We start from the raw sequence: 230,686 nt of genomic DNA, 5'->3' as shown, positions 1-230,686 counted from the left end.
TTTTTATTTCACTAATCAATTTCGTATACTATATGCTTTAATTTATTCATATAATTAAGCAGTAACATCCAGCGCCTTCATATAAGCAGAAACCCTTACTGTTGACTCAATTCTATTCTAATACCAATGGCCTGCATCAACTGGCTGGCATTAAAGCTCTGGCATATTCCCGGCCGCAGCCGGTAATCGAAAACGAGTTCGCCGTTGTGGAGGTCAGACTGGAAGTGGTAGTTGGTAATAAAGTCTACCTCCTCCCCTACCTGCCCCAGTTCCAGATCGTGCGTAGAGACGAAGCCGGATGCGGTGGTGCGGTGCAGTTGGCGGATGAGCGCTTCGGCACCGCGGTGGCGGTCGGCGGAGTTGGTGCCTTTCAGGATTTCGTCGAGGAAATACAGTACGGGCAGGCTATCGGTCTGGGCGGTGAGTTGGATGAGCGTTTGCAGGCGCTTCAGTTCGGCGTAAAAAGACGAGGTGCTTTCCTCCAGCGAGTCCTGCGTGCGCATACTCGTAAACACCCGCAGGGGCGAGCAGGCAAACCCCTCCGCGCAAACGACCGAGCCGGCCAGCGCCAGCACCACATTAGCGCCCAGCGTCCGCAGAAACGTACTTTTCCCCGACATATTGGAGCCGGTAATCAGGATGGTCTGGCCGGAACCGGTCAGCGCTAACGAATTAGCTACGGCTTTTGCGGGGTTAATCAGCGGGTGTGCGGCCTGCCGGGCTTCCAGCACCACACCGGTGTCTCGGATGTCGGGTACGGTGTACTCAGGATGAGCAAAGGTCAGCCCCGCCAGACTGTTGAGGGCTTCGGCCTCGGCCAAAGCCTGAAGCCATTGGGGCAGATGTGGACCGTACCGCTGCCGCCAGCGGTCGAGGCTGATCAGGCAGTGGATATCCCAGAGCATAATGACGCCAAAAAACAGCGTAAAGTAGATATTCCGGCGGAAATTCAGGTTGTCGGTCAGGCGGTGTAGCTGGCTGATAGCGGCTGAAGCCGGCTCGCCATCGGTGGTCAGATCCCGCTGGAGTTGTCGCCACTGCACGGCCTCCGCCGACCGGCTTTCCATGAGCCGCAACATGTCGCGGAAGGTATCCAGCCCCTGCACCATCTCAAACGTCTGCTCACTGACGGCCTGCGCCCGTTTGGCCGTTTGGCGTAGCACCAGACCATGAATAAACAGCGATGCCAGCACGGCTACACCCGGCACCATACCAGCCAGCCACAGACCAATTAGCCCCACGGTAACCATAGGTAAAACCCACCGTACGATGTGCAGGTAGCCGGGGAGCGGTGCTACCGGTTCTGTAGCCCAGGCCAGCAGTGGCTCCGGCGACTGACCAGCACCGGGATTGAGGTACGCGGCCGCTTCAAAGTCCTGCCGCCAGTCGAGTTGCGGAGCCAGTTCGGCCACGGCCTGCTGCCGGAAGCGGATGGTTTCCGGCGGAGCGGGTTGCTGAAGCCACTGCGCCAGGGTACGCTGTCCTATATACGTGTGCGTGCGGTTCAGTAATCGGAAAAGAGAATGTGGTCCGAATACATCCAGATCCGACGTATAAGGATGCAGGGGATTGCTGAACTGGCCCCCGGTTTCCTCGCGCAGATACTTACGGTCGAGCCGGCCGGCTTCGTCCTGGTTGATGAACTGCAGGTGTCCGGCGTAGTCCCGTTCACGCCGGACGGTCTGGTGCTTTTTGAGCAAATACAGAAAGCCGGTCAGGCCGACCCCGGCAACGATCCACGCCCAGGTAGATTGGCCGGTGCTGCCCAGCCACCAGACGAGAGCCACGGCCATGACGAACCAGAAGAGCCGGGTAATGGCGAGCTGGTTGTACCGCTGCTGGGCGGCTTGCTGCTGCTGGGCGAATTGTTGCTGGCGTTGGGGGAAGAGGGTGGTGGGGGTCATGCGGTGTCTGTTACGGCAATGTCGATTGGGGCGCAAAGTACGGAAAAGTTATGATTGCTCGGCTGCGGTTGGCTTGCAGCTCGTCCGTCGTTCGTCCGCGATTGTATCGCGAGACGGGCGAGGTGCGCGTTTGTAACGCGCAAACAATCTGGCAATGAAGCGCCCACAGCCAATCTGCTTTCAGCTTAGCTGAAAAGAAAAGCGCGTCACAGACGCGCACCTCGCCCGTCTCGCGATACAATCGCGGACGAGCGGGCGGCACGGCTTATAATACCTCTACCAGCACTAGGCCTTTTTTGCCTGAGTAGTCAAGAGCACTGCTATAGAGGTAAGCTTCGGGCGTGGTTACGATCTGCTGCCGGACGGGATTGTCGTGAATGTAGGCAACCTTCTGGTCAGTGAAACCGGGACTGAACAGAGAAACGGCGTGGTTGTCGTCCCGCCAGACTTTGAAGTTTTCGGCCCGGCTGGTTCGTCGGGCTTCAAAGGCAAATTTGTCGAGAAGCCAGTCACGCCGGCTTTCACCGGTCTCCTGAATGGCGACAATCAGCGCTTTTGACGTAAACTTCTTGAAATCCCGCAGTACAAATGACAGGCTGCCGGGTTCTTTTACTCGCGCTACCAGATGAATGTGGTTACTCATCAGTACCCAGGCGTAGATCACCAGACCCTTTTGCTGAACGCAATAGTTCAGCGAATCACAGATGATCTGCTTGTATTCTTTACGGATAAAGATGTCAATCCAGTTTACGACGGTAATGGTGAGGAAGTATGGGGCGTTTTGATCAACAATAGGGTAACGGTCGGCCGACATGAGAACGGATGTACAGTAGCTTCATCCGTTTAGACGCATTCTATGGCAATTAGCAACAGGTTTCCGCTCGTCGTTCGTCCGCGATTGTATCTGCTGCTCGTCCGCGATTGCATCGCGAGACGGGCGAGGTCCGCGTTTGTAACGCGGGGATGAACTGTGCTAAATAATAAATGTAATTTATTCCGAAGGAAACAATTTGATTAAAGGAAGGCGGTAGAAAAAATCGCGTCACAGACGCGGACCTCGCCCGTCTCGCGATGCAATCGCGGACGAGCAACATTGGCAGGCATCACTACTGATTGCACTCTGAGCAGACGCCCTGGACCAGCAGGTTTACTTCTTTGCGCTGGTAGCCGTTGGGGAGGCTAAGGACGGGAATGGTAACGTCTTCAAGACAGGTGGTCTGGCCGCACTCTTCGCATTTGAAGTGAACGTGGTCGTGGTGGTGGTCGTTCTGGGCGCAGGTGGTACGGCAAAGGGCATATTTAGTGCCGCCTTCGTCATCCAGCACTTTGTGGAGGATGCCTTTTTCCAGAAAGGTTTTCAGCGTCCGGTAGATGGTAACGCGGTCGTGGTCGGGGCCGAGGCCGTTTTCGATATCGCTGTGCGAGAGGGCATGGTCGGTCTGCAGAAACAGGTCCAGCACCTCCTCCCGGTTGTTGGTATGCCGCAGCGAGAAATCGCGTAATGTCTGGATCGCAGTCATATTTAGCTGGCAGTGTGCAGTCGGCAGTTCTCAGTAGGCAGTTCCTTCTGCCGACTGCACACTGCCTACTGAGAACTAACTCTACTCTGTTATTTCAAACTGTAATTTAACCAAATTCGCGTACAATCCCTCCCCGAGGGCCGTCAATTCGTCGTGGGTGCCTGATTCGGCGATCTGTCCCTCGCGGATGACATAGATGGTATCGACCTTTCGGATGGTGGCCAGCCGGTGGGCAATAATGATCGTTGTCCGGTTCTGCATCAGCACGTCCAGGGCCTCCTGCACCAACCTCTCCGACTCGGCATCGAGCGAACTCGTGGCTTCGTCGAGGATCAGAATAGCCGGGTCTTTCAGGATAGCGCGGGCAATGGCGATGCGCTGCCGCTGACCACCCGATAACTTGACGCCCCGCTCGCCCACTACCGTATCAAAACCTTCCGGAAATGACCGGATAAACTCCAGAGCATTGGCCCGGCGGGCGGCTTCCATGATTTCGGCATCCGTCGCGCCCGGCTTTCCGTAGGCAATGTTTTCTTTGATGCTCCCGCCAAAGAGCATTACCTCCTGAGGCACTACAGCGATGTTCTGTCGCAGGTCAGTTACGTCGAAGTCCTGAATGTTGCGGCCATCGACCGTTATGCTACCCTCACTTACCGGATAGTAGCGCATCAGCAACTGCACGATGGTGGACTTACCCGCCCCGCTCTGCCCAACCAGCGCAATCTTCCGGCCCGAGGCTACCTCCAGCGAGATGCCTTTCAGCACCTCAATATCGGGCCGCGACGGATACGAGAACCGCACGTTGCGGAAGGCGATCCGGCCCTCTACCGGCACCGACAACGCAGTCGGCTCGCTCACGACATCTACTTCGGGCTGCTCTTCCAGAATCTCCAGTATCCGCTCCGAGGCCCCGATGGTTTTCTGCACCTGTGCGTACAGATCTCCCAGGCCGCCAACCGAGCCGCCGATAAACATTGTATAAATGATAAAGGTCAGCAGGTCGGAGAACGGCATTTCGCCCGTCAGCACCAGCGTACCACCGTACCAGACTACCCCGATGATTCCGCCGAAGAGAGCGAAGATGATGAATGACACAAATACCCCCCGGAATTTGGCCGCCTTCAACGAGTTATTGACCACTTTCTGCAGGGCCGACGAATACCGTTTGATCTCCAGCCTCTCGTTGGTAAAGGCCTTCACCACGTTTACCGACTGCAGCGTTTCTTCGACCACGACATTGGCATTAGCCAGTTCGTCCTGGGCTTTTCTGGATAGTTTCCGGATGAAGTTTCCGAAGAAAATGGCGGCAATGATCATGACCGGGAATGTCGCCAGCATAAAGAGCGTCAGCTTCCAGGACAGGTAGAAAATAATGACCGTACCGACCGTCAGCGTGGCAATCTGCCGGAAAAATTCCGCCAGTGTGATCGACAGCACATCCTGCAACTGGGTAACGTCCGAGGAAATCCGGCTGGTAAGCTCACCTACCCGGCGCTGTTCGAAGAAGTAGATAGGCAGCGTAATGATCTTGCCGTATACGGACCGGCGCACATCGGCCATGGAACGCTCGCTGACCTGGGCGAAAAAGAAGATTCGGAAAAAAGAGAAAATTGCCTGCACCACCAGTATAACCACAAAAAAGGAGACCACCTGGTTTAGCGAATACGGCGACCGCCCCTCGATCACACTGGTAATTTCGCCGATGAGCTTACCAAAACTAAGCGTGGTAGCCGTTGACAGTATCAGAAATAAAAAACCCAGCGCGAAGTAGGTGCGGTAGGGTTTTACAAAATGAAAGATCCGCATGGCCTTTTTCAGGCTGTCTTTGCTGACCCGTTTCTTGTCTTCCGGTGCGATATCGGACCCGGAACTTCGTCCTCGTTTAGCCATTATAAATCGTTAACACACGCCAAAGTTATTCCTCATCCGGTTGCCCCTTGTACCCCGACTCCTGAAAAATCTGGCGGGCGTTGGTATTCGCCATCAGCTCCCGGATACTGACCGATGGGTTTTCATCATGGTATTTGCCGACAATACGCCAGCCCAGCCACCGCCCGATAGCCCCCGGCGCTTTAGAACCGATTTCGGCGGTAAAGGGCCGCTCGTTGGTGTAGCGCTGCTTAATAGCCGGGCTTGTCTGATATAACAATTGTTCGTCAATAAAGTGCGCCCACACCAGATCCTGGGCCGCATAGGTTTGCGTCAGTTGCTGGTCCGTATAGCCGATTATAAGACTGTCGGCGACTTCGGGCAGCATAGCCTTCGTAAAAACAAAGCCTTTTCCGTAATAAACCATGTCGGCCAGCAGGGTTTGGTCGCTGCGGTCGGTGGCATTGAAGCGGTCGGAAATAGCAAAGACAATGGCCGGTACCAGGTAGTCTTTCTGGTAGCGACGGAGGATATATTGAGGGAACTCGGGACCCTGCGGACGGTACTTTGATTCGGGGCCGGCAAAGTAGTCCAGTCCAATAACGATGAGGCTGTCGGACACTACAAAATCGGGTCCCATAAAACCGGTCACTAAAGAGGTAACGCGGGGAATACGAAAGTCCGGAAATTCTTTCTTAATATTGGTAAACGCTTCTGAAAGCTGATTTTCCAGTTCTTTGGCTTCCGAAAACTCAGTCTGCACCTGCTGATACAATACGTTCAGTTCACGGTCGTTTATCCGGTTATATAGCTCATTCACCAAAGCTGTATCATTTCCGGGCTCTTTCGAGCTAAAGTACAAACGGGCCACATCGGGGTGCTGATTGAGAAATGCCCGGATGCTATCGCGTGATTTGCCGGAAAAGAGTTGCTGGTCGAGCCGCTGCAGCGTTACCTCTTCGCGTTCATCGCAGGAGTTCAATAGAAAAATACAAATTAGTCCCCCAACCAACAGCCAGATCGGGGAAATCCTGTCATTCATTCGTTTACCGGTTTTCATTCTTGAAAACGTCCAAAATTATGAAAAAAGTTGCAGCCGCCTGCCTGATTTTATCATTAATCGGCACCGGCCCGATCCATGCCCAATCCCGCACCGCCACGCAGCCCCGGCTGTACACCCCGACCCTCGCCGTAGCCAGCAACCGCACCGACTTCACCACTGCTCCTGCCGACGAAAAGCCCATTAAAGGCCGGAAAAAGAGAAAGCAGGCCGAGAAAGAACGCGCCGAGTATGAACGGAGCAAATACGGCAAGAGTGATCGCACTTCGTCCGACGAGGATATGTACCCGGATTATTCTCAGCCGACTCACCTGATTGAAATGAGCTTTCGGGTAGCGCCCGTTGTGTCCTTCAATACGGTTCAGGGTCAGGGGAGCACCTACGAGCGCTTTACCGACAACGGTGCCGGGGTGCGGCTTAGTGTAGGACCCTCACTGGATTACTTCTTCTACAAGAATCGATATTCGTTCAGCACAGGGCTGTGGTACACCATCAAACGGTCGGGTTATGTCATGCCGGGCTCTTTTGGCCAGCCCCGCTGGGACCCCAGTGCCCCGGTACAGCAGTCGGTTTACAATCTGCAATATGTACAGGTACCGATTTCGGTAAAGATGTTTGCCAACAACATTGCCCCGGCCATGCGGCTGTACGTGCAATGCGGAGGGATAGCCGACGTTAAACTAAGCGAGAAAGCCCAGAACGAGGCTACCGACGGGTTATTTAAATACGCCGAGAGCAGCGGTAAGCGCCGGCAATACGGATTTGCCGATCTGGGAATGCTGGTGGGAGCCGGTATTCAGTACAAGCTAAACAACACCAACGCCCTGAACCTCGGCCTGAGTTACCAGCGGGGCCTGGTCGACGTGGCCAGGGGCAGCGGACTGGTATCAAAGAATAACCTGCTGGGGCTGGATCTGGCGTTTAAGTTTTAATTTCTCTTTGATTCATTTTTGTCATCCCGCTTTTCTGTCCTCCCGACGCAGTAGGGATCTCAGGTATCAGCAACCAGTGAGATCCTTCCTGCATCAGGATGACAACAAAGCCTGCTTCATCAGTGGCAGCGGCAAACTCAACGCGCTGGTCATATCTGTCTGAAATATATGTCTCTTCAACGTTTCATTCTTATAAGTCTCTGTGCAGTCATCAGTTTAACGGCATCTGCGCAGTCGCGTCGCCGGAATGCGCTGACCGATGCGCCCGCCAACACGCCGGTGCCGGTAGTACCGGCTCCGCAAACCCGCCTGCTCGAAGGTATGCGGGTGAGCAGTACGCTGCTGAACCGGGGCATCCGCTACTCCATCTACCTGCCACCCGATTATTACACCTCCAACCGCCGGTATCCGGTAGTTTATCTGCTGCATGGTTATACCGACGACGAGACGGCCTGGGTGCAGTTCGGAGAGGCCGACCGGCTGCTGGATGCCGGAATCAGGTCCGGCGAACTCCCGCCGATGATTGTGGTCATGCCCGATGCGGGCGTTACCTGGTACATGAATGATTACCAGAACAAGGTACGGTACGAAGATATGTTTGTGCAGGAGCTGATTCCGCATGTTGACTCCACCTACCGAACCCGCACCAAACGCGACTACCGTGCTATTTCCGGTTTGTCTATGGGCGGTCACGGCTCGTTGCTGCTGGCCATGCACCATCCGGAATTGTTTGCCTCCTGTGCGGCCCTGAGTGCGGCTGTGTACACCGACGAAACCATTGCCAGTATGGAGGAACCTACCTACAATACCATATGGGCCTCACTGCTCAGCGGGCCTGTCAGTGGCCAGGACCGGCTCACCGCCCACTGGAAACGCAACAGTCCGCTGACGCTCGCCCGTTCGGCTCCGGAGGGTGATCTGAAGAAAGTACGCTGGTACCTAGACTGTGGCGACGAGGATTTCCTGTCGGGCAATAACGCGCTGCTGCACCTGGCGTTGCTCGACCGTAAGATTCCGCACGAATACCGCGTGCGCGACGGCGCGCATACCTGGACCTACTGGCGAACCGGCCTCACCGATGCGCTAAAATTCATTGCTACGGGCTTTCATCGCTAGAGGAAGTCCTAACCAGATAAAAACCTATTACCTTTGTCATATAAGTCACTCAAAAATCGTTACCGCCGGGCGGCCCCGTTATCACACTTAACTCGTCATTTCATTGCTTTTAGCGGTAGACATCGGCAACTCCGACATCGTTTTTGGTCTTTATGCCAACGAAACCTGGCAGCATATCTGGCGTACGCCCTCCCGGCCCGATGAGCCGGCGACGCATTACGCCACCCAGGTGCGGCTCTGGCTGCTCGAAGCGGACGTGCAACCCGGTGCCGTAGCCACTACTGTGCTCAGCAGTGTAGTTCCCCCCCTCACCCCGATTGTTCAAAACGTGCTGCAAGTACTCTTTGAACCGCAACCCATAGTGGTTGGACCGGCTATCTATCCGTATTTGCCGCTTGAGGTGTTGCGTCCTTACGAGATTGGGACAGACCTGGTCGCTAATGCCCTGTCGGCTTATATGCGCTACCGGCGCAACTGCGTGGTGGTCGATTTTGGTACAGCGCTGTCATTTACGGTTGTCACCGGCGACGGCCGGATCGTGGGTGTCTCCATTGCACCCGGCCTGCGTACCGCCATTCATTCCCTGTTTACCGATACCGCCCAACTCCCGGAAGTACCGATTGAATTGCCGGCATCAGCCCTGGGAACCAACACGACACAGGCGATTCAGATTGGAGTGGTGCTGGGGTACGAAGGCTTGATTCGTTTTTTAATCCAACGTACCCGAGCAGAACTGAACGGCGATTGTATTGCCGTAGCAACCGGTGGTTTATCGGCCGCTATTCCCACTCTACAGGATGAATTTATTGATATTATTCCTTCACTGACGCTGGATGGCATACGGCTGATTGGTGAACTGAGCCAGACAGCCCTACAGGCCGGAACGGCAGACAGACAGGCTTCTTAAGCCAAACAAAATACGCTCAGATACAATAACTTACCTGCTTTTGTTCTGATGTTCATATTGTCTTTTGAGCTAACAGGAATACACCCCGATGCGTAACCCCTGCTCCACAAGGTGAGGAACTCCTTCCCCAATTCCATCCAATAATTATCTCCGGTAAAGTTATCGTACTACTAAACAATTTTTTACCGCTGAATCGTCGCGTCCTATTCAGCCCATACACGCATTACCTTCTTAAAAAAGTTATAATTCTATCGACGATTACGTTTCCGTCTGATAAGGTGGCATATTTTTTTCATCGCTCTGTGGAAAGTTCCCTTAACCTGTTCGAGAAAATAAGCACGTAAACAACAAATACATCGAGCGGGTATGAAAAAGTGGTTATTGGTAATGGCTATATGCCTGATTACCTTAGGAAAAACAGCCGCCAGTCCGGGCAACTGGAATACTGGCAAGTTGGTACTCAGAAACGGTACCGTAGTGACGGGTGAGATTAATTACAATTGGAAAGCAGAAATTGTGCAGCTTCGGATGCCCAGCGGAACAGTTAAAGCCTATTCGGCTTTTCAGGTGGACCATTTCATTTATTTCGATAATGGCCAGAATACATTACGGAAATTTGTGTCTATTGATTATCCGGTACGGCGTACGTTGACTCGTCAGTTAATCCTTGAAGAGTTTACCAGTGGACCTTATATGGTGTACCGGCGTCTCCGGCACGGTCGCGAACCGATTAAAGTTGCTCAGCCGGTCCTGTATGCCGACGATAGCGAACTGGTAAAGGATTATGACAGCTTTAATTATTACGTGTACACCAATAATACCTTCACGAACCTCGATTATTTTGACCGGGAGCTGTGGCCGCAGATGGAGCAGGAATTCGGTGATGAACTGAAGCAGTTTATCCAGACACGGCAAATTAATATCAGTTCTACAGTGGCGAGGCTAATGATTATATCGCATTACAACTACCTGAAAGACAATATGCCACAAGCGGAAGAATCACCGGCCTCAACGTCGGTGATCCGGTCAGGCACTACGGTCGGAGAATGAGTTTGTTTCGGTACACCCGACGCACTACAGGCAGCCCGATGTTGACTTCGGCTCCTGTAGTGCTTTTTTTATTCTATTTTTGCACTCTCCAAATGCAAGGTAACCACGTATATGCAACTAAGCGAACAGGAAATAAACCGACGGCAGAAGCGGGAAGAACTCATGCGGATGGGCATCGACCCCTACCCCGCCGAGCTGTTTGATGTCAACACAACCATCGCCGAACTCCGGCAGTCCATACAACCCCAGCCTGGTCTGGATCTCTCCGGCGACGAACGCTGGGGCAACGTCAGCCTGGCGGGTCGCCTGATGAGCTTCCGCATTATGGGCAATGCCTCTTTTGCTGAGTTGCAGGATACCTCCGGCCGGATGCAGCTTTACTTCCGGCGCGACGACCTTTGCCCCGGCGACGACAAAACACTTTACAATACCGTATTTAAAAAGCTACTCGACATAGGCGACATCATCGGCGTACAGGGTCATGTCTTCACAACCCAGTTGGGTGAGTTATCAGTTTACGTAAAAGAATTTAAGCTCCTGACCAAAGCGTTACGACCGCTGCCGGTGGTCAAAGAAGCCACCAACGAACAGGGGGAAAAAGAGGTGTATGACGCCTTTACCGATCCCGAACTGCGTTACCGCCAGCGGTACGTCGACCTGATTGTGAATCCGCAGGTACGGGATGTATTCATCAAGCGGACGCAACTGGTCAACTCCATCCGGCAGTTTCTGAGCCAGCGCGGCTACCTGGAGGTTGAGACGCCCATCCTTCAGCCGATTCACGGCGGAGCGGCTGCCCGACCGTTCCGGACACACCACAACTCGCTTGACATGACGCTGTACCTGCGCATTGCCAACGAATTGTACCTGAAACGACTCATTGTGGGTGGTTACGATGGTGTATTCGAATTCGCCAAGGACTTCCGCAACGAGGGGATGGACCGTACCCATAACCCGGAGTTTACGCAGGTAGAATTTTACGTCGCGTACAAAGACTACCTCTGGATGATGGATACCATTGAAGAGATGATCGAGAAAGTAGCGCTCGACCTCCATGGCACCACCGAGGTAAACGTGGGCGGAAACACCATTAACTTCCAGCGCCCCTGGAAGCGGTTGACCATGTTCGAAGCTATTCAGGAATACACCGGTATCGACGTGTCGGGCATGGAAGAAGCCGACCTGCGGCAGGTGGCCGAAAGCCGAGGCATTAAGGTGGATGAAACGATGGGCAAATCGAAGCTGATTGACGAGATTTTCGGAGATGCCGTAGAGCCCAACCTGATTCAGCCGACGTTTATTACCGACTACCCGGTGGAGATGTCGCCCCTGACCAAGAAACACCGGAGCAAGACGGGCCTGGTAGAGCGTTTTGAAGCCATATGCAACGGTAAGGAAATTGCCAACGCCTATTCCGAACTGAACGACCCCATTGACCAGCGAGAACGGTTTGAAGACCAGTTGCGGCTAGCGGAGCGGGGCGATGAAGAGGCCATGGCGCTGGACGATGACTTTCTGCGGGCGCTGGAGTACGGTATGCCGCCAACGGCCGGTGTAGGACTGGGTATCGACCGCCTGACGATGATCATGACCAATCAACCGTCGATTCAGGATGTGCTGTTCTTCCCGCAAATGCGCCCGGAGAAGAAGCAGGAATCATCAACTGAGGCTGATTTTGAAGCCGCGGGGGTTCCGAAAGAGTGGGTGCCGGCGCTGCAAAAGCTGAACATCCTGACTGTAGAGCAACTAAAAGGAGCCAACCCCAACAAACTGTTCAATGACCTCGGCGGTGCCCGCAAAAAGCTTAAGCTGGAGGTAAAGATGCCGGCCCTGGAGGAAGTAAAAAACTGGACGGAACAGTAGAGGCACCAAGAAAAAACCCGGGCCATCATGGCTCGGGTTTTCTATTTTTTAGTCAGTAGATGCTTACATCACAGACTCTACTTTCTTCACTTTAACGGCGTTGAGTCCTTTTTTTCCGTCAACCACTTCATACTGAACCCGGTCTTTTTCCCGGATTGTGGCACCGTTTAAACCGGTAATGTGTACGAAAATTTCGCGATTCGACTCGTCATCAACGATAAAACCATAGCCTTTGCTCTCGTTGAAGAACTTAACTGTACCTGTTTGCATAAAATGTAAAAAATTAGAAATAGAAATATGAAATGAATTGGGGGGCACTACTAACAAAGAACGCGAAACAGGCACCGAATCACCCGGCCAGTGGGTGTACAAGGCAGATACTCAACGGACTTTGTTGAACAGTGGAAAAGGCTGTTCCATAAAAAAGCCATCCTCCCTGAAACACAAAGTAAATAAATTTGTTTCAAATGCAAATAATATCCTTCCAATACTTTTGTGATTTTTGACTATTTTTTTTCAAGATTTTAATTTCTTTAAGACTCACCTTATCTTTCGGTTCGCCTGCGTGGTAACAAATGGTAAATTAGGATTGGCAAGAGGAGAAAACTGTGTTCGGCATGAATAAGATTCGGTATTTTGTAGAGAAACAGGCTTTTGGTGTGTGTACCCGGCTGGGTGAGATGATGAACATTTCGGCCAGCAGTATTCGCCTTTATTTTATCTATACATCCTTTCTGACCCTTGGGTCACCGGTCATTATTTACCTGATTCTGGCATTCTGGATGGAAATGAACAAGCACCTCCGGCGCCACGCTCACCCTACCATATGGGATTTCTGACCGTTTCCAGCCTAGTAGCCTACGTATAATAAACCCGTTCAGGAGGGCCAGCGAACGCTTTTGGCTGACCAGTTTAACGCAGCAAACGTTTTCCGGCCTTTGGCAAAATAATCCCAGATAATACTGCACGTATAAACAGGCAGGTGTGTGGCTTCTGTTTGGGCGGGTAGTTGCCTGCGTCTGAGCCGCAAGTCACGCAACCGGCCGTAGAACGCAAAATGGGCTCGCAGAATAGCTCCGATATCACGCCACTGCCCCGTCAGCAGAAACCTGGCCGATGAGAGTCCATCCACCACCAGCCGCAGCAGCAGCGTATCAAACAGCCGGTCCGAAGGCAAGTTCTTGTACAGCATCATCAGACTGTTGCGGTAATTCAGGTAGGTCTTCTGCGGATTTGTTTTTGGCAGGGTACCGCCCCCAACATGGTAGACAACCGATTGCCCGCAGGTCCACACCTCATAACCCAGCCGCTGCACCCGCCAGCACCAGTCAATCTCTTCCATATGGGCGAAGAACAGCTCATCGAAGCCGCCGGTTTGGTGAAAGACATCGGCCCGGACAAACAGGCAGGCTCCCGTAGCCCAGAAAACAGGCCGGTCGTCGTCGTACTGCCCATAGTCCTCTTCCAGCGTATCGAATAACCTCCCCCGGCAAAACGCAAACCCCAGCCAGTCGATAAATCCGCCGGCGGCACCGGCATATTCAAAATGGCTCCGGCGATCATACGACCGGATTTTGGGCTGACAGGCCGCCATGCGGGGGGTATGCTCCAGCAGGTTCAGGACCGGCCATATCCAGCCGGGCGTTACCTCCACATCTGAATTAAGCAGGATATAAAAGCGGGCTTTTATCTGTTGCAGCGCAGCATTGTAGCCGCCGGCATAACCGTCATTTCGGGTGAGTTGCAGCAGGTGTACCTCCGGAAAGCGGTCTCGCAGGAGGGCGACCGAGTTGTCTGTCGAAGCATTATCGGCAACGTAGACCGGAAAGCCGTCGGCGTGGGCAAGTACCGAAGGCAGGAAGCGTTCCAGATACGACTGCCCGTTGTAATTGAGGATAACAATGGCGAGCTGGTCCATGAAAAGAGGGTGCCGGCATGGGCGGCCGGTACTTACATCATGCTACCCAGATCGAAGCCAGGGATATTAGGCATCAATCCCTCGGTTGATTTCCGGAGGTGTTCTTTTATTTTGGGTTCAATGTTCTCCATCGCTTTGTTGACGGCGGCCACGATCAAATCCTGGAGCATTTCCTTATCGTCGGGCTTAATCAGGTCGGAGTCAATGTCCAGTTTAACTACCTGCTTCAGGCCATTAACGGTAGCCCGAACCAGGCCGGCCCCCGATTCGCCGGTTTCCGAAATTCCGTGTAAGCTTTGTTGAGCCTCCTGCATCCGGGACTGAAATTCCTTCACTTTCCCGAACATATCCATCATGTTGAACATAGCTGCAAAGTAAACTAAGGTAAGGGGATAACCCGGCACCTGACGGAAAGTTTTTACCGCATCAGCAGAAAAGTACCGCGTTTCACCGATCGGACACCGGTATTATCTTCTATTTCGGCCCGGTAAATATACGTGCCGGGCTCGGCCGGCTGGCCATTTATAAGTCCATCCCAGCCTTTACCCGTTTCAGTAGTCTGATAAAGAGTCTCACCCCAGCGGTTGAAGATTGTCAGGGTGAATTTCTTCCAGTATTTACCGATTACGGTAAACTCATCATTCTGGCCGTCGCCATTCGGGGTAAAAACATCCGGCGCAAAGATTTTCGCGTTTTGGCGCAACTCAAAAAAGTTTGAGTAACTCACCGTACCATTGCCGGCATTGGCAATAATACGGAATCGTACGGCCTGTAGCCGGGGATCATCCAGATCCGGCTCAAAATGCGTGTTCCCGCCCACATTCATGTGTTCACGGGCCTGTCGGCCGAGTGAATCAATAAATTCAACGGTATAGAAGGAAACGTCCTGAGGGAAGAACGGGGCATCGGCCGTCCAGTCAATAGCCGTTGGCGTCTTAGAGGTCAGCCACACTGTACAAACGGGCGGGGCCGGACTGGACTTCATCCCGCAGTTGTTCTGATAGGTAACCCGATAGCAGTAAGAACGCTCATTAGACCGGGCGGTCTCATCCCGAAACACGTTGGTATTCTGAATGGTGCTAAGGGGTTGAAACAAGCCATTGGGTCCGTCAGACCGTTCAATGGCGAGAGCGTATTGGGTTGTACCGCCCACTGCCGGAGTGGTAACAACCAGCCGGGGATAATTATCTTCGACCGATACCAGCACACTCTGAATTTCGCCTAGTGCGTCTCCTCCACCTATTCCGGTCACACAGGTCGGTGCCGAGGTAATGATGGTTCGTCCTCCTGCCCAATTTGTCACCTCCGCCACAACCGAGTAACAATACTGCACATTACAGTCAATATTATCGGCGTCTACATAGGCACTGGTCGCTCGCTCGGCAATATTGGTAAGCGGGTTAGCGGCTCCGTTCCGGAAGATGCGGTAGCGCAGAAAGGTGCTTGATCCGGTGTAAGGGGTCCAGTTTATTGGGTTCTGTTTTGTTTCAGCCTTTGCGTCAGCAACGATACTGCACATATCCTCGGACGAAGCTGCGTTCCCGCAGACATCTTTGGAGACCACCCGGAAGCACTGGACCTTTTTGGCATCCGTCTGCACCGTAAACGTTCCGTTGGTGCTGGTCTGCCCCGTCGGCGTATAGTCGCCGGCGGCATTTTTCTGGTGCAGTTCGACCGGACCGCTGCCGGTAACCTGATATTGGAGGATTATGGTTTTATCGTCTCTGGTGGTCAGTGTTGTTACCACAGGGCGGTTATTGTTCGATGCGGATCCAATAGTGACAGACAGTGTATTTAAAATGCCCAGACAAGCATTTCCTTTATGAACGCCAAATACAGAAATATCATAAGTAAGTCTTGTGGAGGCCGGATAAGTATGGGTGCGAGTAGGTTGTTTTTCAAGATCAGCAATAGCGACCTCTTCCAAAGACACACCATCCCAGCTTATCCTTACCTTATCATATTTGCGCGTTTCACTATTTAAATTAATATCTATAACAACTGTTCTGTCAACACACGGCTTCACCGAGAAATCGATTTTAGAATTGTTCAGCACCTGTACGGTCCGGCAAGCCAACATACCTGTCCCATTCAGACTCCCTGTTTGTAAAATTTTATATTCACCAGCAGTAGTATAGACATGCTTAGTAGAGACAGAGCCACCGTTTAAATCATCCCCTGGTTTATAATTGTAGTGATACTTAACGCTTTGGGCCTGTAATTTCTGGTTTGCAACCTGAATTTCGTTCCCTACGCATACTGTAGTAGAAGGAAGAACGGTAAAGTCTCCTTCTACCGAAGTTGCCGGCCGCTGAGCTTTATCACATAAGTCCTGTGCCAGCACCTGGCTCAGGCTTATAAACGCCATAAAGAGCAGCAAATGCCACCGCCAAACATTCGCCCTGTAAACAGCAGGCCTCTTCCGGTAAGTATTCACGCAGGGGTAATAATTTAGTCGTTAATGGGTACGTTTACGTGGTTTATTGATACAACGCGTCAACCTTACATTTTAGCATTTAAAGAAACGTATCTTTGCCTAAACGGGTTTTAGTGGTAAGTAAAGATATTCCACCGGCTCGCATCAAACAAACGCATGAGCAATAATAATACCAACATCCGGCTAGACTCCATTGAAGAGGCTATTGCTGATATTCGCGATGGTAAGATCATTATCGTTGTCGACGACGAAGATCGTGAAAATGAGGGCGATATGATTTGCGCGGCTGAAATGACCACGCCTGAGATGGTAAATTTCATGATAAAAGAGGCACGGGGTTTGATGTGCGCTCCACTCACGGAGGAGCGCTGTCAGGAACTGGGTCTGGAAATGATGGTTGGCAATAATACTTCGGTGCATACTACCCCGTTTACCGTGTCGGTCGACCTTCTGGGCAACGGCTGTACCACCGGTATTTCGGCCTCCGACCGGGCTAAAACCATCCGTGCGCTTGTTGATCCGAACACCATGCCTGAAGACCTGGGTCGCCCCGGCCATATTTTTCCGCTCCGGGCCGTTATGGGTGGTGTTATCCGCCGGGCGGGTCATACCGAAGCGGCTATAGACCTGGCCCGACTGGCGGGCCTGCAACCCGCCGGTGTGCTGATCGAGGTACTGAATGAAGACGGTACCATGGCCCGACTGCCCCAACTGCGCGAAATCGCCGACCGCTTTGGCATGAAGCTGGTGAGCATCCAGGATCTGATCGCCTACCGGCTACGTACCGAAAGCCTTATCAAACGGGAAATTGGGGTTGATATGCCCACAGACTGGGGACACTTTGATTTGATCGCCTATCGGCAAAGCAATACCGGTGATACCCACCTGGCGCTGGTAAAAGGCACCTGGGAGGCTGACGAACCGGTGATGGTACGGGTTCACTCATCCTGCGTGACCGGCGACATTTTCGGCTCCTGCCGTTGCGACTGCGGAGGACAGCTCCACGCGGCCATGCAGATGGTTGAGCGCGAAGGTAAAGGCGTAGTCCTCTATATGAACCAGGAGGGCCGGGGCATTGGCCTGCTTAACAAGCTAAAGGCTTATAAACTTCAGGAAATGGGCCGCGATACGGTCGAGGCTAATCTGGAGCTGGGCTTCGGTATGGACCAGCGCGACTATGGCGTTGGCGCTCAGATCCTGCGTGACCTGGGGGTTCATAAAATCAAGCTGATTTCCAACAATCCCAAAAAACGCGCCGGCCTGATGGGCTACGGCCTGGAGATTGTCGACGCTATCCCCATTGAAATCCCCGCCAATCCCCATAACGAGCGCTACCTGATGACCAAGCGCGACAAAATGGGACATACCATTTTGAAGGGATAAGCTTCAGTAGGCAGTTCTCAGTTGGCAGAATGGCAGGCCTCGCCATTTCGGTGGGGCTTTCTGTTTTGCTACGCTCACTCTGCTACACCTGCCTACTGAGAACTGCCTACTGTCCACTTTTTTTCTCCCCACGCAACCAGCCACCCAAAACCTGCGTATTAGCTACTGAACCGGTTCAACTGCTTTTGTTCGCTCACTAAACAGTTGAAAACATGATTACCTTTACTCATCTCAGTCGAGTTTTAGTAGCCGTTACGCTGGTAGCCGCTGCGGTAGTTGCCTGTAATAATGGCGATACCACAACACCCCAGCCTGATGTAGCGCTGGGTAGCACCACACTGGGCAACGTGCTGGTTGGCGAAAATGGCCGTACATTGTACTTCTTTTCGGCAGATGCCGATGGCAATTCAGCCTGTGCCGGGGCTTGTAAGGACACATGGCCGGTTTTTTATAAAGAGAACCTGCGTCTGAGCAGCGGATTAGATGCGGCAGACTTCACGACCCTAACCCGGCCGGATGGCACCAAGCAAACTGCTTATAAAGGCTGGCCGTTATACTACTACCAAAGCGACACCCAGGCGGGCGACATAAAGGGCGAAAACGTAAGTGGGGTCTGGTTCGTTGCCAAGCCTGATTATTCAATCATGATTGCCAGAGGGCAATTAAAGGGTCACGACGGCAAAACATACACGAGCACGTACCAGGAAGGCACCGGAAACACACTGTATTTTGTGGATGGACTTGGCCGAACCATCTACGGCTTTGTCAACGATAAAAAAAATAGTAACAACTTCACGAAAGCTGATTTTACCAATAACTCAGTCTGGCCTCTGGTAGAGGACGCTCTGAAACAGGTGCCGTCAACAGTCGACAAATCGCTGTTTGGCACCATACAGGTGGCAGGACACAATCAGCTTACGTTTAAAGGATGGCCGCTGTATTATTTCGGACAGGATAATAACCAGCGGGGTAGCACTAAGGGCGTAAGTTTTCCCAAACCGGGCGTTTGGCCGGTGGTGAACAAAGACACGCCCGAAGCTCCCTGACAAGGGAAAAGTTTAAAGCACAACGTTTCATTTTCTTAACCGTCGTTTGGCAATGTCCAACGCTCCTGCACCTCCCGGATTAACTGAACTGCTGGCCGGCTGCCTGCGTGGCAACCGACGTAGTCAGGAATTGCTGTACCGGCAGTTTTACGGGTATGCCATGAGTATCTGTCTGCGGTATACGCCCACCCGCGACGAAGCGATGGAGGTGCTGAACGACGGATTTCTCAAAGTTTTCACCCGGCTGGACCAGTTTGATCTCAACCAGCCCTTCAAGCCCTGGCTTCGCCGGATTTTGATCAATACGGCGCTGGACCAGTACAGACAAGCGGTACAGCATTACCGGCAGGAGGATTTGAGCCAGGCCGAACAGGCCGCCGAGCCGGGAGCCGATGGGTTTAGTCAGTTAGCGCATGAAGAGTTGATCGAATTGATTCAGTTGCTATCGCCGGCTTACCGGCTGGTGTTCAACTTGTATGTGATGGATGGTTATAGCCACGAGGAAATTGCCAGTCAGCTCGGTATCTCGGTGGGCGCGTCGAAGTCGAACCTGTCGAGGGCGCGGGAGAATCTGAAAGCGATGTTTTTAAAAAAAAGCCAGACCGGGTCGCGTCTGACCGGGTCAAGTCAAGATAAGTATGCAAGAGTTATCCGATGAGCAAATGGATGAGCTCTTCAGAAAGTCGGCTGAAGAGTTTGAGCCACCCTATGAGCCCGACCACTGGCAGGATATGCGTCGTCGGTTAGACAACCATGACCGGGGCATCTTGTGGGGACAGGTATGGCGGTGGGCTACGCCTGTCATCCTTTTACTTTTGTTGACAGGTGGCTACTGGTATTTCCGCTCTCCGGAATCTACCCCAGTCACAAACACTACCAAAATCACCAACCGGCAAGATAAAACGCAGCTTTCAAAGAGCAAGTCTGAAAGCCCACTTGCCGAGGCTTCCCAGGTTGAAATAACCCAGGGGCAACAAACGCCTGGAACTCGCGAACAGGCTGGTGTGGCTCAGCCTCAAATGCCTGCAAGCAACAAGGCATCAGCTTCCTCCGGCACGAATCAGGCTCAGTCGGGCTCAGGCTTTATCCCTGATCGACCTGTCAATCAACAAACAGCGTTCAGCCGTCAGGAAAGACGACATCAGACGATTAGCCATACAAGAGTCAATACGAAACCAGTGGCCGGATTACAAGAGCAATCATACGGCACTTCAGCCAACAACCAACGGGCGGGGCATACTAACCCGGGTATTGGCTCAACGAGAGAAAATACGGCTTCGGATCCACCAGAAAGCGGTTCATCGTCTGAGCAGCCTTTCTACCCAACGGCAAATCCAGGCCCGGTAGCTGACACGTATGTTTTGTCGGATGCTGCGGTGACAGAACGTCTTCGTTTACCAACGCTGCTGTATCTACCTCCGCATGCTTTCCGGCCACCGATGTTCCAGCCGCTTAACGATGAAATAGCTTACACAGATACAACAAAGCCGGTTAAGCCGGTAGTACTGGCACAGCAAAAGGGATTAAGCATTCAGTTTCTGGTGTCTCCGGACCTGACGACCATTGGCTTAAAAGATTTTGAACGACCCGGTACCAATGTGGGCATGCTGCTGCAATACCGGCTATCGAACCGCTGGAGTGTACAGACTGGCGTTCTGCGGAGTGTAAAATTTTATCAGGCCTCCGTTGAGGAATATGAATTTCCAGGCTATTACCATTGGTCGGTAATGCCCGAGAGCGTGGCCGGACGATGTAATATGCTGGACGTACCGATTAACATCCGGTATGATTTCATTCTGCGCCGGCACCCAGCCAAACCGGAAATAAAAAGCCGATGGTTTGTCAGCAGTGGTGCCACCAGTTACATCATGCTGCGCGAAACGTACGACTACGTGTATGCCAACCCAAACGATTATCGAATAAAATACCGTAAGTGGGACGGAAAAACCGGTACTTATACGCTTAGCAATCTGAACTTGTCACTAGGCTACGAGAATCACATCAGCAGACGACTATCGTGGCAGGTGGAGCCATTTGTTAAAGTATCCCTGAAGCCAGTGGGTTATTTTAAAGCCCATTTACTGAGCACCGGAGCTTTCTTATCAGTTCGTTACCGGCTTTAATATGTACTTACACTAATTTTTCGTTATAACACAACCTTGAATTTACCCTATCCTATGGAAAACGAAGTTATTAACCCAGACAAAATGAAGCGCGGAGACTTTCTGCGGACTTTAGGCTTGAGCACGAGCGCCCTGATGGCCTTTTACTGCATGGGAACACTGACCTCCTGTTCAAATGGAGATGATCCGGCCCCTTCTAACAACAATAATAATAACCCCGGCACCGGTACAGTTGGCTTTGCGGGCAATGCAGAAGCCAGTAAAGGAAAGGTGGATTTTACCCTTGATCTGACTTCGAGTACGTATAGCACGCTGAAAACGCAGGGGAATTACACCAAAATCGGGGATGTGCTCATCGCCAACGCCAAGAGCGGACGGTATATCGCCGTAGCCAAAACCTGTACGCATGAAGGCGGAGGGTTGGATTACCGGTCGAACTCCGATGACCTGTTGTGCAATAATCATGGTGGTCAGTTCAACACCGACGGCAGCGTAAAGCTGGCCCCACCAACCAACGCCCTTAAGGTCTACAAAACAGAACTGACCAACAACAATAATACGCTTCGGATCACCGAGTAGTCTATGGCAAGAGTTCTGATTTTCCTCCTGACGCTGCTGGTAGAAACCGGTGTACTGGCCCAGAACACACCGGCAACCGGACGGGACACGGTAATCACCGCCGACAGCACGTCGGCGGCTGATTTGCTGGCCGGGCTCTCAGAGACAACCGAGAGTCAGCCGCTGTTACCTGCCAACATGGTATTTACACAACGGGCGCTTTGGGGACAGAAAGGCTTACTACGGGTGACTGGCCTGGCTCCGCTAACCGCAGCCAAACGGGAAAGAGAGTTAAAGCTCCGCCGGACGATGCTGAAAACCCACCAGATTCTGGGCTTTGCCACCCTCGGTGGTATGATCGCCCAAGGCATTGTAGGCTCGCGGTTGTACAAAGCCAAAGGACCGGATTATGTAAAGCTGAGGGACACGCACGAAGACATTGCCACCTTCATCAATGTTGCGTATGGAACCACGGCGTTGCTGTCGCTGACGGCCCCGCCCCCGCTGGTTGGGCAACGACGAGGTATTAACTCGATCAAGGTACACAGAGCCTTAGCCATTGTGCATTTAACGGGTATGATTGCTACCAATATGCTGGCCCGCCGTATTTCGGGTAACGCCGAGCTAAAACCCTATCACCGGGCGGCCGCCTTTACCACTTTCGGCGCTTACGCAGCTTCCATTATTGCTATCAAGTTCTGATAAACGCCCTTAATTTCTGTATGATATGGTGTATGTAAAAGGCAGCCGTCTGGCTGCGCTGGTAATCGTATTGACTTTTGCGGGTGCCTGGAGCCCGGCCGCCAATCCGCTCTGGGGAAAACGCAAACTGATGGCCGACAAATCGGCGTCGGTGGTAACGTATGCCATGAAGCATCCGATGCATAGCTGGGAGGGTGTAAGCCGCGACGTTAACAGCGCTATCGTGTACAATGATGAAACGCAGGCCGTTGAAAACGTGGCCGTCTCCATTAAAGTAGCCTCGTTTGACAGTGGTAACGCCAACCGGGACTCCAATGCCATGGAAACCTTGGAAGCCTTAAAATACCCAAACGTCACCTTTGTCAGCCAGAACATTCAGGCAGGGGCTAACGGGGGTTTAACCATTAAAGGCAATATGACTTTTCATAACGTGACAAAACCGATAACGGTGCAGGCGACCCGTAAGGATGGCAACGGCCGGATTACGGTTGATGGCGGTTTTGACCTTCAGCTCAGCGACTATAACGTTAAACGGCCCACGCTGATGACTATTCCGGTTGATGAGGAGGTTCGGATGAAATTCACCGTGGTGTATAAGCTGTAACAGCTATTTCCTTTTCGCTGATGCTGGCCGGAAAGCCGCTGGATAAAATGCCGGCGGCTTTTTTGTGTATTGTTTCTATCCAAGATTTTATTGCCTTAATATAAGGCCATCGATCTGTCATCGACCTTTTCTAAACCCCAATGATTTATGAAGAAAATTTACATCGCCACCTTCCTGGTTGTGGCTACCCAGGCTTGCCGGTTGAACGACGAGCCGGCAACGGTATCGCCTTCCTCTGTTCGGCCAACCACCGAGATCGACGCGCTGATCTGGCAGAAGCTGCAAACGACCGGAGCCTTCCGCTGGAATATGGCCTCTGAGGAACTGGTTTGGAGCGCTCTCCGCCAGTCTGACGGGGTGCTGTCGGTAGGCTACAAGTCTGCCGGGGTAAGCAGTGACCTCCGCGAAACCATTCACACCATCAACATCCACGAAGGTGCCTGGCAACAAGCCCGAGAGCAGGTGCTGAACCTGATCTTAACGGAAGAGCGCAAAGTAACGCCAAGCCTTACCCTGGCCGATCTGGAGGCTTATCCCGAAGAAGTGCTGCCGGTACTTGACGTTCGGGTGAAGAGCCTGTCCACCATCCAAAAACTCCGGTCCTCCGGGCTAGTGCGGTATGCAGAGCCCATTGGCTACGAGCCAGGTACCAGCAGCCGTGCCAAAGTGGCCTCCAGCAGCGGCTGCGGCTCCAACATTGCCGACATACCCCTCTACGAAAACGAGGACTACATCACCATAGCACCCGGCACAAAATCCTCCTGGCACCACCCGTTCCATGGCGTCCGGGATGCCTGGGCTAAAAGCTCCGGTGCCGGTGTAAAGCTGATGATCATCGATACCGGCTCCAGCCCCGACCAGAATAACCTGACTACTAATTTCAACCAGGGCAGTTCAACGGGACGAACCATCGAGCGGCTGGTCACGCTGCCCAAAGCCTATTTCTGGTCGTCCAGCGAAACACCGAATGACGGCTGCGGGCACGGTACCGCCATGGCCGGTGCTGCCGCCGGTCCGCGGGGTACCGACGGCGCTGCGGCCGGCGTAGCGTACAACGCCAATCTGGTGACGGTACGGGCGGCTGCCGATGTGGTACTGGACGAATCCCGCGAGGTAAAGGGCGCATCGGACGCCTATATTCTGGCCGGCAACCGCAGCGATATTAAGATTGTCAGTATGTCGATGGGCCGAATGACCAGCAGTTCACAACTGGCCGACGCCATCCGGTACGCTTATAACAAAGGAAAGCTGATGTTCTGCGCCGGTGGTACGTCCTTTAGCTGGACTACCTGGTACGGCGTCACATTCCCGGCTACCATGCCGGAAGTACAGGCCGTAACGGGGGTAAAAGACCGGACGTATGACGAAGCCTGTAACAGTTGCCACAAAGGCAGTGAAATTGACTTTGTAGTGGTGATGGAAAAAGCCGCCAACGAACGGCACGTACCCACGCTGGCCATGTCGGGCGATGCACCCTCTACCGTAGGTGGCTCCTCAGTAGCTACGGCCACCACAGCGGGTATGGCCGCCCTGCTCTGGTCCAGAAACCCCGGCCTGACGAGGGACCAGGTTGTCGGTCAGCTCGCAGCCGCAGCCAGTAACTACCCCAACCGCAACGGCAGTTTCGGCTGGGGCCGGATTGATATCAACAAGGCTATGCCCGTGCAGTGAAGTCGACATTAAGGTCCTGATACAGGAACGCCCCGGCTGAGCAGCCGGGGCGTTCCTGTATTGAATAAGGCAATTATTAAGCGTAGGTATTCAGCATCACCGGCATGACCAGCATCAGAATATCTTCGTTTTCGTCTTTATCGGCCGGTACCATAATACCCGCCCGGTTCGGTGCCGACATTTCCAGCGAAATCATCTTGGCATTCATGTTATTCAGCATCTCGGCCATCAGCTTGGCATTGAATCCAATTTCCATATCGTCGCCATCGTAGTCGCAAAGCAACTTCTCATTTGCCTCGTTGGAATAATCCAGGTCCTCTGCCGAGATAGTCAGTGAGTTGGCCCGCAGCGTCAGCCGGATCTGGTGCGTGGTGCGGTTGGCGTAAATCATGATCCGCTTCAGCGAGTTTAGCAGGTCGGTGCGGCCGATGGTCATCACGTTCGGGTTATTCACCGGAATGGCGTTCTCGTAATCCGGGAAACGCTCGTCGATCAGCCGGCAGATCAACTGCGTCGGCCCAAACGAGAACGAAGCATTGGACTGGCTGAATTCAGCCTTCACCGGTACATTCTCCGGAAGGGATGTTTTCAGCAGCGACAAGGCCTTGCGCGGAACGATCATCGACGTGTTGGCCGTCGACTGGATATCGGTCCGCCGGTAGCGGATCAGGCGGTGACCATCCGTTGCCACAAACGTCGCGTTCTCGTCGGTCAGTTGCAGGTACACCCCCGTCATGGCCGGGCGCAGGTCATCGGTGCTAGTGGCAAAGACGGTATTGTTAATGGCACTGGCCAGGGCATCCGACGACAGTTCAACCGACAGGTTCCGGTTAACCGACGGAATCTTGGGGAAGTCGATCGGGTTTTCGCCGGAGAGCTTATACCGGCCGTTGTCGGTCAGGATTTCGGTGCCGAAAGTTTCGGTGTTGATGTTGAACGTGATGGGCTGCTCCGGCAGGCTGCGCAGGGTATCGAGCAGCAGTTTGGCCGGAATGGCGATGGAGCCGTTCTCCGACGAATCGACGGGAATCTGCGTAATCATAGTCGTTTGCAGGTCCGACGCCGTGACGGTAAGGTTTCCGTCCTCAATGCGGAACAGGAAATTCTCCAGGATTGGCACGATGGGATTGGTCGCTACAACCCCATTAATATTCAGCAGGTTTTTCAGTAGTACAGATGAGGAGACGATGAATTTCATATATACGGTACGTTTAGATACGTGAGTCTACAATAGAGCAAAAGTAACGAAATTCGTCGTTTCTTGATAGTCTGTCCGCCTTAGTATTTTTCGTTTTTGGAGACGCTGGATAGGAGTCCGCTAAGCGGGTGGCTCACCCAGACAATTTCCGTATCCTGAGTCAAGGTGATGTTACTAATGCACTCTCGGCCCAGCCGTAGCGGACGGCTTTTACTTCGACAGGCGTTTGGGTTGAAAGAGGCCCGGTATAAAGCCGCCACCGCGTCTCACCAGGCAGCTGGTATCCAATGGAAGCGCCTTCGGTTGCGCACTGAATGACTAACCGCCCCTCAGCATCACGCCCAAACGCAGGATCGGCCGTAACGGGTTGCCGGCCACCAGGCCACATTTTCCCGGCCTGTTCGGTTTCCGGCATAGCGCCCCAGTCTCCCGTCTGCGTCAGCCAGCGGTTTAGCTCTGTGCGGAGCGCCGTCAGCTGTTGCTTATAGGCGGGGTTACCCGCCAGGTTACGTACCTGATGGGGATCAGTCTGAGCGTCGTACAGCTCTTCGACCGGCTTCGGATTGAATAACCAGTACGATTGCACGGGCGTCAGTTTACCCGCTTTTTCCAGGGCCAGTATCCGTTGCATCATGGGCATCTGCCACTGGAAATCGAGCTTCTGCGTATAAGGCAGCTCCGGGTTAAAATTGCGGATGTACGTATAGCGGCTGTCACGAACGGCCCGGATGCGGTCGTACTTATCGTCCATGCGGTCGCGGGCGGCATGGATATACTGCCGGGGTTTCGTCAGTGGCTTCAGGCTCAGGAATGCCCGGCCATGCCAATGCGCTGGGGGCTCAATGCCTACTATGCCGGCCATGGTGGGTGCCAGGTCAATGAAGCTGACGAGCTGCCGGTCAAGGCCCGTGGTTTGGCCCCGGTACCGCTTCTTCAGGACATCCGGGATATAAACGATCAGCGGAACCCGAATGCCCGAATCGGTCAGCCAGCGTTTGGCGCGGGGCATGCCGTCGCCGTTATCCCCCATGAACACGATAATGGTATTATCGAGCAGTTTATCCTCCCGCAACTGATTGAGCAACTGTCCTACCTGCGTATCCATCCGGTTGATGTTGGTCAGGTGCCGGGCGTAGTCGGAACGTACCACTGCATCATCGGGGTAATAGGGCGGCAGCGTTACATCCTGGGGACGAACCACGTGTCGGTCAGGAATGGCGGGGCGTCTCCGCACATCCCTGACCAGCCGGGCCGTATCTACGCCGAACTCCCGGAAAAACCGCCACTTGGTGGAGTCTGGCCAGACGTTAATCTCATGGGTAATTTCAAACGTAAATACCGAGAAAAACGGCTGAGCCGGGTCGGGGCGGTTGCGCCAGTGGGCCGTATTGCTGTGGTCGTCCCAAACAGTGAAGGGAGTTCCGAACTGGTAATCGGTCTTGAGGTTATTGGTACAGAAATAGCCGGCCTGCCGCAGGTATTCGGGCAGGGCTTTAACCGCCGGTGGCGGTACAGCATTGTAGAACGGCACACCGGGGTACGGGGTGAGGCTTTTGGCCTGCCGCATATGCTGGGTGCCAATGGCGGTTGAATACATACCGGTGATAATGGCCGCCCGGCTGGGCGCACACACTCCGGCAACCGTAAAGGCATGGTCGTAGCGTACACCGTGTTTAGCCAGCCAATCTACATTGGGGGTGTAAACGAGCTTCTCGCCGTAACAACCCAGGTGCAGATTCATGTCCTCAGCCATAATCCACAGCACGTTGGGACGTTGGTCGGGATTGGAGTGAATGGTCGGACGAGAGGCCAGTATGGCAAGCAGGCCAATGCCAAGGAAGAGGGGGAGAATGATTTTCATGGACGAAGCAGGGTTATAGAGTATGGCGGAAGCCGCAGGGTCTTGCTGATGGAGCCGGTAGTTAGGTCAAGTCCGTCGACGTCCTGCACATACTGCGACAGGCCTCCGGCCAACTGCCGGTAGGTAGACAGGCCTTCCTGCCCCGACACATCAATAGTTTGTGGCTGACCTGAAAAATTGACAATCAGGCCCTTACCGGTATTAAACAGCCAGCCCTGCAGGGCTGGAAACGCCGAACCGCCCGTGGGCTGCAGCGTGAGACCGTTTCCAAACGTGAGCGGCCGGGCCGAATTGGCGCCCTGCGTCTGTTCCGCAAACACCGACAGGGCCATTCCACCGGCTGAGAGCGCACCCCGGCGGTTGCTGAGCTTCGTATGGACGACATGCCCAAATGCCCGGTTATCGTTGTACAAGGCCCCGAATGTATTTCCCTGGATATTATGGTAGTGCGTGAGCGTCACCTGTCTGCTTTCGAGAAAACTCAGGTAAAAGGCCGTTACGAACAGGGTGTTGGCCCAGGTGCCGCGCACGGCACTGCTGTCGGCCCGGACGTTGAACTCGGTCGCCCAGATTTCTTTATCGGCGGGGGTGTTCATGCCTCTAAGTCGCCGGGCCGCGCCAAAGGCGGTGTTGATCATCCGGGCGTAAGCACCGGCGTCGTTCAGCAGGGTCAGTTCGGTCTGTTGCCGGTCGGCTAAGGGTTGCCTGTTTGGGCCGTTGGTCACCCCTTCCTGCCCGGCATTGTTGTTCGCCCGCTCGGCTATGCCGTCGAGCCCAAAGGGGGTATAGACGTGGAAAATAACGGCATCGGCGTTTGGCACCTGGGCCAGCACCCGGCGGGTCCAGTCGCGCTGCCGGTCGTTGCGGGCCAGTTCGGTACCTAACACGGCGCACTGAACGCCGGGAAACTCCCGTTTAATAGCCTCAATCCAGTTGCGACACGTTTGGCCGTATGCTTCGGGTGTGGGAAATACCCGGCTTTCGTAGGGCAGGTTAAAGTATAGTTCGTTGCCCAGTTCGACAAACCGGACGGGCAACCCCAAAGCCTTCGCTTTTCGCAGACCGCGTAAACTGTGGTCAAGGTCTTTGGATAGCATATTCAGCACAAATACCGGCGTAACGCCCGTTTCACGCAACGCTTTGGCAAGGTTCTCCAGTGGATAGCGGTCATGGCTCCGGTTCAGCCCCTGTTGCACTACCCAGCGGATCATCAGACTATCGGGTACGGCAGGATCGATCCAGCCGATGTCCCAATCCCAATAGTTTGCGATCGTACCGGCCGGGTAACGGATGGTGCCGGCCCCCGTCTTCTTAAGCCCGTTTACGAGGGCCGGATTGTTCCAGGGCATGTTCTGGCCCGTTACGTTGCCGTTGACGCCCACCCATTCGGGGCGGATGCGGTGCGCCGGGCCGACGGAAACCGGAATTTGTGCCTGCCCGAGCGTAGCCAGTAAACAGGCGGTGACGACAAGCAGAATTTTCATCGATAGGCCGGGTTAGGTTTGGGCATATTGGCCCGTACACTGCGTTGCCAGTTCAGGAGCTTCGTTTTCAGTTCGGCCGTTTGCCGGGGCAGTTTGCGGGCCAGATCCGTCGTTTCGCCGGGATCTGTTCGCAGGTCGTAGAGTTCGGTCTGTCCGTTTTCGAGGGAGAGAATCAACTTATAATCACCCTGGCGGATAGCCGCCGAAGGTCGTCCCCCCTGATTACTAAAATGCGGATAATGCCAGAAGACCGGCCCACGTGCCTGAACGGCCTGTTTCGTCAGCAGGGGCGCAAAGCTCTTTCCGTCGATTGGAGCCGCGAAAGCTGTTGCCCGGCCCCGTACCCGCTCCAGCAGGGTCGGGAACAGGTCGGTAGTCGTGAGGAGGTGATCAGATGTGCCCAGGTTACCTAAGCCCGTTCCGCTTACAATCAGCGGGATACGGACTCCCCCTTCATATAGAATACCTTTTCCGGCGCGGTACGGTTCGTTGGTGGTGGGCTGGCGGTCCCCCGCTTCGTCTACCGCCAGCCCGCCGTTATCCGACATAAAAATGACCAGCGTGTTGCTAGTTAGCCTCTGTCGCTCCAGCTCTCCCAGCACTCGTCCTACGTGCCCATCCAGTTCCTCGACCATAGCCCCGTACAGGGGATTAATCTTGCCCGGTTTGGGGTGCGGCTTTCGCTCGTATTTCGCCTTCATACCCGCTGTGGCCTGTAGAGGCAGGTGGGGCGAGTAGTGCGTGAGCATCAGAAAAAACGGTTCTTTATGCGGCTGACGCAGGTATTCGAGCGCGTGGGCGGTGATGCGTTCGTTCAATTGGGGCAGTTCGTAGGCCGTAAGCCTATCGCCCGTTCGGTACCATTTATACGACTGACCACGTGGCAGCAGGCCGAAATCATAGTCCGTTACGTAGTCGAATCCCTGTTTAGCCGGGTCGGAGTCGGCGGGGCGGGTATTTTCGCCGAGATGCCACTTGCCCACAAGGGCGGTTGTATAGCCGTCTTTTTTGAGTTCTTCGGCCAGCGTCACTTCCGATAAGGGCAGGTGGTCGAGGTAATCGGCGGGTAACACGGGTGAGGCCGGGTCGGTCCGCTTACCGATGATAAAGTTGGTCAGGCCAATGCGGGCGGGGTAACGACCCGTCAGAACGCTCGCCCGGCTGGGTGAGCAAACGGGGCAGGCCGCGTACGCATTGGTGAACCGCAGCCCCGACCGGGCCAGGCTGTCCAAATGGGGCGTTTCAATGTAGGCGTTGCCATAGCTGCCCAGATCGTTCACCCCCAAATCGTCGGCAATAATGAGCAGAATGTTAGGTCGTGCCGGCGCACCGGTCGCCGTATTCCGGCGGTCCTGTGCCCGGTGGTCACCAGCCATAGAGCCGCCGGATTTGGCTAACCGAACCGCCAGCAAGCTGACTGTCAGCGCACAAATTGCCAGCCCGGCAGTCATTAGTATAAGTACATGTCTCATGTCGATAACGTTAAACCGTTGGTACCACCAACGCCCATTGACTTTGATGCGGGTGGCGGTGGGTAAACTCCTTGAACCCTATTTCCAGCCGGGGTTCGTCGGTTACAGCGTCAATGCGCATGAGCAGGTCGTTTTCACCGGCCCGAAACGCATAGTCCACCGCTGTTTGTCCCGGCCATGTCCGGCGGGTTTCTGTCTGTTGATGCACCCGTTCGCCGTTGAGCCAGAGCGTAAAAGGAGCCGTACAGCCCATGCTCACCCACAGGCGGGTAGCTTCCGGTAAGGTCAGGCGGCTGTATAGGTAGAGTGTTCGTTCGCCCCGCCCGTAATAATGGGCAGGCAGGTCAATAGCAAAACTGGCCGGCTGAATGCGCTGCACCATAAACGGATGCGTAGCCCAGGTAGGCTCATCGGCAATACGCCGGATGTCGTCCAGGCTTAAAAACTCCTTATCCTGACTAATGCGGTCGTGGTTCATGTAACGAACCGACGGCAGCGACGACAAGCCGTGTTCAGGGTAACGCGGGTCGCAGGGTATCTGGGCGGGGTCATCCTCAATGAACGGCCCCAGCAGCAGCCAGGCACCATAGCGCGGAAAACCACGCGTCAACGTAGCCACTGGCTCTCCGTTGATGCATACCTGAATCCGGTATGTTTCGGCCAGTGGTCCGTGCTGGGCTTCGGGTAGCGGGCAATGCAGTGTCTGGCTGTCAAATGGATCGAGCCAGGTCTTTAAGGCTGGCAGCGGGAGGAAATTCTGACCGGCCGTAAGGGAAAGTTCAACCTGTTGCGGGGAGCCTTCCAGATTGTCATAGTGCAACCAAAGCGCCTTGTCCCGCGACAGGGTTAGGTGAAAGCGATTGGGCTGAACCGGATAGGGCTGGGGCCAATCGTCCGAAAAAACAAGGTCTCCACTCACATCAATAAACGACCGGCCCGCCCGGCAGGTCTGTTCGGCCAGGTCCGAAAGGGTGGCCGGTGCGTCGATGCCGTGAATTTCGGCACTAATGAGCAGTTCATTACCCACCCGACGTTTCCAGGTGTCAGACAGAGCTTCATACCCGGAAATAATCCCCACCAGCGCTCCCGCGGTAGCACTGACGCAATCGGCGTCATGCCCCATGTGCAGCGCGTCGAGTACGCACGAGAAGTCGTTGCCCTTGTGCAGCAGGGCCAGCAGCGTAAAGCCCACATTCATGGGCGCTGATGTAAAATCGGCGTCGCCCCAATAGCTTTTTATCTTGCCTATGGCCACAGCGTACCCCCCTTCGGCATACCAGGTCTGTACCGACGATACCAGCCGGTACAGCGTAGCGTCCGGTGAAAAGTAGCTCACTCCCTGTTGCATGATTACCCGTACATCATCTTCCACGAAGGCCAGGGCCGCGCAGGCCGCCAGAAAGGCTTCAGCATCAACCGAAAAACCGGCATGGTCCAGGCTCGCATCCATCCGGGCGTAAAACATCGCCCGTTCGGGATTACCAGGATTGAGCATACCCCAGATTTCGCTCCGGATGGGACAGCCCATCGACTCCTGCCAGTACTGGTTGTTGTGGCTACCCGACGCCGGGGGGTACAGTCCCAGCCGCAGGTTGCGGGTGGCTATACCGTATTCATTCCAGGGAAACCCAACGTGCGCCAGCCAATGCCCGGCCAGGTCGCTCTCGCGCAGCGTGGGGCCGCGCTTTTTCACCACATCAAGCCAGAGTACCTGAAGGTCGAGATCGTCGTTGGGAAAATTGGTATCGAAAAGACTATCCGACAGCTCAATGTCGTTAAACCGTTTCAACCCCTCGATGGGGGCACCCAGAATGCCTCCCGCACATTTGCCGGTCCAGCCGCCCAGCACTTTGTCGTAGTAGGTTTGGTACGAAATCAGGGCAGGCCTGTCCGTTTTCCGGTGTTCAGCTTTTTCGGTCGGTAGGCTCATCGTGGTTGGGATTTAAGCATTAGAGCCGACGCGGTGGCGAACCAGAGCAGCATCCCCACCAGCATGAGTGTTTTGTGCTGCCCTACGGATAAAAACCCGTAGAACACACCAAAAGCGGGCAGTACCGTCAGCAGCAGGCCGATGTAGGACAAAAGTTTCAGGATTAGTTGCATGATCATGTTAGGGCTGGGCCATTACAAGCTCTTCTTTGGGTAAACGCTGAAGGGCCCGGCTCAGCACCACATATAGTGCGGCTCCGATGAACCAGCCGGGAATAGCCATGAAAAAGAAAAAATCGGATTGGGTATACACGTACAGGGCGTAACTCAGCAGCATCGATAACAGCCACGTCAGGGCCACCGCCCAGTTGAAGCGTTTACCAGCCCGTTCGGCATAATTGGTTATCAGCCCGATGCGGGTAAATACGTACACGTCCATGACGATGACGGCACCCACCGGCGCGGCCACCAGCGCGTAAAAAGCCAGCACCTGATCGAGCCGGGACACTACGCCCGGAAAAATGGCCAATACGGAAGCGAGCATCCCGACAACGAGGGTAATCTTCCAGCGTTTTACGTCCGGCATCAGTCCTTTCAGCGCCAGACCAGCCCGGTAGATAGTCGGGTTAGCGGTGGTCCAGCCTGCAATGACCACGCAGGCGGCTCCGGCCAGGCCTGCACTGTCAAAAGCAATCCGGCCCGGCGAAGGGTTGGTATTGCCGTTCTGCAGGGCCAGCGCACACAGGATACCGGAGGCCACCCAAGCCATGCCGTGCCCCACGAACATCCCCACCGCCGAGGCCAATCCGTAGGTTGGCCGTTTGGCGTAGCGGTAGATAGACATATCCGACAGGCCAATGTGCATGGCCGTGTTGCACAGCCATGCAAAAAACAAGACATGCCATAGTGTATAGGGCGTTTGTCCGGCGGCCGGTATGCCCGTCCAGATCTTGGTTTGGGCAACCGTCCAGAAATCGCTCCACTGCCGAACGCCTAACTGCGGCAGCACGGCCACCGCTGCCGCCACAAAAACCAGCGGCAGCCAGGGGGCGCAGACCGCCGAAAAAGCCGCTACCCGGTCGTAACCATAAATCGACACCAGCGTAATAACGGCCCCAATGCCCAATACCGCCACCACCCAGGCGAGACTGCTGGGGTAAAGGTCAGTCAGGCCGGGCATACTGAGGCCGAAAGCCAGCCCCACCGCCGTGGCCGAAACGGCCACCATACTAGCCGCCAGTACGCACGACTGCAGCCCGTTGATGGCGTTGTAGATGGCCACCAGCCGGTAGCCGCAGATTTTCTCCAGCTGGTAGTAGATGGTCAGGCGGGTTTTCACGGCCACCGGAGCACAAATGAGGGTCCAGCTTAACGTAGCCAGCAGGTTGCCCAGCAACAATCCGACGAACAGATTAGCCGCCGATACCCCGTGCAGCACAAACAGCGGCCCGATCACAAACTCAGTACCGGCTATGTGTTCGCCAGCCATCATACTCACAAAACTTCGGAAATCTTTTGTTTTTTCCTGGGGCACCGGCTCGCGCTCGTATTCGTCAATAGCGTCGAGTTGGTCTGTCAATGTTTCTGTAACCATACGGTAAGGATTAAAGAATGAGGGAACAAAGAAGCAGACCTCAACGTGGAGGTCTACTTGCTTCATACCAACCGATAATTAATCAGGATTTTGGGCCGTAGTGCCGAGTTGCGGATTAAGCGTCAGGTCGTCTACGTGCCATTTGAGCAGGGTGCGGTTGCTGTTCCAGTTGAGCGTAACCCCACTCCGCACCAGGGGAGCCACTTCGGCCGCCGGGTACGTACCTGCATTCTGCGCATTAAACGCCCCCATGCGTTTCCAGGCCCAGAAGTCGTCGCCCTCAAACAGCATTTCACGCTGCCGCTCGCGCACAATTTCGGCCAGCAGGTCGGCGGCTGTTCCGGTGCCGATACCCGACAGCGTGCGGTTGGTATAGCCCGTAATGGCGCGACGCCGAATGAGGTTGTAGTCGGCTAAGGCCGCATCGAGGTTACCCTGCACCGCATTAATTTCGGCCCGCGTCATAACCAGTTCCGCCGACCGGAGCATGGGGGAGTTAAGCTGCCCTACCGCCGAGCCCGTCAGTTGGCCCCACTTGCGCGATACCCGCTGGTTCCCGATAGAAGCGACCAGCGAAATGTTCTGAGTCAATTCGGTAAACCGCCGGTCGTTCACCACATCGTCGAATAAAGGGCTGGCCGTGACAGCCGAAGCCAGGGGTGGGTTGGGGGTGGGCCGTCTCAAAAACCAGCGCGTGGCCCCCGTATTGGCCGGGTTGCCTCCCGACTCGTTTGACAGGCTCAGCGAAGCGGCCGTGTATCCCTGGGTAGGGGTGGTGTTATTCACCAGCCTCAATATTTCCTCCGTATTATTAGCCGGGGTGACAAAGCCGGTGCTGCTGAACGGCACTTTTACATCCGCCTGTAAGGTATACACCCGGTTACCGGTTTCGGGCGTAGCGGTAATGGCTCCGGGCGTAGACCCAATCACCCGGTTGATGGTCGCCAGCGCTAATTGATAGCTGTCGCGGGTGCCCTGCTGGAAGTATACCCGCGACAGCATTGCCAGCGCAGCCGCTTTGGTAGCCCGGAAGCGATACGCGGGGTAGTTGCCATGAACGACCGGGTCGTAGGCTACCGGCAGCAATCGAACGGCTTCGCTGAGATCTTTGATAATCTGTTCGTAGTTCTGGGCAACGGTAGCGCGGGAGACGCCTACCGTGCCGTCTTTGGAGCGCTCAAGCGGTATCATAATGCCCCCACCCGGAGCCGTGCTGTTATGACCAAACTGATGAGCCCACAAGCGGGTCGTCAGAAAAAACACGGTACCCCGCATAAAAAACGATTCACCCATCAGCCGGTCTTTCTGCCCGGCAAAGTCGGCATCCGCCGGGGGAGTTTGCGTGGCCAGCTCAAGCACCGTATTGGCCATAGCCGCGATGCTGTACAGGTTGCGCGACAGGTTAGACAACTGGTTGTTGTTGGGCTGCATCAGGAAATTATGGAACTGGAAGGTATTCTGGCCGGCTCCCGCAGCCGACGAGATAACCGTATTCCGGCCACTCATGGCTTCCGCGTACAGAATCTGGTCAAAGTAGGATGAGTTGGCTGCATTAGCCGCCCCGATCTGAATCAGGCGGCCGTAGCCCCCGTTCAGAATACCCTCCAGATTGCTGGTACTCTGGTTGGCCAGATCGAAGGCGAGTTCGGAGGTTGGCGGCAGGTCTAAGTCCTTACAGCCGTTGAAGATGGTTGCCACGGCCAGCAGCGCGAGTACAATAAATTTTTTCATATATGTACCGATGGAAAAGGGTTAGAAGCCGATGTTGATACCAATAAGCCAGGTGCGGGCCTGAGGAGGGTCACTATTGACCTGGAGGGGACCGAGGTTCTGCCCCTGGAAGTTGAAATCCTGATAAGCCAGCTGGCCGGCAACCTCCGGGTCCCAGCCAGGGAATTTGGTGAAGGTGAGCAGATTGGTGCCGTTCACGAACACATTAAGCCGGTCTACCCGAAGCTTTTGGACCAGCGCCCTGGGCAGGTCATACCCCAGTCTCAGGTTTCTCAGTCGCCAGAAGTCGCCGTTGTATAAAAAGCGGGTGCTGTTTTGCCCAGCATACACCGGGTTGAAGTACAGACCGGGATTCGTAGCCACGTCGCCCGGCTTCTGCCAGCGGTCTTCGACAAACTGGGCCCGGATGTTGCGGTTGGCCTGCAGCATATACGCCTGATCGCGGGCACCGGCATCATAAATCCACCCGCCGAGGCTGTAGGTAAACAGCGCATTCAGTGACAATCCTTTGTAACCAATCGTGCTGCCCACACTGCCTGTCCAGAAGGGCTGACCGGGTTTGTTGCGAATAGGTGCCGAAATACTTTCCCAGTTGACGTTCGTTGTTGTGCCGGCAATACGGCCCAGGAAGTCAACCGTGATGGGCTTCGCCAGGTCATGTTCAGGATAACCGTTGGCATCCAGCAGGGGCGTACCGTCGCCGTTGCGTTTGAGGTCCGCAAAGATTTCGTAACCGGTCTGCGGGTCAACACCTATCTGCTGCGGTAAGAAATACGTTGCCAGTGGCATCCCGACAAATACCCGGTTGGGGTTAAAGGCAACCGCCGTAGGAGGCAGCCCGCCCAGGTCAGTGATTCCGTTCCGGTTATAGGCGGCATTTACGTCAACCTGCCAGCGCAGCTTTCCGGTCAGGATTTTAGCCGCCAGGTTAGCCTCAAAGCCGCTGTTTCGCAGCGCCCCAATGTTTAAAAAGTTACGTCCCCCGATGATTCCGGCCGCCGGGGCCGGGGTAACGCCCAGAATCAGGTCCGTTGTGTTGCGGGTGTAATAGTTCAGGGTGCCGTTGATGCGGTCATTCAAAAAGCCAAAGTCGATGGCCACATCGGTCAGCGCCGACTGCTCCCACCGAATCTGGTTAGCCAGTTCGGGGACGCGCCGGTAAGGAAAGCCGATGTGATCGCCGTAAAAAGCAGCCCCGATGCCAAAACCGCCGTAGGAGATGGGTTCAATACTGCCCGGATTGGAGTTCCCGCTCAGCCCCCAGCTTGCCCGTAGTTTAAGAAACGTCAGGGTACTGTTCCCCTTCAGAAACGGCTCTTCGCTCATCACCCAGGCACCCGATACCGACGGGAAAAAAGCGTACCGGTTATTGGCCCCGAACCGGCTCGACCCGTCGGCCCGGTACGAAACGCTCAGCAGGTACCGGTCCTGAAACTTGTAGTTAACCCTGGCGAAATAAGACAGGAAGGCAAACTCGTCCAGACGATTCTGCGACGTAGCCAGGCCGGCTACCTGCGTGGTATTCAGCGAAGGGGCAGACGGAATATTGTTCGACTGTATATACGAGGACTGGGTATTGTTGTAGTTATACTGCAACCCCAGCGTGGCATTCAGGGCATGGGCCTTAGCCAGCGTCCGGTTAAAGGTAAGGTAGTGGTTCGAGTTAAAATTGTTGGTCGACCGGGTGCGAAAATCGTTGATACCCCGCAGGCCCTGCTGTAGTCCGCCGGCGGTTAGCTGCGGGTTCTGGTAGTAGCGTACCTGCTGATAAATAAAATCGTTGCCAACCTCACTGCGCCAGCTAAGACCTTTGGCCAGCTCATAGTCTGCGTAAAAATTAGTCAGGTAGCGCTGGTTCTCCGTTGTGTTGAAAAACAGGCTTCTGTCCCGATAAGCCAGCATACTCAGATTCTGGGCCGGCGCAAAGTACGTACCGTCGTTGTTCAGACGCGGAAAAATAGGCAATAGAGCGGTGGAGGCCGTGAAGAAGCCGCCCGGTACGAAGCCGCCGGCAAAGGTAGAAGGGGCTCCCATCGGAAACATGCCGTTGTTGGTGTAGGATGCGTTGAGCTGTACCCCAATTTTTAACCGCGACGTGGCCTGGTGGTCGATGTTCACCCGCCCGTTCAGGCGCCGGAAATCGTTTCGCTGGATGATACCCTGCTCATCGTAAAGACCGACGCTGGTGAAGAACTGTGTCTTTTCGGTACCGCCCTGGGCCGAAATAGTAAACTGGCGGTTGCTGCCGACGCGGAAAACGTCGTCGAAATGATTGATATTTTGGGCTGCTACCTGCTCGGCAATGGTACGGTTAAACGTTACGGCCGGCACCTGATTGTTAAACCATTGGTCATAACCCCCGTTTTGCCATTGCGTGGCTACCCCACCCGGCAAACCGTTAAAGATCAGCCCGCTCCCTACGGCATTGCGGATGGCCTCATCCCGCAATTGGATATAGGTGGTACCGTCTGCATAAGCCAGGCGATTTGTCGGCGACGAGGTACCCAGCTGCAGGCCCGCATTGAATTTCGTTTTGCCGGCCCGGCCTTTCTTCGTCGTAATGATTATGACGCCGTTGGCCGCCCGTGCTCCGTAAATGGCACTGGCTGCGGCATCTTTCAGCACTTCCAGGCTCTCAATATCATTGGGGTCAATGTTTGCCATCGGGTTGGAAGGGGCTCCGCCCCGCGATGTCTGGCCAAACAACCCGGAGTTATCCGAATCAACCGGAACGCCGTCGATGATGTACAGGGGTTCGCCATTGGAGTAAATGGACCCGCTACCCCGAATACGAACCCGGGGTGGTGCGCCCGCAGCCCCACTCGCGCTAACGATGTTGAGCCCCGGGGCTAACCCCTGCAAAGCCGACTGGAAGTTGGCGGTTGGAATTTGACTGATTTGTTCGGGTTTGATGGAGGAAACCGAGCCGGTCAGATCGCGCCGGGTCTGTGTACCAAAGCCGACCACCACGACTTCATCAAGTTGCCGCTGGTCAGGGGAGAGAACCAGGTCAATCCGGGACCGGTTGCCCACCGCTATCTCCTGACTGGCATAGCCCACCATCGAGACAACCAGCCGGGCATCGGTAGGTGCCGACAGGCTAAAGGCTCCGTTAGCGTCGGTAGTGGTGCCCATCGTTGACCCTTTCACCACAATACTGACACCGGGCAAGGGCTGCCCATCGTCGGCGGAGGTGATCCGGCCCGTAAGCCGGTTTTGCTGGCCGTAACTCAATGCATAGCACATGCAGATCAGGCAAAGCCATAGATGTTTTTTCATGCGAGGTTTGCGCTTAAGGATTTATGGCACAATCATCGCTCGAAGGCAATCAAATAGGCTTCTGATTTGCTAAATCGAAGTTATTTTTTGAAAAAACGAAGAAGAAAAACAGGAAAGGCGGTCAGCCACGTACCTCTGACCTGCTTATTCTGGGTTAGCTGACTGTTGCAATTGGCTGGCCTGAAACTTCTTGGGCGTAGTACCGGTGTATTTCTTAAAGTTTGTATAGAATACAGATTCCGAGTTGTACCCGCAATCGACGGCTATGGCAAACATCGTATTGGCGGCAGTCCTGGGGTCAAGCAACTGCCGTTTGGCCTCTTCGATGCGGTATTCGTTAATAAACTCACTAAAGCTTTTACCGATATGTTCGTTGAGCAGTATTGAAAGCTGGTAAGACGGAATGTCCAGGGTAGAGGCCAGCACTTTCTCGTTGAGGTCGGGCTGGGTAAACAATTTTTTCTCAGTCATCAGCCGCTGTAAAGCCGCTATGTGCGTCATAGGTTCTGTAACAACGGTCGTTTTTTTCCGACCGGGCATGATCGTCTGAATGAACAGCTCTACTTTCTCCAGATTCAATATGTCGTTTTGGCGAAGCACCAGAACGCCCGACGTCAGAATAATGATGGCATCGATCAGAACAAAGATGATTTCTAATACCTGGATGCTGTTCGGTTTATACGCTACTGGAAGCCACTGGCGGGCAAACACCAGGTAGGCGACCAGGGCTTTCAGGAGAAAAAACGCTAAAAAGATATACAACCAGCTCAATACCTCCCGTCGATAGGCCGGTTGCCCCTGCTGAAATTTAGTGAGTAGCCAGTTATACCGGTAGGCATAAAACGTAAAGGAAAGGGCGATAACGCCCAGCACCGTCCGGTGAAACGGTTGGCCAATGTATTTTCTATAGTCAAAGGGCTGCCATTCGGTAGCCATCAGATACCAGTAAACGACCATAAATAACACAGGGGGCAATAAATGGAGCCCGGCACGGAATGACAGCTGTTTGGTAAGTGCCTGCCGCAGATACAGGTACACAACGGGTCCAAAGCTCAGATTAATCGCATCGGATACAAAACAGAGTTCGCCGTTGGTATACAAGAAGCCTTGAAAACGGAGCAAATATTGAACGCCAGTAAGAATAGCCGCTAAAATATAGAAGGCTGCCAGCAACGCATTGGTCCGGCTTGGCCGGAGTGCAAATACCGTTGTGCCAAAAAATAAACATTGAAAGCAAGCCCAAATGTAGAGTGCTGTTTTCATCGGCCAGGCGAAAAGATTGAAAGCAAAATAGAACAATGATAAGAAAGATTTTACCAAAAACCCTGGAAACTTGTTCTTTTTGCGTTCAGGTCAGGTAATCTACCCCTCACGATACCCATACCCTATCCCCTGCCATACCTCCTCCGCCTTACCGTCTGCCAGACCAGCCCCACCAGCCCCACCAGCGCCACTGGCCCCAGCAGATTCAGCAATTGCCATTGTAGCCGCTCAGTGTTCAGCCGGATTTTGTCCAGCGGCCGGATAGTCACCTGCCGGGCGCGGGCTGAGATAACGCCTTCCGGGTCGACCAGGTAGTCGATGGCGTTCAGCGCGAAGTCTTTGTTGGCGAAGGTATTCCGGGTAAAGCGGTCGTACCCCAGCGGATAGGGTACGTTCTGCCGGTAATTGACATCATTGACGATCAGATCTCCGTCGGAGCAGACAATCACCCGCGACGGCTCTCCTTCCGCTTTGAACGCAGCCGCTCGGGGGTCACCGGGCAAAATACGGCTGGCATAGATGGACCGGAACCGACCTTCCAGCAGGCAGCCGACCATTCGTATACCACCATCGTACGTAGCCGGATCGGGTTGCTGGCGGGCTTCGTTATACGCTACTACCGCCGGCGCTTTCAGGATTTTAGTGTACGGCGAGGTCATCAGTAACGGCGTTTTGCGAATACCCGGTGCGCGTACGGTATCCAGCGTGCTCACAAACCGGCTGTACAACGCATCCAGATTACGCACAATGGGACTGGCTCCGAAGTTGTTGATAATCGGGTAAAACCGCCACGGTACCAGTTGAATATTCGGCTTATCGCCCATGTTGCCGACATTGAGCGGAATGGGGGCGCTGCTCAGGTCTTTGATGATATCCTGGTTGACGCGAACACCCCAGCGGAAAAACAGATCGTCGAGGTTCAGGCTGAGCGGCTGGGCAAAGGTACCCTCCGCCCCCACGCTATCGACCCGCTGCCCTTCTACAAAGAACAAGGCCCGGCCGCCGTTCACCACAAACTGATCGATCTTAAATTTATCGTCTTCCGAAAACGGCTGCTCGGGTTTAGGTACCAGAATAGCATCGATTCCCTGAATGGGACCGGGCTTGCTCAGATCCACAAAATACAGGTCGTAGTTCTCCTGAATCGAAGCCAGCAGGTCTGAGAAACGAGAAGGGGGTACCTGCGTATTACCGAAGATCAGCCCTACTTTACGCCGGTTGCCCTCCGTCTGGGTCAGACGCCGGATAGCCGACGCCAGTTGAAACTCTACACCCTCATACGACTGATTGAGTTGTTCTTCCGGCGAGGCCGCTTTGTTCCCCTTCAGCAGCAGCACGGCCGACTCTTTTCCTTTATACGAAACAAGGGCTCCCGGAAAAATCAGCTTTTCGGTGCGTTTTCCGCCCTCATTGGCAAAGAGGTTGGTTGGCGTTACGCCCCGCTCGGCCAGCCGCTCAATCAACTGCACCTTTTCTTTTTCGTTGACGATTGCGGTGGGGTCAATAAACCGGTAGGTCAGGTTGCTGCCCGCCCGCGCCTGAAACTCCTCCAGGGTTTCGCGTGCGGCATTCTCCAGTCGCTTGAAACCTGGCGGCAGGTCGCCGGTGAGGTAGACGCTTACGTGTACATTATTATCCAGGTCGGTCAGCAGGTTGCGCGTAGCGTCGGAGAGCGTGTAACGTTTCTCCTCAGTCAGATCCACACGAAAAAACAGAAAACCCGACAGCACATTAATGGCCAGCAGAGCCGCGATAACAAAAATAAAACGAGTAATTCCAGACTTCATACCTACGGTAAACGGATGGAGACGCAATTATTGTAAAAGCAAAGATAGAAGTATCCCAGGCAACGGCATGGCGGAGGAAGTTATTAGATGAACAACCGGGTTGTTCCGATGCGGAAAACCCGCTAATTTGCCCCTATATTCAACGTCTTAGGTTATGACTACTTCACCCAGCAAACTCGCTACCCTCGACCGCGTCATGGAGGGGCTCATGAGCCGCTATCGCGAACGCGTGCCCGATGTAAACGGCATTATCAACGCCATGATCGATGAGGGCGTCATCCAGTCGCCCGACGAGATCGAAAACGACCATATCGCCTTCCGGACCATGGGGGTGCCTAACCTCGGCATCCGGTCGTTCGAGAAGATCTTTCTGCATTACGGCTACCGGAAACGCGACGAATACAACTTCACGGAGAAGAAGCTGACCGCTTACTGGTACAGTCCGCCGGAGCCCCACTACCCACGCATTTTTGCCAGCGAACTGCGGGTGAATGAGCTATCGCCTGAAGCCCAGACCATTATCCACAGCTATACCAACGAAGTCACCAGCGACCCGGCCGATTCGCTGAACCTGGATGATGCCGCCAGGGTTGACCGCTTTCTGCACCAGCCCCTCTGGCGTACGCCGACGCGGAGCGATTACCAGCGCCTGCTGAACGAGAGTGAATATGCCGCCTGGGTTATTTACAACCGGTACTACCTTAACCATTTTACCATCAGCGTACACAACCTGAAGCCGGGGTACAACACCATTGATGATTTTGTCAGCTTTCTGGAGAGCCGTGGCTTTAAGCTGAATAGCGCCGGCGGCACCATCAAAGTAAGTCCGGACGGTGCGCTGCGGCAGGCGTCGACGGTGGCTCAGATGATTGACGCAGAATTTGCCAATGGTGAAACGCACCGCATTGCTGGCTCTTACGTCGAGTTTGCCGAACGGCGTGTTTTACCCGAGTTTGAAAATCTGCCCGCCGACCAGATCCGGCGCGAACACCGGCGCGAAGGCTTCGAAACCGGCAATGCCGACAAGATTTTTGAGAGTACGTTTACCTCGCAGACGGGGAAATAGAATTCTACCCCAGCCCTAAAGGGAGCCTGCTGGCGCATACATAGCTTCGCATAATCCATTCTAGTGGGCGACAGCCAAAGAATGCGCCAGCAGGCTCCCTTCAGGGCTGGGGTACTATCAAAGAATCCAGCGGAAGAAGATATACAGCGTAAAGGAGAGTAAAATCGATACGGGCAGGGTAAGTACCCAGGCGGCTGCAATGTTGCGGACAGTACCACCCTGCAGGTTTTTGATACCTTTATTGGCCACCATACTACCGGCAATACCTGATGATAGTACGTGGGTGGTACTCACGGGCAGTTTCAGCGCCGACGCAATACCAATGGTGCTGGCCGCTACCAACTCGGCCGATGCCCCCTGCGCATACGTCAGGTGCTGCTTACCGATCTTTTCACCCACGGTTACCACAATCCGGCGCCAGCCCACCATAGTACCCAGACCCAGCGATAAGGCGATCATCAGAATAACCCAGGTAGGGGCGTAGTCGGTAAACCGGCGTAATCCCTGCTTTTCATCCAGGTTCTGGCTGATGGCATCCCGCTCGCTCTTGCTTAATTCCACCTCCTCGCTGTCCATCAGCTTTTTCAGGTTGCTGTTAATCAGCAGCAAATCCCGCCGGACATCCAGGCGCTTTTCGGCCGGCAGGCTCCCGTTAACCAGTGAATCAGTCAGGGTGGCCTGTAGTTCGTCAATTTCCTGCCGGGTTATCCGAAGGCGCAACCGGTCTACCTGCCCAAGCCCGACTGTATCAATCCGACCGACTGACTGCTCGATCCGGGCCAGATTTCCCTGCATGGCCAGCGGATCCTTGCCGATATCCAGCGCAAAATAAGCCGGAGTGATTCCGATCAAAATGAGCATAACCAGCCCGACGCCTTTCTGACCGTCGTTACTGCCGTGGAAAAAGCTAACCAGTGTACTGGTGCCAATGAGGATGCTGCGAATCCAGGTCGGCGGGGGAGCGTTCTTTTTCGGCTCTTTAAAAAGTTGATCTTTTACGTCGGCCGGCACCATGCGCCGGATCAGAAACATCAGGATAACCACCAGGCTAAAACCCAGCAAGGGAGACAAAAGCAGCGCCTGGAATGTTTCAAATGCCTTATCCCAGTTAACCGCCGAAGTCGAGCTCTCGGGCATGGTGGAAAACGCCAGTCCGACGCCCAGAATTGATCCGATCAGCGTGTGCGAACTGGAACTGGGCAGCCCAAAATACCAGGTACCCAGGTTCCAGATAATTGCACTGATCAGCAGCGCCAGCACCATAGCAATGCTGTGGTACACGTTCTGGTCGACCAGCAGTTCGACGGGCAGCAGGTTTACAATGCCCATCGCCACGCCAATACCACCAAATAGCACCCCGATAAAATTGCAGATGCCAGACCAGACTACGGCCACGGTAGGTTTCAGCGAGTTGGTATATATGACAGTAGCTACGGCGTTGGCGGTATCATGGAAGCCATTGACAAACTCAAATGCGCAGGCAGCTAAAAGACTGATAGACAAAAGGATAAAAACATCCGTTTCGAGTCCAAACATGTTATGTTGAAGAGCAGTAGACACAAGCCAACTCTCTGTTGGCTAAAATTTTCGCAAAGGTACGGCAAACTTATCAGCCCAATGTTAAGAAATTATTAACAGCACCGGGCCGGGAGATTCGCCGGCTTCGTGATATAACGATTCTTAAGCTGCTTTGTCTTTTCCCGCTAATTGGCCACAGGCTGCGTCAATATCCTTACCCCGGCTGCGACGAACATTCACGATTACCCCTTTGCTCTCCAGAAAAGCGGCAAATTTATCGAGTGTCTGCGGGTCGGTATTCTTAAAAGTAGCCTCGGCAATGGGGTTGTACTCAATGATGTTCACCTTGGCGGGTACACGTTTGGTAAACTCCCACAGCTCCTTGGCGTCCTGTAACGTATCGTTGAAGTTGTAGAATAGAATGTATTCCAGCGTAACGCGGGTACCGGTTTTCCGGTAAAAGTATTGCAAAGCTTCCGCCAGCGCCTTCAGCGTGTTGCTTTCGTTGATGGGCATGATCTGGTTCCGCTTCTGATCGTTGGCCGCGTGCAGCGACAGCGCCAGGTTGAATTTTACGCCATCGTCGCCCAACTGCTTAATCATCTTGGCAATACCGGCGGTAGATACCGTAATCCGCTTGGGTGACATATTCAGGCCGTCCGGCGAGGTAATCCGCTCTACCGAATCCAGCACGTTGCGGTAGTTTAGCAGGGGTTCACCCATACCCATATAGACGATATTGGTCAGGGGAGCGCCAAAGTTTTCCCGCGCCTGACGGTCTACCTCCACCACCTGATCGTAAATTTCAGAGGCATCCAGGTTCCGCTTGCGCTCCATATAGCCGGTGGCGCAGAACTTACAGGTCAGCGAGCAGCCTACCTGCGAGGATACACAGGCGGTCATGCGATCCTGGTCTGCCTCACGCAGGGCAGGTATCAGGACCCCCTCCACCAGGTTGCCGTCGTACAGCCGGAACGATGATTTGATGGTACCGTCGGAACTCTTCTGCTGCTGGTCCACGGCAAGCGGACGGATGTCGAAATGCGCATCCAGCAACTGCCGGGTTTTAAGGGAGAGGTTCGTCATCTGGTCGAACGACCTTGCCGATTTCTTCCAGAGCCACTCGTAGACCTGTTTGGCCCGGAATCCCTGCTCGCTATGCTGCACCATCCAGTCCTTCAGCTGGTCGGCCGTCAGTTTCCGTATATCTTTTTTCTGCTGTACCGCTGCCTCTGTCATTATAAATCTTCCTTACTCAGTTTTTGTCCTATTTCGGCCTGGTCTTTTTGCGCTTTCCAGCGCCGAACCGCATTACCCCCAGCCGGAATCCACTCCGACGTTACGTCCATAATTTTGGGCGCAATGGGTAAAATATGGGGGTATATCCAGGTTCCGTCGGTCTGCCGGGCCGGAATCTTGACCCCTATGGTACTAAACAACCAGAACAGCACACTAATTCCGAACACCCACGTAAAAATACCAACGGAGGCTCCGGCCATGCTGTCGAACGTACCCAGCAGGGTATACCGCAGCGACTGCCGCAGCGAATACCCCATCTGGTTGATTAAGAAAATGGTCGGAAAGAAAATAACGGAGAACCCCAGCCAGGGCAGAATCCGCCGGGCCACTTCGGTGCTGATGTATGGTGTCAGCAGGTCAATGCCGAAGTTCAAAAACTTAAACCCGACGATCATCGCCACAATAAACGCCACCACCGCCACGATCTCCACCAGGAGCCCTTTGCGGTAGCCGTTATACGCCCCCCAGATCAGGGGAATGAGGATCAGGATGTCGAGGGTCTTCACGGAATAATTGAATTGCTGAATGATTGAATTATTGAATGAGGGGGCCGTTTGCTATTCAGTCATTCAACAATTCAATCACTCAATCATTTAACTGAGCAGTTGCTTCACCGCACCCGAAATTGCCTTGCCATCTGCCTGGCCGGCGAGTTCTTTGGTGGCGACGCCCATGACTTTGCCCATGTCGGCCGGGCCGGTGGCACCTACGCGGGCGATGATATCCTGTAACCGGGCTTTTAATTCGTCGTCGGAGAGCTGCTGGGGCAGGTATTTTTCGATGACGGCTATTTCGGCTTCTTCGGTTCTCAACAGATCTTCGCGGCCCTGCTGGCGGTAAATGTCGGCGGAGTCTTTGCGCTGTTTAACGGCTTTGGTTAGAATACGGGTTTCGTCTTCCGGCTTAAGGCTATCACCGGCGCCTTCTTTGGTTTCTTCCAGCAGGATCATGGATTTGATGGCCCGCAAGGCCCGCAGCCGGTCCTGGTCTTTGGCCAGCATGGCCTGCTTAATATCAGCGTCGATTTGTTGCTTCAGTGACATAGGGTGAAATGCAATAGAATAATGAACAATGGATGTACCTTTACAGACCGGGAACAAATGAAAGTTGGGCAAAGTTACAAAAACAGCGATACCTCTTCCATTCAGTCACTCAGTCATTCGTTAATTCAACCTTTTGCAGATGACTCGCCTAAGCGTTAATATCAACAAAATAGCCACCCTGCGCAATGCGCGGGGCGGCAATACCCCCAATGTCGTACGGGTAGCCCAGGATGCCGAGCGGTTCGGTGCGCAGGGTATCACGGTTCACCCCCGCCCCGACGAACGGCATATCCGCTACCAGGACGTCCTGGACCTGAAAGAAGTCGTCACCGCTGAATTCAACATCGAAGGTAACCCCGACGACCGCTTTATCGAACTCGTGAAGCGGGTAAAGCCCGATCAGGTAACGCTGGTACCCGACGCGCCAGATGCCATTACCTCCAACGCCGGCTGGAATACCCTCCACCACGCCGATCACCTGCGCCGGCTGGTTGATACCTTCAAGAGTGATGGCATCCGGGTATCCATCTTTGTGGATGCCGACGAGCGCATGGTCGAAGGGGCCAAAGCGACCGGCGCCGACCGCATTGAACTGTACACCGAACCCTATGCCGCTCACTTCTACGACAACCGCGAACACGCTGTTGCTTCGTTTGTGCAGGCGGCCCGTGTAGCCAACGAATTAGGCATTGGCCTAAATGCCGGTCACGACCTCAACCTGGATAACCTGCGGTACTTTGCCCAGCACATTCCCGGCCTGCTGGAGGTATCCATCGGGCACGCCCTGATCAGCGATGCCCTTTATTTTGGCCTGGAGAATACGATTCAGATGTATCTTCGGGAGTTGAGTAACCTGGAATTGCACTCCGGTCATTAAGTACCTGGAATCGCATTCCGGGCTTGTCGTAACTCCGGAATACAATTCCGGGATACAAAGCAGCGAAAACCGGATTATAAATCCGGTCTACATATGGTCCAGCAATTAACCGTCGAAGAATTTCTAGAAAAGTCCCGGCAACTACCCGTCATTGATGTACGGTCGCCGGGCGAATACGAGCATGCCCATATTCCCGGAGCCGTTAACATCCCGCTGTTCGACAATGAGGAGCGGGCACAGGTAGGTATCCGTTACAAAAAATCCGGCAAAGATGCCGCCGTAATGCTGGGTCTGGATTTGATCGGTCCCAAGCTGACGTCGTTTGTTAAGCAGTCGCGGAAGCTGAACCCGAAAGCGCAGGAGGTGCTGGTGCACTGCTGGCGGGGCGGGATGCGAAGCGGCAGTTTTGCCTGGCTGCTGAACACCGCCGGGATGACCGTAGCAACCCTGATCGGCGGCTACAAAGCCTACCGCAACGCTGTGCTGGAAGCCTTTGCCGAACCGCGCCAGTTGATTATTCTGGGAGGAAAAACGGGCAGTGGCAAAACCGATGTGCTGAAAGAGCTGGCCCGGCAGGGCGAACAGGTCATTGATCTGGAAGGACTGGCTCACCACAAAGGCTCGTCGTACGGTGCCATTGGGCAGGCCCCCCAGCCCAGCTCCGAGCAGTTTGAGAACGCCCTGTTTGCTGAATGGCGGCAACTCGACCCCACCCGGCGGATCTGGCTGGAGGACGAAAGCCGTAATGTAGGCACGTGTTTTATTCCGCTCCCGCTCTGGGAGCAGATGCGGACCGCGCCGGTTGCCTTTATCGATGTACCGAAAGAGATTCGTATTCAACGACTGGTGCTGGAATATACCGGCATTGACCACCAACTGCTGATTGAAGCCACCGAACGCATTCGACGGCGATTAGGCGGCAAAGATACCCAACTGGCGCTGAACGCCCTCGCCGAACACGATTACGCCACCGTTGCCGACATCACGCTCTCGTATTATGATAAAGCTTACCTGCACGGCCTGGCGCAGCGCAAAGCCGAAACGGTTCAACGGCTGGACATTACAGAAGATAATCCGGCCGAAACCGCCCGGCAGTTGCGGGCAGAAGAATATAAAAAGGTTATCTTGGGGTAGTTACGGTCCTTATAAATTGGCTGCTATGATTCCTAAAATACCGCTTATCCAGAAGGGCCCCGTTAATCAGCACCTGGTTAAGCCTACCGGCTGGATCCTGATTGGCGCCGGCTTGTTTCTGATGGTTTTTATGGGTGGGCTGCTGGCGTTTTGTCTGGGCATGTTTCCGCTCTCGGCCATTTTTCCGGGTACGTACCGGGACCCCAATGCACCTGCCGTTTCGCTGGGGTTAGGGGCCGCGCTCTTTATTGGCTTTATCTTCTGCTTCGGCGTGGTCAGTTTTACCGAAGGATTCTGGCGGTTACGCTACGGAAAATCGAACCCCAGGCTAATGCTGGCTATCCTGGTACTCGGCCAGCTTTTCATTACGGGAGGGCTTCTCGCCAGAGCGTTCCGATAAAGCATCAGTAGTTGTGTTCATTCTCTGTCGACCTTATGATTAACCAAATTGAAACGCCAAACGCGCCCCTGCCCGCCGGTCATTATGCCCAGGCGACCGTCTGGAACGACCTAATCTTTGTCTCCGGCCAACTACCTATCAACCCCGTGACGAAAGAGAAAATGACCGGCCCGATTGAGGAGCAGACCCGGCAGGTATTGGAAAATGTAAAAGCCATTGTGGAAGCGGCCGGCAGCGACCTCAGTCACGTGCTGAAAACCACAGTGTACATCGCCGACATCAGCCTCTGGGACCAGGTGAATGCTACCTATGCCGGCTTCTTCGGTGACCACCGCCCCGCCCGCGCCGTAGTCCCGACAAAGGAACTACACTTTGGCTTTTTGATTGAAATAGAAGCGGTGGCGGTGCGGATAGGGGCAGAAAAGTAAGCGAGTTGGTACTCGTAATTCTGTTCGGTCAACTCCATCAGCAAGCGGTTCAACATGCCAAAACCATCCCTAGCCAGAAGCCGCATTATTTACGGAGGCTCACATTCAGTGTGCTGGCAACAGGCTTTGCCTCCCGGCGTTTCTTCGGCGACTATGCGTTCATCAGGATGTATGTAGGCGATGGGCTGTGGGCCTTAATGGTATTTTTTGGCCTCGCTTTTATCTTCCGCCGATGGTCAACGCAGGCCATTGCGGCAGCCGCTTTAGGGTTCTCAACGTTCATAGAGCTTAGCCAGTTGTACCATGCCCCCTGGATTGATAGTCTGCGGAATACCCTGTTAGGTGGATTAATCCTGGGCTTTACCTTCGTGTGGAGCGATCTGCTTTGTTACAGCCTGGGCGTTGGGTTAGGTGTACTCACCGAAACCTATGTCATCAACCATAATGCTAAATACATGGCGGCTTACCCCGATAAAGTGCAATAAGCCGATAACTAGCAGAGTTGTATCATTTCGAGAACAGTTCTATAATCAAACGTTATGTTAACCTTAACGAAAGAAAGCCTCTAATTACCTACCTGTTTTAACTTCAAAATCAGGTGCTTATACAAAATTTTTCAGTTAGTACAGAACAAATCTCTCTTACTTAACAGCGTGACACATGGCATAACGAAAAGGGCCGCATCCAGGTAGAAAGCAGCCCTTTTGTGCATAAGCAGATCATTACATCGCCCAACCCTGGCGGTATTCTCGCTTCAGGTATTGGTTCAGTTCCGGCGCGTTGGGAAACTGCAGGTTCTGCGCATCCCAGTTGATTTTGGTCCCCTGCTTGTAAAGCGCCACTACCCCGAGCAGCATGGCCTCGTTCAGCGGACCGGCATACTCAAACGGACAAACGGCCTTTCCATTCCCTTTGCAGGCTTCGGCCCAGTTACGCTCGTGGCTCATGCCTACGCGAGGTATTGTCTGCGCCGGTTTCTTATACGCTTCCATCTTCTCCTTCGGTAGCAGACGGGGCTTGGCCCCGTAGGTTTCGTGCATCAGCTTGCCTTTCGTACCAACGTACAATACCCCTCCCCCTTTATTCACCGGCTCATCGCCCAGTTCCAGCGGCTTGGGCGGCAAAATACCGCCATCGTACCAGGTCATGGTAATTACCGGATTCTTTTTGTCGTTCGTCGCAAATTCATACGTCACCATGGAGGCCAGCGGATAACTCTGCGCCGGTCCTTTGGAGTCATTTTTGCCGAAAGGCGTTGAGGAAGCCTCTACACTGGTAGGAGCCGTCAGACCCAGCGCCCAGTACGGGTGGTCGATCAGGTGAGCGCCCATATCGCCCAGGGCCCCTACCCCATAATCGACCCAGCCGCGCCATTTAAACGGCGTATAGGCGGAATGGTACGGCCGGTACTGGGCGGGGCCGATAAACTTATCCCAATCCAGCGTATCGGGTACGGGCATGGTTTCCGTGGGTGCCGGCATGCCCTGCGGCCAGATGGGCCGGTTGGTCCAGACGTGCACCTCTTTTACTTTACCAATGGCACCGTCGGCAATCCATTCGTTGATGGAGCGGGCGTCGTCGCTGGAGTGGCCCTGATTTCCCATCTGCGTCACCAGTTTCGGATTCTCTTTGGCCAGACGCGCCAGTTCCCGCGACTCCCATACCGATACCGTCAGCGGTTTCTGCACATACACGTGCTTGCCGAGCTTCATGGCCGTAGAGGCCTGGATAGCGTGCTGGTGGTCGGGGGTGGCAATGATTACCCCTTCGATGTCTTTCTGCTCCTCCAGCATCTTGCGGTAATCTTTCCACCGCTTGGCATTGGGGTAGGTGTTGAATACCGGTCCGGCATAGGCATCGTCGATGTCGCAGAGCGCGACGATGTTCTCCGTCGGGGCCAGATTCCGCAGGTTGCTTTTGCCCATGCCGCCGATACCGATGGCGGCCACGTTCAGCTTATCGGACGGAGCGATAAACCCTTTACCACCCAGCACATGCCGGGGTAGTATGGTGATACCGGCAAAAGCCAGCGAGGCTCCTTTGACGAAGTCCCGGCGTTTCATGTTGTTCTTCATGGTCAATCAGTTAAGGGGAAAGGATCAAGGCCGGAAGAGAGCCAGCCCGTATTGTTTTTAGTACCTCTAAAATAGCAAATCGTACTACGCCCACTGACGTAAACACGCTTATTTTTTAGTACTGATATGCCGGATTACCTCTTTCTTGGGAAAAGCGATGCGCCAGACGGCCAGTGGCTGTGCCTGTCCGGTAAAACACTGCTGACAAATGGGGTTCTCCGCAGGAACCGGTGCATTGTAGACAAACAGAGTATCGCCAATCCGCTGAATATTGCTGGTTTGGGGCAGCTTATTCTCAGCATTATACAGATACGCGTCCAATACCTCCCGCTCCTTAGCGGCCAGCGCCTGGTTATTCACATCAGCCGCGCCCAGCAGCCGGACGGTGACGCCGTACTTCTTAGCAATAGCCTGCGTTTTGGGCAATGTTTGCAACTGGCATAGTTCTGCCGGTTGGGCGGTGGTCCCGGCCTGTTTCAGTTTAGCCGTCAGCTCAGTCTGGGCAACGTTGGCAATCTGCTGCCCCCATTCATCAACAGCCTCATTCATCTGGACAGCCGTTACCCGTTTTACTTTTTTATCGGCCATTTCCTGCTTCAGTTTGTCGGAGTATTGAATCCGGTCTGTGTTGCAGGCAGCCAGCAGCGTCAGTAGTGTAAAGAGCGTTATGCAGCGGTTCATCGACAGGAACTTAATAGGTCTGTAAAGCGTATAACAAAGGTATATCTACCCCCGTTACCGAACCATCAGAATTTTGTACTTTTGTCATAAATACGACACTGGACGTTTGACTATAGATTTCGTTTGTGAACCGCTCCGTCTAACGTCTGATGTCCAACTCGCTAACGTCTTACAAGAATATGATTGAGCAGTTAGAATCCATTCGTGAACGCTTTAATGAGGTATCTCAGCAGATTGTACAGCCTGAGATCGTCTCGGACCAGAAGCGTTTCATGAAGATCAGCAAAGAATATAAAGACCTGGAGAAGATTGTTCAACAATACCAGGCATACAAACAACTGCTGGCCGAAATCGACAACGCGAAAGAAATCATAGCGACCGAGAAGGATGAGGATTTCCGCGAACTGGCCAAAGCCGAACTGGATGAACTGCTGCCCCGCCGGGAATCGCTGGAGGAGACGCTGAAAGATATGCTGACGCCCAAAGACCCGAACGACAGCAAGAACGTTATTCTGGAAATCCGGGCCGGTACGGGTGGCGACGAAGCCTCCATCTTCGCCGGTGACATCTATCGGATGTACCAGCGCTATTGCGATAAAATGGGCTGGCGTATGTCGCTGATGGACTTTACGGAAGGTACCTCGGGCGGCTATAAGGAAATTATCTGCCAGGTTGAAGGCGAAGATGTGTACGGCAAACTGAAGTTTGAATCCGGCGTTCACCGGGTTCAGCGCGTACCGGCTACCGAATCGCAGGGGCGTATTCATACCTCGGCCGCTACCGTAGCTGTCTTGCCGGAAGCGGAAGAAGTGGACGTAGAAATCAACATGAACGACGTTCGCAAAGATACCTTCTGTTCGTCGGGTGCAGGTGGTCAGTCCGTAAACACCACGTACTCTGCCGTGCGGTTGACGCACCTGCCGTCGGGTCTGGTGGTGCAGTGCCAGGATGAACGTTCGCAGATCAAGAACATGGAAAAAGCGCTGACGGTACTTCGGTCCCGTCTGTACGAGATCGAACTGCAGAAGCATAACGACGCCATCTCGTCGCAGCGCAAGTCAATGGTGGGCAGTGGCGACCGTTCTGACAAGATCCGGACGTACAACTACCCCCAAAGCCGCGTCACCGACCACCGCATCGGCCTGACGGTCTACAACCTGCCGGCGGTCATGGACGGTGGCATCGACGAATTCATCGAGCAACTCCGCATTGCTGAAAATGCAGAGAAGCTGAAAGAGGGGGTAGCAGCTTAAAGGCTCCCCGTCTTCCCCCCATCGACGGGAACATTGATTCCATTAATTGAAGCGGCCGCTGGTGTGCATAAAAAAGCAACGGCGGCCGCTACTTCTTCGGCCGTAGCAAACCGACCCATTGGAATCTCCGACTCCAGCTGCCGCGCCATCTCTTCCTCTGATTTATGCTGAGCTTTAGCCCGCGCGGTCAGCAACGAATCCAGGCGAGCCGTACGCGTATAACCGGGCAGTACGTTATTCACCGTTATTCCCTCCCGTGCAATCTCCAGTGATAAGGTCTTAGCCCATTGCGCCACCGCCCCCCGAATAGTATTCGACACGCCAAGACCAACAATCGGCTGCTTGACAGACGTGGAAATTATGTTGACAATACGGCCATACCCGGCTTTTTTCATAGCCGGTACCACCGCCTGTACCAGATTCTGGTTATTAATCAGGTGAGCGGCAAATGTCTGGCTAAAAGCTTCCGGCTGCGCGTCGATAAGTGGCCCGCCTGCCGGACCTCCCGTGTTGTTGATCAGAATATGTACTTCCGGAAACGCGATCAGGTATAGGTCAATGGCGTCTTTTACCTGATCCGGTTGGGCAAAATCGGCGACGATATACCGGTGAGCCTGCCCTTTGCTGGTATTCAGTTCCTGTACCACCTTTTTAAGCGTTTCCTCGTTTCGGGCAAAGAGTGTTACATTCGCACCTAGTAAGGCGAGTTCTACGGCCGATGCTTTGCCGATGCCCTGGGTACTGCCGCAGACGATAGCAGTTTTGCCGGTAAGGTCAAGATTCATAGCTTCTGTTTGGATGTCAAGGGCCCGACAACGACGTAAAATAAGCAGGGCCTGGTTTGCGCAAATACTTAAAAACCTGAATTAAATGAAACACTATAATGCACTGGCAGGTCTGGTAATCCTGCTACTGATGACTACCTCCGCCTTTCGGTTCCCGACAAAACCCGATGTAGTTGATCATAGCCTCTGGAGTCAGCTGCTTAAGGAACACGTTAATGAACGCGGCCTTGTCGACTACAAAGGTTTTAAAAAAGACGAAAAAGAGCTAAAGAGGTACCTTGATTTGCTCAGCAAAAATCCACCTTCTGATAAATGGAGCCGCCAGGAGCAGATGGCCTATTGGATCAATGCCTATAACGCCTACACCATCCAGCTTATTCTGGATAATTATCCGGTAAAAAGTATTAAAGACATTGGCTCTAAGATCAAGATCCCGTTTGTGAATACCCCCTGGGATATTGAGTTTATTAAGATCGGTGGGCAGGAGTACGACCTGAACAATATTGAGCACGACATTCTGCGGAAGAAGTACAACGACCCCCGTATCCATTTTGTGCTGGTCTGCGCGGCCGTCTCCTGCCCGCGTTTGCGTAATGAAGCCTACACGGCGGATAAACTCGAGCGGCAGATGGATGACCAGGGCCGGGATTTTCTAAATAATCCGGCACGCAACAACGTCAAAAAAGGACAGGCCAGTCTGTCGCAGCTCTTTAACTGGTACCGGATGGATTGGAACGACAACAATAAATCTGTAGAATACTGGGTTAACCGGTATGCCAATACCAAAATTGACAAAAACACCCGGATTTCCTATATGGATTATAACTGGGATCTGAACGAGCAGAAATAAGGTATTCCCTTTGTATCGTCTTCCGCAAATCAGGCTCCTGACGCCCACAACAGAACAAGAAGTCTAATGGGTTGTTATAGAAAAGGATTATCCTTTGCCGGTCTTCCGTCGCAGGAAGTGACCAGCAAGGAAATCTTCCATTCATGTATATTTGTTCAGACTTATCTTTAGTTTTGGGCAGATTTGCTTAACCAATAACTCTATCTAAGACCATGTCAAGAGCCTTAATTATTATTGTTGTACTGGCGCTGGTTTTCGGCTTCTTCGGCTGCAGCACGTACAATGGAATGGTACAGAAAGACGTAAACGTTCAGGAAAAGTGGGCGGCCGTGCAAACACAATACCAGCGCCGGGCTGATCTTATACCCAACCTTGTCCGGACAGTACAGGGGGTGGCGAATTTCGAAAAAAGCACCTTAACGGCCGTTATCGAAGCTCGGGCCAAAGCCACTTCGATCCAATTAAACGCCGACCAGTTGACCCCCGAAAACGTAGCCCGTTTCCAGCAGGCGCAGCAACAGCTCGGCGGGGCCTTGTCCCGGCTATTGGCAGTAGCCGAAAACTACCCCCAGCTTAAGGCTACCCAGAACTTCTCTGAACTACAGGCCCAGCTGGAAGGTACCGAAAACCGCATTGCGGTGGCCCGTAATGACTTCAATACGTCTGTACGAGACTATAACCAATCCGTACGAACGTTCCCGAACAATATCTTTGCCGGCATCTTTGGATTCCAGCAACGCGGATTCTTTGAAGCCTCAGCCGCTGCTCAGCAAGCACCGACGGTCCAGTTTTAATGGTCAATGAGCAATGTAGGTGAATAAGGGCGTTCCTTCTCATCTGCATTGTTCTCTCTTCACTAATCGTTCCTATGTCAGCCATAAATCTTTTTACCGCTGAACAGCAGCAACGTATCATTGCTGTCATCCGGGAAGCCGAACTGGCTACATCGGGCGAAATTCGGGTGCATATTGAAAAGAAATGTACCGAAGAGAATCCGGTAAAAAGAGCCATTGAAGTCTTTGGTAATTTAGGTATGCACCAGACGGCCGAGCAAAACGGCGTGTTGTTTTACCTGGCGACTGAAGACCGGAAATTTGCCATTATCGGCGACAAAGGCATCAATGAACGCGTACCGGCAGGTTTCTGGGACAGCACCAGGGAGTTGCTGCGGATGCACTTTGCCGCCGGCGATTATGCAGAAGGGTTGTGTCGGGGTATCGATGAAGCCGGCCGGCAGTTGAAGCAGTTTTTTCCCCGTGCCCACGACGACTCCAACGAGCTATCCGACGAAATTTCGTTTAAATGACCCACCTCCAATTGACATACACTACCTACCGCTGGCTTGCGACACTGCTGCTTTTTCTGATTTCGCTAACGGTTCTCGCGCAGGATAACATACCCGACCGACCCAATCCCCCCCGGCTGGTCAATGACTTTGTTGGTATTCTGAATCCCAGTGAGCGGGCGCAGCTCGAACAAAAGCTCAAGACCTACAACGACTCAACCTCTACCCAGATTGCCGTTGTTATTGTTCAGACCACGGAACCGTATCCTATCGGCGACTACGCCTTTCAGGTTGGCCGGAAGTGGGGCGTTGGGCAGGAGGGAAAGAACAATGGCCTGGTCCTCTGCTGGGCGACCAGCACCCGTAAAGTATTTATTGCTACCGGTTACGGCCTGGAGGGCGCTATCCCCGATGCTATTGCCAAACGCATTATCAGCGACATTATCGTTCCTAATTTCCGGCAGGAGCAATATTACCAGGGATTAGACCAAGCCACCACAGAAATCATCCGCCGGGCCAGTGGAGAATACAAATCCGACGGCACCCAGGCTGAAGACGGGGCAGGCGGAGGCTCGTTCTTCTTTATTATTCTGGTGTTCATCGTGATCCTGTTTATCATCAGTCGGCGAAATCGGGGTGGTGGTAGCGGCTTCGGAGGCCGACGGGGGGGCGGGGGCTGGTTCTTTCCATACACCACTTTCTCCGGCTGGGGTAGTTCCTCGGGCAACTGGGGTGGCGGAGGCGGTTTCGGCGGGGGGGGCTTTGGAGGCTTCGGTGGCGGCAGCTTCGGCGGGGGTGGTGCCGGGGGCGATTATTAAGTAAGCAGGGGGCAGATTGCAGTAGGCAGAAGCTGTATACCCCCTGCCAATTGCATACTGCTTACTGCCTACTCAGAACTCTCCCTTCTACCGAGAAATCTTTTCTATCAAAGAAGGTCAACTGCTGAAAGCCATCAATGCGGTAATGGTTCAATTGCCATTTCTGGTCCGGACTGACACTGCTCTCCAGCAACAGCCGCCGTTCTGACTGATATAGGGGATTGTCGGTAACAAGTAAAGCTTCAATACGACTTGGCTTCTGATAGAGCGAGTCCAGCACTACCGTTAACGCATGTACCGGCAGCTTTTCGCCGGCTTTCAGCTTATATTGCACCGTAAGCGAATCAGGTTTGCTAATCAGGTAGCTATTACGATAAGCTGGCTTGTTTATATCGGCCTGCAGAAAGAGCTCCAGTTCCTTAATCCAGTTAATGTCATCTACCCGTTTCTGATTTACCTGCCCTTCTACCAATAACCGCTTTATGACCGTTGGCTTCCGCTGAGCCAGGGTGTCGATTTGCCGCTGGATATAGCCGGCTACGTCATAATAACGATTGGCTTGTGTTTGCTGCGCCGGATTGTTGCAGGCCGCGATGAATAGGAAAAGGCTGACTAGGGCAAAGACTTGCTTCATGGGAAAAAAGTCACCCCCCGCTGGTGAACGGAGGGCGCGTTACGAAAGAGAACATCACCGATGGTTCCAACACCAATTTTTTGTAATGAGTTTACTGGCCCGCCAGAATCAGGTTCTCGCCCGTCATCTCCATAGGCTGCTCAATACCCATCAGATACAGAATTGTTGGCGCAATATCGGCGAGCTTACCGTCCTGCAGACGCGGGTGGTACTCCTGATCGACCAGAATACAGGGAACCAGATTGGTAGTATGTGCCGTATTAGGCGTCCCGTCTTCATTGATCATGTAATCGGCGTTACCGTGATCGGCAATAATAATGGCCGTATACCCATGTTCCAGACCCGTGATTACAACGTCTTTCGCACAGGCATCCACCGTCTCTGCGGCTTTGACAGCGGCCATAAAATCGCCGGTATGGCCAACCATGTCGGTATTGGCAAAGTTCAGGCAGATAAAATCCGGTTCCTCGCTTTGTAGCGCCTTCACAATGGCGTCGCGAATGTCGTAGGCGCTCATCTCCGGTTTCAGATCATACGTCGCCACTTTTGGAGAAGGACATAAGATTCGTGTTTCCCCTTCGAATGGTTCTTCCCGTCCACCGGAAAAAAAGAAGGTAACGTGGGGGTACTTCTCGGTTTCTGCGATCCGTATCTGCTTCCGCCCCGCAACCGACACGACCTCCCCCAGGGTATTCTGTAAATTATCCTTGTCAAATATCACCTTCACCCCGACAAAGTCGTTATCGTAATTCGTCAGAGTCACATAGTACAGATTCAGCTTATGCATATCCTGCTCCGGAAAATCCCGCTGCGTCAGGGCCTGCGTAATCTCACGGCCGCGGTCCGTGCGAAAATTAAAGCAAATAACTACATCACCCGACTGAATTGTTGCCACGGGTGAGCCATCGGGTTTTGTTGCAATGATCGGTTTGATAAACTCATCGGTTGCTCCGTGGTCGTATGATTCTTCAACGGCCGCGAGCGGGTCCTGGGTATGCACACCAAATCCCTTTACCATGGCATCATAAGCCAGTTTTACGCGTTCCCAGCGGTTATCCCGATCCATGGCGTAGTAGCGACCGATGATGCTGGCAACTTGCCCAGTAGAAGACGCCATATGCTGCTGAAGCTCTTTCAGGAAGCCAATGCCGCTGCGGGGGTCGGTATCGCGGCCATCGGTAAACGCATGAACATAAACGTTGGTCAGACCTTTTGCCTGGGCAATGGAACACAGTCCTTTCAGGTGGTCAATGTGTGAGTGTACGCCACCATCAGAGACCAGGCCAATGAAGTGGACCGGTTTGCCTTCCTGTTTAGCATAGCTAAGGGCATCGGTCAATGTAGGGTCAGCATCAAGGGTATGGTCCTCAACTGCTTTATTAATTTTAACCAGATCCTGGTACACAATTCGTCCGGCTCCGAGATTCATATGCCCTACCTCCGAGTTACCCATTTGACCTTTGGGCAGACCAACGGCCAAACCGGAAGCATCCAGCCGGCTGTGCGGGTACTGGAGCAGCAAAGAGTCGTAGAAGGGGGTATCGGCCTTATCAATTGCCGATACTTCGGGCTTCTGGGCAATGCCCCAGCCGTCGAGGATCATCAGAATTACTTTCTTGTTCAATTTCTTACAACAGTTGACGTAGAGGGGGAATCACTGGCGGGAATCAGCTCATGCCGCTCTATGAGGTACGTTAAAAACTGGAGACAACAGCGGTGCACGATTTGATAGACCTGCTCAAATACTTCGGCATCTTCGTAGTAGGGGTCCGGGACGTTGGGCTCGTCATTGACCTCAGGGTCAAATTCACGCAGCAGAAAGGTATTCTCATCGCTATACAAGCCCAGGCTCCGATGGCTAAGGTTTTGAATAGCCCCGAAGTTGGCTTCATCCATTGCGACCAGATAATCAAACTGAGCCAGATCTTCGCCGGTCATACGCCGGGCACGATGGGTCAATTTGAGGCCATGCTCCAGCGCATTTTCGCGCGTGCGCCGGTCGGGTAAGTCACCAATGTGGTACGATGATGTACCCGCCGAATCACAGGTAATCTGGTTACCGAAACCGTACTCCTCAACCAGCATTCGGAAGATGCCCTCTGCCACGGGAGACCGGCATATATTGCCTAAGCAAACAAACAGAACACTTATCATTTTACCAGGCAGTAAGCAGATTACGGTAAGCATTTCCGATCAGACAGTGCAACAGCCTTATCGCACTTACTTCTCAATCGGTTCGTTAGTTTCGTCGACAATGACGTACACCGTTTCGGTCGATTTCTTCATGAGGTATTTCTCACGGGCAAATTTCTCCAGGCGCCGGTCGTTACCTAAAATCTCTTTCCGTTGCGCCTTTACCTCATCAATCTTTTGCTCGTAATACGCTCGTTCATTTTCCAGCTCCCGGACTTTGAGCCAATGGCGCGTTTGGGACACCAGGTCGTTTGCATCAAAAAACAAGACCCAACCCAGTAGCCCCAATCCGGAGGCTACATAAAAATTCCTGCCATAATGAAGAAGCCGCTGCCACATAGCCGTAAAGTTGGCAGTGGGCAGTTAGCAGTAGCCAGAGATAAAAGCAGGGTACTGCTTCTCTTCTGCCTACTGCCATCTGCCTACTGCAGACTAAAATTTCTTACCGGGGAAGTATGCCATTTCACCTAATTCCTCTTCGATACGAAGTAATTGATTGTATTTCGCCATCCGATCAGACCGTGAGGCAGACCCGGTTTTGATTTGACCCGTATTTAAAGCTACCGCCAGATCGGCAATAGTTGCATCTTCGGTCTCGCCCGAGCGGTGCGACATGATGTTCTTGTAAGAGTTCCGCTTCGCCAGATTTACGGTATCGATGGTTTCTGACAACGAGCCAATCTGGTTTACCTTCACCAGAACGGCGTTAGCGATACCTTCATCAATACCCTTCTGCACCCGGGTTACGTTGGTAACGAATAGGTCGTCACCTACGAGCTGGATTCTCTTACCAAGTTGTTCTGTTGTTTCTTTCCAGCCGGCCCAGTCATCTTCGCCCATACCATCTTCAATGGAAAGGATCGGATACTTGTCGCACCACTCTTTCCAGTAATTGGCCATCTGCGAAGAAGTCAGCTTGTCGCCGGTTGACTTTTTGAAATGATACTGACCAGCGTCGGCATCGTAGAATTCAGAAGCGGCCGCATCCATGGCGATGAAGATGTCTTCGCCCGGCCGGTACCCTGCTTTCTCAATGGCTTGTAGCACCACCTGAATGGCCTCCTCGTTCGATTGGATGTTCGGCGCAAAACCACCTTCATCCCCCACGTTTGTGGAGAGACCTTTTGACTTCAACACCTTCTTCAGGGTATGGAATACTTCAGTTCCCATCCGGAGTGCCTCAGAGAAGCTGCTGGCATTGACCGGCATCACCATGAACTCCTGAAAATCGATAGAATTATCAGCGTGACTACCACCGTTCAGGATGTTCATCATCGGCACAGGCAGGGTATTGGCGTTTACCCCACCAACGTAACGGTACAACGGCAGCCCTGCTTCCTGAGCCGCAGCCTTGGCCACCGCCATTGATACACCCAGAATAGCATTAGCGCCCAGTCGACCTTTATTTTGGGTACCATCCAGCTCCAGCATGATTCGGTCAATCACACCCTGCTCGAAGACCGACAAGCCAACCAGTTCTGGAAAAATTAACTCATTGACGTTCGAAACTGCCTTTAATACGCCTTTTCCGACGTACACTTTATCATCGTTATCGCGCAGCTCAACAGCCTCGTGGGTTCCCGTTGAAGCGCCGGATGGTACAGCCGCCCGGCCCAGAAAGCCATGTTCGGTACGTACATCAACTTCAACGGTTGGATTGCCTCTTGAATCCAGAATCTGTCTGGCATGAATGCTTTGAATGGTACTCATTGCGTCTATTGTGGGGTTATTAACTATACTGAAAATATAATTTGCCGGCTGCCTGCGAAGGAGCAGGAATTAGCTATGTACGGGCACAAAGTAACAAAATCCCGGCTACTTTTTAGGCCTGTTTAATTAACTTAATGAAGTCGTCAAACAGGTAGTGCGAATCGTGCGGCCCAGGTGAAGCCTCCGGGTGGTACTGCACCGAAAACGCTGGTTTATCTTTACGACGAATCCCTTCAATGGTTTTGTCATTCAGGTTGAGGTGAGTCACTGCTACATGACTATGGTCCTGTAACTCATCAGCTTTTACAGCAAAACCGTGGTTTTGGGAAGTCACTTCACAGCGTCCGGTAATCAGATTCTTTACCGGGTGATTCAGGCCACGGTGACCATTATGCATTTTGTAGGTAGATATGCCACTAGCCAGCGATAGGATTTGATGTCCCAGACAGATTCCAAACAATGGCTTCTCAGTGTCCAGCGCCTGCTTTACGGTCTCTACCGCATACGGCATAGCGGCTGGGTCACCAGGGCCATTGGAAATAAAGAATCCATCCGGATTCCAGGCAGCCAGTTCAGCGAAAGGCGTTTTCGCCGGGAATACCTTACAATATATACCCCGGCTGGCCAGATTGGTCAGAATGCTCTTTTTGATACCCAAATCCAGCACGGCTACTTTATACCGGGCATCTTCGTTACCAACTTCGTAGGTGTTTTGTGTTGATACGGTTGACGCTAGCTCCAGTCCTTCCATATCAGGTACTTTATTAAGTTCAACCAGCAACGCTTCTGGGTCCAGAATTTCAGAAGAGATGATGCAGTTCATAACGCCCTTATCCCGAATATGCCGCACCAATTGCCGGGTGTCTACCCCATGTATGCCTACAATATTGGCTTTTTCAAAATAATCCTGCAGGGAACCATCGGCAGTATGGCGGGAGTGAATAGGCGAAAAATAATTGCATACCATGCCCATAATCTTTACACCATCTGATTCCTCTTCTGAGTGAAGTTGTACTCCGTAATTGCCTATATGTGAGGTTGTATTGACAATTACCTGGCCGTAGTAAGAAGGGTCCGTATAAATTTCCTGATACCCCGTCATGCCGGTATTAAAGCAGATCTCTCCGCCGGCTGTACCAATTTTTCCCAGTGCCAAGCCTTTAAAGACCGCACCATCCTGCAAGACTAGTAATGCCTCCCGCTGCGTAAGATTCATGTGTCGCCTGATGTTTGTTTATTGGTTAAAAAAAAGGGGCTAAACCTTACGGTTAACCCCTCCTGTAATTAGTAAGAAAATAACTCATTAGCTCTGCTTCGACTCGTCGGCTGCGTTATCGTCCGTATTTGTCGTTTCGTCTGCCGAAGCTTCAGGAGCAGCTTCAGCGGTCGGTTGAGCCTCTTGTGTCGTGTCGACTGCCGCAGGCTCCTCTGCCACCACGTCAGCAGCAGGTGCCTCAGTAGCTGGCGCGGCTACCGTTGCCGCAGGAGCAGCGGCTTCAGTGCCTTCTGCCTTGCGACCACCACGACGGCTCCGGCGAGTACGGGTAGCTTTCTCAGGGGTTGCTGTCAGCAGCGCTTCGTTGAAATCTACCAATTCCATCAGGCAGGTTTCCGCATTATCACCAGCGCGGTTACCCAGCTTGATGATGCGTGTGTAACCACCCGGACGACTTGCAATTTTATCGGCTACATTACCAAAGAGCTCTTTCATCGTCTCTTTGTTATTTAGGTACTTGAACACAATCCGCCGATTCTGATACGTATCATCTTTCGCCCGTGTCAGGATTGGTTCTACGTATTTCCGTAGTTCTTTCGCTTTTGCCAGAGTCGTTTCAATACGCTTGTGCAGAATAAGCGAAGAGGCCATATTCGACAGCATCGCTTCCCGGTGCGAGTGCGTACGGCTCAGGTGATTATCTTTCTTTCCGTGTCTCATTGTTTTTTAGAATCAGGGCCAGCACAGCATAGTTTCCCAACCTGCCTACTAACCAAAACCTTCATTTAGTCCTCTTCCAGTCTGTATTTGGCAACGTCCATTCCGAACGTCAGACCTTTCTCTGCAACAAGTTGCTCAAGCTCCGTCAGTGACTTTTTACCAAAGTTACGGAACTTCATCATATCTGAAATTTCCAGTCTTACCAGATCGCCCAGCGTCCGCACATCTGCCGATTTCAGACAGTTATAAGCGCGCACAGAGAGATCGAGGTCAGATAGTGGTGTCTTCAGCAGCTTACGCATATGCAGCATCTCTTCATCCACCACGTTGTCTTCTTCCGGCTTAGCGGTTTCGAAGGTCATTGTCTGGTCAGAGAACAGCATGAAGTGCTGAATCAAAATGTGGGCAGCACCTTTCAAAGCCTCTTCCGGGTGAATCGAACCATCAGTCTCGATATCCAGCAACAGACGCTCATAGTCAGTCTTCTGCTCAACCCGCGTATTTTCTACGCTGTAGCGAACATTCTTAATAGGCGTGTAGATGGCATCAATAGGGATGTGCCCGAATGGCAATTCATTGGCACGCGGTTCGTCAGCCGGTATATAACCCCGACCTTTCTCCACAATGATTTCCATCTCTAGTTCACGGGTATCATCCAGGTGGCAGATCTCCAGTTCAGGATTCAGAACCTCAAATGATGCCGAGAACTTTGATATATCACCCGCCTTCAAAACCGGCGAGTTCTTTATAGTAACCGTAATCTTGTTGTCGATCATGTCGGAAATCTTCTTGAAACGAACCATTTTCAGGTTCAGAATGATCTCTGTCACGTCTTCTACAACGCCCTCAATCGACGAAAACTCATGCAGTACGCCCGGAAACTTAACGCTTGTTATAGCGTAGCCTTCCAGCGACGACAGCAGAATCCGCCGGAGCGCATTACCAATCGTTACACCGTAACCCTTTTCGAGAGGCTTAAACTCAAACACACCGTGAAAGTCGTCGGATTTTTCCATTACGACTTTGTCGGGCATTTGGAAAGCTAATATTGACATACGTTTTTGTTTTTACAGCAGTTTTCTGCCAATGGAGTGAATGATTCCAGCAATATGGCATAAAGTAGCAGAACCCGGTTGAGTTCTGCCCCCTGAATTACTTCGAATACAATTCGACGATCAACTGCTCGTTGACATTCTCCGGAATCTGATCACGTTCGGGGTAGCTGATAAACTTTCCCGTATATTGCTGATTATCCCACTCCAGCCAGTTGTAACGCTTCACATTACGTGCTGACAGGCTGGTAGTAATGGCTTCCAGAGACTTAGATTTTTCGCGAACACTTATAACTTGGCCCGGACGCAGTGAATACGATGGTATGTTTACAACCTCTCCATCCACTACAATATGCTTATGAGTTACCAGCTGACGAGCAGCGCGACGAGTCGGCGCAATACCCAGGCGGTAGATAGTATTATCCAGACGGGCTTCGCAGAATTTGAGCAAGTTCTCACCGGTAATTCCCTCTTTAACAGCGGCCCGATGGAAAATGTTCCGGAACTGGCGTTCCAGAACTCCGTAGATATATTTAACTTTCTGCTTCTCCAGCAGCTGCTGCGCGTATTCCGATTGCTTCCGCTTCCGGCCGCGTCCGTGCATGCCCGGAGCGTAATTCTTTTTTTGAAGCGCTTTGCTTGGGCCTAAGATCGGCTCTCCAAACTTGCGCGAAATTTTGGCTTTTGGTCCAGTGTAACGTGCCATTTGTACTAAAAGAATGAATAATGTGACCTGCATGGACAGACACAACCAAATGTCGCCTGTCCGTATTCATTGCTACAGTCGATTGAAAAATACGATTATACGCGACGGCGCTTCGGCGGACGGCATCCGTTATGAGGCAGCGGAGTAATATCACGGATCGAAGTCACTTCAATACCCGTGTTCTGAATAGTCCGGATTGCTGATTCGCGACCAGCGCCGGGACCTTTCACAAATACTTCTGCTTTCCTCATCCCGAGATCATGCGCTACCTGTGCACAGTTCTGGGCAGCTGTCTGCGCTGCATAAGGCGTGTTTTTCTTCGATCCTCTGAAGCCCATCTTACCGGCTGATGCCCAGGAAATCACCTGACCATTCATGTTGGTAACCGATATGATGATGTTGTTGAAGGTAGCCTTGATATGTACCTGGCCTACCTGCTCAACAACTACTACTCTTTTTTTCGCTTTGTCTTTGCGTTTTGCTTGAGCCATTGTTGTAAAAATAGTTTGCAGTATTCAGTCGGCAGCAGGCAAACTCTGCATACTGCCTTCTGCACCTGCCTACTTATTACTTCGTTGCTTTCTTCTTATTAGCAACTGTCTTACGCTTACCTTTCCGGGTACGAGAGTTGTTCTTCGTCTTCTGACCACGGACAGGAAGACCTTTCCGGTGACGCAAACCACGATAAGAACCAATGTCCATCAATCGTTTGATGTTCAGCTGCACTTCTGATTTCAGTGCACCTTCTACTTTGTACTCATTAGCGATGATCGAACGAACAGCACCTGACTCTTCGTCGTTCCACTCACTTACTTTCTTATTTACATCGACACCAGCGCCCGATAAGATTTTCTTAGCTGAGCTCCGGCCGATGCCGAAAATGTACGTGAGCGCAATCTCGCCCCGTTTCCGATCCGGAATATCAACACCTGCAATCCGTGCCATAGACGATTATCCTTGTCTTTGTTTGTACCTGGGGTTTTTCTTGTTAATCACGTAAAGTTTTCCTTTACGCCGGATCACTTTGCAGTCTTCACTGCGTTTCTTGATCGATGCTTTGACTTTCATGGTCAGTAAATTATTTATACCGATACACAATTCGTGCTTTACTCAAATCATAAGGCGACATTTCCAGCTTTACGCGGTCACCTGGTAAAATCTTGATGTAATTCATTCGCATCTTACCGGAGATGTGCGCAATCACTTCATGCTTGTTTTCCAGTTCTACCCGGAACATCGCATTTGAAAGTGCCTCTACAATAGTGCCGTCCTGTTCAATCGATGATTGTTTTGCCATATCAGGATTAAGCCGCCGTTTTTTCGTTCATTGTTATTGCCATATTCGTATTAGCCGTTACCTCTTCGATGTACTTGAACGTAGTCAAGATCTCAGGCTTGCCTTTACGAACGGCTACCGTATGTTCATAATGAGCGGAAGGCTTTCGGTCGGCGGTCCGAATAGTCCAGCCATCTCGCTCCTGAATGATACCTTTACGGCCAAAGTTAACCATCGGTTCAATCGCCAATACCATGCCCTCTTTCAATTTAGGGCCCTGACCCCGGCGACCGTAGTTCGGAACCTCTGGACTCTCATGCAGGCTTTTGCCTACACCATGCCCAACTAATTCCCGGACAACCGAGTAGCCAAAATGCTCCACATACGATTGCACCGCATAGCCTATATCGCCTATCCGACTGCCCTCTACTGCCTTATCGATTCCCAGGTAAAGGGACTCTTTCGTGCGAACAAGCAACTTTCGGATACCTGAGCTAATTTCACCGATTGGGTAGGTATAGGCACTATCGCTATGATACCCGTTTAGCTGAACGCCACAGTCAATAGAGATAATATCCCCTTCCTGCAATTCATAGCGACCAGGAATACCATGCACTACTACATCGTTTACGGAAATACAAAGCGAAGCGGGAAACTTATTGTATCCTTTAAAAGAAGGAATACCGCCGTTATCTCTTATAAACGTTTCTGCTACCCTATCGAGTTCCAGTGTAGTAATGCCAGGCCGGATTACCTTTGCCACTTCGGCATGAGCCCGACCCAGCAGATCTCCACTAATTCTGATCAGCTCGATTTCCTGATCACTTTTAAAATATATCATGGTGCCTTCTGACTTCAGGCAGCCACACTCTCGGTGCGGCCTTTTACCCGACCAGACTTCATCAAACCTTCGTACCGGCGCATTAGCAGATAACTTTCAACTTGCTGAAGTGTATCCAATACAACACCAACCATGATCAGCAGCGATGTCCCACCAAAGAACTGCGCAAAACCACTGGTCATACCAAGCAGGTTTGCAATGGCCGGTAAAATAGCTACGACTGCCAGCATAATAGCACCGGGCAAGGTAATATGATCCAGAACGGTGCCGATATACTCTGATGTTTGTATGCCTGGTTTGACCCCCGGAATAAAACCTCCACTCCGCTTCATATCGTCAGCGATTTGATTCGGGTTTACCGAAATAGCTGTATAGAAGAAAGTGAAGACGATGATCAGAAAGGCAAACAACAGATTATATTGCCATGAGGTATATGTCTGAAAAACACTCTGTATGTTAGCCGCAAAGTCACTCTTTTCAGCGAACAATCCAGCCATAAACGCTGGAACGAACATCAACGCCTGGGCAAAGATGATCGGCATTACACCGGCCGCATTTAGCTTAAGCGGCAGATATTGACGCTGTCCACCTACAACTTTATTACCAACTACCTGCTTGGCATACTGAATAGGAATTCGACGTACCGCCTGAGTCAGCAACACGGCACCCATCACCACAAAGTAAAGAGCAACCAGTTCCAGAACAAAGATCAACAGTCCCGACGTTCCCCTGGACATAGCCTCCCCAGCAATAGAACCTGGGAAACGGGATACAATACCGATCATAATCAGCATGGAAATTCCATTACCAATACCTTTGTCTGTAATTCGCTCGCCCAACCACATACAGAAAATTGTACCAGCAGTTAAGATAAATACAGACGAGATGGTAAAGAATCCACGGTCTATCAGTAAAGCTTCAGCCGGAATCGTAGTCTGCAAATAGGTTAACGCTTGTACTGCCGTAACGAATATGGTCAATATACGTGTGATCTGATTCAGCTTTTTACGACCTGACTCACCCTCTTTCTGCATTTTCTGGAAGTACGGTAACGCCAGAGTAAGCAGCTGAATAGCAATAGATGCCGAAATGTACGGCATAATACCCAGTGCAAAAATGGATGCGTTACTGAAGGCTCCTCCCAGGAATGTATCCAGTAGACCTAATAACCCAGAAGGGTTCAGATTTAAGCGATCCGGATCAACGCCAGGAAGCACTATGTGCGTACCCAGACGAAACACCGTGATGAACAATAGAGTATTAAGAATACGGGTTCTCAACTCTTCTATTGAGAATATATTCTTCAGAGTGGTGATGAATCGGTTCATAAATGATCGGTTCGATCGTTGCCTTTATCAGTTATTGATTCGGCGTTTCTGCTGCTGCTGAACGCTGTAATACAGTTACTTTACCGCGTAATACAGTTACTTTACCGCCTGCTTTTTCAATCGCTTCTTTCGCAGATGCAGAGAATGCATTTGCTTTCACTTCCACGGCAGCCGACAAAGTACCACGATTCAATACTTTGACCAGATCATTCTTTCCGGCCAGACCATTCTCCAACAACAATGCAATGTCTACAACGGTTGCATTCGTCTTCTCTACCAGTGTCTGGATGGTATCCAAATTGATCGGCTTGTATTCAACGCGGGTCGGATTATTAAATCCAAACTTTGGAACCCGACGCTGAAGTGGCATCTGACCACCTTCAAAATGTAATTTCTGGCTATAACCAGACCGGGAACCAGCCCCTTTGTGGCCGCGGGTAGATGTACCACCCATTCCTGAACCCTGGCCGCGCCCGACTCGCTTACGCTCTTTTACGGAACCTTTAGCCGGTTTTAAGGTACTTAAATTCATTTGTTCGTATGATTAGATCTCTTCTACTCTCACCAAATGCTGTACTTTACGGATAACACCAGCCGTCGAATCGTTATTTTCCAACTCGATACTGCGGTTGATTTTTCCTAGGCCCAGCGCCTTTATGGCCAACTTCTGCGTCTGCGGACGCTTAATTGTACTTTTAATCTGCGTGATTCTTACCCGTGCCATTTGCTTCGGAAATTTAACCGTTAAATACTTTGGCGAGCGATACCTGACGCTGGAAAGCTACCTGATGCGGGGCACGCATCTTGATCAAGGCATCAATTGTCGCCTTAACTACGTTGTGCGGGTTTGATGAACCTTTTGATTTCGCCAATACGTCACGAACTCCGGCGCTTTCCAGGACCGCACGCATAGCACCACCAGCAATTACACCCGTTCCCGGAGCCGCCGGCTTGAGCAGGACAAAACCACCGCTGAACTTACCGTGCATTTCATGCGGTACAGTGTGTTTCAGCAAAGGAACCTGAACCAGGTTCTTCTTTGCATCTTCTACACCTTTGGCAATAGCATCCGTTACTTCATTGGCTTTACCCAATCCGTAACCTACTACCCCGTTACCATCTCCTACTACAACGATTGCCGAGAAACTGAATCGACGACCGCCTTTTACTACCTTGGCTACACGGTTGATAGCAACCACGCGCTCTTTAAGGTCAGCCTCGTTTACTTTTGAAGGTCTTGCGTTCGTTACCATTCTATTGATTAGAATTTGAGGCCACCCTCACGGGCTCCATCGGCCAATGCTTTTACTTTACCGTGATACAGATACCCGTTGCGGTCAAAAACAACAGCGTTGATGTTGCCGGCTGTTGCTTTCTCTGCCAACCGCTGACCCACCAGTTTGGCGGTCTCCACAGTAAAGCCATTTACTTCGCTTTTCAGCTCCTGAGATGAAACACTCACCAGCGTACGGCCTTGCACATCATCAATCAGTTGAGCATAAATTGCTTTATTCGAGCGAAAAACGGATAAACGGGGGCGCTCGGCCGTTCCGGATACTTTAGAACGGATTGAGTACTTAACCCGCTGTCTTCTGTCTTGCTTTGTTGTTGCCATGTTATTTGATACCAACCAAATTGGCTTACTTCATTATTTCTTAGAAGCTGATTTACCAGCCTTACGACGAACGTTCTCGCCGACGAACCGAATACCTTTTCCTTTGTAAGGCTCAACCTTACGCAAGGAGCGGATTTTAGCGGCTACATCACCAATCAATTGCTTATCTATACCTTCCAGAATGACCTTTGGATTCTGGCCTTTTTCGGTAACCGCCGTCACTTTTACTTCAGATGGTACAGCTACAAACACATTGTGTGAGAAGCCGAGGTTCAACTCCAGCACGTTATTGGCAACAGAGGCTTTGTAACCTACACCAATGATTTCAAGATCGGTGCGGTAGCCGGTGCTTACACCAACAACCATATTGTTCACCAGCGCACGATACAAACCATGCAGCGCCTTATGACGCTTCTGCTCTGTCGGGCGGGTAACTCTTATCTGGCCATCCTCAACAGCCACCTGAATATCCGGATCAACCGGCTGGGTCAGGGTACCTTTTGGACCTTTTACCGTCACAACGTTGCTGTCGTCAACGGACAACGAAACGCCGGAAGGTATCGCGATAATTTTCTTTCCTACGCGTGACATAATGCTAACTCCACATTAATAAACGTAACACAATACCTCGCCACCTACATTCATGGTACGGGCTTCTTTGTCGGTCATTACCCCCTTAGAGGTAGAGACGATAGCCACGCCAAGGCCGTTCAGGATGCGGGGCAGATGATCGGCTCCGCGGTACTGACGCAAGCCAGGACGGCTTACCCGCTGTAAATCTACAATCGCGGGCTGTTTCGTAACCGGATTGTACTTCAAGGCGATCTTAATAAGGCCTTGGGGTCCGGTTTCGTCAAATTTGTAGTTCTGTATATAACCTTTCTCGTACAGAACTTTGGTGATCTCCTTCTTTATATTGGAAGCAGGGATTTCCACAACCCGGTGCTTAGCCCGGATGGCGTTTCTGAGACGGGTCAGATAGTCTGCTATGGGATCTGTATTCATTTCAGCAAGAATTTACCTGCAAACCCCTGTTTCTTAAAAGAGTTTGCAAAATTACGGAAACTGAATTACAAAAGAAAATGATTGGTGCCTACACTTCAGGAAGCGTGTGCTTACCAGCTTGCTTTTGTTACGCCAGGGATTTTACCAGCACCGGCCATCTCGCGGAATGTTACCCGTGAAATACCGAATTTGCGCATGTAGCCCCGTGGACGGCCTGTCAGCTTGCAACGGTTGTGTAACCGCACTGGAGAAGCGTTGCGCGGCAGTTTGTCCAACGCAAGATAATCACCGGCAGCTTTCAGCGCAGCACGCTTTTGAGCGTATTTGGCAACCAGTCGTTCCCGTTTGCGCTCTCTTGCTTTTACTGATTCTTTAGCCATAAAAAGATATGCCTTTACAGTTTCTTTTGATTATTTTTTGCTGCTGTCGGCGAAGGGAAGACCCAGAGCTTTCAACAATGCCAGACTTTCGGCGTCGGTACGGGCAGTCGTAACAAACGTGATATCCATTCCCGAAATACGGTTTACCTTATCAATACTGATTTCGGGGAAGATAATCTGCTCTTTCACACCGAAGGTATAGTTACCACGTCCATCGAACCCTTTGTCGCTGATGCCCCGGAAGTCGCGCACGCGCGGCAGAGCTACAGCCGTTAACCGGTCCAGAAATTCATACATCCGGTCGCCCCGCAGCGTTACTTTCGCTCCAATAGGCATTCCTTCACGCAGTTTGAAGTTAGATACCGCTTTCTTAGAGATGGTAGGAACAGCCTTCTGGCCGGTGATCAGCGTCAGCTCATCAACTCCTACGTCTACTAACTTCTTATCAGCTACGGCAGCTCCGATACCTTTGTTGATGACGATCTTGCTCAGTCTCGGTACCTGCATCACAGATTTATACTGAAACTTGTCGCTCAACTCGGAGACTACCTCTTTTACGTATTTTTCTTTTAATCTTGGCGTTGCCACGTTCTGATGTCATTTAAAGATGTCAGCTAACCAAACTCTGATTAGATGAAGTTGCCGGACTTCTTGGAGAACCGCTGCAATTTCCCTTTATCATTCAGGCGACGGCCCGTACGGGTTGCCTCACCAGTTGCGGGATCCACCACCATCAGGTTACTGATGTGAATAGAACCTTCTACCTTTTCCAGGCTTCCCTGCGGATTAGCGGCAGTTGGCTTCAAATGCTTGGTAATCATATTGACGCCTTCTACAACCGCCCGATCTTTCTCAACCAGCACCTTTTGTACAACACCGGTCTGGCCTTTTGAGTTGCCGGAGATTACTTTTACCGTATCGCCGGTCTTGATATGAAACTTGTGACTCTGTGTCTTCTTTTCCATATTAAAGCACCTCCGGAGCTAACGATACAATTTTCATAAACTGCTTCTCGCGCAATTCGCGGGCCACCGGTCCGAAGATCCGGGTTCCGCGTGGTTCGTCGTTGTTGTTCAGCAGAACAGCCGCGTTATCCTCAAAGCGGATGTACGAACCGTCTTTCCGGCGAACTTCTTTCTTCGTCCGAACGACTACGGCTTTAGAGACCGTACCCTTCTTCATATTGCTGGACGACAGAGCCGATTTTACCGTAACCACGATTTTATCACCTACCGATGCATAACGCTTGCCCGTGCCGCCCAAGACGCGGATAACGAGCACCTCTTTAGCGCCACTGTTATCGGCTACACTTAGTCTTGATTCTTGCTGTACCATGGCTTATTTCGCCTTTTCAATGATTTCGACTAATCTCCAACGCTTGTTCTTGCTCAGCGGACGAGTCTCCATAATGCGGACTGTGTCGCCAATGTTACAATCGTTATTCTCGTCATGCGCCATAAACTTCTTCGTCTTGTGCATGAACTTTCCGTACATCGGATGCTTTACTTTCCGGTCAACGGATACCGTGATGGACTTCTCCATCTTGTTGCTGACCACGCGCCCGATCCGCTCTTTTCTTACGTTTCTCTCTTGTTCCATAATTCAGTATAGGAATGAGTGAAGTCCTTAGCTGTTTTGTGTCTGGCGCGTCTTCAGAGTTAACTCCGTGTACAGACGAGCGATAAGTTTGCGGCTCTCGCGGATACGCATCGGATTTTCGACGGGCGAGATAGCGTGGGCAAACTTCAGTTTCAGCAGTCGTTCTTTCTCTGCATTGATCTGCTCCTGCAATTGCTCTACAGATAATGCTTTAATTTCGTTCTTTTTCATGACAACCGTTTTGAAAAAAGTACGCTAGGTTAATCTTCAACTTCTTGATAATCCCGGCGTACGACAAACTTGGTGCGAACCGGCAGTTTCTGAGCCGCCAAACGCAGGGCTTCACTCGCCGTGGCCAAGTCAACTCCGGTTGCTTCAAACATAATGGTCCCCGGTTTCACAACCGCTACCCAGTATTCGGGAGCACCTTTACCTTTACCCATCCGAACTTCGGCCGGCTTCTTGGTAATCGGCTTGTCAGGGAAGATACGAATCCAAACCTGACCTTCCCGTTTCATAGCCCGTGTTACAGAAATACGGGCTGCTTCGATCTGACGTGCCGTAATCCGGCCCGGCTCCAGGGATTTGATCGCGAACGTACCAAAGGCTATCTGGTGACCACGCGAGGCAATTCCTTTAATCCGGCCTTTCTGCTGCTTACGGAACTTGGTTCTTCTTGGCTGTAACATCGCTACTCAATGCTTATGATACGGCTATTAAGCCTTTCTGTTATCTTCTATTACCTCCGCCACGGTTACCACCACCACGGTTGTTTCCACCGCCACGGCGATCACCACCACGGTCACCACCGCCACCGCGCTCGTTGCGGTTCCGGCCACGGTCGCCACCTTCGCGGTCACCGCGTCCACGGCGATCGCCACGGTCACCACCACGGTCGCTGCTACGCTCGCCGGCTGCGGCTGCAGTAGCCAGAGCGGCAGGAGTCAAGTCACGCTTACCGTACACTTCCCCTTTGAACACCCAAACCTTAATACCGATCTTACCGTATATGGTTTGTGCTTCCGAGATAGCGTAGTCAATATCAGCCCGCAGAGTGTGCAGGGGTACACGACCTTCTTTGTACTGCTCGGTACGTGCCATCTCGGCACCACCTAAACGACCCGATACTTTTACCTTGATACCCTGAGCGCCAACCCGCATAGCGGAGTTGATGGCCTGCTTCATCGCCCGGCGGTACGAGATCCGCGCTTCGAGCTGCTGAGCAATGGCTTCCCCAATCAGTTTGGCATCAATTTCAGGACGCTTAATTTCAAAGATGTTGATCTGAACGTCCTTACCAGTAATCTTCTTGAGCTCTTCTTTGATCTTATCAACCTCACCACCGCCTTTACCGATAACGATACCCGGACGAGCCGTGTGAATCGTTAAGGTAATCCGCTTCAGTGTACGCTCAATCACCACCCGGGCGATAGCCCCTTTCGGGATACGCGCCTGGATATATTTTCTGATTTTTTCGTCTTCAATCAGTTTATCGGAAAACTCCTTGCCGCCATACCAGCTTGACTCCCATCCTTTGACGATGCCAAGCCGAAGGCCTACCGGGTTAACTTTCTGTCCCATTCCGTATTATTCGTTTTCTGATGTTTCCGTATTCAGTTCGATTGCGGGCTGAGCGTTGGCGCTGTCAATCACAATAGTGATGTGATTTGACCGCTTCCGGATCCGGTGACCACGTCCCTGCGGAGCAGGCCGCAGACGCTTCAGCATCGGACCTCCGTCTACAAAGATGGTCTTGATGAACAAGTCAGCTTCCTCAATGCGAACATCCTCATTTTTCTGCTGCCAGTTAGCTACTGCCGAAAGCAGCACTTTCTGCAGCGTGGCAGCTCCGGACTGGGGCTGATACCGCAGGACACCCAAAGCCTGGCTTACTCTCTGGCCGCGGATCAGATCGGCGATCAGCCGCATCTTACGGGGAGAGGTGGGTACATTTCTCAGCTTTGCTATTGCTTCCATTTTAGTCTTCAGTTTGCAGTCTGCAGTTCGCAGTAAAAAGAAGGTTTTGTGCCAACTATTTACTGCCTACTGCCAACTAACTTTATCTCTTGCCCTTGTCTTTTTTCGCAACGTGACCCCGGAAGTTACGGGTAGGAGCAAACTCGCCGAGCTTATGTCCCACCATGTTTTCCGTTACATACACCGGAATAAACTTATTGCCGTTGTGTACAGCAAACGTGTGACCCACGAAATCCGGTGAAATCATCGAACGGCGAGACCAGGTCTTGATAACTGACTTCTTGCCCGAGTCATTCATGGTCTGAACCTTATTGTCCAGACGAAAGTCTATATAAGGGCCTTTCTTTAGTGAACGTGCCATTTATCTATTACTTTTTCCTTCTGCTAATAATCAGCTTGTTCGACTGCTTCTTCGGGCTACGGGTTTTCTTACCCTTCGCATACAGGCCGGTTCGTGAACGCGGGTGACCACCAGATGCCCGGCCTTCACCACCACCCATCGGGTGATCGATCGGGTTCATGGCCACACCCCGTACCCGGGGACGAATACCCAGCCAACGATTACGACCAGCTTTACCGATCGTTACGTTCATGTGATCTGCGTTAGATACAGAACCTACAGTAGCCTGGCAAACAGACAGTACCATCCGCATTTCGCCTGACGGCATCCGCAAAACGGCGTATTTATCTTCACGAGCTACCAACTGAGCGTACGTACCGGCGCTACGTGCCAGAACGCCACCTTTGCCCGGCTGCATTTCGATATTGTGTACGATAGTACCAATCGGCATGGAGCCCAGCGGCAGAGAGTTTCCTACGTCTGGCGTAGCTCCGGCACCAGCCAAAATTTGCTGACCTACAGTCAAGCCCTGCGGAGCCAGGATGTAGCGTTTTTCGCCGTCGGTATACTCGATAAGTGCGATACGAGCCGAACGGTTAGGATCGTACTCGATTGTTGCTACTGTTCCAGGAATACCTGTTTTATTGCGTTTGAAGTCGATAATCCGGTAGTGACGCTTGTGACCACCACCAATGTATCGCATGGTCCGACGGCCCTGGCTGTTACGGCCACCCGATTTTTTGATCGGGGCTAACAGGCTCTTCTCTGGCTTGTCGGTTGTTATCTCCGCGAAGTCAGGGGCAACCCGAAAGCGCTGACTCGGCGTTGTTGGTTTAAGTTTCTTAACTCCCATGGTTCTATATTACATTGTCAACCAGCCCGCTTATACTTCAGCGTAGATATCAATTACTTCGCCTTCGGCAACGGTAACGATAGCTTTTTTGGTGGTTGAGGTGGTCCCTGATACAATACGGCCGTTTACGTTTTTCGATTTTTTCTTACCAAGCTGACGCAGGGTACGAACACCTTCTACACGCACACCATACATTTTTTCAACTGCCTTGCGGATCTCTACTTTGTTCGCTTTCAGATCAACCTCGAAGGCATACTGACCTTTTTTGTTCAGGTCAGTCATTTTCTCTGTTAGGATCGGTCTCTTTAATACGCTCATGATTATTTCTCCAGTAGAGTTTGCAGTCTGTTCAGCGCTTCCGTGCTGATCAGCAGTTGATCGGCATTCATCAGGTCATAGGTAGTTACCTGATTAGCGGTAGTTACTTTAGCTTTCGGTACATTCCGGCCCGACAGAACCACGTTCTTGTCTACATCAGGCAGAATCAGCAGTGTCTTCCGGTCAGAGGCAGATAGGGCGCTCAGCATTTCGATGTACGATTTGGTCTTGGGAGCGTCAAACGTAAAGTCTTCCAGAACCGATACATTATTTGCTTGAGCCTTTACTGCCAGCGCCGAGATGCGCGCCAGTGATTTTACTTTCTTGTTCAGCTTGAAGCTGTAATCACGGGGACGAGGACCAAAAATCCGGCCACCTCCAATGAATACCGGTGACTTAATGCTACCCGCACGGGCCCCACCTGTACCTTTTTGCTTCTTGATCTTACGTGTAGAGTGGTTGATTTCTGCACGCTCTTTCGCCTTATGAGTTCCTTGACGCTGGTTAGCCAGATACTGCTTAACGTCCAGGTAAATTGCGTGCGTGTTGGGTTCGATACCGAAAATCTCTTCCGGCAGCGTTACCTTCTTGCCCGTATCCTCCCCCTTACTGTTATATACGACTACTTCCATGACCTTACTTCTCGATAATTACGAATGAATTCTTGGCACCCGGAACCGAACCACTAATAACCAGCAGATTTTGTTCGGGCAACACTCTCAACACACGGAGGTTTTGCACCTTTACACGATTACCGCCCATCCGGCCGGCCATACGAATGCCTTTGAATACGCGCGAGGGGAACGAACACGCACCAATTGAACCTGGGTGACGCTGGCGGTTGTGCTGACCATGAGTCTGGCCACCAACCCCAGCAAAACCATGACGTTTAACTACCCCCTGGAAGCCGCGGCCTTTGGCAGTGCCGACAACATCCACGAAGTCGCCTTCTCCGAACACATCGGCTACCGCCAGTGTATCGCCTAAGTTGAACTCCTGGTTGAACTCTTTAAACTCAACCAGTTTGCGCTTTGGGGTCGTACCGGCCTTCTTGAAGTGGCCCAGCAGAGGCCCATTCGTGCGCTTCTCTTTCTTTTCGCCGTAACCCAACTGAACAGCGGCATAGCCGTCTTTGTCTTCAGTCTTTACTTGTGTTACGACACAGGGACCCGTTTCGATAACTGTACATGCCAGAGCCTGCCCGTCCGCATTGTACACGCTGGTCATCCCTATCTTTTTTCCAATCAAACCAGACATACTTGTTTGTTACTAAAAAGCAGGTAAAATGAATAAATGTTAAGTCCGTAAAAACGGAGTGCAAAGTTAGACAGATTAAAACTAGCATCCAAGCTGGTATCTGTCTAATTCTCAACTAATCCGGCGTAAACAAAGAAGGCCAGGCGTAATACACCTGACCTCTTGTGGCAGCACACACTCCCGAAAGAGCTCGCTTACCTAAAAGTCAGATGTGGTTTCCGAAAGGACCTTCATCCGAGTATGTCGGAAGCCGTTGAGACGGCCGTTACTTACACTTTAATCTCTACGTCAACACCGCTGGGAAGCTCAAGCTTCATCAGGGCGTCAACCGTTTTGGCGCTGGTCGAGTAGATATCTACCAAACGCTTGTAGGTGCAGAGTTGGAACTGCTCACGTGATTTCTTGTTCACGTGAGGAGAACGCAGTACCGTGTAAATTTCTTTGTCGGTCGGCAGAGGAATAGGACCGCTTACAATAGCACCAGTAGCCTTTACCGCCTTAACAATTTTCTCTGAAGACTTATCAACCAGGTTGTGATCAAACGACTTCAGCTTAATGCGAATTTTTTGGTTCATGATAATTAGTGAGATTCCGAAACGAGTGTGTCCCCGAAAGAACCATTTGCTCCGTTGACACAAAAATCGGGTGGCAAAGTTAGCTATTTACCACCCGATTGTCAAATTTATTTTTAAGCAGTTACCGTGCCTTTTGACTTGGTTACCACCGTTTCTGCAATGTTCTGCGGTACGATCTCGTAGTGCGAGAATGTCAGGTTAGCCGTTGCCCGGCCAGATGACATCGTGCGCAGGTCAGTTACGTAACCAAACAGTTCCGACAGCGGAACGTCAGCCTTGATAACCTGTGAACCGGCACGAGAATCCATACCTTTCATGATACCCCGGCGACGATTCAGGTCACCCGTGATCGGACCCGTGTATTCTTCAGGAGTCAGAACTTCTACAGCCATGATTGGCTCCAGCAGTTTCGGACCAGCATGACGGGCAGCTTCCCGGAAACCGATACGCGCAGCTAGTTCAAACGACAGTGAGTCAGAGTCAACGTCGTGGTATGAGCCGTGGAACAGCCGGACTTTCATAGAATCCAACGGATAACCGGCCAACGGGCCGTTCACCATTGCTTCCTGGAATCCTTTCTGTACCGCTGGGATGAATTCGCGAGGAATCACACCACCCACAATAGCATTTTCGAACTCCAGACCCGGTTTACCCTCTTCGCCAGGCATAATTTCAAACACAATGTCAGCGAACTTACCGCGACCACCTGTTTGCTTTTTGTATACCTCACGGTGTTCGAACTTCTTGGTCAACGTCTCTTTGTACGCCACCTGCGGAGCACCCTGGTTTACTTCCACCTTGAATTCACGACGCATCCGGTCAATGATAATTTCGAGGTGTAATTCACCCATACCGCGGATGATCGTCTGCCCAGTCTCTTCATTACTCTCAACCTTCAGGGTCGGATCTTCTTCGATCAGCTTACCAATTGCCTTTGAGAAGTTGTCCTGGTCGGCTGACTTCTTCGGCTCAATGGCATAACCAATAACCGGATCAGGGAACAGCATTGATTCCAAAACAATCGGGTTCTTCTCTTCGCAGAGGGTGTCACCCGTTTTAATGTCTTTGAAACCAACAACCGCACCGATATCACCAGCCCGCAGCTTATCAATCTGATTCTGCTTATTGGCGTGCATCTGGAAAATACGGGAGATACGCTCTTTGTTACCTGAACGTGTGTTCAAGACATAAGAACCTGAATCAAGCGCACCTGAGTATACACGAACAAAGCACAGACGACCAACATAGGGATCCGTAGCAATCTTGAACGCCAGTGCAGCAAACGGATCTGTTTCTGTCGGGTGACGAACTACCTCCTGATCAGTATTCGGGTTTGTACCTTTAATCTCAGGCTTATCGAGTGGTGACGGCAGCAGGGCCATCACATAATCGAGCATAGTCTGAACACCTTTATTTTTGAAAGAAGAACCACACAACATCGGTACCACTTTCATGGCGATAGTTGCCTCGCGGAGTGCCTTCAGAATTTCGTCTTCTGTAATCGAAGAGGGATCGTCAAAATACTTCTCCATCAGAGTATCGTCGAATTCAGCAACAGCTTCAAGCAGCTTCTCGCGCCATTCGGTTGCTTCCTCTATCATATCATCCGGAATAGGAACCTCGGTAAAGGTCATTCCTTTATCGTGCTCATTCCAGACAATACCACGAAAGTTAACCAGATCAACTACACCTTTGAAGTTCTCTTCAGCGCCAATCGGCAACTGCAGAGGAACGGCGTGGCTACCCAGCATTTCCCGTACCTGCTTAACTACGTTCAGGAAGTCAGCACCGGCACGGTCCATTTTATTAACGAAACCAAGACGGGCTACGTTATAGTTGTTAGCCAGACGCCAGTTGGTTTCTGACTGCGGTTCAACGCCATCAACAGCACTGAACAGGAACACCAGGCCGTCTAATACCCGTAAAGAACGGTTTACCTCCACCGTGAAATCCACGTGGCCCGGCGTGTCAATGATGTTTACGTGATAATTTTCATCCCGGTACTTCCAGTTAACCGTAGTAGCAGCGGAGGTGATAGTAATACCACGCTCTTGCTCCTGCTCCATCCAGTCCATGGTGGCGGCACCTTCGTGCACTTCTCCGATTTTGTGGCTTACCCCAGCGTAGTAGAGAATCCGCTCCGTCGTGGTCGTTTTGCCAGCATCGATGTGGGCAGCGATACCGATGTTTCGTAGGTATCGAAGATCAGTTGCCATATTGTTTCGTGTTACTAAGATTTGCTTGTTGAGACAAAAAGTGATAGCCGGGCGACCAGCGTGAACACTTTTATAAATCAGGACGCAAAATTACTAAAAATCAATGAATAAACCAACTCCCGCTTAGAAACTAACCGAAGATTAATGAAGACTTAATCAAGCTAAATTTATATTTCTATACGTCACTATATAAAACAAAAGCCTCCCTACAGCGGGAGGCTTTTGTAGTAATATCTGCCTACCAAATTAGAAGCGGAAATGAGAGAACGCTTTATTAGCTTCTGCCATGCGGTGGGTATCATCCTTCTTCTTCACGGCAGCGCCTTCGCCTTTTGAAGCAGCAATTATTTCAGCAGCCAGACGATCAACCATGGTTTTCTCACCACGTGACCGGGCATACTTAATCAACCACTTCATGCCTACTGACACTTTCCGATCTGGACGTACTTCCGTCGGAACCTGAAAGGTAGCACCACCTACCCGGCGGCTTTTTACCTCTACCGATGGCATTACATTATTTAAAGCCTTTTTCCAGATCTCCAGACCATTGTCGTTTGTACGTTTCTCAACGACCGCCAATGCATCATAGAAAATGGTATAGGCAATGCTTTTCTTACCCTCATACATGAGGTTATTCACAAACTTAGTCACCAGTACTTCCTTGTATTTAGGATCTGGCAACACATATCTTTTGGGCGGTTTAGCCTTTCTCATGGATCTTCAGATTTTTGATCTTACTCTGGGCGTACTCTTCCAACGCTCAGTTCAAACCTTGCTTGTTATTGATTACTTCTTTTTACCTTTTGCCGGTGCACCTTTACCGCCTTTTGCTGCCGGCGCTTGTCCTGGCTTCGGACGCTTGGTTCCGTACTTAGAGCGAGCCTGCAGACGGCCGTTTACACCGGCAGTATCCAGGGCACCCCGGATGATGTGATAACGAACACCCGGCAAATCTTTTACCCGGCCACCACGAATCAGCACGATTGAGTGCTCCTGCAGGTTGTGACCTTCTCCCGGGATATAGGCATTCACTTCTTTCCCGTTCGTCAGACGAACACGGGCTACTTTACGAAGAGCCGAGTTTGGCTTCTTAGGGGTTGTCGTATACACCCGCGTACACACGCCCCGGCGCTGCGGGCACGCATCCAAAGCCGGTGATTTAGACTTAAATTCCAGCTTCTCTCTGCCCTTTCTAACTAATTGTTGTATGGTAGGCATTTAACTTGATTGTTTACAAAAAAGATAGTCCTCTCGAATTTCGGACTGCAAAATTAGATAAAATGTCTTGAAAACCAAAAGCAAATCAGTGAATTAATTTACTAGTGTGGCAATTAAGCCTCACCCACAGGCCCGCCAAATCCGGTTGGAAACCGGAACGAATCATCGGCCTGGCGAATAGTGCCAAAGCTATCTTCGTACTTCCGGATATTTTCCTTCAAAGCCGCCAGGAGCCGCTTAGCATGTTCGGGTGTCAGAATAATACGGGACTTTACTTTGGCTTTGGGAATACCCGGCATCAAACGGATAAAGTCAAGAATAAACTCACTATTGGAGTGAGCAATCATAGCCAGGTTAGCATAAATCCCCTCAGCGATATCTTCTGATAGTTCAACATCAATAGAACCTTCAGGGTTTGGCTGCTCCATTTCCATAGTCAACTATTTTGTTTAAGACTGATTAGTAAAACAGCGGTCAGGTATAGCAATACCCGACCGCTGTATGATATTTGGTTGATGTCTAACTGACAATATCGTTAGTGACTATATCTTGCTTAAACAGTAGCCCGGCGTTTGCGGCTATACTGCTCTCTTGACTCAACCAGACTCTCATATTCTTCTTTTGAGCCGACAACAATATCACTGTAACGGCGCAGACCGGTTCCAGCCGGAACCAAGTGGCCCACAATGATATTCTCCTTCAGACCCTCTAAACTATCAGTCTTACCACGGATGGAGGCTTCGCTCAGTACTTTAGTCGTCTCCTGGAATGAAGCGGCCGACAGGAAGCTTTCGGTTCCCAAAGAGGCCTGCGTGATACCCAGTAGGGTTGGCTGCGACACAGCGGTCATAGCATCCCTTACCTGTACCAGCGCCATATCGCGACGCTTCAGGCTGGAGTTCTCATCCCGCAGACGACGCGACGAGATAATCTGACCCGGCTTCAGTGTTTCAGAGTCGCCGGCCTCGATCACTACTTTCGCATCCATCACCTTCTCGTTCTCCTCGCGGAAAGCCCACTTGTCCACTACCTGTCCTTCCAGGAAGTTAGTGTCTCCTGAGTCAATGATTTCAACTTTCTGCATCATTTGACGCACGATGGCTTCAATGTGCTTATCGTTGATCTTTACACCCTGCAGACGGTATACTTCCTGAATTTCGTTCACCAGGTATTCCTGTACGGCTGTTGGACCTTTGATGGCCAGAATATCGGATGGCGTAATAGCCCCATCGGACAATGGGTCACCAGCGCGTACGAAGTCGTTGTCCTGTACCAGAATGTGCTTCGACAGCGGCACCAGGTACTTCTTCTTCGTACCGTCTTTCGACTCGATGTAAATTTCCCGGTTACCACGCTTGATAGCTCCGTAGGTAACTACACCGTCGATTTCACTCACAACCGCCGGGTTCGATGGGTTACGAGCTTCAAACAATTCCGTTACCCGTGGCAGACCACCCGTAATGTCGCGGGTCTTACCAACGTTCCGCGGAATTTTGGCGAGCGGCTGACCAGCTTTGATCTGCTGCCCTGTTTTTACAACCAGACGAGCACCTACCGGCAGGTTGTACCCTTTCTCATCCACATCTTCCAGCAACGTACTGATACCTTTCACTACAATGGCTGGATTTTTGGTCTTGTCGCGGCTTTCGATGATTACCATCTCTTGGAAGCCCGTCTGTTCGTCGAACTCTTCGCGATAAGTAATACCTTCTTCAATCGCATCAAACTCAAGTGAACCAGTCAGCTCAGAAAGAATCACGGCATTATATGGATCCCAGGCACAAATCTCGTCGCCTTTGCTGATGTGCTGTCCCTCTTTCACCCGGAGGAAGGCCCCATAAGGTACGTTGTGGCTAATCAGCACCACACTCGGCTCATCCGACTTAACAATACGAATTTCACCGGAACGACCCATCACGACCGTTTGCGGATTACCTTCGTTGTCCACCGACTCAACCGTACGCATTTCCTCAAACTGAACAGTACCCTCAAACTTAGCGCGGATAGACGCATCTACCGCAATGTTTGAAGCCGTACCACCCACGTGGAACGTACGAAGCGTCAGCTGTGTACCCGGTTCACCGATGGACTGCGAAGCGATTACCCCTACAGCCTCACCCATATCAACCATACGGCCTGTTGCCAAGTTACGACCGTAACACTTTGCACAGATACCCTTCTTAGCTTCACAAGTCAGCACCGAGCGAATTTCAACAATCTCAATGCTGGTCTCGTCGATTTGGGCAGCAATCTCTTCCGTGATCTCTTCGCCAGAAGCGATAATCAGCTCTTTCGACAGCGGATCGTAGATGTCGTGTACCGTTACCCGGCCCAGGATACGCTCCGACAGCGGCTCAACGATATCCTCGTTGTCCTTCAAAGCAGCGCTCTGGATGCCCCGCAGCGTACCACAGTCTTCTTCCGTTACAATTACATCCTGCGCTACGTCGTGCAGACGGCGGGTCAGGTAACCGGCATCGGCTGTTTTCAGGGCCGTATCGGCAAGACCCTTCCGGGCACCGTGCGTAGAGATAAAGTATTCCAACACGTCGAGACCTTCTTTGAAGTTCGACAGAATCGGGTTTTCAATGATTTCACCGACTGAGCCCTGCAAGTTCTTCTGAGGCTTGGCCATCAGACCCCGCATACCACCCAACTGACGAATCTGCTCACGGGAACCACGGGCTCCGGAGTGCATCATCATGTAGATGGAGTTGAACCCTTGCTGGTCGGCCTCCAGCTGCTTCATCAGCGTTTCGGTAATCCGCGAGTTAACGCGCGTCCAGATGTCAATCACCTGATTATAGCGTTCGTTTTCGGTGATCAGACCCATAAGGTAGTTCTGCCATACGCCTTCTACCTCATTCTTCGCTTCCTGAATCAGACCGTTCTTTGCGTCGGGTACCTTAACGTCGTTCAGACCGATAGACAGTCCACCTTTGAATGCCATCTGGAAGCCAAGCTCCTTAATGTCATCAAGGAAGTGAGCCGTTTTAGATACACCGGCAATCTTAAAGATGTAAGCAATGATTTGCTGAAGCTTCTTCTTTGTCAGCAATTCATTGATATATCCTACCTCTTCCGGTACATTCTGGTTGAACAATACCCGGCCAGCTACAGTCTCAATAACTTTCGTCTCCAGATCACCTTTCTCGTTCCGAACCCTCACCCGGCACTTAATTAGCGCGTGCTTTGATAACTTACCTTCATTTATGGCAATAATTACCTCTTCCGGTCCGTAGAAGGTCATACCTTCCCCGATGATTGGATACTCTGGTGTACTCTTGCGACCTTTTGTTACATAGTACAAACCCAACACCATGTCCTGCGACGGTACGGTAATAGGAGCACCGTTTGCCGGGTTCAGGATGTTGTGCGAGGCCAGCATCAGCAATGAGGCTTCCAGTACCGCTTCCTGGCCCAATGGCACGTGAACAGCCATCTGGTCACCGTCAAAGTCAGCGTTGAAAGCGGTACAAACAAGCGGGTGCAACTGAATTGCTTTTCCTTCAATCAGCTTCGGCTGGAACGCCTGAATACCCAGACGGTGCAGGGTCGGTGCCCGGTTTAGCAGGACGGGGTGACCTTTTAATACGTTTTCCAGAATATCCCAGATAACGGGGTCTTTCCGGTCAACAATCTTTTTCGCCGACTTCACCGTCTTCACGATACCCCGCTCAATCAGCTTACGAATGATGAACGGCTTGAACAATTCAGCCGCCATATCCTTCGGCAGACCACACTCGTGGAGTTTGAGCTCAGGACCTACCACGATCACGGAACGACCAGAGTAGTCGACCCGCTTACCCAACAGGTTCTGACGGAAACGGCCCTGCTTACCTTTCAGCATATCCGAAAGTGATTTCAGAGCCCGGTTACCTTCCGAACGAACGGCGTTTACCTTACGTGAGTTGTCGAACAGTGAGTCAACGGCTTCCTGAAGCATCCGCTTTTCGTTACGCAGAATAACTTCGGGTGCTTTAATTTCAATCAGACGCTTCAGACGGTTGTTCCGGATAATAACCCGACGGTACAGGTCATTCAAATCGGACGTTGCAAAACGACCACCATCCAAAGGCACCAGGGGACGCAGTTCGGGCGGAATTACTGGAACCATGCGAATAACCATCCACTCCGGACGGTTCTCAACGCGACCATTGGCCTCCCGGAATGCCTCAACAACTTTCAAGCGCTTCAGGGCTTCTGCCTTCCGCTGCTGCGAGGTATCCGTAGCCGCCAGGTGACGAAGCTGATACGACAGATCGTCAAGGTTCAGCCGCGACAGCAGCATCTCCAGCGCATCGGCACCCATTTTGGCGATAAATTTATTGGGGTCTTTATCGTCCAGATGCTGGTTAGTACTTGGCAGTTTATCAATAATATCCAGGTACTCATCCTCCGTTAAGAAATCCAATTCCTGAATACCATCCTCAGCCTTGATACCCGACTGGATAACAACGTACCGCTCATAATAGATGATCTGGTCGAGTTTCTTGGTAGAAAGCCCCAGCAGATAACCAATTTTATTCGGAAGGCTCCGGAAGTACCAGATATGTGCTACGGGAACCACCAGTTCAATGTGGCCCATACGCTCCCGGCGTACCTTCTTTTCAGTCACTTCAACTCCACAGCGGTCACAGATAATGCCTTTATAGCGAATCCGCTTGTACTTTCCGCAATGACATTCCCAGTCTTTTACCGGCCCGAAGATACGCTCGCAGAACAAACCACCCATTTCAGGTTTGTACGTACGATAGTTGATCGTTTCCGGCTGAGTTACTTCTCCATAGGAACTCTCCAGAATCGACTCGGGCGACGCCAGACTAATCGTCACTCTGGAGAAGTCGCTGTTGAGTTTCTTGTTCTTTTTAAAAGACATACGTATATGGATTTATGGGGCTAACCACCGAACTATTAAACAATTTGTATGCGATTAACATTCACGGAATCGTATTGAACCGTTACTAAAAAACACTCTTGTAAATTCTTACTTTCCAGCCAGGAGTTTGCAAGCAGCAACTTTACACCAGGCTTAAGCCAGCGTCCACTCAAAAGTAACTGAGGAATAGACGCCCGTTCCGGAGAAGCGACCACCCAATCCCATGAGGACGTACGGTTGTTCCACGTTACGATATAATTTCCATTGACACCCCAATAGTCCGGAGTAGCCAGATTCGGATTACTGATAATAATGCTTTGGTCCGCCTGCTTTTGTATTTGCCAGCCATCAATGCCTTCAGTTGCCTCATCTTTAGCCTGCAGGAACCGCTGTTGTATCTGCTCAGCTATCGCCGGAGCCTGATAAACATCAGCCTCAGTTATTTTCCGCCAGTAGCGGTAAGCTATTTCACTAACCACACCCGCTGGATAGTACTGCGACTGATCAGATCCAGCCTGCCAGGTTAACACAGCCGCAAAATGCGCTTTGTTATAATTCTGGCTTGGTACAAAGTATTCAAAATATGAGAAGGCACTTAGCACTATAGCACCTAATAGACTTCCGATCCAGGCAACCCGTTCAAACTGAGTACTCCGCACATATTTGACCAAAATACTGTAACAACAGATAAGCAGCAGAATGGACTGCAGCTTATACCGGCTAACAAATAAGCCAAGCAGCGACGGTGGACCGTTCAGGCGGAATAAAGTTGCTGAAAGCGTCAGACCAAACAGGAACACAATCAGAGCCGTCAGAAAAACGTCACTTTGGGCTAATCGTCCCTTCCGAAAGTAGGTCAGAACGGAATGTCCCAGGTAAGCCCCCGTCACTATGCATATCACCACACCGGCAGTAAAGGCTAAAGGTGAATAGAAGAAGGGGAAACCAAATGACTCACTGCCGACATAGAAGCGAGCATTAGGATTTTCCAGAAAAGAAAAGACACCCCCAATCAATCCAAAAAAGCCTTTAACATATACCCATCTGTCGGCTAACAATTTATCCAGCGTAAAGTCCGGCGTCCAGGCAGGCTTCTGATAAACTGTAAAGAATATACCTAAGGCTAAAATTGTGAAGAAGCCCCACTTCACTAAGCTCTTCCAGTCCCGTTTTAGTAGTAGCGCTCCTATGCCAACCAGCAAAAGAGTAGCCGCTCCCGAATTGGCAAATAGCAAAATCAGGCTTAATCCCATTGCCAACAGAATCGATTTATTATCCTGATGGTATGCCAGCAGGTAGATGATAGCAACGCTCAATCCAAACAAAAATGTGTGATTGAAGCACCCCATCATAAACACTGCCTGGTAGTAATGCAACGAGAACAATAACACGACCGGCACTGCAACATGATAAGTCGCAATTTGTTCTCTCTTAAAAAGCCGCCAGAATACAACAGGAATTACCAGCAACGTCAATGTATGCGCAACGGTAAACAGGGAAATACTAAACGGCTCCGTAAAAGCGGCAACCATCAAGGTCATTATCCGGCCTGTAACCAGTACATGTTCCGCATGCTGCTCAAATAGCAAAGCTACCTTCTTGCCAAACGATGGCTCAGCGTTATACCGGACCAGCCATTCCAACATATGGAGATCATCCCAAGTCGGCAGATTTTGGACCGAAGCAAGTACATAAACATAAAAAGCGAGTACATATAATAGCAATGACCCGATTAGCAGACCTGTACTTTTATCTTCTTTTACCAATCTCTGAGTAGCCAGCATCAAGTATCGGTATTCGTCTATATTAGGACCATATGGATATACCGGGTAGCAAAGTGTTACTTACTACCCGGTATTCCTATTGCTTAATCCATAGTAATCTCCAGTGCAAGACCACGAAGTTCATGCACCAATACGTTGAATGATTCTGGAATATTCGGCTTCGGCAGGTTCTCACCCTTAACAATCGCTTCGTAAGCTTTTGCCCGGCCGACAACATCATCCGACTTCACCGTCAGAATTTCCTGCAAGATGTGTGATGCACCGAAAGCTTCGAGTGCCCATACCTCCATCTCACCGAAACGCTGACCACCGAACTGCGCCTTACCACCCAGCGGCTGCTGCGTAATGAGCGAGTATGGTCCAATTGAACGGGCGTGCATCTTATCATCAACCAGGTGACCCAGTTTCAGCATGTAGATGATACCTACCGTTACTGGCTGATCAAAACGCTCGCCGGTCAAACCGTTGTACAGGTATGTACGGCCATACTCAGGTAATCCAGCAGCAGAAAGCTCGGCAGAAACCTGTGCTTCGGTAGCCCCGTCGAAGATCGGCGTTGCATACTTGCGGCCTAACTTCTGACCAGCCCAGGCCAATACGGTTTCGTAAATCTGACCCAGGTTCATCCGGGAAGGTACACCAAGTGGGTTCAATACGATGTCTACCGGCGTTCCGTCTTCCAGGAACGGCATATCTTCGTCACGAACAATCCGGGCAACAACCCCTTTGTTACCGTGACGCCCGGCCATCTTATCACCTACTTTTAGCTTACGCTTCTTCGCAATATATACTTTCGCCAGTTTAACGATACCTGCCGGTAGTTCATCGCCTACCTCCAGGGTAAAGCGCTCCCGTTTAAAGCGGCCGGTAATCTCGTTCCGACGGGTATTATAATTCTTAATCAATTTGACAATTAACTGGTTGATGTGGTAATCGTCGGTCCAGCCTTCAATAACCAAGTCACCCAGCAGGTTAACTTCTTCCGGCACGGAGTAGCTGCTCTCGTCTCGGTACGGGTTACGATCGGGGAAGAGATTATCGGTAATGTTTTTCCGGCTGAACTTCACGCCTTTGCTCATTACCTCGTCGCCAAACTTGTGCTTCACACCCTGACTGGTTTTGCCTTCCAGCAATGTTACCAACTTCTCAACCATGCGATCCCGGAAGCCATTCAGTTCGCGGCTGTAGCGCTTCATGAGGACTTTGATTTCCTCTTTATGCTTACCACGGTCTTCCTTCGACGGACGAGAGAACAATTTGGTATCGATAACAACACCTTTCAGCGAGGGTGGGGCCTTCTTGGAAGCATCCTTCACATCGCCAGCCTTGTCACCAAAGATGGCACGGAGCAGTTTTTCTTCCGGAGTCGGGTCGCTCTCTCCTTTTGGTGTAATCTTACCAATCAGAATGTCGCCTTCCTTCACTTCCGTACCTACCCGTACAATACCACTTTCGTCCAGGTTACGAACCGTTTCTTCACTTACGTTCGGGATTTCGGATGTTAATTCTTCCTCGCCCCGCTTCGTATCACGAACTTCCAGTTCAAACTCTTCAATGTGGATGGACGTAAAGATGTCTTCGCGTACGACACGCTCCGAGATTACGATGGCATCCTCGAAGTTATAACCCTGCCATGGCATGAAGGCCACTTTCATGTTACGACCGAGAGCCAGTTCTCCTTTCTCTGTAGCGTAGCCCTCGCACAATACCTCACCTTTCTTAACCTTCTGGTTTTTCAGCACAATTGGCTTCAGGTTAATACAGGTATCCTGGTTAGTGCGACGGAATTTAATCAGGTTGTAGGTCTTCAGATCTTCATCGAAGCTTACAATCCGCTGGTCTTCCTCAAGATCGTACCGAACCACAATCTTGGTCGAATCAACAAACTCGATAACACCATCGGCTTCGGCGACGATCAGGGCGCGTGAGTCTACGGCTACACGACCTTCCAGACCGGTTCCAACAATGGGAGCCTGCGGACGAAGCAGTGGTACTGCCTGACGTTGCATGTTTGAACCCATCAACGCGCGGTTGGCATCATCGTGCTCCAGAAACGGAATCAGCGACGCGGCCACCGATACAATCTGGTTCGGCGCAATGTCCATAAACGACACGTTACCCGGCTCGGCCATCGGGAAGTCACCCTCAAAGCGAGCTTTCAAACGGTCAACGCTGAAGTTACCTGAATCATCGACACCCGAGTTTGCCTGGGCAATGTAGTGCGCATCTTCTTCTTCAGCGGTCAAGTACATCACCGGCTTCTCTATTGCTACCTTACCATTTTCAATAACCCGGTATGGTGTTTCAATAAAGCCCATGCTGTTTACTTTAGCGTAAACGCAGAGCGATGAAATCAGACCAATGTTCGGACCTTCCGGCGTTTCGATGGTACACAGACGACCATAATGCGTGTAGTGTACGTCACGAACTTCAAAACCGGCACGCTCCCGCGACAGACCACCTGGCCCAAGTGCCGACATACGACGCTTGTGGGTGATCTCGGCCAGCGGGTTGGTCTGGTCCATAAACTGCGACAGCTGGTTGGTACCGAAGAACGAGTTGATTACCGAAGACAGTGTCCGGGCATTGATCAGATCAACCGGTTTAAAGTCTTCGTTATCCCGCACGTTCATCCGCTCCTTAATAGTCCGGGCCATACGGGCCAGACCAACCCCAAACTGCGCGTATAACTGTTCACCCACCGTCCGGACACGCCGGTTGCTTAGGTGGTCAATATCATCGACAACCGCCTTGGAGTTAATCAGCCCAATCAGGTACTTCACAATCGACACAATGTCGTCTGTGGTCAATACCTTCGTATCGGCGGCAACTTCCAGACCTAATTTCTTATTAATCCGGTACCGGCCTACATCCCCCAAGTCATAGCGCTTATCGCTGAAGAACAGGTTCTGGATGATTTCACGAGCGGTTTGCTCGTCCGGCGCTTCCGTGTTCCGGAGCTGACGGTAAATCTGCTCTACCGCTTCCTTCTCCGAGTTGGAGCTATCTTTCTGAAGTGTATTATAAATGATGTTATAGTCAGATACATTCATATCCTCCTTATGCAGGATGATTGACTTCTGACCAGAGTCCATAATAACATCAATATCATCAACCGAGATGACGGAGTCACGCTCCAGCAGAACTTCATTCCGGCTGATAGATACCACTTCACCCGTATCTTCGTCTACGAAGTCCTCTGTCCAGGTACGCAGCACCCGTGCAGCCAACCGACGGCCAATGGCCTTCTTTAGGTTAGCGGGGGTAGCCGGAAGTTCCTCTGACAAACCAAACAGGTCCAGAATTTCCTTATCTGAGCCAAAACCAATGGCCCGCAGCAGCGTAGTTACCGGGAATTTCTTCTTCCGGTCGATGTACGCATACATGACGTTATTTACGTCAGTAGAAAACTCAATCCAGGATCCTTTAAAAGGAATAATACGAGCAGAGTACAACTTGGTACCGTTGGTATGCTTACTCATCGAGAAGAACACCCCCGGAGACCGGTGCAATTGCGAAACAATTACCCGCTCGGCTCCGTTAATGACGAAAGAGCCTTTTTCGGTCATATAAGGGATATTCCCTAAAAAGACCTCCTGCTCAATCGTTTCAAAGTCTTCGTTGTCCGGGTCATTGCATGACAGGCGTAACTTAGCTTTGAGCGGCACAGAATACGTTAAGCCCCGGTCAATACATTCGTCGACCGAGTACTTAGGCGGATCAACAGAATAATCAATGAACTCCAGCACGAAATTCTCGCGGGAGTCAGAGATAGGAAAGTTTTCCTGAAACACTTTAAACAGACCTTCCTGTGAACGGTGGTCTGATGGGGTGTCAAGCTGGAAAAAATCTTTGAACGATCTGACTTGAACATCCAGAAAATCCGGATATTCGATCACTGGCTGAATCGTCGCAAAATTTTTGCGCATGTTATTAGTGTTTGCGTTGTTAGCCAAAGCTGTCTGCATTTAGTTGAGTGGTCGATTAGAAGAGCGTCCGTACTTAGGCTTTACGGAGAACACCGTTTTCCGTAAATAAGTTTATTCCCGAGGCCTCAACAATAAAAGTCTCCAAACAGGAAAAGACCTGGCGAAAGCCAGGCCTACCCTGCTTGGAGCAATGTATCCAGGAGCGATGCTTACTTAACTTCTACTTCAGCACCAGCTTCTTCCAGCTGCTTTCTCAGCGCTTCTGCTTCGTCTTTAGCAACGCCTTCTTTCACTGGCTTCGGCGCACCGTCAACCAGTTCTTTCGCTTCCTTCAGACCCAGACCAGTCAGGTCTTTAACCAGCTTCACAACAGCCAGTTTACCTGCACCTGGGCTTTTCAGGATAACGTCGAAAGAAGTTTTCTCGGGAGCTGCAGCTGCGGCTTCGCCACCTCCGCCACCACCGGCTACCATTACAGGAGCTGCGGCTGCCGGCTCGATGCCATACTCATCCTTCAGGATAGCAGCCAGTTCGTTAACTTCTTTTACCGTCAGGCTTACAAGCTGCTCAGCGAACGCTTTTAAATCTGCCATTTTTGTATTCTTGATTAGGTTGTGATACGATTGATTAAATATGTTTTTCGGATGCAGCGATTAGGCCGCTTCTTCACGCTCCGACAGCGTCTTTAATATACCGGCCAGTTTATTGCCACCACTCTGCAGACCAGAAATAACATTTTTGGCTGGAGATTGCAGCAGACCGATGATGTCACCGATTAGTTCGTTTTTGCTCTTCAGTGTTGCGAGCGTTTCGAGTTGATCAGCGCCAATAAATAAGCTATAGTCTACAGAGGCACCTTTCAGTTCCAGTTTTTTATTTACCTGCTTACGGTAATCTTTAATCAACTGAGCTGCTGCCTTACCTGATTCCGGGTGAAACATAACGCCGGAGAAACCCTTCAGAACGCTGTCGTTGAACGGAGCGTAATCGGTGTCCAAAGACTCCAGAGCTTTTTTGATCAGTGTATTTTTTACAACACGATATTCAATACCCCGTTCAAAGCACATTCTACGGAGCTTGTTTACCTCATCAACAGACATGCCGCTGGCATCTGTGATATAGAAGTACGGAGTCGTCTGAAACTTCTGACTCAGTTCTTCAATAATAGCCGCTTTTTCCTCCCTTGTCATAATTATAATCCCGCAACGGTAGCTTTGTCGATGTCTACACTTGGACTCATCGTACTAGACAGATGAATCGACCTCACATACGTACCCTTTGCCGAAGAAGGCTTCAGGCGCAGCAGAGTAGAAATAACTTCCTGGGCGTTCTCAGCCAGTTTGTCCGGAGTAAATGAAACCTTGCCAACACTGGTATGAATAATACCAAATTTGTCAACTTTGAAGTCAATCTTACCTGCTTTTACTTCGCGGACAGCGTTTCCTACTTCCAGCGTTACGGTACCCGACTTAGGGTTAGGCATCAGACCACGAGGACCCAAAATACGACCCAGCTTACCAACTTTGGCCATGACGTTCGGCATCGTGATGATGACGTCAACGTCAGTCCAGCCCTGTTCGATCTTCTGAATGTAATCGTCAAGTCCCACGTAATCAGCACCCGCTTCTTTCGCTTCGTTCTCTTTGTCCGGCGTACACAGCACCAGCACTCGTACCTGTTTACCAGTACCATGCGGCAATGTGGCAACCCCACGAACCATCTGGTCCGCTTTGCGGGGATCAACGCCCAGCCGGACATCGATATCTACGGAGGCATCGAACTTGGTGTACGAAATCTCTTTCAGGATTTCGGCCGCCTGCTGCAGAGAGTATTCCTTCGCTGCATCAAATTTCGATTGAGCTTCCTTTTGTTTCTTAGTTAACTTTGCCATTTCTTTTTAATGCTATCGGCAAGCTGCTTATTGGTTATCCCAGGGTGCTGTGCCAGACACTGTAATACCCATACTCCGGGCCGTACCGGCCACCATCTTCATCGCCGACTCAACCGTGAAGGCGTTCAAATCCGGCATTTTCGTTTCTGCGATTGTGCGAACCTGATCCCACGTTACTGAGCCAACTTTGTTCCGGTTGGGCTGCGCTGAACCACCTTTCAGCTTAGCCGCTTCCATCAGCATAATTGGTGCAGGAGGTGTTTTGATTACAAAATCAAAAGACTTGTCTTTGTAATAGGTAATCAGCACCGGCAGCACCATTCCCATCTTGTCCTGCGTCCGTCCGTTGAACTGCTTGCAGAATTCCATGATATTCAAACCCTTGGAACCCAGCGCCGGACCGATCGGAGGAGACGGGTTTGCCTGTCCGCCTTTCACCTGCAGCTTTACGTAGCCAGCTACTTCTTTTGCCATTGTTTTCCTTTGTTGCTTCAGTCTAACCAGTCACCGCGTCTTCAATGGGAAGCAAAAACAACAGGACCTCTCAACCAAATGTGCATCAACTCTCTTTTTCTACTTGTGCGTAACTCAGCTCTACCGGTGTATTCCGACCAAATATTTTTACGACGACGTTTAACTTCTTCCGTTCGTCGAACACTTCCTCAACCGTACCGATGAACCCACTGAATGGTCCATCCACTACTTTTACCGACTCACCTTTTATGTAAGACAGCGAGGGAGAAGCCGCTTCCTGCGTTTCTTCGTCTACCTTACCTAAAATCCGGTTAACCTCAGCCTGACGCAGTGGAACCGGAATTTTAGAATTGCCACTGGTGTTACCCAGAAAGCCCAAAACGCCTGGCATGCTGGTAATCAGGTGCAGCGCTTCGCCATTAGACAGATCAGCCGAAACCAGAATGTACCCTGGGAAGAAGGTTTTTTCCCGAACACGCTTCTTACCGTTGCGCATTTCGTACACCTTTTCCGAAGGAATCAACACCTGTGTTATTACTTCGCCTAGGCCCTGTCTCATGATTTCGTTGTCCAGGTAAGATTTGATCTTCTTTTCCTGCCCGGCAACTGCCCGAATCACATACCAGTTTATACCACTGCTCATCGCTACTTGCTAAAACTACCCTTATCAGAAAGACTGATAGAAGGCGTTTAATCCGTTTTCAAATAAGAAATCAATTAACCCGACTAAAAGCGCAAAAATCAGCGACGCTACCAGCACCAGCGTAGAACTGGACTGAAGATCAGTGAATTTAGGCCAAGTCACGTTGTGCTGAACTTCCTCCCAGGAGTGCTTCAGAAACGAGGTTACCTTGTCCATGTGTTAAGGAGATTGGCACGGGTGGAGAGATTCGAACTCCCATCAACGGTTTTGGAGACCGCTATTCTACCCTTGAACTACACCCGTAATTGTTGGTATTCTTAAAACTTTGCAGCCCGTAACTGGTTCGTGAGAGCCGTTCGGGCTGCAAAGATACGAAATATCTAGATAAAACAAATGCATTCCCGTGAAGAAATGCATTTGTTTTCAGCTATTTACTTAGTCGAGAATCTCCGTTACCTGACCGGCACCTACGGTACGGCCACCTTCGCGGATAGCGAAACGAAGACCTTTCTCCATAGCGATTTTGTTAATCAAGGTTACTTCGATGGTGATGTTATCACCAGGCATAACCATCTCAACGTTGGCCGGCAGGGTAATTTCGCCCGTAACGTCCGTGGTACGGAAGTAGAACTGCGGACGATATTTGTTAAAGAACGGCGTGTGACGGCCACCTTCTTCCTTCGACAGTACGTAAACCTCAGCCTTAAATTTGGCGTGCGGAGTCACCGAGCCCGGCTTACAGATTACCATACCACGACGAATATCCGTTTTTTCAATACCGCGGAGTAACAGACCCACGTTGTCACCGGCTTCGCCACGGTCCAGAATCTTCCGGAACATTTCAACACCCGTTACAACTGACTTCAGGTTTTCTGCACCCATACCCAGGATTTCTACTGGATCACCTGAGTTGATAACGCCACGCTCAATACGGCCGGTAGCAACCGTACCACGACCCGTAATTGAGAACACGTCTTCTACCGGCATCAGGAACGGCAGGTCAGTCTGACGGGGAGGCAGCGGAATAAAGCTATCAACAGCATCCATCAGCTCTTCGATAGTTGATACCCACTTAGCATCGCCATTCAGACCACCCAGCGCAGAGCCTTGGATAACCGGAATATTGTCGCCATCGAAATCATAGAAGCTCAACAGTTCGCGGATTTCCATTTCCACCAGTTCCAGCAGCTCCGGATCGTCCACCATGTCAACTTTGTTCATGAAGACTACCAACTGAGGTACACCTACCTGACGAGCCAGCAGGATGTGCTCACGAGTCTGGGGCATCGGACCATCAGTAGCCGCTACTACCAGAATAGCACCGTCCATCTGAGCCGCACCCGTAACCATGTTCTTCACATAGTCAGCGTGACCCGGACAGTCAACGTGTGCATAGTGACGGTTAGCCGTCTGATATTCTACGTGAGAGGTATTGATGGTAATACCACGCTCTTTTTCTTCAGGGGCGTTGTCAATAGAAGAGAAGTCTCTTTTCTCGGCCAGACCCTTTTCGGCCAGCACTTTTGTAATGGCAGCCGTCAACGTCGTTTTACCGTGGTCAACGTGACCGATCGTACCGATGTTTACGTGCGGTTTTGAACGGTCAAAAGTTTCTTTTGCCATGTTTAAAAAACGCTTAAGTGAACTGTTATTGGTTTTTGGATGAATTTGCCTATTATGAAGAAAGTGCCCACAGGGACACTTATCTGTAAAGCCGGGTCACCCTGGACATCCTTATCAGTTTGACGGCTTGGAGCCTTCTATCGGATTTGAACCGACGACCTCTTCCTTACCAAGGAAGTGCTCTACCACTGAGCTAAGAAGGCTTGTTTGTAATGACTAATGAACAATGCAGAATGAATATGATTTTTCATTATTCATTGTACATCATTCATTGCTCCGAGTGAAAACGAATCGAACTACGAGCCGTCACACTCTTGAGCGGGAGACGAGTCTCGAACCCGCGACCTGCAGCTTGGAAGGCTGCCGCTCTACCAACTGAGCTACTCCCGCTTTTAGAGCCAGTAGTTAACAATATCCAGCGAGCAAAAATGCCAACTGAGAACTGCTGACTGCAGACTTTTGTGGGGAGTGGAGGATTCGAACCTCCGAAGGCATACGCCAGCAGATTTACAGTCTGATCCATTTGGCCACTCTGGAAACTCCCCGAAAAATAACCTGTTAAAGAACGCTTTTGGGCTGCTCACCCATTTGGAGTTGCAAAATTACACTGTTTTGACTTCTTGTCAACATCTTGCCGAAATTATTTCCTGACATTTACACAAAAAGCGACCGCTCTCTCCGGAGAAGCGGTCGCTTTTTGTACTATATCTTTCTGTATCAAAGGCCTATCCCAAAGCTGATAGCTCTTACATCCGGACCGAACCCAGGCTTGAACAGGGGATTTAAATCGTACTTCACGAAGAAGTTTGTTTTGGCAATACCAAGATGAGCGATCAAACCATACCGGAAGTTGTTCAGGTGAAAGTTTGAGTGATTACGCTCTCTATTGTTATTAAGCTCCTTTATCTTCGTATAGCTATCGATCCGATAACCTCCGTAAACACCAGCACCCAGATGAAAGAGCTTACGACCGCTGGTGTTGTAGAAGGTGACGCGTGGCACAAATGGGATGTTAATGGTAGCTACCGTCAGCTTGCTTTTCTTCAGGTCGCGGCCGGCATCCAAAAAGGCCACTCCAGTCGGTGTCTTCACGGCAATATTGTCCTGCTCGAACATAAAGTTATTCCAGGAGACTTCCAGCGCATAATATAGTCGGAGCGAGGCTGTTTTGCCTTTAGCAATCGTTGGCATCTGCCCAACCCCCAGGCTAACGTACCGCGAGCCTATTGGCCGTAGTTCATACGTTTCGGAAGAGTATGCTTGACTTGACGTTTTTTGTATTAATCCATTTAACCCGATACCAACTCCTTCTATACTAAGATTCCAGTTATTACGCCGACGGCGCTCCTGGTTCCGGCGGTACTCCCGATCTGAGTCGTCACCTTCCTTATTTTCGTCGTTCTTCTCAACTTTACTTTGCTTGTCGCGGTCCTTTACCGTCACGGTAACTTTGCCGTCTTTTCGGGTCACGACAATTACTGTGTCGCGCAGGTAACGCTGAGTGCTTTTTTCATTAATCACTAAATATTTTTCCCCACTACTGGTGCTGTCCAGCATCAAGCCCATGTCAGAAACGAGTTTGTTAAGGTCGTATTTAGCGAGTTGGCTAATTCCATTTTTGTCGTCGGAATGGATAACCAAACGGGTTTTATTGCCAAACAGAATAACCAGCGAGTCAGCCGGTGTATCGTTAGGCGCTGCGGCTGTCCAGCGGCTCATCAGGAGCATTAATGCAATGGTGAGGATAGATTTCATGGTACTATTTTTCTTCTGCATGTTTCTTAAAAGCATTCGACCGAATGTTCTCGTAGGAATCAGAAATTTTTTCCCGGCCTTCATCTACTGTTTTAGAGGCTTTAGCCAGCAGGTTGCCTGGCTGTACTCCAACTTCCTGCCAATCGATAGGTTCGCCTTCTCTCAGGTTGTTTAGCTGCCGGAGAATACGGCCCATTTTGGTCCGTTTCTTTTTATTGCTCTGCTCAGTACCTTCGCTCTGGTGGTCTCCTTCGTCATAGGCTTTACCTGACATTTCCTGAGGAGGGGCAAGCTGTACAATCAGCGTTTTTTCCTCTGTAGAAAGCACCACAGGCGCTACTGCTTTTTCCTGCACCGGAACGGCCCTAGCCACAACCACAGGTTCTGCTTCTGTACTGTTCGTATTCTTGCCGGCTAACTCCTCTGCTGGTTTGACTGCCTCAGCCGTTGCGCTTGTCAAATCAGCCGATGGCTGAGCCAGACCGCCTGTCTTCTTACCTGCCTTTTTGTCTACAGAAGCAATTACCGGCTCATTTGCCTGCTCCTTTGCAGCCGGATACGCGTTATCGTCCGGCTGCGGTTGTGTTATCTGGGGCTGAACTTTTCCTGCCTGTTTGGCTATGCCTGCCTTCAGCGTTATATCTAGGTTGGTCTGCCAAAGCCACCAACCGGTCAACCCTACCAGAAGCAGGCAGGCTGCGGCTGAAGCATACCACCACATGGCAACGGGGCGTTTTTTATAACCCTGGCGTTCCTGTAGCCTTGCCCAGGCATCGGCACTGGGTTTTAGGGATGCCTGTTTCAGCTGTCGGCCAAACAAATCATCGATGGGATGTTTTTGCATATTGGCTGTTGTTTACACGTACCTGGTCTTCTATTTTCTTTACATTTTGCTGCAGTAACGCTCTTGCCCGGTGTAACTGAGACTTAGATGTACTTTCGGTAATACCCAGCATTTCAGCGATTTCGGCGTGGCTGTATCCTTCGATGGCATACAGGTTAAAAACAGTCCGGTAGCCATCGGGTAGCTGGCTCACCAACCGTAGCAACTCTTCTGCATGTAATGCTTCATCAGCCCATTGGTAGTCGGGCTCTTCGATTGAATCATCTATGGAAACCTCCTGTCGCCAGGCTTTCGTCCGGCGGAGGTACATCAGTGACTCGGTCACCATAATGCGCCGAATCCACCCTTCCAGGCTACCATCTTCCCGAAACTGTTGGATTTTCTCAAATACCCTCATAAAGCCATCGATCATTACCTCCTCTGCATCAGCCCGATTCGCTACGTAGCGGGCACAAACAGCTAGCATCCGGGCAGCGTACTTATCGTACATTACCTTCTGCGCCCGGCTTTCGCCTTGCTGAAGTGCTTTCACTAATTGACTTTCGGTTGTAAAGAATGGTAGAATTCGCATCATGCCTGCGTGCTAATCAACTACAAGATGATAGTTCATGCCTGTAAGGTTGCATCACTCTAAAAAAATTTCAACATCAAAGGTAAAATGAAAGGGGCACTAAGGCCCCTTTATTGTAACGTACTCTAAAACAGACCGTTTAGCTAAGACATAGCTCGCTTAACCCGACTGATAATAGCAAGCCGCTGTTCATGCTCTTTTTTACTGTTCCGATACCACAGATAAGAAATAGCCGCTACCATTAGGTAAGGTACAGCTAACAGGTACAGAATACCTGTATTCAAGTTTGAGGCCACAACGCTACGGCCGTTACTGACCGTACTTTCTACCGAGCCTCGGCACATAGCGCACTGCGCCATCAGTTCCGGCGCGGCAAATATCAGTATAGTAATCACAATAATTAGCTTCCGACCCTTCATACCCAATTCGTTTAATGCATGTAATAAGGCTTAATCATCAGGTAAACAACCACGCCAGTGATGCTCACATAAAGCCAGATAGGATATGCCCATTTGACCACCTGCCGGTGCTGTTGGTGCTGACCTGATAAGGCAAAGTACAATGCCCGCAACACAAACCAAACCACCAATACCGATAAAACAATGTGAGAAATCAGCAGAAAGTAATACACCGGCCGAATCCAGCCTTCTCCACCAAATGCCGTTGACTCATTGGCGAGGTGGTATAAAACATAAGTAATTAGAAAAACCGAGCCCAGGGTAAATGCTGAAAGCATAGCCAGTCGGTGAGCCGATACATTTTTCTGCCGGATGAAATACAAGCCCGCAATTAATAAAATTGCGGTCAAGGAGTTGATGATACCATTTATGTGTGGCAGATAGGTTGTCCAATTCCCTAAATCCACTTTTTGCCGAACCCCTAACAAAACTGCTACTGTAATCGGTATAACAGCAGCCAGGATGTTAATAAGTTGATTTGCCTTTTTTTGTTTATTGATTAAAACCGTTTCCATGGTGGGTTATTGATTACGGTACATATCCAATAAAACGCGGATTTCCAATACCAGGCGGTCTACATCCTCGGGATCTGTGCCATTATAAAACCCTCTGATATAGCCTTCCTTATCTACCAATACCAACTTTTCGCTATGAATAAAAGTTTCATCCGGTTTACCATAACTTACACCATGATCAACAACGGGTAAAAAGTAACCCCGCTGCGCCAATTGGTAAATTTGTGCCTTATCACCGGTTAGAAAATACCACTTGCCAGGAATAGCTTCATACTTTCGGGCATAGGTTTGTAGCTTCTCTGGACTATCATGCTCTGGATCAACGGAAAAAGATAGTAACATCAGATTCGGATCATCCCGAAAGATATCCTGTACCCGGGTGAGTTGAGAGGATAATTTAGGACAAATGGTGCCGCAGCGTGTGAAGAAAAAATCCGCAATGTGAATCTTACCTTTCACAACGGATGCATCAACCTGTTTTCCGGTTTGATCGGTGAGACGGAAGCCAGGTACTGTATGAAAGACCGTATCCATCACTTCTTCTCCTTTTGGATTAACCTGCTTCTGCATGAGCGGTTCGCCCGTAGTCGAATCAATGCGGGGGATATATTTAGGCAGCGTGAAATGATTGCGGCCAAAAAGCTTCAGAAAAATAAACAGTAAAGCCGGGACCAGCAGTACAAGCAGCAGCGTCCCGGCTTTCCAAGATTTAAACATAATTACCTAAGTCCAAATATACTGCCGCCTTCCACGAGCAAGGCTACCAATAGCCAGACAACAAAAATACAAGGCAGCAAAATTGACCAGATCAAACTTTTTACCTCGTGCTTCAGGTGCATGAACTCACCTACGATATAAAATGCCTTCACAATTGTCATTCCGCAGAAAATTGCGATTCGCAATGTATTAGCAGGCATAGTAAAGGCGATGAGGAATTCAAGAGCCGTTATACCAGCTAATATCCAGAAGGTCCGCCAGATAATGGCGGTTTGCGGAGGAGTTACATCCGTTCCGCTATGATTATCAAATTCAGGATTATGATGACCAGCCATAGTAATTTATTCTTTTTAACTTATACCAGATAAAAGAATGTAAAGACGAAAACCCAAACCAGATCGACGAAGTGCCAGTATAAACCTACCTTCTCAACCATCTCGTAATGACCCCGACGATCATAAAGACCCGTAGCGGTACGATAAAAGATCAAGATATTAAGCACTACCCCACTCAATACGTGTGTTCCGTGGAAACCTGTAATAAAGAAGAAGAGGTCCGCAAAGGCGGGAGGTCCATATTGGTTCTCTATCAGATTAGCCCCAAAGATAGTCCGCTGAATCCACTCACCACCCACCAGTTCCCGTATGATTGTCCCCTGGTCTGTTCCATGAATAAAGTGTGACCATTCCCAAGCTTGACTACCTAGAAAAGTAAGCCCTCCCAGGATGGTCCAAAGCATGTATTTTTCTACATCTGCACGGTCCCTGCGGTGACCAGCCTCAACGGCTAATACCATTGTTACGCTACTAAAGATCAGGATGAAGGTCATTAAACCGACAAAGACCAGTGGTAGATCAACTCCATGAAAAAAAGGAACTGAATTATATACCTTCTCAGGAATTGGCCAGTAAAGATTGGAGAACTGAAATACTTCCCCGTGAATGGCAGGATCCCAGGCCGGGTAGCTGAATCGAATTAATCCATACGTAACAAGCAGGGCCGAGAAGGTGAACGTATCTGAGATGAGGAAAAACCACATCATCAGCTTGCCGTAGCTGGCGTTCATCGGCTCAACACCGCCCATCCAGGTCTTTTTGTCGAATGTCGTTGTTGCGTCAGTCGTTGCAGTAGCCGCCATGCGTCAGAGTCTAATTATCAATGAAAATAAACTAAGAAGAAAAACAAATACAACCAGAGAATGTCCAGGAAATGCCAGTAAGTCGAGCAAATTTCAATCTGCTCCAGGCTTTTTGCATGTACCTTCAGCCGAAACGTCGCCCTTAATGCAAACAGCAGAACAAAAAGTCCGGTGATCAGGTGAAAGGCATGCAGGCCCGTAAACACATACATAAAAGAGCCGGCCGGATTTCCTACGAAATATACATCCTGATCAACCAGGTTTTTCCAACCCTCAAATTGCATGACCAGAAAGGCAATTCCGAATGCAAAAGTAACAGATATTGCTATTTTCAGACTGGTAAAGTTATCTTTTTTTGCAGCCAGAAGGGCCCAATGCATGGTAAGGCTACTAATTACTAACACTATGGTACTATAACTGAATACAAGAGGTATATCATATTCCAGCCAGTTGCCTTCTGCACGACGCACCAGATAAGCACTGGTCATGGCCGCAAAAAGCATAAGAATACTAACAATAAACAACCACAAAATAAACTTGCGTGGGTTCATTGAAAGCGTTTCTTCCGGCTCTTCCTGTACCCACTTCACGCTTTCTACGTCTTCTTTCATACGTTATATCTTGTCTAAAACGTAAGCAATTTGAACTATCGGCAGATAAATAAAGGAGCCAAACATTAATCGTAAGGCTGCTTTGTCACTGCCATTTTTTACTAACTGATAGTTAAGATAAAGGAAAACAATACCGCTGATCGTTGCGATCCATGCGGCTACCAGCCCAGTCAGGCCCAACTGGGTGGGTAAAATGCTCAGCGGCAGCAGAACCATTGTGAAAAGCATCACCAGAAGTGCTGTCTCTAGGGATTTTGTATTGTTCAATGGCAACAGGCGAAAGCCCGCCTTCTTGTAGTCTTCATCCAATACCCAGGCAATAGCCCAAAAATGCGGAAACTGCCAGACAAATTGAATAGCAAAGATTATCAGGGCTTCCAAGGTGATAAGGCCACTGGAGGCCACCCAGCCAATCAACGGCGGTAAGCCACCAGGTATGGCCCCTACAAACACAGCAATGGGGCCCACGCGCTTCAGCGGTGTATAGACATAACCGTAGAGGATGTAAGAGAAAAATGAAATAGCGGCCGTAAGCGGATTAAAGTAAACAGTCTGGATGGTCAGTCCAAAGAATAGCAGAGCCGCAATAAAAATCTGAGCATTTTTTTTACTGAGTCGGCCTGATGGTAACGGGCGAGTACCGGTTCTTTTCATGAGCTTATCTAGCTCTACCTCCAGCACCTGGTTCGTTGCGTTAGCCGCCCCTGTGATTAAGAGACCGCTAATGGTAAAAAGCAAAACTTTACCAAAGTCATAAGGTTTCTGAGCCGCCAACAGATACCCTATTGCTCCTGAAAAGCCAACAATTACAGAGAGCCGAAGCTTCAGCAGCTCAACATAAGCCTTTAACTTAGCTCTCCACTCTATCTGCGCTGATTCAACTCGCTCCTCTACCATAATCATACCTAAACCGCTTCTCCAGATTCGATGACTGTATATCTCTTTATGGGAAATACACTTTCTTTATTGAGTAACAAAAGCAACACAAATTGGATTCCCAGTGCGACAATAGCCAGCGTTAAATGGACGGGCTGCAGGAAAGCGGGAATGGCAAAGTAAGCCATGGTAGCTCCTGTAATAATTTCCACCCCCAACAATACAATTACCCAGTTTGCCAGGGTGGTGATTAATCCAGATGCCGGGCCCTGACGTTTAAACCTAATGAGCCAGTAGAGCTGAGCACTAAAAACCAGAATAGAAAATGACCGGTGGATATAAAAGCTTAAGCCCAGGTTTTCTATCCAGAGTCTTCTGGCCAGGTCACCTATTTGTCCGCCGATATGATCAACGGCTTCACGAACCTGGGTTCCCAGCAATACCTGTAGTAAAAGCAGTAGCGTACTGATAATCAACCATCGATTTAAACCTGCTTTGTTCTGTACCTGACCAGTTTCAATATGTACTGCATACGTACGGGCTGTAACATAGAGCAGGATACCTACAATGACTATTGCCAGCAACATATGCAGGGTAATAATCCAGGGAGTTAATACACTGGAGACTACCACAGCACCCAGCCAGCCTTGTACACCGACTAGAAAAAAGGCAAGAAAACTAAAGGCAGTAACCGCAGGATCGAGTTTTCGGTAGCGTAAAGACGCTAAAAAGGTGAGGAAGATAATAAAACCCGTAAAGACACCTAGCAGGCGATTCAGGTACTCCGTCCACGTTTTTACTACATTGAACGAAGTATTGGCATATCCGCGGTGACCGTAAATTTCCTGATAATTAGCAGGTAGTTGGGATATGTCGGTTGGGGGTATCCATTGTCCGAAACACTTCGGCCAGTCCGGACAACCCATTCCGGAGCCGGTGCTCCTGACTATTCCACCCACCAGGATCAGCAGGTAAATAATGATAACAGTCAGAAGCGCCAGTCTCCGAAATAGACGGTCACTGTTATTAATGAGGTTGTTTGAATTGGTCATTGAAGTTTTGAGCCTCAATCTCTTTCTCCAAAGCAATCATATCGTTCTCATGCGGAAGGTTTGATTCAGGAGTTTGAGAATAGGGCACGTTTTGAGGAATAAAATCCTCTTTTGCACCAGGCTTGCTATAATCATATGGCCAGCGGTATACCGCAGGGATTTCGCCTGGCCAGTTACCATGACCCGGATGTATTGGGGTAGTCCACTCCAGCGTATTTGATTTCCACGGGTTCTGAGGAGCACGACGACCTCTGAACATACTGTAGATAAAGTTGAACAGGAACAGGAACTGAGCCGCAAAAGTGATGATAGCGGCAATGGTCACGAAGCTGTTCAAATCACTGAATATATTCTTAGTAAACTCGTAGCTGGTGAATGCATAGTACCGGCGCGGGAAACCAGCGATGCCAATGTAGTGCATAGGGAAGAACACCATGTATATACCAATGAAGGTAAACCAGAAGTGAATATACCCCAGCTTTTCGTTCAGCATTCGTCCAAACATTTTAGGGAACCACTGGTAAACACCTGCTAACAGACCAAACGCAGATGAGGCTCCCATTACCAGGTGGAAGTGAGCTACTACAAAATAGGTATCATGCAGTTGGATGTCCAGCGCGCTGTTACCTAAAATGATACCTGTTACACCCCCAGAGATAAAGAATGACACCAACCCGATTGAAAAGAGCATGGCTGGCGTAAACCGAAGATTACCTCTCCAAAGCGTTGTAATATAATTAAACGCTTTTACCGCTGATGGCACCGCAATAATAAGTGTCAGGAACATAAAGATTGACCCGAGGAATGGGTTCATGCCTGTCACAAACATATGGTGCGCCCATACGATAAAGGCCAGAAACGCGATACCCAGCATGGAGGCAATCATGGCGCGATAGCCGAAGATTGGCTTCCGTGAGTTAACCGCGATAATCTCTGAGGTAATACCCAGTGCCGGCAACATCACAATGTATACTTCCGGGTGACCCAGGAACCAGAAAAGGTGCTGGAACAGAATTGGGCTTCCGCCTACGTTCGGCAGTGCTTCGCCATTAATATAAATCTCAGATAAATAGAAACTGGTACCAAAGCTCCGGTCAAAAATCAGCAGCAATGCAGCAGATAATAGTACCGGAAACGAAATAAGTCCCAATACAGCAGTCAGGAAAAAGGCCCAGATTGTCAGCGGTAATTTGCTGAATGACATACCACGGGTCCTTAAGTTGATCACCGTAGTAATGTAGTTGATACCACCTAACAACTGCGACACAATGAACAAAGCCATACTTACCAGCCAAAGTGTCATACCAGCTTCAGAACCTGGGTGAGCCTGAGGCAATGCACTTAACGGCGGATAAATAACCCATCCCCCTGCGGCAGGCCCCGTCTCCAAAAACATAGAGAAGAACATAATGACACTGGCTATAAAAAAGAACCAGTATGACAGCATATTTAGGAAACCAGATGCCATATCGCGAGCACCCACCTGAAGCGGAATCAGGAAGTTACTGAAGGTTCCGCTCAAACCGGCTGTAAGTACGAAGAATACCATAATGGTACCATGCATCGTAACCAAAGCCAGATAAAAATCAGGGTCTAGATTACCAGTTTCGTTAATCCAGTTACCCAGAATTGGCCGTAAAAACTCCAGCTTAATTCCTGGGAAGCCAAGTTGAAGCCGGAAAATTACGGAGAAGCTAATACCGATTACTGCCCAGAAAATACCCGTGATGAGGTATTGCTTAGCGATTGTCTTATGGTCTTCCGAGAAGATATACTTTCTCCAGAAACTATCCGGCTCATGATGCTCATGCTCTTCAACATGCACCGAGCCCGTTAAATTAGTCTCTACAGTTGCCATATAGTGTGTCTGTTTATCCGTTCGTTCAGGTTAATTAGCGTAAAGAGGCACTTGCGGCAGCCCCACCACCTTCTTCCGTTGTAGCAGCTGTTGTATTTTCAGTTGGAGCCGCTCCCTGCAAATACTTCGCTGCTTTAGCTTTCAAGTTGTCCGGAATACGGGAAGCATACTCCGGAAACGTACTTAACAAAGGCTTCTGCTCAGATACCCATTTGTTGTATGACTCCTCATCTTCAACGATCAGGCGAATGCGCATAGAGAAGTGACCACGACCACAAACCTCCGTACAGGCAATTTCGTACGTAAAATCCTGGTTATTGAGCAGGTTCTTCATTTCGTCCGTTGTCTTATCAGCAACGAACCAGAAACGGGTCGGCATACCCGGAACAGCATCCATTTTTACCCGCAAATGCGGAATGAATACACTGTGTAGTACATCACGCGCCCGGATCTTCAGCAAGACCGGCTTATTCACCGGAATGTGTAATTCCGTAGTTGACGTAAAATCATCAAACGCGGCCTCGTCTGAGAAATCGAGTCCTAATTCGTTGTTATTGTCGATGAGTTTGTAATTAAACGCACCCAACTTATTGTCATCAGCGCCTGGGTAGCGAACAATCCAGTTGAACTGCTTTCCAACAATTTCATACACCATTGAATCTGCAGGAGCTTCTGACATAATATCACGCCAGGCTCTCCAGCCAGTAAATACCAGCAGGGCCATAACAACTGCCGGAACTACCGTCCAGATCAACTCTAGTTTGTGATTCTCCGGATAGTAGGTAGCTCTTTTACCTTCTTTGTACTGATATTTCCACGCAAAGTAGAATAACAGTGTATTAGTGATAAAAAACGCGGCTGTCACAATAGCCATTGAAAGCCAGAACAAACCATCCAGGCGTCGACCATGAGGAGAAGATGCTTCTGGCAGAAAGTCTCCTTGAGCAACTAGATAGGACCAAACCATGGCGATTGTTCCTCCTACCAGGAAGACTAAAAACATGGCACCATTGATGCGGTTACTAAAAATATCGATACGGCCACCCCCATCTTCTTCTAACGGACGGGAAGTTCCATTTACTCCCCTTAGTACTTTCGAGAGCCTCGCTATGACAAGGATGGTCAGCACCAGAAAAACGAGTGATAATAAACCAACAATATAAACCATAATGCTATTTGATTAACAACCGGGAATTAGATATCGTGGTGTACAGTTTCCTCCAGCATGGGATGATTTCTCGGCACCAGATTCGCTTTCGTTAACTGATTAGCTACAGACCAGATAAAAAGGCAGGCGAAGATAAGGATCGTGCCAAACTCTATAAGGCCAAAACCACCGTGCTCCCCTACAGTACCTGGCATGATGTTGGTGTAGAAGTCGAAATAGTGACCAACAATTACTCCCCAGCAGGCTATCTTCAGGAAGATATGCGTGCGCTTAGCGTCCCTTGTCATTAGAACAAGGAATGGAAAAACAAAGTTTAAGAACAGGTTAACAAAAAACGGAGTTTTGTAGATACCCCCAAATCCGCTGAAACGCTCTTCATAATAAATAGTTTCCTCTGGTAAATTGGCGTAGTAAATCAGCATAAACTGAGCAAACCATACATATGTCCAGAAGATACTAAAGGCAAAGATAAACTTGCCAAGATCGTGCAGGTGACTGGCATTAACAGCTTTGAGATAGCCCTGCTCTTTTAGGGTTACAACGCTTAATGTAATCACAGCCAGACCCGCTACATGCCAGCTTGCCAATGTGTACCAGCCAAACATGGTACTGAACCAGTGTGTGTCAATTGACATCACAAAATCCCAGGCTGATGTTGACGACGTTACAGCAAAAACAACCAGAAAGATAGTGCCGTAACGAATGCTTTTGTTATAAGGCTCCAGCCCCCCCAGTTCATCTTCCAGCAGCGACTGTTTACGAAGCATCATCCACAGACCGTACCAAAGACCGAAGTACAGAACCATCCTGATCAGGAAGAACGGTGTATTCAAATATCCCTTCTTACCCGATATAATCGGGTCAAACTGTTCATTACCAACTTCATATAATTCGCTGTGGGTCCAGTGAAATAAATCATGTCCGGCAATAAAGAAGGTAATCAGCATAATTATAGCTGTAAACGGAAGAAAAGCGGGCATTGCTTCCGGAATCCGTTTGAAGGCTACATGCCAGCCAGCTTGAGCGAGATACGTATAGGAAAGAAAAAACATTCCTACAACGGCTATACCTGTGAAATAAACGCTGTTTACCCAAATATTTGCCCAAAGCCGTGTAGTCCAGTGGAACTCATGTCCACCGCCATGACCCGCGCCCTCCATGGTAGCACCCTGGGCTACCTCATGCGTCTCGTGGCTTCCGAAGCCAGAGGCCAGCAAAAACGCGCCTATACCTACCAGAACTAAACCCCCTATTGCTCCATAGAGCAACCGATTTTTAGTTCCCGACGTAAACTCGTATTGTTCCTCTACGGATGGTGCTGCGTGAACCGATGCCATTAGTTAAGTTAATCAGTTATCTCTAATTCTTTGAACGGGAGTTTATTCTCCCTGCTGAAGCTTATGAACGTAATGAACGATCTTCCAGCGTTCTTCCGGCGTCATTTGCGAGCCATGCGGCCACATACGGCCTTTCCCATGAGTAATCACATGGTAAATATGACCATCGTTCATCGTTGCGTAATCACCGACCGAATAATTGGGTACACCTTTGTAAACCTGCCCGACCAGACCATCGCCCTTACCACCTTCACCGTGGCAATGCGTGCAATACCGGCCATACAGAATTTTACCCTCCTCCAGCGTCTTATCATTCAGCGGAATAGGATTCTGCAAAACCCGCTCGGCAATCGCAATGCTATCTTTCGGAATATTGTAAATCATAAGGTCTCTGACCGCGCTATCACCGGTACCGAAAGTGGTATGATAATTAGGACGCGCTACCGTTCCACGAGCCGGTAACCGCATATTTAGACCATTAGGATTAATTTTGTTGGGCTCCAGTTGCTTATACGGCTCATACCCAACGGGGTCATACATATTCGGTGCATATTCCATACCGGTATCATCGTGGTCACCTGAACAGGAAACTCCTATTACGGAAACCAGCGCCAAGACCAGGGCAGGAATTGTATGTTTTATGCGAATCATTTTAAACCTGTTTTAAAACTGCTTAACGTTTACTTCCGCTGCCCCTGACTGGCGCAGGATATTTTCGATATCACCTTCGGCAAGTTTGTTTTTACTTAAGTCTATTGCCATAGCAAACTTGTTATCCGTTGTCCGGAGATCAAACATCAGAGGTTTAACGGTGGGCCCCAGACCATTTGAAATGATAAAGGTACCTACCATCCCCAAGGCACAGAGCAGAACCGTTAACTCAAATATGATCGGAATATAAACTGGAAAAGAGTAAGGGTCTTTACCACCTACAATCATAGGCCAGTCAAACCGTTCCATATAAGCAGTCAGCAGCAGGGCGCACAGAGTACCTGTCAGACCGAAGAGGAACGCAGCGATCCCTAATCGGGTGCGCGGGTGGCCCAGCACCACATCCAGGCCGTGGATCGGAAAAGGTGTATACACCTCATGAATCCGAACCCCTGATTCCTTTACTTTCACTACTGCTTTGAGCACTACGTCGTCGTCATCAAAGATGCCAACCAGAAATTTACCGTTACCGTTTGCGTGAGCCATAACGACTTTGTATCAGCGTATTTATTTATTCGACGTCTTTGTTAAACGTCGGGTTCGTAACTCGTTCGCCTTTTGCTACTCCGGACACGGACTTAGGCAGCCGCTCCGAAGAAGACTTAATAATTGCTTTCACTTCAGCCATATTTACCACCGGCAGGAACTTGGAGAACAGCAGGAATAAGGTAAAGAAAAGACCGAATGAGAAGATATAGTCACTTATATCGAACAGCGTCGGGCTGAACATTGCCCAGCTTGATGGGAGGTAGTCGCGGTGCAGCGAGGTAACAATGATTACGAATCGCTCGAACCACATACCAATATTTACCACTACCGACAATACGAATGTCCAGACTACACTACGACGGATTGACCGTACCCAGAACAACTGCGGAGAAATTACGTTACAGGTCATCATGGCCCAGTATGCCCACCAATAAGGACCAAAGGCCCGGTTGATAAAAGCATAGCTTTCAAACTCTACTCCAGAGTACCAGGCGATGAAAAACTCCGTCAGGTAAGCAACCCCTACAATTGATCCCGTCAGCGTAATGACTTTATTCATGGACTCAATGTGCTCAACGGTAATATAGTCTTCCAGGCGGAAAACGACCCGGATGATAAGCATCAGGTTCTGAACCATAGCAAAACCCGAGAATATAGCACCGGCGACGAAGTATGGCGGAAAAATGGTGGTGTGCCAGCCCGGAATTACCGATGTGGCAAAGTCCATACTTACAATGGTATGCACGGAAAGTACCAGCGGTGTAGACAAACCAGCCAGAATTAAACTCATGTATTCGTAACGAGCCCAGGTCTTTGCCGAACCATTCCAGCCCAATGAGAGCGCTCCGTAGATGTATCGTGATACACGGCTACGGGCCCGGTCACGAATGGTAGCCAAATCGGGCACCAGACCCATATACCAGAATACCAGCGATACGGTGAAATACGTACTGATGGCGAACACGTCCCATACCAGCGGTGACTTAAAGTTCACCCACAGCGAACCAAAGGTATTCGGCAGTGGTAGTGCCCAGTAGGCTAGCCAGGGTCGCCCCATGTGCATCAGAATAAAGCTGGCAGCACAGATAACGGCGAAGATGGTCATAGCCTCCGCAGCGCGGTTAACGGCCGTCCGCCATTTCTGACGGAACAGCAAAAGAATAGCTGAGATCAGGGTACCGGCATGACCGATACCTACCCACCACACAAAGTTGGTGATGTCCCAGGCCCATCCAACTGTTTTGTTCAGGCCCCATACGCCGAGACCTTCCCACCACGTGTAAAATAAACAAGCCGTTCCGTACAACAGTACGATGACAGAGATGGTGAAAGCAATTGTCCACTCGCGGGTAGGACGGCCTTCTACCTGTCTGCTTACGTCCTCCGTAACGTCAGCGTAAGTTTTTCCCCCAGTGACCAATGGAGTTCTTACGGGCGAACTTATATGCATAGTTTTACTTTATTAAACTGTTTCAATTTAACCTTACGCCTGACTGTCCTGAGTAAGCTCTTTTTTAAGCTCTTCATCTTTGTTCCGAATCTTTCTCAGGTAAGAGATCTGCGGTCTAGTGTTAATCTCTTTAAGTACGTGGAAAGCCCGCTCATTAGCTTCATAAGCCAAAACCTGTGAGATAGTGCTTTCCGGATTGTTCATATCACCGAAGATGATTGCATTCGTCGGACAAGCCTGCGCACAGGCAGTCTGAATTTCATCTGGCAAAGGCCGTCTCCGCTCTTTTTTAGCGGTTAACTTACCTTCCTGAATACGCTGTACACAGAATGAACACTTCTCGATAACCCCCCGTGAACGAACTGTCACATCCGGGTTAATGACCATTTTACCAAGGTCATTGTTAAAATGGTAATCGAACTCGCTCTCATCAAAGTACTTAAACCAGTTGAACCGGCGCACCTTGTAGGGGCAGTTGTTAGCGCAGTAACGAGTTCCTACACAACGATTGTAGGTCATCTGGTTCAAACCCTCCGAGCTGTGGGTAGTCGCCAATACGGGACATACTGTCTCGCAGGGAGCATTTGAACAGTGCTGGCAAAGCATCGGCTGGAAGGTTACCTCCGGATTTGCCGAAGCAACCTCCAGACCTTTCAAATCATCTGCATCTGCATCGCTGCTATAGTAACGGTCGATACGTAACCAGTGCATCTCCCGACGGTTGATAACCTCCTGACGGCCTACTACTGCAATATTATTTTCCGACTGACAACCAATTACACAGGCATTACAGCCAATGCAGGAGTTCAGATCGATAATCATTCCCCAAGAGTGGTTCGGCTTACCGTAACCATGCCATAGGGACAACTCATCGGCTACAACAGGGCCTTCAGAGGTCACTACCTTAGGTATATAGGCACCTGCAGCCGGATTCTTTTTGTAATCAGCCAGACGGGCTTCCTGCAACACAGCCAATCGACCCATTACCGTATCGTGGGTCTGCGTCTGCGCAATTTCCCGACGACCACCGGCCTTCTCTATTTTAACATTTGCTGCGGCAAAGCTCAGACACCCGTTTACAAAGCTGGCTAGCGGATAAGCATTCTGTCCTACCCCATTTGCCGACCTGCCAGCTTTCTGGCGACCATAGCCAATGGCCACTGCTACCGTACCATCTGTCTGACCTGGTTGAATCAGCACTGGCAATTCAATAGCCGGACGACCTTCTACCTGAACAGATACCAGCTGATTCTGCTCAACGCCCAAATCATTAGCCGTTTTCTGCGAAATAGCAGCATAGTTATCCCAACAGGCTTTTGTGACAGGATCAGGCATCTCCTGAAGCCATGGGTTATTAGCCTGAGCACCAGTTCCAACGCTAACCTTTTCGTATAGCGCCAGTTCCATACCCGTGCCCGCTCTGTAACGCTGAGCAATAGCCGTAGCAGCAGTTGCCAGATTGCCGGCAAAAGCAGCACCGCTACCACCTACTGCAGCAGCCGCCCGACCGGGTTCAAATACGCCATCGTGCAGCGATTTCACCCAAAAATCGTCAAATGACGAATAACCGGTTGCCCGTGGGTACAGATTCGCTCTCCAGTAATTTCGTACGTAATCCTGAAAGTCATTGGGTAACCCGGCCCACGTCAGCAGGCTCGACTGCATCTGACGGGTTTTATAAATATAGGTAATCGCTGGTTGGGTCAGGCTGAAGAAACCCGCCTTTGGCTCAGCATCATTCCAGCTTTCCAGGTAATGCGGAGCCGGAGTAATGTACTTAACCAATGAAGCTGTTTCATCTGGCCGGTCAGCAAACGATACCGATAAAGCAATCCGGGGTAGAACCTCAGCTAACTCGGCTCCACGTGGATGATCATAAACAGGATTGGCATTATAGAACAGAACACCCTGAATACGGCCTGCTTTCGCATCGTTAATGAAGGTATTCATCTCCACATCATTACCCTGACGGTAATTCAGCGGAGTATTGAGATCTATCGTTGTACCGTAGCTACCCAATAAGCCATTCAGCGCATTAACAACTACCTGAACATTGGGATCGTTAGAACCACAAACGACCAGCGCCCGGCCGCGCGAAGCAGCCAGATCAGTTGCCGCTTTATCCAGATGCGGAACGTCTACGGCGGTTGCACTGATGGGGGAGCCACCTAATTTAGCTGCTACTTTGTTGTAAAGAGCCGCTACAACCAAGCCCTCCTGTGAAGGCTTGTAGGGTCCCCGATAATCAGCATTTGCTCCCGTTGTAGTAAACGCCGGCTCAAACTGATAATGGCGCGACATATCCCGCTTGGTTTTACCAAGCTTACGCGTTTCGGCATAAGGACGGGCAAACTCCAGCGGATTCAGCCAGGTACCCAAAAAGTCGGCATTGATTCCGACAATGGTGTTAGCCCGGCTAAAGTTGTATGACGGAATAACAGCCCGGCCAAAAGAGGTCTGATTCGCCTGCACCATACCAAACGCCGAGTTCGCATCGTACATAACATGCGTCGTTGTCGGGTACCGGCGGATGAAGTCGGCAACAACTGCTTTGGTAGAAGGACTCAGGATCGTTGAGGTAACAATCCGAATAGCACCACCACGCGAAGCAATAGAACCTAGCTGATTAACGATTTCCCGATCTGCGGTAGCCCAGTCAATGTCGGCGTCACCCCGTTTCGGTCCTTTCAGCTTATCAATATCATACAGAGAAAGAACGGAAGCCTGAACACGGGCTGTCGTTCCTCCATAGGTTACACCTGACTGTGGGTTCCCTTCGATTTTGATTGGCCGCCCTTCCCGGGTTTCTACCAGTACGCTGGCGTAATCTCCACCATCAACATAAGTAGATGCGTAGTAGTCAGATATAGAAGGGAAAGTATGTTCTGGCTTGTTCAGATAAGGAATTGCTTTCCTGACCGGAGCTTCGCGGCAGGCAGCCAGAGAAACAGCCGCCATACCAAATCCTAATACTTTTAAGAAGTCACGGCGGTGGGTACCAGTACCGTCTACTATGTTTTCGAGGTCATTGGTCGGTGCCGAAGGAAACTCCTGGTAAGCGTTCTTAACGAAGTCTTCGTCGTTACGAAGTTCTTCAAGCCCCCTCCAATACCGTTTTTTTGTATGTTCCATACGTTCGATTGTACAAACAGAAACTCTCTTTGTTCAGTAATGGGTGATTAATAGTGACACTTAGAACACTCCAGACCACCGATATTAGCCACTTTAAGCGGCATCTTACTTTGCTTCCGGTGGAGAGCAACCAGCTTATCGTAATAAGCGTTATCCTTCGTGTTTACCTCCGTGTTCCGGTGGCAATCTATACACCAGCCCATCGTCAGGGACGACCGTTGCTCCACTACTTCCATTTTTTCAATTTCACCATGACAGGTCTGACACTGAACATTACCAACGTTGACGTGCTGCGCATGGTTAAAATAAGCCAGATCCGGCAGGTTATGCACCCGGACCCACTCGATAGGACGATCCTGCTCAATAGCCGCGTAAATTTTCTGAATTTCCGGTGACTCTTTTTTAATCACACCATGGCAGTTCATACAGATGTTAGCGGAAGGAATTGTAGCGTTCTTTCCTTTATTTACACCTGTGTGGCAGTAATTACAGTCAATCTTGTACTGACCTGCATGCAGTTTGTGTGAATAAGCAATCGGCTGCTTGGGAGCGTAACCCTGCTGAATACCCACGCTGAACAGTCCATCTACCGTTTCTTTAGAGACGACCAGAATAAACAACCAGATAATCACCGAACGGATTGTCGAATTGTTCACTGTATTGGCCAGTCCAGTTCTCAGCCGCTGAATAAACGGCGTCGTTTCAGCACCAGGAGTTCCGGAAGCCGGCGAACTTACGGCTTTGGACAGGAGCGTTACTATTAACAGCAGAACGCCAAGCACCAGCAGCATCACCACCAGCAGCGCAACCAGCACAAACGTAAACAGGTTTGACGGCCCGGCACCAAATCCACCCCCCGAACCATTTTCGGCCGAAGCACCTCCACCCCCACGCTCCTGAGCTACTCCTCCCACAGCAGCCTGAGCTGGTGCAGCATTGCTTTCTTCGATGTAAGCCAGAATACCATCAATGTCAGCATCCGTCAGATTCGGGAAGCTGGACATGGGGATTTTGTTAAATTTGTTGTAGACCTGGTTAGCATAAGCGTCCCCGGAACCAACCATTGCCATCGGGTTGCGAATCCACCGGTGCAGCCAGTCTCTGCCAGGTGTACGCTGTAGTACGCCCTTTAAACCCGGCCCTACCACAACCTCATCGGTTATGGCGTGACACTGGGCACAGTTATTATTAAACAGGGTCTTACCAGCGGCTGCATCTCCCCCTCCCGCCGGGGCCGGGGTAGCTGCCGCAGGGCCTCCACCACCCGTTGCTACCGAGTCCTGCGCATTGACCCGACCGCTGCCGACCAGCATGGTCAGAGCCAGAGCCAACGCTCCGCATGACTTCGTTAAACGGTTCATATTGAACAAATTAGCAAGATTATTTAAGTACATACCTACCTCTGATTTTCATTGGCACACAAAAGTAATGCAGGATTGCCTTTTATCAAAAATTGCGGTTTGATATTTTGGCATATTGATTTATTTATACTTTTTCTAACCAGTTGGGTCATCATAACGGCAAGATTCTTACGCAGTAACTTTTTGTTAACGCTGATTTGTTTACAAAAAAATTACCATTCAGCCTGGCTACAAAAAAAAGCACCTGCTGAATGGTAATCTTGTAAAAATGAAACTTTGATAAACAGTTCCTGAGAGAGGTTCCGAGCGGATTCGAACCGCTGTACAAGGTTTTGCAGACCTCTGCCTAGCCACTCGGCCACGGAACCTTATATGAAGCGTATCACCTTCATTCAAGTGACAAACGGAGTGCAAATCTACGACTAAATCACTCAAAACAGCGATACGCTTCAAAAATATTCCGCTTTCTAGCTATTCCGGCGACCTTCCAGCTGCTCCTTCAGGGCAGACAGAGCCTCCAGATCACCTAACGTGGCACCACGCTCTTCTTTTTGCGCAGGCTTGTCAGTCTTAGCCGCAGGCTTTTGCTGCTTACCAGCATCTTTCTTCGGCTCGTCTTTTTCCTGCCAGGTTTTCGTGTGAGACAGCATAATCCGCTTCTCATCTTTCGAGAACTCCTGAACTTTAAAGTCGAGTGACTCACCTACTTCGGCCCAGCTACCGTCTTCTTTTGCCAGGTTCTTCAACGAAGAGAAACCTTCAATTCCATAAGGCAGCTCTAGGGTAGCTACTTTGTCGTTTTTGGCAATGATGGTGCAGCGGTGTACAGAACCCGGTGTGAACACCGATTCAAACGTATCCCACGGATTTTCCTCCAGTTGCTTATGGCCTAATGCCAGACGACGGTTCTCTACATCCAGTTCCAGAACCACTACCTCCAGTTCTTCACTTACCTTAGTGAAATCTGACGGATGCTTGATCTTCTTTGTCCACGACAGGTCAGATACATGAACCAGACCATCAATACCTTCTTCCAGCTCCAGGAAGAGACCGAAGTTGGTCAGGTTCCGAACGATGCCCTTGTGACGAGTACTCACTGCGTACTTAGAAGTCAGGTCAGGACGAGTCCAGGGATCTTCGGTGAGTTGCTTGATGCCTAGTGACATTTTCCGCTCGTTGCGGTCCAGCGTCAGCACTACGGCTTCCACTTCGTCACCAACCTTCAGGAACTCCTGCGGGTTACGCAGATGCTGTGACCATGACATTTCAGAAACGTGAATCAGCCCTTCAACGCCCGGCATGATCTCCAGGAACGCACCATAATCAGCTACGTTCACAATCTTGCCTTTCACGCGTGAGCCAACCTGAATGTCTTCAGCCAGTGAATCCCAGGGATGCGCCTGAAGCTGCTTCATACCTAATGAAATCCGCTTCTTGTCTTCATCGAAGTCAAGTACAACCACGTTGACCTTCTGATCAAGGTTGAGTACTTCTGACGGATGATTGATGCGGCCCCATGAAATATCTGTAATATGCAACAGACCATCAACACCACCCAGATCAATAAATACACCGAAGTTGGTCATGTTCTTGATAACCCCTTCGAGTACCTGGCCTTTCTCCAGGTTATTCAGGATCTGAGCGCGCTGTGCTTCAAGGTCTTTCTCAATAAGTACTTTATGCGATACAACGACGTTATCGTTTGCGTAGTTAATCTTAACTACCTTAACTTCCATCTTCTTACCAACGAAGATGTCAAAGTCGCGAATCGGTTTCACGTCAATTTGAGAGCCTGGTAAGAAAGCCTCAATGCTGTAGATATCAACGATGAGACCACCTTTGGTCCGACGCTTCACAAAACCATCGATAACAAGGTCTTCGTCCAGCGCCCGCTGGATTTTCTGCCAGGCAGTAATTACCTTGGCTTTTTTACGCGACAGCACCAGCTGACCGTTCGGGTCTTCCTGGTTTTCTACGTAGACTTCAACTTCATCTCCAATCTTCAGGTCCGGCATATCGCGGAATTCGGAAGCCGGCACCAGGCCATCTGATTTGAACCCGATGTTCAGGATTACTTCACGATCTGTAATACCAACCACCGATCCTGTAACGACTTCTTTCTCGTTTACCTGCGCGAGGGTGTTGTCGTAAAGTTCTTCCATCCGGCTTCTTTCTTCAGCCGAATAACCGCTACCGAATCCTTTGTTGTCTGCCCTATCCCAATCAAAAGCAGGCAGTTCGCTTTTCTGCGTTTTGCTCATAAAAAATGGTTACGTGACCCAAAACAGCTACATCAGTCCGCTGGGTCGGGGCGAACTGACTTTTAGTAAAACATGAATTTTGAAAAAGGAACGCAAAGATAGTGAGGTTTTGCGCAAAAAAGCGCTTATCTGCCCAAAAAAATGCAGAACGCCAATACGATACGTTTTGAAGACACAAGGATCAGGCTCACCAGGAAAGAATAAAATCAATACGCTTTCTCACGCTTACTCAAAAACGGCATCCAGCTTTCTTCAATGGACCCGGAGAAGTCGCGGAGGAAAACAATAAATGAAGGCTTAAATGGTTTCTGACGCATCATCATATTAGCCTCTTCAGGGGTATAGTCACCTTTGCGCGAATTACAGCGCTTGCAGGCGGTAATTAGGTTATCCCAATTGGTTTTACCGCCTTTTGACTTCGGAATAACATGATCGAGCGTCAGATCGTCAGCAGTGCCGCAATACTGGCAGCGGTTGTTATCCCGCTTGAAAATGTTTTGGCGGGTCAGCATAACGCCCTTGTAAGGTAAGTGAACGTAACGGTGAAGGCGGATAACCGTTGGCATGGGGTAGGTCGTATCAACGGTGCGAAGGGCGTACGAATCAGACCCGGCGACAAGTTCGGCTTTGTTGAGGAAAACCAACAAAAAGGCTTTGGGAACAGAACAAATGCTAAGCGCGCTATAATCCTGATTTAAGACCAATACTTTCCTGCCCATATTCTGGATAAAACACCTCTGGTTCGTAGCAAGTTAGGTATTTATCCAATTAACAGCAAGAAACCTTCTATGTTAAAAATTTTTTACTAAATCGTTGAAAGAGCCTGTTTTTACACGCGGTTGGATGAGTCAATAACGCTCCCGACTGAGTTCCCGCTCCACATCGCGCTCTTTAATACTCTCGCGTTTGTCGTATAGCTTTTTGCCTTTCGCCAGGGCAATTTCCAGCTTGGCAAACCCCCGTTCGTTGGTAAACAGCCGCACCGGTACAATTGTCAGGCCCTGATCTTTCAGCTTTTCACCAAGCCGGCGCAGTTCGCGTTTGGTCAGCAGTAGTTTACGGTCGCGCAACGGCTCGTGATTGTAGTAAGTACCTTCCGTGTACTTCGAAATATTCATCTGCCGAATGTATAGTTCGTCGTTCAGGAACAGGCAATAAGCATCCTGAAGGTTTACCTTTCCCTGCCGGACTGATTTTATTTCGGTGCCGGTTAGTGCAATGCCAGCCGTAAAGGTTTCCAGAAAGCTGTACTCAAAGGAAGCCCGGCGGTTGCGTATATCCACTTGTTTTACAATAGATGCAGAGGCCATATTACGTTGACTATGCTTTAAAATACAAAGCCAGCGGCAGATTGTTGCCGCTGGCCCGGTATAAAATAGCTTTCCTTATTTCTTAGCCGGCGTTTTGGTGGTTGCCTGCTTGTCCTGGTACTGCTTATTTAGCCCTTCGATGATCCGACGGGTTACGTCGTTGTCCTGCTGCGCGTACAAAATACCGCCACCCTTGGTGTAACCCAGCACAAACTCATATTGATTCTGCTTGTTGGTTTCGTTCAGGTATTCATAAATGCGGTTGTACAGCTCTTCGTTCTTCTGCTGCTCCTCCTCGGCCAGGCGTTGCGCTGAACGCTCGCGGTAGGCCAGGAAGTCCTGCTGCTTCTTTTGCAGAGAAGCTTCCGTAGCGCGTGCCTGTTCCATAGTCATGGTTTGAGCACGCTGCTGAAAATACGCTACTTCATTTTGGAGGGAACGGCCACGGTTGTTGAGGTCGTTATCCAGCTGAAAGCGCTTACTTTCGAGAACTTTCCGGGTGTCTTTAAAGAAGTCGTAGTTCGTCAGTAGCGAATCAACGTTGACATACACAATTTTTTTGGCTTCAACTTCGGCCTTGGCGGGTTCGGAGGTTTTCGTTTCGACGGTACGGTCTTTAAAATGCAGGTAGTACAGTACGGCTACGGCAATCGCTAAAACAATGTTTAGAACTAACGAGGCATTCTTCACGAGGTAAATATGATTTTGGTTACTAAATATCTGACAAAGATATCGGAATAACCGGAAAAAGAAGCGGGTACCTACCGGATTTTCAGCGCAAAGCCCGCCGGACCTGATAGCCGGTCAGACCCGCCAGGCCTCCAACCAGGCCGCCAATTACCGGCGTCAGCAGCAACAAGACAAGCGGCACGTCAGCCTTGAACAGCAGTTGGCTCATCCGGCCGGTCAGGATACCGTCAGTGTGGCTATGAATCCATGCTGCATACGCCAGCCACACCAGCGCAATACCCAGAAAGCCTGCCAGAAAAGCCCGCCCACTGCTCTTGCTGAGCCACCAGCAACTGCCAAAAGCAACGGGTGCAATAATCCACCAAGGCAGGAACAGCTGAGCAATGGCACTCACTACGATTATAATAAGAACAGGAAGCATGGGACTATTTGGTTGGAGATAATATTAGGGTAGATTGAATGCGGGGGTTCTTATCCGTAGGTGCCTGAAGGTAGAGGAGGTCATTCAGTTCGCCCCGACGCCAGGTTTCGAGCAGATTGAGGTAATATGGGCTACCAGGGTTACCCGACTGTCCACCCGGATACACACCATAGGCTTTGGGCTGCGGCCCCAGCGCAACCACCATTCGCCACGACGGCCCGTGCCGTTCGGTGGTTGCGTTTACCACACTACCGCCCCCTCCGTTCTGTACATCCAGGGCGCTAAAAGCGTCCAGACCAGGAATCAGATGACGAATGTCCGTTCCTTTATGTTTGCCCCAGACCCATTCCGTCCCAAAAGAACCGTGCTGCCGAACCAGTGAATCGATCGTCTGCCGAAAACTCATATTGACTAAATCGCTCATCGACTCCTTTCGGTTCGCGGTATTGACATTGTCAAACCAACGAGCGCTGGGTTCTTTAGTCATTAGCTGGAGGGTCCGGTCGTAGGTAGGGTAGCGCATCGGTTGCTGACCTTCCCGGCTGAACTCATCATCCCAAATCGATTTATACAGCAGAGTCAGCCATTCGGTAAACAGGGTCGCGCCTACAGCGTCGACATCGTTCCGGTAATTCCAGCTCCGCAGCGCAGAAAAGGCATTCTGCTGCGGCTCAGTTAACCCCTGCGGATTAACCAACGGTAGCATTACCGGCAGAAAATTAGCGGCCCGCAGGTTGACGTTATCATTCTGCAATTGCCGCAGGCTATCCGGTGTTGCCTGCTTCATAGCTGTCAACCGGTCGTTGATACGCATACCTCGTTCAGCCGGAGCAAACACCCAGTTGAGGTAATATGGGTACGACGGATCCGTTGAAAACTGATTGGCCGAACTCACAAAACCACGGGGAGGATTCCTAACGCGGGGGTTGTGCTCTGCCGGAATCCAGCCCTGCCAATCGTGTGCCGGGTTGGAGCCGTCGAGGAGAAACTTTCCCTGCTCTTTCCATTTCAGCGGAAATTTTCCGTTGGGTGAGATAGCTATGTCTTTATTCACATCGGCAAACACAAAATTCTGAGCTGGAGAACCGTACTGGGCCAATGCCCGGACGTAATCATCATAGTTTCTGGCCCGATTCAGAATGTAGAAGCAGGTTAATTCATTGGTAACTTCGTGCGCTACCCAACGAGCAGCATACCCAACCGGTATATTACTACGAAATGGCTTCTCATTATCCAGATAAACTACCGGACCATGATGGGTATACCGAATGGTATCGGTCACATCGGGCCTGCCTTTTACCTTGATGACCTCTACCCGCTCCCGCACGGCCTTCCACTGATTGTCGTGCCAGTACTCTTTGTGACGGGCATCCTTAAATCGGATTTTGTAGAAATCCAGTACATCGGATGCCACATTAGTTACGCCCCAGGCCACCTGCCTGTTGAAGCCGATAATAACCCCCGGCGAACCAGGCAATGAGGCTCCGTATACATTAAGCGTTGGCGTTACAAGCTGAACCTGGTACCAGATTGAAGGCAGGTTTAGCTGAAGGTGCGGGTCGTTAGCCAGAATAGGGTAGCCGGTAGCTGATTTCTCCGGTCCGATGGCCCAATTGTTACTACCGATCGACGGGTCATGCTCTTTCCAGCGAAAAGTCAGCGTACTGCCCGGAACTGAATCGGCCGGGGGAGCGGGTACGTTCAACGGGGTAAAGTCCCATTTTGTACCAGCGGGGATGATAGGCGACTCCTGAGCGGGATAGTTAGGAAACAGATTTGCCGTTACCTCCCTGCCATACTTCTGAAGAACATTTGCCATCATCAGATCATCCGCCCCCGACGCCAGGGTCTGCGTCATTTGCTTGAGCAGCAGCGCACATTTCAGCGGGGTCCACGGCTCAGGCGCATAACCCAGCAGTTTATATTCAAGGGGGTATTTTGCCGGAGATAATTGCTTTATATAAGCATTTATACCATCAGTATACGCCTGCACTACGGCCATGCTGGCCTCATTAGCCATCATTCCCTTCAATGCTTGCTCAGCCGCATAACCCATACCTAGCCGCCGGTTGTAGCGATCCAGTTCTATTGCCCGCTCACCCACAATTTCGGAAACCCGCCCCGCAGCCGCATGAGTCTGAAACTCCATCTGCCAAAGCCGGTCACGGGCGGTCACAAATCCCTGAGCGAAATAGACATCGTAGTCATTTTGGGCGAAAACATGGGGCACGCCGGTATCGTCGTAAACGACAGAGACCGGCTGGGAGGTGCCATTGATTTTCACTGTTTGGTCGGTACGATCGGTTTTAGCTTCCGCGTTCTGCCAGAAACCTTTAAACGGACTCAGCAGTGGGCCAAAGGCAGGCACCGTGCCCCAGTTCCGGCTCAAGACCACAACGAATAGTGTAGTAAGCAGCAGTAAAGTAATAGGTTTAATATATTTCATGGTCAAATGAACCAGCTAGCGACTAAAACACAAATAAAAATGATAATTATCTCATTCCCGCTTCCCACGCGTCTTTTTCTGGCCTTCGTTTTGGTAGCTACTAATGCCTTTGCTCAAATCGTTTCAGTTGATCTGCAGGGACATCGGGGCTGCCGGGGACTAATGCCGGAGAATTCTGTCCCTGCCTTCCTGAAGGCAATTGATTTAGGGGTTAATACCCTTGAGATGGATGTTGTCATTAGTAAGGACCGACAGGTTGTAGTTTCGCATGATCCATATATGAACGCTGCTTTCTGCCTTACTCCCGCTGGTACACCGATTGACAAAGAAGAGCAGCAGATGCACAATCTGTACCAAATGACCTATGATGAAATCCGGCGGTACGACTGCGGTTCGGTTGGTAATGCAGCCCATCCGGACCAACAGAAACTAAAAGTGGCCAAACCACTGTTACAAGACGTAATTCAACAGGCAGAAGCCTATCGAAAGTTAAAGAGGCTACCCGCCCTATCCTATAATATAGAAATCAAAAGTGACGCCGGCCAGTACGACATTTCGCAGCCGAAACCGGCAGAATTTTCTGATCTGGTTTACCAGGTACTTATTGAACAACTTCCGCCGGAACAGGTTATACTGCAAAGTTTCGACTTTGCCGTTCTAAAGCACTGGAAGCAGCAAATTGATGCCGGCAGGTATCAGAAGGTCCGTTTATCGGCGCTGGTGGCGAATCTGAAACCTGTAGATACCCACCTGAAAGAGCTTGGTTTTATTCCGGATATATACAGTCCGTATTACCAGTTGTTGAGCAAAAACAAAATCAGGCGTTTACATGGAAAAGGAATGAAAGTTATACCCTGGACCGTGAATAACCCGAACCATATGCGCCGGTTAATCAATAACAGTGTCGATGGCCTTATAACCGATTACCCTGACCGGGCGAAGAATTTGTGAAGTAAAACTGATTCTGTTATTTTTCTGAAAATTAAACCAGTAACTGACGTTTCTATCTTTCCGGACTACCATGACCCTGCTTAATACTACGCTCAAATGGCTCCTTGAACGGCGTTTGCCACGGATTGAAGCGATGAAGCAACATCCTGGTGAGGTGCAGCAGAGCGTATTTCGTCAGTTGATTCGTCGGGGCCGCCGGACCGAGTGGGGCCGCTACTACCAGTATAGTTCCATTGAAAACGTGCGGGATTTTCAGCAGCGGGTACCTGTTTCCAGCTATGAAGACCTGTTCCCTTATATTGAGCGGGTGATGAAAGGTGAAAACAACGTGCTTTGGCCTTCTCCAATCCGTTGGTTCTCCAAATCGTCGGGTACCACAAACGCCCGCAGCAAATTTATCCCGGTTTCTACAGAATCGCTGGATGAGTGCCATTTTAAAGGTGGAAAAGACGTAATGGCGCTCTACATTGCCAACCGGCCCGACAGCAAGGTTTTTGAAGGCAAAGGGCTTTCTATTGGTGGCAGCCTGCACGAAAACCCCTACAGCAAATATGGCGCGGCTGGTGATATCTCGGCGGTTATAATGAAAAATCTCCCGGCCTGGGGCCAGTTTATCCGCACTCCGCCTTTAGATGTCGCGCTGATGAGCGAGTGGGAGGCTAAAATTGATCGGATGGCCGAAATTGTATCGACGCAGAACGTGACCAGTATCCTGGGTGTCCCTACCTGGGCGCTTGTGTTGCTGGAGAAAGTCTTGGCTCGCACCGGTAAATCCAATATTCTGGAAGTCTGGCCCAATTTTGAAGTGTTTATTCACGGTGCGGTCGCGTTTCAACCCTACCGGGAGTTGTTCTCCAATCAGGTTTTCCCATCGGCGCAGGTAGGCTATCAGGAAACATACAATGCCTCCGAGGGATTCTTTGCCATTCAGGATGAAATGAACCGGGTGGGGGAAATGCTCCTGATGGTAGATTATGGCATATTTTACGAGTTTGTGCCTATCGACGAAGCGGAAAAACAATTCCCTAAAGCTTTGACGATTGAAGAAGTTGAGCTGGACAAAAATTACGCTCTCATCATTTCAACCACTGGCGGCTTGTGGCGATACCGGGTTGGCGACACCGTGAAGTTTACGTCCCTGTACCCGCACCGGCTTAAAGTCAGCGGCCGTACCAAGCACTTTATCAATGCCTTTGGGGAGGAGGTTATTGTTGAAAATGCCGAGATTGCAGTTACCCAAGCCTGCGAAGCGACGGGAGCGGTCATTAAGGAATATACCGCCGGACCGGTTTACATGAGCAACGGCACCAATGGCCGCCACGAGTGGATCATTGAATTTTCGCAGGAACCCGACGATCAGGAGACCTTCAATCAGGTGCTGGACGAGACCCTGCGTCAGGTAAACTCTGACTATGATGCCAAACGCTACAATGATATGGTGCTCCAGCAGCCGCTGATCCACGTGGTGCCCAAGGGGACTTTTTATGCCTGGATGAAACAGCGGGGTAAATTGGGGGGGCAGCATAAGGTACCCCGGTTGAGTAACTCGCGGGATTACCTGGATGATATTCTGGGACAGATTACGTATTACTGATACTTACCTACCTCAATGGTATCGTTTTCACGGGCTGAAGCCCATGGGTACGAACAATCCTGATTATTCCTCTGTTAGGAGAATAGGGCGGAATCAAATGGCCTCCGCCTTCACCGGCTGTACTTACTTCGATGAAATCATTCAATATTCCTGATTATTACCGCAGTACGATTGTTAGTCCGCTGAAAGAGCTGCGCCGGAAGCGAGATAAACTAAAGCGTGATTTTACCCCTACCCTGCTGGACTTTGGGCCGGTGCAGGTTTTGCTTGCCCGGCACTTCGGCTTCTGTTATGGGGTAGAGAATGCTATTGAAATCGCTTACAAAGCTATTTCTGAAAACCCCGATAAACGTATCTTTCTCTTAAGTGAAATGATACACAACCCGGAGGTCAATGGCGACCTGCTCAGCCGGGGGGTGCGTTTTCTGATGGATACGGCAGGGCGGCAACTGGTACCCTGGGCAGAGCTGACTCAAGACGATATTGTCATTATCCCTGCGTTTGGCACCACACTGGAAACGCAGCAGAAACTGGCCGAAGTCGGGCTGGATGTAGAGCGGTATAACACAACCTGTCCGTTTGTGGAAAAGGTCTGGAACAAAGCAAGTCAGATTGGCCACAAAGCGTATACGGTAGTCGTACACGGTAAGCCGACGCACGAAGAAACCCGAGCTACGTTTTCGCATAGCAAAGAAGCGGCACCAACGGTAGTTGTTAAAGATATGGCCGAGGCCCAGCGACTGGCCAGGTACATTACTGGCGACGTACCAAAAGAGCAATTCTTCGTGGAATTTAAGGGCCAGTACTCCGAGGGCTTTGATCCGGAGCAGGATTTGCAACGCATCGGCGTGGTCAATCAGACAACTATGCTGGCGTCAGACACCCAGGGGATTGCCGATTATCTGAAGCAGGTAATGATTGAGCAATACAACCTGCTACCGCACGAGGTGGAACGACGCTTTGCCAATACCCGTGATACTTTATGTTACGCTACCAACGATAATCAGGATGCTACGTACGCGCTGCTAACGCATACGGCAGATCTAGCCATTGTGGCAGGTGGATACAACAGTTCCAATACGTCGCATATTGTTGAGTTGTGCGAAGAAAAGCTGCCGACGTACTTTATAGAATCAGAACAGAAGATCCTGTCACAGACGCTTATCCGGCACTTTAACCTGCATCAGAAAGAAGAGGTAGTTACCGAAAGCTATCTTCCCAGCCATGAGCCGGTCACTATCCTGCTCACGTGCGGAGCTTCCTGCCCGGACGCGGTTGTCGAAGGAATTCTGCTGAAGCTCGTCTCCTTCTATCCCGGCAGCCGTTCGTTAGAAGATGTCATGATCGATATTCAGCAAACCTACAACGCCTGAATCGGCGACGGAATGGCGGTTCCCAAACTTTCGTTATGCAGCCGGTCGAAGGCCGTTACCACGTATGTATAGCGCTTTTTCGGCTCCACCGCTTTATCTAAAAACCGGGTGGTATATTCACCAGAGCAAATGGCAATTATGTTCCGGGGATCATCAATGCGCTGTTCCTGCTGGTCGCTGAACCGATATAAGGCATAATAGCGAGCCCTGTCCCCATCGGGCGCTTTGGCGGATGGCTGCCAGAATAACTCAATACCCTCTTCCAAGGCCGCTACTTTCAGATCGCGCGGAGGCAAGGGAGCAATATTGTCTTTCCAGGGCATGGTCGGAATCATAGCCGGGTAACGGAAAAAATCATTTCGAAGAGAATCCCGAATGCCCAGGGGGTTGCTAAAGATCGAATGGGCACTAAAAAAGATACTACCAGATACTTGCTCCCGGCTCCGCATGTGCCGCAGCTGGATCGGCATCTGACCTGGCCTTAACCAGGCTTTATCCCGTGGATGCGGCTGGCCGACCCGATATGCTGCCATACCGATGTATAAATGTCGATTGCCCTTGTTTTGCGTCCACCAGTCGACCAGCGTCCGGAAAGGTACCCGCTCAAATTCTGTATCAAAATAAACCTGCGGGGCTACATAATCGATCCAGCCTTCACGTATCCACTTGCGCGTATCGGCGTAGAGCGTACCGTAAGATGTTACCCCCGCCACCGTAGCTGAACCCTGCGGATCTTCTTTTTGATTTCTCCAGACTCCGAATGGACTAATCCCAAACTTTATTTTAGGCTTAATAGTCCGGATACTGTCTCGTAGCTGAAGAATTAACTTATCCACATTGTCACGTCGCCAGTCGTGGATATTCATACCGTTGTTATAGGCCCTGTACGTCAGCTCATCACCCAGGATCTGGTTAGGTGCCGAATACGGGTAGAAGTAGTCGTCAAAATGGATACCGTCCACGTCATACTGCCGTACAACATTAGCCATAATACCGGCGATGTAAGTACGAACTTCCGGTATACCCAGGTTAAAAAGTTTCTTACCTTCAAAGGTTATTAGCCATTCAGGTTTGTGACGGCTGATGTGGGTGGGTATTATGCTGGACTTTGGGCTATAGGTAGCCCGGTCGAGGTTCAACCAAGCATGGAACTCCAGATTACGGCTGTGCGCTTCCTTAATCATAAACTCCAGCGGGTCATAAAAAGGGTACGGTGGTTGCCCCTGCCGGCCCATCAGCCACTCCGACCACGGCTCTGGGCTTTTAGCGTAGAACGCATCGGCAGCCGCTCGTACCTGAACAATCACCGAATTGAACCCCGCTCCGGAGTGTACATCCAATAGTTCCCGAAACTCCCGCTGCTGTATCTCCGGCGAAAGGCCTTTCCGGCTCGGCCAGTCCATATTTTCCACCGTAGCAATCCAGACGGCCCGGAACTCCCGCTTTGGCGGAAGAAGTATTGTATCAGCCGGAGCTGAGTTATTGGAAACCGACACCGTTTCAAGAGGAGCGGTGCTGTTCGTTTCAGTCTGAGCCGTGCGGCAGTTAAGACCGAGCAGACCGAATACACAAAGACACAGTAAAGCACGAGAAAACATCATAGCAAACGGCAACCGATTACAATAACGAACGCAAACTATGTTTCGCGTAAAGTAAGGCTTTTATTATGACGGCACCGAACACTACAATAAATGATAGAATCCCAATTACGTGCCCATTTTTTACGCCAGGCAAATGAGAAACCGCAAACCGGGCAGATTTTAGTAGGCAGCTCAGATTTTTTACGCATTTGCAAAATAAGTATTGAAGAGGGTGTTTGTCCTGATAACCAACGCTGAACGATTAACCGTTAAGTCGATTGAAGGACCAAATAAGTTACCTGTCATTTGGCTTGTGGTACTTTTCCCTTACTTTTGTGCGGTAAATTAGGGATTAAAGCAGGCATTTATTTTTTACATTGGTAAATAACCAATATAAAGTAAGAGTTTTTAGAGAAAGCATAGTAGCTTTGCGCTATCCCGAGTAATCATTCCATCACACATTACCGATCATGTCAGGTACAAAATTAGATCAGATAGATCGCAAGGTTCTTGAAATCCTACAAACAAACGCTAAAATCACCAACGCTCAATTATCCAAAGAAATCGGTCTTTCGCCGGCACCTACCCTGGAACGGGTAAAAAAGCTGGAAACTTCTGGTATCATAAAGAGCTATCACGCCCAACTGGATCGGGAAAAAGTTGGACTGGGTGTAACCACCTTTGTTATGGTGACGCTGGTGGGGCACAAAAAGCAGGTAACCGATTCTTTTGTTGAACGAGTATATGCTATCCCGGAAATCATCGAGTGTCATCACATTACCGGCTCCGGCGACTTTTTATTAAAAGTAATTGCCAAGGATATCGCTTCTTATCAGGTACTGATGCTGGAAGTGATCAACGAAATTGAAGAAGTGGCCAGCACTCAAACGATGGTTATCCTCTCAACTTTCAAGGAAAGCAAGGTACTTCCGATCCCGTAATAAAAGAAAATGCCCGGCTGAACCGGGCATTTTCTTTTATACTTAACTCCGTCTTCTACGCTCTTCCCGGCGGGACTTTTTACCTTCTTCCATTGCCTTCTTCGCTTCCTGATACTGGCTCGATTTGCGATCGGCACGGTCCATTACTTCTTTAAAGTGAATTCGCGCTTCATCATAGTTTTTCTCGGCACTGGCAATTTTACCCAACCCCAGTACCGATGACCAGTAGTACCCGGCATCCATCGAATTGGTCTGCTTGGCAAACTGGATGGATTTCAGGTAATAGGTTTTGGCCTCCGCGTTATTTTTGTAAAAGTTCTGATTGATATAAGCCAGAATATAAGCTGCGGTCCGGCCACTTACCCCCTCATACCCTATTTGTCCACGCTCAATCTTGCTCAGTATATTCTTCGAGACATTCTCAGCTTCACCCAACATCCCACGAACAAAAGCCGCACGAGCATAATAACGCTCAAAAAAAGGATTGTCCGGGTACTGCTGCGTCATATATTTCGCCATATCGTACGCCTTATCGTACTGGTTCTCCATACTGTAAATCTGAAGCAGGAAATACCGGGCTTCAACGCGGGTGTAGAAGGCATTGAACGCTGTCTTTTCTAACTGCTGAATGCCGGTACCTTTGTTTCCTTTGGGAAACATGGCCAGCACAGGTTTTAATATGGAATAATTCTGAGGAATCCACTGTGAGTAGTAATTATAGAGCCCATCACCGAATAGCAGTTCCGGACTCAGATCACCGTTGCCCTTACATTTCTCAAAATATTTAAGCGCATTTTTACCGGCTATGGTCGCTTTGGCCCACTTTTTCCGCTCAGAATACAAACGCCCTTTGAAGGCATAGGCAGCTGATAGAAAAAACGAAGGCTCAATCTTATCGTCACTTTCGTCGTACAACCTCTCTGCCAGGGCAATGGTCGTATCCATATACGCCAGACATTTACTGTCGTAGTCCGTTACATCTGTATTCGGTACGATTTTCCACCACTCGGCCAGACCCATTAGAAAATAAGGCATAGGGTGACGCGGATAGCGGTGCTTCAGCCAACGAAATTCCTTATCCGCTTCGTAAAATTTGTAATTGTACAGCTGGTTAATAGCCTCCGCCGATTCGATCTGTACACCGGGATGCTTCAGAAGCATGCCGTATTTCTTATCAAAGTCAGACAGCGAATACACACCGGTACTGGCCTGCGCCTGATCCTGCGCATACACCAACGACGTAAATCCGGCCAGAAACGCTACCAACAATAATTTTTTCATTCTATGTTACCCCCATGTTTGGTACTACCTTATCAACGTATAATCGTTTTAAACAGTTTGCCTGCTCACATTTTTCAGTAAATTTTGACAGGCAAAACCGCACCTGTATCTTTGGCCCCCATGCTGGAGATTAAAGACAAAACGTTCATACCCTTCATCGGGCAGGAAGCGATTCAGAACCGCATTGCCGAACTGGCCGGGCAAATCAATCAGGACTACAAAGGTAAACAACCCCTACTGGTTGGCGTGCTCAACGGTTCATTCCTGTTTGCCGCCGACCTGATGAAAAACCTGACCATTCCCTGCGAAATTACCTTCATCCGGGTAGCTTCCTACGCACAAATGGCTTCAACAGGAAAGGTAAAGGAGATTCTGGGTCTTCAGGAGGCTGTAGAAGGCCGGGACTTAATTGTCATTGAAGATATAGTTGATACGGGCTTAACCCTTGCCCAGATTCGGGAGCAACTGGAAAGCTTAAAACCGGCCTCCATTGCTTTGGCGACCTTGCTATTTAAGCCCGAAGCACTTATAAAGGAATTGACCCTGGACTACGTAGGCTTTGAAATTGAAAATCGGTTTGTTGTCGGCTATGGCTTAGACTACGACGGGTTAGGTCGTAATTCTAAAGATATACTGGTATTGCAGGCTTAAGCAGCTAACGCTATCTGTCCTATCGGTCTACCTCCCCCATCACTACATCGATAGAACCAATAATAGCGATGAAATCGGCTAACATCGCACCACGGGAAATTTCGTGGATAACCGATAAGTTGTGAAAGCAGCACGAACGGGCTTTACAGCGTACCGGAATGTCAGATTTACCATCGGTACGGAAGAAAAACCCTAATTCACCCTTAGCGCTCTCCGCCCTGGCATAAAAATCCATGGCTTTTGGGCGGATTTTCTTCGGTACCATAGCCTGCGGGTCAAAGTCGCGGGTGCGCTTTAAGTCGGTGGTTAGTCGGTCGAGGCACTGCTCAACCAAACGGAGAGACTGCCAGCACTCCAGCACCCGCACATAATTGCGGTCCCAGCAGTCACCAACAGTGCCTACCATGCCCTCGCCAATCGGCACGTTAAATTCCAGCTCCGGATAGACAGAGTAAGCGTCGACCCGGCGGAGATCGTAACGAAGTCCGGAGCCGCGCAGCACCGGGCCGGTACACCCATAGTCAATAGCGACCGGAAGCGGCAATACCCCTACATTAGCCGTCCGCTGCACAAAGATCTTATTATCAATAACCAGCTGCTGAAGCTCCTGCAGTTTAGGCTTTACGTAGCGGACGAACTCCCTGCACCGCTCTTCAAAACCCACTGGCAGATCAAAGAACAGTCCACCAATCCAAATATAATTGTAGAGCATCCGGGCTCCGCTGGCCCATTCCAGCATCCGCTGGATATGCTCCCGGTCACGCATTAGCCACAGAAACGGTGTGTAGGCACCTATATCAAGCGCATAGGTCCCTATGGCGACGAAGTGAGAAGCAATCCGGTTTAGCTCGGCGACCAATACCCGGATGTATTCAACTCGTTTTGGCAGATCATTCTGCATTCCCAGCATCTTCTCAACTCCCATTACCCAGACATGCTCTGAGTTCATGGCGGCCATGTAGTCGAGCCGGTCCACGAAAGGTATAGTTTGGTTAAACGGCAGCGACTCGGCATGTTTTTCAAAACAGCGGTGCAGGTAGCCCAGATGCGGCACTACATCGTTGATAATTTCGCCGTCGGTAATCACTTCAAACCGCAAAACCCCGTGGGTAGACGGGTGCTGCGGTCCGACGTTCAAAATCATTTCTCCCTCCTGTAACGTTTCCTGGCTATACAGCGTTGGTTCTGAAGCCCGAAAATGGCCGGGGGCATATTCGTATTCGATGATTTGAGTTGTCATGCGCGGCAAAGGTCCTTAGTGTGTCCTCAAAATCAAAAGCTTTGTTCACTCCTGTGCCAGAAAAACGCTAACCGCTTTAGATTCATCACATTTTGATAAATCTTTTTTGTGAGAATAAAAGCTTTTCGTAAATTTGCACTCCGATTGAGAAAATGACGTACAGCAATGGCTAAGAAAGGCAATAGAGTTCAGGTTATTATGGAATGCACCGAACAGAAGGACAGCGGTGTTCCTGGCATGTCGCGGTACATTACCACCAAAAACCGCAAAAATACGCCGAGCCGGATCGAGCGTAAGAAATACAACCCGTTTTTGAAGCGCGTTACCGTTCATAAAGAAATTAAGTAATTGTTATGGCAAAGAAGGTAGTTGCAACCCTGAAGAAAGAAGGTTCTGGAAAGACCTTCGCGAAGGTAATTAAAGCGGTGAAGTCTCCGAAGACTGGTGCTTATACCTTCAAGGAAGAAATGGTTCCGGTTGATGAAGTGCAGAACGCTCTGAAGAGCTAATTCCTCACTTACAACTAAACGTATGCTCAAAAGTCCCTTAATGGGACTTTTTTTGTTATAGATTTGTTGAGGTTAGTCGATAGTAAGGCTATGTGAACACTAACGACTATCCACTATTGACTAACGACTATTCACCTATGGCACTGTTTGGCTTTTTCTCCAAAGAGAAAAAAGAATCACTGGATAAAGGGTTAGAGAAAACGAAAGACAACTTCTTCTCGAAGCTCGGCCGCGCCGTGGCCGGTAAATCGAAAGTAGATGAGGAAGTGCTCGATGAACTGGAAGAAGTCCTGATCACCTCCGATGTGGGCGTGGAAACGACCGTTAAAATTATTCGCCGGATCGAAGAGCGCGTCGCCCGCGACAAATACCTCGGCACCGATGAACTCGACCGCATCCTGCGTGAAGAAATAGCCGCGTTGCTCTCGGGTATGCAAGACGGCAACGTATCCGATGATTTTGTGCTGCCTGCGGATAAAAAGCCGTATGTGATTATGGTTGTCGGCGTCAACGGCGTTGGTAAAACCACTACCATCGGTAAACTGGCGTCTCAGTTTCATAGACGGGGTTATAAGGTAGTGCTGGGAGCCGGCGATACCTTCCGGGCGGCCGCCGTGGACCAACTTAAGCTCTGGGGCGACCGCGTTGGCGTGCCGGTGATTTCGCACGGCATGAATACCGACCCCTCAGCCGTGGCTTTCGATGCGGTAAAGAAAGGAGTGGATATGGCCGCTGATGTGGTGATTATTGATACCGCCGGCCGTCTGCACACGAAAGTGAACCTGATGAACGAGCTGTCGAAGATTAAGCGCGTGATGCAGAAGTTCCTGCCGGATGCTCCGCATGAGGTGCTACTGGTTCTCGACGGGTCAACCGGGCAAAACGCCTTTATTCAGGCCACGGAGTTTACGAAAGCCACCGAAGTAACCGCGCTGGCGATTACCAAGCTCGACGGAACGGCCAAGGGCGGTGTGGTCATTGGCATCTCCGACCAGTTTAAGATTCCGGTCAAATACATCGGCGTCGGCGAAAAGATTGACGATTTGCAGACATTCAACAAGATGGAGTTTGTGGATTCGTTCTTTAAGAAGTAACTCTAAGCAAATGGCTGTTGTATCTGACCTGGAAGCTGTTCACCGCGATGTAGTCGCTATAATGAAGCGACACTATGGTGACCGCCTGGCCACTCTTATGCTTTTTGGCTCCTACGCACGTGGTGACTTTCACGAGGATTCGGATATTGATTATCTGGTAGTTCTCACAGATGAAGCTATATCGTTATCCAGAGAAATATCAGCTCTTAGCCCTACGCTCAGCCAATATTTCTTAAACTACAACGTATGGATATCAGCCAAAGTCACAACCAAAGAGGTTTATTTAAACACCATAAAGCCATTTTTTGCAGAAGTAAGAAGAGAGGCAAAAGTAATTTATGACGCCAAATTTAGCTTCCTACCTGAAGAAATCTGAGGAGCAGTTAGCTACAGCTAAAACTCTGGCGGCCATAACCCCTACAACTCCCTCCATTGTCCATAATTGTTATTATGCTTTCTTCTGGGCTGTTCGCGGTCTGTTAACTGAAAAGGGCGTTATTGTTAAGAAGCACTCCGGTGCTCATCAGATGTTTGGATTACACTACATCAAAACTGGTGATGTGCCTGGAAAATCTAATGACTACCTGTATGACCTTTTTGAACAAAGGTTAATTGCTTATTACGACGTTGAGGGTGAATTTGATGCAGAGCAGATAACTACTCTAATTCAGCGCACTGAGGAATTTCTCAACTTTGTCCGTGAAAAATATGCGTAATATCTGCTCGACCCGGTGGGCCTGCAACCTGTCGGCCTGGTTAATTTTGGTAAGCCTGGTGCTGGGTATTACCTATGCAGCATCAGCCCAAAAACCTTTGTCTAAAAAAGCAGCCATTAAAGCACCGTTCCAGGGTATCTGCGGCACGGTCCTCTTTAAATCCGGCAATCACATGCCGGGACCGGATATGCCCCGCGCTGGTGCCAATGGCCGGCCTGTTCAGCGGGAGGTGCTAATCTATGAACTGACCAGCTTAAGCCAGGCAGAAGCGGAGGAAGATGGGTTTTACAGCAAGGTCAACCGCAAACTGGTGAAAAAAGCCAAATCAGATAAGAACGGCAAGTTCTGTGTTGCGCTGCCGGTTGGACGCTACTCGCTGTTTGTGCGGGAAGAAAAGGGCCTTTATGCGAATCTGTCCGATGGGCAGGGCAATATCTTTCCCATTGAAGTAAAAAAGAACCGCAAGACCGACACGACGGTTGATATTACCTACGCTGCCGTATTTTAGCGGTCTATGTCTGTTCTCCTTATCCTTATTGCTGTTGTTGCTCCGTTTGGCTGGCTCATTTATAAGCTGCTCCGCTATTCTCAACAGGCATATAACGAAGATTCGCCTTTGAAGAAGGCGGTAACCTACCAGATTCACGCTAAGGACTATCTCACCCGCCTGAATTTTTTAACGCTGCTGCTAGGGGCTGGTACATGTCTATCAATGTGCCTAACCAGTTTTTATCTTGTTTCTATCGCTACCCAATGGGTTCACTGGCTCCTGATTATTGCTCTTGCCGGTTCTGGTATCTATGGTTTGTATTTTCAAGTGCTGGCTTTTCAACTAGAGTTTCAGTGCTGGGCAATAACCAGAGCCGTTCAGGTCACGCTAAACCCTGACACCAAAAGCATCTTACTGGAATCACCGGCGTTCTGGCTCGAAATTACGCCCGACAATCTGGTCCGTATAGAGCAGCATGGTACGGGTGCTCAATCGTCTAAAATCTTTGCCGGTTATGGATATTATAAATTCTTTCTGAACAACGGCCAGATTGCTTTTCTCAATTCTGCCAGCAGTTATCTGGATTATACCCTCAACGAGTACTTCAAAGAGATACCCAACAAGTATTGCCCCCACAAAATACCCTGGGTGAAATGATGGCAGGTTTACCCAAGTTTCCGAACTTTGTCCAATTTTTCAGCGTTCAGGAATAGTGCATTTCGGTACGAGTAAGATTATAGTCCCTTGAAAACAAAAGGCTTACGTCAGAATAAGATAAACATCGTTACGCTGGGTTGTTCAAAAAACCTGGTAGACTCCGAAGTTTTATTTACCCAATTAAAAGGCAACGGCTACGACGTCACCCACGAGTCGAAGCGCGATGATGCGAATATTGTAGTCATCAACACCTGCGGCTTCATCGACAACGCCAAGGAAGAATCCGTTAACACCATTCTGCGGTACGTCGATGCCAAAGATGCCGGCGTGGTAGATAAGGTCTATGTGACCGGTTGCCTCTCCCACCGCTACAAAGACGAGCTGGAAGTAGAGATTCCGACCGTCGATGCCTGGTTCGGCACCAACGAGCTACCCCGACTGCTCAAAACACTGAAGGCAGATTACAAAAAAGAACTGGTTGGCGAGCGGCTGCTGACGACCCCGGCTCATTTTGCTTATTTGAAAATTGCCGAAGGCTGCGACCGGCCGTGTTCCTTCTGTGCTATTCCGCTCATGCGCGGCAGTCACGTGTCCCGCCCGATGGACGAGCTGCTTACCGAGGCCCAATCGCTGACCCGGCGCGGTACCAAAGAACTCATTCTGATTGCGCAGGACCTGACTTATTACGGCCTCGACTTGTATAGGAAGCGTAATCTGGCGGAATTGATGAACCAGTTAGCTGACGTAGAAGGCATTGATTGGATTCGTCTGCAATATGCCTACCCCTCGGGTTTTCCGATGGATGTGCTGGATGTGATGCGCGAACGGCCGAACATCTGCAATTACCTCGATATGCCCCTGCAAACCGGCTCTACGGAACAGTTGAAGCTGATGCGCCGGGGTATTACCCGCGAGAAAACAGAAGTCCTTATCGAAACCATCCGCGAAAAAGTACCCGGTATCGCGCTGCGAACGACATTGATCGCCGGCCACCCCGGCGAGACAGATGCCATGTTTGAGGAAACCTACGACTTTGTGGAGCGGATGCGATTCGACCGGCTGGGCGTCTTTACCTACTCCCACGAAGAAAATACGCACTCCTATTCCTTCGAGGATAATGTACCGGCCGAGGTAAAGCAGGAGCGTACCGATGCCATCATGGAACTACAGCAGGGTATTTCCTACGAGCTGAATCAGGGAAAGGTGGGCAAGACTTACAAGGTCCTGTTCGACCGGAAAGAGGGAGGCTACTTTATTGGCCGGACGGAGTTCGACTCACCGGAGGTAGACAATGAGGTACTTGTACCGGCCTCTCAGCAACTCATACAGTTGGGCAGTTTTGCCAATGTTCGTATTACCGAAGCCCACGAATTTGATTTATACGGCGAAGTTGTTTCGTAATATTGTAGCCCCGTAAGCGCAGAACCTTACGGGGCTTTTGCTTGTTCAGCCGATTAAAACCACCCCGCATGGACTGTCAGTACCTACCGCTATCCGCCACTGGCCAATTCTCTCCGTTATTTTTAGATTACCTTAATCAAGCCGAATCCCTTAAGCCCTTCTATACTAATTCCCCCAGCCTGGAAGCCTTTGGGACGCAGATGCAGCAGAAGCAGTTCCCACCCGAACACCGGGCTACGCTGGTAAACGCCCTGGAGCGACAATACCAGCACATTGATAAAAAGCCGGATTTCTCCATTCTGGCCCAGCCGAATACCTTTACTGTTACCACCGGCCATCAGCTCAACATCTTTACCGGGCCGTTGTATGTCCTGTATAAACTAATCACTATTGTCAACCTGACGAAGCGGCTTAAGTGGGTATATCCGGAACACAACTTTGTACCCATTTACTGGATGGCGTCCGAAGACCACGATTTTGCCGAGATCAACCATTTCAGCCTCTTTGGCCGCAACTACACCTGGGAAACGCAGCAGCAGGGTGCTGTGGGCCGCATGAACCCCCAGGAGTTGAAAACGCTGTTTGGACAGATTCCGGAGAAGCTGTTTTTGTTTGAGGAAGCCTATCTGACCCACGAGACCCTGTCCGACGCCGTTCGCTATTACATGAACGAACTGCTGGGACATGAGGGACTCATTTGTCTCGACGCTGACGATGCCGACCTGAAGCGGTTATTCATTCCGGTCATGCAGGACGAACTGCTCAACCAGACGACCAATAATCTGGTGGCCGAAACCTCCCAACAACTCGAAAGCCTCAGTTATCAGACGGTAATTTCGCCCCGTGAAATCAACCTGTTTTACCTCGGCGATCAGCTTCGGGAGCGCATTACATGCGAGCATACGCCTGGGGGTTCGAAATTATACAAGGTGCTGCACACCGACCAGCAGTTCACTCAGGACGAGGTACTGGCCCTCCTCAATGAACATCCAGAACGGTTCAGTCCAAATGTGGTATTAAGGCCTGTGTATCAGGAAATGATCTTGCCGAACCTCGCTTATATTGGCGGACCGTCAGAAGTGCCGTATTGGCTGCAGTTAAAAGGTATCTTTGACCATTTTGGCATTTCATTCCCACTGCTAATTCCCCGGAACTTTGCGTTATATGTCTCTAAAGTGAGTAGCCAGCGGATTAAGAAGCTGGATTTATCGCCGGAGGATCTGTTCCAGGACAAGGTCAGTCTGAGACGCCGGTTTGTGCAGCAGCACACCAACAAGGTACTGGAATACGATGCAGAAAGACAGCTATTCGAGCAGGGATTTGCCGAAATGCTGGAGAAGGCTACTGCTGTGGATGTAACGCTGGAGAAAGCCGTAGCAGCCCAGCGGGTCCGGCTGCTAAATGCGGTGGAACGGCTGGAAAAGAAGCTGAAGAGGGCCGAAGAGCGTAACCAGTCGGTGGGCATTGGGCAGTTACAGGCAATCCACAATGAATTATTCCCAAATGGCGGCTTGCAGGAGCGTACCGAAAACTTTCTGACGTTCTATCTCAACGACAAGACTTTTATTCAGCAGCTCCTGGACGCTTTTGACCCGCTCGACTTCCGTATGCAAATTCTGCTGCAAAAATAACCGGTATGTACAAGGCCGAACTACGGAAGCTGTACCGTACCAAACGGCTGGCGCTCTCGGAGGCCGAATGGCAACAGCGATGTACCGCCATTCAGGAACGACTGCTAACCTTCTTTAACGAACGCTTTTCGCCGGATACTCCCCTGACGCTGCACACCTTTCTGCCTATCCGGCGGCAGCGCGAAGTGGATACCTATCCAATCATTGCTGAACTCCGGCAACGCTATTCCAAGCTGCGGGTACTGATTTCCCGAAGCAATCCGGATGGATCAATGACGCATATCGTCTGGTCTGGTCATGAAACCTTAACGGAAAATAAGTGGGGCATCCCGGAGCCGGCAGCGATAAAGCTTGCTGAAGTGAACAGCACAGCCATTGATATTGTCCTGGTGCCTCTCCTCATATTCGACAAACAGGGAAACCGGGTCGGTTATGGAAAAGGGTACTACGACCGATTCCTGACTACCTGCCGACCTGATGTGTTGACTATTGGATTATCTTTATATGAGCCTGTAGAAGCCATTTTCGACAAAACTTCTTTAGATGTACCAGTATACGTTTGTTTCACTCCTTTTGCGAACTGGTACTTTTTTAACCACTTATAACTTTATTTTTACAAAATAGTACTAATACCGTAAAAAGGTCATTAAATTTGGTTTGCTTTATTCTTATTGAAGAATTAATGGTATTCCATCTTAACAGACCTTTTCTATGATTGATGATAATGTACGCTCACCTTTCCAGCCTGATTAACAGGTAGATAACCTAAATTTTCAATTGCCTTCTTTATTCTGCCATACAAGTGGCAGAAGACCAAGCCGTTCGTTAACTGATGCATTTGGTAGGCTACACCGACTATCGGTAAATCCTATGATTTAACAATAGCCAATCGTAGCAGAGCGCTGCTCTTTCGCACCCGGTTAGTCCCAACCTATGCTTTTATCGAACAGATGTATCTGACCTGATAGGAGTAACAGTATCCCAAACCTTAAAGTAAATTAAACTCTATGGCAATTAGCTGTACCAGACAAGTGCCGTTTTCTCCGGGAAGCAAATCTCCGGCTGAAGGCTGGCTTCGGCAGAAACATGCCTATGTTCTGTTCTTCTTACTACAGATCCTCTCTGTAGGTGTATTCGCCCAAACGAAAGTTTCCGGTAAAGTAGCCGACGAACAGGGGCAGGGCCTGCCCGGTGTAAGTGTGGTTGTTAAAGGAACCACTACTGGTTCGGTTACCGACATGGATGGTAAGTACACCCTGAATGTTCCGTCAGGAACTTCCACCCTGGTTTACTCATTTATCGGCTATCTGACCCAGGAAGTTGCTGTCAACAACCGCTCGACCATCAATATCTCGATGGCGACCGATGTGAAGGCGCTCCAGGAAGTAGTTGTAGTGGGTTACGGTGTACAAAAGAAAGAGACCGTTACCGGTTCCGTTGTCTCCGTAAAAGGGGACCAACTGGTGAAATCGCCGGCTGTAAACCTATCTAACTCGCTGGCAGGCCGTTTGCCGGGTGTTGTTGCGGTAAACCGCAGTGGTGAACCGGGTTATGATGGATCCGCTATTCGTATCCGGGGTTCCAACACACTGAACAATAATGATGCGCTTATCGTAATTGACGGTATTCCGGCGCGGGCCGGTGGTCTGGACCGTATCAACCCGGCTGATGTTGAAAGTATTTCTGTACTAAAAGATGCTTCAGCAGCTATCTACGGTTCTCGTGCAGCTAACGGCGTTATCCTGATTACTACCAAGCGGGGTAAGACGGGTAAGCCGGAACTGTCGTACTCCTTTAACCAGGGCTGGGCGCAGCCGACGGTTATTCCTAAGCTGACCAACGCAGCGCAGTATACGTCTATGCTGAACGACCTTGACATATACGGATTACCCGTAAACGAGTGGGCTGCCGCAACACAGGCGTATAAGAATACTGGATCGTTCACCCGTCCAAACGGAACGGTACGGAATGCACCCTACTCACCGGAGGCTATCAAAAAGTACGCCGATGGCTCAGACCCCTGGAACTACCCCAATACAGACTGGTACGGCGCTACGCTAAAGCCCTGGTCTCCGCAATCACGGCACAACGTGCAACTGACCGGTGGTACAGAAAACTTAAGGTATCTGGCTTCGTTAGGGTATCAGAACCAGGACGCTTTTTACAAAAACTCCGCAACGGGTTTTAAGCAGTATGATCTGCGCCTGAACCTGGATGCAAACGTAAATAAATACATCCATGTCTCTCTAGGCGTGTTAGGCCGCGAAGAATTCCGCCGTTTCCCAACCAAGCCGGCCAGTGCGATTTTCCGGATGCAGATGCGTGGTAAGCCGCAGGAGCAGGCATTCTGGCCCGACGGACGTCCCGGTCCGGATATCGAGAATGGTGAAAACCCGGTTGTAATTACAACTAACCTGACGGGTTATGACCACGATAAGCGCGACTACTTCCAGACCAACGGACAACTTGACATCAAGATTCCGGGGGTAGAAGGCCTGAAGTTTACCGGTACAGCCGCCGTGGATAAACTCATCCGGAATACCAAGCGTTGGGAAACGCCCTGGACGCTGTACCAGAAAGGCTCCGGCGTGGATGCCAACGGTAACCCGAACCTGGTTGCCAGTCGGCGCGGCCAGCCCGAACCCCGCCTGCAGCAAGGTAACGAAAACACCCTGAACATTCTACTGGGTGGTATCCTGACGTATGAGCGGAAGATTGGCGACCATGGCTTGACGTTGCTAGCTGGTACCAACCGCGAAACCATTGAAGGTGATAACTTCAACGCCTTCCGTCGGTACTTTATCTCGCCAGCCATCGACCAGATGTTTGCCGGTGGTGACCTGGAGAAAAACAACGGCGGTGGAGCGTTTCAGCGGGCACGTCTGAACTACTTCGGCCGGGTAGCTTACAACTACAAAGAGAAGTACCTGGCTGAATTCCTGTGGCGTTACGATGGTTCGGATATCTTCCCCCCCGCTACCCGTTACGGCTTCTTCCCAGGTGTGATGCTCGGCTGGGTAATTTCGGAAGAGAGCTTCCTGAAGAATTCACTCCCGGACGTAAACTACCTGAAACTGCGCGGTTCATGGGGCCAGTTAGGTAACGACCAGATCGCCACGTACCAGTACCTGTCTACCTATGGTTTCCGGAGCTACATTATCGGCAACGTAGAGAGCAAAACCTTGTTTGAAGCGCGGGTACCGAACGAACAAATTACCTGGGAAGTTGCAAACAACGCCAACTTAGGTCTGGAAGGACAATTGTTCAACGGAAAAATCAACTTCGAATTTGATGTTTTCTCGAACAAGCGGACAAACATCCTCTGGACTAGAAATGCTTCTATCCCGCAGTCAACGGGAATGTCCCTGCCCGCCCAGAACATTGGTGAGGTGGCCAACCGGGGCTGGGAGTTTAATGTCGGCTACCGCAATCAGATTGGCGACTTTAAATACAGCGTAAGTGTAAATGGTGGCTATGCCAAGAACAAAGTACTATTCTGGGACGAAGCGCCGGGTGCTCCTGAATGGCAGCGTACAACCGGCCGGCCGATGTTTACCTACCAGGCTTATATCTACGATGGTGTGTTTAAAGACCAAGCCGACATCGATGCGAACAAGCTTGATTATAAAGCGATCGTAAACACGCTTCGTCCGGGTGACATGAAGTACCAGGACTATAACGGAGATGGTAAGATCACACCCGATGATCAGGTTCGCACCGACTATACTAACCTCCCACTATTCCAGGGTGGTGCAAACATCACGGCAGGCTACAAGAACTTTGACCTGACCATCCTGTTCCAGGGTGCGGCCGGTGCCAGACAATACATCTCGCCGGGCGAAATGGGTAACATCGGTAACTACCTGCTCGACATGTACGAGAACCGCTGGACGGTAGAAAACCCGAGCAGTGTTCACCCGCGTATTGCCAACCGCGCCGATCAGTACTATACTGGACAAAACAACACATACTGGCTGCGCAGTTCTGATTACATTCGTCTGAAGAACTTTGAAGTAGGTTACACCCTGCCTGTTACCGTAAGTGGCAAAGTAGGCATGAGCAACTTCCGGGTTTATGTCAATGGTCTGAACATGCTGACGTTTGACAAGCTGAAAGTATTTGACCCCGAAACGTCGAACGCAACGGGCCAGTACTATCCTCAGTCGAAAATTATCAACGCAGGCTTAACAGCCACCTTCTAAACTCATTAACTTGTATACTTATGCGTTTAATTCGAAATACGTTATTAACAACTATAGTGACGTCACTGGTCATTACAGGTTGTAACGATAACTTCTTAAATACCAAACCGCTCGACCAGGTATCTCAGGCGGCTGTTTGGACTGATGCAGCCCTGGCCGAAGCTTTCGTAACTGAAATTTACGCAGGCTTGGGGAACGGTGGTTTCGATGAGCAGATGCTAGCTTCGCTCACGGATGAAACCATTTTTACGCACCCCGGTAGAAACATCACGACCATTACGGAGTCACGCTCCAACCCGGCCGATCCGGGTTGGATCAACGGCACGATTAGCTGGGCAAATATGTATCAGCGTATCCGGGCCGCAAACCTGGCGCTGAAGAACCTGGAGAAGCCGCAGTTTGAGAATGCCAATGGTATTGTAGACCGGCTGAAAGGTGAAGCGCTGTTTATGCGGGCGTATTATTACCACCAGTTAATCCGGTATTATGGTGCCGTTCCTCTCGTTGATCGCCCTTACGAACTGGGAGAAGCCGATTATTTGGCCAAGCGCAACACCTGGGAGGAGAACGTCAATTTTATCGTGAAAGATCTGGACGAATCGGCTAAACTGCTCGACGGTAAAAGCATGGCTCGTGGCCGGGCAAGCAAAGCTGCGGCCCTGGCCCTGAAGTCGCGGGTGCTGGTGTATGCCGCCAGTGACCTGCACGACATACCGACCGCCAAGGCTAAGTCGGCTACCATAGCCGCCTATTCGAACCCTGAGTTCCTGGGTTATGTAAGCGGTAACCGGACGGAGCGCTGGCAAAAAGCCAAAGATGCCGCCAAGGCTGTTTTAGACCTGCCGAACCTGGGCAACCAGTTGAACCTGTCGGCTCCGCTGCCGCGTGAGGAAGCCATTCAGACTTATATCAACAACTCTATGGCGCGTAATGGCGGTGAACGAGAGATCATTTTAGGTCGCTATTTCATCAATGCCAAGCAGGAGAACGGCGGTCGTCAGGGTCTGTTCAATGGCCCGAACGGCTATAACAACTGGGCAGGAAACACCCCGATTCAGCACATGATCGATGATTATGAGATGATGGACGGCTCTCGCTTCGATTGGAACAAGGCTGAGCATGCGGCTGCTCCCTATACCAACCGCGACCCACGTTTCTATGCATCAATACTGTACGATGGAGCGCAGTGGAAGCCCCGCTCATCGGCCAACGCGCCCCGCGATCCGCTGGGGCAGATTCAGACCGGCTCATACGAAATCGTGAACAGCTCAGGCCAGAAGGCAACGCACTTCGGTCTGGATACCCGTAAGAGCGTAATAGAAGACTGGAACGGGAGCTACACTGGCTACTATGCCCGGAAGTTTATCGATGCCAACCCGGCTATTGTTGACCAAAATACCTGGCAGGAAGTTCCCTGGCCGGTGCTGCGATACACCGAGGCCGTGCTGAACTACGTTGAAGCCTGTATCGAATTAGGGCAGGATGCCGAAGCCCTCACCTGGCTGAACAAAATTCGCTTCCGGTCCGGTATGCCGGCTATTACGTCAACAGGTGCGGCCCTGCGCGAGCGCTACCGGAATGAGCGCCGGGTGGAGATGTTTATGGAAGAGCAGCGCTACCACGATGCCCGTCGCTGGATGATTACGCCGACCGCCTTTGCCCGCAAAGCCAATGGTATCAACATCACCGGTACGCTTAAGCCTGGTAAAACGCTATCGGTCTATAAGTATGACCCAACCAGCTACGATTACAAGTACACTGTATTTGAGATTGACCCTGGTAAGGAAAACCGCACCTGGAATGATAAGATGTATTTCTTACCAATCCACCGGGATGAGATCAACCGGAATAAGAACCTGGTTCAGAACCCCGGCTATTAAGAAAATAGACTTATTTTCGTTAATTTTGAAACTATGCCAGCTACGTTTAGCTGGCATAGTTTTTTATAAGCCTTTCTTTTCTGCATGAAATTGAATACCGTTAACTGGCTTTGTCTGTTGCTTGCCCTGACTGGTGGAGTAGTATCAATATCCGGGTGTCAAAACAGGAATACCGCTTCTGCCGAAGGAAAGCCTGCCGCTGCTCCCGATAATGCACTCTTTACCCTACTCTCCCCCGACCAAACCGGAGTGGCCTTCTCTAATAATCTGACCGAAGGCCTGAACACCAACGTCTTAATGTATGAATACTTCTACAATGGCGGTGGCGTAGCCGTGGGAGACCTCAACGGCGACGGGCTGGACGATATTTACTTCACCGCCAACATGAACCCTAATCAGTTGTACCTCAACAAGGGGAACATGAAGTTCGTGGATGTTACAGCAACGGCGGGTGTTGCTGGTCGCGAGGGGCCCTGGAAAACCGGCGTAACTATGGCGGATGTGAACGGCGATGGCCGGCTTGACATATTCGTCTGCCACTCGGGCAGCCTGCGGCCCGAAAGCCGCATTCCCGAACTGTTCATCAACGACGGCCCCGACGCCAGCGGTATACCACACTTTACCGACCGCACCGCCGAGTACGGCCTGGCCAACCCGGCCCAGACTACGCAGGCGGCTTTCTTTGATTATGACCGGGATGGCGACCTCGACCTGTTTCTGCTGAACCACAATCCTCGCTTACTACCAATCCTGGATCCGAACGCAACAGCCGCCCTATTGAGGCAGCCCAATGCCGAAACCGGGGTACGACTGCTGGAAAACAGAGGCCGGAAAACCGGTTCCTCGTTCTCACCTACTTTTGTCGACATTACCGATCGGGCCGGCCTGAGCAGTTCTGCCCTGACCTACGGGCTTGGCATCGGCATATCGGATTTGAACGGCGACGGCTGGCCCGACCTGTACGTGTCCAATGACTACACCGTTCCGGACTACCTCTACCTGAACAATAAGAAGGGTGGCTTCACCAATATGCTGCCGGCAAGCATGGGGCATACCTCCAATTTCTCGATGGGGAATTCCGTGGCAGACGTCAACAACGATGCCCAGCCCGATATTCTGACCCTTGATATGCTGCCGGAAGATAACCGCCGGCAGAAGCTGCTGATGGCCCCCGACAATTACGAAAAATACGACCTTGCCGTGCAATCAGGCTTTCACCACCAGCTGATGCGCAATATGCTGCACATCAGTAACGGCACCACCTCGGGCGTACCCACCTACCGGGAAGTAGGCCAACTGGCGGGTATTTCCAATACCGACTGGAGCTGGTCGCCCCTGCTGGCCGACTTTGATAACGACGGCTGGAAAGACCTGTACGTGACCAACGGCTACGTGCGCGACTATACCAACATGGACTTTCTGAAGTATATGAACGATTTCATGCAGAACCGGCCGACCAATCCCAGCCGGGAAGATGTGCTGCAACTTGTTCATCAGATGCCCGCGTCCAATGTAGCCAATTATATGTTTCAGAACCGGGGTAGCGCTACCGATGCCGTTACCTTTGCCAACGTGGGTACCGCCTGGGGACTTACTCAAACCTCAAACAGCACCGGAGCTGCCTATGCCGACATGGACAACGACGGTGACCTGGACCTGATTATCAACAACACCAACCAGCCTGCCTTCATCTACCGGAACGATGGTATCCGTACCGACGGCCCGGCCCGGTCAGCGAATCATTACCTCGCCGTTCGCCTGGAAGGCAATGCGCCCAATACACAAGGGCTGGGGGCCAAAGTAATGGTCTACCAGAAGGGCCGTCAGCAATACCGGGAACAGATGCCGACGCAGGGTTACCAGTCCAGCGTCTCACCCGTGCTGCACTTTGGTCTGGGAGCGGATAGAGCCATCGACTCGGTGCGGGTTGTCTGGCCGGGTGGCAAACAACAACTACTGACCAACGTAACCGGCAACCAACGGCTGACCGTGCAGGAGAAAAACGCAACAGGTATCTACCAGGCACCTGTTACCCCCACTCCTGTTTTCCGGGAGGTATCCGCTCCAATTGCGTTGCAACATCAGAAGAACACCATTAATGATTTCAAACGGCAGCCATTGCTGGTCAATCCTCTTTCGTTCTCCGGCCCCTGTCTGGTCAAGGCAGACGTTAATGGCGACGGTCTGGACGATGTTTTTGCGGGCGGCAACAGCGGTCAGGCCGGGGCGTTGTACCTTCAGCAGGCGCCGGGCCGGTTTGTGCCGAAACCACAGCCAGCTTTTGAGGCCGACAAGGCGAGTGAAGATACGGATGCCCTCTTTTTCGATGCCAACGGTGACGGTTTTGCCGACCTGTACGTAGCCAGCGGAGGATACGGCAGTTTTATGCCGGAGGACTCCTTGCTACAGGACCGGCTGTACCTCAACGACGGCAAAGGAAACTTTACCAAAAGCACCAACGCCCTGCCCATTATGCGGACCAGTACCAGCTGCGTTCGGGCGACGGACGTGAACGGCGACGGCCGGCAGGATTTATTTGTGGGTAGCCGCGTCATACCGGGTCGCTACCCGGAAGCCCCCCGGAGTTACCTGCTCATCAACAACGGTCAGGGGCGCTTTACAGACCAGACAACCACCCTGGCACCCCAGCTTGAGCGTATCGGTCTGGTAACCGATGCCGCCTGGACCGACCTGAACGGCGACAAAAAGCCGGAGCTGGTGGTCGTGGGCGAGTGGATGCCGGTAACGGTATTCGCCAATACCAACAGTAAGCTGACTGACCAGACCAATACCTACTTTGACAAACCTTATCGGGGCTGGTGGAACAAACTGCTGGTCGACGACGTAAACGGCGACGGCAAACCTGACCTTGTCGTCGGTAATCTGGGACTGAACTCCCAGTGCAAAGCCAGCGAGCAGGAGCCCGCCGAACTGGTCTATAAGGATTTTGATAATAATGGCAAAATTGACCCTGTGCTGTGCTTGTACGTGCAGGGCAAATCGTACCCCCACGCCACCCGCGACGAACTCCTCGACCAGCTCGTTATGCTCCGGAAGCGTTTCCCCTCGTACGACAGCTACGCTAACGCTACCCTGAAGGATGTATTCACCGAAGAAGAGCTGAACGGTGCCGGCCGGCTGTACGCCAACCACCTCCAGACGACCTGTTTTGCCAGTACCGCTGCGGGTAAACTACAGGCCCAGGTATTACCGACCGAAGCGCAGATTTCGCCCGCTTTTGCGCTGGCCGCCTTGGATTACGATCAGGATGGAAAGAAAGACCTGCTGGTATGCGGCAATCTCAGCCACGGCCGGCTGCGCTTTGGTAAGTATGATTCTAACTATGGCGTCTTATTAAAGGGAGACGGAAAAGGGCAGTTTACCTACGTTCCGCAGAGCCAGTCCGGCTTCCGGTTACAGGGCGATGTCCGGAGTATTCTGCTTGTGGGTAATACCTGGCTGTTTGGCATCAACCAGCAACCGCTTAAAGCGTATCAGGCAAAAAGTTCCGAAAAGACGCTTACCCATGCGCCTGCTCCCAGGAGTCAAGGCCAGTTGCCGAAGGCAGTTAGCGCAGTTGCCCGTGTCCACTAAATAGACTATAAACGATAAAAATAGTACCCTTACTATTCCTTACCCCAACCCTATGTCAACCTCTTCACGAGCAGCGCAACTTAGTGCGGCTCTTTTACTGACAGCCTCCGTTGCCGGTGGGTTTTACGGTTGCAAAACGCCGAAGACCACTACGGCGCAAACCCAATCGGCACCAACAGCAGTTCCGGCCCCGGTAGCGGCCGTCGCGCAGAAAGTACCCCGTATTTTGGTCTTCTCCCGGACAAAGGGGTTTTACCATAAGTCCATTCCGGCGGGTATTGCCGCGCTGCAGAAGCTGGGTCAGGAGAACAATTTTCTGGTGGATACCACCAAGAACGCAGCGCTGTTTACCGACGAGAACCTGAAGAAGTACAGCGCTGTGGTTTTCCTCAGCACCACTATGAACGTGCTCGACCCCGACCAGCAGGTTGCCTTTGAGCGCTATATTCAGGCCGGCGGTGGCTTTGTGGGTATTCATGCCGCTACGGATACAGAGTACAACTGGCCGTGGTACAACAAACTCGTGGGGGCTCAGTTCTCCAGCCATCCCAAACAGCAGCAGGCAGGTATCGATGTGATCGACAAAAGCCATATCTCCACTAGCCACCTGCCCAACCGTTGGGAGCGCTTCGACGAGTGGTATAGCTTCAAAAACATTAACCAGGATGTGAAGGTGCTGGCCAAACTCGACGAGACCAGCTACCAGGGTGGTACCAACGGCGACAACCACCCGATTGCCTGGTATCATGAGTTCGACGGCGGCCGAGCCTGGTACACCGGCGGTGGCCATACCGACGAGAGTTTCAGCGAACCACTCTTTGTGAAGCACCTGTTGGGTGGTATTCAATACGCCATTGGTCAGAATAAGGAGCTGGATTATGCAAAAGCCTATGCCGTTAAGACTCCCGAGGAAAATCGGTTTACCAAGACCGTTCTGTCCAACGATCTAGCTGAGCCGATGGAACTGGCCGTGGCACCAGATGGCCGGGTGTTTTATGTAGAGCGGGGCGGTAAGTTCTACATGTACGACCCCAAGACCCGCAAGAATAAAATGGTGCATAACTTCCCGGTTGTTGCCGTGGAGAAGTACCTGAACGGCCTGCTGGGGATGACCATCGACCCAAACTTCAACCAGAATCATTACCTGTACTTTTTCTACACTATCAAAGACGGTGAGCAGACGAAGCAGCGCATCGGCCGTTTTGTGATGAATGATGATGGTACCCTTGATATAGCCTCCGAAAAGTCCATTATTGAAGTTCCGATTGACCTGGAAGTAAGCGCCCATACCGGCGGCTCCATGGCCTGGGACCGGCATGGCAACCTCTTTATCTCGACGGGCGACAATACTGTCCCCTTCGAGTCCAGTGGCTTCTCTCCTACCGACTGGCGGCAGGGACGCCTGACGTTCGATGCGGCCCGCTCAGCCGGAAACGCCAATGATCTGCGCGGTAAGATCCTGCGCATTCACGTAGAGCCAGACGGTTCCTACACCATCCCCGAAGGCAACCTTTTCCCGAAAGGAACAGCGGGTACGCGTCCGGAGATCTACGTCATGGGTTGCCGTAACCCTTACCGGATATCGGTTGACCCAGCTACGTCTATTGTCTACTGGGGCGAAATCGGTCCGGATTCCGGTACTGACGGTGAGCAGGGGCCACGCGGCTACGATGAGTTTAACCAGGCCAAAAAAGCCGGTAACTACGGCTGGCCGTTCTTTGTAGGCGACAGCAAGCCGTACAAAGAGTACAACTTCGAGACCAAAGCCGTCGGCGCTCAGTTTGACCCCAGCGCTCCAGTCAACAATTCGCCGAACAACACCGGTATTAAAAATCTACCACCCGTACAGAAGGCGATGGTGTGGTACCCGTACAACAAGTCGACTGACTTCCCGGAACTGGGTCAGGGTGGCCGCTGCGCCATGGGTGGCCCCGTGTATCACTACGACCCAAATCTGAAATCAAATGTGAAGTTGCCGGCCTACTACGACAAGGCGCTATACATGTACGACTGGATGCGGAACTGGGTGTATGCCGTTCGCCTGGACGAGAACCAGAACTATAGGCGCATGGAGCAGTTTATGCCGACTCGGGGTGACTTCCGCCGTCCAGTCGATATGGAAATTGGTCCGGATGGTTCTATTTATATGCTCGAATACGGTACCGTTTACGGTATCGACAACGACGACGCCCGGCTGGTGAAAATTGAGTATAACCCCGGCAACCGCACGCCGGTGGCAGTAGCATCGGCCCGCGATACCATTGGCCTGGCTCCGTTCAAGGTAGCCTTCAACAGCCGCCGTAGCTATGACTACGACGAAGACGATCAGTTAAGCTACGAGTGGCGCTTTGAGAACAACCAGGTAGCCTCCACCGAAGCAAACCCGACGTACACCTTCCAGAAAAACGGCATCTATAAGGTCACGCTAAAGGTAATCGACCCGGCTGGCCAGAGTTCGATGGATACGCTGGAGATTAAAGTAGGCAATACGCTGCCGCAGGTGGCCATCAACGTTGCCGACAATAGCACGTTCTTCTTCTCCGACCAGACTCCGTTGAAGTACACGGTAGACGTGAAGGATAACGAAGACAAGGTTATCGACAAAAAGAACGTGAAGGTAGCGCTGAACTACATTCCGAAGGTGGCCGGCAACGATGCCCAGATTGGCCACCAGCAAATCAGCAGCACGTTTAATCTGGGTAAGAACCTGATGGCGGGCAGCGACTGCAAAGCCTGTCACCAGATCAATGGCAAGTCGGTTGGGCCGTCGTTTATCGAGGTGTCAAAGAAGTATCGGGGTGACAAAGGTGCCCTGACCCGGCTGGCTAATAAAGTCATCACCGGGGGCGGTGGTGTCTGGGGTGACCACGCCATGAACGCCCATCCGCAGCTCTCCCGTGAGGATGCTAACGAAATTGTAAAATACGTGCTGTCACTGGCCAACGACCAGCCCGACGTACGGCTGCCGCAGCAGGGTACCGCAGTTCTGAAGGAGCATGTGGGCAAAGACGAGCAGGGTCGCTACGTCCTGACCGCGTCCTACACTGATAAAGGCGGTGCCATTACGCCACTGAGCCGCAGCGAAACGCTAATCCTGCGCCCCGCCAAAGTCATAGCCTCCGACGCTGATGACCTGTACAACATCAACCGGCAGGGCCGGCGATTGAGCGGCATTAAGCACAACTCTTATTTTGTAATGAAAAACGTTGATCTGAAAGGCATTGAACAGCTGACTTACAACTATGCGTCTAAGGACTTCAACGGTATCATCGAGGTCCGCCTGGATTCGCCCAAAGGCCAGGTCATCAGCACCGCCAACTTCACCCCTACCGGCGACTGGCGCAAAGCTGCCGATATCAGCGCTCCCATTCAGGACCCCGGTGGCAAGCACAACCTCTACTTTGTGTTTACCAACAACCAGCAGCCAACCCAGAATCTGGCCGCGCTGAACTGGATCAATTTTGAGAAGGATCAGGCCATGAGCCGGCGATAACAATTGACGGTAGAACAGACGAGAAAAGCTTCCGGATAGCGTCCGGAGGCTTTTTTGTTAAAGCGTCTGTTACGGTGTTCTAGTGATTTTGTTATACCAGAAATAGATTGTATACTAGTTGAAAATAATTCCAGTCTTACTTATGAAAATAACAATTGAAGTAAATAGTCAGCCTGAGTGGGAAAAGTTAATTCAGTTATTAAAGGAGTTAAATATTGGTACTGCTGAGATCGTACGTACGAAATCCGGTGGTTCAACTAACCACCTTCCGCTGAAGAGGGGATCCGGCAAAGAAGCAGTATTGTATGTGGCCGACGACTTTACAGCGCCGTTACCTGATTTTGATGAGTATTCTTAAGAAATGGATATACTTCTGGATACTCACATACTTCTTTGGCATATCACCGATAATCCTCGCTTAAGTCTAGCGCATAGCGCAATCATAGAGAACTCAGCGAACCAATTATTTTTTAGTTATGCCAGTCTATGGGAGATTGCTATTAAAACAAGCATCGGTAAACGAAAATTCAGTACCCGATTGAGCACCTTGTTCCGCAGGAAATAACCTTAATACCGATATCAATCGACCATATTCAACGGGTCCAGCACCTTCCATTCCACCACCGTGACCCTTTTGACAGATTAATTATAGCTCAGGCATTGGAGGTTAATCTGCTTATTATGACTGATGACGTGCATTTAAACAAATATGAGGTAACGTTGGTAAGATAGCCATCAGTTATTCCCCTTCTCCGGCGACTCTATATTGAAGATATTGTTCCGCTCTTCCCGCTTCCGGATACCGAAATTGTAGCGGACCGTCAGGCCCAACCGGCGGGTGTCACTCCGGCGCAGACCACTGGCCGATAAGCTCCCCTGCTGGATGGTAAATTGGTAATAGTTGGTGAAAAACAGGTCGTTGGCCGTCAGTGTCACCATCAGTTTATCCTCAATAAACCGGCGGTTCAGGCTCATGTTGAGGGCTCCAAAGTTGCTTAGCTCATAGAATTGTAGCTGTCCGTTAGTGCGGATAAACCCGTTCAGGGTAAACGTTGAGCGCCGGTCGATCTTGAGCTGGTGATAGGTGAAGAACGACCAACTGCCGCGCTGGAAGTTCAGCGGACGCCCTTCGTATAAGCCACTGTAGTCGTTGTAGTTGAACTGGGCGCCAAACACAAAGAAGTAGCGCTTGATGGGCGGAATGCCCGCCAGTAGCCGGAAATAGGTTTCGCGGTTGGTACCCAGGTTATCGTAGGTACGAAAAGCGAGACTACGGTTGTTGGGGTCCTGATACACCACATTCGTGAATATATCGCGGGTATGATTACGCCCCAGCGCAAACAGCGGCCGGTCCTCAACGCTGATGTTCACCTCATAGTTTTCGGTAAACTGCGGCCGCAACGCCGGATTACCGGCCTCGTACAGGTACTGGTCTACGTAGCGGGGGAACGGGTTCAGGTAATCATAAACCGGCCGGGTGATAGACCGCCGATACACCAGATAACTCCGCAGTTCATACCCGGCAATTTTGGCCACCCGCCGGCTCAGATAAACGTAAGGGAACAGGTCGGTGCGGTTGATCTGAAACGAGGTATCCGCCGGTACCCGCTGCCGCCCATACATATTGGTATTTTCCAGCCGGACCCCGCCTTTCAGCAGAAACGAACCCAACCCTTTGGAAGCTTGTACATAAGCCGCGTTGATATTTTCCCGGTAATCGAAGGTATTGGTGCGGAAACGATCGGGTAGCCGCTGGTCACCCACCTGCCGGAAATACGCCGACACGCTGGTAAAATACTGAACAGTGGTTTTCGCTCCGGTTTCGAGCGTGATGGTTGGCGTCACCTTGTACCGCAAATCCACCTGAGCGGCTCCCAGGTGGCGCTGGTTGTCGAACGAGCCGTCGCCGGCCGTTGCAGGTCTGACTGGTAACAGGTACTGGGTGGTAAAGTCCTGTAAGCCCCGATTGCTGATCAGGTTGTAAGACACATCGGTGGTCAGTTCAGAACCGATGGTATCCAGCTTATACTTTGTCGAGAAGCCCTGACTGAACGAGAGAATGCGATTCTGGTTGCTGACCTGGTTGAGGTTTTCCGTTAACAGGCGGCCCGTACTGAGCTGAATGATCTGGTTATCATTGCCGGCCTGCGAGTTGTTCTGGTTCCAGGAGAACCGCCCATCCACATTAATATCCCAGCGCTTACCCGGCTCAAAACCAAGCCCATAACCGGCATACACAGTTTGAGCCGGAAACGTCGTGTATGCGTCCTGCCGCAGCAGCGAATCGGGTGAGAACCGCCGGTTGGTCTGAATCTCTTCGTACAGATTCCGGCGGGTGTAGTTCAAATTCAGGTACGAGGTGCGACCGTTCTGGCTATTGTTCAGGTTTATACCCGCAAACTGGTTTCCAAAACGGCCCTGGTTAAAACCAGCATTGGCCGAGCCTGTAAGGCCGATCTTTACCCCTTTCTTCAGCACGAGATTCACTATACCTCCACTACCGGCAGCATCGTAGCGGGCGGAGGGCGTCCGCATGATCTCAATTTTGGCAATGCTGTTGGGCGGCAGACTCTTCAGCATGGAGGCAATGTCGGCTGCGCTCATCTTTTGCTCCCGGCCATTGATGTATATAGTAGCCGGCGTGGTGCTGCTTAGGTACACGTTGCCGTCGGGGTCCAGAAAAACGCCCGGCGATTTCTCCATGATCTCGTAGGCGCTGGTGCTGGTACTGGCAATTGGTTCCGGGTCCACTATGGTTTTGTCATCTTCCTGCGTCACCAGCGGCTTAGCGGCCGTTACCGATACGGTTTGCAACGTAATATTATCCTCCTCCATCACGAGCGTCAGCAGGGGTTGCCCCGTGGTCGGCTTCACTACCCGCTGCAAGGGTTTTAAGCCAACAGACGTAACCAGTAGCCGGTAGGTTTGTCCGGCCTGCGCTTGAAACGAGGCTATCCCTGAGGTATCGCTGATCGTATATAGGTGCCGGGTCGTATCCGCCAGTTCGGTCAGGCGGAGCGTAGCCCCAACTACCGGTTGCCGGTTAGCCTCCTGCAACCGGATGCGGAACGGGAAGTTCTGCGCCGGTAGGGTGTGAATTAGTAGACAAAAGAGGCCGCAAAGCAATGCGGATAGGCGGTGTGGATTCATTGGCCATACAATAATTCACAAATATACGCGCCAAAGCCCAGGCAATTTTTAGATTAGCTGATCCTGTCTGTCAAACTTTTAGCGTAATTTTGCACCGGGTTGCCAATGCGGCCTGTTTCAAACCGATGTTAAGTCAATAAAACCATGAAAATTGCAGTAGTAGGAGCTACCGGCCTGGTCGGTGGCGAAATTATGAAAGTGCTGGAGGAGCGTAACTTCCCCGTGACTGAACTGATTCCCGTAGCATCTGAGCGTTCTGTTGGTAAACAGGTGACGTTTAAGGGTAAACAGTACACGGTGGTGAGCTACGAAGATGCCATCGCGGCCAAACCTGCCATTGCCATTTTCTCGGCCGGTGGCGGTACCTCCCTGAAATTGGCTCCGCAGTTTGCCGAGGCCGGTATTACCGTGGTGGACAACTCTTCCGCCTGGCGCATGGACCCCACCAAAAAACTGGTGGTTCCGGAGATTAACGCCGGTGAGCTGACCAAAGACGACAAAATCATTGCCAACCCCAACTGCTCGACCATTCAGATGGTGGTGGTGCTGAATCCTCTGCATAAAAAGTATAAAATTAAGCGCGTGGTGGTGTCGACGTATCAGTCGGTAACCGGTACGGGTAAAGCGGCCGTTGATCAGTTGTTTGCGGAGCGGAACGGTGATCAGGAAGTGCCCAAGGTATACCCCCACCCAATCGACCTGAACGTGCTGCCGCACATCGACGTATTCCTCGACAATGGTTACACCAAAGAAGAGATGAAGATGACCAATGAGACGAAGAAGATCATGGGAGACGACAGCATCGCGGTAACGGCTACCACGGTTCGAATCCCAACCATCGGCGGCCATTCCGAAGCGGTGAACATAGAGTTTGAGAACGAGTATGATCTGGAGGAAGTACGCGCCATTCTGAACGAAACAGAAGGTGTTGTTGTGCAGGATGATCCCAAGAACTTCCTGTATCCAATGCCGCTGACCGCCCACGGCAAAGACGAAACGTTTGTTGGCCGCATCCGTCGCGACGAAAGCCAGCCCAAAACGCTAAACCTGTGGATTGTGGCCGACAACCTCCGCAAGGGAGCCGCTACCAACGCCGTTCAGATCGCCGAATACCTGATGCAGCACAAACTGGTTGATGAAGCGGAGCCAAACCTGGCATAAGAAATAAGTAATACAAAAAGAAAAACTCCGCCGGGCAGCCCGGCGGAGTTTTTCTTTTTCAAACTTTTTAGCCCCAAAATTGTCCTATTTAAAAGAGTACGTGTTACGCTTATCCGCTAAAGGTCATGAATATACTGAAATACCTAATCCCTTTGGGTATACTGCTGTTTTGGGTAGCCGGTGCTGCCAGAGCGCAGGAAATCCCGTCTAAACCGATCGATTCCACGCAACGGGTATCTCCCCCACCGATCCGCCCGGATACAACCCAACTTAACTCCGCCGACCGCCTGGATACGGTCCGAACCCAAACAGCGCCAGCGGTGGAACGGGCCATCGACATTTCGCAGCCTCTGGCCACTCCGCAACCAACGGCATTACCCGAACGCAGCCCCTCAACCGAACGTACGGAAAGTTCCGCCCGCATCGGTAAGGTGTCGGGCCGGCTCATGGCTATTCAGAGCGGCAAAAATCTACCTGTCGAATTTGCCAGCGTCGGAGTATTCCGCACTCGTGACTCCAGTACGGTGGCTGGTGCCTTAACCGATGAACGAGGCTATTTTCAACTGGAAGGCTTACCTCCCGGAAACTATTACATCCTTATTCAGTCGCTCGGGTTTGAAGCGAAACGCCTGCCATCCGTGGCCATCAGCGTTCAGAAGCCGGAGGTTGAACTCGGTAATGTAGTGATGAATGAAAGCGTTCGGCAGTTGCAGGAGGTAGTTGTGCAGGGCCAAAAGCAGCTGATGGATTATTCTCTGGACCGCAAAATTGTGAATGTAGACCAACTGCCAACAGCGCTGGGGGGTTCTGCGGTTGATATCCTGCAAAATGTGCCATCCGTAACGGTAGATGTCGACGGCACCTTAAGCTTACGCGGTAGCAGCAATGTCATTATCCTGATTGATGGCAAACCTTCTGGTCTCACGGGTCTGGACCGCCAGGCTGTGCTGGAGCAGATTCCCGCCAGTAACATCGAGCGCGTCGAGTTGATAACAAATCCATCGGCCCGCTTCGATGCCGATGGTGCCGCTGGTATTATCAACATAGTCCTGAAAAAAGAGCGTGCGCAGGGCTTCAACGGTAACGTTCAGATGAATGTGGGCACCCGTGATAAATACAATGCCTCCGTTAATCTGAACTACCGGCTAAAAAAGGTGAACCTGTTTGGGAGTTATAACTTCCGCCACGACCGGCGCTTCAGCTTCCGGAACTCTGAGCGGCAAAATTTCTTTGAAGATTCAACCAGTTACCTGGTTCAGCGCAACGACGGTTTCCGGGTTGGCAATAATCACAACGCCCGTGTGGGTCTTGATTATAGCCTGACCCCACGCGACAATGTGACCGCATCCATTTTGTACCGTACCGACCGGGACCGCAATCCCAGTACAGAAGTCATTAATTCATTGGATCGAAACCGGGATTTGTTAGGTCGCCTTATTCGTACGTCCGAAGAACGGGAACCAGAAAGTGGCTTTGATTATACGTTTGGGTACCGCCGTAAATTCCCCAAGCAGGGCCGGGAGCTCAACTTCGACGCTACCCTTTCAACAAACAAAGGCACCGAATTTACCGACTATAGCCTCAGCACTACCCTACCCGAGAACCTTTTAACCCCTAATCTGCGGATAGGTCAGCAGCGGAGCACCAACGCAGAAGACAACCGGGTGGGCGTTTTGCAGTTGGATTTTGTGGAGCCGATGAAAGACAAAAAACGCTTTGAAGCCGGTTTGAAATATACCGCCCGCCTACTGGGGGCAGATTATGTCTTTAATGATCAGTTGAACGGCGTATTTGTCAGAAATGAAGCCATTAGTAACAACTTTGTATACGATGAGCGGACCAGCGCGGCCTACGTCAATTTCGGGAACGAGTTCAAAAAGATCAGCTATCAGGTAGGTTTACGCACTGAATATACAGCCATCACAACCGACCAACTTACGACGGGTCAGCGAAACACCCGCGATTACATTTACCTGTTTCCCAGTGCTTTTTTGAACTACAATGTCAGTCAGGCACAGAAGATGCAGGTCAACTATACCCGGCGGATCAACCGGCCCTGGGTACGGGCGCTTAATCCCTTTATTGACTTGACCGATCCGTTAAACATATCTTTCGGTAACCCAAACCTGAATCCGGAATTGATTAACTCGTTTGAGTTAAGTCACCTGTGGTATGGTAAAACCACATCGCTTACGTCGTCTCTGTTCTTCCGGCAGACCAACAATAGTATCACGCGCTACCGCACCCTGCGTCCAGACGGGGTTACCGAGCAGACTTCCCTCAACCTCAACCGGGCCCAGAATTATGGCGTCGAGATCGTGTTGAGTCAGGAGATTTTGAAATGGTGGAAGGTAAACGGAAACTTCACGTTTTTCCAGGCCAATATACAGCCGGGACCGGGCGTACCGGAAGCGTTGAGCCGCACCAACCAGAGCTGGACTGCCCGGTTGAACTCTTCGCTAAGTCCAAGAAAAGGCACCGATATGCAGGTAGCTGTGAACTATCGGTCACCCTTTATTGTAGCCCAGGGCACGATTCAAGGCTTCTTTAACGTCGACTTTGGCGTAAAGCAGGAAGTTCTTAAAGGCCGTGGCACCGTAAACTTCCGCATCAGTGATATTTTTAACACCCTGCAATTCAGAAGCGAAACATTCGGGTCTAACTTCACGGCAGTCAGCCGCAACAAGCGTGAAACACGCATTGCCTTTATTGGTTTCAGCTACCGGCTCAGCAAGCAGGTATTCCGCGACCGTGAGCGTAAGGACCGGGAAGAACGAGAAGGCTCTGAAGACAATGACTTCTAAGCAACCAAAACCGTCAGGAAAAGTAAAATGATGGAGCCTAAAATTGAACAGGAACAATTAAGAGTTGTAGAAGAATACCTTGACTCTGTAAAGTCCCCTGATTCTGTTAAACACATACAGGGGGGCATTTTTTTATGTGAAGAAACAGATAAAATATTTCCAATAATTACCTTACTGCTGGAGTATGGGTATAAACGCTTTGGCGGCAGTGATCATCGGGACAAAGTCAATTACGAAACCGTATACAAACGATCAAAGGGAGACCCTACGTTAACGAGGGATATTGCGGTCAATAGTCCTGATATGCTAAGACACCTCATTACTGATTACAGGACCGAGGCCAACACACGGGCTATAGAAGATTTATTCTCAAAAAAACTAGCCGATATGACTGGTTACGAATTCCAGGCCTATGCAAGAATGATTGGCTTGATTCCATAACAGTCTACTAGTTAAATAGTATGATACTATTAAATCCGTACACGCTTAAAAAACTAAAGGCCGCAACTCGCTATTTTACAGCTTGTTGCGGCCTTTTAGTGTGCCGAAGGCGAGACTCGAACTCGCATGCCCGTGAAGGCACACGCCCCTGAAACGTGCGTGTCTACCAATTTCACCACTTCGGCATTTTTGTGCCCGGATTCGTGAATCGGGACTGCAAAGGTAGTAGCTCAAACAGGCTTTTGCAAGCCCCCACTGCCAATTTTCTGAAAATTTTTGCTGTTCTGTAAACTTGCGATGGACGGTGCGCTACTGGCACAGGTTTACAACCGCACCGACTCCAGCATGTCTGGAATCTCAACGTGCCGAAAACCAGCGGCTTCCAGTTTGTCTTTGAAAATAAGCTGCTCGTCGTACTCGCCATGGACCAGAAACACATTTTTTATTTGAGCCGGGTCCTGACAGGCTAAATACTGGATCATCTCCTGGTAATCGCCATGGGCGCTGAAGGAGTCCATCACTTCGACCTTCGCTTTCACGTCGTACATCTCTCCGAAGATTTTCACCTGCCAGTCTCCCCGCTTGAGCGCACCACCCAGCGTATTGGGAGCTGCATAACCCACCAGCAGAATGGTGTTGCGGGCATCACCAATATTGTTTTTAATGTGGTGCTTGATGCGGCCCGCTTCCGCCATGCCCGACGAGGAGATGATGATGCAGGGACCACGCCAGCTATTAATTGACTTGGACTCTTCCACATCGGAGACATAATGAAGATTGGGAAAGTTGAACGCGTCGCCGTCCTTCTCGATATAATCCAGAATGTCCGGGTTGAAACATTCCTCATGCGCCCGCATCACTTTGGTAGCTTTCACCGACAAAGGGCTGTCGATGAATACCGGCAGTACCGGCAGTTTTCCTTCATGTTCCAGCCGGTCGAGGGCGTAGATGAGTTCCTGTGTCCGGTCAACGGCAAAGGCCGGAATGATAATCTTGCCGTGCCGCTTCACGCAGGTTTCCTCCACAATGCGTAGCAGGTGTTCCCGCATATCGGGTTCCGGCTCGTGCAGTTTATTGCCGTATGTCGATTCGCAGATGATGTAATCGGCTTGCGGGAAGGGAGCCGGCATCCGGAGTATTTTGTCGTGCGGGCGGCCAATATCCCCACTGAAGAACAGCCGCTTTTCAACCGGTTTCCCTTCAGCATCAGTTTCCTGAATAGTCAGGCTGACGGCCGCGCTGCCGATAATATGGGCGGTATCGGTAAACAGGAAGGTAACTTCATCGTCAATTCGGAACGGTGTGTCATACGCTACCATCTTCATCAGGTCCAGCGCGGCATTAACGTCGCGTTCGTCGTATAGTTGTTCCAGCAATGGCCTGCCCTGCCGGAGCCGGCGGCTGTTGAGCCGCTCCAGGTCTTTTTCCTGAATGCGGGCGCTATCGAGCAGCATAATCTCACACAGGTCGGCGGTGGCGGGCGTGCAATAGATGGGACCCGAGAAGCCTTTGCGTACCAGCCGGGGAATGAGTCCGGCATGGTCGATGTGGGCGTGCGACAGAATGAGGTAGTCGACAGCCGAGGCATCAAAGCCAAAGTCCTGGTTCAGTCCTTCGGAGTCGATCCCCTGAAAGAGGCCGCAGTCTAGCAGGATTTTCGTGCCGGTCTCGGTCGTCACTAAATGTTTGCTGCCGGTAACGGTACGGGCGGCCCCATAAAATTGTAGTTTCATCAGACTCTTATTTGAAAAGGGACGTTAGACACCGGACTTTAGACAATAGAGGTCCAACCCTGAAAAATTATCAACAATTTTCTTACTTTTCCTTGCGCCCTCTGCGTTTTCTTAGCGCCTTTGTGGTTAATAAAGAAATCAAAGATTGAAAAAAATAATCAGCATCACCAAACGACTCCTGAGACCGCTCTGGATAAAACTAGCGGGCGGTCTGCTGCTGGTCTTTTTGCTGCTGGATATCCTCTTTCCCTTCAACACCCGCATTGACTACTCGCCCATCATTACAGCCGCCGACGGCACCATTCTCCACACATTCCTAAACCGACAGGATAAGTGGCGGCTATACGCCGAACTACCGGAAATCACCCCGAATCTCCGCAAAGCCATTGTCTATAAAGAGGACCGGTTCTTCTTCTACCATCCCGGCATTAACCCGCTGGCCTTATTCCGGGCTGCCGGTAAAAACCTGTTCAGTGGCCGTCGTACGTCGGGTGCATCCACCATTACCATGCAAGTAGTGCGGCTGCTGGAACCCCGGCAACGAACTTATAGCAGTAAACTTTTTGAAGCCTTCCGGGCGCTGCAGCTCGAACTGCATTACTCCAAAGACGAGATTCTGCAATTGTACCTCAACCTGATCCCTTACGGCAGCAACATCGAAGGGTTGAAATCAGCCTCATTGCTGTACTTTGGCAAGCAGCCAAAGCTGCTGAGTCTGGCCGAAATCACTACGCTTACCATCATCCCGAACCGGCCGTCGAGCCTGCGGCTGGGCACCAGGAATGCCTATGTGGTGCAGGAGCGGAACCGGTGGCTCCGGCGCTTTGAGCAGGCGGGTGTCTTTGACTCGTCCGTCATTGCCGATGCGCTGGAGGAGCCGCTGACCGCCCGTCGGCGCAAGGCACCCCGGCAGGCTCCTCACCTGGCGTTACGGCTCAGCAAAGAGAATCCCGGTATGCCCATCGTGCAGGCAACCATACGGCCGGCGGTACAGGCAGCCGCCGAGCAACTGGTGCAGAATTACGTCAACCGGATGCGGGCGCTGAACATTCACAATGCCGCCGTGCTGATCATCAATAATCAGACTATGAACGTTGAGGCTTACGTCGGCTCGGCCGATTTTGCCAATGCGCTGGACGGCGGGCAGGTCGATGGGGTGCGGGCGGTGCGCTCCCCCGGAAGTGCACTGAAGCCGATGCTGTACGCGCTGGCATTTGATAAGGGACTGATTACACCGAAAAGTAAATTGAACGACGTACCCACCAACTTCGGCGGCTACGAGCCCGGCAACTATGACCAGCGCTTTAACGGGGCCGTAACGGCTGAATTCGCCCTGGCCAACTCGCTGAATATCCCGGCCGTTAAGCTGCTGAAGGAAGTCGGCACCCCAGCCTTCACCGGTCTGCTCCAGAAAGCAGCGTTTACGACCATTCAAAAGCAGTCGAAGGACCTGGGCTTGTCTATGATTCTGGGTGGCTGCGGGGTTACGCTGGAAGAAATGACGCGGCTGTTTACCGTATTCGCCAACGAAGGGCAGTTGAAAAGTATAAACCTGACGGCCTCGGCTTCTCAGGCAGCAGGTACCCCACTCATCTCGCCCGAAGCAGCTTTCCTCGTCACAAATACGCTCACCCAGATTACCCGCCCGGACCTGCCCAACAACTTCGACAACAGCTACCACCTGCCCCGCATTGCCTGGAAGACCGGCACCTCCTACGGTCGGCGCGATGCGTGGAGTATCGGCTATAACAGGCATTATACCGTTGGCATATGGGTTGGCAATTTCTCCGGCGAAGGCGTACCGGAACTCAGCGGGGCCAATACAGCGACGCCCCTGCTGTTTCAGATTTTCAACACGATTGATTACAACTCACCCAAAGGCTGGTTTCTGCCGCCGAAAAGCATTGCCAGTCGGGCCATCTGTCCGGAGAGCGGAGCCGTACCGGGCGAATTCTGCACCAGCTGGGCGGTTGATTATTACATCATGGGCGTAACCCGTTACCAGCGCTGTCAGCACCAGAAGACCGTATTCACCAACCCGGCGGGTACCCTCAGCTACTGTGCGCACTGCCTGCCCGACAGCGGCTCTGTGCAGCGGCTCTACCCTAATCTGTCACCGGAACTGATTGCGTATTATCAGCTGAAGCGGATTCCATACGCGGCCATTCCGGTGCATAATCCGGCTTGCGAGCGCATCTTTGAACCGGGTGCAGACCAGCATATGGCCCCGTTTATTGCCAGCCCCAACGACCGCAGCGAGTATTTCGTAGACCCGAAAGCGCCGGCCGATATGCAGTTGAGTTGTCAGGCTAGTAATGAAGTCCGTGCGGTATACTGGTACCTCAACGACAAGCTGTACCGCAAAGCCCGGCCCACCGAAGCGGTGTTCTTCAAACCCCGGCCGGGTGCGCTAAAAATTTCCTGCGCCGATGACAGAGGCCGTCACGCTGATATTCAAATTCTCATTAAGAGTCTATAAACAGTATAAGCTTTTCCGCTATTTTTTGTACTTTTCGGACTTAATCTGTAATCCCTAACGTCATTTTTCATGAAAACAGTGCTTTCTTTGATAGCCACTTTGGTTATCAGCATTTCAGCTATTGCCCAAACAACGGCCAACGCTCAAGATCCAACGGCTGCGACCAATGGCTTCTTTAAGGCCATGCTTGACGAAGACAGCAACTCCATGTCACAACTGCTGGCCAGCGATTTTACCATCACCAGCTTCGACGGGCGCCTGATAGACCGGGACATGCTCGTTCAGGCTGTCGGCGGGGGCTATCTGGTTGTCGATAATGCCTCGGTATCCAACCTGCTCACCCGTACCTATAACGATAACGCTGCAATTGCCACCGGTAACTGGAAAGCAAAATTAAGTGTACAGGGGCGCATCATGGATAATACCGTCGCTTTTACGGTTGTTACCGTAAAGCAGGGCGGGCTTTGGAAAGTAGCCAGCGTGCACCTCTCGCCTATGCTCTGACCTTTTACTAAAGCGAACTGGCAATATAAAAACCCATGCTTACCTTAAGCGTGGGTTTTTTCGTTATCAGGCAAATTCTACACCATGAACTCCCACCGCATTCTGAAAGCTTCGCTGGCACTGGCTGTGTCAGGGCTCCTGTTTTGGCATTGCGCCCGGCTCTCCAATACCGTTTCGGTCGTCGGCCGCAACTTCGAGGATGAAGTGCAGCGTACGCAAAACCTGACGTTTACCTTTAACAAGAACCTGGTTCCCGAAAGCCGCCTGAATGAGTGGGACTCTGTTCAGTATGTACGCTTCAAACCGGCGGTGCGCGGTAAGTTCCGGTGGGTAGCTCCCAACGAAGTGGTATTTTCCCCCGCCGTCGCCTTCGACCCGGCTACCAGCTACCGCGCCGAACTCACCGACGCCCTGCTGAACCGGGAGGAACATAAAGATCTGAGCGTATCGGGCGATGAAATTGCCTTTCACACCCCTTATCTGCAACTGACCAGCACCGAAAGCTGGTGGAGCCGGTCGCCGGAAAGCGGGCAGCCGGTGGCCAAAGTCAGGCTGAATTTTAACTACTCGGTCAACGCACCGGAGGTCGGCGGTAAGCTGGCGCTGTCGGCTGAAGGGAAAGCCCTGCCGGCTCAGGTGGTGGTGGGCGGAGAAACCAGCAGCGTGGATTTTACGGTAACCAACGCTCCGGCAGAACGCAACGAGCAGCCGCTGACGGTGCGGGTTGATAAAGGCGTAAAGGTGCTGAATACCTCCTACCAGACCAGCGAGGCACTGGAGCAATCGGCCAGCCTGCCGTCGCGCTACCGCGTTGAGGTCGTGGATGTGCAGACGGGCTTTGAGCAGAACCAGGGCTATGTCCGGGTTATCACCACGCAGGAGCTGCAGCCGGAGAATGTAAACCAGTATTATAGCCTGCAACCACAGGTAAACACCACCGCCGAGCTCACCAAAAATGGATTTATCATTCGGGGTACCTTTTCCGAAACGGACAACTACGTGCTGACGCTGACGGACCAGATTCGGGGGGTGTTGAATACCCGGCTGGAAGAGCCGGTGAGCCGAGACCTGTTTTTTGGTAAAATGCCGGCCAGTATCCGTTTTGCCACGAAGAAAGCTCTTTACCTGTCGTCTAAAGGGCCGCGCAACATCGGCCTGAACATCGTGAACGTGCCGCAGGTGCAGGTGAAAATTGCCAAAGTGTACGAAAACAACCTGCTGCATTACCTCCGCCTGGGCCGCTTCGAGGAGTATACCCAGCGCGGGGAAGAATGGGTGCCCTCAGGCAATTTTGTATATAACGATGATGATCAAAACCAGTTCAGCGACATTCTGGTCAACAAAACCATTGCTACCAACGATCTGCCGAAAGTCCGGGGCGTTTCAGCGCTGAACGTGGCTTTGCCTAACCAGCCGGGTGGCCAGCGGGGCGTATACGTGGTGACGGTAGGGTCCAAAGAGTCTGCTTACCTAAACGCCAGTCAGCTGGTATCGGTGTCGGATATCGGGCTGATTACCCGGCAGACAGCAGATGACGTGCTGGTGTTTGCTAACTCCATCCGAACGGCCGAGCCGCTATCGGATGTAGAGGTCACGCTGGTGAGTACCAACAATCAGTCGGTAGCCACGGCCAAAACGGATGGTAAAGGGCTGGCCCGATTTGAGAAGGTGAGCGAAAAAGCACCCGGTTTTAAAATAGCCATGCTGACGGCCCGCACCAACGAAGACTTCAACTTTCTGTCGCTGCCCGACTCCCGCATCGAAACCTCTCGATTTGACGTGGAAGGCAAACGTGATAATGCCTCCGGTTTTGAAGCGTTCATCTACGGGGATCGCAACATTTACCGTCCCGGCGAAACCATCCATTTTAACACCATTGTACGTACCCAGCAATGGCAAAGCGTCGGCGAAATACCGCTGACCATCCGGGTACTCATGCCCAACGGTCGCGAATACCGGGCGTTACGCAAAACGACTAATACCGAGGGAGCTGTTGCCACGGATATTGCCCTCGACCCGGCCGCCGTTACGGGCACCTACACCATTGAGGTCCTGAACGCCAACGAAACCCTGCTGGCTTCGCAGCCGGTAAGCGTGGAAGAGTTTATTCCCGACCGCATCAAAGTGGATGTACTGACCGACCGGACCTCCTACCAAACCGGTCAAACCATCACGCTGTCGGCTACGGCGCAGAACCTGTTCGGTCCGCCGGCCGCCGACCGAACCTACGAAATGGAGCTTCAACTGAAGCAGAAAGCCTTTGTGCCAAAAGGCTTTGAGGAATACGTATTCGATATTCCAAACGAGACGGTGTTCCAGAAAGACCTGCGGCAGGGAAAGACCAATGCCAACGGCCAGGCTACGGAGCGTTTTCAACTTCCGGCTACCTACCAGGACATCGGTCTGCTGGAAGGCAAGCTGTTTGTGACGGTATTCGACGAAAACGGCCGCCCCGTAAACCGGCTCCGGCGTATGGACATTCTAACCCAGGAAACCTTCTTCGGTGTCCGGTTGGCCGACCGTTACGTGTCCACCAATGTACCTCTGTCGGTGGAACTGGTAGCGCTGGATAAAGACGGCAAACCCCGGCCCGATGCCACAGCGACCGTGGAAGTGGTCCGGTACGAGTACCAGACGGTTATCGAAAAGCAGTACGACCAGTACCGCTACACCACCAAACGGCGCGAAAAGCCGGTATACAGCAATACCCTTACGTTCCGCAGCGACAAAAACAGGCCGGGGCTGGCCTCATTCCGCTACGTACCGACCGTATCGGGGGAATACGAGATTCGGGTGCGCCGGTCGCGTCCGGGCGAAGAATCGGGCACGGGCTATACGGCGGTACCCTTCTACGCGTATGGCTACGGTAGTACGCAGGCCTCCTCGTTTGAGGTCAGTTCCGAGGGGCAGGTGCTGATGGAATTCGACAAACCCGCCTATACCACGGGCGACAAGGTAAAAGTTCTGTTCAAAGCGCCCTTCAACGGCAAACTGCTGGTGACCGTCGAGCGCAACCGGGTGCAGGAACACTATTGGCTGACTACCGACAACAAATCGGCCGAATGGAGCTTTTCCGTCAAGGACGAGCACCTGCCCAATGTGTACGTAACGGCCACGCTCATCCGGCCGATGGATAACACCAACCTGCCCTTGACGGTGGCTCACGGTTTTGCCCCGGTGCCGGTCAGCGATACCGATACCAAACTGCCGGTAGCGATTACGGCCGCTACGCAGTCGCGCTCCAAAACCAAGCAGACCATTCGGGTGAAAACAAAGCCCAATACGCAGGTGACGCTGGCGGTGGTCGATGAAGGTATTTTGCAGATAAAGAATTTCCAGACGCCGGATATTCACGGCTTCTTTTACCAGAAACGGGCGCTGGAAGTAGGCAGTCACGATTTGTATGCCTTGCTGTTCCCGGAGCTGTCGCTGGCGTCAACCTCCAGCGTCGGCGGTGATGGCTACGACCTGCAACGGCGGGTAAATCCGCTCAGCAACGGCCGGGTCAATCTGGTTTCGTTCTGGAGCGGTGTGCTCACGACGGGCGGCAACGGCGAGGCCGAGTTCACGGTCGATATTCCGCAGTTCTCCGGCGGTCTGCGGGTGATGGCGGTGGCGTACAAAGGCAATGCCTTCGGCTCGGCCGCAGCCAGCATGAAAGTAGCCGATCCGATTGTCATCAGTACCGGTCTGCCCCGCTTCCTCAGCCCCGGCGACGAGGTAGAACTGCCGGTAAACCTGAGCAACACCACCAACAAGCCCGCGCCCGTTACGGCCACCCTGAGCCTGACCGGGCCATTATCGGCCGACAGCCTGACCTCCCGCAGCCTGACCATACAGCCCGGCCGCGAAACACGAGCGGTGTTCCGGGTAAAAGCGCAGCAGGCCATTGGTCCCGGCTCAGTACTGATTACCGTCAATGGTCTGGGCGAGCGCTTTACAGAAAAGACAGACATCACCGTTCGGCCGGCGGCTTCACTGCAAAAGACAACCGTGGCCGGTTCGGTAGCGGCCGGGCGCAGTCAGGCGATAAACCTGGCGGGTGGTTTTCTGCCCGGTACCGGCCGGTCCAGCCTCGTAGTCAGCCGCTCGCCGGTGGCGCAGTTCGGCCGGGAGTTATCGTACCTGCTGGGCTATCCGCACGGCTGTCTGGAGCAGACCATCTCAAAGGCGCTGCCGCAGATTTACTTTGCCGATTTAGCCCGTAACGTTGGCTCCGGTACCGTGTATTTCGTGCGGGCGGGCGAGAGCGACCTTAACCCCTCCACCAACGTACGGCAGGCCATTCAGAAGATTGAAAGCATGCAGCTGCACCATGGCGGTTTCAGCATGTGGCCGGGCACTACGGTTACCACGGTGGTCCGGGGTGGTAATCGGGTGGAGGTCAACACACCGGAGGAAATCTGGATTAGCGCCTACGCCGTGCATTTCCTCACCGAAGCCCGGCAGGCCGGCTATGAAGTGCGCAACGCGGTGTTCAGCAAAGCCATCGACTACCTGACCAGCCGCACCAGCAACCCGGCTACCGAAGAGGAGATGCGATTTGACGAAGCCGGCGGCCGCACCGTGCGCAAGGTCGCCAGCCGGAGCAATCTGTATGGTCTGTACGTGCTGTCGCTGGCGGGTGTGCCTAACCGCCCGGCCATGAACTACTACAAGCAGAACAGCAATCTGCTGACGCCCGATAGCCGCTACCTGCTGGCATCGGCTTTTTACCGGATAGTCGATACCCGCAGTTACCAGGCCCTGCTGCCTAAGCAATACGCCGACAATACCGGAAGGCGGCAGACTGGTGGTAGTCTGGCCTCTCCCCTGCGTAACCTGGCCCTTACGCTGCATACGCTGGTAGATACCGACCCCGATAACCTGCAAATCCCGACGCTGGCCCGGCAGCTCTCCACGGCGCTCCGGCAAACGCAGTACATCAACACGCAGGAAGCGGCTTTTGCGTTTCTGGCCTTGGGCAAACTGGCTCACAAAACCGTAGCCGGAACCGTTACCGCCACCCTCATCCAGAACGGCAAAGCCCTCGGCACGTTTACCGGAGCCGACCTGCGCCTGAACCGGCTGGCTACCGGAGCCGCTGTGACACTAAACGCCCAGGGTTCCGGCAGTGTGTATTACTTCGGGCAGAGCGAAGGCGTACCGGCGTCCGGCAAAATACCGGAGCAGGACAACGGCCTGCGGGTGCGCCGGACCTACCTCAGCCGCGACGGGCAGCCGCTCAGCAGCGTCCGGCAGAATGATTTGGTGGTGGTAAAAATCACCCTGACCAGTACAAGCGGTTTGACGGTCGACAATGTGGTGATTACCGACCTGTTGCCCGCCGGGTTCGAAATCGAAAACCCACGCCTGACCGAGCCGCGGGATATGCCGTGGATTCAGAAGCCCACCAAACCCGAACACTTCGACGTGCGCGACGACCGTATCAACTTCTACACCGATGCCGACGGCAGCGAACGGACGTTCTATTACCTCGTCAGAGCCGTATCAAAAGGAAACTTTGTAGTAGGGCTGGTCTCCGCCGACGCGATGTACAATCCGGAATTGCGGAGCTATAACGGAGCCGGGGCATTGAGGGTTAATTGATCAACGTTATCAATCAGCGGTGCTACTGCGCAGTATTACCGCTTTTTTTGTGCGCTTTTTGCAACTTTGCGAAAACCTTGATTCTGTATGGCTCTGATAAAACCTGTTCGCGGCATCCATCCCCTATTCGGCGAGAACTGCTGGTTTGCCGATAACGCGACCATCGTCGGCGAAGTTATTATGGGCCGCGACTGCACCGTCTGGTTCAATGCCGTGGTGCGGGGAGATGTAAACTCGATTACGATGGGTGACCGCTGCAACGTACAGGACGGAGCCGTAATTCATTGCACGTACCAGCGCTTTAAGACCACCATCGGCAATTACGTCTCCGTTGCCCACAACGCCATTGTCCACGGCTGCACCATTGAGGATAAAGTCCTGATTGGCATGGGCGCTATTGTGATGGACGGAGCCAATATCGGCACTGGCTCCATTATTGCCGCCGGCGCAATTGTTACCCAAAACACCAGGGTACCGCCCGGCTCCGTTTACGCAGGCAACCCCGCCCGTCTGCTGAAGAACGTTACCCCCGAACTGGAAGAAATCTTTATGCGGACGGCAAACAATTATGTGATGTACGCCGAGTGGTTTAAGCAGTAGAAGACAGTTTAGGCTTCTTTGTTCTCCTCTTCTGGCTCCTTTTCCTGCTTTATATCCCGGCGGGCGCTTATGTAGCCTTTGATAACGGTGAATGTAGTAATAGCCAGAAAGAAAATAATGATATAGCCCACGTAATTGATAAAGCCGGGGAACGTTTCACCGAGATAAAATCCACCGCCCACTAACGATACTACCCAGATCGCAGCCCCAATCACGTTGTAGAGCATGAAGTAGCGAAAATCCATCTCGATCAAACCAGACAGAATGGGTGCAAACGTGCGGACTACGGGCAAAAATCGGGCAATAATCAATGTGCGGCTCCCGTACTTCAGGAAATAATTCCGGGTGGTTTCAATATGCTTTTTCTTGAATAGCAGCGAATCAGGCCGGTTTCGAATGCGGTCGCCGAAATACCGGCCGCTAACGTATCCGGTCAGTGACCCCAGTACGGCCGCCCCAAAAATACAGACCATCATCAGCCAAAGCGGTACGTTCAATATACCCGTACCTGCAAACATACCTGACAGGAACAGCAGGTAGTCGCCCGGCAGAAAAAAGCCAAAGAACAGACCGTTCTCAACAAAAATAATTACCGTTATCAGCACCAATCCCCCGGTGCGAATGATCTCCTCGGAATTGAGCAGATAACGAAAAAATTCAATAATCTGGTCCATATCAGTAAAACGGAGTGCAACTCCGTTTGCTTGGTGGTGAAAAACAGAATACAATCGCTGTGGCGACCCAGTCTGTTCTACATATACTCCGCCAATTCAAGCCAGCGGTCCGATTTCTCGGAGATTAATTGGTCTAATTCTTCTATTTCTTTGGCCCAGGCAGTCAGCTGCTCGTGGTGGCCACCGGTATTTAACTGATCCAATACAACGGCTTTCCGTTGCTCCAGTTCGGCAATTTCTTTTTCGAGCGTTTCGTATTCCCGTATCTCCTTAAACGACAGCTTTTTCTTCTGCGCCGGCTCAACCTTTGTCTGTTCAAGATTAACTATGGGATCGGCCTTTTGGTTCTTGCCCGTACCACCAACATTCCTGTCTGCATTTTTACCCGAAGACACCCCACCCGAAGCCTCAGCATTGGCACTGCGCCACTCGCGGTAGTCGGTGTAGTTGCCGGGGAAGTCGCGGATCCTGCCTTCGCCCTCAAAGACAAAGACGTGTTCCACCAGGCGGTCCATAAAGTACCGGTCGTGCGTGACAATGAGCAAACAGCCGGGGAAGTTCAGCAGAAACTCCTCCAGCACGTTCAGTGTGGTAATGTCGAGGTCGTTGGTTGGCTCATCCAGAATCAGAAAGTTAGGATTCTGCACCAGCACCAGCAGCAGTTGCAGCCGCCGTTTTTCACCCCCGCTCAGCTTGTGGACAAAGTCATACTGCTTCTGCCGGTTAAACAGGAAGTGCTGCAGCAGCTGACTGGCCGTAACGGTCTCACCCGACGCCAGCTTCATCACCTCGGCCACATCCTGCACCACGTCAATTACCCGCTGGTTTTCGGGCAGGTTCAATTCGCTTTGGGTATAATAGCCAAACTTTACTGTTCCGCCGGTAACCACTCGACCGGAATCCGGGCGCATCTGCTCGGTCAGTATATTCAGCAGGGTAGTTTTGCCCATACCGTTTTTGCCGATGATACCGATCCGGTCCAGCCGTTTAAAGGTATAGGTAAAATGGTCGAGCAAGACTTTTTCACCAAACTTCTTACTGAGGTTTTCCACCTCCATAATTTTGCTGCCCAGCCGGGTGGTCCGCAGATTCAGCTCCAGACCATCGTCGTTCCGGCGCTGACTGGTTTTTTCTTTCAGATCGTTGAAGGCATCAATCCGGTACTGCGCTTTAGTACCACGTGCTTTGGGCTGCCGGCGCATCCACTCCAGTTCACGTCGGAACGTATTTCGGTTTTTGTCCAGTTCGGCGGCCACCACGGCTTCCCGCTCGGCCTTCTTCTCCAGAAAGTAAGCATAGTTACCTTTGTAGCCGTACAAAGCCCCATTTTCCAGCTCTACAATCTGGTTGCAGACCTTGTCCAGAAAGTACCGGTCGTGCGACACCATCAGCAGGGTCTGGTTCTGCGAATTCATGTGATTTTCGAGCCACTCGATAGCCTCCAGGTCGAGATGGTTAGTTGGCTCGTCAAGAATCAGCAGATCGGGGTCCTGAATCAGCACCCGCGCCAGGGCTACCCGTTTCCGCTGACCACCCGACAACGTCGCTACTGGCTGCTCTACATCCTGAATACCCAACTGGCCCAGAATCTGACGGATCTGCGCTTCGTAGTCCCAGGCCTCCAGCTTCTCCATATCGGCCATGGTGCGTTCCAGCGCGGCCGTATCGTTATGCGCCAGGGCATGTTCATACGCCCGAATGGCTTCCAGCTGGGCACTGTCTCCGGCCAGCACCACTTCCATGACCGTTAAGGCGTCATTGAGGTCGGGCTGCTGGTCGAGGTAACCAATAGTAATGTCTTTCCGGTAACTGACCAATCCTTCATCGGGTGGTACGGTACCCGCCAGGATTGAGAGCAGCGTGGTTTTGCCAGAGCCGTTGGCCCCTACAATGGCTACTTTATCACCCCGGTTCAGGCCGAAGGTAGTGTCCCGGAATAAATACTTGTCGCCGTACGATTTCGTTAAATTTTCGGCTGATAGGTAGTTCATTGACTCAATACTATGCCGTGGCGCTCCAGGCTTCAGAAGGCCCTATGACTTTGGCAACTACGAAATGACAAAAATACATCGGCGCGGCCGACAAATTATACTTTTTTTGATAAACGGGCGATTCTCACCTGCATAGGAGTAATATCGTTTGTACTTTTACTTTTCAGTATAACAACCCGTTTTTTTCTAAACTGAAAATGCGCTTAAAAAGTCTCCTGCCGGCTGCCCTATTTCTGGTCGGCTGTTATTTACCCACCCTCGCTCAGGAACCCGGTAAACCCTATGTTCTGGCGGTACCCGGCAGCAACATCGCCTACGAGATGGTGGCCATCCCCGGCGGTGAGTTCACGATGGGAAGCCCGGCCACCGAAAAAGGCCGCAGCGCCGACGAAGGGCCGCAACACAAGGTAAAAATTGAGCCCTTCTGGATGGGCAAATACGAAGTGATCTGGGACTTTTACGACCTGTTTACCTCCAAGAACATGGAGAAAGATATGGCCGCCAAGTATCCCGGCTTTGATCTAGCCAAAACGGATGCCTCTACCCGTCCCAGCCCGTCGTATGTCGATATGTCGTTTGGTATGGGCCGCGCCGGCTATCCGGCTATTAACATGACCCAGTACGCAGCTATTAAATTCTGTAAGTGGTTGTACGACAAAACGGGCGTTTTTTACCGGCTACCGACCGAGGCCGAGTGGGAATACGCGTGTCGGGCGGGCACCACAACGCCGTACTCCTTTGGCGCAGACGTGAGTAAGTTAGGTGAGTTTGCCGTCTATAAAGGTAACAGTAGCGGCTCGTACAAGAAAACAGGCACCAAAAAGCCAAATCCGTGGGGGTTGCACGATATGCATGGCAACGTGATGGAGTGGACTAAAGACCAGTATGTACCCGACTATTACGCCAAAAAATCAAAAGGTCAGGTCAAGGAGCCCTATGCCCCGGTTACCACACTCTACCCAAATGCCGTACGTGGTGGCTCCTGGGACGATGACCCGGAGGTACTGCGTTCGGCCGCCCGTACCCCCTCGGATGCATCGTGGAAAGTGCGTGACCCGCAAAGCCCCAAAAGCGACTGGTGGCTGACCGATGCTTCATTTGTGGGTTTCCGGGTGGTGCGCCCGGCCAAAGCACCGTCAAAGGAAGAAATTGATGCCTATTACAACATCAAGCCGATAAAGGACTATTAGGATGCTTGCCCAAACCCCGGAGCCGCCCTACTATGCCGTCATTTTTACTTCTGTTCGTACGGAAGAGAGTGAGGGCTATGCCGACACGGCAGACCGAATGGTCGAGTTAGCAGCCGAACAACCGGGCTTTCTGGGGGTAGAGAGCGCTCGTAATGATCTAGGTATTACGGTATCATATTGGGCCAGCCTGGAAGCAATTCGCAGCTGGAAACACCACGCGGAGCATACCCTGGCCCGGCAGCAGGGCAGGGATACCTGGTATCAGTGCTATAAAACTCGTATCTGTCTGGTGGAGAGGGATTACAGCTTTGAATGCCGGCCAGATTAAGTTTCAAAAATTTTACAAGTAATTCAGCTTCTCATCTTACTTTTATTCTTATATCAACTCTTTTCGTTACACGTTGACCTTTAACTGCTATGACGAACGATACAAACCGTCGGAATTTTCTGAAAGCATCCGGCCTGCTGACGGGCGGAGCCTTATTAAGCAGTCTGCCGTTTGGTGCCAGTGCCGGAGGTTTTTATAACTCCATGGATGATACCATTAAGGTAGCACTCGTCGGCTGCGGTGGCCGGGGTACCGGTGCAGCCCAGCAGGCCCTAAACACTAAACAAAACGTTAAAATCGTCGCCATGGCCGATGCATTCCGCGACCGGCTCGACGACTCGTATAAAAGCCTGACCGGCCGCGACCTGAAAGACGCCAGCGGTAAGCCGAAAGTGGACGTGCCAGAAGATCGTAAGTTCGTTGGCTTCGACGGCTATAAGCAGGCAATCGCCCTGGCCGACGTAGTCATTCTGGCCACTCCCCCGGGTTTCCGGCCTATGCATTTTGAAGAGGCTGTCCGGCAGGGTAAGCATGTATTCATGGAAAAACCCGTGGCAACCGACGCACCGGGTGTCCGGCGGGTACTGGCGGCCGCCGAGGAAGCCAAAAGGAAGAAGCTGAACGTAGTTACCGGTTTGCAACGCCGTTATCAGCCCAGCTACCGGGAAATGGTCAAGCGTATTCAGGATGGTGCGCTGGGCGATATCATCGGTGGACAGGTATACTGGGTGAGCGGTGGTGTCTGGCAGAAGCCCCGTAAACCGGGTCAAACCGAGATGGACTACCAGATGCGCAACTGGTATTATTTCAACTGGCTGTGTGGTGACCATATCACCGAGCAGCACGTACATAACATCGACGTAGCCAACTGGGTGAAAAACAGCTATCCGGTATCCTGCCAGGGAACGGGCGGCCGGCAGGTTCGGACAGACAAAGAGTACGGCGAAATTTTTGATCACCACATTGTAGACTTCGTCTATGCCGATGGTACCACCATCAACAGCCAGTGCCGTCACTACGAAGGTACCTATAGCCGGGTAGATGAAATGTTCCTTGGCACCAAAGGCAAAGTTGAAGGGATGGAAAAGAAAAGCAGCGCTTTGATGGCTTATAATGGCCAGCCAATTTTCAGCTACAGTGCCAAGGCAGATGGAAATCCTTACCAGATTGAACACGACGAACTATTCAGCGCCATTGCCAAAGGTGAGTTCAAATTTGCTGATGCCGAGCGGACTGCAAAGAGTACTATGACGTCTATTATGGGTCGTATGGCAACGTATTCGGGTAAGGTTGTGAAATGGGAAGACGCCCTGAATTCGCAAATCGACCTGATGCCCGACCGCCTGGCCTGGGATGCCATGCCGAAAGTGTTGCCGAACGCAGAAGGGTACTACCCGATTGCGGTACCGGGTAAGACGATAGCTGTTTAAGAGTTTGTTTTTGTCCTGCCGACGCAGGAGGGATCTTACTGGTTAGCTAATAATGATGTTAAGCAGAGGCCGAGATCCCTCCTGCGTCGGGAGGACAAAAAATAGCCTTCAATCACTTGAAAGCGGCCGACTTCCACCTGCGGAGTCGGCCGCTTTTATTTTCTAATAGGTAGAGTTCGACATGGGAAAAGTGCTTGAGAAGTTGCCGGCTTTTGCGCCAGCCGGCAACGCTGAAGACTTTGGTGAGGGCATCGGCGCGCCAGCCGTCGGGGGCAAGTACAGTGGCCCGCACAAAATGCCGTAATCCAAGACCACTGCGGGGGTCCATAATGTGGGAGTAACGCCTGCCTTTGTATTCCAAATAACGATATGTATCGCCGGAGGTTGTAATGGCTGCGTTTTCCAGCACTAAAGTCAGTGTATCGGCATCAGCCGCTTTGCCAGAGCCAACATCAATGCGCCAGCCTGACTGGTCAGGCGGAGCGTCTCCTACTAGTATGTCTCCCCCCAAATCAATAAGAACCGAGCGAAGGCTATTAGAATGGAGCACTTTTAGAGCCTCATCGACTGCAAACCCCTGCCCAATACCCCCCAAATCGAGTTTCATGCCGTTACGCACTAATTGCACCGAACAGGTAGTTGAATCTAATCGGACCAACCGGTAGCCGACAGCCTGCCGGGCATGCTTCAATTCTGTTTTAGAAGGAAATTGCTGCCGGCGAACGGCCCGTCGCCAGAGTTGCGAGAGCGGACCGATGGTAGGATCAAACCGGCCATCCGATTTATTGGCGACCCATAGAGCTTTTGAGAGAACATCGAAAAGTTCCGGCGATACCCTGACCCAACGACCAGAACCAGCCGTTTCAGACAAGCGATTGATCTCGCTGCCATCAAGATAGTCGCTCATGATCTGGTTTAATGTATCCATATGGGCATACACCGCACGTACTGCCTGCTTTGCCGTCACGCTATCAGGCGCATAAAAAATCAGCCTGAACTGCGTACCCATTAGCCCACGCTCAAACGTGTAGCGCTGGGATTGAGCCAGCACCCCGAATGAACATAGACAAACCATAAAAAAGACCAGCAGCCGCTTCATGAAAAAGCGTTAAGTCTGGCTGGCAACTGGGCTGCCTGCGGGCGCAATCTGTGCTGCTTTGTTCCGTAAGTACATATCGGCCAGCACCAATGCGGCCATTGCTTCAACGATAGGTACGGCTCTGGGCACCACGCAGGGATCATGACGTCCTTTGCCGGATACAGTCACCGGCTGGCCGTGAACATCCACGCTGTCCTGGTCCTGCATAATGGTAGCGACCGGTTTAAACGCCACCCGGAAGTATATATCCTCGCCATTGGAGATACCCCCCTGAATACCGCCCGACAGGTTGGTAGCCGTGCGAACCTGTCCCTGCTCATCGGTGAAAAACGCATCATTATGCGTTGAACCGTAAAGCTCAACACCGGCAAAACCGCTACCATATTCGAATCCTTTAACGGCGTTGATACTAAGCATGGCCTTCCCCAGTTCGGCATGCAGTTTATCGAAAACCGGTTCGCCCCAGCCGGCCGGTACACCCATAATGACACAGCTTACCACACCTCCAATTGAATCGCCTTTCTTGCGGGTCTCATCAATGTAAGTAAACATCTGCTCCGCCATTTCGGGGTCAGGGCAGCGCACGGCATTCTCTTCTGTTCTGGACAAATCCAGATCCTGATAGTGTGCTTCCAGCTTTAGCTTACCCACCTGCGACACATAGGCCTGTACCTGAACGCCCTGCTGCCGCAATAGCATTTTAGCAACGGCACCAGCGGCCACGCGGGCGGCCGTTTCACGGGCCGAGGAACGTCCCCCTCCCCGGTAATCGCGGGAGCCGTATTTGGCATGATAGGTATAATCAGCGTGCGATGGCCGGAACTGCTCGGAAATATGCGAATAGTCTTTGCTCCGCTGGTCGGTGTTGCGGATGACAAGCGCGATAGGCGTTCCCTGCGTTTTGCCGTCAAAAACCCCGGACAAGACCTCAAACTCATCCGCTTCGCGCCGTTGCGTGGTGATGCGTGACTGGCCGGGTTTCCGACGATCAAGCTCCGATTGGATAAAAGCAGGGTCGAAATCAAGACCGGCGGGGCAACCATCGATCACGACACCAATGGCCGGGCCGTGCGATTCGCCGAAGGTAGACAGCTTAAATAGGGTTCCGTACGTACTACTCATTTTCTAAATAATAAAAAGATCATGCCAAGTATCATCAGCGCAATCAGGACATTAGCGATTGCGCGGACAAGTACCGGCCAGTTTACAGCTTGCTCCGAACTATCCAGTTGTTCAATACCAGTATAAATAGACCCAGGTAAATCAGAATGAACCGTATCGGCGGCTATTGCGGTTTCGCCTACCCGCAGGACCATTCTCGGCAGCAGGGTATCGTACCTTTCTTTTTTGGGATCGAAATAAACCCATTGAAAGGTCTTTTCCAGCGGAATCCGGCCATTTTGTTTCGGAACCAGAAAATATTTGAAGGTTTTATAACCAGCAATACCATCGGCGGTTCGCTTCTTCGACTCCTGAGTTTTGGGCGGGAATACCTCCATCACCTCGCTTGGGGTTACCCTGGGCGCCTGTAGCGCCGAAATGTTGCCTTCGCCGGTAACCCTAAAATCGTAGCGGACACTCTGGCCAACTTTGATTCCCCTTCGTTCCAGACCTTCCTGCAACCGGAAAGACCCAACCGCAACCTGCCCGCGTAGCGGATGCGACGGTAATCGCTTGACTTCAATAGTAACCGATTGACTGGTGAAGGTCACGGCTTCGGGCTTTTGCCTGGTATTACCTGTCTTATTGGCCAGCATGGTAAGGCTTACCTCCGCCATACGGAGCGCACGAGCCGTGAGCGGAAAATAGATGGCTTCGTAAATTCGGAACTCCGTATACTTCCGGCCTTTGATGGTAATGGGGATTCGCTTTACTTCTGTCAACCCCAGATTCTCTTCCCACACATCAAACGGACGAATTTCCTTCAGCATGCTCTGTAACTGCTGTTCCAGGCGATCGAAACGAAGCTCATAGGGGTAATCCTCGGCTACAAATAAGGAAAGCCTCACCGGAAAGCCTTCCCCAACGTACACCGAATTGGTGGTAGTGATCAGCGAGAAGTAAGCGGCATCCTTACTCACCACCGGGGTAGTAGCCGCAACAGCGTCTTCATCCGTGTCGGCCACCGAACGCACAGTCAGGGTAGCGCCTTCTGAACGAGCGACTGCTTTGTTAACGGTTACAGTAAAAGGTGGCAGACGATACGTGCCCGGTTTAGTAGCTATATAGTTTTGGGAGATGACACGACTGATCACTGTGTTACCGCCCGTTTCTTCAGAGGTAACACTGGTTGACGTCTCCCTTTTGGTGAAGCCGGGGATGGTCGGAAAAGCAATAACAGGCCGCTGTTCACTATCTTTAATAATGACAGCGATGGTGAAGGGCCGGTCAATCGAAAAATCAGTTTCGCTTAACTCAATACTGACCAAATTATCAGGAACTTGAGCCTGAGCGACCAGCAGGCAACAAAAAAATAATGCAAATGTTCTTTGGAATATTTCTATAAACATCCTTAAATTCGGGCAACAATTTCGAATATCGGCCGTTAGTTTATAAACGGTCTAAACAAGATTACCGTTTTCAATCACCATTCCATAGGCTATTAACCAAAAATGATTAAGTAGTATGGCAACAATGCTGGAGTACATTAAGACTATCCTGCAAAAGGTAAGTTTTGACAAAGCCCTGTTCGAAAAAGAACTCCGTAAAGCCGTTAACATGCTGGTACCCGACGAACTTAAAGAACTCAAATCATGGTGTTATAAACAGTTCGGCAAAATGTACCGGGTGGTTTTAAACCGATGTTTTTCCAGGGTAGTACCAGGCTGATTTCTTTACATGATATTTCATTTGACTAACCTCCGGCTAACCCCGGAGGTTTTTATATGTTAGCGGGTGAATACTAAGCGCTGCCCAGCCCGCTCTACCTGCAGTTTTCCCTCTTTAAAAACCAACTCTCCGGATACAATCGTATGCGTTACTGAAGAGCTAAACCGCTGTCCCTCCAGCGGTGACCACCCGCATTGATAGAATAGTGATTCTTTTGTAACGTCCGTTGGAGCGTTTGGATCAACCAGCACTAGATCAGCCCAGCATCCTTCACGTATATACCCCCTCCGTTCAACCTGAAAGCAATCGGCCGGAGCATGGCTCATTTTGCGTACCAACGTCTCTATGGACAGCTTTCCCTGCCTGACAAATTCCATCATCATCAGCAGCGGGTGCTGCACCAACGGCAAGCCCGAAGGAGCCTGCCAGTATGACTGATGCTTTTCGTCCCACGTATGCGGAGCATGGTCGGTTGCGATAATATCCAGGCGGTCGTCGAGCAAGGCCGCCAATAGTTGAGGTTTATGTTCAGGACCTTTAATAGCCGGGTTGCACTTGATCAGATTGCCCAGCCGCTCATAATCGGTGCTGTCAAACCACAGATGATGAACGCAGACTTCGGCAGTTATCCGCTTTTCGGACAGCGGAATATCGTTGCGGAACAGGTTCAGTTCGTCCGCGGTCGAGATGTGCAGAATGTGCAGACGGGTGTTGTGCCGCTTCGCCAGTTCAACAGCCATTGCCGAGGATTTCAGGCAGGCTTCTTCATTACGGATAAGCGGATGAATTCTGGCGGTAGCCGAGTCGCCATACTCCTGCCGGTACCGCTCAGCGTTGGCCCGTACGGTTGCTTCATCCTCACAGTGAGTAGCAATCAGCATCGGGCTCTGCCGGAACAGTTCCTCCAGTACTCGCTCGTTATCGACCAGCATATTGCCGGTAGAGGAGCCCATAAAGACCTTGATGCCGCATACATCCCGCGTGTTGGTTTTCAATACCTCCTGCAGGTTATCGTTGGAGGCTCCCATAAAAAAAGAGTAGTTGGCGAAGGACGTCCGGGCCGCTATCTCGTATTTATCCGCCAGCAACACCTGTGTCAAGGCGTTAGGTACCGTATTGGGCATCTCCATAAAACTGGTCACTCCGCCCGCTACGGCCGCCCCGGACTCCGAGCGAATGGTTGCTTTATGCGTTAGCCCAGGCTCCCGGAAATGCACCTGATCGTCGATTACCCCCGGTAGCAGGTACTGACCATTGGCGTCAATGACCTGGTCGGCGGCCCGGCCCGAGAAATCGGAGCCGATTTGTGCAATGAAACCGTTTTCGATGAAAACATCAGCATCGGTTATCCTGCCTTCGTTGACAAGACGGGTGTTCAGCAATAACAAACGGCTCATAGGTACGGTGTCAGGCGTTGGCTTTCAGTTGGGCAACTTCTTTGGCAAAATAGGTCAGAATGATGCTGGCTCCGGCGCGTTTGATGGCCATTAAAGACTCCAGCATGGCCCGTTCGCCGTCAATCCAGCCGTTGCGGCCGGCCGCCTTTATCATGGCGTACTCACCACTGACATTATAGGCGGCAATCGGCAGGTCAAAGTTGTCTTTCAGCAATTTAATAATATCCAGATACGCCAGCGCCGGCTTTACCATCAGGATATCGGCACCTTCGGCATAATCCAGTTCAGCTTCAATTAAGGCTTCGCGGCTGTTGGCATAGTTCATTTGGTAAGTTTTCTTATCGCCAAAGCGCGGAGCTGACTCCAGTGCATCGCGGAACGGCCCGTAGAACGCGCTGGCATACTTTGCCGTATACGACATAATGGCTACGTTGGTAAAACCCTGGCTGTCGAGCATGTTTCGGATGTAAGCCACGCGACCATCCATCATATCCGAAGGCCCAACCATATCGGCACCTGCCTTGGCTTGGGCCACGGCCATGTTGCCGAGAATTTCAAGCGTCGGATCGTTCAGAATTTTGCCATTTTCTACATAGCCGTCGTGACCATCGGAACTGTACGGGTCCATGGCGACGTCGGTCATCAGGCAAATATCCGGGAAGCGGTCTTTTATGTCGCGAATAGCGCGGAGATAAAGGCCATCCGGATTGGTACTCTCAGTGGCGTACTTGTCTTTCTTCGATTCAGGTAAATTAGGAAACAAGTCGAAGGCCTTAATGCCCAGGTCGACGCACTCCTGAATTTCGTCGAGCAGCAAATCCAGCGACCGGCGGTAAATACCGGGCATAGACTCTACTTCGGTTTTGGCCTTCTCCCCCTCAATCAAAAAAAGAGGAAATATAAAATCGGTCACTTCCAGGCGGGTCTCCTGCACCAGGTCACGGATAGCAGCCGACTGCCGGTTGCGACGCGGTCGTCTAATCAGATTCATACCTTAAAAAATTAAGCAATGAGTTTAAAGCCTTCGCCGTGTACGTTGACCAACTGAATGGTTTCATCCTCTTTGAGGTACTTCCGGAGTTTGGTTACGTACACGTCCATGCTGCGGGCGTTGAAATACGAATCATCCCCCCACACCATCTTGAGTGCAAAGCTACGGCTTAATGGTTGATTCAGGTTCTGCGCAAATAACTTTAAGAGTTCCGATTCTTTACTGGTCAGTTTCTGACCATGCCCATTACGATTAAGCATCTGATGGGGGTAATCGAAGCTAAAGGAGCCAATCTGGTATACTGATTTCTCAGCCTGGGCGGGTGTGCGCTGGTACCGCCGGAGAATAGCCTGAATCCGTAGCAGCAGTTCTTCCATACTGAACGGCTTGGTAATATAATCGTCGGCGCCAATCTTAAAGCCCTGGATGGTATCCTCCTTCATCGACTTAGCGGTCAGAAAAATAATCGGCACATCCCGGTTCGACATCCGGATCTCTTTAGCCAGGGTGAAGCCGTCCTTTTTAGGCATCATGACATCCAGAATACACAGGTCATATACCCCCTGCATAAACTGTTGCAAGCCCTGATTACCATCGGTGGCGCGGTCGGTTTCGTAGCCTTTCAGCGTGAGGTATTCTTCCAGTAACTGACCCAGGTTGGGATCATCTTCTACGACTAAGATCTTTGGCATAGCGTGTATGTAGGATTCAGCCTTCGGTAGTTAAATGTACGGTTCTGCCTCCGGCCAGACCAGCCGCTGTCGCGGCTAAAAGCAGGCGCCAATCTGACCCTATAACTGCTTCCGGCTGTTATTAGCCGCTATCACGGCTGTCCGACTGGACGTGGGCCTGTAAATAAGGCAACAATACCTCAAACGAACTGCCCTGTCCTGGCCAGCTTTCAACCTGAATCTGGCCGTGATGCTCGTCCACCATCCGCTTCACATAACTCAAGCCAAGGCCAAAACCTTTTACGTCGTGTAAATTACCGGTAGGCACGCGATAAAACTGCTCAAAGATACGACTCATTTGCTCTTTGGTCAGCCCGATTCCTTTATCCGCTACGGTAATACTTACCCCTTCGGCCAGACTCCGGGTCCGGATAGTGATGTGTAACTGCTCAGGCGAATACTTGATGGCATTGTCCAGCAGGTTATAGATGATGTTGGTCAGATGCACCTCATCGGCTTCGACTACCTCGTGCTGAGCCTCAAAATCCAGTTCTACTTCGCCTTGTCGCTGCTCAATCTGCAGACCGGCGTTGTTTAAGACTTTTTCAATGACATCGTGAATGTTTACCTGAGCCAGCTTGAGTTTCACCTGCCCCCGGTCGAGCAAAGCCATCTGCAACACCTTCTCCACATGTGACCCAAGTCGGCGGTTTTCATCCCGGATGATACCCATATACCGCAACAAACGAGAAGGCTCCGGTGCAGGCTGTGCCGCATCCGGCCGGATCTCACCCGGCTGGGTCGCACCAGGCTGGTTCAACTGCTCCTGGGCAAGTTCGACGGCCAGCGATATGGTGGAGATGGGCGTCTTGAACTCATGGGTCATGTTGTTGATAAAGTCATTTTTGATGTCGGCCAGCTTCTTCTGTCGCAGAATCGTCGTAATGGCGATGTAAAAGCAGGCCATGATCACCAGAATCAGTACGGCCGAACCGGCAAAGGCAAATCCCATGCGGTCGAGTATATACTGCTGCTGCGTCGGGAAGTAGATATAGACGTAATTACCAGTTTCGAGCAGGTTGTTTGGGAATAATGCCGTCTTATAACCCCGCTGCTCAAACTGATCCGGCTCGGCACCCATAGAGGTAAACAGGAACATGGCGGGCGACGGCGTATTTTTGGTGCGAACAGCATAGGCGTACGGAATACCAATACCCCGCTCCTGGAGTGCCTGCTTGAGCAGTGTGTCCAGTGTCATCCGGTTGAGTCGCTCTTCAATGGGCCGATCCGACAGCAGCAGGCCCTTCAGTACATCTTTAATCATTTGCGACTGCTCCTCGGTTTTTCTCTGCCCGGCTGAAGCCACGGGAACTGTTGCCGGTTTTGCCGGAGCAACTACCTCATCGGACTGTGCTGGCTTTACAGGCCTGGCCGGTTTTGGCCGGCGAACAGGTTTGGAGGTGCGGTAAGAAACAGCCTCACCGGCCGTATCGGCATCGATTGGCATATGGCCCCCAACCTGGCTGTTGAGCATCTGCAACTGGCTAATTACAATCTGGTCAATCCATTCTTCAAACCGCTGCTGCTGCTCCAGTTGCGCCTGCCAGTTGCCGGTAGCCATCAGCTCTTCCTGCTGTCGGAAAAACTGCTCCACAATCATCATTTGCTCGGCGGTCAGCGGCTGTACGGTCTGATGCAACACATCAGAGGGCGGCACCATACCCCCAGGCATCAACCGGCCAGGTTCCGGGTAGGAAGGCTGCCCCTTCCAGCGGTCGCGCCGGGGAGCCTGATAGACCACCCGCTCCTCCTTCTTGTTGATGGAAGGCTCTTTCTTTATTTCCTTTTGATCTTCTTTTTTGCCGATGGCCATTAATCGCTGCTGATGCTCGCGAGCCTGAATGCGCTGCCGGGTCAGGTATAAAATTTCCTGTCGTTCCAGCGTACGCACTACCTCCTGCAGCGCATCGGTTACTTTGTAGTCGAACTGCTCCTGCTGTAACCGAAACGCATTACTGATCCAGTATAGTTGGAATCCAACCAAACCCAGCAGCCCCACGGCCATCAACGCCACTATCCAACTGATACGCTTCTTTGACATTTTTTACTCATCAATGCAACTTCTTAATGACTTCGGGCATCTTTTGACCAGGTTCCTGTAAAAGTACGAAGCGACCTGCCCGACCGGGTCTATTTAACAAACTTTAACAGGCCTGTAACATTCTTTAACAAACGCACAATTAATCAATTTGTAGGTTTGCAACGCCTATTTACCCTTTGTTAGTCTGTATGAAAAGAACAAACACAACTCTCCGACGGTTCGCACTCGCAGTGCTCCTGTCCGGCAGCATTAGCGGACTGGCCGTGGCTCAACAAGCGAAAGGGAAGACTGGCAATGACCAGCTTCGCGTAAAGATCATCGAGCGTAACGGCAACCGCGTTAACGAGATTGACCGTACCTATCCGCTGACCGGCATGACCGATGAGAAACGCGATGCGCTGGTTAAACGCCTGGTCGATTCCGTTCAGGCCGTCCGGAAAGACAAGAACAACAGTCAGCTTACCATCATTATTGAAGAAGGTAACGGTGAGTTGCGGGTCAGAAGCCGTCGGCCAGACGCTTATGCGCTTCGCCCTAATCGGCCCAACGAACGCCGGTTCTACTTCCACAACGACGGTAATGGACAGTTCGATTTTCGCATGAACTTTGATTCGCTGGCTAACCGGCTTAACCGGATGGAGTTGAACCTGCCGCGTAATTTTGAGTACCGTTTGGCCGAACCATTTGAAACCTGGTCACGCAACGGTAGTTTTGGTACAAAAGCCTCTACGGTGCGAAGCCTGGATGCCTATCCGAATAATCCCGACCGCAACCTCCTGAACGTTCGCTTTGTGGCACCTGCAAAAGGTGACATTACCATCAGTATTACCAATCCAAAAGGTAAAGAAGTTGCCCGTAAAGAGGTAAAGGACTTCTCCGGTGAATTCGTCGGGCAAATGGATTTAGGCAAGAATGCTAAAGGCGCTTACTTCATTACCGTAACGCAAAACGAGGACGGTGCCGTCAAACGCATTGTCATTCCATAACCATTGGCGGGACCGGTAAATCAGTTCGCTGGTCCCGCTCAAAAAATTTTCTCAGAAACAAGGTACTATGTATTGCATAATACCAAACAAAACCTATATCTTTGTGTTGTAAAGTAAAAGAGAAACAGAGATGAAAACGCAAGTCTTGATTCTGATGATGGCCCTGGGTACGTTGCAGGCCTCTGGTATGGGCAAACCGACTAATCTGTTTGCCGCTCGCAAGCAATTAAACAGCAAGGTGGCCACCGCACCGGCTACTCATTCTTCGCAAACAACGGTATGGCGTATAGCCCGCGAGGTTAAGTGCCAGTTGACCGTATTTGGGCTACTTGCAGGAACGATTGACAGCTTCCGTCGTTACATCGATTAATCAACGGCGGAGGTTGTCTGGTCAATCGTATACTTTGTCACCCCGGTTAAGCCAAACGCTCCAGAGCCTTGAATAGGCATGTACCCGCCGGGTAGGCTGCCCCCGCTTATCTACTACAGGATTACCCTGATTAACCCACTCAAATAAGCTGCCGTACAGGTTCTTCACGTTCGTATAACCAGCAGCCTGCAACTTCTCTCCTACCCGTTCACTACGGACTCCAACGGAGCAATACAGAACAATTTCTGCTGACTTAGGTATACTAGCCAGCCGCTGAAGGTCAAAATCGTCGTAACCGACCCAGCGGGCTCCCGGCAAGTGACTCACCATATATTCATTCCGGCTGCGGGTATCCAGCAGGATTACGCCTGACTTCTGCCTCAATTCCTCCACCGTAATCAGCGGCACCGACTTTTTATAGAGTGTTTCCAGCATCACCTTATAGGCACTGCTCGTAGTCTGTCCGTTTGCCGCCATACTTAATCCCACTAAAGTCATCAAGATCAGCGCCTTCATATACGTAGAAATACGGTGATTAGTAGCGCATGTTCCTCATCGAATTCAACGAGCGATTTACGCCGGCGGTGTGAGAATTGATAACCACCTTCGCAGGAAACATGTTCGGATATATTGTAGCCCAGGTTAAGGGCGGTCCGGTTAATTTCGAACACCCGCAGGCGGTTCCAGTTCGGCGGTCCGGCGAGCAAGGTTTCGTTCCAGACATAGAAATATGACTTTTCCGACAGTTCATGACGCGTTAGTACCCGAAAACGGGTGCGACCCGCAGTGGTTCCGTTGGTAAACATCCGGTATTCATAGCCGCCCCGGATGCGCAGGTCGGTATGCTGGCTGATTGGGTGATTCCACTCCAGCAATGCACTCATCCGAAACTCTTTATTTACGGACCGGTTGAAATCGGCCATTGTACCCAGCGCCGGATAAGACTGGAACCACATCAGCGGATTTGCCTGCAGAGACCAGTTCCCGGTCCGATAGGTTAAACCTAACCGGCCTGCATTTGTCAAAGGAGCGTATACCGGATTAAATAAATGGCCAGGCACACTTTGCCGCCGGTAATGCAGGTCTCCTGATACCACGATATGCTCATTCACCGTCCACGACGGAGCCACTCGCAGCCACATAGCAGTATGCCGATAATGCTGTGCGTTTCCCTCCGTGTTGCAGCCAAGAAGAAGAACCAGCGATAGAAAAATGCAATAAATAGTACGCAAACTAAATCGAAAGGATTTTCAATAACAAAAATGAACATTTTAGGTATTTTTTACTGTTAAAATATCGTTAAACAAGTGGACAATTCTAATATTTGTTATGAGTTAACGGGTGCTTTGGCTAATTTTAGGCTTGCCCTAATATACCGTTAGCTTGTAATGCACATCTAGTGACTGATTAAGAACCATGAAGAGCAAAGTTGTCTCGTTGAAGTTGGTGATCTGCCTGTCGGCAGTGGGTTTGTTGACAGCTTTCGGTCTAGTACTACCCGGTCTTACAAAGCCCGGCGGGAGCGGACTGTCGATGGGACTGCTTAACCGATTATTTTCCGCTGACTTCTTGTCCCGGAAGTCGGCGTCTATGGCACCGGTGCATGCTTATGCACCGAACAAACCGTTGGATGTACTTTCACTGGAAGCCTCGGGGCAGCAGTGGGTAGACAGCGTTTTTCAATCAATGACGCCGGAGCAGAAGATCGGGCAGTTCTTTATGGTCGCTACGTTCTCAAACCGGGACGAAAACCACTATCAGTACATCGAGACACTCGTTAGAGATTACCACATCGGCGGTCTGATTTTCTTCCAGGGTGGTCCCTACCGGCAGGCCGTGCTTACCAACCGGTATCAGTCCAAAGCAAAAGTTCCACTGCTGATTGGGATCGATGGCGAGTGGGGTTTGGGTATGCGGCTCGACAGCGCCATGGACTTCCCCAAGCAAATGACGCTGGGGGCCATTCGGGACAACGAAATTATTTACCGGATGGGTCTTGAAATCGGCCGGCAGTGCGAGCGCCTGGGCGTTCACATCAACTTTGCCCCGGTTTCCGACATCAACAGCAATCCGGCTAATCCGGTCATCGGTATCCGGTCTTTTGGGGAATCAAAAGAAAATGTAGCCATCAAAGCCTCGGCGTATATGCGGGGCTTACAGGCCAACCGAATCATTGCTACGGCCAAGCATTTCCCTGGCCACGGTGATACCAATGCGGATTCGCACCATACCCTGCCGACCATCAGCCGGTCGTCGGAGCAGCTACGCGACATTGATCTGTTTCCGTTCCGTAAGCTGATTGCCGATAGCCTGATGGGCGTCGTTACCGGTCATCTGTACGTACCGGTAGTGGATAACACGCCCGCCCTGGCGGCAACACTTTCGGAAAAGGTAGTAACTGACCTACTGAAAAAAGAGCTAGGTTTCCGTGGGCTGGTCTTCACCGATGCCCTGAACATGGGTGGTGTAAACCGGTCGCGCCGATCCGTAGACGTAAACATGAAGGCGCTGATGGCCGGCAACGATATTCTGCTGTATCCGGAAAACGTAAAGGAAGCCGCTAAAGCCATTCTGGAAGCTGTACAGCAGGGCCAGATTTCGCAGGAACTCATCGACGAAAAAGTCAAGAAGATTCTTCGGGCAAAGTACTGGTCAGGGCTGAACGAATACGCGCCCATCAGCCTGTCTAACCTGGATAAAGAGCTTAACTCAGAAGAAGCCGAAGCGCTGAAGCTGGAGTTAAGTGCGCAGGCGGTTACGGTTGTCACTAACAATAAAAAACTCCTGCCGTTGAGCCGGCTGGATACGCTAAAACTAGCGTCGGTAGCTATTGGAGCTGGTCTGGGTAATAAATTTCAGAAGACGCTCGACTTCTACGCGCCTTTCCACCACATTGCCTACGCAGAAAAGATAAACTCAGACGCTGATGTGAACGATATTCTGGCTCAGGTAGGCGATGCCAACGTGGTCGTGCTGAGCTTCCACCGGATGAGCCAGTCGGCCTACCGGCGGTATGGTATCACCAAAGCATCGCTGGATCTGGTGTCTCGGCTGAAGCAGCAAGGCAAAAAAGTGGTGGTTAACGTATTTGGATCGCCTTACAGTCTCAACCAGTTTTCGAATGCCGATGCGCTGGTGTGTGCTTACGAAGATTATACCGAAATGCAGCAAACCGTTCCGCAAGTGCTGTTCGGGGCTCTGAGTGCACGTGGCTTCATGCCGGTATCGACGGGGGGCTGGAAGGAAACCCACGGTTATGTTTACGACGCTACCGGACGGTTGTCGCTGGGTGCTCCGGAAACCGTCGGCATGAAGACCGCTGCGCTGAACCGGATTGATGAAGTAATGCGGGTAGCCATTGCCAACCGGGTGGTACCGGGCTCGCAGATCATTGTGGCACGCCAGGGAAAGATCGTTTATAACAAAAATTTCGGTTCGCTAACGTTTAACAGCAACGATAAAGTCACCGACGAAACGTTGTACGATTTAGCGTCGGTTACCAAAGTAATGGCTACTCTTCAGGCCGTGATGATACTGTACGACCGGAAGGCCATTGATCTGAACCAGAAGGTCTCTTTCTACCTTCCGGAACTGCGCGGCTCTAACAAACAGAACATGACTGTTTATGATGTGCTGCTGCACCAGGCCGGCCTGATCTCCTACTACCCCTCGCTTTGGGACCGGACCCGCGCCCCCGGAGGTGGACTCAAGCCGGAATATTATAGTTTGAAACCTGACAGCGCCCATACGTTACAGGTTGCCACTACGCTATGGGCTACTCCCGCGCTGAAAGACTCGGTTTGGAAATGGGTTATCAAATCGCCGTTGGCCCGGCAGGTTGGCAGCGACGGTAAGCCGGTTTACATTTATAGTGATCTGGGCTTCCTGACCCTACAGAAATTAGTAGAACGGGTAAGTGGTAAGCCACTGGACCAGTTTGTGGAGAAAGAACTCTACCAGCCTATGGGGCTGAAACGGGTTTGTTTTACCCCCCTGCTAAAGCTGGCTAATCCTAAAATTGCACCAACCGAAAAAGACACTTATTTCCGGAACACGTTGCTGGTTGGTACTGTACACGACCAGATGGCGGCTGTTCAGGGTGGTGTTTCGGGCCATGCCGGCCTGTTTGGCAGTGCTCAGGAAATAGCACAACTGGTCCAGATGAACCTTCAGAAAGGTATTTATGGCGGCCAGCGGTTTTTACAGAGTCCAACGGTACCCTACTTTACTCAAACCCTGAGTACCCGCAGCCACCGGGCGCTGGGTTGGGATAAACCTAACCCTGGCCACAGCAGCAGTTATCTGTCCAGCCAGGCCTCACCCCGCTCTTTCGGCCATACCGGCTTTACCGGTAACGTAATCTGGGCCGACCCGGACGAAGACCTGGTATTTGTTTTCCTGTCGAACCGGATTCACCCGACAGCGGCCAACAATAGCATCAACTCAACGGCGCTCCGTAAGAAGATTCACGATATTATCTACAGTTCTATAAGCGAATAAGCAATTACCTGATTAACAGAAAGGGGCTGTCGGTTTTGCCGACAGCCCCTTTCTGTTTTTGGCAGAAGGGCCGCTTACTCCGTTTGTTCAAGGATTTGTATAAATACCGTTATATTTATGCCCTTATCGTCAACCATTCACACCATGGCAAAACGTTATACGTACTGCTTCTTTGTCTTCTTTTCTTTTCTATATATAGGATTGGCAGCCAACGGCTTGGCGCAGTCCATCACCACCGGAACACTCTCAGTCACCAGCGTCTGTTCAGGGACTGCAACCAGCCTTTCTGTACCATTTTCAACGTCAGGAGCCTTTGGTGTGGGCAACCAGTTCAGTGTACAGCTATCTGGCCCGACCGGCACCTTCCCGGCAACCCCCACCGTTATTGGTGGACCGGTGTCGGCTACGGGTACGACCGGGGTCATTCCGGCTACCATCCCTGCCAGCACAGCACCGGGCTCCGGCTACCGCATTCGGGTTGTTTCCAGCACTCCGGTTGTGAATGGTACCCAAGCCGCTTTAGTTGTCAACTCCGTGCCAACTGCCCCCACGCCAATGACCTCGGTAACCTATTGCCAGGGTGTAACCATTAGTGCATTGACGGCTACGCCCTCGGCCGGCGGAACCCTCAACTGGTACGGCACCAATGCTACCGACGGTACTCCTTCTTCCGTTGCTCCCATACCTTCATCGGCTACTCCCGGAACCACTACCTATTACGTCAGCCAGACCGTCGGCGGCTGCGAAAGCCCCCGTGCTTCCATCGCAGTTACCATTACTGCCGCTCCGGCAGCTCCCCTGGTTGAAGCCATTGAATTTTGCCAGAACGCACCCGTTCCTTCCCTAACAACATCTGTCTCTGCCACCAGCGGGGCTACCCTTAAATGGTACAATCAACGAACCGGCGGCAGCCAATATCCAACGACTCCCATTCTATCCAGCGCAGTAGACGGCACATCTATCTATTACGTATCGCAAACCATTAATGGCTGCGAAAGTGAACGGGCAACCTTATTCGTTACTGTAAAACCGACTCCCGCCCAGCCTGTTGTCCAATCCGTATCGTTATGCCAGAATAGTCCTGGTGAGCCTTTACGGGCTACTGCTTTGGCTGGGGGGACCTTAAACTGGTATACCACCCCGACCGGTGGGGCTCCTCTGACAGCCCCACCGAGTCCGCCAACCAGCGCTACCGGAATAAGTAATTATTATGTTAGCCAGACCATCAACGGTTGCGAAAGCCCTCGTGCTACGCTAACGGTATCGGTTGTTTCTGTGCCTCCCACGCCAACGGTGGCCGCTTCCCTGTCTTACTGCCAGAACGCGCCGGCTTCCGCCTTATCGGCTACCGCCAGTGCCGGCGGAACCCTTAACTGGTATGGCACCAACGCCACTGGCGGAACGGCCACCGTTTCCCCAACATTTCCTAATACCTCAACGTCCGGCACGTTCACCTACTATGTCAGCCAGACGGTTAATGGCTGTGAGAGTCCTCGCGCTTCAATTAGCGTTATTATTGTACCGGCTCCGGCTGCTCCGCTGGTGGTGGCTCTTCAAGTTTGCCAGAATACGCCAGTACCCGCACTTACCGCTTCGGTTACGGCTACCAGCGGGGCTACCCTCAATTGGTACTCTGCCCCAACGGGTGGGTCCCCCCTACCAGTCACTCCAGTTGTCTCCAATGCCACTCCCGGTTCGGTTGTGTACTTTGTCTCACAAACCGTCAACGGCTGTGAAAGCACCCGTAGCGCCTTGTCCATTACGATCAGACCTACACCGGGATTGCCAGGCGTTCAGGCAGTAACCCTCTGCCAGAACAGCCCCGGCCAGTCACTTACCGCAACGGCTGCTGCCGATGGCACTCTCAACTGGTACACGACTCCTACTGGTGCAACAGTCTTGCCATCGGCCCCCAATCCGCCTACCTCTACCACCGGCACTACTAATTATTACGTGAGTCAGACCGTCAACGGCTGCGAAGGCCCCCGCGCTACCTTCCCTGTTTCCGTCGTTTCGGTACCGCCAGCCCCAACGGCAGTTGCTTCTGTGTCCTACTGTCAGAGAGCAACAGCAACCCCCTTATCGGCCACGGCCAGCGCCGGCGGAATCCTCAACTGGTACGGCACCAATGCTACTGGCGGAACAGCCTCCTCTTCGTCAACAACACCTGCTACCTCAACACCCGGCAACTTTACCTATTACGTCAGCCAGACCGTTAACGTATGCGAAAGCCCCAGAGCGCCGATCCAGGTAATCATCCAGCCTACGCCTGCGGTGCCTGCAACCACTCCAATAGCGTTCTGCCAGAATACACCAGCACCCTCCCTACCAGCATCGGTAACGGCAGCCGGCGGGGGCACGCTGCTTTGGTATACGGGTATTAACGGCGGTATCGGTTCGGCAACAGCTCCGGTGCCTGCTACTGCTACTGTAACAAACACAACCTACTTCGTTTCGCAAACGCTGAACGGCTGCGAAAGCCCAAGGGCCTCTTTATCGGTTCAGGTGATTGCCACCCCCGCTCAGCCTGTTACAAACCCGGTCAGCTACTGCCAGAATGCGCCGTCCCAGCCCCTAACAGCCGCCGGAGCTTCACTTAGGTGGTATGATAATGCCGGTATACTCCTGGGACCTGGCGTAACGCCGTCGACCGGCACGGCTGGCCCGCAAACGTACCTGGTAACGCAGACGGTTAATGGTTGTGAAAGTGGGAAAGCTCCGCTGGTTGTCACCGTCAATGCCATTCCGGCGGCACCTGGCGTAACTCCGCTTACATACTGCCTCACTGTACCCGATCAGCCGAATCAGAACGTAGGTCCGCTTACGGCCAATGGTCAGAACCTGCGCTGGTACAATTCCGATGGCAACCCGTTTCAGAGTGCGCCTACGCCCCCGGTTGACAACGTCGGTACCCTCAATTTTCAGGTAACCCAAACGGTAAACAACTGCGAAAGCCCCAAAGCCACCATTACAGTTACCATTCAAACCACACCGGCCCCGACGGTGCCCAATCCGGTAGTTACCTACTGCCGTAACGATAATGCTACACCCCTAGTTGCCAATGGCACTAACCTGCGCTGGATTGACCCTTACGGAGCCGTTACCCAAAATGCCCCTACTCCGTTTACCCTGAACGCCACCCGGCCCGGCGGAGAAACCTTCTTCGTCTACCAGATCGGTGCCAATGGCTGTGCCAGCACCAGAACCAGTATAACGCTTATTGTGAACCCTACGCCGACATTGTCACTTATTGGCAGTCCAACGATCAATCTGGGGCAACCGGCCACATTGCAACTCCGGTTTACCAGTGTCCCGCCTTTTTCGTATACCTTGTCCGACGGTATCAGCGGAACAGTCAGCGATACGATCCAGAATATCACCGTAACACCCGCGCAAACTACCTTATATCAGGTTATTAGTGTACGGAACGCCTGCGGCAATGGTTTACCGGGCAACCCGGCAACGGCTACCGTTACGGTGCGTATCCCGACGATTACGACCGGAGCCTTAACGGCCACTACTCAGTGTGTCGGCACTAGCATAACCGTTCCGTTTACCACCACCGGAGAATTTAACCAGGGTAGTGTTTTTAGGGTACAGGTGGCCGATACTACTACCAAAAACTATGTTGATATATCGACCGGATCAGCGGGGAGCCCTATTACTGCCAACCTGCCGGCCAATCTGACCGGCGGACGATATTTTGTGCGGGTCATAGCCACCAACCCGACCATTCCGGTGCTGGGAAGTAACAGTCCTACGGTAATCACTGTTCAGCCATTACCCACCGCTACCCTCACCGGCACTCAGGATATATACGAGGGAAGCACAGGCCGGCTGAGTGTGGCTTTAACTGGAACAGGCCCCTGGACCTTCTCCTATTCTGACAACACCAGTACACAAACTGTGACCACCAACGCCAATCCCCACATTCTGGAAGTAAGGCCCCTGCAGAACACAACGTACCAGTTAGTATCCGTATCTAACAACTGCGGTACGGGAACGGTCTCCGGCACAGCGGCCGTTACGGTGCTTCCACTGCTAAGCGTCGAAGACGATCCGTTCTCAGCAGGCATAACCGTATTCCCGGTTCCTGCCAACGCCGAACTAACGGTCGAGTTTGCTGCCCCGTTGCAGCAGGAACCGGCTCAACTGACCTTGACAGACCTCCGCGGCTGGCCGGCGCTCCAACGAACGACCCGCACCCGGCGGACAGCGCTGGATGTTAATCAGCTACCGCCAGGAGTATACATTCTGAAAATTCAGGTTGGAGACAAACATACGTTACGCCGGGTATTGAAGCAGTAATTCATTACCCGACCAGCTAAGCACCGTAGCCAGATATAATGCCTGCTACGGTGCTTTTTGCATAACAGTGAAGACGAAGTATGACACCCGCTCTGTTTTCGGATGAGTATTTTATGGCCGAAGCCCTGCGCCAGGCTCAAAAGGCGTTTGACGCCGGCGAAATACCGGTGGGTGCTGTTATTACCTGCCGGAACCGGATCATTGCCAAAGCCTACAATCAGACCGAGCAGCTAAATGACGTTACGGCTCATGCCGAAATGCTGTCGATCACGGCCGCGACCCAATACCTCGGCGGCAAATACTTGACCGACTGCACCCTGTACGTGACGCTGGAACCCTGTGTGATGTGTGCTGGGGCGTTATTCTGGTCGCAAATCAGCCGGATTGTCATCGGTGCCCCCGACCCAAAGCGTGGATTCAGCCGGATAACGACTCCGCTTTTGCACCCCAAAACAAGACTGACAACCGGTATACTGGCGGAAGAAAGCCAGACGCTGTTAACAAACTTTTTTCATCGGTTAAGAACATAATTAAACATGTGCGTGTTACCGAACTGACAAATCCTCACTTAGTTGATTTCACAGTACAACTTAAATCTTCTCACACAATGGCATTCGTATTAGAACCGCTACCCTACCCCAGCGACGCTCTTGAGCCTAACATCGACAAGCAGACGATGGAAATCCACCATGGCAAGCACCACAACGCGTATGTGACCAACCTGAATAATGCAGTGGGTGGTACCGATCTGGAAAACAAATCAATTGAAGACCTGCTGGCCAATATCAGTCAGTACCCGGCAGCGGTACGCAATAATGGTGGTGGGCACTATAACCACTCAATGTTCTGGACTATTCTCTCGCCCAACGGTGGGGGTACACCGACCGGTTCGCTGGCCGAAGCCATAAACCAGAAGTTTGGCTCGTACGATGCCTTCAAAGAAGAATTCACTAAGGCGGCTACAACCCGCTTTGGTTCCGGCTGGGCCTGGCTTATTGTTACGTCGGAAGGCGAACTGGCCGTAGCCTCCACGCCGAACCAGGATAACCCGCTGATGGATGTAGCCGAGCAAAAGGGTTTCCCTATTATTGGTCTGGATGTTTGGGAGCACGCCTATTATTTGAAGTACCAGAACCGCCGGCCCGAGTACATTGGCGCCTTCTGGAACGTAGTTGACTGGAACGCAGCCGAACAGCGCTTCCAGCAGGCAAAAGCGTCTTAAATGGAGTGCATAATGGATAATGGCCAATGAAAATCGTGAATTTTTTGTCCCACTTTCATGCTTCATTATCCATTATTCATTATCTTTGCCCCCATAAATGGTGATCGTAGCTCAGTCGGTTAGAGCGCCTGATTGTGGTTCAGGAGGTCGTGGGTTCGAGCCCCATCTTTCACCCGATAAAAGTCCCGAAGCTTCGGGACTTTTTTATTGGCTATGGTGCTAACCTTTCGCGGTCCTTTTCAGTTTTTGCTCTGACATGACATCCACCGTTGCCTCTGCCGATCGCTATTACCCTGTGATTGCCACTGTGCTGACATTGGCCTATCTGGCAGGCATCGTTGGCTTACAACTTCCCGCCCTTGAACCGTTTTTTCGTCCGCTGATTCCTGTTAACCTGGCGGCTTCGCTGGCCTTGCTGCTGCTATACCATACCGACTGGCGTCCTTCTTTTCTGTTTTACGCAGGGTTAGCGGTACTGACCGGCTTTTTTGTGGAGGTGCTGGGTGTACATACCGGCTATATTTTCGGGCAGTATGCCTATGGTTCCGGGCTAGGTTACCACCTTTGGGCGGTGCCACCCGTAATTGGCCTCAACTGGCTAACGCTTTCGTATTGTTGCGGTACCGTTTGTGACCGGTTGCCGTTTCCAGTTTATATGAAAGCCATCGCAGCCGCTACCCTGATGGTCGGGCTGGACATTTTTATCGAGCCCGTTGCTATCCGGCTCGATTTCTGGACCTGGTTTGGCCAGCCTGTTCCGCTCCGCAACTACTTAGGCTGGTGGTTCGTCTCGCTGGCGTTGCTGGCGGTTTGGTACGGGTTACCTTTTCAAAAGAAAAATAAACTGGCCGCTTTGCTGCTGCTGCTACAGTTTGTCTTCTTTGTTGGTCATAATCTCATCTTTTTGTTGCAAAGTCGTTAAACAAACTGCTATTTTTAAGGTTTATAGGATAAATTATCTACGTTGACAATCTCGTAATTTATTTAATGGCTTGCGTGTAATCCTCTAAAGAGGTCTTGTGTGCATTTAAATGCTAATATTTTGGTTACTCTGTAACTTATATAACTGTAATGAAACACGCGTTGACACCCGTAATTTGTAAGCTCCATGAGTAATTACTCAATAAAGGATTTAGAGCAGCTTTCAGGGATTAAGGCACACACACTCCGCATCTGGGAACAACGGTATAATATAATTACCCCCAAGCGCACCGACACTAATATCCGTACCTACGATGACCGGGACCTGAAACTGGTGTTAAATATCTCCCTGCTAAAAGAGCATGGCTACAAGATTTCCGAAATCTCGAAGATGTCGGTGGAGGAGATGTACCATGAGGTTATTAAAATCTCGGATAAACAACTCAACTACCCGGATCAGATCCACGCGCTGACGATCTCTATGATCGACCTCGACGAGGAGCGATTCGATAAAATTATCAGCACCAATATCCTTCAGTTCGGCTTCGAAAACACGATGATCCACATCATCTACCCGTTCCTGAGCCGCATTGGCACACTATGGGTAACAGGGTCAATCGGTCCGGCGCAGGAGCATTTTATTACGAATCTGATCCGGCAGAAGATTATTGTGGCGATAGACGGTCAGGTGAGCAAACAGCGGCCTGATGGCAAAACATATATGCTGTTTCTGCCCGAAGGCGAGCTGCACGAAATCAGTCTGCTGTTTGCCAACTACATCATCCGGGCCCGCTATAACAAGGTCATATACCTGGGTCAGAGCCTGCCCTTTAACGAACTGGTCTTTGCTTTTAACGTACATAAGCCAGACTATCTTTTTACGGCCATTACCTCGGTTCCGTCGAACCACGAGGTTCAGCCCTATGTAGAGCAGATGGCCAGGCACTTCCCGGATTCACATCTGCTGTTTACCGGCTATCAGGTAGTTGGCCAGGATATTAATATGCCGGAAAACGGCACCATTGTCAATAACATTGAGGATCTGATCCGAATCGCTAGTTATTGATCCAAACTAATGCACACTAAAAAGGCCTCCCGGCGATGGGAGGCCTTTTTCTATTCAGCTTACTACATTTTGGGGGTATCCCTCTTTGTAGGTGCGCAGGTTATCAATAGCCATGGTCAAGAGCCGCTGCCGCGCTTCGAGGGTAGCCCAGGCAATGTGTGGGGTAATCAGGACATTTCTGGCCCCCAATAATGGATTACCTGTTTTAGGCGGCTCTACCGATAACACATCCAGCCCGGCTCCCGCCAGACGGCCCTCGTTCAGCGCTTCGGTGAGGTCCGCTTCGGTGATTAGTCCTCCCCGACTGGTATTAAGCAAAAAGGCAGAGGGCTTCATCCGGTGCAGCAACTCCCGATTTACAAAGCCTTTGTTCTCGTCGGTCATGGGGCAATGCAGCGTTACAACATCACTCTCGGCAAAGAGGGTTGGCAGATCGACATAGCGGATACCATCCCCAGAGCTAGGTTGCCGACGGTTCACAATAAGCTGCATCCCGAAAGCCCGGCCAATCTCGGCTACCTTCTGCCCGATATCGCCGTAACCCACAATGCCCAGTGTCTTACCCGCCAATTCTACCAGGGGTCGTTTCCAGTAGCAGAAATCATCGATAGCCGCCCAGTCGCCGGCTCGCACACTCTCGTTATGCAAGCCAACATGCTGCGTTAATTCGAGCAATAAGGCAAAGGTCATCTGGGCCACCGAATCAGACCCGTATCCTTTTACATTGGTAACGGTGATATCCCGCTCCCGCGCGGCTTGAACGTCGACGTTATTGTAGCCGGTAGCGGTAACTCCAATGTATTGCAGAGAAGGGAGTTGCTCCAGGGTCTGCCGGTTTAACACGAGCTTATTAACCAGCAGCACCGTAGCGTCTCTGGCCCGGTCCAGCACCTGATCCGCTGCTGTACGATCATGAATAGCAACCGTGCCCAATGATTCAAGCGGAGACCAATCCAAGTCACCCGGATTGAGGGTATAGCCGTCGAGTACAACAATATGCATACAGCAGAGCGAGTAAGGTTTACAGATTTTCGTATCCGAAACTCGCAAACTTCCCCCAGTAATCAAACTAATCCAACGGGTCGGTAGCAAACGACAACGTCCGGCGCTCGGCGTAGGTATGCGGATCACGCGCCACCACAAACCCTACATGACCACCCGAACGTGGTGTTTCGAGGTAAATGTGCGGGTGTTTTCCGGCCAGCCAGGCGGGCGAACATTCCGGTGATAAAATAGGGTCATTTTGTGCGTTCAGCACCAGCGTTGGAACAATAATCCCCGGCATATAATTGACGGCGGATGCTTGGGTGTAAAAATCATCGGCATCACGGTACCCATTGACCGGAGCCGAAAAAAAATTGTCGAAATCACGCCAAACCGTTACCTCTTTTAATTTCTGCATATCGAGGGTCCCCGGAAACAGGTCAGCTTTTTGCCGGAGTTTACGAACAAGTTTTTTCATGAACCGATACCGGTAAAGCCGGTTCGAAGGCTGATCGAGCCGACAGGCGCTGGCCAGCAGATCCGCCGGGGCTGAAATCGCTACCGCCCGACGAATTACGTCCGGTATCGCCCGGCCATGTACACCCAGGTATTTTAGTGTAATATTGCCGCCCATGCTAAACCCCACGAGTACTACCGTGTCGTAGGACCTGGTCCGCAGTGCGTGCTGGATTACTTCGCCAATGTCATCAATTTCGCCGTGATTGTAGAGCCGGAACGATTTATTCATTTCCCCGCTGCACGAGCGGCAGTTCCAGGCCAGTACATCCCAGCCATGCCCGGCAAACAACGTTGCCATACCCAGCATGTATTGCCGCCGGCTGTCGCCCTCCAGACCGTGGGTGAGTACCACCAGTTTTCGCTGGCCACACTTAATCCAGTCGAGGTCAACGAAATCACCGTCTGCCAGCACCAGTCGCTCGCGCTCATAACCAACATCCGGCACGTTGCGGAATATACTGGGAAAGATCGTTTGCAAATGTCCGTTGTATAGATATGCGGGCGCACCCGGATAAGCCGACTTTTGAACGATTGGCATTCAGGAACTCGTTTTCTTTTTCAAACACCGGATACCCTTAACCTGTTCAACACATGATATGGACGTTGCTAAATATATAACGGTTATTTTGGCTAGTGCCCTGAAGTTTATCGGAGGGCCACTAACCGGCATTGCGATGGGGTTATCGTGGATTCAGACCGCTGTATGCACGGTAGCGGGTATGATGCTGGCCGTTGTGGCTGTGGCCTTTGCAGGCGAAATGCTCCGGCAGCTTTCGCAACGTATCAGTAAAAAACCGCCAAGGCGGTTTAACCGTCGAACCCGGATGGCCGTAAAAATATGGAAACGCTCGGGAATGCTTGGTATTGCGCTTTTGACTCCGCTGATCCTAACTCCCATTGGTGGTACAGTCCTGGCCGTATCGTACCGCGTACACCGCGGACAAATCTTCCTGTATATGCTGATCAGCGCTGTCTTCTGGAGCGTTGTGTTTACCCTGGCCACGTACAACATCCCTGGCTTACAGGAGCTATTTGACTAAAGCACATCGCTGTTGCATTAGTTACCAGCCTCGGCAGGTTGCCGGGCCGCAACTACCTTTTTACGGTAATCACCTCTGGAAAAGTATTTTTCGATAAGGCAGTAAAGCAGAATAAAGAAATAACGGCTACCCATTTCCTTGATCTTCAGCTTCGACTCGCCATACTTCCGGTTCGTCCAGCTATTAGGCACTACCGCAAACGTATAGCCTCGGACCATGGCTTTTAGCGGGAGCTCGATCGTCAGGTTGAAATGGGGAGACAGAAAGGGCTTAATCCCCTCTATGGTTTCGCGTTTATAAAGTTTAAAGGCGTTCGTAGTATCGTTGTAGTTGATACCCATCAGCATACGCACAATAAAGTTTGCTACCCGGTTGATGTATTTCTTCACCGCCGGGTAATCAATGACCTTACCGCCTTTGATCCAGCGGCTCCCAAAAACGGCGTCGTAATTTCCCTCCTCCATCTTGTAGTAATACTTCACCAGATCTTCGGGATCATCCGACATGTCGGCCATAAAGACAGCAACGCAATCGCCGGTAAAGCGTTCGAGTCCATAGCGAACAGCATACCCGAAGCCGTTGGGGCCAGGGTTTGTATAATACACAAGCGTGGGAATCTCCAGCGACAGCTGCTGTAGTACGGTAAGCGTTTTATCCTTCGAGTTATCGTTGGTGACGCAGATTTCATGGTCAATACCGTACTTGGCTAACGTCTGATACAACGTTCGCAGAGTATCCGGCAACGACTCTTCTTCATTGTAAGCGGGAATGACTACGCTGAGTTTCATAGCTATGAGGCTTGGAGCAAAGATAGGTCACTTTACCGATACGGCAAGAGCCGGATTGTACTGTACAACCGCCGGATGGGAGCGGGTGTCAGATAATCCCGGATTACCTCTTTCGACTTTTCCCAGGCGGGCTGCGCCATATACAGGTATTTCACGGCGTAAAAAGCCCGTCGGAAATAACTCTTCTGATACTGCCGGGCATCGAGCATCATCCGGTAGTATCGGGCGATATTCTTCTTCAACACTTTATCATAGCGGTAGTCGAGTTCCCGGTTGATATTACTGTACATCAGAATGCGGTTCCGCAGAAAGTTTTCGTCGTAATAATTATCCGCGTAACTGGCACCTCCCCGGTTTTTCCGGTATACAGACATCACATCAGGCAGGTAACCAATCTTTCCCAGTTTGGCCATCAGGATCAGCCGGGGAATGTCGCCACTTGATGACTCCCGGAACCAGGCCGGGTACTCTTTCAGGATATGCCGGTACATGGTACTGGAGGTAGCCATAAACCAGATCTCATCCTCACCAATAAGGTCATCTACCGTATAAAATGTTTTCTGGTCCGGTGAATTCAGCAGGTGCGAAGGGGTACCGTCTTCGTAGGTAATCACCGCGTTGTGAAAAACAGTTGAGCAATCAGGATGAGCGTCCAAGAAATCGGCCTGCTTCTGCAGCTTTAGCGAATCCGTCCAGTAATCATCACCGTCCATCAGCGCATAATACTCTCCTCTGGCCTGTTTCAGCGTTTCCAGAAAATTGATGCCCCCGTTCATCCCCATATTTCGGGGATGCAACACACCTATAACCTTACCGGGATGCTGCCGTTCATAATCCTGAATAATTTCCCGGGTACCATCAGAAGAAAAGTCATCACCGACCAGAATCTCAATGGGAAAGTCGGTTTGTTGGGCAAGGGCACTGTCAATAGCCTTGCGGATGAAATTCTTCTGGTTATAGGTGATAATGAGTACGCTAACTTTGATCATGTTGGAAAGGCTGCACCGGCCATGTTACAAAGCTAACAAGGGTGAAGCAAAAACCGTTTGCCTGGTGTCGGTAAAACTGCGTTGCGGCTATAAAACGAAAGGGTGGCTTATCTGGCCACCCTTTCGTAACGAATATGATTAAACGGCAGCCGGGGCTTTGGTGGCCGTAGTGATCTGGGTTTTCCAGCCCTGCGGTTCATCCTTTTCGGCTGGTGTACCCCACGGATCATAAAAAGGCAGAATGGCTACCCAGCGACCACGGGGGTCATCCCAGCTAAACCGATCGGCAAAGCTCGACGGACTTACCCAGTGCGGCAGGTCGTACCGGAACAGAATCATGTCACCGATATCCTGAAAGCCTTCCGTCTCAATAATGGTATCATTGATCACATAACCCGTACCGCCGGAGTGATAGTCCCGGCCGTATTTGTTCAGAGCGGTAATGAGCCCTACTTTCTGGGGATTCAGCGGGTGCCAGTGACGGCCAAAGAAGCTACCGCCCATTGGATAATGGGTGATTTGCGGGTGCAGGTATGGTTGCCCCTTTTTATGGCCAAACTCTTCGCTGTTGCCCGTCAGCCCATTCCAGAATTTACGGATGGGATCAAAGATGGCCAGGATAGCACTCTTATACGGCTCCTCCAGGTTTAACAGGTTATCAAAGGTATGGTCGTGAAACAGTTGAGGAGCCTGCTGAATCTTAGCAATGTGCAGCCGGCGCTTGTGCGAATTGGACACGAAATCATCCTGTTCCTCATTCAGGGGTACCTTCTTCGACCACTCCAGCGTGGCATCAATCGCATTTTTCAGCGTCTCCTCCGGAAAAATATTCTTGACGATAACGATGTTAGGCTCGTTCACTAACCGCATCACCTCTTCGTAAGGTACTTCGGTAGTAATTTCACCGTTTTTCAGGCCACCATCAACAGCAATCAGATACTTCGACAATTCTTTCATAACACCTGATGATTTGTTGCAATATAGAATGTGTACAAATTAAAGTAAAACAAAGACTTTTGCTCTTATCGAATGAACTCAGCAGCCGGCGAACCCACTGGTTGAACGGCATACCCAAAACCGGATGCCCCAAAACCATTGCCGTTGTAAAACATCACCCACTCATCGCGGTGGCGCACAATATGGCAGTAGTCCATCATCGCCGAATCCCAGTCGTCGGCAGAACGCTCGATACCGGCCTGATCATCCTTCCGGTCCCAGGTAAGACCATCCTTAGACTCGGCATACCCAATGCGGTAACTCTGCCGGGTATCGGTCCGGTAGTTCTCAGCATTCCGGTATGAGTAGTACATCTTATACAGCGCTCCGTCCTTGTATACGGTTGGGCGGCCTATTGCGTTCGTGAATTCATCATAACCAATGCATACCTGCCCCGTCCGGTGCCAGTGAATGCCATCTTCCGACTCGGCGTACTTCACATCGTAGAACGGCTCCGGATGATTGTTGATTATCTCTATTTTCGTACAGGACAGATACCATATCCGCCAACGGTCTCCTTCGCGCATGACGCAGGGCTGCGCTACCCAGACGGGGTCATAAATTGACCGGTCGAGAAGCGGACCCACGTATTTGCGCTCAAAGGTAAGCCCCCCATCCCGACTGATAGCTAAACCAATACCCAACCGGTAATGCGTCGTCTGGCTTTTGTTCCAGCCGGTATAGTACAGCCAGATTTCATCACCCACCGGCAAAAACCACGATGGCATGGCACCGGTTTCGTCGAACATACCAACACTTCCTTTCGTCAGGCAGGGCCGATCATGCACGTAAACGACCTGCGAAAGGTCGTTTGGATCCAATTCTACAAACGAGGTCGACGAAGCACTATCCTGATCACGGGTGGCAAAATAAACCCGGAAGCGGTCGTCTAGCGGAAAGCCAAAGGGGACCTGCGCGTGGGTCAGGCTGAACGGAAGAGAACCGTCGGGCTTATAAATCAGACCTTTTTTAGTCCACATGTCTAATTAAGAAGTTGGGTGCGGGGTAACCCCGGCACCGGGTTACAAATCTGAAACGTTTTAATCTGTCAGGCCAATGACAACAATCAGCCATGCGCCTGTTTTTACTCAATAAGGTTGGCCATGGGCTTCAGGGTCTGGTCATACCGGGCCACCCGATCAACACGAACGTAGATCCGGGTATCGTTAACCAAGCCCACGTAGCGGTAATGCGTTTTGATAAACTCCCCCAGCGGAGGATACGATTCGTGGCCCTGGGTGGCCCGATCGGTCATCCATAAGTTCTGACTCCCCACGGCATCGACAAAAACCGGTGGCAGCGATTGGGTCATGTTCCGGTAATACCGGCGCTGATAAGCCTCTTTCAGCGGATTATCAAAAACACTCCGGATGGTATGATTTTCGGCAACCCCCTGGGGCATTTGCGCCTGCACATAATAATCACAGCGCCAGCCCCACACCGCCAACTTTTCGCCCGGGTCTGCGTATTTGGTAATGACTGTCGATACTGGCGTCTGCTGCAGGCGCCAGCCCTCCTGGCGGTTAGACGGGTACGGGTTCAAGGGCATTCCCTGTTGGTAAAGCTGCCAGGCGTCAACGGCAAACATCCCCAGGAAAACGGCACTGACCAGGCCCCCTATAGCTACTACCCCGCGTGTCTGCTGCAGAGAGGCCAGAATAACCGACCAGCCATAGGCCAGCCAGAGCATGAGGGGACCCATCAGAAAAAAGAGGTAATGAACATACTCCGACCCAGTCCGGGTAATGGCATACAATGTAACTGGCAACAATGTAGCTAAAAAGCCCACTACCATCCAGGGCAGCCTGCCCCGGCGGAATCCCCGCAGTAACCCTACTACCAAGGCAACCAGCCAAACACCAATTGTGAGCTTAACCAGCCAGTCAAACTCGGTACCTTTTCGGAAGAAATAGGGCAACCTCAGCAGGTTCTCAACCAGCCGGTATTCTCCGGCATATTGAACATTACCTACGATATAAAATGTAACGAAATCATCGTACACCCCGCCGAGCCAGGCCAGCAGCACCGCCAGTGCCGGAAAAGCAAGCCCTCCTGCCCCCAGCGCGCCCAACCGCCTGATTTTGTCGGATGCGGTAAGCCGCTGACGAAACAGTACATCCAATGCAACAAACAACCCCACCACGGCCGCCAGCGGAGTGCCTTGTAGCTTCCCAAATGGTACCATACCCATCAGCAAGCCAATCAGCGCGATATGGCGTACAGAGGGTACACTGTTGTTGAGGTGACGTGCATACAGGTAATACCCCCAGCTGAGCAGGGCAACCGGCACCAGTTCACTACTGTAATGGATAAAATCGCCGTTCCGGGTGAGGCCCAGCAACAACACCAGGGGGAGCAGCGCCAGCCGGGCCGCCCGGGTGCCAAACCATACCTGCGCCGTTCGGAACAGCAGCCACAGGCTTACCGCCACCAGCCCATACGCCGTCAGGTGGGCGGTGATGTAATCGAAAGGGAAACCAAGAAACGACGGTAGAATCAGAAAATAACTGTCCAGTGGCCCACCAGTTGTACCATCAACAGACCGAAAGTACACCGGGTCCTGACGAAGCGTCATGGCCTGGGTAATAATCTGACTCTCATCGGGGTTAATCTCCTGATTGTATACGATGCTGGGCAGTCGGAGCAGAAAAAGGAGGACCAGCGCAGCCGGCACAAAACAACGACCGGCCCGGCGGACCTTACCATCGCGGGAATCGGCAGAAGACTCATCACGGATAGCCAGCCACAACAATCCCCAGCACAACAGGTAGACCGGAATCCAGTATAAAACAGGAGATGTATCGAAACTAGGCATAACCTTCACATAAAAAATGCCAGCCCCGCAAGACTGACATTATCGTATCAGGTGTATCTTTTTACTTAGCCACCGCCAACCGCTGGGCCATGCTGTCGTGGATCTGCGCCAGAGTCTGTTGCAGATCATACGTCCAGTTCCAGGTCGGATAGTGGCTCTTGAATTTACTCAGATCGGAAATGTACCAGATATGGTCACCAATCCGGTTGGTTTCCGAGTAGCTGTAATTCATTTTATTACCGGTAATTTCCTCGCAAAGGACAATGGCCTCCAGCATAGAACAGTTGGCAAATCGGCCACCGCCGGCGTTGTAGACTTCGCCAGCCCGCGGATTCTGGTAGAAATGCCAGAACATGTTCACCAGATCCCAGCTGTGAATATTATCCCGCACCTGCTTGCCCTTATAGCCAAAAATGGTGTAGTGATTACCGGTAATGGCACACTTCATCAGGTACGACAGAAATCCGTGCAACTGAGCACCGGAATGGTTGGGCCCGGTCAGGCAACCGCCCCGGAACACGCCCGTTTTCATGCCAAAATACCGGCCATATTCCTGCACCAGAATATCGGCAGCCACTTTGGAAGCCCCGAACAGGGAATGCTTGGTGTGATCCAGGCTCATGTGCTCATCGATACCATTCTCAAAGTACGGATGGTTCTGATCGATTTCCCAACGGGTTTCGGTCTCAACCAGGGGCAGAAAGTTAGGATTATCGCCGTATACTTTGTTAGTAGAGGTAAAGATAAAAACGGCATCGGGACAGTGCTGGCGAGTCATCTCCAGCAGGTTCAGGGTACCATTGGCATTAACGGCAAAATCGGTAAAGGGCTCACGGGCAGCCCAGTCGTGGCTGGGTTGGGCGGCCGTGTGCACAATGGCCTTAATGTCGGTGCCGTACTCTTTGAAAATTACGTCCAGTTCCTCAACTTTCCGGATATCGGCTGTATAGTGCCGGTAATTGGCATAGGTATCGGCCAGTCGATTGCGGTTCCAGTCGGTGGAGCCGTCGGCCCCGAAGAAATATTGCCGCATATTGTTGTCGATGCCAACAATCACATCAAACTTCTCTGAGAAAAAGGCTACGGTTTCACTTCCTATCAGGCCGGCGGAGCCGGTAACCAATGCAACGTTCATATAGCGTCTATTACTTTCCGCAGAAGAATTATAAAAAAAGTTCTATTCTATATGGTATTATAGATGGGCAAAGTAACGTAAAAAAGTTCTATTCAGAAGAACCTTTCCCTAAAAAGTCAATAAATAAAAAAGCGATGAACCGGTCTGCTGACGCGGCTTATCGCTTAGGAATATGCAACTGGTAAACGTTTATGCGCCTTCACCAATGGTGCCGGTCCCGAAGAGCTTTTCGCGAATTTTCTGGGTACGGGCTTCCACTTCCGGACGGGGCGTATACTTATATTTTGACTGAACAGCCGCCGAATCCGGGTGAACACCATAGATATAGGAATCACCCCGACGAACATCTTTCTGGCGAATGGTATTATATTTCTGATAGTCACAAGATGCCAGCGACAGCAATGCTACCACAGCTGCACCTTTGCTCAGTACGCTTTTCATAGAAGATTGGTTACGAATTGATTCCGCAAATTTACAGCGTTGGCGGCTAATTCGGAACAGGAATTTTAATAATCTTGCAGCTACCCCTGCTTCAATCGCGAAATCTCCTCCCATACAAAATTCATCAGCGAACTAATATGTTCTCTGGAGAAGTCGAAAGGCACGTCGGCAACCCGGTAAATGTCACGGATTGGAGCCATATAGCCTAACGCCAATGCATTTTTATAACCCTGTAGCCCTTTTTCCGGGTTCTGGCGGTAATTGAGCCAGATACCTAGCGCCCCTAACTGGGCAATACCATACTCAATATAATAAAACGGTACTTCGTAAAGATGCAGTTGCCGCTGCCAAAGGTACTCTTTATACGGCTCCAGCCCACTCCAGTCAACTATCTGGTCGGTAAACTGGTCGTAAATACGAACCCAGTTCTCCCGTCGGTCAGCTATGGAATGAGTTGGGTTCTCGTAAATCCAGTGCTGAAACTTGTCAATGGTTGCTACCCAGGGTAAGGTTTCAATAATCGACTCCAGGTGCTGAAGCTTAGCCCGCCGGAGTTCCTCAGGGTCATTAAAGAAAACATCCCAGTGATCCATTGTTAACAACTCCATCGACATGGAAGCCAGTTCGGCTACTTCCATCGGCGGGTTCCGGAACGACTTCAGCGGTAGCTCCCGCGTCAGAAATGAGTGGACCGCATGCCCTCCCTCGTGTACCATTGTCACCAGGTCACGCAGGCTTGAGGTAGCGTTCATAAAGATAAACGGTACGCCAATTTCTTCCAGCGGATAATTGTAGCCGCCGGGTGCCTTCCCTTTGCGGGATTCCAGGTCCAGGTGGCCCATGGCCTTCATGATGCGCAGGTAAGTACCCAGTTGCGGATCGAGCCGGTCAAAGCAGCTGATGGTCTTATTAAGCAGGTCTTCGCCCGAGGCAAAAGGCTTCAGGGGTGGGCGTCCTTCCGGATCTACGCGGGTATCCCAAGGCCGCAGGGTATCGACCGCCAGTTTCTGCTTCCGCTCTTCAGCTAATTGGTCCAGCAGCGGCACCACGGCCTCCGATACCGACTGATGAAACGAAAAGCAATCGTCGGGCGTGTAGTCGAAGCGGCCAAGAGCGGCAAACATATAGTCGCGAAAATTGGCAAAACCAGCGTTGGCTGCCATCTGATGCCGCAGGTCACGCAGCCTGTTGAACAGATTATCCAGCGTTTCGTGATCCAGGTACCGGCGGTCCTGTATCTTACGCCAGGCCTCTTCCCGTGCGACCCGGTCGGTAGACTGAAGCAAATCCGACGCTTTCTGGAGCGTCATCTCTTCACCATTAATCTCAACCGTCATAGCCCCGGTTATCGCCCCGTACTTCCGCTCTTCCATCTGCATCTCCGACTGCAAGGGGATGTTTTCTTCGCGGAAGATTTCAATGGCTTTCTTCATACCCCGGACGGTAACCGCAAAGCCCTGGTCGGATAAGTCGGTCAGGTATGGGCTCTCAACGGCTTTTTTGTCCAATTCATTACCATAGGCTGTCATCTGCGGCTGTATTTCGGCAATGAAAAAGTTCAGGCGGTTCACCAGCTCTTCGTTGGCGGTATCACAGGTCATCCGAATATAGCGCCAGGCAAAGTTTTCGGACAGGTACGATTCCAGTTCGCTACGATCGGCAAACCATTGCCGGAGTTCGCTGGCATTCTGGATGGAACGGTTCAGCAGGCTATCGTAAAATGGTTTTACATCATCCCAGCTTTTAAGGTCTAACTCTTCGCCGATAAACCGACGGGCCGGGCGGGTGGGAATCTGAAGCTGACTTTCTGCGGTCATTGGTACTAAAAGTTCGAGTGTGCAAATTATGCAATAATAAGCTACCGTATAAACCTTTTGTTCGAGCCCTGCGCAAGAACAATAGGCAACTTTTTAGCAGACGCCAACTGGTTGGCTGAAAAGCCACTGCTATTGTCCTGATCGTATACTGTCTGAACGACCCAATGCCAATCCTCATAATTTTTGTTAAAAAACTTGCTACCTGCTTGCTATTACGAAAAGCTTCGTATATGTTTACTACGAAATCGTTCGTAGATAATCATGAAGCCGACAGACGCAGAATTAGAGATCCTGCAGGTGCTTTGGCAGAAAGGCCCCTGCACCGTCAGACAGGTACACGAGGAATTGACTCAAAACCGGGAAATTGGCTACACTACTGCCCTAAAACTTATGCAAATCATGCACGAGAAGGGACTGCTGGATCGTATGGAAGATAGCCGTTCGCACACCTACTCCGCCAACCTTACCGAAGAAGACATTCAGCGAACGCTGGTTGGCCGCCTGGTAGATACAGCCTTCCGTGGTTCGGCCTCCAAACTGGTAATGCAGGCGTTGGGGCAAGGCAAAGCCTCCCGCGAAGAACTAGACGAAATCCGGCAGTTACTCAATCAAATCAACCCTGACGCATGAAACCGATGGTAACCTTTTTGTCTGAGCCGGTGGTGGTCGCCCTGGGCTGGACACTCCTTCACGCCCTATGGCAGGGTTTTGCACTGGTACTTCCGGCCGCTATTGCCATGTACCTGCTGCGCCGTAGAGCCAGCTACCTCCGGTACGGCATTGGCGTAGGTACGCTGCTGGCGCAGGTAATGGCGTCGGTTGTTACGTTTAGTATGTATTACCAGCCTGTTCAGTCTGCCTTTACGTTAGGATCACGCTCTGCCGTAGCTACGCAGGTAGCAGCGTTGTCGGCCGTTCGATGGCAGCAACTGACCGAAGCGCTGCCCTGGCACATTCAGTTTCAGCGTCTGCTGGAGACTTACCTGCCCGAAATTGTGACCTGCTGGCTGCTGGGCGTAGGTGTGTTACTGGTACGCCTGATTGGCGGCTGGGTGTACGTGCAACGGCTAAAAACCATCGCTGTTCAGCCAGTCTCGTCTCAACTAACCGCAACCCTTAACCGTCTGAGCCAGCGTCTGAACCTACGCCAACGGGTGCAACTGCTTGAATCGGCACGAGTGCAGATACCGATGGTGATCGGGGCCTTTACACCCGTTATTCTCCTGCCAATGGGACTAGTTACGGGATTGTCGGCCCGGGAACTGGAAGCGGTACTGGCTCACGAGCTCGCGCATGTTAAGCGGTTCGACTATGCCGTCAACCTACTGCAATCGGCAGTAGAAGTACTATTCTTTTTTCATCCGGCGCTGTGGTGGCTGTCGGCACGGGTGCGGGAGGAGCGGGAGAACTGCTGCGATGATCTGGCGGTACAGGCCTGCGGAAATGCCCATGCACTGGCACAGGCCCTGGCACGGGTAGAAGAGTTCAGCCACACGCCAGCCCTGGCTCTGGCCTTAGCCTCGCGCCGGAAACAACTGCTGGAGCGGGTACGCCGGATGTTAGGTGTCCCCGCCAGGCCAGTGGTATCCAACGGTCATCTTATCGGTCTTACGCTGGCCACGTTGCTGCTGTTCAGTGCATCCGTATACGCTATTCAGCAGCAAGACGAGCCAGGGAAACCATCACAGAAGGCGGCTCAGACTAAAACGCCCCGTACTGAATTCTCCATCATTGACCAGAGCAAAGTTGACTACATCATCTGGCAGGGTCAGAAGCTACCCGCCAAGCGTGTCGAGCGATTACAGCAGCAACTCGACCAGATTATTGACGGCACGTTAGGCCTCGAAAACGTTACCAGCAAAGAAGACCATGAAATTCTGCGCATGGTCATCATGAGCCGGCAACCCCTGGAAGCAGACCCGGAGGTAACAGCCGTAGCCATGGTGCAAGATGACTTTCATCTGGCTGACATTGGCCTGATCCAGCCAACTCCTGATCTGGCTATCACTACTACGCTGCCGGATATAGCCATTTATAACCCGTCGCCCGATACACTTGATGACAGACTTCGCGAGCTGCACAACCGGCAAATTGACAGTTTGGCCAGGCTGGAGCAGCAGATACACGCCAAACTCCGGACCCTGAACTTACAAGCAGAGAAGCATCAGTTCCGTGTAGAAGAGTTTGAACGAAAAATGGAAACGCTGAACTGGAAACGCGAAAAATTGCACGAACAACGGCGTCAGCAAATCGAACGCAACATGCGCCAGCTGCAGGAGACCCAGACGGCCAAACAGAAACTCAGCGAAGCTGATATAGAAAAGCGAATTAATGAGGGTGAATTGAGGATTAAAGAAAGCGAAAAAGGTATTGAGGAGCTTAACCAGCAAATCGAAAGCATGGAAAATGAACTCCGCTCCGTTCGGCAGCCGCTGGATGAGCTAGAAAAGCAAATGGACGGGCTTAGCAGGCTTCAGGAAGAACACGCCAACAAAATGTCCCGTATGAGTGAAAATCTGGTTCGTGGCATGCCTTACTTTCCTGGGCATCCGGAAATTGAGGTTCATGGTGTGATGCCTCCACCGCCGGCTCGTGCTGCCCGGCCCGCCAGAGTACCCCGTCCGGGTGTAGCACCCAGGCCCGGTGCCGTGCTGGCTCCTGGTCAGCCTGTGGCTCCTGTTCTACCGGTGGGTCCGGCTACCACAATCCGGCCAGGTGTTGCAGCTCCGGCTGCATCGCCTAAGCCTCGTGCTACTCCGAAGGCGAATGCGGCACCAACACCCAAACCAGCCCCGGCAGTTACGCCCAAGCCACCGAAGGATTAAAACGAAAAAGCCTCACTCGTCAAAGTGAGGCTTTTTCGTTATTCTATTTCTATCACCACATCTCGGGTTAACGGATGGGCTACACAGGTGAGTACATAGCCTGCGTCCAGCTCTGATTCGGATAGACCGTCTTCTTCGTCCAGTTTCACTTTACCCGAAACGCAACGCCCCATGCAGGCCGTGCACATACCGGCCTGGCACGAGTAGGGCAGGTCAATATCCAAATCGAGCGCGGCTTCGAGGATGGTCTGGTGCGGCTCCACCGCAAATTTGTATTCGCTGCCCTCGTACAGAATGGTTACCTCCTGCGAGCCGCCGGCTTCGGCGGCCGGATCTTCGGTTACCTCACCCGACACTTCTGGCGGGGCCGTGGCAAAACTTTCCTTGTGAATATTCCTGGTAGGTACATGCAGAATAGATAGTGCGCTACGTACCTCATCCATCATCCCCTCGGGGCCGCAGACATAGTAGCTCGCGTCCTGAATCAATTCCCTGGGTTGCTCCTCCAAAACTTTTAACAGCGTCGACTGATTAATGCGTCCCTGCAAACCAGTCCAGCTGGCGTTAGGTTGGCTCAGGATGTGCGTTACCTTCACCCGGTTGCTATGCACTTGGGTAATGGCGTCCAGATGTTGTTTATAAATGATCGACTCCTGATTACGGTTCCCATAAATCAGCCAGATCCTGCTGTTGGGCTCTACGTGAAGAATCGATTTCATCATGGAAAACAGGGGAGTAATGCCGCTGCCCGCTCCGATCAGGATAAACTGCCGGCGGTTTGCCGGATCCAGCTGGGGAACAAAGTGCCCCATCGGCTCCAGCGTTTCCAACACATCGCCCGGCTGCATCTTATCGCAGATATAGTTAGACACCAGGCCACCGGGGAGCCGCTTCACCGTTACCGCCAGGGAGGCATCTACGTGGGGAGAACTGGACATGGAGTAGGACCGGCGCACTTTGCTGCCGTTCACCGGCAGAACAAACGTCAGAAACTGACCGGGCTGATACCGTACCGCTTCATTAAGCGGGTGCCAGAAACTAATAGTCACGGCATCCGGCGTTTCTTTGGTAATGTCTTTAATCTTCAGGTAATAACGATTCGCCATCGAGTGAATGATAAAGTTACGATGTGGCCGTTGCCTTTTGCACACAGCTTCATTTACAACGGCAGTTGTAGGGTATAAACAAATAAGAGCAGGTATGGGTTTTGTACTATTTTGCGGAAAGCTTACGCATTCTCCTGATGGTACCGAGCCAGGCTCTCCATTGGAGCCTTCAGCATCCGTCCCAGCGTCATCTGCCGCTCAGTAGCAACCTCCCGCAGCAGGTCCTGAAAGTAGTAAGCGACCGAGCCGATAAAGTGAACCGGCCATACCGCAGACTCGGGAAACTTACCTACATACAATTCCAGAAATGTCCGGAAAGCCTGTTTAATTAAATCCTGCACGTAAGGATGGGCTCTATTTTCCGACAAAAATGGTGCAAATGAAGCGAAGTACCGGTTGGGAGACGGCTTCTGGTAAGCATTCTCCAGTACCATTACCCGGTTCAACTGGTATTGCTCAGCAAACCGCTGATGTAACTCCTGAGGCAACTTTTCGTGCAGAAAATTCACCACCAGCCTTTTGCCCAGATACCCACCACTGCCTTCGTCACCCAGCCAGAAGCCAAGAGAGTAGCTTGGGCTGGTAATCTGCCGCCCATCATACCGGCAGGCATTGGAACCCGTACCGAGTATGCTGACAATACCCGGCTCATTCCCGCAGGCGGCCCTGGCTGCCCCCAGCATATCGCTGTCTACCTCTACCGTTTGCACTGCCGGCCAGACTGCCCGGATGGCACCAGCCACAATGGCACAACTGGCGGGGCTGTTACAGCCAGTGCCGTAGTAATACACCGTCTGGATGTTGCCCCCTCCCGTAGCGGGCAGAAGCTGGTTCCGCAGCACCATCGCAATGGCCTCGGTATTCAGAAAGTAGGGATTCAGGCCTACCGTATGGATCGTCTGAGCGGCCTCACCGCTACCGGTCAGCAACCATTCGGTTTTTGTGGCTCCGCTGTCTGCAATTAATATCATAGATTATCCGTTAATTTACCGACTGCCTTAAAGCGCCGGAATACCCATTCGGAATGGGGAGCTTCGGCCAGTTCATCCGTTAGGTCCTGACCGGCCCAGTGTTCGTAATGCTTTCCTTTGCGCCACAGCCGGGAGTTGGTCACATCGTAAATGATACCCTGGTAGGCGCACCAGATTTCGTCGCGGTCGGAGCCGTTGCGCAGCGCCAGTTGAGATCGGGTATATGATTTCAGTTCGGGCTGGTCAGTCAGCATTCTTTAATCCGTTTACTCAATGAAAGCTAATTTGAGAACCCGTCTTTTGTAAGTGACCACAAAATTAGCGTAACTTTAGCCTCATCTGTAGCCTATTTGTATTTTATGAAAAAGAGTTTATTTGCTACCCTTCTCTCTATATTGGTCATTGGTATCCTAGCGGTTGGTTGCAAAAAGCCAGCCCCTCCACCCGTATCGGAGCGTATCGCTAAAAACTGGACCGCCCGCATTGTCCAGGAAAACAGTACCACGGTGTTTACGCGGGGAGGAACCAACAACGCCAAACCCGGCTATTCCAACTTCCGGATTGACCTAAGCACCGCCACGGCTACGCTCAGGGAGGTAGACAACAACACCTTTACGGGTCAATGGGAAGTACAGGGTGAAAACAAGCTTATTTTGAAGAACCTGACACCGCAGCCTACCGGCACTAACGGCACCATAGAATTTACCATCGACTCAATCAGCGATACGGAACTGAAGCTTACGCGCACAACCGCCAGCCAGAAGACCGGTGGCACCATGAATGTTTATACACTATCGAATCCGTAAGCTGATTTAACGCTTTATTCTATAAAAAAGCCGTTCCTCTCGATGGGGAACGGCTTTTTTATGCCCAATTTTGTTTCCATACTATCAGCTCATCCAAAAGAGCTTCTTTCCAATATGACAACCATCGATTCTCTGGGCGAATTTGGACTCATCAACAAAATCAGTCAATTGGTACCGCCCCCCCGGCACCAGGATACTGTCCGGGGTATTGGCGACGATGCCGCCGTTATCGGTACGGATGGCGACGAATACCTGCTGATGTCCAGCGATATGCTGCTGGAAGGAGTTCACTTCGACCTGATGTATATGCCGCTGCAACACCTGGGCTTCAAGGCTGTGGCGGTTAATATTTCTGATATGGCGGCTATGAATGGCCTGCCCTCCCAGCTTACCGTAAATATCGGCATCAGCAGCCGGTTTACAGTCGAAGCGGTGGAGGAGCTTTACAAAGGTATTGCCGCTGCCTGTGAGGCCTACAACGTCGACCTGGTGGGGGGCGATACCACAGCATCCCGGTCTGGGCTGACCATCTCGGTAACGGTGTTGGGCAAGGTACCGAAAGAACGTATTGCTTACCGAAATACGGCTCAGCCAAACGACGTCATCTGCGTAACCGGCGATTTGGGAGCCGCCTATCTGGGTCTGCAACTGCTGGAACGCGAAAAGCAGGTGTATCTGTCCGACCCCACTATGCAGCCGAACCTGGACGAAAAAGCCTATCTGGTTCAGCGCCAGCTCCGGCCCGACGCCCGCACCGACATTGTTCATGAGCTACGCGACCTCGACATAAAGCCAACGGCCATGATTGATATATCTGACGGACTGGCCTCCGAAATCCTGCATCTTTGCACCCAGTCCCAAACGGGAGCCGTCATCTTCGACGATACTATTCCTATTGATGATCAGAGTTACCTGGCCGCCGACGAGTTCAAGATCAGCCCGGTAACGGCTGCCCTCAACGGTGGAGAAGATTATGAGTTATTGTTTACCATCCGGCCGCAGGAATTCGAAAAGCTTAAGAACCACGCCCGCATCACGGCCATCGGCTACATGACCGCCGATCCCAGCCAAGTGGTGCTGGCCACCCGCGCCGGCCAGCACACACCAATCAAGGCGCAGGGCTGGAAGCACTTTTAAAAGCGATGGCGATCTGGAGTGCCAGATTGCCATCGCTTTTAGACAAACTCTTCCCCCTTCTCCCTCGCATCGGCGACGAATTCTTTAACGCGCTGTTCTTCGTCTTTGGGGCAGATGAGCAATACGTTGTCGTATTCAGCTACGATATAGCCGTCGAGTCCGTTAATGACCACCAGACGTTCTTTGGGTGTTTTAATGATGCAGTTCTGCGTACTGTACAACATAACCCGACCGTCGATTACGTTTTCCTCGGCGTCTTTTTCCGATACCTCGTACAGCGACTTCCACGTTCCCAAGTCTGACCAGCCGAAGTTGCTCAGCACAACGTATACGTTATTGGCCCGCTCCATCACGCCGTTGTCAATAGACATACTCTTACAGAGCGAGTAGGCCCGGTCGATAAAGGAGGCTTCCTGTTCATTATAAAAACAACTTGTACCCTCTTCAAACACTTCTGCCGTCTCCGGCATGTACTGCTTAAAGGCATTCAGTATTGCCTTCGCATTCCAGACAAAGATGCCCGCGTTCCAGACAAATTCGCCCGTTTCCAGAAACTGCTTCGCCAGCTGGAGATGAGGCTTTTCGGTAAAGGTCTTTACCTTTTTTATCGTCTCGCCCGAATCCGGTATGTACTGAATATAACCGTAACCGGTATCAGGGCGGCTCGGCTGAATCCCCAGTGTTACCAGAATATCCTGGTTTTCGGTAGCCGCCAGCGCCGTTTGTATCGTTCTTCTAAACTCGTCTTCTTTTAAGATAATGTGGTCTGCCGGAGCAACAACAATGTTGGCCTCCGGGTCGCGCACACTGATTTTATAACAGGCATACGCAATACACGGGGCTGTGTTCCGACGAACCGGTTCGCACAAAACCTGTTCGTCGGTCAGGTACGGCAGTTGTTCCTGAACCAGGTCTTTGTATTCCGTGCTGGTTACTATATAGATGTTTTCGGGGGGGCAAATGCCGTCGAACCGCTCTGCCGTCTGTTGCAGCAGGGTTCGGCCCGTGCCCAGAACATCATGAAATTGTTTGGGATTGTTGGTACGACTAAACGGCCAGAAACGGGTACCAACTCCGCCAGCCATTATTACTACATATGTGTGGTTCATGAAAGTAGTGCTAACTAGTAAATCGTTTACATCTGCAAAGGTGAATTTATCTTCTCTATAAACACAAAAAGCCGGCCGCTTCTTTCGAATCTTATCCAGCAGGCTTAACAAATTATTTTCTACAATTTCCAGAAAAAATTGTACGTATACGCTTAGTTACGTATGTTTATCGCATTAAATTTTCTAAGTAATTAACCCCCATAACGAACAAATTTATGCTGAAGAATTCTACCTGTCGCCAGTTTTTTTTAACGGCGTATGGTTTATTAATGACAACATGGCTAATGGCTCAGACCAGCCTGTCGGGACGAGTTGCGGATGCGGGCACGAAAGAGGGACTGGCCGGAGCAAGTATTTCTATCAAAGGACGGGTAGCCGGAACAATTACTGACGCAAGAGGAAACTTTACCCTGAACACCAATGCTTCTACCCCATTTACCCTGCTGATTAGTTCGGTAGGTTATAAAAGCCAGGAAATAACCATTCAGGGTAATCGTGATAATCTGACGGTCGAGTTGGTAGAGCAGCCCATGCTGGGCCAGGAGGTAGTTGTGTCGGCCTCGCGGGTGGAAGAAAGTGTGATGCAGTCGCCGGTTACCGTCGAAAAAATGGATATCCGGGCGATCCGCAATACGCCTTCAGCCAACTTTTACGATGCGTTGCGCAACCTGAAAGGCGTGGAGCTTAGCACCCAGAGTTTGACCTTTAGTTCGGTGAATACGCGTGGCTTTACCGGTAACGGCAACGTTCGGGTCGTGCAGATGATCGATGGGATGGACAACCAGGCACCGGGTCTGAACTTCTCGGTGGGTAACATCGTCGGTATTTCAGAGCTGGATCTGGAGAGTGTAGAATTGCTGCCCGGTGCAGCCTCGGCGCTGTACGGCCCCAACGCGACCAACGGTTTGCTGCTGATGACCAGCAAGAGCCCATTCCTGTATCAGGGACTGAGCGCCTACGCTAAAACGGGGATCATGAGTGCGTCTAACCGCGCCAATCAGAATACACCGTTCTACGATGTAGCCATCCGGTATGCCAAGGCGTTCAACAATAAAGTAGCGTTTAAGATCAACGCGGGCTACCTGACTGCCCAGGATTGGGAAGCTACCGACACGCGGGATATGAGCTTCACCAACGGCAATACACTGGCAAACGGAACCCGGCAGAACAACCCGAATTACAACGGAGTAAACATTTACGGCGACGAAAACCCCACCAGTGCCAACCTATTGGCTTTCCGGCAGCAGTTTGCGGGATTCCTGGCCTTACCTGCCGCCCAGTTACAGGCTATTTCGCCAGATCTGGCTCGTATTGTTGCCGGTGTCAATCAGATTTCGGCCGCTACCGGCCTCCCGGCTACCCAGATTGTTAATAACATCCTGCTGCCTAACGCACCCATTTCCCGCACCGGCTATGCAGAACGGGATCTGGTCGACTACCGGACCGGTAGCTTGAAATTAAATGGTGCCCTGCATTACCGCATCAACGATCGGATCGAAGCAATTGCTCAGGGAAGCTGGGGTAATGGTACAACCGTTTATACCGGCAACGACCGCTATTACATCGATAATTTCAAGATGGGTCAGTACAAGGTAGAATTGCGCGGCCCTCGCTTTTTTGTGCGGGCCTATACCACGCAGGAACGTTCCGGCGACGCTTTCGCTATCGGTACATTAGGCCTGTTCATGAACGAAGCCTGGAAACCAAGCCTGAACCAGGCTAACCTGCTTGGCTCCTGGTATCCTCAGTATGCCTTTACCTATGCCGGAGGAGCCTTGCAAACCTTTTCAACGGCTATTCAGCAGGCGCTGGCCGCTAACCCAACCAATCCGGCAGCCGCTTATCAAACAGCCCTCAATGCCGTAAACGGCGCATCCGGCGCTTTACATACAGCTGCCCGCAATGCGGCCGATCAGGGTCGTATTCAGCCGGGCTCCGAAGCGTTTAACCAGATTGCGGATCAGGTCAAACAACGCCCAATTCCCAATGGTGCCCGCTTCCTCGACAAGACCAACCTGTACCATGCGGAGTTCATGACCAACCTCAGTTCGTTTATCGATCCTAAAATCGCGGAGGTGTTGATCGGCGGTAATTATCGGGTATATGATCTGAACTCAGAAGGGACGCTGTTTGCCCAGCAACCCGACGGCAGCGAGTTCAACATCAGTGAGTATGGTGCCTACATTCAGGCGTCCAAAACCATTGCCGATGCGCTGAAGCTGACAGGTTCGCTTCGCTACGACAAGAACGAAAACTTCGCCGGCCAGTTTAGCCCGCGTCTTTCGGCCGTTTATACCATCAATAAAGTGCATAATATCCGGGCTTCGTATCAGACTGGATTCCGGATTCCGACAACCCAGGACCAGTATATCGACCTGAATACGCCCCAGGCCCGTCTGATTGGAGGTCTGCCCTATTTCGTGGATAAGTATCAGCTGAGAACCATTCCGAGCTATACGCTGGAATCCGTCAATGCCGGTCAGCCGCAGCAGTTTACGTTTCCGGAGTTCAAGCCGGAGCGGGTACTGTCGTTTGAAGTTGGTTACAAAGGTCTTATTGCAAACCGGTTCTTGCTCGACGTCAACTACTACAACAGTACCTATCGCAACCTGATCTCCGGTCAGGTAATTGTGCAGCCTACCGGTGCCACAACCCGTAATGTGTACTCGCTGCCCACCAACTACACAAAAGATGTCAGAACGCAGGGCTTCGGCATTGGGGTCGATTACCTGCTCCCCCGTAATTTTACCGTTGGTGGTAACCTGTCAAACAACACGTTGAACACGGATGGCGTAACCATGTTCAACAAAGAAAAGAACCGCAACGTATTGGACGATGGCTTTATGGTGGGCTTCAACACGCCGAAGTACCGCTATAACCTGAACTTCGGTAACCGCAACATTAGCAACAGTGGCTGGGGCTTCAACATCGTATATCGTCACCAGGATGCTTTCTACTGGCAGTCTTCGTTTATTGCACCAGCTGCCCGTCTGGCTGCCAACAACCAGTTAATGGTTGTACCTGCCATCAATACGCTGGATGCTCAGGTAAGCAAGCGGATTCCATCCATCCGGTCGATACTCAAACTTGGTGGCAGCAATATCCTGAAGCAGGAATACACCACCGGCATCGGCAACCCGACCGTCGGATCTATGTATTATATCTCTCTGACGTTTGATGAATTGCTGAACTAAGCAGCACTCCCGTTCGTACAGAAACGCCCCAACCGGAAAACCGGTTGGGGCGTTTCTGTTTTCGCCATCATTAATAGAACTGATATCTTAATAGAACTATACCTTCTCACCGAAAGCCAGGTCGCCGGCATCACCCAGGCCGGGAACAATGTAGAAGTGCTCGTTGAGGTGATCATCGACCGCGCCGAGCCAGAGATGGCATTCCGGCATGCGGCTCTGGACGAATTTGACACCTTCGGGACTGGCAATAACAGCCGCCACATGGGTCTGCGCCGGAATCCCGTACCGCAGCAGCGCATGGTATACTTTTTCCAGTGATCGACCGGTAGCCAGCATAGGATCGGTAAGAACCAGCGTTTTGCCGCTCAGATCTGTACAGGAGATATAATCCATCGCAATTTCGAAGTTGTCTTCCCCCACTACATAACCCCGGAAAGCGCCCGCAAAGGCATTATCGGCCTGATCGAAGTAGTTCAGGAACCCCTGGTGAAAGGGCAGACCTGCCCGGAGAATGGTGGCCAGTACCGGCTGCCTGAGTGGTAGTTGGGTTTCGGCTACGCCAAGAGAGGTCTGTACATTGACGTTGTGGTAGGGTAGTGTCTTAGAGATTTCATAGGCCATTAGCTCCCCCAACCGTTCCAGATTGCGCCGAAAGCGCAGCCGGTCTTTCTGAACAGAAACATCACGTAATTCGGCAATAAACTGGTTGGCCAGTGAAGGCTGGTTGGCAAATACAAACATATCCGGCGATCGGTTACAACTGAAGATTCGGTGTAATTTAGCCGGTACCCTAGCGTTTATCCAAACGGTTTACCTATTTTGTACTCGAATTCACCTGGCCGGTCTGCTTTCTGTCCTATGAACTCGCCAAAATTTGTATGAAGTACAACGTTTACCATTCTCTTCTTCTTTTACTCTCCATTGCCGCCCAGGCGCAAAGTCCTTTTGTCCCGCTGAACCCGGATTATTACCATTGGGTAGATCGGATGGAAATACGGCAGGGGCGCTGGGCCGAAGGCTTTCACAGCTCCATGAAGCCTTATAACCGGCAGGGTATTGTCCGGCTTACCGACAGCGTAGAAGCAAATTTGCGTTACCCCTTGTCTCGGACTGATTTTTTTAACCTCCGTTACCTGCGCGACGATAGCTGGGAATGGGTGACGGATAAAGACTCGGCCAATCGAAATACCATTACCAGGGTATTTCCCGGCGATAGCCAACGGCCTTTCCTGGGTACCTTTTACCAGAAGAAAGCGGATTTCTACAGTGTACAGACTCCCGACTTCGACCTGCACGTGAACCCTGTTTTTTATTACAGCACCGGCACTGAGAGCAATAATAACAATCGGCTGTTTGTCAACACCAGGGGGGTAGAAGTCAGGGGCAGCATTGCCAAAAGGCTGGGATTTTACTCGTTCTTCTCTGATAACCAGGCCGTTTTTCCCCGCTATATTCAGGAATATGGCCAACTATATGGCATTCCGGATGGTGGGTTTGCACCGGGCGAAGGGTTTGCCAAACAATACCGCCAGACTGGGGCCGATTTTCTGTCGGCCCGTGGCTACATCACCTTTAACATTCTGAAAATCATCAATTTTCAGTTTGGGCACGACCGTAATTTTATCGGAAATGGCTACCGCTCCCTGTTCTTGTCGGACAACAGTGCTCCCTACCTGTTTATGAAACTGACCACAACGTTTGGTCGTTTTCAGTACACCAACCTATTTTCTGAACTCCAGAATACCAGTGTCCGACGCACCAGTCAAAATGATCCTATAACTCAGAAATTCACCTCAATTCACCACCTGAGCATGAACCTGGGCGATAATATCAATCTGGGTTTGTTTGAAGCGGAGGTATTCAGCCGGGACCGGTTTGATATTAATTATTTGAATCCTATTATCTTCTACCGCTACGTCGAGTCTTTCCGGGGCAGTGCCGATAACGCTATGATCGGTATTGATTTCAAAGCCAATTTCCGGCGGCACTTTTTAGTCTACAGCCAGTTCCTGATCGATGAATTTTTGATTAGCGAATTGAGCGCCGGCCGGGGCTCCTGGACCAATAAATTTGCGGCTCAGGCCGGGGTAAAATACATTGATGCACTTGGTGTGCCGAACCTGGACCTGCAGGCTGAAATGAACCTGGCCAGGCCGTATACCTACTCCCATAAATCCGGCCAGACGAACTATGTTCATTACAGCCAGCCACTGGCTCACCCGCTGGGCGCCAATTTTGTCGAAGGCCTGGGTATTGTCCGCTATCAGCACCGCCAGTTCAACGGTGTTGGCACCTTTGGAATCATGATGTACGGTACCGACCAGCCATACCGTAACTATGGGGGTGATATTACCAAGAATTATGAGACGCGAGTCCGAAACGATGGTAATTATATCGGGCAGGGCCGGCAGACGGCGGTTACGTATGCCGACCTGCGGTTATCGTATATGTTCAAACACAATGTCTTTCTGGAAGGCCGCTACCTTTTCCGTTTTCAGGACAGCCAATATACCCCCCTGGCTTATACTACCCAACAGGGCAGCGTTGCCCTGCGCTGGAACCTGCCCTACCGGGGGTGGACTTTTTAACGAATAAAATGCATTCTATAATTCTTCAGGAGCTCACAGAAGCTCAGTCTGTCTTAGACACCTTCATTAAAAATACAGAAAATCTTGCGGCTATTGAAGCGGCAGCGCAGCTGATGGCCGAGGCTCTTCTGAACGGCCGGAAGATTATATCCTGCGGCAATGGTGGCTCGCACTGCGATGCCATGCACTTTGCCGAAGAGCTATCGGGCCGCTACCGCGAGAACCGCCGGTCACTGGCCGCCATTGCTGTTTCTGACCCCAGCCATTTGTCCTGCGTCGGTAACGACTACGGCTACGAGTTTGTGTTCTCGCGATTTATTGAAGGGCTGGGTAATGAGGGCGATGTGCTGTTGGGTATCAGCACCAGTGGTAACTCCGGTAATATCATTCGTGCGGTAGAGGCTGCCCGCCAGAAAAGCATGAAGGTAGTGCTGCTGACTGGCAAAGACGGCGGTAAACTGGCGGGTAGTGCCGACGTAGAAATCCGCGTCTCTCACGTTGGCTACGCCGACCGGATTCAGGAGATACACATTAAAGTGATTCACCTGTTTATTCTGCTGATTGAAAAACAGGTAATTGGCTAATGTCAGCTAGACATCACTTTCTCGCTACCACCATGGCCCGGCCGGGGATACTCATGTAATTGACCACTTTGTAAGACTCCAGGCCGGCGTCCTCCTGCCAGGTACTGATTTCGTCGATGGTCCAGTTGCCGGCGGTGCTGCTCAGACCAAAGTAAAGATCGGTGCTGCTGCCGACCAGGTCGGGGCGGCTGCCGATTTCGGGCCGGATAAATTCGTTAATAATAAAGAAGCCATCAGGTCGCAGCGCACGGGCGGCCTTTTCAGCAACCAATTGATTCTGCTCGGCAGTCAGGTGATGGGCCAGGCTTGACATCAAAATAATATCGTATGCCTGTTCGCCAAATTCGTCGGTTAGCGCATTACCGACTTGATGCTGAACCCGGTCACCCATGCCAGATTGTGCCAGTATGGGAGCCGATTGTTCTACGGCACCGGGCAAATCAAGGATTATGGATTGAAGCCCAGGATTTCGTTTGCACAAGGCTACCGAATGCTGGCCGTGCGCACCCCCTACATCCAGCATATGGGTAGCGCCTTTGGGAACGGGAGCCCGACGGCCAAACTCTTTGGCCTCGGTGCCGGTAGCGGCCAGCATGGCCCGCTGGTAGTACCCCCACTGCTCCGGCGTCAATGAGTCATGATATTGTATCCCCTCGCCGGTACGCAGGTACTCCCCCATCCGCTCCAGCCAGGGCCACACCACCCGGTTGTTGAACACCATCATGCCGTGTACCGATTCCGGGTCATCCTGACGCATCCACCGGCGGGTCATCTTAGTAGGAGCAAATTGTTCATTCCGGTAGGCAAAGTAGCCCAGCGCCGTCAGCAAGCCCATCAGTTCGGTGGTTGCCTTCCGATTCAGCTTACAGGTTTCGGCAATGGCGTCAACGGTAGCGGCCCCCTGCATCACGGCATCAAACACGCCGGCATCGGCGGCCTCCAGCACAGCTTTAGAGATAACGGGGAAGATCTGGGCGTGCAGCAGGGGCATCGGCACCATATTCATGAGCAGCCCAATCCACTCCAGTGGGTTGTCGGGCGTAACTTTCAGTTGCATCCGGTTGTAACGAACGGTGATATATAAATACTTTAATCAACGAACGTCCACCAGCGGGAATAGTTTTATCCTGGTTAGAAATTATAATCTGCAAGGCTCAGCGCAGTATGTTTCTTTGTTGCCTGCTGCACACGACCCACAAGACCTATCCAGCCCAGTTCTCCCGGTCCAGACTCCGGTATTGGATCGCTTCGGCGAGGTGCTCAATCTTAATGTCGTCGATGCCGGCGAGGTCGGCGATGGTGCGGGAGACTTTCAGGATGCGGTCATACGCACGGGCAGACAGGCCAAGACGCTCCATAGCCGTTTTCAACAGAATACGGCCGGCATCATTGATAATACATACTTCTTTCACCATTTGCGACGGCATCATGGCGTTGGAATAGATACCCTGCCCCCCTTCAAACCGCTTGGTTTGTATGTCTCTCGCCCGGATCACGCGCTCCCGAATTTGCTCGCTTTTTTCGGCGGGGCGGTTGGCGGTCATCTGGTCGAAGGAAACGGGCGTTACTTCTACGTGCAGATCGATCCGGTCAAGCAGGGGGCCGCTGATTTTGTTGAGGTAACGCTGCACCACACCGGGCCCACAAACGCACTCTTTTTCGGGATGGTTGTAGTAGCCACAGGGGCAGGGGTTCATGCTGGCGATCAGCATAAAGTTAGCCGGAAACTCAACCGCCCATTTGGCGCGGGAAATGCTGACCTTCCGCTCTTCCAGAGGCTGGCGCATCACTTCCAGTGCCGTGCGCTTAAACTCCGGTAGTTCATCCAGAAACAGAACGCCGTTGTGCGACAGGGAGATTTCGCCCGGCTGCGGAAAGCTGCCTCCGCCTACCAGGGCAGCGTCACTGATCGTATGGTGGGGCGACCGGAAGGGCCGCGTTGAAACAAGGGTTGCCCGGCTGCCCAGTTTACCGGCAACCGAATGAATCTTGGTTGTTTCAAGCGCTTCGTGCAGCGTCATTGGCGGCAGAATGGACGGTAGCCGCTTCGCCAGCATGGTCTTACCCGCACCGGGCGGGCCAATCATAATTACATTGTGGCCACCAGCTGCGGCAATTTCCAGCGCCCGCTTGATGTTTTCCTGCCCCTGTACGTGCGCAAAGTCAGCATCATAGGCGTTCTGGCTATTGAAGAACAACTCACGGGTATCGGTCGTCAGTGGCTGTATGTCTTTCTTGCCTTCAAAAAACTCGACCGCATCCATGATGGTCTCGACCCCAATCACGTCGAGGTTATTGACAATAGCCGCTTCCTGCGCATTTTCGAGCGGCAGCACAAATCCTTTGAATCCCTGCTTCCGGGCTTCAATAGCAATGGGCAGAACGCCTTTGATGGGCCGTAGCCGCCCGTCGAGCGAGAGTTCACCCATGATGACGTACTCCTCCAGGTTACGCTGGGGCGTCAACTGCTCCGATGACTGCAGCACACCAAGGGCTATCGGCAGGTCATACGCCGACCCTTCTTTCCGAATGTCGGCCGGAGCCAGGTTGACGACCACTTTCTGCCTAGGCATGCGGTAGTCAAAATACTTCAGCGACGCTTCGACCCGCTGCTGGCTTTCCTTAACGGCGCTGTCGGCCAGCCCCACCATAAAGAAGTGCAGTCCCTGACCTACCGTTACTTCAATGGTAATGATGGTTGCATTAACGCCGTAGACAGCGCTGCCGAAGGTTTTGGCGAACATATAGTTTGAGATATGGTATTCCTAAGAAGGGCCAAAAATATGATGGAAACGGCAACTAAAAATTAACCCCGGCTTAAAATGGCCGGGGCAGCAAAAAGCACATCCAGATTTTCATTACTCTTTCCAGCGCCACTCGTTGGCAATCTGCAACGGCGTACGCAGTCCCTGGGTTACCAGAAAATCGCGGGTTTTGCCGTCGTCCAGCCGCTTAGCCGGAATGTCGTCGGCATCGGCCAGAGCGTAGAGGACCATAGCCGAGTAACGAACGGTATTCTTCAACTGCTCTTTATTGACCAGATTCATTTTGTCGCAGTTGGCGTGGTAGCAGTCCAGCACCTCTTTCGGCAGGTTACCATTCATACCCACCACCGGTATGCCTTCAATCATAAATGGCTGATGGTCGCTGTGCAGACCCGCCTGATTGGCCATATTATTGGCAAACGCCGGCTCAATCTGCCGGATGGTTTCTCCAATAGTCCGGAAAAACGGCACCATGGCCTCCCGACCAAAGGCATTTATACCATTAGGATTGTTGGTCATGTCAAGGTTCATGATGTACCGAACATTATCCAGCGTCCCCTTGCCCTTCAGGTTCTCCACCATACTTCGCGAGCCCAGCAGGCCCTGCTCCTCCCCCATGAACATCACAAACTCAATAGTGCGTTTAGGCTTGAGCTTCAGGGCCTTAAACGTACGGGCGATATCCAGTACCGAAAAGGAACCAATACCGTTATCGATAGCACCGGTGGCCAGGTCCCAGGAGTCGAGGTGACCGCCGATCACGATTTTTTCCTCGGGGTATTTGGAGCCTTTCAGCGTAGCCACCACGTTGCGGGCGCGGATCTTCCGACTGGAATTGGTCATGTCGATGACGGCGTGCAGGTTCTTCTCCTCGCTCATCCACTTCCGCACCTCCTGGCCACTCTCCAGCGATATGCAAACCGAAGGAATCGGAATCAGTTTACCCGTTACCGAAGCAGTACCCGTCAGCAATACCTCACCTGGCACCAGATTGACCATAATCACACCAATGGCACCGTGCTGAATAGCCAGGGCCGCTTTTTCGGAACGATGCAGGTTGCGGGCACC

The 230,686-nt window shown here is 51.4% G+C and carries 208 protein-coding genes and 7 tRNA genes (1 of these 215 running past the window's edge); 73 read left to right on the top strand and 142 right to left on the bottom strand.

Annotated elements, in window-relative coordinates; translation table 11 throughout:
* Positions 1-95: 95 nt before the first annotated feature.
* The 5 genes from ABD949_RS27755 to gldB all read right to left on the bottom strand — a co-directional run bounded on the left by ABD949_RS27755 (position 96) and on the right by gldB (position 6,335).
* On the bottom strand, positions 96-1,904 hold the full coding sequence (locus ABD949_RS27755; protein WP_345249257.1) for a MutS-related protein: 1,809 nt from the start codon (positions 1,902-1,904) through the stop codon (positions 96-98).
* 265 nt (positions 1,905-2,169) lie between these two features.
* A complete protein-coding gene (locus ABD949_RS27750) occupies positions 2,170-2,718 on the bottom strand; it encodes an REP-associated tyrosine transposase (protein ID WP_345249255.1) in 549 nt (182 codons plus the stop codon).
* Between the two features lie 292 nt (positions 2,719-3,010).
* Complete coding sequence (locus tag ABD949_RS27745; RefSeq protein ID WP_345249253.1) at positions 3,011-3,424, bottom strand: Fur family transcriptional regulator; 414 nt, start codon at positions 3,422-3,424, stop codon at positions 3,011-3,013.
* Between the two features lie 81 nt (positions 3,425-3,505).
* Entirely contained in the window at positions 3,506-5,314 is a 1,809-nt protein-coding gene (locus tag ABD949_RS27740) for an ABC transporter ATP-binding protein (protein ID WP_345249251.1), read from the bottom strand.
* 25 nt (positions 5,315-5,339) lie between these two features.
* Complete coding sequence (gene gldB / locus ABD949_RS27735) at positions 5,340-6,335, bottom strand: gliding motility lipoprotein GldB (protein WP_345249249.1); 996 nt, start codon at positions 6,333-6,335, stop codon at positions 5,340-5,342.
* A 38-nt stretch (positions 6,336-6,373) separates the two neighbouring features.
* Between gldB and ABD949_RS27730 the strand changes: the two genes are divergently transcribed.
* From ABD949_RS27730 to lysS, 5 genes are all read left to right on the top strand, one after another.
* On the top strand, positions 6,374-7,285 hold the full coding sequence (locus tag ABD949_RS27730; protein WP_345249247.1) for a porin family protein: 912 nt from the start codon (positions 6,374-6,376) through the stop codon (positions 7,283-7,285).
* Between the two features lie 168 nt (positions 7,286-7,453).
* Positions 7,454-8,401, top strand: a complete 948-nt coding sequence (locus ABD949_RS27725) for an alpha/beta hydrolase (RefSeq protein WP_345249245.1) — start codon at positions 7,454-7,456, stop codon at positions 8,399-8,401.
* A 103-nt stretch (positions 8,402-8,504) separates the two neighbouring features.
* Positions 8,505-9,308 carry a type III pantothenate kinase gene (locus ABD949_RS27720; RefSeq protein ID WP_345249243.1) on the top strand — a complete coding sequence of 268 codons (804 nt, stop codon included), beginning with the start codon at positions 8,505-8,507 and terminating at the stop codon, positions 9,306-9,308.
* Positions 9,309-9,674: 366 nt separating this feature from the next.
* Positions 9,675-10,358, top strand: a complete 684-nt coding sequence (locus tag ABD949_RS27715; protein ID WP_345249241.1) for a hypothetical protein — start codon at positions 9,675-9,677, stop codon at positions 10,356-10,358.
* Between the two features lie 111 nt (positions 10,359-10,469).
* Entirely contained in the window at positions 10,470-12,221 is a 1,752-nt protein-coding gene (gene lysS, locus ABD949_RS27710; protein ID WP_345249239.1) for a lysine--tRNA ligase, read from the top strand.
* Positions 12,222-12,284: 63 nt separating this feature from the next.
* Here the strand turns inward: lysS and ABD949_RS27705 are convergent, their stop codons facing one another.
* Positions 12,285-12,491 carry a cold-shock protein gene (locus ABD949_RS27705; RefSeq protein ID WP_345249237.1) on the bottom strand — a complete coding sequence of 69 codons (207 nt, stop codon included), beginning with the start codon at positions 12,489-12,491 and terminating at the stop codon, positions 12,285-12,287.
* A gap of 347 nt (positions 12,492-12,838) precedes the next feature.
* Here ABD949_RS27705 and ABD949_RS27700 point away from each other — a divergent pair, with 347 nt between their 5' ends.
* Positions 12,839-13,060: a PspC domain-containing protein gene (locus ABD949_RS27700; RefSeq protein ID WP_345249235.1), complete on the top strand. Its 222-nt coding sequence runs from the start codon at positions 12,839-12,841 to the stop codon at positions 13,058-13,060.
* A gap of 38 nt (positions 13,061-13,098) precedes the next feature.
* Here ABD949_RS27700 and ABD949_RS27695 read toward each other — a convergent pair whose 3' ends face one another.
* The 3 genes from ABD949_RS27695 to ABD949_RS27685 are packed head-to-tail and all read right to left on the bottom strand — an operon-like array spanning position 13,099 to position 15,886.
* Positions 13,099-14,139 carry a glycosyltransferase family 2 protein gene (locus tag ABD949_RS27695; protein ID WP_345249233.1) on the bottom strand — a complete coding sequence of 347 codons (1,041 nt, stop codon included), beginning with the start codon at positions 14,137-14,139 and terminating at the stop codon, positions 13,099-13,101.
* Between the two features lie 32 nt (positions 14,140-14,171).
* Positions 14,172-14,504 carry a YbaB/EbfC family nucleoid-associated protein gene (locus ABD949_RS27690; RefSeq protein ID WP_345249230.1) on the bottom strand — a complete coding sequence of 111 codons (333 nt, stop codon included), beginning with the start codon at positions 14,502-14,504 and terminating at the stop codon, positions 14,172-14,174.
* Positions 14,505-14,557: 53 nt separating this feature from the next.
* A complete protein-coding gene (locus ABD949_RS27685) occupies positions 14,558-15,886 on the bottom strand; it encodes a T9SS type B sorting domain-containing protein (RefSeq protein ID WP_345249228.1) in 1,329 nt (442 codons plus the stop codon).
* Positions 15,887-16,732: 846 nt separating this feature from the next.
* On the opposite strand from ABD949_RS27685, the gene ABD949_RS27680 reads away from it, so the two are divergent.
* The 8 genes from ABD949_RS27680 (at position 16,733) to ABD949_RS27645 (ending at position 24,663) form a co-directional block, all read left to right on the top strand.
* Positions 16,733-17,959 carry a bifunctional 3,4-dihydroxy-2-butanone-4-phosphate synthase/GTP cyclohydrolase II gene (locus ABD949_RS27680; protein WP_345249227.1) on the top strand — a complete coding sequence of 409 codons (1,227 nt, stop codon included), beginning with the start codon at positions 16,733-16,735 and terminating at the stop codon, positions 17,957-17,959.
* Positions 17,960-18,171: 212 nt separating this feature from the next.
* Entirely contained in the window at positions 18,172-19,005 is an 834-nt protein-coding gene (locus ABD949_RS27675) for a hypothetical protein (protein ID WP_345249225.1), read from the top strand.
* 52 nt (positions 19,006-19,057) lie between these two features.
* Entirely contained in the window at positions 19,058-19,663 is a 606-nt protein-coding gene (locus tag ABD949_RS27670; protein ID WP_345249223.1) for an RNA polymerase sigma factor, read from the top strand.
* On the top strand, positions 19,644-21,128 hold the full coding sequence (locus tag ABD949_RS27665; RefSeq protein WP_345249221.1) for a porin family protein: 1,485 nt from the start codon (positions 19,644-19,646) through the stop codon (positions 21,126-21,128). The genes ABD949_RS27670 and ABD949_RS27665 overlap by 20 nt, the downstream gene beginning before the upstream one ends.
* A gap of 54 nt (positions 21,129-21,182) precedes the next feature.
* The gene (locus tag ABD949_RS27660) at positions 21,183-21,707 is read left to right on the top strand and encodes a QcrA and Rieske domain-containing protein (protein WP_345249219.1); all 525 of its coding nucleotides are present in this window, start codon (positions 21,183-21,185) and stop codon (positions 21,705-21,707) included.
* Between the two features lie 3 nt (positions 21,708-21,710).
* On the top strand, positions 21,711-22,388 hold the full coding sequence (locus ABD949_RS27655; RefSeq protein ID WP_345249218.1) for a hypothetical protein: 678 nt from the start codon (positions 21,711-21,713) through the stop codon (positions 22,386-22,388).
* A gap of 25 nt (positions 22,389-22,413) precedes the next feature.
* Positions 22,414-22,992: a YceI family protein gene (locus tag ABD949_RS27650; protein WP_345249217.1), complete on the top strand. Its 579-nt coding sequence runs from the start codon at positions 22,414-22,416 to the stop codon at positions 22,990-22,992.
* 147 nt (positions 22,993-23,139) lie between these two features.
* A complete protein-coding gene (locus ABD949_RS27645; protein ID WP_345249216.1) occupies positions 23,140-24,663 on the top strand; it encodes a S8 family serine peptidase in 1,524 nt (507 codons plus the stop codon).
* 76 nt (positions 24,664-24,739) lie between these two features.
* Here ABD949_RS27645 and dnaN read toward each other — a convergent pair whose 3' ends face one another.
* The 11 genes from dnaN to gldG form a co-directional block, all read right to left on the bottom strand.
* Positions 24,740-25,861 (bottom strand): DNA polymerase III subunit beta, encoded by a 1,122-nt coding sequence (gene dnaN, locus ABD949_RS27640; protein ID WP_345249215.1) that lies wholly within the window; start codon positions 25,859-25,861, stop codon positions 24,740-24,742.
* A gap of 160 nt (positions 25,862-26,021) precedes the next feature.
* Positions 26,022-27,722, bottom strand: a complete 1,701-nt coding sequence (locus ABD949_RS27635; protein ID WP_345249213.1) for a sulfatase family protein — start codon at positions 27,720-27,722, stop codon at positions 26,022-26,024.
* Positions 27,719-29,206 carry a hypothetical protein gene (locus ABD949_RS27630; protein ID WP_345249211.1) on the bottom strand — a complete coding sequence of 496 codons (1,488 nt, stop codon included), beginning with the start codon at positions 29,204-29,206 and terminating at the stop codon, positions 27,719-27,721. The genes ABD949_RS27635 and ABD949_RS27630 overlap by 4 nt, the downstream gene beginning before the upstream one ends.
* On the bottom strand, positions 29,203-30,678 hold the full coding sequence (locus tag ABD949_RS27625; RefSeq protein ID WP_345249209.1) for a sulfatase: 1,476 nt from the start codon (positions 30,676-30,678) through the stop codon (positions 29,203-29,205). The genes ABD949_RS27630 and ABD949_RS27625 overlap by 4 nt, the downstream gene beginning before the upstream one ends.
* A gap of 10 nt (positions 30,679-30,688) precedes the next feature.
* Positions 30,689-32,608, bottom strand: a complete 1,920-nt coding sequence (locus ABD949_RS27620; RefSeq protein ID WP_345249207.1) for an ADP-ribosylglycohydrolase family protein — start codon at positions 32,606-32,608, stop codon at positions 30,689-30,691.
* Entirely contained in the window at positions 32,605-32,781 is a 177-nt protein-coding gene (locus ABD949_RS27615; protein WP_345249204.1) for a hypothetical protein, read from the bottom strand. Before ABD949_RS27615 ends, ABD949_RS27620 begins: the two co-directional genes overlap by 4 nt.
* A 7-nt stretch (positions 32,782-32,788) precedes the next feature.
* On the bottom strand, positions 32,789-34,201 hold the full coding sequence (locus tag ABD949_RS27610) for a purine-cytosine permease family protein (protein WP_345249202.1): 1,413 nt from the start codon (positions 34,199-34,201) through the stop codon (positions 32,789-32,791).
* 78 nt (positions 34,202-34,279) lie between these two features.
* On the bottom strand, positions 34,280-35,932 hold the full coding sequence (locus tag ABD949_RS27605) for a RagB/SusD family nutrient uptake outer membrane protein (protein ID WP_345249200.1): 1,653 nt from the start codon (positions 35,930-35,932) through the stop codon (positions 34,280-34,282).
* Between the two features lie 21 nt (positions 35,933-35,953).
* Positions 35,954-39,211, bottom strand: a complete 3,258-nt coding sequence (locus ABD949_RS27600; protein ID WP_345249198.1) for a SusC/RagA family TonB-linked outer membrane protein — start codon at positions 39,209-39,211, stop codon at positions 35,954-35,956.
* 144 nt (positions 39,212-39,355) lie between these two features.
* A complete protein-coding gene (locus tag ABD949_RS27595) occupies positions 39,356-40,333 on the bottom strand; it encodes a helix-turn-helix domain-containing protein (RefSeq protein ID WP_345249197.1) in 978 nt (325 codons plus the stop codon).
* Between the two features lie 263 nt (positions 40,334-40,596).
* On the bottom strand, positions 40,597-42,261 hold the full coding sequence (gene gldG, locus ABD949_RS27590; RefSeq protein WP_345249195.1) for a gliding motility-associated ABC transporter substrate-binding protein GldG: 1,665 nt from the start codon (positions 42,259-42,261) through the stop codon (positions 40,597-40,599).
* Between the two features lie 154 nt (positions 42,262-42,415).
* Between gldG and ABD949_RS27585 the strand changes: the two genes are divergently transcribed.
* Positions 42,416-43,327: a DUF1338 domain-containing protein gene (locus ABD949_RS27585; RefSeq protein ID WP_345249193.1), complete on the top strand. Its 912-nt coding sequence runs from the start codon at positions 42,416-42,418 to the stop codon at positions 43,325-43,327.
* Positions 43,328-43,444: 117 nt separating this feature from the next.
* On the opposite strand, the gene ABD949_RS27580 is transcribed toward ABD949_RS27585, so the two are convergent.
* The 4 genes from ABD949_RS27580 to ABD949_RS27565 all read right to left on the bottom strand — a co-directional run bounded on the left by ABD949_RS27580 (position 43,445) and on the right by ABD949_RS27565 (position 47,187).
* Positions 43,445-44,863: an inorganic phosphate transporter gene (locus ABD949_RS27580; RefSeq protein ID WP_345249191.1), complete on the bottom strand. Its 1,419-nt coding sequence runs from the start codon at positions 44,861-44,863 to the stop codon at positions 43,445-43,447.
* 144 nt (positions 44,864-45,007) lie between these two features.
* Entirely contained in the window at positions 45,008-46,084 is a 1,077-nt protein-coding gene (gene rlmN, locus ABD949_RS27575) for a dual-specificity RNA methyltransferase RlmN (RefSeq protein ID WP_345249189.1), read from the bottom strand.
* Positions 46,084-46,650 carry a CvpA family protein gene (locus ABD949_RS27570; RefSeq protein ID WP_345249187.1) on the bottom strand — a complete coding sequence of 189 codons (567 nt, stop codon included), beginning with the start codon at positions 46,648-46,650 and terminating at the stop codon, positions 46,084-46,086. Before ABD949_RS27570 ends, rlmN begins: the two co-directional genes overlap by 1 nt.
* 87 nt (positions 46,651-46,737) lie before the next feature.
* Positions 46,738-47,187, bottom strand: a complete 450-nt coding sequence (locus tag ABD949_RS27565) for a GatB/YqeY domain-containing protein (RefSeq protein WP_345249185.1) — start codon at positions 47,185-47,187, stop codon at positions 46,738-46,740.
* Between the two features lie 139 nt (positions 47,188-47,326).
* Here ABD949_RS27565 and ABD949_RS27560 point away from each other — a divergent pair, with 139 nt between their 5' ends.
* From ABD949_RS27560 to ABD949_RS27540, 5 genes are all read left to right on the top strand, one after another.
* Complete coding sequence (locus tag ABD949_RS27560; protein WP_345249183.1) at positions 47,327-48,064, top strand: pyridoxine 5'-phosphate synthase; 738 nt, start codon at positions 47,327-47,329, stop codon at positions 48,062-48,064.
* A 93-nt stretch (positions 48,065-48,157) separates the two neighbouring features.
* Positions 48,158-49,198 carry a tRNA 2-selenouridine(34) synthase MnmH gene (gene mnmH / locus ABD949_RS27555; protein ID WP_345249181.1) on the top strand — a complete coding sequence of 347 codons (1,041 nt, stop codon included), beginning with the start codon at positions 48,158-48,160 and terminating at the stop codon, positions 49,196-49,198.
* Between the two features lie 25 nt (positions 49,199-49,223).
* Entirely contained in the window at positions 49,224-49,598 is a 375-nt protein-coding gene (locus ABD949_RS27550; protein ID WP_345249179.1) for a hypothetical protein, read from the top strand.
* Between the two features lie 35 nt (positions 49,599-49,633).
* A complete protein-coding gene (locus ABD949_RS27545; protein ID WP_345249177.1) occupies positions 49,634-50,026 on the top strand; it encodes a RidA family protein in 393 nt (130 codons plus the stop codon).
* A gap of 5 nt (positions 50,027-50,031) precedes the next feature.
* Positions 50,032-50,511, top strand: a complete 480-nt coding sequence (locus tag ABD949_RS27540) for a ribosomal maturation YjgA family protein (RefSeq protein ID WP_345249175.1) — start codon at positions 50,032-50,034, stop codon at positions 50,509-50,511.
* 237 nt (positions 50,512-50,748) lie between these two features.
* Here the strand turns inward: ABD949_RS27540 and ABD949_RS27535 are convergent, their stop codons facing one another.
* Entirely contained in the window at positions 50,749-52,101 is a 1,353-nt protein-coding gene (locus tag ABD949_RS27535) for a Gfo/Idh/MocA family protein (RefSeq protein WP_345249173.1), read from the bottom strand.
* A 108-nt stretch (positions 52,102-52,209) separates the two neighbouring features.
* Positions 52,210-52,782 carry a hypothetical protein gene (locus tag ABD949_RS27530; protein ID WP_345249171.1) on the bottom strand — a complete coding sequence of 191 codons (573 nt, stop codon included), beginning with the start codon at positions 52,780-52,782 and terminating at the stop codon, positions 52,210-52,212.
* A 179-nt stretch (positions 52,783-52,961) separates the two neighbouring features.
* Between ABD949_RS27530 and prfA the strand changes: the two genes are divergently transcribed.
* Complete coding sequence (gene prfA, locus ABD949_RS27525; protein ID WP_345249169.1) at positions 52,962-54,035, top strand: peptide chain release factor 1; 1,074 nt, start codon at positions 52,962-52,964, stop codon at positions 54,033-54,035.
* On the opposite strand, the gene ABD949_RS27520 is transcribed toward prfA, so the two are convergent.
* On the bottom strand, positions 54,032-54,820 hold the full coding sequence (locus tag ABD949_RS27520; RefSeq protein ID WP_345249167.1) for an SDR family oxidoreductase: 789 nt from the start codon (positions 54,818-54,820) through the stop codon (positions 54,032-54,034). The genes prfA and ABD949_RS27520 overlap by 4 nt on opposite strands.
* Before the next feature lie 85 nt (positions 54,821-54,905).
* Between ABD949_RS27520 and ABD949_RS27515 the strand changes: the two genes are divergently transcribed.
* From ABD949_RS27515 to ABD949_RS27500, 4 genes are all read left to right on the top strand, one after another.
* Complete coding sequence (locus ABD949_RS27515) at positions 54,906-55,670, top strand: DUF547 domain-containing protein (RefSeq protein WP_425576815.1); 765 nt, start codon at positions 54,906-54,908, stop codon at positions 55,668-55,670.
* 212 nt (positions 55,671-55,882) lie between these two features.
* The gene (locus ABD949_RS27510) at positions 55,883-56,464 is read left to right on the top strand and encodes a LemA family protein (protein WP_345249165.1); all 582 of its coding nucleotides are present in this window, start codon (positions 55,883-55,885) and stop codon (positions 56,462-56,464) included.
* A gap of 74 nt (positions 56,465-56,538) precedes the next feature.
* A complete protein-coding gene (locus ABD949_RS27505; protein ID WP_345249163.1) occupies positions 56,539-56,976 on the top strand; it encodes a TPM domain-containing protein in 438 nt (145 codons plus the stop codon).
* A complete protein-coding gene (locus tag ABD949_RS27500) occupies positions 56,973-57,773 on the top strand; it encodes a TPM domain-containing protein (RefSeq protein ID WP_345249162.1) in 801 nt (266 codons plus the stop codon). The genes ABD949_RS27505 and ABD949_RS27500 overlap by 4 nt, the downstream gene beginning before the upstream one ends.
* 61 nt (positions 57,774-57,834) lie before the next feature.
* Here the strand turns inward: ABD949_RS27500 and ABD949_RS27495 are convergent, their stop codons facing one another.
* The 79 genes from ABD949_RS27495 to ABD949_RS27105 form a co-directional block, all read right to left on the bottom strand.
* Positions 57,835-58,407 carry a hypothetical protein gene (locus tag ABD949_RS27495; RefSeq protein WP_345249160.1) on the bottom strand — a complete coding sequence of 191 codons (573 nt, stop codon included), beginning with the start codon at positions 58,405-58,407 and terminating at the stop codon, positions 57,835-57,837.
* 91 nt (positions 58,408-58,498) lie between these two features.
* On the bottom strand, positions 58,499-60,031 hold the full coding sequence (gene gpmI / locus ABD949_RS27490) for a 2,3-bisphosphoglycerate-independent phosphoglycerate mutase (protein WP_345249158.1): 1,533 nt from the start codon (positions 60,029-60,031) through the stop codon (positions 58,499-58,501).
* Complete coding sequence (locus ABD949_RS27485; protein ID WP_345249156.1) at positions 60,028-60,561, bottom strand: low molecular weight protein-tyrosine-phosphatase; 534 nt, start codon at positions 60,559-60,561, stop codon at positions 60,028-60,030. The genes gpmI and ABD949_RS27485 overlap by 4 nt, the downstream gene beginning before the upstream one ends.
* Before the next feature lie 66 nt (positions 60,562-60,627).
* Positions 60,628-60,939, bottom strand: a complete 312-nt coding sequence (locus tag ABD949_RS27480; RefSeq protein ID WP_345249154.1) for an FtsB family cell division protein — start codon at positions 60,937-60,939, stop codon at positions 60,628-60,630.
* Between the two features lie 93 nt (positions 60,940-61,032).
* Positions 61,033-62,310: a phosphopyruvate hydratase gene (gene eno, locus ABD949_RS27475; RefSeq protein WP_345249152.1), complete on the bottom strand. Its 1,278-nt coding sequence runs from the start codon at positions 62,308-62,310 to the stop codon at positions 61,033-61,035.
* Positions 62,311-62,422: 112 nt separating this feature from the next.
* Positions 62,423-63,526, bottom strand: coding sequence for a glutamine-hydrolyzing carbamoyl-phosphate synthase small subunit (carA, locus tag ABD949_RS27470; RefSeq protein WP_345249150.1), 1,104 nt, complete (start codon positions 63,524-63,526; stop codon positions 62,423-62,425).
* Positions 63,527-63,613: 87 nt separating this feature from the next.
* Positions 63,614-64,246 carry a 50S ribosomal protein L17 gene (gene rplQ, locus ABD949_RS27465; RefSeq protein ID WP_345249148.1) on the bottom strand — a complete coding sequence of 211 codons (633 nt, stop codon included), beginning with the start codon at positions 64,244-64,246 and terminating at the stop codon, positions 63,614-63,616.
* Between the two features lie 65 nt (positions 64,247-64,311).
* Positions 64,312-65,301 carry a DNA-directed RNA polymerase subunit alpha gene (locus tag ABD949_RS27460; protein ID WP_345249146.1) on the bottom strand — a complete coding sequence of 330 codons (990 nt, stop codon included), beginning with the start codon at positions 65,299-65,301 and terminating at the stop codon, positions 64,312-64,314.
* Positions 65,302-65,398: 97 nt separating this feature from the next.
* Positions 65,399-66,004 (bottom strand): 30S ribosomal protein S4, encoded by a 606-nt coding sequence (gene rpsD / locus ABD949_RS27455; protein ID WP_345249144.1) that lies wholly within the window; start codon positions 66,002-66,004, stop codon positions 65,399-65,401.
* 95 nt (positions 66,005-66,099) lie between these two features.
* Positions 66,100-66,495: a 30S ribosomal protein S11 gene (gene rpsK / locus ABD949_RS27450; protein WP_345249142.1), complete on the bottom strand. Its 396-nt coding sequence runs from the start codon at positions 66,493-66,495 to the stop codon at positions 66,100-66,102.
* A gap of 76 nt (positions 66,496-66,571) precedes the next feature.
* The gene (rpsM, locus tag ABD949_RS27445; RefSeq protein ID WP_345249140.1) at positions 66,572-66,949 is read right to left on the bottom strand and encodes a 30S ribosomal protein S13; all 378 of its coding nucleotides are present in this window, start codon (positions 66,947-66,949) and stop codon (positions 66,572-66,574) included.
* A 6-nt stretch (positions 66,950-66,955) separates the two neighbouring features.
* Positions 66,956-67,072, bottom strand: a complete 117-nt coding sequence (ykgO, locus tag ABD949_RS27440) for a type B 50S ribosomal protein L36 (RefSeq protein ID WP_018618719.1) — start codon at positions 67,070-67,072, stop codon at positions 66,956-66,958.
* Positions 67,073-67,082: 10 nt separating this feature from the next.
* Positions 67,083-67,301, bottom strand: a complete 219-nt coding sequence (gene infA, locus ABD949_RS27435) for a translation initiation factor IF-1 (protein ID WP_345249131.1) — start codon at positions 67,299-67,301, stop codon at positions 67,083-67,085.
* A gap of 7 nt (positions 67,302-67,308) precedes the next feature.
* Positions 67,309-68,121 (bottom strand): type I methionyl aminopeptidase, encoded by an 813-nt coding sequence (gene map, locus ABD949_RS27430; protein WP_345249127.1) that lies wholly within the window; start codon positions 68,119-68,121, stop codon positions 67,309-67,311.
* A gap of 14 nt (positions 68,122-68,135) precedes the next feature.
* Positions 68,136-69,449 (bottom strand): preprotein translocase subunit SecY, encoded by a 1,314-nt coding sequence (gene secY, locus ABD949_RS27425; RefSeq protein ID WP_345249125.1) that lies wholly within the window; start codon positions 69,447-69,449, stop codon positions 68,136-68,138.
* 31 nt (positions 69,450-69,480) lie between these two features.
* The gene (rplO, locus tag ABD949_RS27420; protein WP_345249123.1) at positions 69,481-69,981 is read right to left on the bottom strand and encodes a 50S ribosomal protein L15; all 501 of its coding nucleotides are present in this window, start codon (positions 69,979-69,981) and stop codon (positions 69,481-69,483) included.
* A gap of 12 nt (positions 69,982-69,993) precedes the next feature.
* Positions 69,994-70,173 carry a 50S ribosomal protein L30 gene (rpmD, locus tag ABD949_RS27415; RefSeq protein WP_345249121.1) on the bottom strand — a complete coding sequence of 60 codons (180 nt, stop codon included), beginning with the start codon at positions 70,171-70,173 and terminating at the stop codon, positions 69,994-69,996.
* Between the two features lie 13 nt (positions 70,174-70,186).
* Complete coding sequence (gene rpsE / locus ABD949_RS27410) at positions 70,187-70,702, bottom strand: 30S ribosomal protein S5 (RefSeq protein ID WP_345249119.1); 516 nt, start codon at positions 70,700-70,702, stop codon at positions 70,187-70,189.
* Between the two features lie 8 nt (positions 70,703-70,710).
* On the bottom strand, positions 70,711-71,064 hold the full coding sequence (rplR, locus tag ABD949_RS27405) for a 50S ribosomal protein L18 (protein WP_345249117.1): 354 nt from the start codon (positions 71,062-71,064) through the stop codon (positions 70,711-70,713).
* A 33-nt stretch (positions 71,065-71,097) separates the two neighbouring features.
* Positions 71,098-71,655, bottom strand: coding sequence for a 50S ribosomal protein L6 (gene rplF / locus ABD949_RS27400; RefSeq protein ID WP_345249115.1), 558 nt, complete (start codon positions 71,653-71,655; stop codon positions 71,098-71,100).
* Between the two features lie 15 nt (positions 71,656-71,670).
* Positions 71,671-72,069, bottom strand: a complete 399-nt coding sequence (gene rpsH, locus ABD949_RS27395; RefSeq protein ID WP_345249113.1) for a 30S ribosomal protein S8 — start codon at positions 72,067-72,069, stop codon at positions 71,671-71,673.
* A gap of 110 nt (positions 72,070-72,179) precedes the next feature.
* The gene (gene rpsN / locus ABD949_RS27390; protein WP_345249111.1) at positions 72,180-72,449 is read right to left on the bottom strand and encodes a 30S ribosomal protein S14; all 270 of its coding nucleotides are present in this window, start codon (positions 72,447-72,449) and stop codon (positions 72,180-72,182) included.
* 30 nt (positions 72,450-72,479) lie between these two features.
* The gene (gene rplE, locus ABD949_RS27385; protein ID WP_345249109.1) at positions 72,480-73,037 is read right to left on the bottom strand and encodes a 50S ribosomal protein L5; all 558 of its coding nucleotides are present in this window, start codon (positions 73,035-73,037) and stop codon (positions 72,480-72,482) included.
* 41 nt (positions 73,038-73,078) lie between these two features.
* Entirely contained in the window at positions 73,079-73,414 is a 336-nt protein-coding gene (rplX, locus tag ABD949_RS27380; RefSeq protein WP_345249107.1) for a 50S ribosomal protein L24, read from the bottom strand.
* A 1-nt stretch (position 73,415) separates the two neighbouring features.
* Positions 73,416-73,784, bottom strand: a complete 369-nt coding sequence (gene rplN / locus ABD949_RS27375) for a 50S ribosomal protein L14 (protein ID WP_345249105.1) — start codon at positions 73,782-73,784, stop codon at positions 73,416-73,418.
* Positions 73,785-73,787: 3 nt separating this feature from the next.
* On the bottom strand, positions 73,788-74,048 hold the full coding sequence (gene rpsQ, locus ABD949_RS27370; RefSeq protein ID WP_345249103.1) for a 30S ribosomal protein S17: 261 nt from the start codon (positions 74,046-74,048) through the stop codon (positions 73,788-73,790).
* 27 nt (positions 74,049-74,075) lie between these two features.
* On the bottom strand, positions 74,076-74,279 hold the full coding sequence (gene rpmC, locus ABD949_RS27365) for a 50S ribosomal protein L29 (RefSeq protein WP_345249101.1): 204 nt from the start codon (positions 74,277-74,279) through the stop codon (positions 74,076-74,078).
* A 29-nt stretch (positions 74,280-74,308) separates the two neighbouring features.
* Positions 74,309-74,737, bottom strand: coding sequence for a 50S ribosomal protein L16 (gene rplP / locus ABD949_RS27360; RefSeq protein ID WP_345249099.1), 429 nt, complete (start codon positions 74,735-74,737; stop codon positions 74,309-74,311).
* Between the two features lie 40 nt (positions 74,738-74,777).
* Complete coding sequence (gene rpsC, locus ABD949_RS27355) at positions 74,778-75,629, bottom strand: 30S ribosomal protein S3 (RefSeq protein WP_345249097.1); 852 nt, start codon at positions 75,627-75,629, stop codon at positions 74,778-74,780.
* A gap of 6 nt (positions 75,630-75,635) precedes the next feature.
* On the bottom strand, positions 75,636-76,025 hold the full coding sequence (rplV, locus tag ABD949_RS27350; RefSeq protein WP_345249095.1) for a 50S ribosomal protein L22: 390 nt from the start codon (positions 76,023-76,025) through the stop codon (positions 75,636-75,638).
* A gap of 82 nt (positions 76,026-76,107) precedes the next feature.
* A complete protein-coding gene (gene rpsS / locus ABD949_RS27345) occupies positions 76,108-76,386 on the bottom strand; it encodes a 30S ribosomal protein S19 (protein ID WP_345249093.1) in 279 nt (92 codons plus the stop codon).
* A 7-nt stretch (positions 76,387-76,393) separates the two neighbouring features.
* Entirely contained in the window at positions 76,394-77,218 is an 825-nt protein-coding gene (rplB, locus tag ABD949_RS27340) for a 50S ribosomal protein L2 (protein ID WP_345249091.1), read from the bottom strand.
* A 30-nt stretch (positions 77,219-77,248) separates the two neighbouring features.
* Positions 77,249-77,536, bottom strand: a complete 288-nt coding sequence (gene rplW, locus ABD949_RS27335) for a 50S ribosomal protein L23 (protein ID WP_345249089.1) — start codon at positions 77,534-77,536, stop codon at positions 77,249-77,251.
* A 2-nt stretch (positions 77,537-77,538) separates the two neighbouring features.
* Positions 77,539-78,168: a 50S ribosomal protein L4 gene (gene rplD / locus ABD949_RS27330; RefSeq protein WP_345249087.1), complete on the bottom strand. Its 630-nt coding sequence runs from the start codon at positions 78,166-78,168 to the stop codon at positions 77,539-77,541.
* Between the two features lie 4 nt (positions 78,169-78,172).
* Positions 78,173-78,793, bottom strand: coding sequence for a 50S ribosomal protein L3 (gene rplC, locus ABD949_RS27325; RefSeq protein WP_345249085.1), 621 nt, complete (start codon positions 78,791-78,793; stop codon positions 78,173-78,175).
* A 269-nt stretch (positions 78,794-79,062) separates the two neighbouring features.
* Positions 79,063-79,368, bottom strand: coding sequence for a 30S ribosomal protein S10 (rpsJ, locus tag ABD949_RS27320; RefSeq protein ID WP_345249083.1), 306 nt, complete (start codon positions 79,366-79,368; stop codon positions 79,063-79,065).
* A gap of 113 nt (positions 79,369-79,481) precedes the next feature.
* Positions 79,482-81,584 (bottom strand): elongation factor G, encoded by a 2,103-nt coding sequence (gene fusA / locus ABD949_RS27315; protein ID WP_345249081.1) that lies wholly within the window; start codon positions 81,582-81,584, stop codon positions 79,482-79,484.
* A gap of 246 nt (positions 81,585-81,830) precedes the next feature.
* A complete protein-coding gene (gene rpsG, locus ABD949_RS27310; protein WP_345249079.1) occupies positions 81,831-82,298 on the bottom strand; it encodes a 30S ribosomal protein S7 in 468 nt (155 codons plus the stop codon).
* Positions 82,299-82,370: 72 nt separating this feature from the next.
* Positions 82,371-82,802 carry a 30S ribosomal protein S12 gene (gene rpsL, locus ABD949_RS27305; protein WP_345249077.1) on the bottom strand — a complete coding sequence of 144 codons (432 nt, stop codon included), beginning with the start codon at positions 82,800-82,802 and terminating at the stop codon, positions 82,371-82,373.
* A gap of 113 nt (positions 82,803-82,915) precedes the next feature.
* The gene (locus ABD949_RS27300; RefSeq protein WP_345249075.1) at positions 82,916-83,236 is read right to left on the bottom strand and encodes a DUF3467 domain-containing protein; all 321 of its coding nucleotides are present in this window, start codon (positions 83,234-83,236) and stop codon (positions 82,916-82,918) included.
* 119 nt (positions 83,237-83,355) lie between these two features.
* A complete protein-coding gene (rpoC, locus tag ABD949_RS27295; protein ID WP_345249073.1) occupies positions 83,356-87,681 on the bottom strand; it encodes a DNA-directed RNA polymerase subunit beta' in 4,326 nt (1,441 codons plus the stop codon).
* 35 nt (positions 87,682-87,716) lie between these two features.
* Complete coding sequence (locus ABD949_RS27290; RefSeq protein WP_345249071.1) at positions 87,717-89,465, bottom strand: hypothetical protein; 1,749 nt, start codon at positions 89,463-89,465, stop codon at positions 87,717-87,719.
* Positions 89,466-89,548: 83 nt separating this feature from the next.
* Entirely contained in the window at positions 89,549-93,394 is a 3,846-nt protein-coding gene (rpoB, locus tag ABD949_RS27285; protein ID WP_345249069.1) for a DNA-directed RNA polymerase subunit beta, read from the bottom strand.
* 209 nt (positions 93,395-93,603) lie between these two features.
* Positions 93,604-93,987, bottom strand: coding sequence for a 50S ribosomal protein L7/L12 (gene rplL / locus ABD949_RS27280; RefSeq protein WP_345249067.1), 384 nt, complete (start codon positions 93,985-93,987; stop codon positions 93,604-93,606).
* 60 nt (positions 93,988-94,047) lie between these two features.
* The gene (gene rplJ / locus ABD949_RS27275) at positions 94,048-94,584 is read right to left on the bottom strand and encodes a 50S ribosomal protein L10 (protein WP_345249065.1); all 537 of its coding nucleotides are present in this window, start codon (positions 94,582-94,584) and stop codon (positions 94,048-94,050) included.
* A gap of 2 nt (positions 94,585-94,586) precedes the next feature.
* Positions 94,587-95,285, bottom strand: a complete 699-nt coding sequence (rplA, locus tag ABD949_RS27270) for a 50S ribosomal protein L1 (RefSeq protein ID WP_345249063.1) — start codon at positions 95,283-95,285, stop codon at positions 94,587-94,589.
* Positions 95,286-95,312: 27 nt separating this feature from the next.
* A complete protein-coding gene (rplK, locus tag ABD949_RS27265) occupies positions 95,313-95,759 on the bottom strand; it encodes a 50S ribosomal protein L11 (protein WP_345249061.1) in 447 nt (148 codons plus the stop codon).
* 85 nt (positions 95,760-95,844) lie between these two features.
* Complete coding sequence (gene nusG / locus ABD949_RS27260; protein ID WP_345249059.1) at positions 95,845-96,402, bottom strand: transcription termination/antitermination protein NusG; 558 nt, start codon at positions 96,400-96,402, stop codon at positions 95,845-95,847.
* A 24-nt stretch (positions 96,403-96,426) separates the two neighbouring features.
* On the bottom strand, positions 96,427-96,618 hold the full coding sequence (secE, locus tag ABD949_RS27255; protein ID WP_345249057.1) for a preprotein translocase subunit SecE: 192 nt from the start codon (positions 96,616-96,618) through the stop codon (positions 96,427-96,429).
* 13 nt (positions 96,619-96,631) lie between these two features.
* Positions 96,632-96,705 (bottom strand) — tRNA-Trp (locus ABD949_RS27250).
* A 132-nt stretch (positions 96,706-96,837) separates the two neighbouring features.
* A complete protein-coding gene (gene tuf, locus ABD949_RS27245) occupies positions 96,838-98,025 on the bottom strand; it encodes an elongation factor Tu (protein WP_345249055.1) in 1,188 nt (395 codons plus the stop codon).
* Positions 98,026-98,153: 128 nt separating this feature from the next.
* Positions 98,154-98,228 (bottom strand) — tRNA-Thr (locus tag ABD949_RS27240).
* Positions 98,229-98,342: 114 nt separating this feature from the next.
* Positions 98,343-98,415, bottom strand: a tRNA-Gly gene (locus ABD949_RS27235).
* A 72-nt stretch (positions 98,416-98,487) separates the two neighbouring features.
* A tRNA-Tyr gene (locus ABD949_RS27230) sits at positions 98,488-98,570 on the bottom strand.
* A 172-nt stretch (positions 98,571-98,742) separates the two neighbouring features.
* Positions 98,743-99,780: an outer membrane beta-barrel protein gene (locus ABD949_RS27225; protein ID WP_345249053.1), complete on the bottom strand. Its 1,038-nt coding sequence runs from the start codon at positions 99,778-99,780 to the stop codon at positions 98,743-98,745.
* Between the two features lie 4 nt (positions 99,781-99,784).
* A complete protein-coding gene (locus tag ABD949_RS27220) occupies positions 99,785-100,624 on the bottom strand; it encodes a hypothetical protein (RefSeq protein WP_345249051.1) in 840 nt (279 codons plus the stop codon).
* A complete protein-coding gene (locus tag ABD949_RS27215) occupies positions 100,602-101,198 on the bottom strand; it encodes an RNA polymerase sigma factor (RefSeq protein WP_345249049.1) in 597 nt (198 codons plus the stop codon). The genes ABD949_RS27220 and ABD949_RS27215 overlap by 23 nt, the downstream gene beginning before the upstream one ends.
* Positions 101,199-101,625: 427 nt before the next feature.
* Positions 101,626-102,168 carry a DUF420 domain-containing protein gene (locus ABD949_RS27210; RefSeq protein WP_345249047.1) on the bottom strand — a complete coding sequence of 181 codons (543 nt, stop codon included), beginning with the start codon at positions 102,166-102,168 and terminating at the stop codon, positions 101,626-101,628.
* A gap of 6 nt (positions 102,169-102,174) precedes the next feature.
* On the bottom strand, positions 102,175-102,885 hold the full coding sequence (locus ABD949_RS27205; RefSeq protein WP_345249045.1) for an SCO family protein: 711 nt from the start codon (positions 102,883-102,885) through the stop codon (positions 102,175-102,177).
* Between the two features lie 2 nt (positions 102,886-102,887).
* A complete protein-coding gene (locus tag ABD949_RS27200) occupies positions 102,888-103,220 on the bottom strand; it encodes a cytochrome C oxidase subunit IV family protein (RefSeq protein WP_345249043.1) in 333 nt (110 codons plus the stop codon).
* A gap of 20 nt (positions 103,221-103,240) precedes the next feature.
* Positions 103,241-104,023 (bottom strand): cytochrome c oxidase subunit 3, encoded by a 783-nt coding sequence (locus ABD949_RS27195; protein ID WP_345249041.1) that lies wholly within the window; start codon positions 104,021-104,023, stop codon positions 103,241-103,243.
* Between the two features lie 17 nt (positions 104,024-104,040).
* Positions 104,041-104,634, bottom strand: coding sequence for a cytochrome c oxidase subunit 3 (locus tag ABD949_RS27190; RefSeq protein ID WP_345249039.1), 594 nt, complete (start codon positions 104,632-104,634; stop codon positions 104,041-104,043).
* Between the two features lie 3 nt (positions 104,635-104,637).
* On the bottom strand, positions 104,638-105,537 hold the full coding sequence (gene cyoE / locus ABD949_RS27185) for a heme o synthase (protein ID WP_345249037.1): 900 nt from the start codon (positions 105,535-105,537) through the stop codon (positions 104,638-104,640).
* 2 nt (positions 105,538-105,539) lie between these two features.
* Positions 105,540-106,562 (bottom strand): COX15/CtaA family protein, encoded by a 1,023-nt coding sequence (locus ABD949_RS27180; RefSeq protein WP_345249035.1) that lies wholly within the window; start codon positions 106,560-106,562, stop codon positions 105,540-105,542.
* Positions 106,537-108,420, bottom strand: a complete 1,884-nt coding sequence (locus ABD949_RS27175; protein ID WP_345249033.1) for a cytochrome c oxidase subunit I — start codon at positions 108,418-108,420, stop codon at positions 106,537-106,539. The genes ABD949_RS27180 and ABD949_RS27175 overlap by 26 nt, the downstream gene beginning before the upstream one ends.
* A gap of 34 nt (positions 108,421-108,454) precedes the next feature.
* On the bottom strand, positions 108,455-109,588 hold the full coding sequence (locus tag ABD949_RS27170; RefSeq protein WP_345249031.1) for a cytochrome c oxidase subunit II: 1,134 nt from the start codon (positions 109,586-109,588) through the stop codon (positions 108,455-108,457).
* A 26-nt stretch (positions 109,589-109,614) separates the two neighbouring features.
* Positions 109,615-110,925, bottom strand: coding sequence for a quinol:cytochrome C oxidoreductase (locus ABD949_RS27165; RefSeq protein WP_345249029.1), 1,311 nt, complete (start codon positions 110,923-110,925; stop codon positions 109,615-109,617).
* A gap of 42 nt (positions 110,926-110,967) precedes the next feature.
* Positions 110,968-111,576: a c-type cytochrome gene (locus tag ABD949_RS27160; protein WP_345249027.1), complete on the bottom strand. Its 609-nt coding sequence runs from the start codon at positions 111,574-111,576 to the stop codon at positions 110,968-110,970.
* A gap of 12 nt (positions 111,577-111,588) precedes the next feature.
* Positions 111,589-112,122: a DUF3341 domain-containing protein gene (locus ABD949_RS27155; protein ID WP_345249025.1), complete on the bottom strand. Its 534-nt coding sequence runs from the start codon at positions 112,120-112,122 to the stop codon at positions 111,589-111,591.
* Positions 112,123-112,147: 25 nt separating this feature from the next.
* Entirely contained in the window at positions 112,148-113,575 is a 1,428-nt protein-coding gene (gene nrfD, locus ABD949_RS27150; RefSeq protein WP_345249023.1) for an NrfD/PsrC family molybdoenzyme membrane anchor subunit, read from the bottom strand.
* Between the two features lie 33 nt (positions 113,576-113,608).
* Complete coding sequence (locus ABD949_RS27145; RefSeq protein WP_345249021.1) at positions 113,609-116,707, bottom strand: TAT-variant-translocated molybdopterin oxidoreductase; 3,099 nt, start codon at positions 116,705-116,707, stop codon at positions 113,609-113,611.
* Between the two features lie 47 nt (positions 116,708-116,754).
* Positions 116,755-118,068: a c-type cytochrome gene (locus tag ABD949_RS27140; protein ID WP_345249019.1), complete on the bottom strand. Its 1,314-nt coding sequence runs from the start codon at positions 118,066-118,068 to the stop codon at positions 116,755-116,757.
* 297 nt (positions 118,069-118,365) lie between these two features.
* Positions 118,366-118,436 (bottom strand) — tRNA-Cys (locus ABD949_RS27135).
* Between the two features lie 99 nt (positions 118,437-118,535).
* A complete protein-coding gene (gene rpsA / locus ABD949_RS27130; RefSeq protein ID WP_345249017.1) occupies positions 118,536-120,329 on the bottom strand; it encodes a 30S ribosomal protein S1 in 1,794 nt (597 codons plus the stop codon).
* 206 nt (positions 120,330-120,535) lie between these two features.
* Entirely contained in the window at positions 120,536-121,048 is a 513-nt protein-coding gene (locus ABD949_RS27125; protein ID WP_345249015.1) for an HNH endonuclease, read from the bottom strand.
* 129 nt (positions 121,049-121,177) lie between these two features.
* Positions 121,178-121,639: an SsrA-binding protein SmpB gene (smpB, locus tag ABD949_RS27120; protein ID WP_345249013.1), complete on the bottom strand. Its 462-nt coding sequence runs from the start codon at positions 121,637-121,639 to the stop codon at positions 121,178-121,180.
* Positions 121,640-121,714: 75 nt separating this feature from the next.
* A complete protein-coding gene (locus ABD949_RS27115) occupies positions 121,715-122,329 on the bottom strand; it encodes an OmpH/Skp family outer membrane protein (RefSeq protein WP_345249011.1) in 615 nt (204 codons plus the stop codon).
* 82 nt (positions 122,330-122,411) lie between these two features.
* Entirely contained in the window at positions 122,412-122,750 is a 339-nt protein-coding gene (locus ABD949_RS27110) for a hypothetical protein (RefSeq protein ID WP_345249009.1), read from the bottom strand.
* Between the two features lie 4 nt (positions 122,751-122,754).
* Positions 122,755-125,196, bottom strand: coding sequence for a penicillin acylase family protein (locus ABD949_RS27105; RefSeq protein WP_345249008.1), 2,442 nt, complete (start codon positions 125,194-125,196; stop codon positions 122,755-122,757).
* Between the two features lie 39 nt (positions 125,197-125,235).
* Between ABD949_RS27105 and ABD949_RS27100 the strand changes: the two genes are divergently transcribed.
* From ABD949_RS27100 to ABD949_RS27090, 3 genes are all read left to right on the top strand, one after another.
* The gene (locus ABD949_RS27100) at positions 125,236-126,147 is read left to right on the top strand and encodes a glycerophosphodiester phosphodiesterase family protein (protein ID WP_345249006.1); all 912 of its coding nucleotides are present in this window, start codon (positions 125,236-125,238) and stop codon (positions 126,145-126,147) included.
* Between the two features lie 70 nt (positions 126,148-126,217).
* Positions 126,218-127,741, top strand: coding sequence for a GH3 auxin-responsive promoter family protein (locus ABD949_RS27095; RefSeq protein ID WP_345249004.1), 1,524 nt, complete (start codon positions 126,218-126,220; stop codon positions 127,739-127,741).
* Positions 127,742-127,872: 131 nt separating this feature from the next.
* Positions 127,873-129,114 (top strand): 4-hydroxy-3-methylbut-2-enyl diphosphate reductase, encoded by a 1,242-nt coding sequence (locus ABD949_RS27090; RefSeq protein ID WP_345249002.1) that lies wholly within the window; start codon positions 127,873-127,875, stop codon positions 129,112-129,114.
* Here the strand turns inward: ABD949_RS27090 and ABD949_RS27085 are convergent.
* Together ABD949_RS27085 and ABD949_RS27080 are read right to left on the bottom strand one after the other, a co-directional pair.
* Positions 129,102-130,715: a glycoside hydrolase family 10-like protein gene (locus ABD949_RS27085; RefSeq protein WP_345249000.1), complete on the bottom strand. Its 1,614-nt coding sequence runs from the start codon at positions 130,713-130,715 to the stop codon at positions 129,102-129,104. The two genes, ABD949_RS27090 and ABD949_RS27085, sit on opposite strands and share 13 nt — an antisense overlap.
* Before the next feature lie 35 nt (positions 130,716-130,750).
* Complete coding sequence (locus ABD949_RS27080) at positions 130,751-130,903, bottom strand: DUF2256 domain-containing protein (RefSeq protein WP_345248998.1); 153 nt, start codon at positions 130,901-130,903, stop codon at positions 130,751-130,753.
* A gap of 261 nt (positions 130,904-131,164) precedes the next feature.
* Here ABD949_RS27080 and ABD949_RS27075 point away from each other — a divergent pair, with 261 nt between their 5' ends.
* Positions 131,165-131,635: an Lrp/AsnC family transcriptional regulator gene (locus ABD949_RS27075; protein ID WP_345248996.1), complete on the top strand. Its 471-nt coding sequence runs from the start codon at positions 131,165-131,167 to the stop codon at positions 131,633-131,635.
* 42 nt (positions 131,636-131,677) lie between these two features.
* Here ABD949_RS27075 and ABD949_RS27070 read toward each other — a convergent pair whose 3' ends face one another.
* Positions 131,678-132,916, bottom strand: coding sequence for a tetratricopeptide repeat protein (locus tag ABD949_RS27070; protein ID WP_345248994.1), 1,239 nt, complete (start codon positions 132,914-132,916; stop codon positions 131,678-131,680).
* A gap of 120 nt (positions 132,917-133,036) precedes the next feature.
* Here ABD949_RS27070 and hpt point away from each other — a divergent pair, with 120 nt between their 5' ends.
* Positions 133,037-133,567 (top strand): hypoxanthine phosphoribosyltransferase, encoded by a 531-nt coding sequence (gene hpt / locus ABD949_RS27065; protein WP_345248992.1) that lies wholly within the window; start codon positions 133,037-133,039, stop codon positions 133,565-133,567.
* A 19-nt stretch (positions 133,568-133,586) separates the two neighbouring features.
* Here the strand turns inward: hpt and ABD949_RS27060 are convergent, their stop codons facing one another.
* Positions 133,587-134,807 (bottom strand): NADH-quinone oxidoreductase subunit D, encoded by a 1,221-nt coding sequence (locus ABD949_RS27060; protein ID WP_345248990.1) that lies wholly within the window; start codon positions 134,805-134,807, stop codon positions 133,587-133,589.
* A 165-nt stretch (positions 134,808-134,972) separates the two neighbouring features.
* Here ABD949_RS27060 and rpmG point away from each other — a divergent pair, with 165 nt between their 5' ends.
* From rpmG to ABD949_RS26985, 15 genes are all read left to right on the top strand, one after another.
* On the top strand, positions 134,973-135,155 hold the full coding sequence (gene rpmG, locus ABD949_RS27055; RefSeq protein WP_345248988.1) for a 50S ribosomal protein L33: 183 nt from the start codon (positions 134,973-134,975) through the stop codon (positions 135,153-135,155).
* A gap of 5 nt (positions 135,156-135,160) precedes the next feature.
* Positions 135,161-135,316, top strand: a complete 156-nt coding sequence (locus tag ABD949_RS27050; protein ID WP_345248985.1) for a DUF4295 domain-containing protein — start codon at positions 135,161-135,163, stop codon at positions 135,314-135,316.
* Between the two features lie 137 nt (positions 135,317-135,453).
* Entirely contained in the window at positions 135,454-136,410 is a 957-nt protein-coding gene (gene ftsY / locus ABD949_RS27045) for a signal recognition particle-docking protein FtsY (protein WP_345248983.1), read from the top strand.
* 10 nt (positions 136,411-136,420) lie between these two features.
* Positions 136,421-136,786, top strand: coding sequence for a nucleotidyltransferase family protein (locus ABD949_RS27040; RefSeq protein WP_345248981.1), 366 nt, complete (start codon positions 136,421-136,423; stop codon positions 136,784-136,786).
* Positions 136,749-137,126, top strand: coding sequence for a HEPN domain-containing protein (locus ABD949_RS27035; RefSeq protein ID WP_345248979.1), 378 nt, complete (start codon positions 136,749-136,751; stop codon positions 137,124-137,126). The genes ABD949_RS27040 and ABD949_RS27035 overlap by 38 nt, the downstream gene beginning before the upstream one ends.
* Complete coding sequence (locus ABD949_RS27030; RefSeq protein WP_345248977.1) at positions 137,119-137,634, top strand: hypothetical protein; 516 nt, start codon at positions 137,119-137,121, stop codon at positions 137,632-137,634. Before ABD949_RS27035 ends, ABD949_RS27030 begins: the two co-directional genes overlap by 8 nt.
* A 6-nt stretch (positions 137,635-137,640) precedes the next feature.
* Positions 137,641-138,273: a hypothetical protein gene (locus ABD949_RS27025; RefSeq protein ID WP_345248975.1), complete on the top strand. Its 633-nt coding sequence runs from the start codon at positions 137,641-137,643 to the stop codon at positions 138,271-138,273.
* Between the two features lie 87 nt (positions 138,274-138,360).
* On the top strand, positions 138,361-139,674 hold the full coding sequence (rimO, locus tag ABD949_RS27020; RefSeq protein WP_345248973.1) for a 30S ribosomal protein S12 methylthiotransferase RimO: 1,314 nt from the start codon (positions 138,361-138,363) through the stop codon (positions 139,672-139,674).
* Positions 139,675-139,742: 68 nt separating this feature from the next.
* On the top strand, positions 139,743-141,305 hold the full coding sequence (gene bshC / locus ABD949_RS27015; RefSeq protein WP_345248971.1) for a bacillithiol biosynthesis cysteine-adding enzyme BshC: 1,563 nt from the start codon (positions 139,743-139,745) through the stop codon (positions 141,303-141,305).
* 5 nt (positions 141,306-141,310) lie between these two features.
* Positions 141,311-141,910: a 5-formyltetrahydrofolate cyclo-ligase gene (locus ABD949_RS27010; RefSeq protein ID WP_345248969.1), complete on the top strand. Its 600-nt coding sequence runs from the start codon at positions 141,311-141,313 to the stop codon at positions 141,908-141,910.
* Between the two features lie 402 nt (positions 141,911-142,312).
* Complete coding sequence (locus ABD949_RS27005) at positions 142,313-145,507, top strand: SusC/RagA family TonB-linked outer membrane protein (protein ID WP_345248967.1); 3,195 nt, start codon at positions 142,313-142,315, stop codon at positions 145,505-145,507.
* 20 nt (positions 145,508-145,527) lie between these two features.
* Entirely contained in the window at positions 145,528-147,387 is a 1,860-nt protein-coding gene (locus ABD949_RS27000) for a RagB/SusD family nutrient uptake outer membrane protein (protein WP_345248965.1), read from the top strand.
* A gap of 84 nt (positions 147,388-147,471) precedes the next feature.
* Positions 147,472-150,981, top strand: coding sequence for a VCBS repeat-containing protein (locus ABD949_RS26995; RefSeq protein ID WP_345248963.1), 3,510 nt, complete (start codon positions 147,472-147,474; stop codon positions 150,979-150,981).
* A 52-nt stretch (positions 150,982-151,033) separates the two neighbouring features.
* Entirely contained in the window at positions 151,034-154,474 is a 3,441-nt protein-coding gene (locus tag ABD949_RS26990) for a ThuA domain-containing protein (RefSeq protein WP_345248961.1), read from the top strand.
* A gap of 142 nt (positions 154,475-154,616) precedes the next feature.
* The gene (locus ABD949_RS26985) at positions 154,617-154,832 is read left to right on the top strand and encodes a hypothetical protein (protein WP_345248959.1); all 216 of its coding nucleotides are present in this window, start codon (positions 154,617-154,619) and stop codon (positions 154,830-154,832) included.
* 377 nt (positions 154,833-155,209) lie between these two features.
* Here ABD949_RS26985 and ABD949_RS26980 read toward each other — a convergent pair whose 3' ends face one another.
* Positions 155,210-157,624 carry a TonB-dependent receptor gene (locus ABD949_RS26980; protein WP_345248957.1) on the bottom strand — a complete coding sequence of 805 codons (2,415 nt, stop codon included), beginning with the start codon at positions 157,622-157,624 and terminating at the stop codon, positions 155,210-155,212.
* 144 nt (positions 157,625-157,768) lie between these two features.
* Between ABD949_RS26980 and ABD949_RS26975 the strand changes: the two genes are divergently transcribed.
* The 3 genes from ABD949_RS26975 to ABD949_RS26965 all read left to right on the top strand — a co-directional run bounded on the left by ABD949_RS26975 (position 157,769) and on the right by ABD949_RS26965 (position 162,030).
* Positions 157,769-158,785 (top strand): aspartate-semialdehyde dehydrogenase, encoded by a 1,017-nt coding sequence (locus ABD949_RS26975; protein WP_345248955.1) that lies wholly within the window; start codon positions 157,769-157,771, stop codon positions 158,783-158,785.
* A gap of 125 nt (positions 158,786-158,910) precedes the next feature.
* Entirely contained in the window at positions 158,911-161,589 is a 2,679-nt protein-coding gene (locus tag ABD949_RS26970; protein ID WP_345248953.1) for a TonB-dependent receptor, read from the top strand.
* Positions 161,590-161,616: 27 nt separating this feature from the next.
* Positions 161,617-162,030 (top strand): hypothetical protein, encoded by a 414-nt coding sequence (locus ABD949_RS26965; protein ID WP_345248951.1) that lies wholly within the window; start codon positions 161,617-161,619, stop codon positions 162,028-162,030.
* Between the two features lie 101 nt (positions 162,031-162,131).
* Here ABD949_RS26965 and ABD949_RS26960 read toward each other — a convergent pair.
* Positions 162,132-162,215, bottom strand: a tRNA-Leu gene (locus ABD949_RS26960).
* 138 nt (positions 162,216-162,353) lie between these two features.
* Positions 162,354-163,763: an MBL fold metallo-hydrolase RNA specificity domain-containing protein gene (locus ABD949_RS26955; protein ID WP_345248949.1), complete on the bottom strand. Its 1,410-nt coding sequence runs from the start codon at positions 163,761-163,763 to the stop codon at positions 162,354-162,356.
* A gap of 154 nt (positions 163,764-163,917) precedes the next feature.
* Between ABD949_RS26955 and pbpC the strand changes: the two genes are divergently transcribed.
* From pbpC to ABD949_RS26935, 4 genes are all read left to right on the top strand, one after another.
* Entirely contained in the window at positions 163,918-166,242 is a 2,325-nt protein-coding gene (gene pbpC, locus ABD949_RS26950; RefSeq protein WP_345249267.1) for a penicillin-binding protein 1C, read from the top strand.
* A gap of 69 nt (positions 166,243-166,311) precedes the next feature.
* Positions 166,312-166,746, top strand: a complete 435-nt coding sequence (locus ABD949_RS26945) for a nuclear transport factor 2 family protein (protein ID WP_345248947.1) — start codon at positions 166,312-166,314, stop codon at positions 166,744-166,746.
* Positions 166,747-166,830: 84 nt separating this feature from the next.
* Positions 166,831-172,335 (top strand): alpha-2-macroglobulin family protein, encoded by a 5,505-nt coding sequence (locus ABD949_RS26940; protein ID WP_345248945.1) that lies wholly within the window; start codon positions 166,831-166,833, stop codon positions 172,333-172,335.
* 87 nt (positions 172,336-172,422) lie between these two features.
* Positions 172,423-172,935 (top strand): gamma carbonic anhydrase family protein, encoded by a 513-nt coding sequence (locus ABD949_RS26935; RefSeq protein ID WP_345248943.1) that lies wholly within the window; start codon positions 172,423-172,425, stop codon positions 172,933-172,935.
* Positions 172,936-172,943: 8 nt separating this feature from the next.
* Here the strand turns inward: ABD949_RS26935 and ABD949_RS26930 are convergent, their stop codons facing one another.
* Positions 172,944-173,609, bottom strand: coding sequence for a DedA family protein (locus ABD949_RS26930; protein ID WP_345248941.1), 666 nt, complete (start codon positions 173,607-173,609; stop codon positions 172,944-172,946).
* 77 nt (positions 173,610-173,686) lie between these two features.
* Positions 173,687-175,600 carry an ABC-F family ATP-binding cassette domain-containing protein gene (locus ABD949_RS26925; protein ID WP_345248939.1) on the bottom strand — a complete coding sequence of 638 codons (1,914 nt, stop codon included), beginning with the start codon at positions 175,598-175,600 and terminating at the stop codon, positions 173,687-173,689.
* 197 nt (positions 175,601-175,797) lie between these two features.
* Between ABD949_RS26925 and ABD949_RS26920 the strand changes: the two genes are divergently transcribed.
* The 3 genes from ABD949_RS26920 to ABD949_RS26910 all read left to right on the top strand — a co-directional run bounded on the left by ABD949_RS26920 (position 175,798) and on the right by ABD949_RS26910 (position 178,548).
* Positions 175,798-176,790, top strand: a complete 993-nt coding sequence (locus ABD949_RS26920) for a formylglycine-generating enzyme family protein (RefSeq protein WP_345248937.1) — start codon at positions 175,798-175,800, stop codon at positions 176,788-176,790.
* A gap of 1 nt (position 176,791) precedes the next feature.
* A complete protein-coding gene (locus ABD949_RS26915; protein WP_345248935.1) occupies positions 176,792-177,118 on the top strand; it encodes an antibiotic biosynthesis monooxygenase family protein in 327 nt (108 codons plus the stop codon).
* Between the two features lie 89 nt (positions 177,119-177,207).
* Positions 177,208-178,548, top strand: coding sequence for a Gfo/Idh/MocA family protein (locus ABD949_RS26910; RefSeq protein ID WP_345248933.1), 1,341 nt, complete (start codon positions 177,208-177,210; stop codon positions 178,546-178,548).
* A gap of 112 nt (positions 178,549-178,660) precedes the next feature.
* Here ABD949_RS26910 and ABD949_RS26905 read toward each other — a convergent pair whose 3' ends face one another.
* The 3 genes from ABD949_RS26905 to ABD949_RS26895 are packed head-to-tail and all read right to left on the bottom strand — an operon-like array spanning position 178,661 to position 182,076.
* Positions 178,661-179,647, bottom strand: coding sequence for an FAD:protein FMN transferase (locus ABD949_RS26905; RefSeq protein WP_345248930.1), 987 nt, complete (start codon positions 179,645-179,647; stop codon positions 178,661-178,663).
* A 9-nt stretch (positions 179,648-179,656) separates the two neighbouring features.
* Positions 179,657-180,769: a chorismate synthase gene (gene aroC / locus ABD949_RS26900; RefSeq protein ID WP_345248928.1), complete on the bottom strand. Its 1,113-nt coding sequence runs from the start codon at positions 180,767-180,769 to the stop codon at positions 179,657-179,659.
* Positions 180,766-182,076 carry a BatD family protein gene (locus ABD949_RS26895; protein ID WP_345248926.1) on the bottom strand — a complete coding sequence of 437 codons (1,311 nt, stop codon included), beginning with the start codon at positions 182,074-182,076 and terminating at the stop codon, positions 180,766-180,768. The genes aroC and ABD949_RS26895 overlap by 4 nt, the downstream gene beginning before the upstream one ends.
* A gap of 196 nt (positions 182,077-182,272) precedes the next feature.
* On the opposite strand from ABD949_RS26895, the gene ABD949_RS26890 reads away from it, so the two are divergent.
* Positions 182,273-182,476 (top strand): hypothetical protein, encoded by a 204-nt coding sequence (locus ABD949_RS26890; RefSeq protein WP_345248924.1) that lies wholly within the window; start codon positions 182,273-182,275, stop codon positions 182,474-182,476.
* A 59-nt stretch (positions 182,477-182,535) separates the two neighbouring features.
* Here the strand turns inward: ABD949_RS26890 and ABD949_RS26885 are convergent, their stop codons facing one another.
* The 4 genes from ABD949_RS26885 to ABD949_RS26870 all read right to left on the bottom strand — a co-directional run bounded on the left by ABD949_RS26885 (position 182,536) and on the right by ABD949_RS26870 (position 187,636).
* Complete coding sequence (locus tag ABD949_RS26885; protein ID WP_345248922.1) at positions 182,536-183,873, bottom strand: dihydroorotase; 1,338 nt, start codon at positions 183,871-183,873, stop codon at positions 182,536-182,538.
* A gap of 10 nt (positions 183,874-183,883) precedes the next feature.
* Positions 183,884-184,864 carry a porphobilinogen synthase gene (hemB, locus tag ABD949_RS26880; RefSeq protein ID WP_345248920.1) on the bottom strand — a complete coding sequence of 327 codons (981 nt, stop codon included), beginning with the start codon at positions 184,862-184,864 and terminating at the stop codon, positions 183,884-183,886.
* Between the two features lie 11 nt (positions 184,865-184,875).
* Entirely contained in the window at positions 184,876-185,556 is a 681-nt protein-coding gene (locus ABD949_RS26875; protein ID WP_345248918.1) for a response regulator transcription factor, read from the bottom strand.
* Between the two features lie 121 nt (positions 185,557-185,677).
* The gene (locus ABD949_RS26870; protein WP_345248916.1) at positions 185,678-187,636 is read right to left on the bottom strand and encodes a sensor histidine kinase; all 1,959 of its coding nucleotides are present in this window, start codon (positions 187,634-187,636) and stop codon (positions 185,678-185,680) included.
* 188 nt (positions 187,637-187,824) lie between these two features.
* Here ABD949_RS26870 and ABD949_RS26865 point away from each other — a divergent pair, with 188 nt between their 5' ends.
* Both ABD949_RS26865 and ABD949_RS26860 read left to right on the top strand, forming a co-directional pair.
* Positions 187,825-188,622 carry a T9SS type A sorting domain-containing protein gene (locus ABD949_RS26865; RefSeq protein WP_345248914.1) on the top strand — a complete coding sequence of 266 codons (798 nt, stop codon included), beginning with the start codon at positions 187,825-187,827 and terminating at the stop codon, positions 188,620-188,622.
* Between the two features lie 130 nt (positions 188,623-188,752).
* A complete protein-coding gene (locus ABD949_RS26860; RefSeq protein WP_345248912.1) occupies positions 188,753-188,992 on the top strand; it encodes a hypothetical protein in 240 nt (79 codons plus the stop codon).
* Positions 188,993-189,013: 21 nt separating this feature from the next.
* Here the strand turns inward: ABD949_RS26860 and ABD949_RS26855 are convergent, their stop codons facing one another.
* Together ABD949_RS26855 and ABD949_RS26850 are read right to left on the bottom strand one after the other, a co-directional pair.
* A complete protein-coding gene (locus ABD949_RS26855; protein WP_345248910.1) occupies positions 189,014-189,508 on the bottom strand; it encodes a rhodanese-like domain-containing protein in 495 nt (164 codons plus the stop codon).
* A complete protein-coding gene (locus tag ABD949_RS26850) occupies positions 189,505-190,134 on the bottom strand; it encodes a DUF2490 domain-containing protein (RefSeq protein ID WP_345248907.1) in 630 nt (209 codons plus the stop codon). The genes ABD949_RS26855 and ABD949_RS26850 overlap by 4 nt, the downstream gene beginning before the upstream one ends.
* Before the next feature lie 274 nt (positions 190,135-190,408).
* On the opposite strand from ABD949_RS26850, the gene ABD949_RS26845 reads away from it, so the two are divergent.
* From ABD949_RS26845 to ABD949_RS26815, 7 genes are all read left to right on the top strand, one after another.
* Complete coding sequence (locus ABD949_RS26845) at positions 190,409-193,492, top strand: serine hydrolase domain-containing protein (RefSeq protein ID WP_345248905.1); 3,084 nt, start codon at positions 190,409-190,411, stop codon at positions 193,490-193,492.
* Positions 193,493-193,636: 144 nt separating this feature from the next.
* Positions 193,637-197,800 carry an Ig-like domain-containing protein gene (locus ABD949_RS26840; RefSeq protein WP_345248903.1) on the top strand — a complete coding sequence of 1,388 codons (4,164 nt, stop codon included), beginning with the start codon at positions 193,637-193,639 and terminating at the stop codon, positions 197,798-197,800.
* A gap of 80 nt (positions 197,801-197,880) precedes the next feature.
* Positions 197,881-198,330 (top strand): nucleoside deaminase, encoded by a 450-nt coding sequence (locus ABD949_RS26835; protein ID WP_345248901.1) that lies wholly within the window; start codon positions 197,881-197,883, stop codon positions 198,328-198,330.
* Positions 198,331-198,407: 77 nt separating this feature from the next.
* Positions 198,408-199,022, top strand: coding sequence for a superoxide dismutase (locus ABD949_RS26830; protein ID WP_345248899.1), 615 nt, complete (start codon positions 198,408-198,410; stop codon positions 199,020-199,022).
* A gap of 99 nt (positions 199,023-199,121) precedes the next feature.
* Positions 199,122-199,197, top strand: a tRNA-His gene (locus tag ABD949_RS26825).
* An 81-nt stretch (positions 199,198-199,278) separates the two neighbouring features.
* Positions 199,279-199,944, top strand: coding sequence for a carotenoid biosynthesis protein (locus ABD949_RS26820; protein WP_345248897.1), 666 nt, complete (start codon positions 199,279-199,281; stop codon positions 199,942-199,944).
* Positions 199,945-200,130: 186 nt separating this feature from the next.
* Positions 200,131-201,009 (top strand): MerR family transcriptional regulator, encoded by an 879-nt coding sequence (locus ABD949_RS26815; protein WP_345248895.1) that lies wholly within the window; start codon positions 200,131-200,133, stop codon positions 201,007-201,009.
* Positions 201,010-201,063: 54 nt separating this feature from the next.
* Here ABD949_RS26815 and ABD949_RS26810 read toward each other — a convergent pair whose 3' ends face one another.
* Both ABD949_RS26810 and ABD949_RS26805 read right to left on the bottom strand, forming a co-directional pair.
* Positions 201,064-202,011, bottom strand: a complete 948-nt coding sequence (locus ABD949_RS26810) for a D-2-hydroxyacid dehydrogenase (protein WP_345248894.1) — start codon at positions 202,009-202,011, stop codon at positions 201,064-201,066.
* Between the two features lie 67 nt (positions 202,012-202,078).
* Entirely contained in the window at positions 202,079-203,050 is a 972-nt protein-coding gene (locus ABD949_RS26805; RefSeq protein WP_345248892.1) for a YheT family hydrolase, read from the bottom strand.
* A gap of 58 nt (positions 203,051-203,108) precedes the next feature.
* Here ABD949_RS26805 and ABD949_RS26800 point away from each other — a divergent pair, with 58 nt between their 5' ends.
* On the top strand, positions 203,109-203,552 hold the full coding sequence (locus ABD949_RS26800) for a hypothetical protein (protein ID WP_345248890.1): 444 nt from the start codon (positions 203,109-203,111) through the stop codon (positions 203,550-203,552).
* 17 nt (positions 203,553-203,569) lie between these two features.
* On the opposite strand, the gene ABD949_RS26795 is transcribed toward ABD949_RS26800, so the two are convergent.
* The 8 genes from ABD949_RS26795 to ABD949_RS26760 form a co-directional block, all read right to left on the bottom strand.
* Complete coding sequence (locus ABD949_RS26795) at positions 203,570-204,340, bottom strand: glycosyltransferase family 2 protein (protein WP_345248888.1); 771 nt, start codon at positions 204,338-204,340, stop codon at positions 203,570-203,572.
* Positions 204,341-204,372: 32 nt separating this feature from the next.
* On the bottom strand, positions 204,373-205,329 hold the full coding sequence (locus tag ABD949_RS26790) for a glycosyltransferase family 2 protein (RefSeq protein WP_345248886.1): 957 nt from the start codon (positions 205,327-205,329) through the stop codon (positions 204,373-204,375).
* Between the two features lie 138 nt (positions 205,330-205,467).
* Complete coding sequence (locus ABD949_RS26785) at positions 205,468-206,286, bottom strand: hypothetical protein (protein WP_345248884.1); 819 nt, start codon at positions 206,284-206,286, stop codon at positions 205,468-205,470.
* A gap of 65 nt (positions 206,287-206,351) precedes the next feature.
* A complete protein-coding gene (locus ABD949_RS26780; protein WP_345248882.1) occupies positions 206,352-207,305 on the bottom strand; it encodes a glycoside hydrolase family protein in 954 nt (317 codons plus the stop codon).
* Between the two features lie 104 nt (positions 207,306-207,409).
* Positions 207,410-209,140 (bottom strand): hypothetical protein, encoded by a 1,731-nt coding sequence (locus ABD949_RS26775; RefSeq protein WP_345248880.1) that lies wholly within the window; start codon positions 209,138-209,140, stop codon positions 207,410-207,412.
* Positions 209,141-209,201: 61 nt separating this feature from the next.
* Complete coding sequence (locus ABD949_RS26770; protein ID WP_345248878.1) at positions 209,202-210,275, bottom strand: NAD-dependent epimerase/dehydratase family protein; 1,074 nt, start codon at positions 210,273-210,275, stop codon at positions 209,202-209,204.
* 189 nt (positions 210,276-210,464) lie between these two features.
* Positions 210,465-210,716, bottom strand: coding sequence for a hypothetical protein (locus ABD949_RS26765; protein WP_345248876.1), 252 nt, complete (start codon positions 210,714-210,716; stop codon positions 210,465-210,467).
* Between the two features lie 80 nt (positions 210,717-210,796).
* Positions 210,797-212,533 carry a M3 family oligoendopeptidase gene (locus ABD949_RS26760; protein WP_345248874.1) on the bottom strand — a complete coding sequence of 579 codons (1,737 nt, stop codon included), beginning with the start codon at positions 212,531-212,533 and terminating at the stop codon, positions 210,797-210,799.
* A gap of 261 nt (positions 212,534-212,794) precedes the next feature.
* Between ABD949_RS26760 and ABD949_RS26755 the strand changes: the two genes are divergently transcribed.
* Together ABD949_RS26755 and ABD949_RS26750 are read left to right on the top strand one after the other, a co-directional pair.
* Complete coding sequence (locus tag ABD949_RS26755) at positions 212,795-213,163, top strand: BlaI/MecI/CopY family transcriptional regulator (RefSeq protein ID WP_345248872.1); 369 nt, start codon at positions 212,795-212,797, stop codon at positions 213,161-213,163.
* Positions 213,160-215,358 (top strand): M56 family metallopeptidase, encoded by a 2,199-nt coding sequence (locus ABD949_RS26750; RefSeq protein WP_345248870.1) that lies wholly within the window; start codon positions 213,160-213,162, stop codon positions 215,356-215,358. The genes ABD949_RS26755 and ABD949_RS26750 overlap by 4 nt, the downstream gene beginning before the upstream one ends.
* Before the next feature lie 38 nt (positions 215,359-215,396).
* Here the strand turns inward: ABD949_RS26750 and ABD949_RS26745 are convergent, their stop codons facing one another.
* From ABD949_RS26745 to ABD949_RS26735, 3 genes are all read right to left on the bottom strand, one after another.
* Positions 215,397-216,464, bottom strand: a complete 1,068-nt coding sequence (locus ABD949_RS26745; protein WP_345248868.1) for a 2Fe-2S iron-sulfur cluster-binding protein — start codon at positions 216,462-216,464, stop codon at positions 215,397-215,399.
* Positions 216,465-216,586: 122 nt separating this feature from the next.
* Entirely contained in the window at positions 216,587-217,435 is an 849-nt protein-coding gene (locus ABD949_RS26740; RefSeq protein ID WP_345248866.1) for an N-acetylglucosamine kinase, read from the bottom strand.
* Positions 217,432-217,689 carry a cytochrome b5 domain-containing protein gene (locus ABD949_RS26735; protein ID WP_345248864.1) on the bottom strand — a complete coding sequence of 86 codons (258 nt, stop codon included), beginning with the start codon at positions 217,687-217,689 and terminating at the stop codon, positions 217,432-217,434. The genes ABD949_RS26740 and ABD949_RS26735 overlap by 4 nt, the downstream gene beginning before the upstream one ends.
* A gap of 105 nt (positions 217,690-217,794) precedes the next feature.
* On the opposite strand from ABD949_RS26735, the gene ABD949_RS26730 reads away from it, so the two are divergent.
* Entirely contained in the window at positions 217,795-218,241 is a 447-nt protein-coding gene (locus ABD949_RS26730; protein ID WP_345248862.1) for a hypothetical protein, read from the top strand.
* Between the two features lie 114 nt (positions 218,242-218,355).
* Positions 218,356-219,378, top strand: coding sequence for a thiamine-phosphate kinase (thiL, locus tag ABD949_RS26725; RefSeq protein WP_345248860.1), 1,023 nt, complete (start codon positions 218,356-218,358; stop codon positions 219,376-219,378).
* Between the two features lie 38 nt (positions 219,379-219,416).
* Here the strand turns inward: thiL and ABD949_RS26720 are convergent, their stop codons facing one another.
* Complete coding sequence (locus ABD949_RS26720) at positions 219,417-220,487, bottom strand: mannose-1-phosphate guanylyltransferase (RefSeq protein WP_345248858.1); 1,071 nt, start codon at positions 220,485-220,487, stop codon at positions 219,417-219,419.
* Between the two features lie 269 nt (positions 220,488-220,756).
* On the opposite strand from ABD949_RS26720, the gene ABD949_RS26715 reads away from it, so the two are divergent.
* A complete protein-coding gene (locus tag ABD949_RS26715; protein ID WP_345248856.1) occupies positions 220,757-223,681 on the top strand; it encodes a TonB-dependent receptor in 2,925 nt (974 codons plus the stop codon).
* Between the two features lie 96 nt (positions 223,682-223,777).
* Here the strand turns inward: ABD949_RS26715 and upp are convergent, their stop codons facing one another.
* On the bottom strand, positions 223,778-224,422 hold the full coding sequence (gene upp, locus ABD949_RS26710) for a uracil phosphoribosyltransferase (protein ID WP_345248854.1): 645 nt from the start codon (positions 224,420-224,422) through the stop codon (positions 223,778-223,780).
* A 137-nt stretch (positions 224,423-224,559) separates the two neighbouring features.
* Between upp and ABD949_RS26705 the strand changes: the two genes are divergently transcribed.
* Positions 224,560-226,269 carry a hypothetical protein gene (locus tag ABD949_RS26705; RefSeq protein ID WP_345248852.1) on the top strand — a complete coding sequence of 570 codons (1,710 nt, stop codon included), beginning with the start codon at positions 224,560-224,562 and terminating at the stop codon, positions 226,267-226,269.
* Positions 226,270-226,277: 8 nt separating this feature from the next.
* Positions 226,278-226,853 (top strand): D-sedoheptulose 7-phosphate isomerase, encoded by a 576-nt coding sequence (lpcA, locus tag ABD949_RS26700; protein WP_345248850.1) that lies wholly within the window; start codon positions 226,278-226,280, stop codon positions 226,851-226,853.
* Between the two features lie 13 nt (positions 226,854-226,866).
* On the opposite strand, the gene ABD949_RS26695 is transcribed toward lpcA, so the two are convergent.
* From ABD949_RS26695 to ABD949_RS26685, 3 genes are all read right to left on the bottom strand, one after another.
* Entirely contained in the window at positions 226,867-227,910 is a 1,044-nt protein-coding gene (locus ABD949_RS26695) for a methyltransferase (protein WP_345248848.1), read from the bottom strand.
* A 145-nt stretch (positions 227,911-228,055) separates the two neighbouring features.
* Entirely contained in the window at positions 228,056-229,597 is a 1,542-nt protein-coding gene (locus ABD949_RS26690; RefSeq protein ID WP_345248846.1) for a YifB family Mg chelatase-like AAA ATPase, read from the bottom strand.
* Between the two features lie 114 nt (positions 229,598-229,711).
* Positions 229,712-230,686, bottom strand: the 3' portion of a protein-coding gene (locus ABD949_RS26685) for a M20/M25/M40 family metallo-hydrolase (protein ID WP_345248844.1). Its footprint extends 513 nt past the window's final position; 975 of the gene's 1,488 nt are visible here — the last part of the coding sequence; its start codon lies off the right edge, out of view; its stop codon occupies positions 229,712-229,714.

This window comes from Nibrella saemangeumensis (genome assembly GCF_039541915.1).
Taxonomy (GTDB): domain Bacteria; phylum Bacteroidota; class Bacteroidia; order Cytophagales; family Spirosomataceae; genus Nibrella; species Nibrella saemangeumensis.
Note: the sequence above shows the minus strand (reverse complement) of the source record. Positions and strands in the feature narration are given on the sequence as shown.

Excerpts from the sequence above, each read along its gene's own strand:
- ABD949_RS27190 (WP_345249039.1), bottom strand. The coding sequence starts at position 104,634 with ATGAAAGAAGACGTAGAAAGCGTGAAGTGGGTACAGGAAGAGCCGGAA.
- ABD949_RS27165 (WP_345249029.1), bottom strand. The coding sequence starts at position 110,925 with ATGGCATCGGTTCACGCAGCACCATCCGTAGAGGAACAATACGAGTTT.
- ABD949_RS27125 (WP_345249015.1), bottom strand. The coding sequence starts at position 121,048 with ATGGGCAGGAAAGTATTGGTCTTAAATCAGGATTATAGCGCGCTTAGC.
- ykgO (WP_018618719.1), bottom strand. The coding sequence starts at position 67,072 with ATGAAAGTCAAAGCATCGATCAAGAAACGCAGTGAAGACTGCAAAGTG.
- ABD949_RS26755 (WP_345248872.1), top strand. The coding sequence starts at position 212,795 with ATGAAGCCGACAGACGCAGAATTAGAGATCCTGCAGGTGCTTTGGCAG.
- ABD949_RS26920 (WP_345248937.1), top strand. The coding sequence starts at position 175,798 with ATGCGCTTAAAAAGTCTCCTGCCGGCTGCCCTATTTCTGGTCGGCTGT.
- ABD949_RS27100 (WP_345249006.1), top strand. The coding sequence starts at position 125,236 with ATGATAATTATCTCATTCCCGCTTCCCACGCGTCTTTTTCTGGCCTTC.
- ABD949_RS26875 (WP_345248918.1), bottom strand. The coding sequence starts at position 185,556 with ATGCCAAAGATCTTAGTCGTAGAAGATGATCCCAACCTGGGTCAGTTA.
- ABD949_RS27565 (WP_345249185.1), bottom strand. The coding sequence starts at position 47,187 with ATGTCACTGAAGCAACAAATCGACGCTGATATTAAGCAGGCCATGCTG.
- ABD949_RS27145 (WP_345249021.1), bottom strand. The coding sequence starts at position 116,707 with ATGGAACATACAAAAAAACGGTATTGGAGGGGGCTTGAAGAACTTCGT.
- cyoE (WP_345249037.1), bottom strand. The coding sequence starts at position 105,537 with ATGATTATGGTAGAGGAGCGAGTTGAATCAGCGCAGATAGAGTGGAGA.
- rplX (WP_345249107.1), bottom strand. The coding sequence starts at position 73,414 with ATGGAAAAGAAGACACAGAGTCACAAGTTTCATATCAAGACCGGCGAT.
- rplA (WP_345249063.1), bottom strand. The coding sequence starts at position 95,285 with ATGGCAAAGTTAACTAAGAAACAAAAGGAAGCTCAATCGAAATTTGAT.
- rpsK (WP_345249142.1), bottom strand. The coding sequence starts at position 66,495 with ATGGCTCAAGCAAAACGCAAAGACAAAGCGAAAAAAAGAGTAGTAGTT.
- ABD949_RS26745 (WP_345248868.1), bottom strand. The coding sequence starts at position 216,464 with ATGGCGAATCGTTATTACCTGAAGATTAAAGACATTACCAAAGAAACG.
- nusG (WP_345249059.1), bottom strand. The coding sequence starts at position 96,402 with ATGAGCAGTGGTATAAACTGGTATGTGATTCGGGCAGTTGCCGGGCAG.
- rpsA (WP_345249017.1), bottom strand. The coding sequence starts at position 120,329 with ATGAGCAAAACGCAGAAAAGCGAACTGCCTGCTTTTGATTGGGATAGG.
- ABD949_RS27620 (WP_345249207.1), bottom strand. The coding sequence starts at position 32,608 with ATGAGCCTACCGACCGAAAAAGCTGAACACCGGAAAACGGACAGGCCT.
- ABD949_RS26750 (WP_345248870.1), top strand. The coding sequence starts at position 213,160 with ATGAAACCGATGGTAACCTTTTTGTCTGAGCCGGTGGTGGTCGCCCTG.
- prfA (WP_345249169.1), top strand. The coding sequence starts at position 52,962 with ATGATTGAGCAGTTAGAATCCATTCGTGAACGCTTTAATGAGGTATCT.
- rplD (WP_345249087.1), bottom strand. The coding sequence starts at position 78,168 with ATGGAAGTAGTCGTATATAACAGTAAGGGGGAGGATACGGGCAAGAAG.
- ABD949_RS27550 (WP_345249179.1), top strand. The coding sequence starts at position 49,224 with ATGATTCCTAAAATACCGCTTATCCAGAAGGGCCCCGTTAATCAGCAC.
- rpsM (WP_345249140.1), bottom strand. The coding sequence starts at position 66,949 with ATGGCACGGATTGCAGGTGTTGATATTCCGGATCGGAAACGGGGCGAG.
- ABD949_RS27110 (WP_345249009.1), bottom strand. The coding sequence starts at position 122,750 with ATGCTTCCTGTTCTTATTATAATCGTAGTGAGTGCCATTGCTCAGCTG.
- ABD949_RS26970 (WP_345248953.1), top strand. The coding sequence starts at position 158,911 with ATGAATATACTGAAATACCTAATCCCTTTGGGTATACTGCTGTTTTGG.
- ABD949_RS27180 (WP_345249035.1), bottom strand. The coding sequence starts at position 106,562 with ATGACCAATTCAAACAACCTCATTAATAACAGTGACCGTCTATTTCGG.
- ABD949_RS27140 (WP_345249019.1), bottom strand. The coding sequence starts at position 118,068 with ATGAACCGTTTAACGAAGTCATGCGGAGCGTTGGCTCTGGCTCTGACC.
- rpoB (WP_345249069.1), bottom strand. The coding sequence starts at position 93,394 with ATGCGCAAAAATTTTGCGACGATTCAGCCAGTGATCGAATATCCGGAT.
- ABD949_RS26925 (WP_345248939.1), bottom strand. The coding sequence starts at position 175,600 with ATGAACTACCTATCAGCCGAAAATTTAACGAAATCGTACGGCGACAAG.
- ABD949_RS27050 (WP_345248985.1), top strand. The coding sequence starts at position 135,161 with ATGGCAAAGAAGGTAGTTGCAACCCTGAAGAAAGAAGGTTCTGGAAAG.
- ABD949_RS26690 (WP_345248846.1), bottom strand. The coding sequence starts at position 229,597 with ATGTTCGCCAAAACCTTCGGCAGCGCTGTCTACGGCGTTAATGCAACC.
- nrfD (WP_345249023.1), bottom strand. The coding sequence starts at position 113,575 with ATGCATATAAGTTCGCCCGTAAGAACTCCATTGGTCACTGGGGGAAAA.
- rplB (WP_345249091.1), bottom strand. The coding sequence starts at position 77,218 with ATGGGAGTTAAGAAACTTAAACCAACAACGCCGAGTCAGCGCTTTCGG.
- ABD949_RS26860 (WP_345248912.1), top strand. The coding sequence starts at position 188,753 with ATGAAAACGCAAGTCTTGATTCTGATGATGGCCCTGGGTACGTTGCAG.
- ABD949_RS26890 (WP_345248924.1), top strand. The coding sequence starts at position 182,273 with ATGGCAACAATGCTGGAGTACATTAAGACTATCCTGCAAAAGGTAAGT.
- ABD949_RS27040 (WP_345248981.1), top strand. The coding sequence starts at position 136,421 with ATGGCTGTTGTATCTGACCTGGAAGCTGTTCACCGCGATGTAGTCGCT.
- rpsH (WP_345249113.1), bottom strand. The coding sequence starts at position 72,069 with ATGAATACAGATCCCATAGCAGACTATCTGACCCGTCTCAGAAACGCC.
- ABD949_RS26835 (WP_345248901.1), top strand. The coding sequence starts at position 197,881 with ATGACACCCGCTCTGTTTTCGGATGAGTATTTTATGGCCGAAGCCCTG.
- ABD949_RS27210 (WP_345249047.1), bottom strand. The coding sequence starts at position 102,168 with ATGGAAACGGTTTTAATCAATAAACAAAAAAAGGCAAATCAACTTATT.
- ABD949_RS27600 (WP_345249198.1), bottom strand. The coding sequence starts at position 39,211 with ATGAAAAAACATCTATGGCTTTGCCTGATCTGCATGTGCTATGCATTG.
- ABD949_RS27645 (WP_345249216.1), top strand. The coding sequence starts at position 23,140 with ATGAAGAAAATTTACATCGCCACCTTCCTGGTTGTGGCTACCCAGGCT.
- gldG (WP_345249195.1), bottom strand. The coding sequence starts at position 42,261 with ATGAAGTCTGGAATTACTCGTTTTATTTTTGTTATCGCGGCTCTGCTG.
- ABD949_RS27545 (WP_345249177.1), top strand. The coding sequence starts at position 49,634 with ATGATTAACCAAATTGAAACGCCAAACGCGCCCCTGCCCGCCGGTCAT.
- ABD949_RS27060 (WP_345248990.1), bottom strand. The coding sequence starts at position 134,807 with ATGACAACTCAAATCATCGAATACGAATATGCCCCCGGCCATTTTCGG.
- smpB (WP_345249013.1), bottom strand. The coding sequence starts at position 121,639 with ATGGCCTCTGCATCTATTGTAAAACAAGTGGATATACGCAACCGCCGG.
- ABD949_RS27220 (WP_345249051.1), bottom strand. The coding sequence starts at position 100,624 with ATGCAAAAACATCCCATCGATGATTTGTTTGGCCGACAGCTGAAACAG.
- lpcA (WP_345248850.1), top strand. The coding sequence starts at position 226,278 with ATGCATTCTATAATTCTTCAGGAGCTCACAGAAGCTCAGTCTGTCTTA.
- rpsL (WP_345249077.1), bottom strand. The coding sequence starts at position 82,802 with ATGCCTACCATACAACAATTAGTTAGAAAGGGCAGAGAGAAGCTGGAA.
- ABD949_RS26715 (WP_345248856.1), top strand. The coding sequence starts at position 220,757 with ATGACAACATGGCTAATGGCTCAGACCAGCCTGTCGGGACGAGTTGCG.
- rpsN (WP_345249111.1), bottom strand. The coding sequence starts at position 72,449 with ATGGCTAAAGAATCAGTAAAAGCAAGAGAGCGCAAACGGGAACGACTG.
- ABD949_RS27670 (WP_345249223.1), top strand. The coding sequence starts at position 19,058 with ATGTCCAACGCTCCTGCACCTCCCGGATTAACTGAACTGCTGGCCGGC.
- rpsC (WP_345249097.1), bottom strand. The coding sequence starts at position 75,629 with ATGGGACAGAAAGTTAACCCGGTAGGCCTTCGGCTTGGCATCGTCAAA.
- secY (WP_345249125.1), bottom strand. The coding sequence starts at position 69,449 with ATGAACCGATTCATCACCACTCTGAAGAATATATTCTCAATAGAAGAG.
- tuf (WP_345249055.1), bottom strand. The coding sequence starts at position 98,025 with ATGGCAAAAGAAACTTTTGACCGTTCAAAACCGCACGTAAACATCGGT.
- map (WP_345249127.1), bottom strand. The coding sequence starts at position 68,121 with ATGATATATTTTAAAAGTGATCAGGAAATCGAGCTGATCAGAATTAGT.
- hemB (WP_345248920.1), bottom strand. The coding sequence starts at position 184,864 with ATGAATCTGATTAGACGACCGCGTCGCAACCGGCAGTCGGCTGCTATC.
- ABD949_RS27025 (WP_345248975.1), top strand. The coding sequence starts at position 137,641 with ATGTCTGTTCTCCTTATCCTTATTGCTGTTGTTGCTCCGTTTGGCTGG.
- rplF (WP_345249115.1), bottom strand. The coding sequence starts at position 71,655 with ATGTCACGCGTAGGAAAGAAAATTATCGCGATACCTTCCGGCGTTTCG.
- ABD949_RS27175 (WP_345249033.1), bottom strand. The coding sequence starts at position 108,420 with ATGGCAACTGTAGAGACTAATTTAACGGGCTCGGTGCATGTTGAAGAG.
- ABD949_RS27610 (WP_345249202.1), bottom strand. The coding sequence starts at position 34,201 with ATGGTTACAGAAACATTGACAGACCAACTCGACGCTATTGACGAATAC.
- rpmC (WP_345249101.1), bottom strand. The coding sequence starts at position 74,279 with ATGAAAAAGAACGAAATTAAAGCATTATCTGTAGAGCAATTGCAGGAG.
- ABD949_RS27085 (WP_345249000.1), bottom strand. The coding sequence starts at position 130,715 with ATGATGTTTTCTCGTGCTTTACTGTGTCTTTGTGTATTCGGTCTGCTC.
- ABD949_RS27700 (WP_345249235.1), top strand. The coding sequence starts at position 12,839 with ATGAATAAGATTCGGTATTTTGTAGAGAAACAGGCTTTTGGTGTGTGT.
- ABD949_RS27005 (WP_345248967.1), top strand. The coding sequence starts at position 142,313 with ATGGCAATTAGCTGTACCAGACAAGTGCCGTTTTCTCCGGGAAGCAAA.
- ABD949_RS27715 (WP_345249241.1), top strand. The coding sequence starts at position 9,675 with ATGAAAAAGTGGTTATTGGTAATGGCTATATGCCTGATTACCTTAGGA.
- dnaN (WP_345249215.1), bottom strand. The coding sequence starts at position 25,861 with ATGAAATTCATCGTCTCCTCATCTGTACTACTGAAAAACCTGCTGAAT.
- rplC (WP_345249085.1), bottom strand. The coding sequence starts at position 78,793 with ATGTCTGGTTTGATTGGAAAAAAGATAGGGATGACCAGCGTGTACAAT.
- ABD949_RS26830 (WP_345248899.1), top strand. The coding sequence starts at position 198,408 with ATGGCATTCGTATTAGAACCGCTACCCTACCCCAGCGACGCTCTTGAG.
- ABD949_RS27630 (WP_345249211.1), bottom strand. The coding sequence starts at position 29,206 with ATGAAAATTCTGCTTGTCGTCACCGCCTGTTTACTGGCTACGCTCGGG.
- ABD949_RS26705 (WP_345248852.1), top strand. The coding sequence starts at position 224,560 with ATGAAGTACAACGTTTACCATTCTCTTCTTCTTTTACTCTCCATTGCC.
- fusA (WP_345249081.1), bottom strand. The coding sequence starts at position 81,584 with ATGGCAACTGATCTTCGATACCTACGAAACATCGGTATCGCTGCCCAC.
- ABD949_RS26735 (WP_345248864.1), bottom strand. The coding sequence starts at position 217,689 with ATGCTGACTGACCAGCCCGAACTGAAATCATATACCCGATCTCAACTG.
- aroC (WP_345248928.1), bottom strand. The coding sequence starts at position 180,769 with ATGAGTAGTACGTACGGAACCCTATTTAAGCTGTCTACCTTCGGCGAA.
- ABD949_RS27010 (WP_345248969.1), top strand. The coding sequence starts at position 141,311 with ATGTACAAGGCCGAACTACGGAAGCTGTACCGTACCAAACGGCTGGCG.
- ABD949_RS27225 (WP_345249053.1), bottom strand. The coding sequence starts at position 99,780 with ATGAAATCTATCCTCACCATTGCATTAATGCTCCTGATGAGCCGCTGG.
- ABD949_RS27205 (WP_345249045.1), bottom strand. The coding sequence starts at position 102,885 with ATGTTTAAATCTTGGAAAGCCGGGACGCTGCTGCTTGTACTGCTGGTC.
- ABD949_RS27070 (WP_345248994.1), bottom strand. The coding sequence starts at position 132,916 with ATGAAAAAATTATTGTTGGTAGCGTTTCTGGCCGGATTTACGTCGTTG.
- lysS (WP_345249239.1), top strand. The coding sequence starts at position 10,470 with ATGCAACTAAGCGAACAGGAAATAAACCGACGGCAGAAGCGGGAAGAA.
- ABD949_RS26775 (WP_345248880.1), bottom strand. The coding sequence starts at position 209,140 with ATGCCTAGTTTCGATACATCTCCTGTTTTATACTGGATTCCGGTCTAC.
- ABD949_RS26810 (WP_345248894.1), bottom strand. The coding sequence starts at position 202,011 with ATGCATATTGTTGTACTCGACGGCTATACCCTCAATCCGGGTGACTTG.
- ABD949_RS27300 (WP_345249075.1), bottom strand. The coding sequence starts at position 83,236 with ATGGAAATGGAGCAGCCAAACCCTGAAGGTTCTATTGATGTTGAACTA.
- rplV (WP_345249095.1), bottom strand. The coding sequence starts at position 76,025 with ATGGAAGCAATAGCAAAGCTGAGAAATGTACCCACCTCTCCCCGTAAG.
- rplW (WP_345249089.1), bottom strand. The coding sequence starts at position 77,536 with ATGAGCGTATTAAAGAGACCGATCCTAACAGAGAAAATGACTGACCTG.
- ABD949_RS27030 (WP_345248977.1), top strand. The coding sequence starts at position 137,119 with ATGCGTAATATCTGCTCGACCCGGTGGGCCTGCAACCTGTCGGCCTGG.
- eno (WP_345249152.1), bottom strand. The coding sequence starts at position 62,310 with ATGAGTACCATTCAAAGCATTCATGCCAGACAGATTCTGGATTCAAGA.
- ABD949_RS27460 (WP_345249146.1), bottom strand. The coding sequence starts at position 65,301 with ATGTCAATATTAGCTTTCCAAATGCCCGACAAAGTCGTAATGGAAAAA.
- mnmH (WP_345249181.1), top strand. The coding sequence starts at position 48,158 with ATGGTCCAGCAATTAACCGTCGAAGAATTTCTAGAAAAGTCCCGGCAA.
- ABD949_RS27535 (WP_345249173.1), bottom strand. The coding sequence starts at position 52,101 with ATGAAGAACAACATGAAACGCCGGGACTTCGTCAAAGGAGCCTCGCTG.
- ABD949_RS27095 (WP_345249004.1), top strand. The coding sequence starts at position 126,218 with ATGACCCTGCTTAATACTACGCTCAAATGGCTCCTTGAACGGCGTTTG.
- ABD949_RS27290 (WP_345249071.1), bottom strand. The coding sequence starts at position 89,465 with ATGCTGGCTACTCAGAGATTGGTAAAAGAAGATAAAAGTACAGGTCTG.
- ABD949_RS27515 (WP_425576815.1), top strand. The coding sequence starts at position 54,906 with ATGAAACACTATAATGCACTGGCAGGTCTGGTAATCCTGCTACTGATG.
- rplN (WP_345249105.1), bottom strand. The coding sequence starts at position 73,784 with ATGGTACAGCAAGAATCAAGACTAAGTGTAGCCGATAACAGTGGCGCT.
- ABD949_RS27635 (WP_345249213.1), bottom strand. The coding sequence starts at position 27,722 with ATGAAAATCATTCTCCCCCTCTTCCTTGGCATTGGCCTGCTTGCCATA.
- ABD949_RS26815 (WP_345248895.1), top strand. The coding sequence starts at position 200,131 with ATGAGTAATTACTCAATAAAGGATTTAGAGCAGCTTTCAGGGATTAAG.
- infA (WP_345249131.1), bottom strand. The coding sequence starts at position 67,301 with ATGGCAAAACAATCATCGATTGAACAGGACGGCACTATTGTAGAGGCA.
- ABD949_RS26915 (WP_345248935.1), top strand. The coding sequence starts at position 176,792 with ATGCTTGCCCAAACCCCGGAGCCGCCCTACTATGCCGTCATTTTTACT.
- rpsG (WP_345249079.1), bottom strand. The coding sequence starts at position 82,298 with ATGAGAAAGGCTAAACCGCCCAAAAGATATGTGTTGCCAGATCCTAAA.
- rpsD (WP_345249144.1), bottom strand. The coding sequence starts at position 66,004 with ATGGCACGTTACACTGGACCAAAAGCCAAAATTTCGCGCAAGTTTGGA.
- ABD949_RS27500 (WP_345249162.1), top strand. The coding sequence starts at position 56,973 with ATGACCCACCTCCAATTGACATACACTACCTACCGCTGGCTTGCGACA.
- ABD949_RS27090 (WP_345249002.1), top strand. The coding sequence starts at position 127,873 with ATGAAATCATTCAATATTCCTGATTATTACCGCAGTACGATTGTTAGT.
- rpsS (WP_345249093.1), bottom strand. The coding sequence starts at position 76,386 with ATGGCACGTTCACTAAAGAAAGGCCCTTATATAGACTTTCGTCTGGAC.
- ABD949_RS27000 (WP_345248965.1), top strand. The coding sequence starts at position 145,528 with ATGCGTTTAATTCGAAATACGTTATTAACAACTATAGTGACGTCACTG.
- ABD949_RS27495 (WP_345249160.1), bottom strand. The coding sequence starts at position 58,407 with ATGAAGCAAGTCTTTGCCCTAGTCAGCCTTTTCCTATTCATCGCGGCC.
- rpmD (WP_345249121.1), bottom strand. The coding sequence starts at position 70,173 with ATGGCACGGGTAAGAATCACGCAGATTAAAAGTACAATTAAGCGTCCG.
- upp (WP_345248854.1), bottom strand. The coding sequence starts at position 224,422 with ATGTTTGTATTTGCCAACCAGCCTTCACTGGCCAACCAGTTTATTGCC.
- ABD949_RS26935 (WP_345248943.1), top strand. The coding sequence starts at position 172,423 with ATGGCTCTGATAAAACCTGTTCGCGGCATCCATCCCCTATTCGGCGAG.
- ABD949_RS26845 (WP_345248905.1), top strand. The coding sequence starts at position 190,409 with ATGAAGAGCAAAGTTGTCTCGTTGAAGTTGGTGATCTGCCTGTCGGCA.
- carA (WP_345249150.1), bottom strand. The coding sequence starts at position 63,526 with ATGAATCTTACGCAGCGGGAGGCATTACTAGTCTTGCAGGATGGTGCG.
- ABD949_RS26840 (WP_345248903.1), top strand. The coding sequence starts at position 193,637 with ATGGCAAAACGTTATACGTACTGCTTCTTTGTCTTCTTTTCTTTTCTA.
- ABD949_RS27755 (WP_345249257.1), bottom strand. The coding sequence starts at position 1,904 with ATGACCCCCACCACCCTCTTCCCCCAACGCCAGCAACAATTCGCCCAG.
- rpmG (WP_345248988.1), top strand. The coding sequence starts at position 134,973 with ATGGCTAAGAAAGGCAATAGAGTTCAGGTTATTATGGAATGCACCGAA.
- ABD949_RS27705 (WP_345249237.1), bottom strand. The coding sequence starts at position 12,491 with ATGCAAACAGGTACAGTTAAGTTCTTCAACGAGAGCAAAGGCTATGGT.
- ABD949_RS27695 (WP_345249233.1), bottom strand. The coding sequence starts at position 14,139 with ATGGACCAGCTCGCCATTGTTATCCTCAATTACAACGGGCAGTCGTAT.
- ABD949_RS27675 (WP_345249225.1), top strand. The coding sequence starts at position 18,172 with ATGATTACCTTTACTCATCTCAGTCGAGTTTTAGTAGCCGTTACGCTG.
- hpt (WP_345248992.1), top strand. The coding sequence starts at position 133,037 with ATGCTGGAGATTAAAGACAAAACGTTCATACCCTTCATCGGGCAGGAA.
- ABD949_RS27655 (WP_345249218.1), top strand. The coding sequence starts at position 21,711 with ATGGCAAGAGTTCTGATTTTCCTCCTGACGCTGCTGGTAGAAACCGGT.
- ABD949_RS27585 (WP_345249193.1), top strand. The coding sequence starts at position 42,416 with ATGACTACTTCACCCAGCAAACTCGCTACCCTCGACCGCGTCATGGAG.
- ABD949_RS27690 (WP_345249230.1), bottom strand. The coding sequence starts at position 14,504 with ATGTTCAACATGATGGATATGTTCGGGAAAGTGAAGGAATTTCAGTCC.
- ABD949_RS26930 (WP_345248941.1), bottom strand. The coding sequence starts at position 173,609 with ATGGACCAGATTATTGAATTTTTTCGTTATCTGCTCAATTCCGAGGAG.
- ABD949_RS27740 (WP_345249251.1), bottom strand. The coding sequence starts at position 5,314 with ATGGCTAAACGAGGACGAAGTTCCGGGTCCGATATCGCACCGGAAGAC.
- ABD949_RS27105 (WP_345249008.1), bottom strand. The coding sequence starts at position 125,196 with ATGAAATATATTAAACCTATTACTTTACTGCTGCTTACTACACTATTC.
- ABD949_RS26945 (WP_345248947.1), top strand. The coding sequence starts at position 166,312 with ATGAAAACAGTGCTTTCTTTGATAGCCACTTTGGTTATCAGCATTTCA.
- ABD949_RS27605 (WP_345249200.1), bottom strand. The coding sequence starts at position 35,932 with ATGAAAAAATTTATTGTACTCGCGCTGCTGGCCGTGGCAACCATCTTC.
- ABD949_RS27625 (WP_345249209.1), bottom strand. The coding sequence starts at position 30,678 with ATGAGACATGTACTTATACTAATGACTGCCGGGCTGGCAATTTGTGCG.
- ABD949_RS27155 (WP_345249025.1), bottom strand. The coding sequence starts at position 112,122 with ATGGCTCACGCAAACGGTAACGGTAAATTTCTGGTTGGCATCTTTGAT.
- ABD949_RS26740 (WP_345248866.1), bottom strand. The coding sequence starts at position 217,435 with ATGATATTAATTGCAGACAGCGGAGCCACAAAAACCGAATGGTTGCTG.
- rpsE (WP_345249119.1), bottom strand. The coding sequence starts at position 70,702 with ATGGTAACGAACGCAAGACCTTCAAAAGTAAACGAGGCTGACCTTAAA.
- ABD949_RS27745 (WP_345249253.1), bottom strand. The coding sequence starts at position 3,424 with ATGACTGCGATCCAGACATTACGCGATTTCTCGCTGCGGCATACCAAC.
- ABD949_RS27750 (WP_345249255.1), bottom strand. The coding sequence starts at position 2,718 with ATGTCGGCCGACCGTTACCCTATTGTTGATCAAAACGCCCCATACTTC.
- ABD949_RS26785 (WP_345248884.1), bottom strand. The coding sequence starts at position 206,286 with ATGAAAGAATTGTCGAAGTATCTGATTGCTGTTGATGGTGGCCTGAAA.
- ABD949_RS27680 (WP_345249227.1), top strand. The coding sequence starts at position 16,733 with ATGAGCAATAATAATACCAACATCCGGCTAGACTCCATTGAAGAGGCT.
- ABD949_RS26720 (WP_345248858.1), bottom strand. The coding sequence starts at position 220,487 with ATGAACCACACATATGTAGTAATAATGGCTGGCGGAGTTGGTACCCGT.
- ABD949_RS26975 (WP_345248955.1), top strand. The coding sequence starts at position 157,769 with ATGAAAATTGCAGTAGTAGGAGCTACCGGCCTGGTCGGTGGCGAAATT.
- ABD949_RS26990 (WP_345248961.1), top strand. The coding sequence starts at position 151,034 with ATGTCAACCTCTTCACGAGCAGCGCAACTTAGTGCGGCTCTTTTACTG.
- rpsJ (WP_345249083.1), bottom strand. The coding sequence starts at position 79,368 with ATGAACCAAAAAATTCGCATTAAGCTGAAGTCGTTTGATCACAACCTG.
- ABD949_RS26820 (WP_345248897.1), top strand. The coding sequence starts at position 199,279 with ATGACATCCACCGTTGCCTCTGCCGATCGCTATTACCCTGTGATTGCC.
- rlmN (WP_345249189.1), bottom strand. The coding sequence starts at position 46,084 with ATGACAGAGGCAGCGGTACAGCAGAAAAAAGATATACGGAAACTGACG.
- rplO (WP_345249123.1), bottom strand. The coding sequence starts at position 69,981 with ATGAATTTAAGTACCTTAAAACCGGCTAAAGGTTCCGTAAAAGAGCGT.
- ABD949_RS27650 (WP_345249217.1), top strand. The coding sequence starts at position 22,414 with ATGGTGTATGTAAAAGGCAGCCGTCTGGCTGCGCTGGTAATCGTATTG.
- ABD949_RS27195 (WP_345249041.1), bottom strand. The coding sequence starts at position 104,023 with ATGGCGGCTACTGCAACGACTGACGCAACAACGACATTCGACAAAAAG.
- ABD949_RS27160 (WP_345249027.1), bottom strand. The coding sequence starts at position 111,576 with ATGATTCGCATAAAACATACAATTCCTGCCCTGGTCTTGGCGCTGGTT.
- ABD949_RS26955 (WP_345248949.1), bottom strand. The coding sequence starts at position 163,763 with ATGAAACTACAATTTTATGGGGCCGCCCGTACCGTTACCGGCAGCAAA.
- rplJ (WP_345249065.1), bottom strand. The coding sequence starts at position 94,584 with ATGACAAGGGAGGAAAAAGCGGCTATTATTGAAGAACTGAGTCAGAAG.
- ABD949_RS27665 (WP_345249221.1), top strand. The coding sequence starts at position 19,644 with ATGCAAGAGTTATCCGATGAGCAAATGGATGAGCTCTTCAGAAAGTCG.
- ABD949_RS27520 (WP_345249167.1), bottom strand. The coding sequence starts at position 54,820 with ATGAATCTTGACCTTACCGGCAAAACTGCTATCGTCTGCGGCAGTACC.
- ABD949_RS26770 (WP_345248878.1), bottom strand. The coding sequence starts at position 210,275 with ATGAACGTTGCATTGGTTACCGGCTCCGCCGGCCTGATAGGAAGTGAA.
- ABD949_RS27075 (WP_345248996.1), top strand. The coding sequence starts at position 131,165 with ATGTCAGGTACAAAATTAGATCAGATAGATCGCAAGGTTCTTGAAATC.
- ABD949_RS26855 (WP_345248910.1), bottom strand. The coding sequence starts at position 189,508 with ATGAAGGCGCTGATCTTGATGACTTTAGTGGGATTAAGTATGGCGGCA.
- ABD949_RS26910 (WP_345248933.1), top strand. The coding sequence starts at position 177,208 with ATGACGAACGATACAAACCGTCGGAATTTTCTGAAAGCATCCGGCCTG.
- rplR (WP_345249117.1), bottom strand. The coding sequence starts at position 71,064 with ATGGCAACAACAAAGCAAGACAGAAGACAGCGGGTTAAGTACTCAATC.
- ABD949_RS26695 (WP_345248848.1), bottom strand. The coding sequence starts at position 227,910 with ATGCAACTGAAAGTTACGCCCGACAACCCACTGGAGTGGATTGGGCTG.
- ABD949_RS26995 (WP_345248963.1), top strand. The coding sequence starts at position 147,472 with ATGAAATTGAATACCGTTAACTGGCTTTGTCTGTTGCTTGCCCTGACT.
- ABD949_RS27215 (WP_345249049.1), bottom strand. The coding sequence starts at position 101,198 with ATGATGCGAATTCTACCATTCTTTACAACCGAAAGTCAATTAGTGAAA.
- ABD949_RS26780 (WP_345248882.1), bottom strand. The coding sequence starts at position 207,305 with ATGTGGACTAAAAAAGGTCTGATTTATAAGCCCGACGGTTCTCTTCCG.
- ABD949_RS27170 (WP_345249031.1), bottom strand. The coding sequence starts at position 109,588 with ATGGTTTATATTGTTGGTTTATTATCACTCGTTTTTCTGGTGCTGACC.
- ABD949_RS27510 (WP_345249165.1), top strand. The coding sequence starts at position 55,883 with ATGTCAAGAGCCTTAATTATTATTGTTGTACTGGCGCTGGTTTTCGGC.
- ABD949_RS26905 (WP_345248930.1), bottom strand. The coding sequence starts at position 179,647 with ATGAAGCGGCTGCTGGTCTTTTTTATGGTTTGTCTATGTTCATTCGGG.
- ABD949_RS27485 (WP_345249156.1), bottom strand. The coding sequence starts at position 60,561 with ATGATAAGTGTTCTGTTTGTTTGCTTAGGCAATATATGCCGGTCTCCC.
- ABD949_RS26795 (WP_345248888.1), bottom strand. The coding sequence starts at position 204,340 with ATGAAACTCAGCGTAGTCATTCCCGCTTACAATGAAGAAGAGTCGTTG.
- ABD949_RS27580 (WP_345249191.1), bottom strand. The coding sequence starts at position 44,863 with ATGTTTGGACTCGAAACGGATGTTTTTATCCTTTTGTCTATCAGTCTT.
- ABD949_RS26985 (WP_345248959.1), top strand. The coding sequence starts at position 154,617 with ATGAAAATAACAATTGAAGTAAATAGTCAGCCTGAGTGGGAAAAGTTA.
- ABD949_RS26965 (WP_345248951.1), top strand. The coding sequence starts at position 161,617 with ATGATGGAGCCTAAAATTGAACAGGAACAATTAAGAGTTGTAGAAGAA.
- rplK (WP_345249061.1), bottom strand. The coding sequence starts at position 95,759 with ATGGCAAAAGAAGTAGCTGGCTACGTAAAGCTGCAGGTGAAAGGCGGA.
- ABD949_RS26870 (WP_345248916.1), bottom strand. The coding sequence starts at position 187,636 with ATGTCAAAGAAGCGTATCAGTTGGATAGTGGCGTTGATGGCCGTGGGG.
- ABD949_RS26730 (WP_345248862.1), top strand. The coding sequence starts at position 217,795 with ATGAAAAAGAGTTTATTTGCTACCCTTCTCTCTATATTGGTCATTGGT.
- ABD949_RS26760 (WP_345248874.1), bottom strand. The coding sequence starts at position 212,533 with ATGACCGCAGAAAGTCAGCTTCAGATTCCCACCCGCCCGGCCCGTCGG.
- ABD949_RS27615 (WP_345249204.1), bottom strand. The coding sequence starts at position 32,781 with ATGCAACTAATCCTGAAACTTTTGTCCTACATCGGCCTGCTGCTGACG.
- ABD949_RS26765 (WP_345248876.1), bottom strand. The coding sequence starts at position 210,716 with ATGAAAAGCGTACTGAGCAAAGGTGCAGCTGTGGTAGCATTGCTGTCG.
- thiL (WP_345248860.1), top strand. The coding sequence starts at position 218,356 with ATGACAACCATCGATTCTCTGGGCGAATTTGGACTCATCAACAAAATC.
- ABD949_RS27505 (WP_345249163.1), top strand. The coding sequence starts at position 56,539 with ATGTCAGCCATAAATCTTTTTACCGCTGAACAGCAGCAACGTATCATT.
- ABD949_RS27725 (WP_345249245.1), top strand. The coding sequence starts at position 7,454 with ATGTCTCTTCAACGTTTCATTCTTATAAGTCTCTGTGCAGTCATCAGT.
- ABD949_RS26885 (WP_345248922.1), bottom strand. The coding sequence starts at position 183,873 with ATGAGCCGTTTGTTATTGCTGAACACCCGTCTTGTCAACGAAGGCAGG.
- ABD949_RS26790 (WP_345248886.1), bottom strand. The coding sequence starts at position 205,329 with ATGATCAAAGTTAGCGTACTCATTATCACCTATAACCAGAAGAATTTC.
- ABD949_RS27530 (WP_345249171.1), bottom strand. The coding sequence starts at position 52,782 with ATGAACCGCTGCATAACGCTCTTTACACTACTGACGCTGCTGGCTGCC.
- rplL (WP_345249067.1), bottom strand. The coding sequence starts at position 93,987 with ATGGCAGATTTAAAAGCGTTCGCTGAGCAGCTTGTAAGCCTGACGGTA.
- ABD949_RS27480 (WP_345249154.1), bottom strand. The coding sequence starts at position 60,939 with ATGTGGCAGCGGCTTCTTCATTATGGCAGGAATTTTTATGTAGCCTCC.
- bshC (WP_345248971.1), top strand. The coding sequence starts at position 139,743 with ATGGACTGTCAGTACCTACCGCTATCCGCCACTGGCCAATTCTCTCCG.
- rpoC (WP_345249073.1), bottom strand. The coding sequence starts at position 87,681 with ATGTCTTTTAAAAAGAACAAGAAACTCAACAGCGACTTCTCCAGAGTG.
- ABD949_RS26850 (WP_345248907.1), bottom strand. The coding sequence starts at position 190,134 with ATGTGGCTGCGAGTGGCTCCGTCGTGGACGGTGAATGAGCATATCGTG.
- ABD949_RS27200 (WP_345249043.1), bottom strand. The coding sequence starts at position 103,220 with ATGGCTGGTCATCATAATCCTGAATTTGATAATCATAGCGGAACGGAT.
- rpsQ (WP_345249103.1), bottom strand. The coding sequence starts at position 74,048 with ATGGAACAAGAGAGAAACGTAAGAAAAGAGCGGATCGGGCGCGTGGTC.
- rplP (WP_345249099.1), bottom strand. The coding sequence starts at position 74,737 with ATGTTACAGCCAAGAAGAACCAAGTTCCGTAAGCAGCAGAAAGGCCGG.
- ABD949_RS27660 (WP_345249219.1), top strand. The coding sequence starts at position 21,183 with ATGGAAAACGAAGTTATTAACCCAGACAAAATGAAGCGCGGAGACTTT.
- gldB (WP_345249249.1), bottom strand. The coding sequence starts at position 6,335 with ATGAATGACAGGATTTCCCCGATCTGGCTGTTGGTTGGGGGACTAATT.
- ABD949_RS26800 (WP_345248890.1), top strand. The coding sequence starts at position 203,109 with ATGGACGTTGCTAAATATATAACGGTTATTTTGGCTAGTGCCCTGAAG.
- ABD949_RS27730 (WP_345249247.1), top strand. The coding sequence starts at position 6,374 with ATGAAAAAAGTTGCAGCCGCCTGCCTGATTTTATCATTAATCGGCACC.
- ABD949_RS26865 (WP_345248914.1), top strand. The coding sequence starts at position 187,825 with ATGAAAAGAACAAACACAACTCTCCGACGGTTCGCACTCGCAGTGCTC.
- ABD949_RS26805 (WP_345248892.1), bottom strand. The coding sequence starts at position 203,050 with ATGCCAATCGTTCAAAAGTCGGCTTATCCGGGTGCGCCCGCATATCTA.
- ABD949_RS26980 (WP_345248957.1), bottom strand. The coding sequence starts at position 157,624 with ATGAATCCACACCGCCTATCCGCATTGCTTTGCGGCCTCTTTTGTCTA.
- ABD949_RS27035 (WP_345248979.1), top strand. The coding sequence starts at position 136,749 with ATGACGCCAAATTTAGCTTCCTACCTGAAGAAATCTGAGGAGCAGTTA.
- ABD949_RS26940 (WP_345248945.1), top strand. The coding sequence starts at position 166,831 with ATGAACTCCCACCGCATTCTGAAAGCTTCGCTGGCACTGGCTGTGTCA.
- ftsY (WP_345248983.1), top strand. The coding sequence starts at position 135,454 with ATGGCACTGTTTGGCTTTTTCTCCAAAGAGAAAAAAGAATCACTGGAT.
- ABD949_RS27080 (WP_345248998.1), bottom strand. The coding sequence starts at position 130,903 with ATGCGTAAAAAATCTGAGCTGCCTACTAAAATCTGCCCGGTTTGCGGT.
- ABD949_RS27560 (WP_345249183.1), top strand. The coding sequence starts at position 47,327 with ATGACTCGCCTAAGCGTTAATATCAACAAAATAGCCACCCTGCGCAAT.
- rplQ (WP_345249148.1), bottom strand. The coding sequence starts at position 64,246 with ATGAGACACGGAAAGAAAGATAATCACCTGAGCCGTACGCACTCGCAC.
- secE (WP_345249057.1), bottom strand. The coding sequence starts at position 96,618 with ATGGACAAGGTAACCTCGTTTCTGAAGCACTCCTGGGAGGAAGTTCAG.